The following is a 230,686-nucleotide window of genomic DNA, read 5'->3' on the forward strand; positions in this document are numbered from 1 at the left end:
GCCAACGGCGGACAACCACTCAACGACGAATTGGCCTCCTTAGCTCAAGGAGGCATTATTATGACCGGCGGTTTGCTTGCAGTGATCGGTATCTCTGCACACTTTGCCGGAACGCGCTGGATTGATGTGCTTATGCCACCAGTTGTTACTGGTGCGATTGTTTCCCTGATTGGTTTTAATCTTGCCCCTGCGGCTTGGAACAACGTGCAGGCGGCGCCGGTAACAGCTGTTGTCACTGTTGTTGCTATCTTGCTCTCCACGGTTTTGTTGAAGGGGATTATGGGCCGACTATCAATCCTCATCGGCGTAATTGTTGGCTATGTGACCGCCATTGTTCGCGGCGAAGTCAATTTCGATACCGTGGCTGCGGCAGATATCGTGGGCTTCCCACATTTCCGTGCTCCTTCTTTTGATATTTCCCTCTTCGCGCTGTTTATCCCGGTGGTTTTGGTGCTTGTTGCGGAAAACGTTGGCCACGTGAAGTCAGTTTCGGCAATGACCGGAGAAAACCTTGATAAGTACACCGGGCGTGCATTATTCGCTGACGGTGTGGCAACAATAGTTGCGGGATCCGGTGGCGGTTCAGCAACGACGACGTATGCAGAAAACATTGGCGTCATGGCTGCAACTCGTATCTATTCAACCGTGGCCTATCTGGTGGCTGCTGGTTTTGCTGTGTGCTTATCTATGCTGCCGAAATTCGGTGTGGCCATCGCGTCGATTCCGCCGGGCGTTCTAGGCGGGGCTGCGACAGTCCTCTACGGCATGATCGGTATGTTAGGAATCCGTATCTGGGTGCAGAACAAGGTAGATTTTTCAGACCCAGTAAATCTGAATACGGCTGCGGTCGCTATGGTCATGGCGATTGCTAATTACACATGGTATGTGGGTGAATTAGAGTTTTCTGGAATCGCCTTGGGGTCTTTCGGGGCGATCATCATCTATCACGTTATGCGAGCACTCTCGAAGTGGCGTGGTACCACGATTGAGCCAGCAACACCAGCATCAGCACCAGCCGGTGCGGAACTAGAAGACGGCGCGCTGATTCGCGAACCGTAACTAGCTACTTAACTGATTGACAACCTTCTATCGGCTCCAGTGCAGAAGTTTTTTCTTCATCGCTGGGGCCGATATTTGTGCCTTTAAATGCCTTGCCTATAACAACGTCGAGAATCTCGGAGTTATTGGTTTCATCGAAGTGAATGGTGGCACCAGGGAAGTATGCACGCAAGGTGTAGGCGGCATCGATACCAATTTTTCCAGTGATGATCCGGGTGGACTCCGATAATGGTTTGCCTCCCCAATTCGACGTTTCAGTGATCGTAACGCCCAGGGTTGCGAGATCTTGCCCAACTGCGCCAGCTTGGCCGCTGACCGATGTAGAGTTGTAGACCCGAGCGGTGAGAGTAGATAAATCACGTGCTTGGATCTTGTCAGAAGGACATGGCACAACGAACACAGGCTCCGCCTTCTTAGAGAAAGAAGGATTGATAGGTGCTGGAATAACACCAACCCAAATAAGAGTTCCAAAAATGAGCAAGAACGCCATAGCAGCAGAGATCGATCCAAAAATGACGGTCTGACGCTGCTGGACACGCTTGCGATATTCTACACGTGGATTTTCTTGAGTACTCACCTTATATAATGTAGCGCACGTTAGGGGGTCTGAGCGAGCTAAATATAGACGGTTGTTTCAGGTAGAATAACTATGAGGTTGATTCATGTCTAAAACTTTCCATTCATTGTCGTATCCCAACTATCGGTTATGGTTCATTTCTAACCTTGTCTCTGCTACTGCGGTGTGGATGCAACGTGTCTGCCAAATCTGGGTAGTCCTCACCGTTCTCACCGATAATTCTGCTATTGCAGTTGGATTGGTGACGGCCTTTCAGTTTCTTCCTCAAATGCTGCTTGGCCCATTTGGTGGCGTATTAGCCGACTGGGCGAATCGTCGTCGACTTATTCAAATTACCCAAATAGTAGTCGCAGTTATCGGCTTGATTTTGGGGATTTTACTTGTCACTGGTTCGGCTCATCTTTACCATGTTTATATTGCGGCAGTGTTATCGGGTGCCGCGGACGCGCTCTCGTCAGCGGTGCGTAACACGTTTTTGTCTGAGTTGGTTCCGACGTCGTCGTTGCCAAACGCGATTAGTTTGAATTCGACGTCGTTCAATATCGCGCGCCTTTTTGGTCCGGCGTTGGCTGGTGTGCTCATTGAACTGGTGGGGCCAGGTTGGGTTTTCATCCTCAATTTTGCGCTTTTCTCGGTACCGGTTCTTTCCCTGGCGATAATGAAGGCGGAGCATTTCTTCGAGCATACTCCGGTGCCTCGGCGCAAAGGTATGCTACGCGAGGGGTTTGCCTATGTGCGTACGCGTTCCGATATTTTAGCGATACTGGTCATGATCGCAGTGGTTTCTGGGCTGGGGTTGAATTTTCAGGTCACCCAGGCACTGATGGCTACCGATGTGTATCACATGGGAGCAGGATCCTATGGTTTCTTGGGGTCTATGCTTGCGATTGGATCGTTAAGCGGCGCGTTGTTATCTGCTCGGCGTAAAGCGCCTAGATTTTCAAAGTTATTACTGTATGCGGTGGCGTTTGGAGTAATTGCGATTATTGCTTCGCTTGCTCCCACCTACACAATTTTTGCGTTGTTGATGATTCCTACCGGATTTACAATGCTGACGTTTTTGATTGCAGTTAATACTCTGGTTCAGATCAGTACTCCACCGGCATTGCGTGGTAGGGTGTTGGCGATTTATTTCGCTGTTAATCTTGGTATTACCCCGATTGGTTCGCCAGTTGTAGGCTGGATCGGCGAAGTGTGGGGACCGCGCTGGTCGATTGCAATTGGCGGTATCGGTTCGATTGTGGTGGCATTAATTATTTTCGTATGGGCGAAGACGTCGTGGGATGTGCAGCTGCATTCGCGCCGTCACTGGCCGTTTGTCGATATTCATGGCCCGCGCGAACGCTACTTGAATAATAAGTTTGGTCCGACGGACGAGGGCTTGCGTTAGTTTCCGACGGCGAGATACGCCAATATAAACAGGGAAAGCCAATATAAACATTGCCCCGGACTCGTGAAATAGTCCGGGGCAACTGGCGGAGGATGGGGGATTCGAACCCCCGAGGGCTTGCACCCAACACGCTTTCCAAGCGTGCGCCATAGGCCACTAGGCGAATCCTCCTGAGTATCATCGCTACCGATGTACCTGTTAATGGTATATGAAAACAAGGGCTGTGCGCGAATCGGTGGCGTGTTACCTAGGCAATAGATTCGCATCGAACGGGAAATTCGCGTACACTGAAAGACGACTCCTCACGTGGCGTCATCTTCGGTTAATTCCCCAGGGCAGGAATGCAGCAAGGAGGCCGGGCTCTGACGGGTGCGTGGGGAGTCCTTTTATGCCTGCTTTCTATTTTAGATTTTCAGCACCGGAATATTGCGTGTGGATACTGATTGTTTTCCACAGGATGAATCCATGACAAGTCAGGTGTGGGAGGGGTCGAGTAAGATGGTGTTCGTGAGTGTAGCCATGTATCGCCGTTATCGGCCTCAGTCTTTTCAAGAAGTTATTGGACAAGACCACGTTGTCGCGCCGCTAAGAGCAGCGTTGGCTGCGGGGCGTACAACCCATGCGTATTTATTTTCTGGTCCGCGCGGGTGTGGGAAGACGACGTCGGCTCGCATCCTTGCTCGATGCTTGAATTGTGTGAACTATCCAACCGATACGCCGTGTGGCGTGTGTGATTCATGCCGGGATCTGGCGCGGGACGGTGCTGGTTCTCTCGACGTGGTTGAACTTGACGCCGCTTCACATGGCGGTGTGGATGATGCGCGTGAGTTACGAGAACAAGCCGGGTTTGCGCCCGTTCGCGATCGCTTTAAGATTTTTATTATTGATGAAGCGCACATGGTCTCCAATCAAGGTTTCAACGCATTGTTGAAGTTGGTTGAAGAACCGCCAGAGCATGTGAAGTTTATTTTCGCCACTACGGAACCAGAAAAGGTTATTGGGACGATTCGTTCCCGTACTCACCATTACCCATTCAGGTTGGTTCCACCGCTCGAGCTGGAGAAGTATCTTGCGCGAATCTGCGCTCAAGAAGGTGTCAGTGCCTCAAAGGACGTGCTCTCTCTTGTTATTCGGGCTGGAACTGGGTCTGTGCGTGACACACTTTCTGTGTTGGATCAGATTATCGGTGGCTCCGATTCTCACTCGTTAGATTATGACCGCGCAGTGGCTTTGCTGGGGTATACCTCGGCCCATTTGCTCGATGACGCGATCAGCGCTGTTGCAGAACGCGATGGCGGAAAGCTATTTAACGTTGTTGATTCAGTGGTTAAATCGGGCCACGATCCGCGCCGATTTGTTGAAGATTTGTTGCAACGTTTGCGTGATGTTGTGATTATTGCACTTACCGGGGAGGCCGCTCGAGATGTCTTCGTGAGCGTTCCTGATGATCAGTTTGAGCGTATGACGGAACAAGCTGAACAACTGGGTGCTGCCCGTGCTTCACGATGCTCTGATATTACTAATGAAGCGCTAAATATGATGGTTGGTGCGACTGCGCCGCGATTACAACTCGAACTTTTATGTGCCCGGCTAGTGGTAGCTCAGGCGGAAGGCGGAACAGAATCTGCTCCAACACAAATGAAAGTTGCCACTGAAGGGGCCCAGGTTTCTACTCCGCCGCAGGTGCTCAGTAAATGGAAGAAACCTAGCGCTCAAGAAGCGGCGGCATCGCGTCGGACGATGGAAGCAGTCCCTGAACCCCAGCCTCGGCAATCGCCAGTTGCTACGATACCAACGGAACAGAAGTCAGATTCTGAACTGCCTCCTACGCATACGCCAGCGGTTGCATCTGTCCAAGCTGAAAGCCCAAAGCCGGTAACACAACCGGCTCAGCCAACTGTACCAGAACGCCAACCAGAACCGGTGCATGCTCCGCGTGTTCCGGCTCCTGTGCAGCCGCCGGCACCGCCGGTGCCGCCTGCTCATTTGACGCAGCTGCCTGATTCAGCTGCCGTGCAAGCGCGTGTTGCAACTGCTGATCCTGCCCATACTATGCTGAATAAAATTGTCAGCGCATGGGGAGATATTCTGGTACATCCTAAACTAGGCGGTTTAGTACGTAACCAACTTAAGTCGGGTGCGCGACCCGTTGATGTTGTTGACAATACGTTGCATATCGGTTTCGCTATGCCTGCGGTGGCGTTGCGTTTTAATCAACGTCGATCTGGCGATCATGTTACCGACGTTATTAGGGACCTTCTTCAAATAGAAGTTAATGTTGAAGCAATTCCTGATGATGGTACAACGGCCCCAAAAGTTGAGGCCGCCCGGGAAGACTACGCGTCAGTTTCTCCGGAACCTGCGGCCCCTCGTAGCGATATAGACGTTAATGTTCCAACCAATGATTCTGCAACCGTAGAACCAGATTTTGGTGAGTCTTGGGTAGAAGAAGAGAATCTCACCGAAATCCACGTGACTACTGATATCACTAGTACAGATCCAGCGGGGGTGCTTGGTGCACTTGTCGACGGACAAGCACAATTCAACGGTGAGGATCATGTCCAATCGCCGCACTCTCCGGATCTTGATCCAATAGTTGTTCCTGAAGAACATCAAGATACTAGTGGCTCATTAGCTAAGAGCGATCTTGTGCCGCCTGAGGTGCCGTTCTTTGCCCAGCCTATGCCAGAGATCCCTCCGGTGACATATCCGGGTACGGCAACTGAAGGAGCTGGAGCGAATGGTGAAAAATCCTGGCACAGTAGCGAAATACGAGATAACAAACCAGCTGCCAGTTCGATAGCGTCAGCCCCAGTAAAACCTGTTCGCCCAGGAGATTCGCGACCAGTGTGGGAGGTTCATCCACCAGTAAAATCGCAGGAAGAACCACCACCAGAATGGGAGGAAGTATCTGAGGACGATCCAGATATTAGCGAGTCCTCCCTTGTTGGACTCAAGGTGCTTCTCGGAACGTTTGATGGGCGAATAATTGAAGAAATTCCAGATGGAAATGGTGGTAATTGATGGCAGGCGTTTATGATGGCGCAGTGCAGGCACTTATCGACGAACTAGGGCGTTTGCCAGGCGTGGGACCAAAAAGTGCGCAGCGCATAGCGTTTCATCTTCTTGAAGCTTCAGATGACGATGTTTCGCAGTTGATTACTGCTTTGCAAGCTGTGAAAGCTAAAGTGCAGTTCTGCCATGTGTGCGGAAATATAGCTGAAGGCGAATTGTGCCGAATTTGTGCCGATCTGCGCCGGCTCGACAGTGTCATCTGCGTTGTTGAAGAGGCAAAAGATATTGTTGCCATCGAACGGTCGCGCGAATATCGTGGCAAGTATCATGTGCTGGGCGGAGCGATCGATCCGATTGGAGGTGTTGGGCCAGACGATCTACGTATTCGCGAACTTTATGCTCGCCTCCAAGACGGTACTGTAAAAGAAGTAATCCTAGCAATGGATCCCAATGTGGAAGGCGAAGCCACTGCAACATACCTGTCCATCAACCTCGCACATATGGGTGTCATCGTTTCACGGCTTGCTTCCGGACTACCAGTAGGTGGCGATCTGGAATACGCCGATGAAGTGACAATTTCACGCGCGCTCGAAGGACGCCAACGAATCCATACTCCAGTACAGTGAAAATTTAGTTGTAGTAATCATCCATGGTGTGAGGAGCTTCGCGCTCTAGCATCGTTGCTTCTTCTCGGTGCAGCGGTAAAACATTGTGGATATACGATTGAACCGCGTCAGCTAAGGCAATATCATGACCTGCTCGTTCCGCAATATACCACCGGTGTTCGAGGATCTCGTGGAATAGCTGTGCTGGTTGGAGCCGACCGCGTAACTCGCATGGGATCGCATTCACTGCTGGCTCGTAAACGTTATCTAGCCACTCGTGAGCCACAATAGAATCTGGCACATCCCACAGTCCTGTTACTGCACGATAACCATCGATATCATTCATCATACGGCGAGCTTGAGCTTCTTCAACATCCATGCCGGTAAGACGCATAATCTTACGCGAATAATGTCCAGCATCAACGACTTTTGGCTGGATTGACAGTCTCGTACCGTCGATGTCGGTACTCATTTCAATCTCGCCAACCTCGAATCCAAGTTCATTAAGTCGGCGGATCCTTGCGTCTACTCGCCACCGATCAGTAAGAGCAAACGACTCAGCACTGGTCAGTTCATTCCATAACTCGCGGTATCGACGTTCGAACCGGTCTCCAACGGCGATGGTATTAAAATCTTCATCTAAAACTCCTCCGGCTTGGAGATCCATAAGCTCGCCAATGATATTAGTACGCGCCACGTCAATATCGTAGGCGCGTTTACGATCCGAAAGATTATCCTCAATTTCTCCGGTTTCGGCATCAACTAAATAGGCGGCAAATTCGCCAGCATCGCGGCGAAATAGCGTATTGGATAATGAGACATCTCCCCAGAAAAAACCTAGAAGATGCAAACGGACCATCAAAACCGTTAAGGCATCAATGAGTCGGGCAACAGTTTCCGAGCGCATTGCTTGCTGTCCGAAAAGAGCTCGATAAGGTAGTGAAAAAGGAAGGTGTTTTGTTACTAGTACGGCATTAAGTGGTTCGCCATCATCGGCAGTTCTGCCGGAAATTACTGCAAAAGGTTCCACGCACGGAGCATCGAGACGCTCCAAATTACGAAGTGTTTCGTACTCTTTGTAAGCAACGGTTTCGCCAATCTCTTTAACAGCAATAATCTGATTCTCTAGGCGCACGAAACGCACGATATGGCGTGAAATGCCGCGTGGTAGTTTCGTAACAATGCTATCTGGCCATTCTTCAAGGGGAATATTCCACGGTAGATCGAGTAGCGCAGGGCTGACCGTGGCTGATGTTATTTGAAGAGTCTTAGGCATGAACTTATATCCTCAATAGGGTTTAAAACCGTCACTATAGCAAGTGTGTGAGGGGGTGCGTAAATCCGCACCCCCTCATGGCTATACGCTGAGCTTATCAGTCACCAATACGGTTGCCGCTAGCAGCAGCAAAGTAGTGAATGTGATCTGCGCGTGGTCGCAAGTAGACAACATCGTTCGGGTTTGGAACATTCTCTGGTGGAATACGAACAACCATCGTGTCGGAATTGTCGCCAGATCCGAAACGCTGGGACTCGCTCTTCGCACCAACGATCGTGCCGTAAACATAGGCATCTGATCCTAGACCTTCAACGAAGGTGACCTTGAGTGGAACCGAGTGAGCGTCAGCCTGCGGGATCACATCGAAAGCTTCGGGGCGCATACCGATAGTGATTTCGTTATTGTCCTCTGGGGTAACCGCAGCCAAAACCTGCTGTGGCAGATCAAGACGAGCATCGCCAAATACTGCCTGGTTACCTTCGATCCGCCAGTTGCCCAAGTTCATGGCAGGCGAGCCAATAAAGCCGGCAACGAATGCATTAGCTGGATGGGCGAACATCTCTACCGGTGAAGCAACTTGTTGTAAGAGGCCATCCTTGAGAACAGCAATACGATCACCCATCGTAAGCGCCTCAGTCTGATCGTGGGTAACGTAAACTGTGGTAACACCGAGTTCACGTTGCAAGGATGCAATCTGAGTACGAGTCTGAACACGGAGCTTTGCATCCAAGTTAGACAATGGTTCGTCCATCAAGAACACCTGTGGCTTACGAACTATTGCACGTCCCATAGCAACTCGCTGACGCTGACCGCCGGACAACGCCTTTGGCTTACGCTCAAGGTACTCTGTTAAGTCAAGAATCTTTGCAGCTTCTTCAACACGACGACGAATTTCTGCCTTATCTACTCCAGCAATCTTGAGTGCGAATCCCATATTGTCGGCCACAGTCATGTGTGGGTAGAGAGCATAGTTCTGAAAGACCATTGCGATATCGCGGTCTTTTGGTGAAACATCGGTGACGTCACGGTCACCAATAAAAATGCGACCGGCATTGACATCTTCAAGGCCAGCAAGCATACGCAGTGATGTGGATTTACCACAACCAGATGGTCCAACGAGAACAAGGAACTCGCCGTCAGCGATTTCAAGGTTGAGTTTATCTACTGCAGGCTTATCAGCGCCTGGATATACGCGAGTAGCGTTTTGGAAAGTAACGGTAGCCATTACCTTATCCCTTCACCGGCAGGTACGTGCCGGACGATCCGTAGTGAAAGGTGTCTGAGTGTCGACTCTGACACAAACTTCGCATCGGTGCGAAGCTGGTACTATTCTTGCACAACTTTGGTGTATTTGCTAGTGACGTGCGCAAACCGTCGTCGGCAAAATCTTAGACTAAGCTTAATGGAAGAAAGTAAAAGGAGGTGCCATGCGGGAGCGGAGTGAACTGTCCGGCTATACTTTAGTGAAACGGATAGGTGCAGGCGGAATGTCTACCGTCTACGAAGCTATCGATCCCGCCGGCGAGCGGGTCGCGCTTAAACGCATGAGCCCGGGCTTAGTAGGAGATCCACAAGCACGACTACGGCTGCAACGTGAAGTTGCCATGATGCAACGAGTGTCTAGTCCGCATGTTTCCCAGATCCTTGACGTCGAGTTTGATGACGATGTTTTTATCGTCACGGAGCTGATTGATGGGCCGACCCTCGAAGAAGAAGTTGCTGATAATGGGTGCTTCGCAGGGCAGGACTTGATTGACCTAGCAACTGAATTGAGCCAAGCGTTGCATGCAGTTCACGCGGCCGGAGTTCTGCATCGGGATATTAAGCCATCCAATGTGATGATCGGTGAATCTGGCGTAGTTCTTATTGATTTTGGTATCTCGCAGGCGGTTGGAGCTACGCGGCTAACTCAAGCGGGTTCGATAGCCCATACGCCTGGATATGTCGATCCACGAATCATTGCCGGATCTGAACCGGATGAAGCAGCCGACTGGTGGGCACTTGCTGCAGTGATCGGATTTGCGGCTGCCGGGCACAGCGTTTTTCATGGGACTCCGATGGCAATAATGAACCACGTGCTACATGGTCAGCCGGATCTGAGTGGGATTGACCCGCACGTGGCGCATATTATTGCGGCCGCGCTCGATCCAGATCTTGAGTTTCGGATGAGTTTTGATGACCTGATCGATGCGCTCGTGGATCCTGCGCGTTTTCGTGACGACGACGCAACTCGTATCGTGCCAGTATACGTCAGCGACGACGTCGTGGCTGAGACAGCTGACGAGCCTAGAGTCACCGAGGATTCTGTTCCGCCCACGATGGTGGATTCATACCTCCCTGATCCGGAGCTCACGCTGGAAAGCGAGGTGGTGCCGGAAGCCGAAGAAATACTGCGGGATCCTTTTGCACGGTTGCCACACTACCGGTTGTTATGGATACTCATGGTATGTTCGTTAGCGATCCTTGCTAGTTGGAATGTTGCTATTGCTGGCGGAACGAGCGCATTACTCTTTTTCATTTTTTCAATTGTCGGCAATCTATGGGAACGAGCTCAATACCGTGCACAACGAGGGAAAACTGGATGGCTTCCGCTAATTATTCGATTCCCTTTTGTGGCGTTGCATGCTGGACTCCTACTTATCGTGGGTGGAGCAGTAGGCTGTCTGGCTGGCTTTGGAACTGCGTGGGTTCTATCTCGTTTGCTTGATGATTCCCAGATTGCTGGGCCGCATGTATTGTTTATGCTGTCGATGCTGGTAACTCAAGTTCTGCTGTGGCGAATCGATTGGGGGCGTAATGCGCGGGTTGGCTGGAACGCCACTATTCGTGAGCTGACGCCTAGTCGTGCCTACTACGTCTTTTGGTGTGCGATAGGTCTTGTGGCTGTGGTCGGCGCAGTCATCATGGTTACGACTATGCCAGTTGGCGGCTATCAGCTGGATTTGTTTGGCATATATTCAGGAGATCCACAATCTATTAAGTTTAATTTTTGATATAGACGTTCTATTATCGACTCAGACCGACTAACTTCGTACAAAGGCAAATACATGGCATCGAAAAATACTCCTGGAATGTCGAATGAGCGACTAACAAAGGAAGAACGCCGGCAAGTAGCGCGAGAAAAAGCTCGTTTATTGCAGGAAATGGAAGCTAAACGTGCTAAGCGAAATAAAATTGTCACTATTGTGGTCGCTGTTCTCGCGTTAGTTCTTGTGAGCTTTGCGGTTTGGCAAATTGTCTCCAAAGATCCAGGGCAGGCTAAAGAGCTCGGCTCGTATTCTGGCTCTGTGCGGGAAGTAAAGGCGGACAATGTCAGTGACGACGGCGGGGTACTGTTTGACCAGAGTGGCAGCGCGACTGCAACTGAGTCTGGCAAGCCAGTAATCGGCCTGTGGTCAGATTACATGTGCCCTGGTTGTGAGCATTTCGAAGGGAACTACGGAAAGCTAATGGCAGATCATTCTGCTGCGGGAGATCTGCAATTCAAGTTTTATCGAGTTAATACGCTGGGTACAGACTTTTCAACTAAAGGTGCAACAGCCTTTTATTATGTCGCCCAGTACGCTCCGGAAAAATTATGGGCGTTCAATAAAGCTCTGATGGATTACGGTATGAAGATTCACGCCCAGAGCGTCGGACCTAACCCGTCAGCAAGTGACATTGCTGATATTGCCAAGAGTGTCGGGGTTCCAGATGACGTTGTCAACGATCTGCCAGCGTCGATCGTTGATGAAAAGTGGCAAGGCCTTGTAGCTAAAACAGTTGAAAAGTTCCGGGCAAATGAATATACGGGTACCCCAACATTGACCGTGAATGGCAAGGCTGATGATTCATGGACTAAGGGAAATCCAGACGAGGTTGTTCCGCAAATTCTGAATAACGCAGCTGGAAAGTAACACTTTTTTCGAAACGTGTCGAAGATTACCCGGTAGTGCGATTGGCATTACCGGGTTTTCTCTGTCATTATTGTTATGCGCACCGGTTGTTGCTGATGCGCACGCCTCCTTAGCTCAGTTGGTAGAGCGACGCTCTTGTAAAGCGTAGGTCGTCAGTTCGAGTCTGACAGGGGGCTCTTTTCATGCCTTGTCGCAAATGCTATAGATAGTCCCAGCAATTTTCGTTACCTAAATGTGACCATTTTTGTGATATTTTAGTTAATTTTTAGGTAAAGATTTAGGGTGAATCTTTATCTTTCTTTGAATTAACGCCACTTTTATTCCGTTGAAGCTAGTTCTCAAAATATGGATACCGTTGGCACAGCACCCTGAGCAAGCTAGCATAATTGCTTCGGTAGCTTTTTCTGTTGCCAGTGAAGGAGGATTCTCCATGAACAATATATGGGACAGCTTAAATGCGAACTTTTCGTGGTTTAACGATGTCATTTATACGTGGATTCTTATCCCGCTCTTGATCGGAGCTGGGCTATATTTTACCGTGCGCTCTAAAGGCCTACAGTTCCGTTTATTTCGGAAGATGTTCAAAGTTATTGGGCGAAGCCGAGAAAAGGAAAAGGGACAGATCTCATCGTTCCAAGCTTTCGCCATTGGTTTAGCGGCCCGGGTGGGAACCGGCAATATTGCCGGAGTTGCGGTAGCTATTACCTTAGGTGGAGCTGGCGCAGTATTCTGGATGTGGGTTGTCGCGATTCTAGGAATGGCGACGGCGTTCATTGAAGCTGCTCTAGCGCAACTTTTCAAAGTGCCGTGGCGTGACGGGACATTCCGTGGTGGGCCAGCCTACTACATTTGGAAAGGACTCGGATCCTGGGGTTGGGGTGCAGCCTTCGCAGTAGCTCTGCTGTTTACCTACGGCATCGCTTTCGAACTAGTCCAGTCCAATACGATCTCAAACACTCTTTATGACGCTTATAACTTTCCAACATGGGCAACCGGTCTGGTTGTTACAGTTTTGACTGGTCTTGTCATCTTGGGTGGACTCAAATCTGTTGCACGTGTGACTGAAATTGTCGCTCCAGCAATGGCACTCGTCTATATTGCAATTTCGCTCGCAGTCATTGCTACCCATCTTGACCATATTATTCCGGTATTTACTGAGATCTTTGAATCAGCATTCGGGATAAATGAAGCATTTGCTGGAACTGCTGGTGGATTCACTGCGGCATTAATGAACGGTGTCAAGCGAGGACTTTACTCGAACGAGGCTGGAATGGGATCTGCTCCTAACGCAGCCTCAACCGCAACTACGATTCACCCAGCACGTCAAGCTCTCATCCAGTCGATGGGCGTTTTTGTTGACACTATGCTCGTATGTTCAGCAACTGCATTCATCATCCTGACCTCTGGAATCTATGTGCCTGGACAAGACGTTGAGGGCGCTACTTTGACAACAAGTGCAGCTGTTTCCGCTCTCGGTGGATGGTTGGAGCCAGTGATGATCATATTGGTCTTTGTTTTCTGTTTCTCCAGCCTCATTGGAAACTATGCTTATGCTGAAGTGAACATGGATTATCTTTTCCCAGGTAAAAAATCGGCCGACGTCGTTCTTCGAGTCATCGTGGTTGCTGCCACCTTCATCGGTGCGATCGCTAAACTCGGTTTGGTCTGGACACTAGCCGACACCTCGATGTTCTTTATGGCGGTCATCAACCTTGTTGCAATTATTCTGCTAGGCAAATGGGCATTCGGTGTCTTACGTGACTTCGAGTCTACCGACGGCGAAGGCGCATTTGTAGCGGTCGAGAACCAGTATCTGCCGGGTGAAATCCCAGATACGATTTGGACCAAAGAAACTGCTGGCCAAGAACACTGAACGCGGTGGTAATACAAAGGTTGGCAGGTTAATACCTGCCAACCTTTGTATTACCAATAAAAATCAATCAGCGACGATAAAGCCGATCGTCTTTGTAGGGCCAACCGCCAAGATTTCGTCTCCTGGTTTAAGAATGGTTTCAGCATACGCATTAACCCAATGATCGTCCGGTCCTTTGACCGCAATAATCGAAATGCCTTTTGACCGGCGCAAGCCTAGTTCTGCTAATTCCACACCAGTCATTGCGTCGTTCACCGTCGTCGAAACAAGAGCGTAGCCATAGCCCAGTTCCACGTAGTCATTGAACGACTGAGCGACGATGTGGGCGGCTCGTCGTCCCATATCGGTTTCTGGGTAGAAGATGTGGTTAACGCCCATCTGCTCAAGGATTTGCCCCTGTTGCGGCGTTGATGCTTTTGCCCATACCTCTGGGCCATTCATCTTCAACAACGCAGACGTCACCAAAATCGACGAGGCTAGATCGTTTCCAATCGCCACCACAACTCGCGAGAAATCCTGGATACCCAGTTCTTCCAGCGTATCGGGATTAGTCGGATCAGTTGCTACAACATGAGGAAGCTTATTTGCCAAACTTTGCACAACCGCAGGTGACTTGTCGATTCCAAGCACACTATAACCGGCGTACACCAGCTCCAGAGCTAACGCAGATCCAAATCGACCTAGCCCGAACACAGCAACATCATGTTTTTGAACAGAGTGGCGCAAACGCATACCACACATCCTTTCTTAGCCGATTAACGGCCGATCTTTAGGAAGCTCATAGGTGAGCGGTGTTGTCCGCAATGCTAACGCAGTAGCAATGGTGAGCGGTCCCAAACGCCCAATGATCATTAAAGTAATGAGAACAAGTTGGCTAGATTCGGGTAACGTCGCCGTAATGCCAGTAGATAGGCCAACGGTGGAGAACGCGGAAACTACTTCAAATAATGCCTGATCCAGATTCGCCGTGGTTTGAATCATCAGTAGTGTTGTTCCAGCCATAACGGCCATTGAAGACAACGACATAACCGTTAATGCTTGACGTTGCGCCGAGCGTGGTAATCGCAACCCAAGAACATTAACAGCGCGACCGCCACGCATCTCAGACCAAACAACGAAACCGATCACGAACGCCGTCGTTATCTTTACGCCGCCTGCAGTTCCACCTGGTCCACCACCAATGAACATGAACATATCGGTTAATACGCGAGAAATATCTGTCATGGAACCGACGTCGATCGAATTAAAACCAGCGGTTCGTGGAGTAACCGAAGCGAAAAATGCCATCAAAACTTTCCCGGACGAGCTCTGATTTCCGAGTGTATTAGGATTCGTCCACTCGGCGAGTGCAAAGAAAATCCAGCCGGTGAGGAGCAAACTAATCGTTCCCACAACGACTAACCGGGTAGTCATTGGCCAACGCCACCAGTGCATCCCAGAACTATAGAAGGCTAGAAGTGCGGGGTATCCCAATCCGCCTATGATGATAGCCGCCGATATGGGCAAAATAATCCATGGATCGGTGGCGAACCTAACTAAAGAGTCGGTATATAGTGAAAAGCCGGCATTGTTGAATGCTGAAATGGAGTGGAACCACGCTTCGCCCAGTGCTCGTTGAAAAGCATGACCGAGATATAAAAATCGTCCGAGGAGCATAGCTGCTATGGAAGTTTCGACGACGGCGGTTAAGAGGACTACACCAAAGATAACTCGGCGGATATTTCCTAGCCCGGTGCCACTCACCGTCGCTGATGCCACTTCGCGGGTTCTCATGTCTAGACGCCGTGCTAGAACCATTGCCACAAGCGTAACTACCGTCATCGTGCCCATACCACCTAATTGGATCAATATGCCAATGATGGTCTGACCAAAGGGGGAGTAGTAAGTCGCAGTGTCAACAACTGCAAGTCCGGTCACAGCAGTGGCTGATGTGGCGGTAAAAAAGGCGACTGAAAATGGGGCTCCGCCATTAAATTGCGGGCCGTATTCATGTGGCGGAGTAGATAATGGATATGGCCATGGAGGCTGCCCGGTAACAGAGATCGGGAGCATCAGCAAGAAGGTGCCCACTATTATTGTCAGCAAGAATGCGAAAATGAGAATATAGGTGGGTCGCATCTTTCGGAGACGATTCACCTAAGTGATTCTAGAGCTGAAGATGTCTCAAGACAACATAACAGGCTATCGTAGTGAGTGAAAGAACCCGCTACGGTTTACTCCAAGGAATGAATATGCGCGCACTCGTGAAACCAACTGCTGGCCCAGGCCTTGAATTACGTGAGGTTCCTGAACCAACACCAGGGCAAGGCGAAGTCAAGATTAAGGTGATGCGAGCAGGGCTGTGTGGCACTGACTTACATATACTTTCGTGGGACGATTTCGCCGCAGCACATGTTAAGGCTGGGCAAACTATTGGACATGAATTTTATGGTGAGATCGTTGAACTCGGACATGGGGTTCCGGAGGGCGAGGGTCAAGGTCAATTTCATGTGGGGCAGCGGGTGTCGGTAGAAGGGCACGTGGTGTGTGAACACTGCCGTAATTGCCGTGCGGGGCGTCGCCATATGTGCTCGAATACGGTGTCGATTGGTGTGGATCGTGATGGTGCTTTTGCAGATTACGTCGTCGTCCCAATAACGAATGTGTGGAAACAGCCCGATGTTATCGACGCCGAACTTGGTGCAATTTTCGATCCACTCGGCAATGCTGTGCATACCGCATTCCAATTCCCGTTGACTGCAGAAGACGTTTTGGTGACTGGCGCCGGCCCAATTGGATTTATGTGTGCTGCGATTGCCCGGCACGCTGGCGCACGGAACGTGGTTCTGACGGATATTAACGATGAACGGCTGGAGCTAGCACGGTCCATTGAAGGCGTTGTTGGCGTTAATACGTTGCGTGAGGATGTGCGGGATCGGTTCGCGGAACTCAATATGACAGAGGGCTTTGATATCGGCCTAGAAATCTCTGGTTCTCCCAAAGCGACCGAACAGATGATAGACCTGTGTACCAATGGTGCGAAAATTGCGATGTTGGGGTTGCCGGCACGCCCATACGCTATCAATTGGAACACCTTGATAGCGCGTATGCTGACGATTCAAGGTGTTTATGGTCGCGCGATGTATGACACGTGGTATCGGGCAACGTATCTCATGACCGGATCAGAGAAGTTCCGGGAGCAGGTTCGAAAGGTGATTACGCACCGGTTTGCGCCAGAAAATTGGGAAGAAGCATTTGAGACTGCGCGTGGTGGACACGCAGGCAAGATTATTTTGGAATGGAATGACTGATGTTTAGTATTCGAGAAGAATTAGCAACGACGCTGAACGAGATCAAAGCAGCTGGACTTTATAAAGATGAGCGGGAAATTCTATCCCCGCAGTCCGCACATATCCGTACTGGACAGGGCGAGTTGTTGAACTTTTGCGCGAATAACTATCTGGGATTGGCTGATAATCCAGAGATTATTGCTGCTTCGCATGCGGGGCTAGATGAGTACGGTTATGGTACTGCTTCGGTACGTTTTATCTGCGGAACACAAGATATTCACCGCAAGCTAGAGCGGAAAATTGCAGATTATGTGGGAATGGAAGATGCCATTTTGTTCCCGTCAGCATTCGATGCAAACGGCGGTATTTTTGAGGTTTTGTTAGGCAAGGACGACGCCGTTGTTTCTGACGAACTCAACCATGCCTCGATTATCGACGGCGTTCGGTTAAGTAAGGCTCGTCGGTTCCGGTACAAGAACTCAGATATGGAGCAGTTGCGTGAACAGTTAGTAGCTGCGCGTGCTGAGGGCGTGGGACGGATCCTGATCGTCACCGACGGCGTGTTCTCAATGGATGGTTATTACGCGAAACTGCCAGAGATTTGCGATTTGGCAGATGAGTTTGACGCGATGGTAATGGTTGACGATTCGCACGCTACTGGCATTGTTGGTGAGCACGGTGCGGGTACGCCGTCTGAATTTGGTGTCAGTGATCGGGTAGATATTCTCAGCGGTACTTTGGGTAAGGCACTCGGTGGAGCGTCGGGTGGTTATATTGCTGGACCGGCTGAATTGATTGCGTTGCTTAAACAGCGTGCGCGGCCGTATTTGTTCTCGAATGCCGTTGCACCATCTCTGGTTGCGGGATCATTGAAGGCTTTGGATGTGGCACGTGAAGGTGATGATTTGCGTGAAAAGATTGCTGATAATGCGCAGTTGTTCCGCTCATTGATGGCTGAGGCGGGTTTTGAATTGCTCCCTGGCTCGCATGCGATTATTGCGGTGATGTTCCCGGGTGACGACGGCGCGCGCCTTGCCGGGCAGATTGCTGCTAAGTTAGGTGAGTTGGGCGTTTATGTTACTGCGTTCTCGTATCCGGTGGTGCCGTTGGGTAAGGCACGTATTCGTGTTCAGCTTTCGGCTGCGCATTCGGTTGAGGACGTACGTGCGGCAGTTGCAGCATTCGTTCAGGCACGGGACGCTGTTTCAGTATAAATAATTACGATACGATCTACTTCTTCGTCAGACGCTGTGGATAACATTTGATTGTGGATAGATGTTTTTGGTGATTTTCGATCTTCGATAGCCTGCTTTTGTTCAGGAATTATCGAAGATTGGAAGTTATTATGACATTTCTTGTTCGCATCGTGCAGGGTCTACTTGTCGTCGCATTGTTTTGTTCTGGCATGAGTATGGCTTATGGTGATGAGCGAAAGCCGGAACTCTTGCCTCAAGACGGCGAATTAGTAGGTCTTAATATGCGTTATTTGCCAGCTGTAGACGCTGGTAGTCAAGCAGGTTATACCCAAAAAACTTGGCATGCTCGGCCGGCGCTATTTTCAGTCAAGAATGTAGGTGAAGGTGTTTACCATGCTTACTGTTTGGAGATAACGGTCCCCACAGATCGGCAAGCACCTTTACATGTTACTAACTGGGATGGATTCGTTGGTAACAATGCATTTAGAGCCGATAAGTCAGTGCGCCAAAAAGTGGCTTGGATTGTCCAGCATTCATACCCGGCACGGAGCTTAGAATATCTCGCACATGAGGTTGGGGTTACTGAGCTGTCGATTCAACAAGCGGTGACTGCCACGCAGTCAGCTATCTGGCATTTGACAGATGGAGTGACTCCTGACTTTTCTGCTCTAGGTCAGCAAGATACGGATGGGGTGGATGCTCAGGGTATCGCAGCTACCTATCATTATCTGCTTTCCAGCATAAATGTCGGGTTAACGCAAGAGTCTCTGCAACCTACGGTGGCTTTTAGTCTGCCGGAAGGCGATAGCTTTGCTGGGCAACTTGTGGGGCCAATTCGAGTTGAAGCAAATGTTCCTACCGTTTCGATCGAGGTTCCGGAGGATTTTTCGTTGGCCTCGAAAGTAGGCGACCATATTGATCCGGCAAATATTTCCTCTGGACAAGAGATATATGTGGATGCGCGAAATGTTCACGATGCGGGCAAGATCGATCTGACGGGAACTGTAAACACTGCAGAACTGAATGGTTCTCTTCTCACGCCGGGTATCTCTGCTGAGAACCATGGGCAGACTTTGATAATGGTCCGGGAACTAACCAAGCAGATTCGCCATGTTGCACATATTGGTTGGCGTTCCGAGCAGGACGTATGCCGGGACGTAGACGGCATTCCAGTGACTGATTCAGTGTCAGGGAGAATTCTTCCAAAGGATTCTCCGCAGTGTGTAGTGGTACCTGCAGTCAATGAAACACCAGAATCGTCACAGCTATCTGATGATTCAGGTAAACAGCACGAGGTTTCAGAGGTTTCTTCTGATCGGCCGCAGCTAGCGAAAACTGGCTCCGAGATATATGTGCTTGTGTCTCTAGCTACGATAACGATCGCAGTTGGAATAGCGCTGACTCGGCGTGAGCGGCGTAAATATCGTGAAGTTTTATAGTTAAATTAGCGGATGGTCCAGTCCACAGGCTCGGCTCCTTGCTGTACTAGTAGCTGATTTGCTTGAGAAAACGGCTTGGAGCCGAAGAACCCGCGATGTGCGGATAGCGGAGAAGGGTGTGGACTCATAACGGTGGGTGTTTCGGGTATTAGCCGGGCTAGTGACTGTGCTTGCTTGCCCCACAGGATTGCTACGAGTGGTGCTTTGCGAGCCGCGAGAACCCTAATCGCATGATCTGTGATAACCTCCCAGCCACGCTGTGCGTGCGAGCCAGGAGCGCCGGGCGCTACTGTCAAAACTCGGTTTAGAAGCATTATTCCTTGATGTGTCCATGATGAGAGGTCGCCGTGCGCGGGTGGTATCAGGCCTAGATCATCGTGGAGTTCCTGGTAAATGTTCACAAGCGATCGGGGAAGTGGTTTCACTGTGCGGTCAACGGAGAAAGATAAGCCAACCGGATGTCCTGGAGTGGGATAGGGATCTTGACCAACGATGAGTACACGAATATCTGGTAGCGGCTGCTGAAAAGCGCGTAAGACGTTTTCTCCAGCTGGAAGGTAACGATGCCCTTGGGCTAGTTCGTTCCGAAGAAAATCTCCCATTTGGTGAATATTTTTAGCAACTGGTTCCATAGCTTGTGCCCACGTTGGGTGCATGACTTCATCAAGATCACTCATGACTTTATGATACGGCTAAAAAGTAGCGCGTTGCGTAAACTTATCTTATGAGTGATGGGGAAGAAGATAAGACTGAGGAACTGACAGAGATCGAACGTCGGATACTAGCACTAGAAGAATCGTGGTGGACGATTGCGCAAACTAAAGATCGAGCAATCGAACAAGAACTCGGTATGACGCCAATGCGGTACTATATTCTTCTGTCTCGAATGCTAGAAGAAGAACGTGTTTGGCGAGCTCGTCCACAACTGGTGGATCGGCTGCGCAGACTGCGTGATAAGCGTACGAATGAACGCACTGTGTCCTGAGAGTGGCGTTATTTATTAGTTCGGTAGATTAGGTAGGCTAGAAGCGTGAACGAATACGTAGAAGATGAATTTGATCGCTTAGCTCAAGAACGGCAAAATCTTGGAGCTCATCGGAAGTCTAAGCGGTTAAACCCATGGTTGATAGCTCTTGTTGCAGTATTAGTCTTTGCGCCACTTATTGGCTGGGGAGCTGGCATGTGGACGGCGAGTGATTCCAAATCGCGTGATGATTCAGCAACATCTCAACCAGTGGCGGAACAATCTGAAGACGGCGAGGCTGAGCAATCTACGGAAGAGAAGTCTGCGCAGGAACAGGCAGAAGAACCAGCCCCGGAGCAGACCACTGCGGAACAGCCACCCCTTAATACTGCTGTCTCAGTACAAGTATTGAATGGACGTGGCGAAGCTGGGCTAGCGAAAAAAATTACTGAAGATCTTGTGGCTGGTGGTTACGCCAACGCAACGGGTGGAAACTATTCCGGTGGCAGTGAACCAGCTGTGACTACCGTGTTTTATAGCAAAGAAACTTTTAAGGCTGAAGCGCAAGACATTGCCTCTAAAGTAGGCGGTGCTGAGGTGCAAGACGGCTCTGCGCTCCAACTCGGTGCCCAGATCGTTGTAGTCATGCGCTAAAGCTAACTAGCAGCGCTATGAGTGAGCCTGACGTAACTTGCGTCAGGCTCACTCAACTTTTCTCTCCTAGAGTAAAGTCAGGCTAATCGAGTTCGCCATCTTGCACTCTGAGCTGGAGAGTGCCAAAATCAATACTGGCACTCTCGGCTAGAGAGTGATAGTTATTGTGACTAGTGAGGTGTTTTCTGAATACGAAACCGAACGTATTTGGAGAATGTCGTCCGTCGCGGGCACTGGTCGTGAACCACCCTAATGGGAGGAAAATACGATGGTAAAAATCATTGCTTACAACGAAGAAGCACGCCGTGGCATGGAGCGTGGTCTTGATGCGCTTGCAAACACCGTCAAGGTCACTCTTGGACCAAAAGGCCGCAACGTTGTTCTAGATAAGAAGTGGGGAGCTCCCACGATTACAAACGATGGCGTGTCCATTGCTAAAGAAATCGATCTTGAAGATCCATTTGAGAAGATCGGTGCTGAACTAGTCAAGGAAGTCGCTAAGAAGACTGATGACGTTGCCGGTGACGGTACCACCACCGCTACCGTTCTTGCGCAGGCTCTCGTCAAGGAAGGCCTACGCAACGTCGCTGCTGGCGCAAACCCAATCGCTCTTCGTAAGGGCATTGACAAGGCTGTCGCCAAGATCGTAGAGCAGCTACTTACAAATGCTAAGGAAGTCGAGACTAAGGAAGAAATCGCAGCCACCGCTGCTATCTCCGCTGGTGATAAGGAAATCGGCGAGCTCATCGCTGAGGCCCTCGACAAGGTCGGCAAGGAAGGCGTTGTGACCGTTGAAGAGTCCAACACCTTTGGCACCGAGCTCGAGCTCACCGAAGGTATGTCCTTCGACAAGGGTTACCTCTCGCCATACTTCGTCACTGACGTTGACCGCCAAGAAGCAGTCCTCGAAGACGCATACGTCCTCTTGGTTGAATCCAAGATCTCCAACGTCAAGGACATGCTCCCAGTCCTCGAAAAGGTTATGCAGACTGGCAAGCCACTGGTGATTATTGCTGAAGATATCGAAGGTGAAGCACTCGCAACCCTCGTCGTCAACAAGATCCGTGGTACCTTCAAGTCTGCTGCTGTTAAGGCGCCAGGCTTCGGCGATCGCCGCAAGGAAATGCTTCAGGACATGGCTATCCTCACCGGCGGTCAGGTCATTTCGGAAACTGTTGGTCTCAAGCTTGAGAATGCTGACATTGAGCTTCTTGGTCGCGCCCGCAAGGTCGTGCTCACCAAGGATTCCACCACCATTGTTGAAGGTGCTGGAACCGCAGAAGACATCGCTGCTCGCGTCTCCACCATCAAGACCCAGATCGAGAACTCCACCTCCGATTACGATCGTGAGAAGCTCCAAGAGCGCCTCGCAAAGCTCGCCGGTGGCGTTGCCGTGATCAAGTCCGGTGCCGCAACCGAAGTTGAACTCAAGGAACGCAAGCACCGCATTGAGGACGCTGTCCGCAACGCAAAGGCTGCTGTTGAAGAAGGTATCGTCTCCGGTGGTGGCGTTGCACTTATCCACGCAGCTGACCAGGCACTCGCTGATCTCGAACTCGAAGGCGACGAAGCAACCGGCGCAAACATCGTTCGCGTTTCGGTCGCAGCACCACTCAAGCAGATCGCAGTTAACGCTGGTCTCGAAGGTGGAGTTGTTGCTGAAAAGGTTCGCTCACTCCCAGTTGGTCACGGCCTAAACGCTGCAACCGGTGAATATGAGGATCTGCTCGCTGCTGGCGTGAACGATCCAGTGAAGGTTACCCGTTCTGCACTTCAGAACGCAGCATCCATCGCTGGTCTATTCCTCACCACCGAAGCAGTTGTGGCTGACAAGCCAGAGCCACCAGCTGCTCCAGCACCAGGTGCTGAAGACATGGGTGGCATGTACTAAGAATAACTGCTTAGTTCTTGCGGTCAGATAATGGCCAATGAAAAGGAACGAATCTCGGAAAACTCCGAGATTCGTTCCTTTTTACTAACCAGTGCAGTGTAGAAGTCTTACGGTAATACGCTAAATTTGTGTGGCTGTTGTGCTTTCGGTAGCTTCCACGGGCCATTTGTGCGTGTAGTAGACGTAGGCGAAGGTAAGGATGACGATGCTGGCTAATCCAGTAACGGGAGTCCATATCCGGTCAATGTCGTCGTAGCGAAGGTGACCGAAAACGCCGGTACGAACAATATATTCTTGGGCAGCAAGAATTGTATCGTAGAGCCCATGAGCGATGACTAGCGGTAGGATACGGCCTCGGCGTATTACGTATATTCCAGCAAAAACCCCCAATGGAATCTGCCATAGTGCGACGGCAAGTGTTGCGTAGTACAGGTGCAGTATCACCCGGAAGATGAGTACCACGGCAATCGATAAGCGTGATGGCATGCGAAAAATATAGATTAAGGTTAATAAAATTAGTGCGTAGGCAAGTTCTTCCATGCCACCATTGAGCATGTGACGGAAAATATCCCATATTAAAGGCGATGGTAGCGGAATGTCTATACCATATATATCGTGATTGGTAAACCAATGGTGAAAGTCGGTTCCAGCCGCTATGCCCCAGGATCTAAAATAGGTGGAAAAAGCGCTTCCTTGCACGAAAAATAGAGCAAAGAATATTCCAAAAATTATCCAGGAGCTATGCCGGGTAGGGAGCGATTGGCGTGAAGGACACGTATTCCGAGAGAGTATATACCATGCCGTTATGAGTAGACTGCCGACGATTAGTGCACTCAAGATTCGTAGCGACTGGCTCGCGTCTAGCGATCCATAGACTCCAGGGAGGTAGATTGGGAATGATTTTTGTCCAAATAGTTGCAAGAGACCGGCAATAAATCCGCCAGCGGTGATGATTACTGCCCCAAGAATCATCGTTGTGCGTAGAGCACAGAGCGTAGTTTTCGCTGGTGTTCTTACGGTGGTGTGGTTGAGGGTTCGTGTGATGAGCCATGCGATTGCCCAGCATACGATGATGGGGAGGACGACGTCGTTGGTGGTGGTTTTTAGTGTTCCTAAGAACGTTCCGGCCCAGACGTCGTTTGGTCTAAACGCGATGGCGTTAAATAGTCCGTGGCTTAATGCTAGTGGCCATACTCGACGATAGTTCCAGTAGTAGTAGCTTGAAAAGATTGCTACCCCCGCCCATTGGAGGGGTGAAAGGACGTTAGCATAAGGGGCGAAGAATATGCCGCGAAATACTGTTGACAGAACCACAACAAGGGTGAAGCGTAGCGTGAAAGATAGACTCGTTCGGCTAAGTATCCACCAGGCGAGGGCAGCGCAGATGATTTCGGTGAGAACCCCGATAGCGATGCTCAGTCCCCATTGTGTGGGCAGGGAGAGGTGTTGGGTAAAGCCGAGACTGTCACCGACGAATCCAGCGGTTGAGGTAAACCCTAGTTGCTGAAATCCTTGGGTATGTATAAGTACAAATGATGCTAGGCCGCTAAAGACCACGCAACCAAACAACGCATCCCAAAATGGCAACCGATTCTCACCAATCACTTCCACCCCTCCTTCGCGTAAACCATACATTGTTCTTTAGCTCAGTTCTTTACGCCCAAGCGGCACCGTGCCTGGATCAACTTTGTTCATACATACATAAACGCCATGGATGTTCGCGCAGGGTTTACAAACTGTTACTCCTGTCCAATTGGGCCCATTGGGGATAGTGCCACTTAAATTTGGTCCTGTTAAAGCCCGGCAATCATTAGGCCGTGGCCCGAAAGCAGAGATCGTGTAGCTAGAATCGTTGTGACCGTCCAATCCTCCTGCTAGGTTGGTCGCTAACCCTGCGGGAAAAAGGGCGAGAGTAGATATAGCTAAAGTGCTGATAATTGTCTTAAACATCGTAGAACTCCTAGTTCGCGGTTTAGGACAAGATTCAGTGTAGAGATAAATTAAGGTTTACGCAAATTAAACTGGTGAAACATTTACCATATACCGACTCGGAAGGGCTGTTGAATACGCTTGAATCTCTTCGTCATTTCACATTAAGACGTAAAATCTGAGAACCCAGGCGAAAGTAACGCAAAAACAGTTTTCGAACAGGTAGCGGGAAACTGAGGGTTTCATGCATGTCTGCCTAAATATGTAAGATGTGATTATTTATAGTAATGATGGAGAACAAGATGAGTGATGTGACCAAAGGCGTTTATCGCCGGCTATATTCGACAACACTCATCAACCTTATGGAGATGCAATAGCGCAAGTTGCTCTCCCACTTGCCTTCTAATATGCCACTGGATCGATTGCATTGGCCGCCACGTTGGCGGCTTCTACATTAGCTACTCAACAATCACTAACCATACCCTTGGTAGCAATTGCGGACCAGCTACCGCGCAAGTCAAGTGTTATTGGCAGTTACATTACTGAAGCGATTTGCCTAGCCATCTTGGGGATACTTCTCTACGTGGGCTTTGCGCAGCCACTAGTTTTATCGCAATCGGTTCTCTCCGTGGAGCTGCGTGTAACGGCAAGTGCTGGCTATATTCCGCAGCCGGACTCTCATTGCGCCACAAGTTAGTCCAGTTTGCTTTAGATGTAACCACTGCAGGCTATATCTATGGAGTGGGAGGAACTTGACATTGGAACGCTTCGTTCCGATCGGACGCTACAAAGTAGTGATGTCACTATCTCTCGCAGGTGTTGGTATTATACTGATGACCTTTGCCTTTGTATATAACCTATTTTTCCAGCTTTGGACTACTCATACCTGACCATAGCGTGGCAATATATTTAACCGCCATCAGTGCAACAGCTCTTCCGGCTTTCGCGATGTTGTTTTCGTTGCTTCATCACCACGTGTGACGTTCCGCTGACGCCCTCCGCGTTCCTCACGGGCTTCGTTTTGCTTACGCTCTATCGTTTCCAGAGTTTCTTGCGCTATCTGTTCCCGGCGGGCAGCCTCGGCTTGCGAATGATCCAAGATCCGCGGTGGAGCCCCCGGGGCAAAGGCTTCGTCGAGTTCTTCTAACGACGAGCGTTTCACAACTGGAACATGTGGCTGGAAGAGTTCGGTCACGTCGTCGTTGATAATGGCCGGATCGGACGAGGTTACGTCTAGTGTATCTTCGTCCGAAACAGTTGACTGTTCCTCTTGAGCAGTTTGGAATAGGAGATCGGTAGGATCCGTAGCCGTCGTCGTCTGGTTTGGCGTCGCTACCGGTGAGAATTCCTGATCAGAAGCGTTATCGCCGAGCTTGTAGCAGGCAAGAGTGATGCGTTCTAACTCTGCGCCCAAGTTTTGCCGTGCGACTTGCTCCCACTCGTTGGCAAGTGGGGTGAGGAAAATACGTTTCCGTGCCAGCAGGTGTTCAACAATCTGGCGGCGAGCCATGAGCCAACTATATTCAGATACCCGCGGATACTCCTCGCGAACCTGACTGACATAGGTCTTATAACGCTGTGGCGGATTCGCGAGAGTGCCAAAATGTGCATCATAAAGAGCGAGGCGATCGACGTCGATAGAATCAAAACGAGCAGTTTCATCCGCGCGCTTGGCTGAACCTGGCAGATCATGACGCTTATGAAGGTGAAAAATGAGTTCAGCGATTCGGTGGCGATTGTCCGCTGGGATACCAATCTCGGCAAAAAACTTATCTGCCACATCTGCTGATGCACGCTCATCCTCGCCGCCATTGCGCGAATAGACGGCATCATCGGAGACATTGAAGACAAGCCCATGGCCCCATGTTGCTAATCGGACAAGACACGGATTTTGAGTCTCCGAAGCCAGGGTATCTACCCGGGTGAGCATGTCGATAACATGGCGGGTATTGTGAAAAAATCGGTCTGGACTAGACCAAATATCCAACAATTCGTACGCAACACGCTCGATATGATCTCGCTCTGCGGTAGCCCCGGCATCGCGCGCGCTTCGTACAAACGCTTGAACTACCCATGCAGGTACGTCCATTTTCACCATAAATCCTCCAAGATAAGCGCCCCCCGATTCTATACCCCGCAGATGAACTACCCAAATGATGCGGTATAAGTAACTAGAGAAGTACCACGAACTGGACCGTTAAGAGTGCTCAAACGCGCAAAGTGTTCTAACGTAGAGATTGTGAAGAAAAAAGGTTCAACATCTGTCCTTACTGGTCGCGCACTCATCACCGGAGGTACATCTGGCATGGGGGCGGCGTTCGCTCGTGCGTTAGCGGCTCGCGGATGCGATATTGTTTTGGTGGCGCGAAATAAAGAGCGGTTAGCGGAAAATGCTAGCGTGCTCACGCAGCAATACCAGGTAGATGTTCAGATTCTTCCCGCAGATTTAAGTACGCGCGATGGAGTCGACGCCGTTAAAGCTCGGCTTCTTGAACAAGCCGATCCAGTAACGATATTCGTGAATAACGCCGGGTCTGGGATGTACTCACCGATGGCGACCGACGACGCCACCCAGCTACGTGCCGGTGCCGAACTTATGGCGTTAGTTCCGATGGAGCTTGGTGGAGCTGCCGCGTTCTCAATGAAACAACGTCACGCCGGTGTCATTATTACTACTGCATCGGTAGCATCGCTTGCCCCGATGGGAGCCTACGCGGCCGTCAAAGCATTCGTACGAATGTGGTCAGAGTCCCTGTCTATCGAAGTTGGCCGATACGGTGTACAAGTTGTTGCTTTCTTGCCTGGTTGGGTGAAAACCGAGTTCCACCAGCGATCCGGTGTTTCGACGTCGTCGATCCCATCATGGCTATGGCTCGACGCAGAGCGCGTGATCGACGAAGCTCTCCGCGATGTTGAACGTGGTAAAACAACCACTATTCCGTCCAAGCGTTTCAAGACGATGGCATTTTTCGCCCGTCACTTGCCACAATCAGTGGTCCACAAGGCCGTCAAGAAATTGAATAAGGGCCGGCGATGAGTGAGCTACACCCATTAGATGACTACCATTCAGACGGTAAACGAAAAGTTCGCAAAGCAGTTCGTAAAATTCTCACCCGGCCAGTGCTGAAAACGGTTCTCAAAGCAACCGTGTGGGGTGAAGAAAACGTTGAAGGGCTCGAAGGAGCCTATGTTGTTGTCGGCAATCACTCGTCGCATCTTGACGCTCCAATGGTCTTTTCATTACTGCCTGAGCATATGACAGAAAATCTTGCTACCGGCGCCGCCGCCGACTATTTTTATCGCAAGAAAGGCATTGCCAAGCTGACGTCAGTATTCTTCAATACGTATCCGATTGAGCGCAAAGGAAAGACCGTTGGCGCGCACGTCGGCCGGGCAGCCGGAATGACAAGTCGCTTGCTACGTGATGGCATTCCAATTTTGATCTTCCCAGAAGGTACGCGCTCGCGGGACGGCCAGATGGGAATTTTCAAGCCCGGTGCAGCCGCGATTGCATTGAAGATCGGGGTGCCGATTGTTCCGTTAGCGATGTCGGGCGGACACGAAGCAATGCCGGTTGGACGAGTATTGCCACCGTTGAATCATCCGGAAGTTGAACTGTTCATCGGTGAACCCATGCATGGTCAGCCTGATGATACTCCAGAGGTTTTTATTGCACGGGTTCGTCACCAGATCGAGATGATGCTGGAACAGAAGACCGCCAATCCGGATCCTTCACTCAGTTAAGCAGACTGGGCATCGGGAAAACTAGGCGCACAGTCAGACCGCCACCGGGTGTTTCATGCACGCTGACTTGCCCGTGGTGTGCGCTCATAATAGCAGCAACGATTGCAAGGCCAAGTCCTGAGCCTTCGCCGCTACCGCGAGTGCGGGCAGAATTGGCTTTATAGAAACGTTCGAATACATGCTCACGGTCTTTTTCAGATATTCCCGGGCCGTGATCGCGAACTTCAACAACTGCATTTTTAGGTTCGAGCAGATCTATCCCAACAGCAACGTCAACAGGAACTGAGGAGTCAGTATGGGCAGAAACATTGCTGAGCAGGTTCGTTAGTAGCTGCGTCACAGCATTTTGATCTCCCATGATGACGACGGATTCGACGTCGTCGCCGTTAAGGTTGGTGACATTGGCTATTCGTTCTGGCGAACGAGCAAGAAAATCAGAAACAGTGTTGAGTGCAACTGCAGCTAGATCTACTGGTTTAGGATGAATTTCTTTACGCTCATCAAGTCGTGCAAGTTTCAAAAGATCTTCGACCAGGTTAGCCATCCGGCCAGATTCAGATTCAATACGGCCAAAAGCGAGTTCGATTTGCTCGTCTGGGACGCCACCCATACGATACAGCTCCGCATATCCACGAATAGTAGCAAGAGGTGTGCGCAACTCATGCGAAGCATCAGATACAAATCGTCGAACGCGCTGCTCCGAAGCAGCCTGAGCTGCGAACAACTCTTCGATCTCGTCAAGCATAGCGTTAACTGATTCACCGAGGATGCTAACTTCAGTTCCCGGCTTCATTAGTGGAATTCTTGCCGCAAAATTTCCTTGGCGTACATCCGATGTCACGCGCGTGACCGTGCGTAGCGGACGTAATGATCGACGTACCAGTACAATCGATAGCAATGCTCCGATAGACATGATGGCGACAACAAATAGTGCAAGAACCTGCTTGAGATTCGTGACGGTACGTTCCACTTGGGCTAACGGCAATCCGATCAGCACATTGCCTACGGTATGTGGGTTTGAACCAGTAGATGTGAGTGGCACGGAAATAATGCGCCATTCGGTGTCCTCGAATGTGCCATCAACAGTACGGGGTTGATCGAAATAATTTGACGCCAACGTTTCTGCGTGTTCTGGTTTTCCGTATCGTTGTTCGATTGACGGATGTACTTCCTCAACTGCAGTACCGAAATCATCAGAAATATACAGATAGAAGTCAGACGGTAGCAGCGCTTCTGATGTTCCTTGAATGAGTGCATCGACAGTTTGTGAAGCCACGATCTGTCCAGACGATGACAGTGTTTTGTCAGTTTCCGACGTCAGAAAGGTTCGCAAAGAAATAGTTGCAAACGCCGAAACCAACATCAGTGCGGATCCGAGTAGCACAAGGAAAACTACGAGCAGTTGCCACGATAGACGCCCGGTAACGTGTAATTGCGAGGAAGAGTTTTCCATAGGCCATTTACTTGCCAGCGCGCATGACGTATCCGATACCGCGTTTGGTGTGAATAAGCGGCACGAGCGCGGCGACTTGTTCTGGGTCAGTGATGCCGAGTGCTTCGGCCGAGTCTATTTTCCGGCGGAGATAGGAAATATACGATTCAACAATCGAAGCCTCACCAATCCAGTCATAATCCCAGACATGATCAAGAATCTGAACCTTTGATACCACGCGTTCCGCGTTTACCATCAGATACCGTAATAATTTATATTCGGTAGGAGAGAGCTCAACGAGATGACCAGCTCTACGAACCTCGTATGTATCTTCGTTTAGCTCAAGATCATGATAAGTGATAACCGAAGGCTCATCGGTACTAGGATTTGTGCGTCGCAAAATGACCTGGATCCGGGTAACGACCTCTTCCAAGGAGAACGGCTTAGTGACGTAATCGTCAGCACCAGCAGTTAGTCCATGAATCTTATCTTGAAGATCATCCTTTGCCGTCAGGAAAAGAACTGGAGTGTCGGAGTCTTGTGTGCGGATGCGGCGCAAGACTTCGTATCCATCAAAATCAGGTAGCATCACGTCCAGTACGACTAAATCAGGTGAAAATTCTTGGAATAGACGCACTGCGTTACGGCCGTCGTCAGCAGTTTCAACGGTAAAACCGGCGAACTTCAGCGATACGGAGAGGAGTTCGCGAATCGAAGGTTCGTCGTCAACGACCAATATTTTTGCTGTTGATTTTTGTTCTGTCATGGACAATATTTTCCGCTACTAAACTGAGAGAATCCTGAAAATGTGTTTCACAGGTACGGGTACGGATCGAACTCATCGATATCTACTGGATGAGTACGGTTGAGTGGAATATTGAATGCCTGGACATCAAGTTCAAGATCGTGGATGACAAGTCCACGATCTTCTAATTCTGCCAACGGAACAGCAAGGAATTCGCGGAAACAGATAATAGCTACGCGATGTCCAGCGTCGAGTAATGCTTCTAGTTGCGGAAGATAGTCGACGTCATGAGTTCCGACGACGACGTCTGCTTCAGGCCGTTCTTTAAGAATAGCTTCGAGAGTGCGCTGAATTCCTTCATCAACAACTTTCCGCTCTGGATCTTGCGATGTCAGCTGGATTGGCTGCCATCCGATTGCTAGGAGAGCTTGGATGAATGGGGCTGCGGTGCGCTGTGAGACGTTCAAGAAGAAAAAGCCTTTGGCGTTCTTCTCTCGATGGTTTTCGGACGTAGATGTTGCCGGATCGTCAAACGGATCAAATTCGAGAACACGGTCCCAGCGAGGACGTTCCTCAGCGCGTGGGGAGTGCTTAAGAATGTTCACTCCGAGGGTAGCGTCAATGTTTTCACCATCAATAAGAATATACATACTTGTATTTTAGCCCTCTTCGCGACGAAAAGCAGGGCAATATGTAACATATAGCGGTGGGCAGAAACCGACTGGTTTCTGCCCACCGAAGAGTCGATATGTTAGTTTTCGATCTGCTGAGGGTCAGTGTTTGCTTGAAGCATTGCTAACCGTGCCTCGACTTCAGTTGAATTCGAGGACTGTTCAAGCTGAGCAAACTGTTCATCCAATGATGATGCGGCAACTTCTGCCTTGCCTTGAGCAAGGGCTTCTTGCCGGCGTACCGACTCTTCAAAGCGACCAATTTCTGTTGAAGGATCAAGAACGTTAATGGAGCCGATCGCATCTTGGACAGTATTTTGTGCCTGAGCTGACTTTGCCCGAGCAACGAGCTGGTCACGCTTGCTACGTAGATCGTTGAGCTTGCTCCGCATAATATTCAAGCCGTCTTTGAGCTTCGCAACAACCTCACGCTGGGAAGCGATCATCGGCTCTGCATCGTGGGCTTCTTTTTCAGCGGTAATTTGACGTTCGATAGCGACTTTGGCAAGATGCTCCATCTTTTGTGCGCCGTCTTCATTGCCAGCAGCGCGTAGTTCTTGTGCTTTGGAGACAGCGGCCTGGGCTTTGGCGCCCCACTCTTGTGCTGCACGGATGTCTTCGTCGTAATCAGCTTCAGCAAGGCGGAGATTTCCAACTGTAACTGCCACTGCGTCTTCTGCTTCAGCGATCGAATTGGTGTAATCGCGAACCATCTGGTCGAGCATCTTCTGCGGATCTTCGGCGCGGTCAAGTAGCGCGTTGATATTTGCTTTAGCTAACTGGGCCATGCGGCCGAGGATTGATTGCTTTTCAGCCATAGTGGAACCTTTCTTTGGGACAGCGATGTTGAGATACATCTTACTGCCGGTAGTTATTCTTGTAATCTTATACGTAAGTTTTCGTGTTTAGAAGGTTTTTCCGAAACCGCCACCGCCAGATCCGAAACCGCCACCGGAATGTGAGTTGCCGCCAGATCCAAAACTGTTGTTTCCCCAGTCATTCCGACGTGAAGAACCGCCCGACAAAGCTCCGTAGATCAATGACCTGGCAACTCCGGTGAGAATCGCTCCTGCCAGTTCACCACCTAGTTCGGAACCAGTACGCGATTGACGTCCGCTTCCGCGATAATCCTCAATATCAGAATTCAGCGCGCGTTCGGCACGTTGTGCATAGTCCATTGCGGAACTGTATGTCGACAGTTGCTGTTCGCCAGTTTGTGATTGTGCCGAAGTAAATGCACTGTGAGCACGATTGAGAAGAGTGCGTGTATCGGCAGTGACGACCTCGCGATAGCGAGTAACATCTTCATCTAAGCGCGCGAGTTTTTCCTCTAGCCGGATACGGTATTGAGTGAGCTTAGTGTTTCGTTTGTCTTCTTGCTCGGCTGCTGTACGCACGTGAACTAGTGCTAGGTCAAGCTGCCGTTCGGCCTCCTCTAGTTGGTCAGCTACCAGAAGGAGATCGACGGCGGAGCCCGCAGTCGCTCGCGCAATGGCTGCTTCGGCTTCTTGCCGGCGTTGGGTAATCGTGGCGTTTCCTTGGCCCAGCCGCTTTGCATCAGAAATATCGGCAGACAATGATTCAATAGCTTGTGGCAAGTGATCGCGGGCTTGAGCTAACAATGTTGGAGCTTGATCGATGCGATCGATGAGTTTGGACGCTTGGTCGAGTACGCCTTCAGCCATGCGGGCGTATTGTACGGCTTCGCCTTTTTCTGCCTGCTTCACATGAGTATGAGCATCGGTAATATGTGTCGATGATGCGCTTAAAAGAGTACGAATCTGAGACGGGTATGTAGAAATCGTCGCCAATGATTCTTGTGGGAAAGACAAACCAAGATTACGAACCTTAACCTCTGCCAGTGAAAGCTGAGCCTGGAGTTCATCATGGCGTTCTTGCAAATCACTCAGTTTCGAATCTACCCGGTTCGCTAAATCACGTAGTGCAGAAAACTGTTCGGCTTGTGCTTGCATCGTCTCCCGGGCATGGTGTGACAATTGCAGAATCTGAGTATTCATCTGGTGCTGCTGAGCAGGAGTCTCTGGTTCGTCGTCGTCAAGTAACCGCCGCAAGTTAAATGCCTTATGAACAGCTTCTTGAGCTTGTGTTAGGGCATCGTGGAACTCGCGGGTAGCTTCGACGCCGAATTCAGCGCGAGCAAACTCAAGTTCGTTAGCACCAGCGCGAACGTCGTCGTCGGCAGCCAATAATTCAGCCGAAGCCTGTTTCGCTAATTGCGCGTTAGACATATCCTCACTAACGCGAGCCTTTTTCTTTCGCCATACCGAGAATCCAACCACTACTGCGCCGCCAAGTGCTATCAACACGATAACAGGTAGGACATTTGGAGCAGCTGCTTGCCCAGGAGCGACCGGAGCGGGGCCGCCATTACGTAAAGTGCGTACGTGCTCGCCAAACAACTCAATACCAGCGTCCCATTCGCCGTCGTGGAACTTATCCAAGACATCTTGGGAAGTTGCCTGGTTGAGAAGCTCTTTGATCTGGCCATCTGGCGAATAGGCATAGAGCTCAGATGTCCCAACACTGACAGCGAGTAACCCATCAACCGATGTTAGACCAGATTTGTCAAACGTTTTCTGGGCCCAATTATCAGGCGCAAGCCCGTCAAAATTATCAACTGTGATAACCCACAAATTTCCGCTAGAAACCTCAACAATAAGATTTGATAGTTGTGCTTCGCGCTCAGATACGTCTGCGTAGTCTTCGTAGTTCCTGGAAATATCAACAGGAGGAACTGCATACGCCACACCAGGTAACAATAGGAAGATACCTGCTATCACGGCTGCCAATAATCGGCGCAAGTTTCTCATGATTATTGCCTTTCTGCTGAGTAATACCTCAAATCTATCAATTAAGTTGTCTGTTGTGGACATATTGATACGCTTAGCGCGCAAGTCTGCGAGCCTTGCCTGATAGAATAGTTAGTCATATAAGTGTCATAATGTTGCTTAGCTATGTCTGAGTGCGTACTCAAAACTATCGCACTCCGGAAATGAAAGAGAGAATGCCGTGCCTACTGGAAAAGTGAAGTTCTTCGACGCTGAGAAGGGCTTTGGTTTTATCACTGGGGACGATGGTGCCCAAGTTTATGTTGCTCAAAGCGCAGTGCCACTGGGCGTTAAACTGCGCCCAGGAACCCGAGTTGAATACGGAATTGGCGAAACTCGCCGCGGTCCAGCTGCACTTTCGGTCTCGGTGATCAAAAAAGAAAAGTCACTCCTAGAAGTCAATCGCCGGTCACCTGAAGAACTCGTTCCACTCATTGAAGACCTGATTAAGATTCTTGATGTTTCATCCACGCAACTTCGCCGGGGTCGTTATCCCGAGGGTGGACCGCGGATTGCTCAAGCATTACGTGCACTAGCAGATGATTTTGATGCCTAAAAGAATAACTCCACGCAAAAAAGTAGTTAAAGATAAGATTCTCGGCGAAGCTGTTGAATTCGCGAGAGAAGCGCTCACGGATATCACTACTCCTGAGCGGGTAGGCAAACACGTGGGGATGGTCCAGGAGGCCGAACGTCTCGTCACACATGCGTTTGAATGTCTAATGGCTGGATATCGAGGCTGGTACTGGACCGTGTCACTAGTTCGTGCACCGCGGTCTAAGAATGTTTCGGTTGCGGAACTATCGATCCTGCCCGGCGAAGATGCGCTGCTGGCTCCGGACTGGATTCCGTGGGCTGATCGCTTACAGCCATCTGACGTTACGCCTTCAGATCGCTTGCCATATAACCCGAAAGATCCACAGCTAGTCGCTAATGTAGATCCGGGGCTCGATCAGGGATGTGAAACTGTAGGCGTTGACGAGGATGTAATAGCGGACTGGGAGTTAGGTTTGGGCCGTGCCCGAATCATGTCTGATCACGGCCGGGCAAAAGCCTACCGTCGCTGGTATCGCTCCGATGCCGGCCCGCGTAACCAAGCTACCCGCGATGCTCAAGCAACTTGTTCAACCTGTGGGTATTTGATGCATCTGGGCGGTTCTGCACGTCAGCTTTTTGGAGCGTGTGCTAACGAGTGGTCAGCATTTGATGGGCGTGTTGTGTCCCTGGATCACGGGTGTGGTGCTCATTCGGAAACAGACGTTCCGCACCGGGAACATCTATGGAAGCAAACCACGCCAGTAATTGATGAAGCCGAAGTTGAGGTAGCTAAGCGGTAGGCAATGAAATATTTGCAAGGCCGCGTTCGTCATTACTCGTGGGGATCGCACAATGCGATCCCCCGACTTTTCGGGCACCCTGCTGCGGGCGAACCGGTAGCGGAGCTATGGTTCGGTGCGCATAATAATGCCCCGTCCTTTGTTTCCGATGATCCGAGACAGCAGTCTTATGCTCCGCAGGGTGGCAGTGGTGAGCTGTTGTCACTTGCAGAGCTGATTGCGGCTGATCCTCATCGTGTTCTCGGTGATGACATTATTGCCAGATATGGTTCGCAGCTACCATTTTTACTTAAGCTAATCGCACCAGATCAGCCGTTGTCGCTACAAGTGCATCCGTCATTGGAGCAGGCATACCTCGGGTTTGAGCGTGAAGAGCGTGCTGGGATTCCACCGCAGGATCCGCGCCGGTGCTATCCGGATCAAAATCATAAGCCAGAAATGCTTTACGCGCTAACAACGTTTGAAGCGTTAGTGGGGTTCCGCAGTCCGCGCCGAATTCTCGGGGTTCTCAGTGGGTTGGACTGTGCAGTAGCCCAGCGGGTGCGCACTACGATCGCGGCTGAACCCAATAATCATGGGGTGCGTCAAGCATTTTCGCAGTTGATTTCACAAGCAACGCGACCGACGGAGGAGGAAGTGGCAGAGCTGGTGACACAGTGCGCTGCGCGCCGATCTGTCGATTCGCCGTCGCCTCGTGCAGATGCGTTGGCGGTGCGGATTGCTCGGTTCCATCCTGGCGATCCGGGAATCGTGGCGTCGCTGTTGCTTAATCCGGTTACTTTGCATCCGGGTGAAGCTCTATATACACCAGCGGGTATTGTTCATGCCTACATCTCCGGCTTAGGTGTTGAAGTCATGGCTTCCTCCGATAATGTGTTGCGTGCTGGTTTGACCTATAAGCATGTTGATGTGGCGGAGTTGTTGCGCATTACCGACACGGTTGCGGCGCCACCGATCCGTATTGCGGCAGAACGGATTAGTTCCGTGCAATCAACGTTCTATGTTCCGGTGGATGATTTTGAGCTATCCGTTATTTCCTTGCGTCATGCCGATGAGCGTGTCGAGGTTAAGGGTTGTGGTCCACGTATCATTTTGTGTGTGCGTGGTGCTGTAGAGGTGTGGATAGGGAACGAATTTTTCTTTATAAATACTGGGCAATCAATGTTTTTAAGTGCCGACGACGGCGCAATCAGTGTGCGTGGTGCCGGCGAGCTTCTTCAGGTAGAAGCTCCTTAATCTCAAAATGTGAATAAAACACATCTTAAAATATGGACTGGTGTGGCTGGGTGTTATGTCCCTATGTCAGCATTAGGTAAGTGAAGAAAACTACGGGAGCTGACCCAGTAAAACAGCCTGCTGCTGAACAGATGTCATCATCCTTTCTTGAGCGTTATTTCAAGATCACGCAGCGTGGTTCCTCGCTGATGCAAGAAGTTCGTGGCGGTATCGTTACGTTCTTCTCCATGGTCTATATTTTGGTTCTCAACCCAATCATCCTGTCTGGCCCGGATTCGACCGGAGCCTTCCTTGGTGGTGGCGCAGAACCAAACATTCCAGCCATCGCTGCTGCGACAGCATTGATTGCAGGAATTATGAGCGTTCTGATGGGTGCGGTAGCCAATTTTCCGATCGCGCTCGCAGCAGGCCTAGGGCTTAACGGCATGATCGCAGGTTTCGTCAAGCTTCCTGGAATGACCTGGGCGGATGGCATGGGCATCGTAGTTATTGAAGGTATTGTTATCGTTGCGCTTGTTCTGACAGGTTTGCGCGAAGCGATTTTCAAGGCTGTTCCGAAATTCATGCGTTCGGCTATCTCCGTAGGCATTGGTCTCTTCATTGCGTTTATTGGTTTGGTGAACGCTGGAATTGTTCGCCCTGGAGTTGGTACTCCGGTGTCATTTGCAGTCAATGGCTCCATTTCTACGTGGCCACTGGTTGTTTTCGTTGTTGCGCTCCTCTGTATTATCATCATGATGGTGCGCAAGATTAAAGGCGCGCTCCTTTTTGGAATAATCACCGGTACTGTATTAGCAATCATCATCGAAAACTTTGGCCATCTAGGGAACTCTGGCACAGACAATCCTGGCGGTTGGGGACTTACGGTTCCAGCATTCCCTGGAAATCCAATTCAGGTTCCAGATTTTTCCACCCTCGGCCAGTTTTCGATAGTTGGACCGTTCCAAAAGGTTGGCGTCATCGCCGTCGTCGTCCTCACCTTCTCGATCATGCTCGCCGACTTTTTCGACACCCTCGGCACAATGGTAGCTGTGGGAACCGAGGCCGGACTCGTCGATGAGCGGGGTCAAGTGCCACGTACCCGCCATATCCTTCTGATTGACTCACTCGGTGTTGTTGCTGGTGGTATGGGTGGTGTTTCCACTAATACCTCCTTCGTAGAATCTTCCACTGGTGTGGCAGAAGGTGCTCGAACCGGTGTGGCTTCAATTGTCACTGGAATTGCCTTTTTACTTGCGACTTTCTTATCGCCGCTGTTCGCTATTGTTCCCACCGAGGCTGCTGCACCGGCTCTCGTGGTTGTTGGTTTCTTGATCATGCAACAAGTAGTTGAGATTGAATGGGCGGATCTGCGCACTGCGATACCGGCGTTTATGGCGATCGTGTTCATGCCGTTTACATATTCGATCACCGTTGGAATCGGTATTGGCTTTATCGTCCACGTCATTGTTGAACTAGTTCTGGGCAATGCTAAGAAGGTGCATCCACTGATGTACTTAATGAGCGCCGTCTTCGTTATTTACTTCGCACTGGAGCCAATTACCCGTGTACTGGGAATCAGCTAGAGCAACTGGCAACTGAAAGCTCTGCAGGCATCCAACTGGTTGGATGCCTGCTTGGCCTATATATAAGGAGCATAGAAAGGAATAAAATCATTTAGGAAAGGGTTTCGTATAGTAAAAGATTTAATCATAACTTTGGTGGAACTTGTCGGTAATATGAAACGTGAAAGGGGTGCGCTATGAGTGATTTGATGGATACAACAGAGATGTATCTCAAAACTATCTATGAATTAGTTGAAGAGGGGATCCCTCCCCTTCGTGCGCGTATCGTTGAACGGTTGGGACAATCAGGGCCAACCGTGTCCGAAACTGTCGCGCGTTTGGAACGTGACGGCTTAATTCGGATGAATGGCAAGCGTGAAATATCGTTCACCCCTGCAGGGTATGAGAGAGCTGCTGCGGTATTGCGTCGGCATCGCTTGGCAGAAGTGCTGTTATTAGATGTTGTGAAGATGCCGTGGTCCCAGGTACACAATGAAGCGTGCCGCTGGGAGCATGCGATTTCTGATCGGGCAGCGGATCGTATTAATGAATTGCTCGGTGAGCCGAAACATGATCCATTCGGTAATCCAATGCCGAGTGATGAGCCGAAGCCGGAAGAAATGCGGTGTGGCTGTGATGATGGGCTTATGGCGTTGAATAATCCGAGCACAGCGGGGCGTCGAGTGCGGATACAGCGAATTGCTGAAGTTGTTCAGGTAGATGAACAGGGATTGGCGGATCTTCAAGAATTGGGCGTCGTCCCTGGTGCTCAAGGAATTGTTACAGTTGATGGATCGATTATCTTTGACCTTGGTGACGTGCAGGTGGCGGTGCCGGATGATCTTGCCCAGCATGTTTATGTCTCGCTTTATAACGAAAAATAACAATCTATAACAAGCTGTAATATGAATCACTAGCAGGTAGTTTTCTGCGGTAAATCAATGAAAAAGAAATTCTTATGCAAGAGAAAAATGCGGAATTGTTATAGATGTGTGTCAAATTGTTGCCTAATTGTTATAAACGTTGTAGTCTCTTTCTTGTGCCTAAGGGCTGACCGGATTTGATCTGGTTGCCTGAGTCAAGACATAAATGGAGATAGTAAGCAATGGGACGACATTCGATCGCAACGCCAGTAGATGTGAAAAATCCGAACGCTGTGCGTGGTTTGGCTCTAGCCGGGGCGCTGGGTGTTATTGCTGGCGCTGGTATCCCAGTCGCTATGGCGTCTCCGCAGAATGACGTCAATAAAACAGTTCAGGGTGTAGCTAATGCTTCCGTATCGCTTGGTCGCGTTACTGCAGCATCTACTAGTGATTCTGTCGAGGTTCAGAGCGTTGTTTTGAGTGAGGAAGAAGCTAGCGAGTGGTCAATCGATGCAGTTTCGGCAGAAGTTGATCTTGGTGCGGATGTTGTTGAAGCGACTGAGGCCCCTGTAGTTGAGACTCAAGCACCAGCAAAGGCGACCGTTACCCCAGCAGTTGCTACCAGATCGGTTGCACCAGCAATTGCTTCAGGAGATATTGTTTCCATTGCGCGGGCATACACTGGCACGCCTTATGTTTGGGGCGGTACTACACCAGCTGGTTGGGACTGCTCTGGTTTTACTTCATGGGTATATCGTCAAGCAGGTGTTACTATCCCACGGACTGCAGGTGCTCAGTTAGCAGCTGGAACTATTGTCTCAGCTGCCGATGCTCAGCCAGGTGACATTGTGTACTGGCCGGGACATGTTGGTATTTATAGTGGAAACGGTATGCATATTGCGGCTCACACGCCAGCTTTAGGTACCTCTGAATCGCCACTTTACGGTAACCCAACATTTATTCGTATAGGTCGCTGATATATATCTTTCTGACATAGGGAGAGGCCACATGGCTTCTCCCTATGTTGCTATTTTCGAATGTGACATCAACCATATGGCATTGAAACGTGCGATAATGGAAGAAACCAAAGGAGGTTGCCATGTCACATGAAAACATTGTCGTTGTTGGAATCGATGGGTCACCGGCATCGCGAAGTGCATTGAGATGGGCGCATGCCCAAGCCCGGGCTAGAAGTGCTCGCTTGCACCTAGTTTGTGCGTATGAGCTGCCAAGCTATGCACCAGAACTTATGCCGACGAGCGGTGCCAGAATTCCTGCCGGAGATTCGGGATTCTTATACAGTGCAGCCGAAAAAATGATAAAAGAAATCGCTGCTAGTGTTGAAAATCAAGGCGTGGAAGTAACTTGGTCCCTAGAATTTGGTGATCCTACCGAAATTCTCGTGGGAATGTCTAAGAAAGTCGCGCTAATCGTGGTGGGTGGTCGCGAGGAGACCTCTAATTCGCTCGCTGATCGTTTATTGCGAACTGTGTCCTCGGCAGTGCCGTCAAACGCATACTGCCCAACTGTTGTCGTACCAGCAGACCACACTGAAGATGATCTACCGATTAAGCATATAGTAGTTGGCGTTGATGGCTCTGATCATGCCAAAACCGCATTGCAACGCGCCGTTTGGGAAGCTGATCGATGGCATGCTCACCTGTCGATTGTGGCAACAGTTAATACTGCAGCTGCAACATGGATCCCGGCAGACACATTCCGGTCTGGTTTCTTAGAAGAAGTTGCAGAATCGGTGCGTACCCAGCTTGCGGAAGTGGACGAAGGTCGTGAGATCGACGTCGAAGTTCATACTGTTGAAGGAAATCCAGCACAAATCTTGACAGAATTCTCACACAAGGTTGATCTGCTTGTGCTCGGCACCCGCGGGCGTGGCGGTTTCGCGGGCTTGCTTTTAGGGTCGACATCGCAAAGCGTGCTGTCAACAGCGTCGTGCCCAACAATGGTAGTTCCGCGCCGGGTGCGCCCTGGTGATGATCAGGGACCACAGGTTAAATAAAGTTAACGTTGTTCTAGTCTCATAGATGAACCGCACCCGAGTGGTGCGGTTCATTGTGTGGAGACTTTCAGTTACACTAGATAAGTACTCCATTCATCGGTGTACTATGCCCTCGTAGCTCAGTGGATAGAGCACGGCTCTCCTAAAGCCGGTGTCGTAGGTTCAATTCCTATCGGGGGCACGCGAATTTCGTGCCAGATTTCATCTGGAAGCAATCAGAACAAGGAGAATATTGTGGCACTGTCTCGAGTTTTACTCTTTTATAAATTCACGCCGATTACAGACCCAATTGCAATGAAGATGTGGCAGTGGGACATGTGTGAACGGTTGAAACTTCGTGGCCGTATCCTTATCTCTGAACACGGAATTAACGCTACTGTAGGGGGCACGATCGATGCGTGTAAAGCCTATGTCAAGCGAATGAAACAATACCCCGGATTTGCTGATATTGAATGGAAAATATCGGAGGGTTTAGGAACTGACGCTGAGGGATACGCGACAGATTTTCCTCGGCTATCTGTTAAAGTCCGTAAAGAAATTGTAGCGTTTGGTGCCCCGGAAGAACTCAAAGTTGATGAAAACGGCATCGTCGGCGGTGGACGCCATGTGAAGCCTGACGAAGTCGAGCAGATTATCGCGGAGAACCCGGATCTTGTTTTCTTTGATGGACGTAACGCGATCGAAGCGCAAATTGGGCGATTTGATGGAGCAGTTGTACCGCCAACCACTACTACGCACGATTTTATTTCAATTCTTGAATCAGGTGAATATGATGACCTGAAAGACAAGCCGATTTTGGCATACTGCACTGGTGGTATCCGGTGCGAAGTTTTGACCGCGCTGATGAAGAATCGTGGTTTCGACAAAGTAATGCAGCTTGACGGCGGAATTGTACGGTACGGAGAAAAGTTCGGAAATACTGGTCGCTGGAAAGGATCGCTAACGGTTTTTGACAATCGCGAGGTGATGGATTTTCCCGGTGGCGAAGTGGACGTCATTGGTTCTTGTCATTCATGTGGTCAGCCGACTGGGCAGTTGCATAACTGCGACGAGCCATCATGTCGAGCCCGATTGGTGACCTGCGAATCATGCGGTGCGCATCCTGTCTATTGCGATGCGCATAAGGCAACATTGGCTCGTTGAGCTGGTGAATGAGAACTCTGAAACAGCGAATAGGTGAGAAACGTGAGTTTTTTTAAACGTAATAAGGACACAACTCCGGAGCACAAGGATGATGCGCTAACGCCTGAAATCGCTGTTGAATCACCCAGTACCGAAGCGACTACTAAAGCCGACGATGAACCAACTCCCGATGTCCCGCAGCGTCGACCAGAAATGGTTGCGTCGCGAGAACAGATTATGAATGTGGCGTTTGAAGACTGGCATCAGGAACTGACTCAACGCGCGTCCGCGGCGGACAAGCGAGAAGCTGAGCGTGCTCCAGGGCGTATTGATTTAACCCAGATTCACCCGACGGCGTCGGTCCAATTTTATGGTTACCAAGCTACTCGGCTGTCGTCGTTAATCAGAGAAGAACGCTCACTTGCGCAGGCAAAGGTTCAGCTTGCGCGACTTCGTGAAGATCTTGATGATACGGCGCAAACATATGGGCATGCTCCGGCCAGTTTAGCTGTTGGCTCGATGACGTGGACGGAACTACCTGAACCGTCTCGCACTGATTCACCCATTGTGCATTATGATGTGACCGGCGAGCTCAAGCTCTCTCCGGATGCTCTGTTAGAGTCAGTGGCAGAGACGATTGACCAAGATGATTCGCACATTCGAGAAGCGCAAACAATAACTGAAGTCGCTTTGTTCCGTCCAGTGCGGCTCTTTTTCCCGTCACAAAAAGAAGCACTCATACAACTTGTCACCGCAGTTGAGATTAACCCAGTGGTCATCCGTGCGCTTCGTAATCATGGTGCAGCTGCGGAGGAATTGGCAGCACTGCGTCAGCTGGCAACGGAAGATGGTTCCGTTGATGTCCTGATCACTCGGTTAAATGAGCTGGGTCGTATTTATTTGCCGGGCTTCTCTTACGAGTCACGAGTCGTTTTGGGGTCTTTTTTCCAACCGGAACGAATGATGCTGGCAGATCTGGAAGCGATGGAGCCCTATGTTCGGACCTCTCCGGTTATGTTGGCGTTGGCTGGCGACCAAGAATCGCGTGATGAATCTTCCCAGCCATTGCCAGCAGGAAATCCGCACGATCGGAATCCTGATCAAGAACGTGGCGTGGGCGATCTTGATGTTGCCGAATTAGAGGTTGTTGAGGCAGTTGCCTCCGGTCGTTCGTTAGTGGTGGATTGCCCGCCAGGGTCTCAGCGTTCTGCAACAATGTCAGCTATTGCTGCGGATACAGTTGCATCAGGACGCTCCTTGATCATCGTGCCTTCGCGAGCTTCGAGCGCGGCCGACGTCGTCAGCCAACTTGAACAACACGGTTTAGGTGATCTCGTTGCTGATTTTTCAGACGTCGAAGCCATCCCGATGCGGCTCCGTACTGGAATGCGAGTTGAGCGTCCAGAACTACCACTTGATGAAACTCTGTCGCAGCGTACTGAGCTGATGCGAGTCCGCTCAACTCTCGAAACTTTCATGCGGGAACTACACGACGTAAGCCCACGCTGGGGCGTATCAGTTTATGACTTGCTCGAAAAGTTAGCGGCGTCTACAGAAGGTACACAAGCCCCCTTAACACGGGTCCGCTTTGACAGCGAAACACTAAACAGTTTTGCTGGTGAAGGTTTAACGGCTGTTCGCCACGCGCTAGAACAAGCGGGTCAGCATCACGCTTTTGACCCATCAGTAGCGCAGTGTGCATGGACCTCCACTGATATTGCTGATCCAGCCATGGGGCAAAAAGCGCTTGAAGCAGCTCAGCGGTTACATGAAGAAACGGTTCCTACTGTCGTGAGCCAGTCGTCGCGGGCAGCGGGTGAGACAGGTCTGAAGCAAGCATCTAACCTTGCCCAGTGGCTGGAACAAATTGACGTACTCGACGGCATTGCGCAGTCATTGGATATCTTCGTTCCACAGATTTTTGAAACCTCTCCGATGGACATGGTTATTGCTACTGCTTCGCGTGAATGGCGTGATAGTAATGGGCATACTATGCGCGGTGGGGAACGCCGTCGGTTCAAGAAACAAGCGCAGGATCTGGTTCGCCCGGGAGCCATCGTCAAAGATCTACATGCTGAACTTTCCTTAGTCCAAGAGCGTCGGGAAACTTGGCGACGTTACACTGCAGAAGGTGGCTGGCCACAGTTACCACAGGGCTTGGCACATATGCAGGCCACGAGCGTACAGTTGATGGATGATCTGACTTTCCTCTCTGACCATCTGGGCAATATGAACTTTGTAGAGATGCCGTTTGACCAGTTGCAACGTAGGATTGCTGAATTAGTTGCTGATGGTCCGCACATGGAAGTTCTCCCCAAGCGCAATGCGGCTTTGAATGATTTGCGTGAGCGTGGGTTGGGACGGTTCGTGGACGATATGCTGGAGCGCGAAGTTCTAGTCGAGCATATCGATGCTGAGTTTGACCTTGCATACTGGTCCTCTATTTTTGAGCAGTTAATCGTTACGTCGTCTTTGCTTGCTCATCTTGGGCCGCAAGATCTTGCGGATTTATTAGCTTCGTTCCAAGAGCTCGATGCGGCGCATTGTGAGTCTTTGGCCGGTCCAGTGAAGCTGGCCGTAGTCAATAATGCGCGAGCACTAATGATTGACCGCAAAAACGATACGCTGAAACTTGATGCACTTCTGGCACGCCACGGAATATCAGTGTTGCGCGATGTGATTGCAACATATCAGCGGCTAGTTCAAGTTGCTCGTCCAGTGTGGATTGTTCCGGCCACTATTGCTGCCGAATTTATTCCGCCGATGCCGTGGGTAGACGTCGTTATGATGGACGTTTCAGATAACGCGACCGTTGCATCGGTTGCTTCGACTGTCACCCGTGGCCGGCAAATGGTCGTTTTGGGAGATGTTCGTCGAGCACATATTGTGGAACACGAAAATGGTGCGTTGCGAGCGTTGTCTGGTGTGCTTCCAGTACGAGAGTTACCAACAAACCGTGCGCGACTCGATGGACTATCACTACGAGCACTGCGTGCCCATGGTTACGACGACGTCCTACCACAGATACCATCAGTTGCATCAGCTAAACAATCACAACTAGTCGTGGTCGATGGACGAGGAGTGCCAAGTTCGTCTGCAGATGGTGCAGTAGAAGCGCCAAAAGTGGAAGTTGATGCAGTAGTTGATGCTGTGTTGGCTCATGCTATGAGTAGACCAGATGAATCGTTAGCGGTTGTCACAGTATCGCCGGCACATGCTCATCGGATTCGCGAAGCTTTGCGTCATTTGGGAACCGAGTCCAAGGAACTGTCAGCTTTGTATGCCGGTAACAAAGGTGAACCGTTTGTCGTTGTTGATATTTTCTCGGCGGCGAGTGTGCGTCGTGATCACGTGATTTTGTCCGTAGGCTATGGAAAGACGGTCCACGGCCGAGTGCTACATTCTTTCGGAGCATTATCAACTCCGTTAGGCCTAACCGGCATGATCGATGCTATTGAGGCTGCGCGTGGATCGATGACTATTATTTCCTCACTTGCGCCGGGAGATATTTCGTTGAAGCGGGTTTCGACGCCGGGGCCGCGACTGCTTGCACAGCTTTTGGCTGAAGCTGGCGGGTACGTTGCAGATAGTACTGTTCCAGATTCTGTTGGCGAGATAGCACCGTTACTTTCAGATTTAGCTCGGCGGATCGAGAATGCGGGCTTTGTTACGCGAGCTAATGTTGGCCACGGTGACTGGAGTATCCCGCTCATCGTGGGGCACCCAGATATTCCGGGTCAATGGGCAGTAGCCGTTGTTTATGACGATGTAGCATATGCACGCCAAGCATCACTGCGCCGGCGTGACCGCTACCGGATCGACACGTTGAAATATTGTGGATGGGAAGTCTACCAGACGTTCTCCACGTCACTTTTCGTTGATCCGCAGGGTCAAGCTGAGAAGATCATTGACCTCGTTCGATCGGTGCTGAATCAAGATGATCCAGACACTGATTTAGCAGTTCCAGACGTCAACGAATGGGGAGATCCAGCTGTAGAAGTAGAACATGAAGTTCCCCGCGCAGAACCAAAGAAGCGATCTGTTCGTCCAACTGTTATTCCGGGATTACAGCTAGCTGGATATACAGATAACGAGCTTGAAGAGCTACTGATGTGGATTGCTTCGGACGAGATTAAACGTACCACCGAAGAATTTGTCACCGAGCTTCGTAACGAGTTAGCGTTACGGCGTGGTAGCCAGATCGATCGCGTTTTAGCCAATATTGTGCGTCGCGTTGGAGTAGCTAGTGATGAGTAAGACACATGGGCGTCGTGTTGTACGGTTATCGCGTGTTGATGCGCAACGTTTAGAACGAGGTGAAATTGAATATGCCGAGCAAGCTTTGCATATTTCGGATGCAGGCCCCGTGTTATCGCGGAAGTCTGCTATCGAACCTCCAAAACCAGTGAATCTGTCACCGCATGAGCGTGAATTGATTAACAATATTCCGCCACATTTTGGGAAAATCTAATACATAGTAAATGGTAGGGCGAGCTATTAGCTCGCCCTACCATTTACTATGTGGTGATCAGCGCTGTGCTAACAGATCACGGATCTCGGTTAGTAACGCAACATTTTCTGGAATTGGCGTTGGTGCTTCTTCTTGCTTCTTACGCTTTTTAAAAGCGTTCATTGGTAGGACAACACAGAAGTAGATTACTGCCGAGACGATCAGAAAGTTGACTACTGCAGTGATAAAGAAACCAGGCTGGATGGCGGTGTTTCCGATATGGAATTCGCCAAGATCGTCAAACTTAGGTTGACCAAAAATTGCTGAAATCAGCGGCATAATAATCTTTTCAGTCAAGGATGAGATGACTGGAGCGAAAGCAGCACCGATAATAACTGCCACAGCCAGATCGATTACATTGCCTTTGTTAATGAACTCTTTAAAACCTTTGAGCACGGAAAATCCTTTGCGGTTGTGAATAGATATAGGCGTTTTATTGTGAAGCACCAGAAAGAACTGCAATAAGTGGAGCACGAGATCCGGTACCTAGAACAACTTTAATAGTTGAATCTGGAATTTCGAGGAAGAAATTCATGGTGTCAGGCACGTTATGAAGGAAACTCTTTTCGCCAGAGTTTTGCGCTATCCCGGCAACTCGAATATGACGAGCCACTAATTGAGCATCTTGAGGACTGTCTGAGAAAGAATCCGGCACTGGAGCAAATAGATCCACATAGTTACCGGTATGGAGCATGGCCAACCCGCCGGTATCAGCTAACACAACCGGGGCAATGACAAATCCTGGCGCTGCCTGTTCAATAGTTTGTGGCGATAGCACTTGATTCGGCCCGATTGCCTCGCCTGCGTTGACAGGAACAAGAAGATGATGGCCTACGATCTCTGCTGTGTCTGTGCTCATTCCCGGCAAGACAGCGTGTATGGGTATCAGCTCAATATCGTCATTGGTGAGTTCGTAGCCAGCGGGAAACGAGTTACGTGCGGCAACGATCTGGTACTCTGCGGGCTGCGATGCAGCTACAAGTGCCAGTATTTGTTGGATGACAACAGCACAAAGCGCAAAGAACCCAACCCAACGCCATTGCCACATTTTTGCCCGGATTCGCTGGGGTCTAACAACAGTAGTCATAGAACTAGTGTGACAAGCAAAGCTCCGTCGTCGTCAGCCATAACAAAATCTGTGGAAAAACTGGTGACGAAGAAAAATGTGGAAAAATAGTGCTTAGATAGTAGTGGCTGCTTCAGTTGTAACCCAGCCTTCTGGAAGCAAAGCGAATGGAATCAACACATCCAAGTCATCTTGTGGCAAAGACCGATCCACAAATTCCCACGGAAAAATCATTTGCGCAATCCGATGAGTTATCTGCGGAGTTTTTAGCGCGCGATCATACCAACCGCCGCCTTGACCCATCCGTTGTCCCGCGTGAGAAAGCGCCAAACCTGGAATGATCATTGCGTCAACAGAGGTCAAAATATCGTTCGAATACGCGTCACCAGACGGTTCTGGTGGTCGGCCAGGAGCCAACAACTCCAAGTCGTCACGGCCACGATACTCAGCCCAAGCACGAGTGAGGCCCGGCCCAAGTTTTGGTAACAAAATCTTTTTCCCAGAATCTGCCAACGCGTCCAAAACTGCAGCAGTAGGAGGCTCAGTTTCCAACGAAACATAGCATGCGACGGTGCTAAAACCATGGGTAAAAGCCAATGCAGATTCTACCCATTCATCAGAAAAAAGATGTGCCTTAGCCTTACGCCTATCCCGAATAACGGCACGGATAGCCTGTTTAGCTTCCTCAACATCCATGCCAACAGTGTCAGGTAATGTCAACGCTGAATTCATACCTCCATTGTTTCACGAAAAATGCAATTCATACTCACCCTTAAGCGAGAAGCGGATAAACTAGAACCAGACCCTACATGAAGGAAAGAAAATGAAGTCTGTTGCAGATCATCTTGCCGATTGTTTAGCGATTGCCACGCCACTGCCGGCGTTTACTGTAACGCTTCACGATTCCGTCGGCACAATATTGGCAGATAACGTGCGCTCGCTCGTGGACGTACCGGCCACTAATCTAGCCGGCAGAGACGGATACGCAGTCCGTGCGGTAGATGTCTTTGGAGCAAGTGCAACAAACCCAGTGACACTGCCAGTTATCAGCGAGATTCGTGCAGATGCAACTGATGGACAGAGCATTGTGAAGGGTGCATGTGTCCGTATTTCGTCTGGTGCGCCGATGCCGCATGACAGCGATGCCGTTGTTCCTATCGAGATGACTAATCAGGGTCGCGCCGAGGTGGAAATTCGTGCCACCGTAGAAGCTGGAGCCAATGTGCGACTGCAGGCAGAGGATCTTAGCGCCGGCACAATTATTCTCGAAGCTGGTGTGCGTATCGGCTCGCGGCAGGTTGCGATGTTAGCTTCTGCTGGTCATTCTCGAGTCATGGTCCATCCGCGGCCGAGAGTAGTTATCATGTCGGTTGGCGATGAGCTGCAAGAGCCAGGAACGAGTGCACGTCGTGGTCGAGTGTTTGATGCTAACTCCCATGCGTTAGCATCAGCAGTTACTGATGCTGGCGGGGATATTTTCCGAGTGGGTTCGGTGCCTGACGACGCGCGGCAGTTGCGCGATATGATCGAAGACCAACTGGTTCGCGCGGACATCATCATTACGACCGGCGGATTGTCCTACGGCGGTGGCGACACGGTCAAAGACGTTATGCATCAGTTAGGTGATGTGCGGTTTGATAATGTGGCAATGTCGCCCGGACGTCAGCTGGGTGTGGGGCGGATTGGCAATACAGTTGTCTACTGTCTGCCCGGAAATCCGGTAGCGGCGATTACCAATTTTGAGGTCTTTATTCGTCCGTCGCTGCGAAAGATGGCTGGCCATTCCCAGATTCATCGCCAAGCCGTAAAGGCCAAGGTCATCCGCGGCTGGGAGTCTCCGGACGGCCAGCGTGAATTTGTTCGCGCCCGCGTTTTAGGTAATCCGCGGGAAGGATATCAGGTGGAGCCAACTGGCGATCCGCGACGTCCTTTACTAACTGCATTATCCGCGGCAAACTGCTTGGCGATCGTTCCGGAAACTCAGCGCGTCGTCTCGGTAGGCGACGAGTTGGTGTGTGAGGTGTTGGATCGCTAACATCTGTGGTACTGGTGTGACTCATGTCGGATATTTCGGCATGATCAGGCAACACGCCACCCGTAAATATCCGCTTTCTGGCGGGGTTTTACTACCGTGGAGACATGGGTTTCGGAGGCTTCGGTTTAGCGATCGTCGCAGTCTTTCTGCTCATCTATCTCGTGCCTCATGTGCTACGCCAGCGGCAAGTACTTGGAGATGCGCCGATTGATGAACGTTTTGCAGAAGATTTGCGATTGATCGATCGGCGTACCCTCATGTCGAGTCAGTCTTCAGATGCTCACGGCAAAATTTTTCTAACGGAGCGAATCATGACACCAGCAATGACGAGTGAACAGTTGCGTAACGCGGCTCGTGATCGGTCACGCGCCCGCGCTCGGATGGCTACCCGCCATGCGAATCAGATGCGTGGAATGATGATTGGGTTAGTCCTCGTTGTTGCGACGTTAGGAGCGTGGGGTGTTGTTGCGCTTACTAGCTTTCCCTCAGGTGTTGCTATCGTTTCCACGGTTGTGACAGGTGCGTACGGGGCATTGTTCGGTTACGTCATCAACGAGATGGTGAAAGCCGACGACGCCGATGCCAAACGTATCGCTCATGCTAATAAGGTCCTGCGGGGACAAGTTAGCATGTCACAGGCTACTAAGCTGGCAGAGCATAAAGCTGTTGAAGTAACGGTTCCGGAGAATATAAGTGCGAAACAAGAGAACGCTGCTACTGCCGAATCCCAGACTAGTGTTCCAGTTCGGAAGCTTTCGCGGGAAGAACTTGATGCCCGAACGGCTGCGTTGGCAGTACCAGCCACACCGTCGTACACACTGAAGTCTGTTGCACCGTTTAAGGCTGAAACAGTAGTGGCTACTAACGTGCCATTCCGCCCAACTAAGCTCAATGAGCGGTTGGGTGATGAATCGTTGCCAGATGCTCATGATGCTCCAGAGATGACTGGAAATGAAGAATTGCGTCGCGATGTTCTCGGCGGCGGTTCTACGCTAGATGCGTTGCTGTCACGTCGTCGGGCGTAACTGTGACAACCCTAGTATTTCTTCATTCGCCTGGTCAGTCACCCTTTGACTGGCGGGAAGTTGCTGACTATTTACCACCGGCATGGGCGATAGCTGCGCCAGATCTGCGGCAGTGCCACACCGTAGACGAACTGTGCTCAATTATTGACCGTGATGCGATGAGCGTATCTGACGAACGAATAATTCTCATAAGCTCTGGTTCTAGTGCAATCGCGTTAGCTGCATTTAATGAGCGTTACGCACACCGGGTTGAAGGGCTTATTGCTATTAAACCGCGCTGGAAGGTATCCATGCGGCAACGATTCACGGAGCGGAAAAAGCCATTTCTTGCTGTGCTGCGCAAGACTCAGATTGTTAAGCCGGCTGACATTACTGAGCTTTCCCATGAAGATACGCAATACCCGGCACAATGCGCTGCCGCACTATACCGGGTAATTACGAAGTAATATCAGTTTTTACTTACCACAACTGCAGTTGCAGTTTCCGCCGCAGCCGCCGCTACCAGCTTGGTAGGCTTCTTCGTCAAAGATCTCAATGATGTGGTCTGAGCTGAACTGAATCTCGTCGCCTGCTTCTAGGGACGAAATAAATTCTGGATCAGTGTCCAACGTGCCGACATAACCAGCAGCGTCTTGGCCGTCGACGATGACCCACATACGTTCAGCAGCAACTTCACCTTCAGGATTCACTAGACCGAATACCAGTTTGACGATGTCTCCAGGTTGTACGGCCGCCCGTTCTTCCGGCGTTGGAATAGTGAAATCGTCTAGTTGGGCAGCTAACTCTTCAGCGTCCCACAGTTCCCATTCGCGGGTGGTATTAGTGGTGGTCACAATAGCTCCTATGCTTCGATGTGTGATCTGATCCTTGAACAACCGTACAACGCCGAGCGCACAATTTCTCGTTGGATAGTTATTTGCGGCAAAAATGTGTGTTCACGCATCGCCACAATAACTGGGGTCACACCCTCCTGCGCCGTTTGGCGACGAGCATGATGCCGGCTCCTGAGGCGAGCAGAATTCCTGACACTAGCCCAGTAAATCCCAACGAAAATCCGGTTTTTGCTAAAACAGATGAAGACTCTGACGGCATGGGTGTTTCGATTACAATGGGATCGGTGGGTGCTGGCTGGTCAATAACGTTCACATTGATGACTTTGATACGTGTTGAGCCGTCGCCAAATGTGATTTTGACGGTTTGGGTTGTGTTTCCGGCTGCAGATGTTTGTGCCGGAGTAATAATTTCTGCCCGAGCGCCGGCTGGCAGATCAACCAGCCCATCAGTTGCTGGAACTGTGTCACCAACATGAACGGTGAGATCTGTCGTGGCCACATCCGGGATTGGAGTAATCGGCAACGCGCTTAAGTTGAATGTCACCTTAGTGTCTGTGCACACCGTCGAATCGGGAGTGAATTCTGTACCTGGCATTGACTCAGGATCAAAAGCAACAAATTTTCCGGTTAATCCAGCAGGAACCTCGGGACTCGTGAAGAATTCAGCTTCGTTGAGTGGCTCTACGATTGAGGTACCGGCGATCAACAACCGATGTTCGGTATAATCTGGATCTGTTGTGCTGGTGTAATAGTCCACATTAACTGCGGGCGCCCATACGTGCTTATGCTGATCGGCTGACGTGTGAGTGACTGGATAAGTATATTGAAGAGTTCCGCAATTAACGTTGACCGACGTCGAATCGGCCCCAGAAATGAACTCGTGCAAGTCTTGTCCAAGAGAATTCTTGGCAACTGCACCCGCTGGAAGAACGACAGTTCCGCCGTCAATCACAGTGGCAATTTTGCTATTTGGCATGCTCGTTCCGGGGATATCAACTCTGGAATCACCAACGATGGTCAGGTGCGAGCCGACTTTTTGCTTGTAATCAACGCCGAGTGAATCGCCGATGACGGTACTGCTATCAATGGTGTATGTAGCGTCCTGAAATTGGAAAGCCTGGTGAGTGCCCGCTACGGCGATCTCACTGGTAATCGTGCTATTCGTAATCCCAACTGAATTGTTCGCAGTATTGATAGATACAAATGGTTTCGCGAAGAAACCACTTGAAACAGCGTCGGGAGTCGTTACCAGTGTAACCAGTGAATCAGAGAAATCTACCGCAGCTCCCGCAACAAACGACATGTTGTAATTGCGTACCGTCGTGGAATGAACGATAGAGTTCCGGAAAACAATCGGGCGTTCAGAGTAAAAAGCTGCTCGCCACACGGACGTCTTACTACTGTGGTCAATAGTGACCGTCGAATTGTTAAAAGTTGCGCTGGCTTGCGTATCTGCTCCGCCATTCCGAGCAAAAATGATTGGGCCTTCGGCAGTATCTGGTCCGGGCGAGACAGTCAGTGATGTGTCACTAACCGTGAACGGTCCTCGAATCAGCTGGCCATTGATGCCATAACCACGAGTGGGACCGATATGGATTGAGCTTCCATCAGCGCCATCCCCGCGCACAGTTACCTCTTGGCCAGGCACCTTCTGGTTAATCTTCATGCCATAGCCAGCGAAGTGTTCGATAATCAGATTGCCGTTATTAATTAAGGTAAATTCCGATGTGATATCTAGACCGGTCTTATCGGCAACATTAGAACCATCAAATGTTACGTCAACACCATCGTTGATCGTGAACGTCATCGGATGATCAATAACTAAGCCACCATTAAATGAGTTATCGGCAGTAAACGTGACTGATTGGGTGGCTGGATCGCTAACTGCAGCTTTAAGTTCAGCAAGAGTGGTGGTAAAGCCTACCTCGACGTTGTTGGCGGCAAAAGCGGGCGGTGACGTCCCTAACAAAAGGCCAGTAAACAGAATGATGGACGTGATATTATATTTAGTTCCCATATTCAGACACTACACGAATAGGGATAGCATTGATAGAGCGATAGTATTTGAGCCTAACCGAAGGTAAAACCGTGAATAGACTAGACCAACTCATCATCGCGCAGGCGTATGAAACTGGCTGGCAACCAGACCAACCGGCCTATGTCGTCGATGATCCGACTGGCTCGCTACTTGCTCACCTGCTCGACAATGCTTCCACAGTCACTGTGCTCAGCGATTCACATTCTCAGGTACACGATGCATGTGACTACGCTACCCGTAATGGGCAACGCCAAAAGCTCTGCGCCCGAGGAATCGATGGGCCGCTAGAACTCAACGCTTTCCTGCAAAGCACCGTTGAGCCGGAAGCCAGCCACGGCGTCGTCGTCACTCGACTACCAAAGTCACGCACACATCTTGACTATCTTGCGCACTGCACTGCGCGCGCCGGAGTCGGAGCATTCGTCGGCGCACACAACACCAAGCACATGACTCGAGCCCAAAACCAGATCCTAGCAACGTACTATGCGACCGAGCACGCCAGCCGCGGATCAGGAAAATTCCGAGCCCTCTGCGCCACTAAACCACTTCCAAACCTGCCTGAGCCCCAACCACACCACGCCGGTCACCTCTATGCCATCGGTGCTACATTTGCTGGCAGCCAAGCAGACCACGGTGGACAATTGCTTGCCACCACTGCCATCGCCGACTGGGCAACACCGCCTCGCACGATTCTTGATTTCGGCTGCGGAAACGGGGCCGTGAGTTATCTGGTTGCCCAACACAATCCGGCAACCACCATTATTGCCACCGATATTTCAGCCGATGCCGTAACGTCAACCCAGCTCACACTCGTCCCATACCGCGAGCGCACAACCGTCACCTGGGACACCTCGGCGCGAAGCATTGCCGAAAACGACGTCGACGCCGTCCTCCTCAACCCGCCATTCCACGACGGATTCTCTATCGACGACACCCTCGTGGACGAACTATTGGCCGCGGCCCAGCGCGTACTAAAACCTGGTGGCGCCATCTACGTTGTGTACAACTCGCACCTGCGCTACCGGCTCCGCATCGGGCAGCTGTTTACCGACGTCGTCCAGCTGGCCCGCGATAGCCGTTTCACCATCGTACGTGGGCACAAACTATAACCAGCCGCGCTCGCGCGCAATCACTGCTGCCTGGGCACGAGTCTCCGCTCCAGTCTTTCCGATCGCCGCCGATAGATGGTTACGAACCGTGCCTTCGGAGAGATAAACGTGCCGTGCGATCTCGGCGATAGTCGCACCATTGGCGGCAACTCGCAAAATCTCTTGCTCGCGTTCGGTGAGCGGATTGACTCCTTCAAACAGCGACTGTGTAGCCAGCACCGGGTCAACCACTCGATTTCCCGCATGAACTTGGCGAATCGCTTGAGCTAACTCTTGTGCGGGGGTATCCTTCACCACAAACCCATAGGCGCCAGCTGCCAGCGCTCGATGGACATAGCCTGGCCGGCCGAACGTCGTCACGATCAGCACCCGGGTGGGTAGCTGCGACTCTGCGAGCTCCTGGGTGACTGCAATCCCATCCCGTCCGGGCATCTCAATATCTATCAATGCCACATCTGGCCGGTGAGTACGAACCGCCGTCATAACCTCATCACCCCGGCCGACCTCACACACCACCTCAATATCGTCTTCCAGATTGAGCAGAGCACTCAGCGCGCCACGAACCAGCGCCTGATCGTCAGCAATCAGCACTCGAATCATTGTTTTGTCCTCACATCCATGACTGCTGTTATCCGTGTCCCAGGATCAGCGGCTACCACATCGAGCCGGCCACCTACCTCGGTGATCCTCTCACTCAATCCCGTCAAACCGTTTCCGGCAGGCTGAGTGATGCCTACGCCGTCGTCGATAATCGAAATGCTGGTTGACGTCATTTCACATCTTACGTGACTGGCATGAGCATGACGCAAAATGTTTGTTGCCGCTTCACGTACAACCCACGAAAAAACAAAACGGAATCGCGGATCGACATCCTCCGCTGACCCCACAACTGACACTGAAATATGGGCATCTTCGAGCACCCGGATAGCGTTGCGCAGCTCGTCCGAAAGCAACTGCATGCGCAGACCAGAGACCGTTGTGCGTACCTCAGTAATCGCGGCGCGAGTCAAGTCCGAGATCTCGGTGAGCTCTGCGCGCGCCCGCTCCGGATCAGAATCGAGCAATCGCAACGCCAGCTGTGACTTAAGCGAAATGATCGTGAGTGAATGTCCCACCACGTCATGCACATCGCGGGCAACTCGGCTACGCTCAGCCGATATTGCTTCGTGGGCTACCGCGATTTGTTTTTCCTGGGAGGCCCGATCGAAAAACCTTGAGCCAGCAGTCATAGCGAACACGCCAAGTGACACCATGAGGAGAGCATGAGCGTCACCAGCGGTGCCGAGTAGCCAGCCAGCAACCTCTATGATTGCGGCGAGGACAACCATGATAATTGCACCGGGGAGTAGCGGAACAAACATCCCAGTCAGAGATGCTAGATACGGGAAAAACGAAAAACCAGCGACTGCAAAAAGAGCCAGCATCGTTATTGTGATGGCAAAAAGAATGGTGAATGAAACGATATAGAGCCAGAGTAGATGGTTCTTCATGCGCTGGGCGTATGCCAAAAACCAGGTGGTGGAATTGAGGAGGGCGAATACGGCAGTGAGCGCGTAGCCGATGATGCGAATCGTAGCTGAATATGGGCCGATGCTAATGAAATGGATCGGGAAAACAAGGAAAACTAGCCAGATAAGAGCCATAAACAGGCCCATGGCGTATTCGCGGCGAGAAGTCATATGCGTATTCTATCGTTGTGGGGTGTCAGGGAATCTCGGCAATAGCGCAAACCTAGGCGTATATGAGCGAGGTTTGCGCTATTGCCGGGTTTGGGGGACGCTTGGTTTGGTAGCGGCCTAGCGTTCCTGGTTTCGTCGGGCTGCTAAGAGGGCAAACACGCTGAAAATAGCCAGCCACGCAACAATATTTGCCAAGGCATACCAGAGCGGGGTGCTGTAGAGCGCTCCGTTGGCGTCATACATCTGCCCATCGGTGAGGGGATAGCGTGCTAGTTCGCCAACTCCCCACATCGGGGTGAATCGAGCAACCGACAGCAGTGTGCCAGACAGCGGTGCGAAGAGATTTCCAGCAAACGAAAAGAGCACCAGCAGGCCAGATGAAATGCTGACAGCGGTTTCGGCCTTAAATGAGTAGGCAACGGCAAGCCCGTAACACGCGAAGAGTAAAACGCTCAGATAGCTGATACCCCAGACTGCTAGGAGTCGAAGCGTCGGAAGCTGGGCTCCCATTGGAATCCCTACGATGAGGAGCGAAGTGAACGTGATGGTTGAGATCAAGAATGCCGACAATATTCGATTAACGATAATGTTTCCGGAGGTCAGCGGAGTGAGTGCGAGTTGTCGGCCCCAGCCTTGGAGCCGGTCAACTGCGGCCGTACCGGTGTAGCCAACAGCAGCTTGTGCAACGGCGTAGATGCTCATATTAATGAGGACTGCCATGTTGATGTTGCCGTGCCCGATGGGCATTTCGCCGTATTCGGCAGTTCCGCCGAAGATGATGTACATGAGGATTGGCAAGCCGATGGTGAAGAACAGGGCTTCGGGCGCGCGGAGAAAACGGAGGACGTCGGAGCGAATGAGTGTTGCGTTCATGTCAGTTTTCTTTCGGTTGGGCGTCGGCGGCAATAAGGGATGCGAAGGCGTCGTCGAGGGAGGACGGGACGATTTCGAGGTTGCTAGCTCCGGCATGAAGGAGTTCACGGGCGAGGCTATCGGAGTTGGCTGTTGCACAGGTCAGGATGTTATCTGCCACGGTGGCGCTGAATGCGGCCTGGAGCCGTGCCGTTTCTGCTCGGGAAACATTCGCAATGCTGGCTTTGAGGTGGCGGACGCCGGCGATGGCGCGGATCTGGTTGGTGGGTCCATCGGCGATGATGCGTCCCCGGTTCATGAGGATGATGCGGTCGGCGAAATTTTCAGCTTCCTGTAGATAGTGGGTGGCGAAGATGATTGTTCTGCCGTGGCTGGTTTGCGTGCGCATGGCATCCCAAAATTCGTGCCGTGCGTTGACGTCCATTCCGGTGGTGGGTTCGTCCAGGATGAGGAGTGATGGGTCAGGCAGAAGTGCGAGTGCGAATTTGACTCGTTGTTGTTCGCCGCCAGATAGTTTGCCGATTTTTCGGTTCAGCAGCGGGGTGAGTTGTGTTTGGTTGACGACGTCGGTGATGCGCTCGCGGGTGATGTTTTTTGTGACGCGGTAGGCGGCGGCAATATAGGTGAGGGTTTCGTGGACGCTCATGGTTGCCAGTAGACCGCCGGTTTGCAGGAGGGCAGAGACGTTGCCAGCGCGGATTGCGGCGTGTGGGCTGAGTCCATCTATCGTGATAGTCCCGGAGGTTGGATCGTTCAGGCCGAGGATCATGTCCAGTAGTGTGGTTTTCCCGGCGCCGTTGGGGCCTAGGATGGCGAGGATTTGTCCGGCCGGGATGGTGGCGGTGACGCCGTCGACGGCGGTAACGTTGCAGGTGGGTGTGCGATAGGTTTTCCGCACGTTCTGTATGCTGAGGTTTCCCATGCTTGTATTGTTCCGCGTGGCGTGGGTGGCGCGGAAGTCATGGATGTCAGCGGTTGAGCATGACAGATGTCATATAGGTTTTAGGCTTTGACGTAGCCGTAACCTTCGGTTTGTAGGCGTGCGATTTCGACTATTCCAGCAGGCACGATGGTGCAGAATTCGGGGACCATATCTTTGTTAACTTGGCGTTGTTCGAGCCCGGTGTTGCACACTAAGAATTGGACGCCTTTTTCGGCTAGTTCGCGGATGCGTGACATACGGTGTGGTTCGACGTCGAGTTGGGAGAACGATCGAACAGCTTCGCCGTTGGCGACGACGGTGACATTCGTTCCTTCAATGCCGGAGTGGAGAAGGAAGTTGTCTACTGATCGGATTGTAAAGGGCCAACGATTGTTTTCGTTGACGTGGAAGACGAGTTTTATATCGGACATGGGTGCTCCTTAATCGCGCTTCACGAGCAATTTGGTTGTGTTTGTTATCACTCTACTGCCCAGATACTGATTTGTCTCGATGTTAAGAGAATATGGCTGTGAAATAGTGTGGGAGGACTCGAGTAGTATGGTTTTATGGATGGGCAATTGACATTGCTGGTTAGTGGTTTGTAACAAAAGTGTTCACTGTTTGAACGATGGTTCGTACATGCCAGCGGTAGTTAATGCATATTAGTGATCTTTGAGGGGTAACGGATGATTATTTTGGCTGGGACGCCGTTGGGGAATGATGGGGATGCGTCGCCGCGATTGCGCAATGCATTAGAAGCTGCAGACATAATCGCGGCTGAAGATACTCGCCGATTACTCAATCTGGCTGGACGATTGGGGCTAGAAATTCATGCGCCGGTTATTGCCTACCATGATCACAATGAAATCCAGAAAGCTCCGGAGCTGATCGCTGCCGCGCAAGCTGGTAAGACGATCGTGATGGTCTCTGACGCGGGGATGCCGTCGGTATCTGATCCGGGTTATCGGCTAGCGGCTTTGGCGGCCGAAGAAGGTGTTGGGCTCACGGTTATTCCTGGGCCGTCTGCAGTTCTGACGGCATTAGCGATTTCTGGTTTAGCGTCAGATCGGTTCGCCTTTGAAGGTTTTCCGTCACGTAAATCTGGTGAGCGCAGGCAGCTGTTTGGCAAGCTGAAGTATGACGAGCGAACGTTGATATTTTTTGAATCGCCGCGTCGATTAGCAGAGACTTTGGCGGATATGGCGGCGGAGTTCGGTCCGAATAGGCGCGCTGCCGTGGCGCGCGAATTAACGAAGACGTTTGAAGAAGTACAGCGAGGGATGATTGCTGATTTAGCAGCCTGGGCTCATGACTGCGATGTTAAGGGCGAAATTTCTATTGTTGTAGAAGGCTATTCGCGGTCGGCTAGTGGAGATGGTGGCGTGGAACAGCAAGCTATCGATGATGTTCATGAGCTGGTTGAGCTGGGTGTACGGCTAAAAGATGCGGCTGGTTATGTTGCACAACGCCACGGGTTGCGAAAGAACAAGGTTTATCAAGCTGTGGTGGCCCTCACTGTCGATTAATCGGTCAGTGAACATAGCGTCATAGAGACGATTTCAAGTGATGGTGTATTGAAAAACGCGCTAGGGTGAATGGTATCTAGCGATGGAGGATTCACATGGGGAAGCATCAGGGAACATCAGAAGCGCCAGCGCGCCAGACGCGTATTAGTGTGGATTCTGCAACGGACTTTTTGCGATTGCGAAAGGCACTGCCACTACGGATTGGGTTGCTTATCTTATGGCTGGTTGCGTTCGCTTTTGGCGGCATGGCTCAGGGAAAGATTTCGACGGTGGCAGAGTCAGATCCGTCGTTCTTTTTGCCGGCCTCAGCTGAATCGACTTTAGCTGGCGAAGAAGCGGAAAAGTTTCGCGATGATTCGACGATTCCGGCACTTGTTGTGGTGGCTAACCCCGATGGTGAAAAGATTCCAGGAGCTAGTATCGGCATTCTCGGCGCAATTGCCAAAGAATTACCAGACGTCCAGGTCACTGAGGGCCTGACGGTTAGTGATCTTGCGCAAGGCCCAATTCCGGTCATACCTAATGAGGATATGACCGCTGTTTTACTTCCCTTGAATCTTGATCAGGATCTGGTTAATGAGCGAGATGCTGATGATAAGAAGATTCTCAATGTTGCCGTTGATTCGATACAACAGAATCTGACATCGCTTTTGGCAGACCGCGGAATTGAGCCCGCGGACTTAGCCGTTTATGTTTCTGGGCCGGCTGGGCTATCTGCCGATTTAGGTGGAGCTTTTGCAGGGATTGACTTAACACTACTGCTAGTGGCTGTTGTTTTAGTGTTTGTCATCTTGATCGTTGTTTACCGATCGTTCCTTATTCCTATTGCCGTCTTATTAACATCGGTAGCTGCACTCTGTGCCGCCGTGCTGGTTGTATTCCAGATAGCGATGGCAGGATGGCTCGATCTTAATGGGCAGACACAAGGTATCCTCGCAATTCTTGTTATTGGTGCTACCACTGATTACTGTTTGCTGCTTATTGCGCGCTACCGTGAAGAACTGACTGTGGTTGAACACCCGACTGAAGCTTTGGTTCGCGCAATTAAAGGATCTTGGGAGCCGATTGTAGCTTCTGGTGGTACCGTGATTGCGGGGTTGCTGACCCTTCTTATTTCAGATTTGTCTTCAACCTCGTCCCTTGGCCCAATCGCATCGATTGGGATCGTTTTCGCGATGCTCGCTGCGTTAACGTTGCTTCCCGGGATTTTGCTCATACCTGGTAAACATGCGCGTATCATGTTTTGGCCAGCAAAAATACCGCATCATTCCAGTGTGGACGAGGCTCAAACTCATGGGGTCTGGCAGCGAATCGGTTCATTCGTTGCCCGCCGCTACCGGGTTGTCTGGGTTGCAACCTTAGCCATTCTTTTGGTGTTTTCTGGATTTGCGTTTTCGTTTAGAGCGTCCGGAACATCAGCCATCGAGCAGTTTACGAAGCCTTCCCAAGCAGTAACTGGTTTCAAGATCCTGCAAAAGGAATTTTCTGCCGGTTCAGCGCAACCTACAACTATTATCGTTGATGAGAACCGGGCCCGGTTGGCGCGCAAGGTTATTAAAGATCTCCCTGGCGTTAAAGCAGTCGTTGCCCAGATGGATGAAGAAAAACAAAACAACGCTAGTGCCCAAGGCCGGCCAGCAGGAGGTCCTCCCGCGGGAACGGCTGAGAAGCGGCCAAGTGCGCCTGCCGTCGTTTATGATCCGCTTGTTGTTGATGGTCGGGTATTGCTGAATGTGACTACTGAAATGTCAGCCGAGGATAAAGCGGCCCAAAGCGTTGTGCGAGACATCCGCAAAAAGCTCGAGCCGTTGGAAGCTCACGCACTTGTAGGCGGACCAGCTGCACAATCGCTGGATACTCAAGAAACTGCGCACCGCGATTTCTTGAAGATCGTCCCGGTTGTTTTGGGTGTTATCGCAATTTTGCTCATGATACTTCTTCGATCCGTTGTTGCTCCGCTTCTTGTTGTTGTTGCAAATGTGATTTCGTTCGGAGCTACGCTGGGTATCTGCGCTATCGTCTTTAACCGAATCTTAGAGTTTCCTGGCGCAGATGCCTCTGTGCCGTTGTATGCGTTCGTCTTCCTCATCGCGCTGGGTATTGACTACACGATTTTCCTTATGTCGCGCGCCCGGGAAGAGTCGCTCAAGGATGGAACTCGTACCGGAATTATTCGGGCGATCGGTGTTACTGGTGGCGTTATTACCTCAGCAGGAATCGTCCTAGCATCGACATTCGCCGCTCTAGGCGTCGTCCCGCTCCTGTTCATGTTGCAACTAGCGATTATCGTTTCACTGGGAATTATCATCGACACTTTCATCGTTCGATCGTTGCTGATCCCTGGTGTCGTCTACGATGCTGGCCGGATCGTCTGGTGGCCGTGGACGTTACGTAAAATTCCGGCGAAGAATTCTTAATAGGTGGTAACAAGACGCTAACTAAAGCGGGGTGGGCACGACGACGTCGCGCCCACCACTGTAGCTGCTTCAGCTTTTATAGCCCAGGCTTGTAATCGATATCTGAGAAATCGAAATCAGATTCATCAACTTCATCGGAGAAATCAATATCGTCATCGATATCAATGTCGAAGTCGTCCAATCCAAAATCGGGGATATCTTCGTCGGTAGATAGTCGCGACTCGAGAGCATCGAATCGATCCGTTTCATTGAATTCAGACCCGTCTTCATCCGCAAAATCGTCATAGACAGGGGCCTCACGGATCACTCCGCCATTGTTGGAATCCGGAAGTTCGAAATCGCGGTAGTCAGCGGCGCCATATTCGTCGTCTTCAAGATCATCAGGGATGCCGTCGCCGTCCGTGTCATTCCACGTATCTTCATCCCAATCGGTTGATGAATCTCCGGCCCACTCGTCGTCGGCATGTGAGCGAACCTGTTTCCATTCATCAGCGAGGAGCGGAACGTCGTCGTCATCGTCTTCATAGAAACCGAACGCCTCCGAAGAAGAAAGCTGTTCCACGCCAGCTTCGTCCATCTCCTTGCGCGCAGCGAGCCCAAGATCTTCTGATACTGGCACCGTGAGATCCGAAAAAACTCGCGTCGTAAACCCAGAACGTACCGCATCTAACGCTGTATCTTTTACGCAATGAGATTCTGCGATACCAACAATGTCAACAGCGGAAATTTCGTGTTCACGCAAAAGAACCTCCAGCGGCTCACCATCAGGATTTTTGCCCTCAAATCCAGAATATGCCGCGGTAAGTTCGCCTTTTTTAACTGAATCGTCAAAAGGCAAAGCGGCAATGGCATCATGTAACTCAGCTTCTGCAGTCCCGGCAACGCCATGTGGTGGCCAAGAATCAACAAAATCTGGAGTATCAGAAAAATGCCCGCCTGGGTTGATATGCCAGTCTTGAGTGGTAACAATATATTCGTAATCATCGGCGTGCTCGGTGACGAAATCAGCAATGCGTTCCGCAACTGCATTGCCCCCTTCAACTCCTAGGGCGCCACCTTCGCAGAAGGTGGGCTGAACATCGACGATAAGAAGTGCACGTTGAACTTCCATTACCCCTCCAAAAGTTTGTCATCTTTGACTATATTCTAAGCATACGTGGCGAACGTGAGATAGGCACATGGAGTTTCGTATCACAGCAATAGGCGCGTAATCTATAGGTATGAAGATATTGTCTGCTGTAGCTTGGCCATACGCCAACGGTCCTCGCCATATCGGTCACGTTGCTGGTTTTGGTGTCCCTTCTGATGTTTTTTCGCGGTACATGCGCATGGCTGGGCACGATGTGCTCATGGTCTCGGGCACCGACGAACACGGCACGCCAATTCTGGTTGCTGCAGATAATGAAGGTGTTACTCCGCAACAGTTGGCGGACAAGAATAACCGCATTATTGCCGAGGATCTTGTTAACCTCGGATTGTCCTACGATCTGTTTACTCGCACCACAACCCAGAACCATGTTGATGTTGTCCAGCATTTGTTCGAAGGATGCCGTGATAACGGTTACATGATTGTGCAAGAGCAACTGGTGGCAATCGACCCTAAGACCGGTAACACATTGCCAGATCGTTTCATTGAGGGAACCTGCCCGATTTGTGGCGCTGCCGGGGCGCGCGGCGATCAGTGCGATACCTGCGGTAACCAGCTTGATCCGCAGGATTTGATTGATCCGATCTCTAAGGTTTCCGGTTTAACACCAAACTTTACGTCCACTGAGCACTATTTCCTTGATCTGCCAGCGCTTGCTGGTGCGCTTGGGGAGTGGCTGGATGAGGTGGAACGCGATGGATCGTGGCGTCCGAACGTTATCTCGTTCTCGAAGCATCTTCTCGACGACGTTCGCCCGCGTGCGATGAGCCGCGATATCTCGTGGGGTATCCCAGTCCCAGGCTGGGAAGACAGGCCAAACAAGCGCCTTTACGTGTGGTTTGATGCGGTAGTTGGGTATCTTTCAGCATCGATTGAGTGGGCTCGCCGCCGGGCGGCTAACGGCCAGGGAAGCCCAGAGGACTGGCGCGAATGGTGGACGAACCCACAGGCGTTGTCCTACTACTTCATGGGCAAAGATAATATTGTTTTCCATTCTCAGATTTGGCCGGCGGAGCTGTTGGCCTATAACGGTGCTGGTTCCCAAGGTGGGCAGGCGCGCGATTTCGGAAAGCTCAATTTGCCTACCCAGGTTGTTGCCTCGGAGTTCTTGACGATGGAGGGGAAGAAGTTCTCGTCGTCGAAGAACGTGGTTATCTATGTGCGTGACGTATTGTCACGCTATCAGCCAGATGCGTTGCGTTACTTCATTTCTATTGCAGGCCCAGAAACATCGGATTCGGACTTTACGTGGGCGGAGTTTGTGCGCCGGAATAATTCGGAATTGGTTGCTGGCTGGGGTAATTTGGTGAACCGCACCGGTGCTATGATCGCGAAGAATTTCGGCGAAGTTCCAACGCCAGCTCAGCGTGAAGAGATCGATAATACGCTGCTCGATACCATCCACGCCGGTTTCGATACGGTTGGTCAGCTCATTGGCTCGCACCAGCAGCGCGCTGCGCTCAGCGAGATTATGCGTCTCGTTGGCGAGGCTAACACCTACGTCACTCGTACTGAGCCGTTCAAGTTGAAGGCTCCCGAGCAGCGCGAACGTCTGGCAACTGTGCTGAACACGTTAGTGCAGGCGGTGTCTGACCTGAACACTATGATGAGCGTATTCTTGCCGCACTCCTCGAACCAGATCGACAAGATCTTAGGTGGCGCCGGTGATATCGCGCCGATGCCACGTGTCGAAGAAGTGACTGATTTGGATACCGATTATCCATATCCGATTATTACCGGTGACTATTCTCAGGTTCGTCCGTGGGAACCACGCGAAGTTGTTCCGGGCACCCCGATCGCTAAGCCGAAACCAGTGTTTGCCAAACTTGATGAATCGGTCATTGCTGAAGAGCTTGAGCGACTTGGAATCGCAGAGTAATTGGCAGGTAGATGAGTAGCTCGAAAGCTAAGAAAGAACGTCGGCGGCTGGTCCTGGATATTCCGGACCGGCTGCCGGTTCCTATTGTTGATAACCATACGCATATTTCCCCAGATCCGGCAGTGGGTCTTGACGGGGATGCACCGGTTCAGAATACGGACGACGCCGGAAATTTGCGAATGCCTGTTTTGCTGGCAACGTTGCGTGATGGAATGGCGAAGGCCGGGGTACGGGCGGCGATTTCTTCAGGCTGCGAAGTGCCGATGCTGGAGTTTACCCACGATCTTGCCCGTGATGTTCCTGAGATTTGGGCAGCGTTAGCGATTCATCCTAACGACGCTGCGTTGCATGCGGGAGTGCGTGAGGTCGCCCCTGACGGTCTAGAACCGCATGTGGATCCGTGGCATGATGAATTATCGTTGGACGACGCCGTAGCGAAAGTTGCGCAACTGAGCGCAGATCCGTGTGTGGTTGCGATAGGTGAGACTGGTTTGGATTATTTCCGTACTGGTGACAATGGTAAGCAGGCACAGCAGGATGCGTTCCGTGCGCATATTGCGCTAGCGAAAGAGCTCGGTAAGCCGTTGCAGATTCATGATCGAGATGCGCATGCTGATGTGATTGATATTTTATTAGCTGACGGTGCACCGGAGCGGACGGTATTCCATTGTTTCTCGGGTGGTCGCGAAATGGCTCAGCTATGTGCCGAACACGGATGGTATGCCTCGTTTGCCGGGCCGTTGACGTATGGCCCGAACGTAGAGTTACAGGAAGCATTTGATGCCATGCCAGATAACTTAATTTTGGTAGAGACTGACGCGCCCTATTTGACACCAGTTCCGTTTAGGGGGCACCCGAATGTTGCTTGGGGCGTAGGATATACCGTGCGATTTATGGCTCAGCGGCGTGGCACGCGCCTCGAGGATTGGTGCTCGATAATAGATAACAACACCCGAAATGTATATGGGATATAGAATTTGTCGGATCTTATTTGTTAGGCGTCGCACCCTGGCGTGACTAATTGTTACAATTTGATTACGATGGGTATACATCAGATAACTAACCAATGTTAGACGTGGAGAAAACCAATGGATGAAACTCAACTGTCTGCGATGACTCCGCCAAAGCCAGGCTCGCGCCGGGCGCGGCGAGCGGCAGAACGAGCAGCAGCGGCCGCAGCCGCAGCAGCTGAGGCAGCCAAGCGTAGTACCGCAACTACCGGGGAAATCCCGGCGATTAGGGAGACTCCAGCGATTGCTCCGCAAACGTTTGCATTGCCACGTACTCGTCCAGTTTCACTAGCTCCTTCGACTCCATTTGCGGAGCAGATGAACCATGATCTGGTTATTGCACAAGTGGACGAGGATAACGCCGTCGTCCGTAAATCTCGTAAAGCAACCATGATGCAAGGTGTGGGGATCAGCTCTGCAGTAGCTTTGGTTGCGGGAATTGGTTTGGGTATCGCCGTCGATAATGTTCCTAAACATATGGCGATGGCAAGTGGCCCGTCAGCAGCTGAGCTGGCGGTCGCTTCTGTTTCGCTGGGGGAGCATACTCCAGTGATCGATGGCGTTACGTCGCATTTTATGGTGAGCGTTGATGGTAAGACTCGAAAGATTAATACTTCTGCGCGTGCCAGCTTGGCAGACGCGCTAACTGCTGCAGGCATTGAGATTAACGAAGCAGATATTGTTTCGGCTCCATTAGATAAACCGATTAAAGCCGGCGCTCAAGTTACCATTACTCGCGTAACCACTGAGACGGTATCGGAAACGTACGATGTTGAACCAGAAACCCAGCGTGAAGACGATCCAACTTTGCCAAAGGGACAAGAGAAGAAAGTCAGCGAAGGTAAAGCTGGCCAGGGAACTCGGACCGTTGTGATTACTAAGCATGATGGTAAGGAAACAAGCCGTGCAGTTAGTGTTGATGCGATAACTACCCCAGCTGAACCGACCGTCATCAAGGTCGGTACTAAAGATAGCGCTAAGTCAGCTGTCGCAGTGCCAGTTAATGCAGCGCCAGTTGCACCTGGAACTGCACGTTCAATCGCGGCTGACATGGTTGCGGCTCGTGGCTGGTCGGAAGCAGAATTCGCTTGCCTCGATCAACTATGGCATCGCGAATCAGGATGGAACCACTTGGCAAACAATCCATCCTCAGGCGCATACGGTATTCCGCAAGCTCTGCCGGGGTCAAAGATGGCTTCTGCAGGTGCCGATTGGCAGACTAACCCGGCAACACAGATCACATGGGGTCTGGGATATATTGCGGGTCGTTACGGAACACCGTGCGGCGCACTAAACCATTCACATTCTGTCGGCTGGTACTAAACCCAGTACAGTGAGGAAAAAATGAGCCACCACCCCGTTCCTCTTCTTGGACCGGTGAAGATTCGCCAACTTGCTGAACAACTTCATATTCGTCCAACGAAAACTTTGGGGCAGAACTTTGTCCACGACGCCGGAACGGTGCGGCGCATAGTTCGCGATGCCGGAGTGGTAGCTGGAGACCATGTTGTTGAAGTCGGACCAGGGCTTGGCTCTCTCACGTTGGCCATTTTAGAAACAGGAGCTATCCTTTCTGCAATCGAGATAGACCCGCCTTTAGCCAATGCGTTGCCGGCTACCATTGCCGAGGTCCAGCCGGAGTCGGTAGCTAACTTCGCGGTCACCAACCGAGATGCGATGGATATTTTGTCTGTGGCTGATCTTGCCGTGCCAGATGTAATCAAGTGTACGGATCAGTTCATGCCTAAGCACTTAGTAGCGAATCTGCCGTATAACGTGGCTGTGCCAGTGCTCCTGACGCTGCTTCAATCGCTGCCCACATTAGAAACAGTAACCGTGATGGTTCAACTTGAAGTAGCTGATCGGTTAGCGGCTCAGCCGGGCTCTAAAACGTACGGGGTGCCATCAGTGAAAGCGAACTGGTATGCCGATGTGTGGCGTGGCGCAAAAATCTCCCGCAATGTTTTTTGGCCAGTACCCAATGTTGATTCGGCATTAGTGCATATGCGCCGCCACCCAGAACCAGAAGGTGTGGATCGACGTGACGTGTTCGCCGTCGTCGATGCGGCTTTTGCACAGCGTCGCAAAACTTTACGCGCCGCACTCTCCACTTGGGCGGGCAGCCCAGCGCGTGCCGAAGAAATTTTGCGTGCGGCCGACGTCGATCCGTCGCTTCGCGGAGAAAAACTTACGGTTGACCAATTCATCGCAATTGCTTGCCGCGCCAAAAAAGTGGCGTAGATTACGAAAGATATTGCGAAACGCTCCAGGGTGCCTTATATTTAAAGAGTAAAAATCCTGGGTGTTACTGGTAAGCAGGCATGACCAGATGGGCGCCGAAATACGGTGCGCTCAACGAGGAGCGATATGGTTCAGTCTGCTGCTCGCGTGATGAGAATTTTCAATAACAATGCGGTGCTTGTCAGTATCGATGGAGTAGAGAGAGTTCTTGCCGGGCGAGGAATTGGTTTTGGGAAGCGACCGGGAGATTTCATCCCAGCCGGCGATGCACAGCGCCAATTTATTGAAGCTAGCCCGGACAAAATTGATTTCCTCACTTCGGCTAACGCGCTCGATCCGCAACTAGTTGACACAGTTACGGAAGCGGTTGAACTCGCAACAAGCATAATCGAAGATCTTGATCCGTCAGTCTATGTTGTGTTGGTAGACCACATGGCTTTTGCTGTGCAACGGCACCGCAGTGGGCTCACCATTCGTAACAAGCTCGTAGAAGAAGTCAAAGTCGCTTTTTCAGCGGAATTTACCGCAGCCGAAATCATGGTTCACTACGTTAATCAGAAGCTCGACGTCGAACTTCCCACTGACGAAGCAGCCTACATCGCATTGCATCTCAATGCGGCACGTAGCGGAGCAACAGTCAAACAGCCGTTATCTGAAGCTAACCAGCTAGGAAGTATCGTAGATCTTGTCAATCGTTCCTTTGGCGACGACAAGCATGGCAACATGGCAGAATTGTTGCTCACCGTTAACGGGTTCATTACCCGCATTCAGCAAGATATATGGCGCTCTAATACCACTACGGCAATGGTGGAACGGTTATTGCCGGAGGAATTTGGACTAGCGCGCCAGATCATTACACATATTGCAGGGCCAGATGCTCACGCTACCCATATTGCGAACGAATCCGCCTATTTGGCGGTATTTTTGCACGGGTGGCGGCAAGTTTCAGGCACACAACATACATAAGAAGGACACACTACTGTGAACGGAAAAATTATGGAGAGCCTACAACGGCTCGGTAAAGCGCTGATGGGCGCAGTTGCTGTCATGCCAGTAGCTGCAATCCTGATGGGTATCGGCTACTGGTTCGATCCTACTGGCTGGGGTTCGAACAGCGTAGTCGCTGCTGTCCTTATCAAGTCAGGCGCAGCAGTTCTGGATAATCTTGGATGGCTGTTCGCGATCGCGCTAGCTTTTGGCCTTTCACGCGACAACAACGGTGCTGCTGCGTTGTCCGGCTTTATCGGCTTCGCAACGATCAAAATGCTTTTGAATGAAAAGTCAGTTGCGGGTTTCCAGGGAATTGACCTAGATAAGCTCGACGGCGCTGCCAAGCTCGATTGGGCATCCCAAGGATGGGGCGCAATGGGCGACAAGAACGTCCTTGTTGGTATCTTCGTCGGTATTCTTGCAGCTTGGGTTTACAACCGGTTCTCCCGCACCAAGCTTCCACCATTCTTGGCCTTCTTCTCCGGCCGACGTCTGGTTCCAATTCTCACTTCGTTGCTCGCTATCGTCATGGCTGGCGTTCTCTATTTTGCTTGGCCATTTGTGTACTCGGCTTTGTTCCACTTTGGCCAGTCCATCCAGGGCATGGGCGCACTCGGTGCAGGTATTTACGCATTCGCTAACCGTTTGCTCATCCCAACCGGTTTGCACCACGCATTGAACTCGATCTTCTGGTTCGATGTTATTGGAATTGACGATATCGGTAACTTCCTCGGCGGTGGTAAGACCATCGCAGCTGCTGCAGCAGCAACCGATGCGGCTTCCTGCCCGGGCGTGGGCGTATGGGCTAACGGAACGTGTACCGTTGTTGGTGAAATTGGCCGTTACCAGGCGGGCTTCTTCCCAGTTATGATGTTCGGTTTGCCAGCTGCGGCATTGGCAATGTACCTGCGCGCAAACACTAAGTCGCAGAAGGCAGTCGGCTCGCTCATGATGGCTGGTGCTCTTGCATCCTTCTTTACCGGTGTTACCGAACCTCTCGAATTCGCATTCATGTTCGTTGCTCCAGTTCTTTACCTCGTCCACGCAGTCCTCACCGGTATTTCGGTATTCTTGGCTGCAATGTTCCACTGGACGGCCGGCTTCGGCTTCTCCGCTGGTTTGGTCGATATGGTTCTGTCGGCTCGTAACCCGTTGGCAAACGAATGGTATATGTTGCTGGTCCAGGGCTTGGTATTCGCTGCAATTTACTTCGTTGTCTTCTACTTCCTGATTGGCGCGTTGAACCTCAAGACGCCTGGTCGCGCTGACGATGCCGAGGAGCAGAACGTTCAACTTGCTAGTGACACCGAATTCTCCGGCGTTGCTGCCACCGTTATTGAAGGCTTGGGTGGTATCGAGAACATCGAGTCCATCGACTACTGTGCTACGCGGCTACGCACCGTCGTCAAAGATTACGTCAAGGTGAGTGAAAAGACCATCAAGTCTGCTGGTGTGGCGGGAGTCATTCGCCCATCGCAAAGATCAGTTCAGGTTGTGGTTGGCCCGCAGGTACAGTTTGTATATGACGAGGTTGCAGACTTATTGCGTGCCTCGGAAGTATCACTGAACGGCGAGCAGGAGATCTAATGTTTGGTCTAGGCAAGAAAAAAGTTGAATTTCACCCGGTTTTCCCCGGCGCTGTAGTGCCCGTAACTGAGGTGCCCGATCCGGTATTCTCGCAAGGTATGCTCGGTACGGGATACGCAGTTAATCCGGACCCTCAAGCGGACGAACTCGTTGTGTGTGCACCGATTGATGGCACAATTGGCAAGATGTTTAAAACCTTGCACGCGTTCACAATGCATGTTGATTCCGGCGTGGATTTCTTGGTTCATATCGGACTTGACACAGTTGAACTTCACGGTGAAGGCTTCACCGCTCTTGTGGAAACGGGAACGCATGTGAGTGCAGGTACTCCGATTATGCGAGTAGACGCAAAAGCTTTGCGTGCAGCGGGAAAGAACCTCATCACTCCAGTGGTCTTCACAGAAAAAGTTCAAGTGAAATCAGTGGATGTGCATGAAGGTGATGCCATGCTCGAAGATGTGGCTGCAACGGTCACGCTTGCCTAGATAAAAACTGACTAGATTGGGCGGTCCGGAGTGATTCCGGACCGCCCAATTTGTTGTTTGCGGTTGGTAACAGGGAATAATAGAAGCATGAATATGGATAGGGTAGTGCATGCGTCTGCACCGGGGAAAGTCAATATTGCGTTGCGAGTGGGTGCGTCGCGCCCAGATGGTTTTCACCCGTTAGATACGGTGTTTGAGGCGTTGGATGTGCGTGACGACGTCGTAGTTCAGCTCGCGCCGGACCTAGCGATGAGTATTAGCGGAATCGGGGAAGATCTACCGGTTGATGATTCTAATCTGGTGATTCGGGCGGCACGGTTATTGCGGGACCGGTTTGGACATTGCACAAGCCTCGATATTGTGCCAGCTGACTTAGGAGCGCACCTGGCGGTAACAAAACGTATCCCGGTTGCCGGTGGTATGGCTGGCGGGTCCGCCGACGCTGCGGCAACACTGGTGGCGCTGAACGAATTGTGGCAACTGAGTCTTAAACCCGAACAGCTCCATGAGTGTGCTGCCGAACTCGGTTCCGATGTGCCGTTTTCCCTGATGGGAGGAATAGCGCACGGGATTGGCCGTGGGGAACAATTGACGCAGCTGCCGTCGTCAGAAACTCATGGCTGGGTGATGCTCCTTAACCAGCAGGGACTATCCACTCCGGCAGTATTTCGTGAGTTCGATAAGCTCGGATTAGGGCGCGCAACGCCGGATACTACTGATGATGTGCGCGCCGTGATATCCGGGCCAACCCGCGGTAGCGAGCATCGGGGACTGCTTGGCCGTGCTGTCGGCAATGATTTAGAAGAGCCGGCTCGCTCACTACGGCCGGATGTGGCACATATTATCGACACGATACGCGCCCATATCGCGGCGGGCGTTCTGGGGGCACATGCAGTGCTTTTATCTGGCTCAGGCCCAACGATTGCGGTGTTAGCTGAACCAAGCCGGCTGGATTCGTTAGCGGCTCGTCTTGAACAGTTGTTCCCGGGCTTAACGGCGGTGGTCGCCACTGGGCCAGCTCGTGGAACTTATCTAGTAAGATAAAACCCAGTGCGTGCATACAGTTTGCATATATGGCTATTTCGGCTCAGTTTTTTGAAGAAAAGCTCAAATTCCCTAACTTTGTGCACGCATTGTGATCATTAAAGAAAGGCCGGGTTGATGGCGCATATTTTGGGTGTTGAAGACGTTTCGATCGCGTTAGGATCGCGCCCAATTTTGGGCAATATTAACGTCTCTATCGAAGACGGCGCCAAGATTGGGATTGTTGGCCCAAATGGTGGCGGGAAGTCCACTTTGCTCAAACTTTTGACCCGCGTGTTAGAACCGGATAGCGGGCAAGTTACCATGATGAATGGAACCCGGTTTTCGGTTCTCTCCCAGGCGATTTCGTTCGCTCCAGATGTGACGGTTATCCAAGCGATCCACGGTAATACTGAGGAATACGTGTGGGCGTCGGATTCAGCCATCCGGTATTTACATGAGGGGTTGTTGCCTGATGTTCCGCTTGATCGGCGGGTGACTGAGCTTTCTGGTGGGCAACGACGCCGGGTTGCGCTCGCGGCAACCTTGGCGGCGGATGCGAATGTGGTTGTGCTTGACGAACCCACCAACCACTTAGATATCGAAGGCGTTACCTTCCTTGCTAAATATCTTAATGAGCGCTTTGGCCGGGGCGAGGGCGCACTTGTGGTTGTTACCCACGACCGCTGGTTCTTGGATGCGGTGTGTGACCGGTTGTGGGAAGTTGTTCCTGGCAACGACGGTGCTGGCGGACATAATCCGCAGCCTGGCCATGTTGAAACCTACGAGGGCGGCTATGCGGCATATATTTTGCAGCGTGCTGAGCGTGCCCGGATTGCGCAACAAACTGCAGAAAAGCGAAACAATATTTTGCGTAAGGAATTGGCATGGTTGCGGCGCGGTGCACCGGCCCGCACCTCTAAGCCGAAATTCCGTATTGAGGCTGCCAATGAGTTGATTGCGAACGAACCGCCGCCGCGCGATTCACTCGAGCTTGCTAAGATGGCTACGAGCCGGCTAGGTAAGGACGTTATTGATCTGATCGACGTGTCTTTTTCTTATGATTCGGCGAGCGATGCTGATGACCAAAAGCCGGTTCTCGATGACGTAACTTTACGATTAGCGCCAGGTGAGCGCCTGGGAATCGTGGGCGGTAACGGTGCTGGAAAGTCCTCGTTACTTGGGCTGATTAGTGGTGTTTTAGCACCGACGACGGGCCGTGTTAAGCGCGGCAAAACAGTGAACCTTGCGGTGCTAACCCAGGAAACTAAAGAGCTTGACGATATTGCGACTCGACGAGTGGTTGAGGCCGTTCATGATATTGCTAGCCACGTTATGGTGGGCAAGAAAGAAATGACTGCCGCGCAGTTGGTGGAAAAGCTCGGTTTTACCCGGGAGCGGGCGTGGACGCAGGTGGGCGATCTCTCCGGTGGAGAACGCCGACGGTTGCAGCTTTTGCGGTTGCTGGTTGGGGAACCAAATGTGTTGCTTCTTGACGAGCCGACCAACGATTTGGATACCGATACGTTGGCGGCGATCGAGGATATGCTTGATTCGTGGCCGGGTACCTTGGTTGTGGTATCGCACGATCGTTACCTGTTGGAGCGGATTACCGATCACCAGGTTGCGGTGCTCGACGGGCACGTGCGTGATTTGCCTGGTGGGGTGGATGAGTACGTGCAGTTGGCGGCTCAGCTTCGTAAGGAACGTTCCGACGACGGCGATGCCGGTCCACACGTGGCAGCACCTACCAAGACGAAGGATGCGGCCAAAGAGCGGTTAGTGCATAAAAATATGGCGCGTCTGGAACGCAAGATGGATAAGGTGCGTCAACAGTTGGAAAAGATTGGGTTGAAGCAGGCTGATGCGGCAGCGAGCGGTGATTTTGAGGCTTTGATAGATCTTGGGAAAGAGGCGGCTGAGGCTCAAGACGAGTTAGATGCGCTTGAAGAAGAATGGATGGCTGTTGCCGAAGAAGTAGAATTTTTATAGAAATAGTAAATGTATTGATGTGAGATGGTATGATTTAGGTAAGCTATGAATGTAGCTAACGGAAGTAATAGAAAGTAACATGGAAGGATTTCAAAGATGAAAATTTCTGCATTTTTTTTATCGCTTAGTCTGGTCTTGAGTGCTCAGTTCGGGGATTTAGAATTGACGTCAAATTCCGTTGATAATGGTGGAGAAATTGGTGATAGTGGTCGTCAAGTCTTGATTCACCCTGATAACTTTGGAGCGTCAAATGGCGAATTGGACATCTTTCGTGATACCCCATCCAACGAATTTCAGCCCATCTTGCCAAATTCCCCAAGATTGCATGATATTTCTCCGTATGCAATCATCCCTTCAATAGATATTGGGGGAGGCGGAGCCTCGTACCCACGAGTATCGCCAAAAGAAGGATGTGCAAGAGCACGTTGGGGCAATTTCATATGGTCGGTGGCGTGGGGCGGATTGGTTTGTGCGCCGGTTTCTGTTGCTACTGGCTTTGGGGGTTTCCTTTGTGGAGCTGCTGGTAGTGCAGCTTCTACATGGTTGCCATGGAATAACATTTGTAGATAGGAGCCTGTCATGAGTCGGTTAACGAAATACTTGAGTGCTGGCGTGCTTTTGGCTATCGTCAATTCTTTTATTGTGATGAGTCCTGATTTGCTTGATGGTGTAGGAATTGGCACTGCGCTGGCGAATAACATCACGAAGGTTGTTATTCAAGCGATAATAGCACTGGTGATCATGGGCTCCGGTGGAGTCATGCGTGAGAAAGCGGATTCGGGCGAGTTGCCTGATGGTACTGTTCAAAACCTCCTATTTTTCGCCTTAGCAGCAGCGCTTATGCTTATTGCTGTTGCTATTGCAGTGTTATGGAGATAGCGATACGGCCTAAAGTCCGTAGATTATATTTTGATGTCAAGGTATGGTAAGGGTGTGCGTCAAGCAATGGCGCTTAACGCACACCCTATATCCTGCACACTCAACCGGAGCCTTCTATGACTGATGACCCCATGTCTTCCGACAATTCAATTTGCGACGATGTCGATGCGATTATTACTGCATGGCAGGATCAATGCCCAGAGCTAGACACAGCTCCTTTCGCTATTTTTTCGCGGTTATTGCGCCTGACACGGCATATTGAGCGGATGCGGAAAACTGTGTTCGCGCGCAATGGGCTGGAAACGTGGGAATTTGAAATGTTGGCGGCATTGCGGCGCACCAGCAACCACACCCTAACCGCCGGTCAACTGATGAAAGAAACATTGGTGTCTTCTGGGACGGTGACGAACCGGCTCGATCGGATGGCAGCTAAAGAGCTCTTGGTTCGCCAATCGGGCGAACACGATGGGCGTGTTGTTTATGTGCAAGCTACTGAGTTGGGGCTGTCGCTGATTGATGGCGCAGTTGAGGATCTGCTTCACACCGAAGCGCAGATTTTAGAACAATTTAGTGCGGCTGAAAGTGACGAAGCAGCCGCCTACATGAGACGGCTGCTCCATTCGTTCGAGTAACGTTACTTGCTTTGCTTCCATGCCTGCTTGATAGACATGCGCTTACCTGAATGCAAAACCGAATTGCGGTAAAGCTTGCCAGCAAATGCTGCCAACAGTGGGATAGCTACGACGCCCAGCACAAATGCGATGATTTGTTCAGTGGGTGAAGAGATTCCGAAGGACTGCCGGATTGGCATCATGAAGGATGACATGAATGGAATGTATGACAAGACCTTCGTGATGGTTGCGTCAGGCATTGCCGAGATGAGGAAGAATCCGCCATAGATCGGGATGAAGGTGAGCATCGTGAGCGTACCGGTGATCGGAGCAAGATCTTCTTGGCGAGAGACGGTTGCTGCCAGCGCACCTGCAATCAATGAGAAGGTGAAGAAGCCGACGATAGACCACAGAATCGTCCATACCGCGAGTGATGAAAGATTCAGTAGCGGCAACGACACTCCCGCAATTTTCAGTGAAATAAACGTGGCTACAATATAGCAGGCGACTTGGCCAATAATCACTGTGCCGATTCCGAGGATCTTTCCGAGCAGTAGCGTCCGTGGTTTGACGGACGCCAAAATAATTTCGACGACGCGCGAGGACTTTTCTTCGACAACTCCAGTTGAGATTGTTGCTAGACCTCCCAAGATAACGGTGGCAAGCAGAATCACAACACCGAGTGCGGTGAAGTAGCCAACCGGGTTAGAAGCGATGAGGTTATCGTCAGATGATAAATCCAAGACCCGTACATTTGCGCCGTCAGCACCGGTAATCGCTGAAGCGGCTTCATCCGGAGTCAGGGTGGAGTTTTCGCTGGCAATCCAGAATGTCACGCCACGATTCACTGCTTCGCCGAAGTTGCCACTGATAGCACTTGAATTAGGGAAAATCACGGTCGGTTCAGCAGGAGTTCCGCCAACAACAGCGTAGGTGATATCAGTGTTTTCGTCGTCAGCTTGGGCTTCTACTGCATCGGTCAGCCACTCTTCGCCTTCGCCGTCACCAATACTTTCGGTGCTGGTAGCAGGTAGCGCAGCTTGAATAAATTCGGCAGCATCGGCGGCAGATTTCTCAACGCCCACAACATACGATGTTTCCGGGGCTGCAGAATCGTCGTCACCGCTCATCACAAGGTTGGCAATAATGCCGCCGCCGAAAATAAGAACGAGCATAACCACGAAGGAAATCTGATTTGATCGGGTCTGGAGTAGCGCGGTCATTTCCCGCTTAATAATCAGTCCTAGCATGTCACTTCTTCTTTCCAAATAGGGCAGCTAAGCCGCGCTTCTTTGCTGGAGTCTCTTCTTCTGCCTCATCAATAGTCGGGGCCGAAACCACGCCTTTGAAAATATCTTGAAGATGCGGGCGCTGTGGGGCGAACTCCAGGAGCGGGCCAGCAGCTAGCGCAGCTTGCAGAATCCGTTGAGAATCGTCACCAGCATGCATCGCGATCTCGAGCACGTTGTGTGACGTGTGAATAACAGAGAACCCCTGTGAACGTACCGTATCTGCGAGGGAATTCACGTCTCCACCGGTGCGCACAATAAGGTTGCTCTCGGCGCTGGCGCGTAAATCGTCGATCTTGCCTTCAGCAACGATCTTGCCTTCGGCGCAAATACCGACTCGTTCACACATACGTTCCACTAGATCAAGCTGATGTGACGAGAAAACCACAGTGGCTCCGGCATCGGCTTTTTCACGCAACACTGAGCTCATCACGTCAACCGCGACCGGATCCAAGCCAGAGAACGGTTCGTCCAGAACAAGAACCGCCGGATCGTGAATGAGCGCAGCCGCGAGCTGAACTCGCTGCTGGTTACCTAGGGACAGTGCCTGGACCTCATCATTACGTCGCTTATCAATATTGAGACGTTCGGTCCAATACAACATGGCGCGAGTCGCGTCCTTCTTTGATAGGCCTTGGAGCTGGGCCAAATAAATAAGCTGTGCGCCAACCTTCATCTTCGGATATAGTCCGCGTTCGGCAGGCATATAACCAAAGGTTTTACGAGTAGCGAAATCAAGTTCTTTGCCATCGAGTGTCACTGTGCCGGAATCTGCAGACAATACGCCGAGCACAATGCGCATCGTCGTCGTCTTTCCGGCTCCGTTCGAACCAACAAAGCCGTAGAGTTCGCCCGGTTGTACCGTGAACTCCATGCCATCGAGTGCAACGGTATCCCCGAAGCGCTTGTGAAGATTACTGATGTGTAAATTCACCAGTTCTCCTTTCTGATTTTTCTTATATAAGTCAAGTATCTAGCTGTTGCCAAGCTGGGTTGTTAGGGCAGTGGAGTGACAAGCTTTGGCTCTGCTTCGAGCCGATGCAAACCGTTCCACATAAGGTTAACAAGATGAGCTGCCATAACATGCTTGTCTAGTTGCCGGTTAATGGCCCACGATTGGCCAACGATTCCCATCAGTCCGGACAGCATGTGGGCATAGAGCGAAATAGCGTCAGCTGGGAATTGAAGTTTTTCAACGTAGGTAGCCAGTAGTTCATTGAGGTGGTCGCTCATATCGGAAATGATAGTAGAGAACTCACCGCCGGCGAGCACGCCAGGGCTCTGGTGAACCATCAGTCCGAAACCATCTGGATTTTCTTCGATATAGTCCAGCAATCCGAGGACGACGGCTTCGAGTGACTCACGCGGTCCCTTCCCTGCCGATAACGCCTGATCCAGAATCGTGTTGACGGCGGTTGTCTCCCGGTCAACGATAACCTGGTAGAGGCCTTCTTTGCCGCCAAAATGTTCATAAACAACGGGTTTTGAAACGTCAGCAGCGTTCGCGATTTCTTCAATAGACACCGCGTCATAGCCGCGTGCAGCGAACAGCTGACGCGCAATTCCAATAAGCTGAGTGCGCCGCTCAACGCGCGTCATACGTTGGCGTTTTGGTGGATCAGTAGGTGATTTAGCAGTACGTGCCATAACGCTATTCTCGCATACCTACAGTTGCGAAACCAATGACGACGACGGCGTTTGGTTCACTACCATGAGGAAGTAGATAATGGCTATGTGTGCGCACAAATTCTGGGGTGGGGAACGCCATATCGGGTTAATTGCCCGCGTGAGTGGAAACCGAACGGATAAGCTGGCACAATAAAACAAGTAATCCGCCATGGTGTAATGGCAGCACAGCGGTCTTTGGAACCGCTTGTCTAGGTTCGAATCCTAGTGGCGGAGCGAAACAATGCATGCGAAGCGTTGTGTTCTTGAGTTCGGCTAGCCGAGGAGGCACCAGTGAGTCAGAAACTCGCCGCAGCTATTATTCTTGCTGCTGGTAAAGGAACCCGTATTAAATCGCAAACCCCTAAAGTGCTCCTATCTCTCTGTGGTCGTTCCCTTGTTGGGCATGCAGTTGCTGCAGTAACAGGAGCTGGGGCGGAAAATATTGTTGCGGTGGTACGGCATGAACGTGACCGTGTGGTTGAACACTTGAGCCAGATTGCGCCACATGTACTGATAGCTGACCAGGACGATATTAAGGGAACTGGCCGAGCGGCGTGGTGTGGCATGAACGTTTTGCCAGATGATTTGCATGGTTCAGTGCTTGTTATTGCCGGCGATTCGCCGATGTTTGAACCAGAAACACTCGCTGAGCTTAACCGTGTTCACTGTGATTCTGGTGCCGCGGTCACTGTTCTTTCCACTGTTCTTGAAGATTCGTTCGGATACGGTCGTATTTTGCGTGCCGCGGCGCCTGGTTCGGATGAAGTTGCGCAGACTCCGCAGGCTACTGGCCCAGTTATTGGTATCGTCGAAGAAAAAGATGCCACTGACTTACAGCGCACGATTAAAGAGATCGGCACGTCAACATATATTTTCGATGCAGATTTCCTTCGTTCGGTGCTTGGTACGCTCGGCACTGACAATGCTCAAGGCGAAATGTATTTAACTGATGTTATCGCCCGTGCAGTTGACGAAGGTAAGAGCGTGGCATCATACGTCTTAGCAGATTCAGTTCAGGCTGAGGGAGTGAACGATCTGGTTCAGCTGGCAACGTTGCGAGCGGAAAAGAACCGTCGTCTCTTGGAACGCTGGATGCGCAGTGGAGTATCAATTATCGATCCGGCTTCTACCCATATTGAGGTAGATGTTCAGCTTGCGCCGGACGCTATTGTCCACCCAGGTACAATTCTTCGCGGCAATACGCGTGTTGACGCATTCGCCGTCGTCGGGCCCAACACGGAACTCGTTGATGTTTCCGTAGGTGAGCGGGCAGTAGTTCCGCACACGGTTGCTTCGTCGACGTCGATAGCGCACGATACGTACATTTCACCATTCACGGTGATGCGCGAAGGGTAACAAGCTGGAGTGGTGGCCAGCTGGCCATTACTGAAACTGGACAACACAAAGAATGGTCGGGCATGACAGGCATCCACACAAGCGGTGAAAAGCACCTCGTTGTCGCCACTGGGCGCGCACATCCAGAATTGGCAGAAGCGGTAGCGAAAGAACTTGGCATTGAATTGTCGCCAACGACGTCGTACGAATTTGCTAACTCGGAAATCTATGTTCGTTTCGATGAATCAGTTCGTGGTTCGGACGTGTTCATTATTCAATCTATCGATGTTCCAGTGAACAAGTGGATTATGGAAGCGCTTATTATGGTTGATGCGGCCAAGCGTGCGTCAGCCAAGCGTATTTCGGTGGTTTTGCCGTCGTTCCCTTATGCCCGTCAGGATAAGAAGCACAAGGGTCGCGAACCTATTTCGGCGCGTTTAATGGCGGATCTGTTCAAGGCTGCTGGTGCTGAGCGTATCATGTCGGTTGACTTGCACGCTGCGCAAACCCAGGGCTTCTTTGACGGTCCAGTTGATCACTTGTGGGCTATGCCAACTCTTGTTGATTATGTGCGTACCCGGGTCAGTCCGGAAGAATCTGTCATCGTTTCCCCGGATGCTGGACGTATCAAGGTTGCTGAACAGTGGGGTAACCGATTGGGCGGTGTGCCGTTGGCATTCGTTCACAAGACGCGCGATATTTCGCGACCAAACCAAGCTACCGCTAATCGTGTGGTGGGCGATGTTGCTGGCCGTACCGCGATCATTGTTGACGACCTTATCGACACCGCCGGTACTATTGCGGGCGCTGCTCGTGTTGTTCTTGAAGCTGGAGCGAAAGACGTTATCGTTGCGGCTACCCACGCGCCGATGTCCGGCCCGGCACGGGAACGGTTGATGGAATCGGGTGCATGCGAGATCATTGTGACCGATACGTTGCCAATTGCGCCAGAGAAGCGTTTTGATGGTCTAACAGTACTGTCGATTGCACCTGTTTTGGCGCGTGCGATTCGCGAAGTTTTCGACGATGGTTCGGTCACCTCGATGTTCGACGGTGCGTTCTAGTCCAGTATCAGATGTGATTTTGACACGTATACTTTTATCTCGTTCATAAAGACGGGTATAATGATGGGGTTGCCTCGGCGAGGGAGCCCCATCATTTTTTGGGAGTTCCGTTATCGACGCGGTGTCTACACTCCTGAGGGATGTAGCCTCCGGTATCGAGGCTGTCCATAAAATAACAAGGAGTACATATCATGGTTGAAGTTTTGAAGGCTTCCGTTCGTTCCGAATTTGGCAAGGGCGCAGCTCGTCGTCTACGTCGTGAAGAAAAGCTTCCAGGCGTTCTTTACGGTCACGGTGAAAACCCAGTCCACCTCGAACTCGATTACCACTCAACATTCATGGCTGTTCGTGGCAATGCAAACGCTTTGTTGAGCATCGAAATTGATGGCGAAAAAGAACTCGCTATTGTCAAGGATGTTCAGCGTAACGCTCTTTCCCGTTTGATCGAACACGTCGATTTCCTCCGCGTGAAGAAGGGCGAAAAGGTCGACGCTGAAATTCCAGTCGTCATCGAAGGCGAGCCAGCTGGCGAAGCTGCTGCAACACTCGAAATGCTTCAGGTTATGGCGAAGGCTGACGCTACCGCAATTCCAGAGCAGATCGTCGTTAACGTTGATGGCCTCGAAGATGGCAAGCACGTTACCGTTGCTGATCTCGTATTGCCAGAAGGCGTTGAGGTTGAGCTCGATCCAGAAGCAGTTGTTGTTGTGATCGCAGTTCCGGCAATGGAAGCTCCAGAAGAAGGCACTGAAGACGAAGCTGCTGACGCTGAGTGATTCATTTGTTTGAATGTGAGGCCCGGCCCTGGTGGGGACGGGCCTCACGCTCATTTAGCTGATGTGTTTCATAATTGTGGTGGAGCTGTCCGCTATAAAGGATAAGTAAGCTCATTGATTTGGGAGGGAACTGATTGTGTACACTATTTTTGGATTAGGTAATCCAGGAGCCAAATACGCTACTACGCGCCACAATATTGGGCATATGGTGGTTGATATTGTGGCTGACCGGCTGGGAAGCCGGTTGGGTGTCCATAAACAGAGCAACACGCAATCGGCATCTGTTCGTTACGGAATAGCACCAGGAGTGCCGGGTGAACAGGTTATCCTTGGCGTATCAATGGGATATATGAACACTTCAGGTGGGCCAGTAAGCTCGCTGATGTCCTACTATCATGGCGATACTGAGAATCTCATTGTTGTTCACGATGAATTAGATTTGCCATTTGGCACGTTGAAGCTTAAGCGTGGCGGTGGCGAAGGGGGCCATAATGGTCTCAAATCTATTTCCCAATCTCTCGGCTCAAAAAACTATATCCGGTTGCGTTGCGGTATTGGACGTCCACCGGGACGGCAAGATCCGGCCGATTTCGTCTTGTCGCAGTTTTCGGCAAGTGAACGCAAAGAACTAGATCTTATGCTGGAACTAGCCGCGGACGCAGTTCTCGATGTTATTGATCATGGCCTCGATAAAGCCACCATGCGATTGCATACTGCCTCCTAACTGACACAAAGAAAGCCATTATGGATCTTCACCCCTTACTTGACGTATTTACTGCATCGCCGTCTTTAGATGCTCTTAACGGAACGAATGCAGATATTTCGGTTCCCCGCGGTGCTGTTGCCCCGTTATTGGCAAGCCTCAGCGAACGCGATATCAAGAAAACGCATGTGGTTATTACTGCAAGTGGGCGGGAAGCAGACGATATGGCAACCTTGCTTGGATCGTATCTGCCACCGGATTCTATTGCGGTGCTACCTGCTTGGGAGACGCTGCCTCATGAACGGCTTTCACCGCGTTCTGATACGGTTGCGCGCCGAATGCTCACGTTCCGCAGGCTGGCACATCCGGAAGAATTTCCACCACTGCTCGTGGTTATTATTCCGATCCGTGCACTATTGCAACCAGTTATTGAAGGTTTAGGGGAACGAAAACCAGTACGGATTCGTGTTGGGGACGTAATTGATATGAACGAGTTGCAAGAGCAGCTCGTGTCGGCGGCATATACCCGCGTAGATATGATTGAGTCGCGCGGTGAGTTTGCAATCAGAGGTGGAATTATCGATATTTTCCCGCCCACTGAACCCCATCCGTTGCGTGTGGAATTATTTGGCGATGAAGTTGATGAGATTCGTTCCTTCGCAGTGGGAGACCAGCGTTCATTGCATGCTCGCGCTCAGGTTTATGCACCGCCGTGTCGCGAATTACTTTTGACAGCTGACGTGCGGTCGCGTGCTAGTCAGGTCATGACTCAGCTACCCGGAGCAACCGATATGCTCGAAAAAATCGCGAATGGCATTGCGGTTGAAGGAATGGAATCACTGATTCCGATTTTGGTGCCGAGTATGCATCCGGTGCATGATGATCTGCCCACACAGTCGCGTTTTATCGTTGTTGAACCAGAACGGGTCACAGCCCGTGCCGAATCGTTGATTGAAACAACTGAAGAGTTTTTAGAAGCAGCATGGAGCGCGGCAGCCTCTGGTGGTGCAGTTCCACTCAATGTTGGCCGAGCATCATTTATTCCGGCGGCAGATATTCGCGCTGCCGTGATCGAAAGCGGAAAAGAATGGTGGACGATTGGTGGTTTGCCCTCTCCGGCTGCCATCGACTTCGGTATCCACGAACCACAAAATTTCAGTGGCAACGTTGATGCCTCGATCGATTACCTGGGCGGCCTAGCTAAAAAAGATTGGCAAGTTGTCATTGCCACGCAAGGTGCAGGTTTAGGCAGAAGATTAGCCGAACAAATAGAAAGTGCGGGGTTTCCTTCGCGATTCGTTGAGGATCTGCCAGCCGCTATCACGAGTGGCATTGTTTACGTAACTCCAGCTGCTATGCCTACTGGTTTCGTTGATCCTGCACGCCAGATAGCAGTCTATGGTGTTAATGATTTTATGCACCGCAAGAAAGCTAATTTCGCCAATCAGCAAGGCATGCCTAAACGACGCAAGAATGCGGTAGATCCACTGCAACTGAAGCCTGGCGATTATGTTGTCCATCAGCGCCACGGTGTAGCTCAGTTCGTCAAACTAGCGAAACGTTCGTTAGGTGCCAACAACAGCAATCAGCGCGAATACGTTGTTTTGGAGTATTCGCCGTCGAAACGCGGTGCGCCACGCGATCAGCTCTGGGTCCCAACAGATCAACTCGATCAGGTATCAAAATACTCTGGTGGGGATTCGCCGTCGTTAAATAAAATGGGCGGCGCAGATTGGGACAAAACAAAAGCGAAAGCACGCGCAGCCGTCAAGCAAATCGCGAAAGAGCTCATCCGGCTCTACGCTAAACGTCGAGCCACAAAAGGTCACGCATTTTCACCAGATACTCCGTGGCAGCGCGAACTCGAAGATGCATTTTCGTATGTTGAAACTCCCGATCAGCTCACCACGATCGAAGAAGTCAAACGGGATATGGAATCTCCGGAACCGATGGATCGTCTCATTTCGGGAGACGTCGGATACGGAAAAACTGAGATTGCAGTGCGCGCAGCTTTCAAAGCCGTCCAAGACAATATGCAGGTCGCGGTGCTCGTACCAACCACAATTTTAGTTCAACAACACGCGGAAACATTCACCGAAAGATATGCGGGATTCCCCGTTAAAGTCGCGAGCCTATCCCGGTTCCAAACCGCCAAAGAAGCCGATGAGATTCGCAAGGGTGTGCGCGATGGAAGTATCGACATCGTCATCGGCACTCACCGGCTCATCACTGGTGACGTGCGGTTTAAGAATCTAGGACTTGTCATTATTGACGAAGAACAGCGTTTCGGGGTGGAGCATAAGGAAATGCTGAAGCAACTCTACCCAACAGTAGACGTGCTTTCCATGTCTGCAACGCCGATTCCGCGAACATTGGAAATGGCGGTAACAGGTATTCGCCAAATGTCTACCCTGGCAACTCCGCCAGAAGAACGGCACCCAATCTTGACGTATGTTGGACCGCACGAATCGAAACAAATAGCGGCAGCCATCAAGCGCGAACTGCTGCGCGATGGACAAGTGTTCTATATCCACAATCGCACCCAATCGATTCATCGAGTAGCTGCTCAACTTGCTGAACTTGTTCCGCAAGCGCGAGTTGGGGTGGCGCACGGAAAGATGACGGAGAACCAGCTCGAAGATGTTATTCAAGCATTCTGGGATAAAGACATTGACGTACTAGTGTGTACCACAATCGTTGAAACGGGACTTGATATATCGAATGCCAACACGCTCATTGTGGAAGATGCGCACAAGCTTGGACTTTCCCAACTTCATCAGCTACGCGGACGAGTTGGCAGAAGCCGCGAACGAGCATACGCCTACTTCCTATACCCGCAAGATAAAGCAATGACAGAAACCGCCATTGAACGGTTACGCACAATTGCCGCTCACTCTGAGCTGGGTGCTGGAATCCAGGTTGCCATGAAAGATCTGGAAATTCGTGGTGCTGGAAATATTTTAGGTGGTGAACAGTCCGGGCATATTGCGGGAGTAGGATTTGATCTCTACCTGCGGATGGTCTCTGAAGCAGTTGCTCAGCTCACCGGGCAAGACAAACGCACTGAAGCTGAACAGCAAGCCGAGATGCGTATCGAGCTTCCGGTAGAAGCCTATGTGCCAGAAAAGTGGGTATCGTCTGAGCGGTTGCGTCTTGAAATCTATACCAAGATTGCGGCATCGGTTAACCAACAACAGCGAGATGATGTGCGGGTTGAATTAATCGACCGCTACGGTCCGATTCCAGTAGAAGTAGATAGGCTGTTTGCCTTAGCAGCACTTCGGGAACGGGCTCGTGGATATGGCATCGAAGAAATTACGGTGATGGGGAAGAATATTCGCTTTGCGCCAGTGGTCTTAACTGATTCCCGTCAAGCTCGAATGCGACGGTTGTATCCGAAAGGTATTGCCAAAGCAGCGATACGAACGGTGCTTGTTCCGTTAGCGGATGTCCAGCGCAAAAACAGTCAGCGTGCAGTTTTGGGCAGCGAGACAGCGTTGGAAAACGAAGACATTATTGATGTCGTTGCAACAATAATGGATCAGCTATTTTCGTAAGACCACGGGAAACTAGTAGCATTTCACTGACTGGTCGTGAACGGTATCATGAGTTCTGGCGTACATGCGTCTATTTCAACTGTTTACTAATGTGCTAACGGACTGAATCACAAAATATATGCCACCCGCGTAATTCTCAATCAATAGGACTTTTAGCCGTGATTCCGCGGAAAATATGTGGCTAGAGATGTAAAAAGATTGAGTAAAATTCATCAGTATTGCGATCGGGATACCCAAATGGCTCAAAACGTAGGACAATAGAAGAGTACGTGCTGGGCCTAGCCTGGTACGAGACTGCAAGACCAAAAATAACAATTTAAAGGAGTCCTTGTGGCACTTATTGAGGCAATTGCTGCCCGTGAAATTCTTGATTCTCGCGGCAACCCAACCGTCGAAGTTGAGGTTCTATTAGATAACGGTGTTTTCGCTCGCGCTGAAGTTCCATCCGGAGCTTCCACTGGTGCGTTCGAAGCTGTTGAGCGTCGCGACGGTGACAAGTCCCGTTACGGTGGTAAGGGTGTAGCTGACGCTGTTGCTGCAGTGTCCGAAGTGATTGAGCCAGAGATCGTTGGCCTATCGGCATCTGATCAGCGTTACCTCGATCAAGCCCTGATCGATCTTGATGGCACCCACAACAAGGGTAAGATTGGCGCTAACGCTATTCTCGGCGTTTCCCTCGCAGTTGCTAAGGCTGCTGCTGAGTCTGCTGGTCTTCCACTGTACGCATACCTTGGTGGCCCGAACGCTCACGTTCTCCCAGTCCCAATGATGAACATCCTCAACGGTGGATCCCATGCAGATTCCAATGTTGACATTCAGGAGTTCATGATTGCTCCAATCGGCGCTTCCACCTTCAAGGAAGCTCTGCGCTGGGGTGCTGAGGTTTACCACGCTCTCAAGTCCGTCCTCAAGGATCGTGGCTTGAACACCGGTCTTGGTGACGAAGGTGGCTTCGCACCAAACCTCGGTTCAAACGCTGAAGCTCTTGACCTGATTGTTGAAGCAATCAAGAAGGTCGGCTTGGAGCCAGGCAAGGACGTTGCACTCGCACTTGACGTTGCTTCCACCGAATTCTTCGCAGATGGCAAGTACAAGTTCGAAGGCGAAATGCGCGACACCGAGTACATGGTTAAGTACTACGATGAGCTCGTTGCTAAGTATCCAATCGTTTCCATCGAAGATCCGCTCTCTGAAGATGAGTGGGATGCATGGAAGGCTCTCACCGAGCACGTTGGCGATCGCGTCCAGCTCGTTGGCGACGATCTCTTCGTCACCAATCCAGAGCGCCTTGAGAAGGGCATCAAGCTCGGTGCGGCTAACGCACTCCTTGTCAAGGTCAACCAGATTGGTACCCTCACTGAAACCTTCGAAGCTGTTGAAGCAGCGCACCGTGCAGGCTACAAGTCAATGACTTCCCACCGTTCCGGTGAGACTGAGGACACCACCATTGCTGATCTCGCAGTTGCAACCAACTCCGGTCAGATCAAGACTGGTGCTCCAGCTCGTGGCGAGCGCGTCAGCAAGTACAACCAGTTGCTTCGTATTGAAGAAGAACTTGGCGATGCTGCAGTTTACGCAGGTGCTTCGGCATTCCCACGCTTTAACGGCTAAGGAATAGTCAGACCTAGCGTGTGGGGCTGTGCCAGATTGGTACAGCCCCACACGTGTATCGTCGTCGTCACTCAATACGAGTATTCTTATATCTGGAAGTACTCACCCCAACTAGAGCTGAAGCACACTGGACTGTAAGGAAAACCAATGGTGGAAAAAATAATTCTTGACTGCGATCCGGGGCACGATGATGCGATTGCGATTTTGCTGGCTGCCGGAAATTCCAACATTGATCTTCTTGGAATCACCACGGTGGCAGGCAACCAGGTTTTAGAAAAAGTCACTCGGAACGCGTTGGCTGTTTGTGCAGCCGCTGGAATCACCGTTCCGGTAGCAAAAGGCGCCGCAGGGCCTCTCGTACAGAAACAAGTGATCGCCCCGGAAATCCACGGCTCCAGCGGTTTAGACGGCCCAGTTTTACCAGAACCGCAGACGGACCTCGACCCGCGCCATGCAGTCGATTTCATTATTGACACCGTGATGCGTGAACCGGCAAAAACCGTCAATCTTGTTCCAGTTGGCCCGCTGACGAATATTGCCCTAGCTGTGTGCAAAGAACCAGCGATCGTGGACCGAGTGAAATCAGTTGTGTTGATGGGCGGTGCCTATACTCGCGGTAATTCCACTCCCGCAGCTGAGTTCAATATTTATGCTGATCCGGAAGCTGCACAGATAGTTTTCGAACATGAATGGCCAGTGACCATGGTTGGCTTGGATTTAACACACCAAGCCTTAGCTACTGCTGAGCTGCAAGACCGGGTGCGTGCAATTGATACTGACTTGGCACGGTTCGTTCTTGATATTTGGGGCTTTGTTGGGCAGAGGTATCGTGAGGAGTTCGGCTTTGAAGCGCCACCAATCCACGATGCGGTTTGTGTAGCAGCGCTGATTGACCCGCGCATCATTCAGTGCAGTAAAGCATTTGTTTCAGTGGAATTAACTGGAACATGGACTCGTGGAATGACGTTTGCTGCTTTCAACGACATTCCAACAATGACTCATCCGTTCCCGGTTCTCGACGACGATCAGTTCCGTACGAATGTTGCTATCACGTTAGATTGGGAGCGGTTTGCACACCTAGTTGTCGATTCGATTCGGGCCTTAGGCTAACCGAATACGTGGAGCGTGTGGTGGCTCACCAGCGCCGTCTCCCGTTTTGGCTACGAGACCTCTAGACTTATAAGCATGGTTCGTCGTCCTTCTCATCGTTCATCATCCGGCAAGCCCGGATCATTTCGTGTGCCTAAACAACAGGCGCAGCCGATGAAACCTGGGGCCGGGCGCAATAATGTTAAAAGTAAGACCCGGCCCGTAGCGCCGTCGTCACGAAAGACAGAATCGGGCGCACGTAGTCGGTTTACTCAAGAACATCATTTAGTTATTGAAGGCCAAAACACAACGCATCGTATTTCGTTGCGTCTGGCATCGATCGTGTTGTTCGTGCTGTTAGCCGTGCTGATTGTAGCTAATCCGCTCACACAGTATTTGGCGCAACAGGAAGAAATCCGGGAAGCCAAAGCAGAGTTGGCATTGGTTAAGGACCGCGTGGAATCGCTGGAAGAAGAAAAAGAGCTGTGGAACGATCCGGTTTATATTCAGTCCAAAGCGCGCGAACGTCTCGGTTTTGTGATGCCTGGGCAAACTCTTTATACGACGACGGATCCGCAAAAAGGTGATGCAACCGAACGCTTGAATGCGCGTGCTGAGGAAGTAACGCGGTTGCGCCGCGAACAAACACCGTTTTTTGTTACTGGTTGGGATTCACTTGATATTGCTGGCCAGGTCGGGGAACGGAAAAATCCGCAGCATACCCCAATATTGAATGACAATTTAATGCCGGAATCGCAAGATTCCACCGATACGAAGGATACGAAGAAATGACATCTGTTTCCCTTGATGTGCTCCAACGCGTCGCTGCGAACGCGACGGAGATTCGCCCCGGTGATCGGGAAATCTTGACCCGGCAATTAGGGCGAGATCCGCGTGGTCTTGTTGGAATTGGTGCGCGGTGTGCGTGTGGTGCTCCGGCCGTGACGATTACTTACCCGCGGCTCCCGGATGGTTCGCCGTTTCCAACGTTGTTTTATCTGTCGTATCCGTGGCTGGTTCGTGAGATTTCACGGATTGAAAGTTCAGGGGAGATGGTGGCATATAACGATCGGCTCGCGGCTGATCCAGAGTTTGCAGCTGGCCATGTTCGGGCACATGAATCGTATGTTGCTCGTCGTGACTTGTTGGACGAGGTGCCGGAGATCGCCGGGAAGTCTGCTGGCGGGATGCCAGATCGCGTGAAGTGCTTGCATGCGTTAGCTGGGTATGCGTTGGCTGTGGGGCCTGGAGTGTGCCCGGCCGGAGACGAGGCATTGGCACAAGCGGGCTGGGATCCTAACGTGTGTCATTGTTCTAGTGACGACGACGAAGCCACTGCCTGATACAGCACTGAGGGAGGTTCTTGTGCGAGTTGCTGGAATTGATTGTGGTACGAATTCCATCAGGTTGCTGATTGCAGATGTTGATGCTGATGGTGTTTTAACTGACGTGGTTCGTACCATGCATATTGTGCGATTAGGCCAGGGTGTTGACCGAACCGGTTGGTTTGATCCGCAGGCGTTGGAGCGAACGTTTGCGGCAATTGATGAATATGCGCAGCTTATTAAGCAGCATCAGTGTGAAGCTGTTGTGTTTGCGGCGACCTCTGCCACTCGCGATGCCTCAAACAGGGATATTTTTATCGACGGTGTTTATGACCGGCTCGGTGTCTGGCCACGGGTGTTGAGCGGTGAAGAAGAAGCTCGAACGTCGTTCGCGGGAGCAATGAGCGCGGTGCATAATCCAGCTGGTCCGCTAGTTGCGGTTGATCTTGGTGGTGGCTCAACAGAGCTGGTACTTGGTGACAGTGATGGAAACGTGCTGAGTGCCTTCTCTATGGATGTTGGATCGGTCCGGATGCGGGAGCGTCGGATGGTGTCCGATCCGGCGACGGCGGAGGAAATCACTGCTGCCCGGCAAGATATTGCGCAGGCACTGGATGAGGCGGAACGTGTGGTTGATCTGAGCCAGGCGCGCACTGTGCTAGGTTTGGCTGGCACTATTACCTCGGTAGCCGCGTTGACATTGGATCTGACTGAATATGACTCGGATCGGATCCATGGGCTCCAGATGTCTGTGGCGCAGATCGATGAGACAACACAGTGGTTTATTGACTCGACGCTGGCGCAGCGGCAGGCGGTTCCATTCTTGCATCCGCGCCGGGCTGATGTGATGGGAGCCGGGGCACTGGTGTGGCAAGAAGTCATTCATCGGATTGCTCAGCGCAGCGCTGAAGCCGGCCACCAGCTCGAGTCTATTACTATTTCTGAGCATGATATTTTAGATGGCCTTGCGTTAATGGCGGCGGGTGTATAGCTTAGAGGTTTTACGCCATCATACTTTCTGACACCATGTCTAAAATTGTGTGTATTCGTGTGTTTATTTCACATTTTCCAAAAGGTGTGCATAAAGCTCGGTTTGGCATAATATACTGCGAGTACTGTAGTGAAGCGGAACAAAACCCAGTACGCTTCAGTAGAAAGGATTCGCTAATGAAAAAAATCGCGAAATTTGCGAGCCTCATATTGACGGTTATGTTGATGTTTGGCTCGTTTAGTCAGGTAGCCAGCGCTGATGATTACACGTATGAAGGTTATATGTCTTCAGATGGTAACGTGCTGAAAATTAAAGATGGCAAAACTGAAGTTGATGGTTGGTGTATTAATCTAACTAAAAAGTTTTTGGATCGATGGGGCCATAAGAACCCGCTGTTTAAAAGGTTAGATCCAACTGCAGAAAATCTTAAAAACCTGGTAGATGGTCCTGTAACTGATAGTGCTGAACAGCTTTTAACGCGCGTTAAGCAAGTTATCAAATATTCCGAAAACCATCGAGAAGAACTTGAAAAAGTTGCAGATACGTTTAAGGGTAAGATAGGTTTTGAAGACCACCGTGCACCGGAAAAAGAAGCGTATTTTTTGGCAGTGCAGGGTGCTATTTGGAGTTTGACAGACCATGAAAAAGCTGGTCCCAATCCTGCATTTTCGCGCACGAAGCATTTTCCAAAAGAAACACAGAATAAAATCAACGATTTAGTGAAAAGAATTCTTGAACAATCAGTTCAAATAAAATATTTTGAATACAGCACAATTGGTATTGGTATCTACGAAGCTCAGAACAAAAAAAATCAAAACATCCTGACACGTGAAAAGCCAACAGTTAATACTTTCCAGGTGAAGAAGACTGTTACTGGTCTTGCTGGTGAAGACGGTAAGGGTAAGGAATTTAAGTTTTCTTACACCTGTGGTGACAAGAAAGGTGATTTGACCGTTAAGGGTAATGGTGATCCTGTTGTTGCTCAGGATATGTTCCCTATTGGTACGGAGTGTACTGTCAAAGAAACCGGAAATGCAGATATTGAGGGTTATACCTTGGTGAAGCCTAACGAGCAGAAGTTAACTATTGGCAAGGATAAGACTCTAGAGTTTAATTTTGTCAACCACTATGAGAAGGTTAAGCCTGCTGAGGGTACTTTCCAGGTGAAGAAGACTGTTACTGGTCTTGCTGGTGAAGACGGTAAGGGTAAGGAATTTAAGTTTTCTTACACCTGTGGTGACAAGAAAGGTGATTTGACCGTTAAGGGTAATGGTGATCCTGTTGTTGCTCAGGATATGTTCCCTATTGGTACGGAGTGTACTGTCAAAGAAACCGGAAATGCAGATATTGAGGGTTATACCTTGGTGAAGCCTAACGAGCAGAAGTTAACTATTGGCAAGGATAAGACTCTAGAGTTTAATTTTGTCAACCACTATGAGAAGGTTAAGCCTGCTGAGGGTACTTTCCAGGTGAAGAAGACTGTTACTGGTCTTGCTGGTGAAGACGGTAAGGGTAAGGAATTTAAGTTTTCTTACACCTGTGGTGACAAGAAAGGTGATTTGACCGTTAAGGGTAATGGTGATCCTGTTGTTGCTCAGGATATGTTCCCTATTGGTACGGAGTGTACTGTCAAAGAAACCGGAAATGCAGATATTGAGGGTTATACCTTGGTGAAGCCTAACGAGCAGAAGTTAACTATTGGCAAGGAAAAGACTCTAGAGTTTAATTTTGTCAACCACTATGAGAAGGTTAAGCCTGCTGAGGGTACTTTCCAGGTGAAGAAGACTGTTACTGGTCTTGCTGGTGAAGACGGTAAGGGTAAGGAATTTAAGTTTTCTTACACCTGTGGTGACAAGAAAGGTGATTTGACCGTTAAGGGTAATGGTGATCCTGTTGTTGCTCAGGATATGTTCCCTATTGGTACGGAGTGTACTGTCAAAGAAACCGGAAATGCAGATATTGAGGGTTATACCTTGGTGAAGCCTAACGAGCAGAAGTTAACTATTGGTAAAGATACGACTGTCGTAGTTGCTTTTGATAATAAGTACACTCCAAAAGAAGCTAAGGTGACGTTCTCGAAGGTTGTTGCTGGTCAGGGTAAAGAGTTGGCTGGTGCTTCGTTGAAGGTTGTTGAAGGTGAGAAGGCTGATGGCAAGGTTGTCTATGAGTGGATGTCTGAGGGTCAGGCTAAGGTCTTTGGTTTGAAGTCGGGTGTTTACACCATGGTTGAAGATCAGGCTCCGCTTGGTTATGAGAAGGCTGAGGCTATTACGTTCCGTGTATCGTTCGATAAGAACGGTGGCAAGGTTGAGGTCAAGCAGGGTGACAAGTTTGTTGCTGCTAAGGATGCCAAGGTTGTCATGGAAGATGAGCTTTCTAAGGCTAAGGTGACGTTCTCGAAGGTTGTTGCTGGTCAGGGTAAAGAGTTGGCTGGTGCTTCGTTGAAGGTTGTTGAAGGTGAGAAGGCTGATGGCAAGGTTGTCTATGAGTGGATGTCTGAGGGTCAGGCTAAGGTCTTTGGTTTGAAGTCGGGTGTTTACACCATGGTTGAAGATCAGGCTCCGCTTGGTTATGAGAAGGCTGAGGCTATTACGTTCCGTGTATCGTTCGATAAGAACGGTGGCAAGGTTGAGGTCAAGCAGGGTGACAAGTTTGTTGCTGCTAAGGATGCCAAGGTTGTCATGGAAGATAAGCCATCCCTGACACCTGAGAAGCCGAAGCTACCTAAGACCGGTCTGGAAATCGGTGCACTCGGGATCATCTCCCTCGCTCTGATTGCCGCTGGTGGTCTTATCATCCGCCGTAAAAAGACACTATGATTCGGCAAAACAAATTCGCTAGGTGATCATCTAGTGATATAGAAGTACCCCGTTATGGATTTGTCATAACGGGGTACTTCTATATTTTCTTTATCCCTGAAATAACAATTTACAATCAGTGTTATATATAAAACATCTATCTAAAAAGAATGCGGTAAACGAGCAATGCTAATATGCCATATTTAGACTAAATGGCTGGCTTACGCCTGCCATACGGCGATGCCAATACGCGGTCATCTATTCCATGACTACCGTTGAGGAAGATATAGTGTGGGGAGCATGCCCGGATGGACGTGCTCCCCACACTTGTTAAGAAATAGCACCCTACTTCTTGCGCTTCTTTGATTTCTTTGGCTTAGGAGTTGCATGCTTTGAACGGGACTCTGATTCCAGACGGCGCTTGAGTGCCGCACCGCGCTGATGCTGGGCAGCACGCCAACGCAGGAACACTGCTCCGATTATTAAAGCTAAGAGTGACCCGAGCAGAACTGCAACGCGAGCATGTGGACCGTGCGGACTGCTTTCGTCGAAACTCAATGTTGCAATCAGCAATGATACTGTGAAGCCGATCCCGGCAACCCACGAGACGGCAAAAATATCAGGAAGGTCAACACCATGGCCGAGCTTTAACCCCAAAACCTTGATCATGAGGAAGACGCCACCGAAAATGCCAAGGAACTTGCCAAGAGGCAATCCTAGATAGATACCTACCGCAACTGGATCTATCAGCATTTCACCGAAGCCACCAGAGTCTACAACGTTCACACCTGCAGCGAAGAAAGCGAAAATAGGAAGAATGAATCCTGCAGAATAAAATTCAATCCTGTCGGTTAAGCGTTGCGTCATCGGTTCATGCTCGCCACGCTGGAGTAACACTGGAACGGTTAAGCCCAATGCGACACCGGCAATAGTTGCGTGTACACCAGATAGATGCATGAAATACCAGGCAAGGATGCCGAGTGGCCACAGCAGGTACCAGCGAACAATTCGACGTTGTACCAGAACTCCGAAAAAAGCGACGACGAGGAGTGCGACTCCTAAGAAAATGAAGTCGACGCCGTCGGAGAAGAAAATAGCGATAATAACGATGCCGAGCAGATCGTCGACGACGGCGAGTGTCATGAGGAACGTACGTACGGCTGGCGGGAAACCTTTACCAAAGACGCCGAGGACTGCCAGTGCGAACGCAATGTCGGTGGCCACCGGAACAGCCCAGCCGTCGTAGATCGGGGAACCAGTGACGATCTGGACAAGTACGTAGACGAAAACAGGACCAACCATGCCACACACTGCCGCCAGAATAGGTACGAGCGCCTGCTTCACATCTCGAAGTGAACCAGCAACGAACTCATGTTTGAGTTCCAGCCCGACGACGAAGAAAAATATCGCTAGCAAGCCATCCGATGCCCAATGAGAGACATGCATATCGAGGTGGAGTGAGTGTGGGCCGATAACAGTTTCCGATAGAGTTGCGTACGATTCACGCAACGGTGAATTCGCCCAGATGAGTGCGAGGGCGGCCCCGAGGATAAGAACTATCCCAGCGGTCGCTTCGTTATGTAGGGCACGGCGATAGCGTGCGATTGGGTTTTGGCGATGTGGCATCTACCAGCTCCATTTCTTCTTTTGGGTGAAGCTTGTGTTTATCTTCAGTTACTCATATTCGAATACAAGTTTACGCTGTCGGAGGAGCTTAGCTCGTTGACAGTGTGGGAAATTACCATATGATGACACGAATAACGTCTTTTATTTTGCTTAATTGGTGCCTAACCCACTAGGATTATCTCGGTAGCTTACGTTACCGTGCCTCCATAGCCCAATCGGCAGAGGCAGCAGACTTAAAATCTGTTCAGTGTGGGTTCGAGTCCCACTGGAGGCACTAAAGGCCCGCAATACTAGGTATTGCGGGCCTTTACAGTTGCCTGCTAGACGTCCGACTTACGGTAGCGCAGGTATCCGAAGAACACTGCCGCTAACGCGTATCCGCACAAAATAGCGAAAGCGGCTCCTGGCGAATATGAAGTTCCGGGAACGATCAGTATGGATGTTTCTGTCTCTAACACGCTGGAAATCAGTGATGACGGATAGAGCGGTGGAATATGGGTGCGGTAGGTTTCGAACTGCAGAAATATGAGTCCCACCAACGGCAAGAGAAGAATCAGGGACAGCATGATTCCCATCGTGGCCGCGATTGAGCGTACTAGATAGCCGATGCCTAAGGACATCACCGCGACGATCGTGGAGATCGCTACCAGTAATGCTAGTGTGCTAACCGCCTGCCCATCAGCCTCCAACTCGCCGCCGGAACTAATCACGAGCCCGAGGGCGCTCAAAGCTTCGATAACGACGGCAACCATTCCCATATATAGGGCGGTTGCGAGGACTTTAGCGACCAGAGCTTTGCCCCGTTTAGGCGTGGCAAGAGTACTGGTTCGCATAGTGTTCGAAGAATATTCGCTTGTCACAGCGAGAGCACCGATGATGACCGCACATAGAGTGAAGAATGGCTCCTGCCGGGCAACAGAGCTGAGGTTCGTCGTCGTCGTTATTCCTTGCGAACGCAGGATAGAAGTTACGACGACGAGACTGGCAACGATGAGCACCCCAAAAATACCGACTGTTAGTCGCATAGAGCGTTGACGAAGTTTAAGGAACTCGCTCTTGAGCGCGCGTAGAAACGTATTGCCGTAGGCGCCAGTAGCAAATTTAGATGTGTAATGTGGCGTGGTCACTGGGCGCCTCCTTGGTTAATCCCCATACGATAATCGAGCGTGCTATCAGTTAGCTCCATAAAGACGTCCTCAAGCGAGGAGTGGGTTTCGGATAGTTCGTGTATTTCAATATTGTGCTGGTGGAGTAGATGCCCGACTTCGCCTCGTTCCATATCGGATGTGACGAACAATCCTGACGGGTGCGTGTCTGTTGCAGGTGAAAAGTCAAACGTGACACCGGCATTGGCCAAGACGCGGTGCAGTGCATCGGCGTCGGGGCTCGCGATGTTCACTGTGGTGTGTGCGCTAGCATGAGTGAACTTTTCCATTGGGCCGGAGTCGAGAAGCTTTCCGCGACCGATAATGACGACGTCGTCAGCCGTCAGCGCCATTTCTGCCATCAGATGCGACGATACTAGAACGGTACGGCCTTCTGCTGCCAGATTGCGCATGAGGTTTCGTACCCATTTGACACCATCTGGATCAAGACCGTTCACTGGTTCGTCAAAAATCAAATATTCTGGATCACCAAGAAGCGCGGTAGCGATACCTAGGCGTTGATTCATGCCAAGCGAGAAGCCGCCAATTTTCTTCTTTGCCACCGAAGCGATACCAGCAACCTGCAAGACATGATCTACCTGGCTACTAGAAATGCCGTGGGTAGCAGCGACGATGTTTAAGTGGCGGCGCGCTGAAATTTTTGGATTGAACGCCTTGCCGTCAAGAAGAGCACCAACTTTCGTTATCGGTGCCGGATTAGACGCATAGGAGTGGCCGTCGATTGTTGCACCACCAGTTGTTGGATTGTCCAATCCGAGCATGCACCGCAACGTCGTCGATTTTCCCGAGCCGTTCGGTCCGAGAAAACCAGTCACTGCTCCCTGGCGAACAGAGAAGGACAAGTCGCGAACGGCTTGAACATTCCCATAGCTTTTGGATAGGTGTTCGATATTGATCACGTAATCACAACCTTTCACTGTGTGACAATCTAGTAGTCAGTCTACCGGAGATTTGATGGCCACCGTCACACCTGTGGATAAATATCGCCCAGAGCTAGATACTGCCTGAAAAAATGGTGAGTTTTCGCCCGCGAGAGAAATAACAGCATGATTAAGTTGTGTTATCCGTTAGACTTAACGCAGTTATACGTGCAGATCGCACGTCGCACTAAACTTGGAGGTTCTAATTATGAGCAACCCAGTAATGTCTCGTAATCCTTATTTTACCGGGCAGGCACAGCGACCGAACCAGTTCGATCAGGCTGGTTTTGCTCAGCAGCAGGTTCCTACGCAGCCGGTATCGGCATTCGATGCGCGTCCGGCTGATGGCCGTATGACATACACGGATGCCATGAACAAAACAGCGTTACTCCTCGGTGTAACAGTTGTTGCTGGAATCCTTGCCGCATTCATCGTCCCACTTCCATCGATGCCGGCAGTTGCACTGATCTCTAGCCTGGCGGCTTTTGGCGTCGGCATGGTAGCCGCATTCAAGCCGATGGTTTCGCCCGCATTGGCTATTGGTTATGCAGCGCTCGAAGGTGTGGCCCTCGGTTCGATCACTGCCGCATTTAATATTTTCTATCCTGGAATCGCATTCCAAGCAATCCTTGCTACTGCAGTGATTGTTGCCGTGACATTGGGTCTTCACTATTCTGGTGCAGTCCGCACAACTCCGCGTGGACGCAAGATGGTGTTCGTCATAGCAATCGGATACTTGGTTTTCACCTTCGTCAACATGATTCTCGTAGGTACTGGTCTCCTCGACGGTTTCGGATTGCGTTCTGGTACCATCGGGTTGGTCATTGGAGCAGTAATGATTGTTGTTGCTGCATACATGCTTATCGCTGATTTTGAGCAGGTAAACGAAGCAATCAAGAATGGTGCCCCAGCTAACTTTGCTTGGACAACCGCACTAGCAATCGTGATGACGATCTTGTGGATCTACATTGAGGTCCTTCGGATTCTCGCTATTTTAGCTGATAACCGCTAACCTCAGACATAGTGTGGGGCCCGCATCTGCAATGATGCGGGCCCCACACTATGTAGTGCATTAACGCGTGAAATGCGTGGAGAAAGCTGTTTGTGTTACTCCGAGAATATCGACGACGAACACCAGAACGTCATCACCTTTAATGCCAGCACGTGGATTACCGGCCGGTCCGTAGCCCTTCTCTGGTGGCACTATGATCATGACACGAGAACCAACCTGCTTGCCGACTAGGGCCTGATCCCAGCCCTTGATAACCATGCCGACACCGATTGGAAAACGGGTGGGCTCGCTGCGGAAATACGACGAGTCAAAAAGTTCTCCGTTCCAGATTTGGCCGTGGTAGTTCACCTCGACTTCGTCGCCAGCCTGTACGACCTTGCCGTTGCCTTCTTCTAGAAGAACAACTTTCAAGCCGCGAGGTGGTTCGGGAGTCGGATACGTGATAGTTGGTGTGTCTCCAAAAGAACCGGAGACGACTGGAAGTTCAACTGTCATCATTACACCTTTCGTCAAAGTAATACACACGTATTCTAATCAAGATTAATGAAAGACGGAGAATCGGTTGGAGACGGTGTAGCTAAGGGACCACTACCCGGCATAGGACACGGCATCCCCGTGGCCGCATGACACCGGTACCCGAACGGATTCTTATCCAAATACTGCTGATGCTCATCCTCCGCAGGATAGAACGGTCCAGCATCCAGCGCTGTTCGTACTTCGGTAACAATCTCGCCTTTTCCAGCATCGTGTAGCACCCGACTGTATTGCGCAATCGATTCTTCCACGAGGGCCTGTTGCTGCGCCGTCGTCACGAAAATCGCGGACCGATACTGTGTCCCGACGTCGTTCCCCTGACGGTTCAACGACGTCGGGTCATGCATTTCCCAAAACGTCTTAACGACCTGTCCAAGAGCGGCATCCTCGCACACTACTCGCACAGTTTCGGTATGACCAGTGAGCCCAGTACATGTTTGACGGTATGTGGGATTAGCAGTAAAACCACCCATAAAGCCAACTGCAGTGCTGACAACGCCAGGCAGTTGCCACATGATCTCTTCCACACCCCAATAGCAACCGCCAGCAAGGTAAATAACTTGCTGGCCAACTTCAGGCTCGGCCAAGATGTCCGTACCTAGCACAGTGTGTGGCTTTGGGGATGGAAGGACCGGATTCGGGTTATCTGGTAATGCTTGATCTTTCGTTATCATTAACTAGCCTTGGAATGCTTCGATACCGAGAACTTTCACAGTAAATTCTTTACCGTTTGGTGCAGTGTAGGACGTCTCCTCACCAATCTTCTTGCCCATAATCGCAGAACCAAGTGGAGCTGTTTCAGGGTAGACATCAATGTCAACGAAATCAGCAGCTTCGCGCGAACCGAGGAGGAATTTCTTCTGCCGACCATTGACCTCAGCAGTGATAACTAGACCCGGGGCAACTTCCGTAACCTGCTGTGGAGCATCGCCAACTTCGGCATGCTCAAGTAGATATTGAAGCTCTTGAATGCGCCCTTCCATCTTTGACTGCTCTTCGCGTGCAGCATGATAGCCACCATTTTCGCGAAGATCGCCTTCAGAACGAGCTTCTTCGATCTTCGTCGCAATTTCAGTACGGCCAGTAGTTTTCAAATACTCTAGCTCGGCGCTCAAACGATCGTAGGTTTCTTGTGAGAGCCATGTTTTTTCAGCCATGTGCATTCTCCTTATTTTTTCAAGTGGGTTGTATGTTTTGAAGCTTGGATAAAAAAGACATGTCCACAGCCTGTGGACATGACCCTATATTTATGTGACAGTATCACTTTACGATCACTAGGACAATAAATACGGCCTAGATTCGCCTCTAGCGGATAGACGTGTCAGGCGAAAATAGCCAGCCAAACAGCAACCACGTGGCACACGAACCCGCCCAGCGTACCAAGATGGAAAAACTCATGGAATCCCCACATTCGTGGCCACGGATTAGGCCATGAGAACGCATAAAACACCGCGCCTACGGTGTAGGAAATACCGCCGGCTAACACTAGCCACACGATAGCGGGGCTACCATTCGTCCAGAACTGGGGTAGATACCAAACTGCTACCCAACCCAGTGCGATATAGAGCGAAACATAAAGAAAACGTGGTGCATCGAGCCAGAAAATTCGTGATAGCGAGCCAATAAAAGCCCCGCCCCAGACGATAAGGAGCACTGTTAGTTGCTCCATTGGACGCAACAGCATGACTGACAGTGGCGTATATGTGCCGGCTATCAGGAAGAAAATATTAGAGTGATCGATACGCCGCAAAACAGCATCCGCTCGAGGACTCCACGAGCCGATATGATAAACGCCAGAATTGGCGAACAAGAAAAAAGAAGCGGCCATGAAAACTAAACAGGCTACAGTAGCGCCCGCATCCGGAGCGAAAATCGCCGATACGATGCCGTTTGCCAACGCCAGCGGCGCTGTCACAGCGTGCAGCCAGCCCCGAAGTTGCGGTTTTAGCGGCTCGAGTGGAATGGGAGTAGACGATTCTTTTTCGTTATGCATTAATAATTATCTCCTTGTTCTCATCTTCAGGCTATACCTTCTTTGCTAACATTCCTATTCCACGCGCCATGCAGATTCACGGTGCACACACTATGTCACCGGGCTACTATTAAGACCAGGACTTACCAACATAGTTTCCAAGGAGGTGGCGGTCTCATGTTCGCGAACGATTTTCTTTACCGTATTTATGAACGACGATTGCTTCGTGAAATCAATCCACAACAGATCCCACACCACGTTGGAATCATTCTTGACGGCAATCGCAGATGGGCAAAAGCCCTGGGAACACCTGCCGCGCACGGTCACCGGCGGGGTGCGGACCACATCTCAGAAGTCCTAAGCTGGGTGCAGGAAGCCGGCGTTTCAATCGTCACATTGTGGATGCTCAGTACCGATAATCTGCAACGTTCCGCAGCGGAAATTCGCGAACTACTCGCCATTATTGTTGGGGCGGTAGAACACCTAGCAAAAAACCCGTCGTGGCAGATTCGCATTTTAGGGGATCTCGAACTTCTCCCACAACAAGCCGCCCATGCGTTACGCACTGCTGCAGAAAAGTCCGAAGGCCACACCGGAATGGTCGTCAACGTAGCAATCGGTTATGGCGGCCGTCAAGAAATCACGCGCGCCGTGCAAGATTATTTGCGCGAACAAGCTGCTTCGGGCGCTTCCCTCGAAGACGTCGCACAGTCAATTAGCGTTGACGCGATCACGAATCACATCTACACCAAGGGCCAGCCTGATCCTGACCTCATCATCCGTACCTCTGGCGAACAGCGTATGAGCGGCTTCATGCTCTGGCAGACCGTTCACACTGAACTTTATTTCTGTGAAACCTACTGGCCAGACTTCCGGCGCATCGACTTCTTGCGTGCGTTGCGCGATTTCTCGGTTCGAGAGCGTCGCAAGGGAAAATAGTCAGCCTTAGAAGCCGTTATCTGGCGAGTAAAGCTCCGTCGATTTTGCTAATTCTTCTCGGCTCGGCAGGTGTGAACCAGGCTGTCCAACAGTAATTCCTGCTGCTGCCGCCGCATAAGCACCCAACGAGGCCAAGCCTTGCCGTGAGATTGAGCGCAATGCTTCGCCGTCTTCGTCGCCGAGAACGCTCATCCGCGCAAGACCATCAATAAGTGCCGCCATTAGCGCATCGCCAGCACCAACCGTATCAACAACGCCCACATTAACTGCTGGCACATGAATATCAGCTTCGGGGGTGGCAAGGTTGAGCCCTTCTGCACCACGGGTAATAACAACTAGTTGAGCTCCGCGTTCTAAGAAGAATTCAGCACTCTGTTCTGGAGTAGTAGGTCCGAGTATTTCTTTCATATCCTCGATAGAAGCCTTGACGACGTCGATATACGGCATAAGCTCATCGACTTCTGCCACTAGCTTTTCGCGCGGCCCCATCAGCGCCATACGCACGTTCGGATCATAAGAAACAGTAGAGTGGCCGTCTAAGCACTCCAACCACTTCCGTAACGTGGTTGCGCCCGGTTCTTGATGTGCACCAATCGACCCGATATGTACGAGCCGTGGTTTTGTCACGTCAGCATCGCATCGGGGCATCGGATAGTCCGAAAGCAGATCGAACGTATATGAGGCGTTCCCGAATTCATCTAGCTGTGCGTAGGCAACTGACGTTGGCCGATTATCAACGGACCCAGGATAGAGTTTTACACCTGCCGCAGTAAGGAAATGTGCGATGTCCGTGCCGGCGTCGTCGTTCCCAATCCTAGTCACAAGGGTGACGCTACGTTCCAGACGAGCCAACCCCAAAGCCACGTTCAGCGGCGAACCACCGGGATGAGTGGTGTGGGTGTGGTCCCGTTGGACGTCGTCGAGGAGTGATTCTCCGATAACCATAAAGGACATGTCAGTTCTCACCTTGGTTTGTTGCGAGTGCGTCATCAGTGCGTTGCTGTGCTTGCGCGAGGCGCTCGCGGGCGGTTGTCAGCCAGGTTTCGCAGCGGCGGGCTAGGGCTTCACCGCGTTCCCACAATTCGAGTGCCTCTTCCAGAGGGATGTTTCCTTGTTCGAGGCGCGCAACGATATCGACCAGCTGTGAGCGAGCTTCTTCATAGGAGTAAGCGGCTACGGCGTCGTCGAGTTCCTCGGCGGTTTGTGGGTTCATGAGTCAGTCCTTTCTGACGCAGTGATGGTTGCACTCAGGATTCCATCGGAAAGTTGGGCGGTGAGCGGTTGCCCGGTGGCGACATTGTTGACAGAAGTGACGACGCCGGAGTCGTTGCGTAGTACAGCATACCCGCGTTTGAGCGTGGCTAAAGGAGAGAGCGTGCGCAAGCGAGCCAGTGTGGCGTCGATGGTGGCAGTGTGCCGGGTAAGTTGCCGATCGAGGTTGTTGTGAAGCCACTGCTGAAGTTGTTCTAAATCGAGTTCGCGGCTTTCGATGAGTGTTTCGGGATGGGCCAGCGCAGGCCGGGATCGTTGCGTATCTAGATCCGTGCGAGCTCGGGACAGCAGTGCTTCGACGGCGATTCGGCCGCGGCGTAGTGCGTGCACTAAGTTGGTGTGTTCTTCGGTGACGTCTGGGACGATCGAGCGGGCGGCATCGGTGGGGGTTGAGGCGCGAAAATCAGCTACGTAGTCTAGCAACGGATTGTCGGTCTCGTGGCCGATAGCGGAAACAACTGGAGTCTTTGCGGTGGCTACCGCCCGAAGTAGGCGTTCGTCTGAGAATGGGAGGAGATCCTCAACAGACCCACCACCGCGAGCAATAACGATGACATCGACGTCGGCGATTGCGTCGAGTTCTTCGAGTGCAGGAATCATCTCTGATACGGCGGTTGGCCCTTGAACAACGACTTCGCGGACTTTGAATTGGGCGCTTGCCCAGCGGGCGCGAGCATTGACTTCGACGTCGTGACGCGCTTTGGTATTTCGGCCAACGATCAAGCCGATAGATCTGGGAAGAAAAGGAAGCGGTTTCTTTCGGCTTGCTGCGAAGAATCCTTCGGCGGCGAGCTTGTTTTTCAGCGCTTCGATCCGAGCCAGAATATCGCCTAGTCCGACCGTGCGCACATCATCAACATGAAGTGACAGGCTGCCGTTTCCAGCCCAAAAATCTGGTTTCGCACACACAATTACGCGGGAACCGGACTGGATTCCTTCGGGTAGTGCGTGGCTGAAAATTTTGCAGGTGATAGACGATTTTTCTTCTAGGTCAGCAAGGGTAAAGAATTGAACTTTGGCGCCGGGGCGGCGCGTGAGCGTAATAATTTCACCCTCGACCCATAGCCGTGACATCCTGGCGATATATTCAGCTATTTTCGCGTTAAGCAAACGCAATGGCCATGGTGATTCCGGAGAGGTTTCACGTGCCATCTGCGGCAAGGTAGCCGGCACGGCAACGGGTTCATGTGCTGCCATAATTAGCCTATTCTCCGGTTTTACTGTGGTTTTCTAGCAAATTTTCACTGTAATTTATCTTACGTGCAGTGCCGCTTTGAAATTTTGGGCGAAAGTCCCAGCGGGTTGTGGTTGGATGTGCAGAGGCGATGAGCAATGATTCGGGGGAGCTGTTAGTCTTGAGGCGTGACGAACCTTGATAATTCTGTAGAGACTGATGCTGTGTCGTTGGCGGGTGCTTCGGCTTTTCCAACGGAGATTTCTTCTGCTCCTAACTCGGACGGTAAACGTATTTTGATTGCGACTCCGCGCGGGTATTGTGCGGGGGTTGACCGGGCTGTAGATACGGTAGAAAAAGCGCTTGAGTTGTATGGTCCGCCGGTCTATGTGCGTAAAGAGATTGTGCACAACAAGTTTGTGGTTGAGACGTTGACGAAGCGTGGCGCTATTTTTGTGCATGATACGGATGATGTTCCGGTTGGTGCTCGGGTTGTTTTTTCGGCTCATGGGGTGGCGCCGGCTGTTCATGAGGCGGCTGAGCAACGCATGTTGCAGACCATCGATGCGACGTGTCCGCTAGTGACGAAGGTACATAAGCAGGCGGTACGTTTTGCGGATCAGGATTATGACATTTTGTTGATTGGCCATTCTGGACATGAAGAGGTTGAGGGTACTCAAGGCGAGGCTCCTAGTCACATCCAGGTTGTTAATGGCCCAGAGGATGTTGCGAATGTTGACGTTCGTGATCCAGACCGGGTGGTGTGGATTTCGCAGACGACGTTGTCTGTTGATGAAACGATGAAGACGGTGGATTTGCTGCGCAAGCGGTTCCCGAATTTGATCAATCCGCCAAGTGATGACATTTGCTATGCCACACAGAATCGCCAAGGATCAGTGAAGAAGATGGCTCCCGAATGCGATGTTGTTATTGTGGTGGGCTCGGCTAATTCGTCTAACTCGGTTCGTCTGGTTGAGGTTGCTGTGGAAGCCGGGGCTGGTTCGGCTTATCGGGTTGATAAGGCAGCTGAACTCGATCAGGCATGGCTGAAAGATGCGCAAACCATTGGTGTTACCTCTGGTGCGTCAGTCCCAGAAATTTTGGTGCGCGATGTTGTGGAACAACTGAAAACATGGGGCTTCACGTCTGTTGAGCCGGTGTCTACCGTGCAAGAGGACGTACATTTCTCGTTACCTAAGAATCTGCGTGGCGAGTTGAAAGCAACGGGCGTTGACGTTGATCGGCCACATAAGGCACGTGACACCAGCACGGCCCGGCAGCGATCAACGGCACGTAGCACCGGTAGGCTTGCCGGCGAATAGCCGGTGCAGGGTTCGTCGGACTAAGGCTGCTTGCCGCCATCCAACTCAGTGTTGTCGCCCAAGACATCATCGAATTCGGTAGCGGTCAGTTCACGAATCGCTGTCTGATCGGAAGAGAGCACGGCTGTAGCGGCAGTCAGCTCTGTGGCCTTATCTCCCAGCGAATCGAATTTGCGATAGGTGACAAGAACGCGAGATTCAAGAGATGATACTGCCTTATTGTAGGACGTGACGCTGGAAGACAGACTGCTTCCAAGCTTGCTCAGATGCCCAACGAACACTGAGAGGCGATCAACAAGTTGTTTGCCAGCTATCACGATCTCTTGGGCCTGCTCACTAGCTTGGGCAGAACGCCAAACCGCGGCAACTGAACGCAGGAGAGCTAGCAAAGAAACAGGCGAAGCCAAAATAATTCCATCTGCTAGCGCATACTCTAAGAGCTGGGAATCAGCTTCCAAAGCTTCAGACAACAACGCTTCAGAAGGCAAAAACATAATCGTTAGTTGCGGGGAATGCGGAAAATCAGCCGGATAGTTTCGTTTCTTCAACGTAGCGACATGATTCTTTACAGCTTTTGCATGCGCACGAAGTAACTCCGCACGCTCGCTGGCAGCTTCCAGATCTGTTTCCGATATGTCATGAGCGGCAAGATAAGAGGCCATCGGAACCTTGGCATCAATTGCGATATGTGCGCCATTAGGAAGATGAACAGTGACATCAGGACGACCTTTGCCTTGACCCGAATCAGAGAACTGCGAGTTTGCCCGCTGTTCATCAAAATCAACGCGCTCTAACATTCCTGCAACTTCGATGATTCGCCGAAGCTGAACTTCGCCCCACGAACCGCGAACAGTCGAATTCCGCAGCGCAGCATTCAATGATTCTGTAGTGCGCGAAAGCTGAGCCGACACCCGCGCCTCTGTCTGTAATTGATTAGTTAACGCAGAAAACTGCTGTGTCGTTTTTGATTCCAACGCACGAACAAACGAATCCACTGTACCTAACTGCTGAGAAATTGGAGCAAGGGCTTGAGCTGTAGAGTTCTTACTATCTATTTGCTCGTGAAGATACGAATTTTCACGTTCAAGCTGTTCTGCCTGGCCACGCACAAAAAGTACATCCGCACGCGCCTGACTGAGCTCATCACGAACAGCTTGAGCCCGCCCGCGCTCTTGGCTAAGCGCCGCGAACCAGCCAATAGCTCCGCCACTAGCCAACGCGATGGCGATGAAAATCAAAAATACACCCAGATCAATAGTCATGTTTACAGTCTAAAAGCTACCTCCCACATACTTTGGGTAACACCCAGGTGAGAGCACCGCCGTCGTCGTCGCAACAAACCCCACAACAAACTAAAGTGACGCACGGCAAGACGTGGACTAAAATAAAACCCGTGGCTTTAACAATCGGAATTGCAGGACTGCCCAACGTCGGCAAGTCAACCTTATTCAACGCACTTACCCGCGCAAACGTACTCGCGGCAAACTACCCGTTCGCAACCATCGAACCGAACGTCGGTATCGTGCCGCTTCCAGACCCGCGCCTCAACACGCTCGCAGAAATTTTCGAATCCCAAAAGATTCTCCCTGCAACCGTCTCATTCGTAGACATCGCAGGAATCGTGCGTGGTGCGTCCGAAGGCGAAGGCCTGGGCAACCAGTTCCTCGCAAACATTCGTGAAGCCGACGCGATCTGCCAAGTCACCCGTGCATTCGCAGACCCAGACGTCACCCACGTCGATGGCCGCGTCGATCCTGCATCTGACATTGACACCATCACCACCGAACTTGTCCTTGCCGATATTCAGACTCTTGAAAAGCAACTACCACGCCTGCAAAAAGAGCTGACAAACCGCAAGGTGTCAAAGGAAACCGTGGAAACCGCACAAGCCGCGCTCGCTATCCTAGAAGAAGGCAAAACCCTGTATGCGGCCGGTGGCGATTTAGACCCGGACATTCTCAAGACCTTCCATCTCATGACGAACAAGCCATTCATCTACGTGTTCAACACAGACGAAGAAGGCCTGGCAAACACCGAGATGCAAGACAAGCTCCGTGAACTCGTGGCACCAGCCGAAGCGATCTTCCTCGACGCCAAGTTTGAGGCCGAACTTATCGAGTTGGATGAAGACGAAGCCCGTGAAATGCTTGAATCAACAGGACAAGATGAAGCTGGTTTGGACAAGCTTGCGCGCGTTGGTTTCGACACCCTCGGCTTGCAGACTTATTTGACCGCCGGGCCAAAAGAAGCCCGCGCATGGACGATCCGCAAGGGGTGGACCGCACCACAGGCGGCCGGTGTGATTCACACCGATTTCGAACGCGGATTCATTAAGGCCCAGGTTGTTTCGTTCGAGGACCTCGTGGAATATGGCTCGATGCAAGAAGCTAAAGCCCACGGCAAGGTTCGCATGGAAGGCAAAGAATACGTGATGAATGACGGTGACGTCGTGGAGTTCATGTTTAACGTGTGATGCTGTTCTAGATCTTAAAAACTGCGGGAGTTCATGGCTCCCGCAGTTTTTGTATAGAAACAAGTCGCAAAACTAGTAACCATTGGATCTATAAGAAGCTAGCCGGTAGGAAATCTCGGCAATAGCGCAAACCTAGGCGTATATGAGCTAGGTTTGCGCTATTGCCGGGTTTTGACGACGCCCTAGGAAAGAACCAGTCGATGACGCGGTGTATGTAGTGATAGGTTGTTACCGTCTATTAAGGATGAGAAATGGAACAAAAGCAGGCAATATTTTCCGACTCAGATACGTTTTCTGGTGATGAGATCCAGCAGTTATATGATTCTGTAGGATGGAGCTCCTATACTCAGCAACTTGAAGTTCTCCTTGCTGGGTTACGGCAATCAACACGTGTGGTGACGGCACGCCAGAACGGTAAATTAATCGGCCTGTGTCGGCTGATGTCTGATGGTGCCACAATTGTTTATATCCAAGACATCCTGGTCTCTCCCGAGTTTCAGCGGACGAGTGTTGGAAGTAGGCTATTGATGCTGGCGCTTGAACCGTATTCGGGTGTTCGCCAAAAAGTGTTACTCACTGACAATGAGGAGCAGCAACGAGCCTTTTATATGAAGCATGGTTTCACCGAAATTCAAGATTATTCTAGTTCAGAGTTACGAGCTTTCGTGCAGATTCATGGTGTCTAATCATAGTAACTGTTAGGAATATAAGCGTATTTAGCGCCAAGCTGTTGGTATTAAAGAAGCCCACAAGACGATCTCACACGAAAGCTTTGTCGAACTTTTATCATGATGGACGAATAAAGGGATAACGAATGGTTTTCGTAAGAAAATTTGTACAAGCGGATGCGCCTGCAATCCTCGCTGCTTTCCACTCAGATCCTGATATGAAACGCCAAGGAAATGTCTCGACGCTTGAGGAAGCCCGCAGATATATTCGGCAGTTTACTGATTCTGATTCGATGGATGCTTGGGTGGTTGATTGTGATGGGCGCGCTGTTGGTCTTGTCGGAGTATCGTTTGATAGAGAAAACCGCAATGGCTGGTTTTTCTATTGGATGTCTGCGGAGTATCGCGGACGAGGATGGACGTCGATCGCAGCTCGAACGATTGCTAATTGGGCATTGTCTGAGGGCGGTATGGAACGCTTAGAGTTAGGGTATCGAGTTAATAATCCGCAGTCTGCCTTTGTTGCTCATGCGGCCGGATTTATTCGTGAAGGTTTAGAACGCTCAAAATTTTTTAGTAAATGGAGTGCGTATCGATGTTGAAACGTGTGGCAGACTGGTCGATGACCCGTGGCCAGAGGGTCGATGTTTTGATTTATATGTCTAGAAGGAGTTGAGACAAGTCTCAAGCCCGCTGTGGAAACTGATACACCCAGCGCACGATTGGCTCGCCGGTAGTCGGGTGGTTGCTGGAATTTTCAGCGGAAGTCTGTGGCACAAACCCAAGTTTGCGATGAAGCCGAACAGCACCTATACGCGATTTTTCAAATTCGTTAACTGCAACGGTTGCCTGTGTCATGGATTCGATATGTTGTAGTAAGAGTTGTAACGCCAGAGTTGCGAGTCCTTGGTTACGCATGTTCGGAACAATATTGATTCCTATTTGGGCCTCACGGTCGATAATTCGGTAATGAGCGTGACCGACAAATTGGTCCGTTGATATTTGTACGAGATAAAAATAGCCAGCTTGGACAACATCCGAACAGTAATCGTTAAGGAATTGCGTCCATTCGTGTTCGGGCCAGTCGATACATCCGGTGGCGTTATCGTATCCAGGGTAAGGAATCTGCCGCCCGGCGTTGTATGACATCATGTCTGGATTGTGTAGCCATCGTTGGCGGTATTCGAGTTCGTTGTAGGTGGGAGTATGCAATCGAATCACCGGGAAATTGTTATACGCATAGTTAGTGTTGCACAGTGGTTAAACAGTGTCAGATAGGATTGTTGTTACTACGTGTAGCGGTCTAGAATCTTGGCAATAGCGCAAACCTAGGCGTATATGAGCTAGGTTTGCGCTATTGCCGGGTTTTGACGACACCCCAGAAAGGAACCAGCCGATGTCAGCCTTATTTTTACGCCCGCTTGGCCCTGATGATGAAGTTCAGGCGTTAGAAGCAAACGCAGAGTTCGCTGGCAGCGGTTTCGATTTCTTACTGAAGTGTGATGATGAGACGTGGTCGCACTATTTGGCTCGGATTGCAGATGAGCGTGCCGGAGTGAATCTTCCCCAAGGGCGGGTTCCCGCAACATTTTTCGGTGCTTTTGTAGAGGATACCCTTGTTGGGCGCGTGAGTATTCGGCATGCGCTTAATGACTATTTGCTCCAGTATGGCGGACATATTGGCTACGGGGTGCGCCCCGAGTATCGGCGCCGTGGATATGCGACTGAGATTTTGTGCCAGGCTGTTAGGTATGCGAACAATCTAGGCATCGATCCGGTGCTTGTGACGTGCGCTCAAACCAATATCGGTTCCCGAAAAACGATCGAGTCATGCGACGGAGTGCTAGAAAATACGGTATCAAATTCGGGCATAATAACTCGACGATATTGGATTGCGGGATAGTTTTTCACTTTACTTTCGGTGTGATAGTTATAGAGAAACTTAAGTGTCAGAGATATATACGCTTTGAAGCTATATAGTTCTTCCTCTTTGCAACTGCCTCGGAAAATAACTTTAAATTTACCAACACTCTCCAAAATAGTGTCGTGTGTCATAGTATGTGTTATTATCTTTCTATCGGCGCGCGTCGATAGAAAATTTCTATGTTTGACAACAAAGGGGTTTCGCAGCATGAAAAAGACATTTTCAATACTTTTTTCTCTCGCAATAACTATGGCAACGCTAGCTGCATGTAGCGGTGAGGGCAACAACGATAACGCTAGTCCATCAGATTTTGAGGGGCGAGGGCCGATTACCTATGTTCAGGGTAAAGACAACTCCGGCAAGCTCGTCAATGTGATGGAGATGTGGAATAAAGATCATCCAGACGAACAAGTCAAAATGATTGAACTATCTACAGAAGCTGACCAGCAGCGTCAGTCGATGATCCAGAACGCCCAAACAAAGTCAGATGCATACTGTGTCTTGTCAGTAGATAATGTATGGGTATCAGAATTTGCTGCAAACCGCTGGATTGACCAGCTTCCGGCAGATCAATTCCCCAAGTCTGAAATACTAGATCCGGTGTGGAAGACTGGTGAATATCGCGGAAATCTGTACGCGATGCCTCATGGTTCGGATGGTGGCATTCTCTACTATCGTAAAGATCTTCTGGAACAGGCAGGTATAACGGAAGCTCCAAAGACCTGGGATGATATGGAAAAGCAGTGCGAAGCTGTCCGCCAGATTCCAGGACATGAAAATATCGGGTGTTATGGTGGCCAGTTTGCGAAGTATGAAGGTCTGACAGTGAATGTTGATGAAGCGATTCACTCGGCAGGCGGAGAGGTCATCAACGATGAAGGGAAAGTCGTTGTCGATTCCCCTGAATCTAAAGCAGGGCTCCAGAAACTTATGGACGGGTTCAAAAATGATCTGATTCCGCAAGAAGCTCTGACTTATAAGGAAGAAGAAGGACGAGCTGCTTTTGAGGGCGATCGTCTTGTCTTCTATCGGAACTGGCCGTACCAGTATTCTCTGTCTGCTAAGACTATCGACGGAAAGTTCGGTGTTGCTCCAATGCCTGGCTTCAAGGAAGGAAGCGTTGGTGCTTCGTCGCTGGGTGGGCACAACGCGGCGATTTCGTCGTTCTGCAAGAATAAAGCAACCGCTTTGGACTTCGTTAAGTTCTACACGTCAAAAGATATTTCGGATTACATGCTGAAAGAAATGTCATTAGCACCTATATATACAGAACTGTACGATGATGCAAAGAACATTGAAGAGTATCCATATTTGCCAGTACTTAAGGCATCTATTGAAGCCGCCTCACCACGTCCACAAGTAGCTAACTATGGTGATGTTACTGCAGCAATCCAAGATGCGGTATTCCCAGCCCTCAAGGGAGAAAAAACTGCTGACGAAGCTATTGCTCAGCTATCCGAGAAGCTTTCGCAGCTGATCAAGTGAGTGTTTTGTGGTGGAACACTTGAATCGTTCCACCACAAAATGCTGATCCTTGTACGGAGAAAACAATGAGTACAGCGAAGAAAACTCATCAGAATCTTGATGTTATCCAGCCGCGTGCACAAAGACGGGACTCAGCCAAGCGCCAGGCTCGGTTGGCTTGGTTTTTGGTAGCCCCTACAATTATCGTCATCACCGTTGTCGTCATTTTCCCAACGCTTACCGCAGTCTATCAGTCGTTATTTGGTGCTAAAGGTATTGATCCTAACACTGGCTTCGTGAATGAAACAGAGCCATTTGTAGGCTTACAGAACTATGCAAATATGTTCCGAGGAGAGTCTGGGGAACGATTCTGGAACGCGGCGTATAATACAACCTTATTTGCCATATGCACTGTTGTTCTAGAAACTATTTTAGGCGTTGCTATGGCACTGATTATGCATAAAGCTATGCGCGGACGTGGTTTAGTGCGAGCTGCGATTTTAGTTCCGTGGGCCATACCGACCGCAGTTTCGGCAATTTTATGGAAGTGGATTTTCGATGCTCATGGTGCAGCAAATGCACTTTTGGGAACGCAGATTCTTTGGGCAACTTCGGATATTCCAGCGAAAATGGCAATAATTGTCGCTGACACATGGAAGACTGCTCCTTTCATTGGACTGTTAACCCTGGCAGGACTGCAAGTTATTCCAGATGAAGTATATGAAGCCGCGAAGATCGACGGAGCCAACGCATGGCAACGTTTTCGGCGTATCACGCTGCCGCTCGTTAAGCCGGCTCTCATCATTGCGGTGCTATTCCGCTTACTGGATGCACTGCGAATGTTCGATTTGCCCTATATTCTAATCGGTGCTCGAAAAGGTTCCGTGGAAACCTTGTCAATGCTGGTTCAAGATGAAGCGTCCAATTTAAGATATGGGTCTGCAGCGGCTTATGCACTCATGCTATTTGCTTATGTGTTTCTTATTGCCTTTGCTTTTATTAAAGCGGCTGGAGCTGATGTTATTGGTGTCGAAAGTAAACATGACAAAGTTCCACTGAGACAACTTTTTGTCAATGTGCGTATGCCTTGGAAACGTTTGGCTAAGACGAAAAAGGAAGGAGCATAAAGATGAAAAAGTTTCAGAAAAAACTTGGTAATACATCCTCGGTAGTTGGCATCATTGCCATCGTGGTTTTCTGTCTGGCACCTTTCTACTGGATGTTTGTCTCTTCAATCCGCCCAGCTACTAAAATTTTCGAGACATCGCTGTGGCCCAGTGAAGTGAGTTTTGAAAACTACGGAGCTGTTTTCGATCCATCGCGTGGATTTGGCCGTGCTTTGATTAATTCAGTAATCGTTGCAGGTACAACCACAATTCTTGCCCTACTAGTTGCAACGTTTGCCGCCTATGCTTTGGCACGTTTAGAGTTTCGGGGGAAAACCTTCATTCTTACGGTTATTGTGGCTACCTCGATGTTTCCAATAGTCGCGATTGTTGTTCCACTTTTGCAGTTGTTTACTGGTATAGGCTGGATCAATACTTATCAATCGATGATCTTGCCTAGTTTGTCTTTCGCATTGCCGTTAGCAGTATGGAATCTCCATAGTTTCTTCCGGCAGATGCCACGCGAACTTGAACAAGCAGCCATGATCGATGGTTGCACACCAGGCCAGGCATTTCGAAAAATTATTATGCCTCTAGCTGCTCCAGGCGTCTTTACTACTGCGATCATTGTCTTTATCAATGCTTGGAATGAATTCATGATTGCAGTCACGATGGTCAATGATCAGGCGATGCAAACAGCGCCTGTGGCGATTTCAAAGTTTGGTGGAGTTTCCCAATTCGAAACGCCGTATGGGTCGCAAATGGCAGCTGGAATTGTTGTAACGATCCCCTTGGTGATTTTGGTTCTTGTTTTCCAACGCCGAATTGTTGCTGGGCTGGCAGCCGGTGGAGTTAAGTCTTAATCTATTGAAAGGTTTACAATGCGAAAAGATCTGAATCAATGGTGGCGTAAAGCTGTCATCTATCAGGTATACCCACGTAGCTTTAATGACACGAATAAGGATGGAATCGGTGATATTACGGGTATTATCGATCGGATTGATTATTTACGAAACTTAGGTGTAGATGCAATTTGGATCTCGCCCTTCTATCCTTCGCCTCAAGTAGACGCCGGATACGATGTTGCTGATTATTTTGACATCAATCCTGAATACGGCTCATTAGAGGATGCAAAAGAACTGATTACCCGTGCGCATGAAGCTGGAATTAAAGTGATTATCGACGTCGTTCCTAATCATTCTTCCAGTGAACATGTCTGGTTCCAGGAAGCACTGCGCGCCGGACATGATTCGCCGGAGCGTGCTCGCTATATTTTCCGGCATTCGATCGGCCAACCTCCAAACAATTGGGGGTCAATGTTTGGTGGTTCAGCATGGTCGCCAGTCGAACCATTGACAGGTAAGGCAGAAGATCAGGACTGGTGGTATTTGCATCTATTTGCTCCGGAACAACCAGATTTCGACTGGAATAATTCGGATGTGCATAATATATTTCTTGACTATTTCCGTTTCTGGTGTAATTTGGGCGTTGACGGTTTTCGGGTTGACGTTGCTCATGGCTTGGTTAAACAAGCAGGGTTGCCTGATGACGAAGTAGGGCCAGATCGATGGGGCTCTGGAAAACGGGAAGCAGACGAACTAGATTCTGGTCCTATGTTCGATCAAGACGGTGTACATGACATATATCGTGAATGGCGCAATGTACTAAACGAATACGGTCCAGATCGAATGATGGTGGCTGAAGCATGGGTTGATCCACCCGCCCGTGGCGCACTCTATGTGCGTGAAGAGGAAATGAGCCAAGCATTCAATTTTGACTATCTTAAGTGCGGCTGGCGTCCGGAGAGGCTACGCCACATTATTGACCAGACATTGCGTGAAATGGGAAACGTTGGCGCTCCAGTGACATGGGTCTTGTCCAATCATGACGTTGTCCGGCATACATCTCGATTCGGATTTGATCCGGGGCATAGTACAGAAGGCGGAATCGGTATCGGCGATCCACAACCAGATCGTGATTTAGGTTTACAACGAGGCCTGTCAATGACGCTTTTTACTCTGGGACTTCCTGGTTCCGCTTATATCTATCAAGGTGAAGAGCTGGGGCTACCTGAGGTAACTGATATGCCAGACGATGCACGACAAGATCCGACATGGCTACGAACTGGGCACCGCGTCCGTGGGCGCGACGGGTGCCGAGTGCCACTACCATGGAAATCAGATCCACAAGATACTGGTTTTGGAGTGCATCCTTGGCTCCCTCAACCTACAGACTGGCATCGGTTTTCGGTGCAGGCTCAGGAGCAGGATCCAAGTTCTGTGCTGAATATGTACCGAAAGATGATTGGGCTTCGCCGACAATACGATCTCGGTGCTGGTGATTTCAGCTGGATCCAGAATACGAATAGTGAGCTTCTGCTAGGGCAAAATGGGCCTATAATACTTGCTTTAAATATGGGTGATAAACCAGCGGTGATCCAAGGGAAATTCAGTGTTATAGTATCCACCGGTAGGTATCGTTTACAATCAGATACGTGTGAAATAGATGCAAATTCTGCAGTTTGGCTGACACAACAATAGTGGGGGTACTTGATGGCGACACGTGCGGATGTAGCTAGGCTTGCGGGCGTGTCGCCATCAACTGTGTCCTATGTGCTTAATGGCGAGAGACCAACCACGCCGGAAACACAGATGCGGGTACGGAAAGCAATCGAGGAACTTGGCTACGTTCCGCATCGTTGGGCCGGTAATCTCGCTGCGAGATCGTTACGAACAATTGGGTTGCATTTTAGCGTTGGTGACCATGGAATCGATGAGGTCGCTGGCGAGTATATATCTGGTATGAAAGACCGTGCGGCAGATCTTGGCATCGTTTTGACTATTCCAGTTCTGGCAACCTCCGAGCCAGAGGACTTTCGGTATTTTCTCCGGTCACGGGTTGTTGATGCGCTCATTATGATGGAAGTTGTCAGTAATGATTGGCGTGAGCCGATTGTTGAGGAAGAGAATATTCCAGCTATATTTTTAGGATCTCCTGGTACTGGCCATGTGCCATTTATTGAATCGGATTTCGTTGATATTGGTCATCGGGCCATGAAATATAGCGCAGAACGTGGATTTCGTCGGAGTTTGGTTGTGGTTCGGTCGGAAGACCGTTCAGATTTTGTCCGAGCTTCGGAGCTCATGATCCAGGGTGTACGTCAAGACCAACAGAGTTTGAGTAACGATGTTACTATCTTGCGGCTTCCATCGAGCCCGATGAGTGCCTTCGACATTTTAGATAGGCTCTCGCAGTCTTCTGAGCACACTGTAGTTATGGGAGATAACTATGAGGCATTATCAACGTTGATGTCGATTTCCCCGAGGTTCGGGTTGACGGTTGGGCAAGATTATTCACTTGTCTCGTTTGGCGGGAGTTATCATATTGAATCTGAGCGGTCATTGCGGACTACCGAGTGCGGTACGGATCGTTATGAGATGGGCAGAATGTGCGTAGATTGCACGGTAGCTCGGTTCAACGGTGAGACTGATTTGTCATCCGTGTTTTTTCCTGCACGTATCGTTGAGGGCGGAACCGTTGCATAGAATCCTCGCCCGCTTTTCCGAGTAAAGTTTGCCGTGTAAATGTTTATGAAGCGCAGTGGCTAAAGGAGTTGGCGATGAATGATGTGAGTTTGGTGCAAACGTCATCGGGTCCGATATTGCCGTGGCGTCCGATCGTCACGTTCTTTGCCGCGACGCTGTTTCATTCGCTGTGGTTGATTGCTCTGCAGTTATGGCTGGGCGTGAGTCTTGACTACATCGCTTTTCCGCAGCTGAGTCCTACGTTGGGTTTGGCCACTACCTGGTTGTTGTATCGAAGTTGGTTGACACCGTTCTTGCCGGTGGCGCCAACGGGTGTGGGGGAGTTTGGTAGACGTTCGCGCATAGTTATTGTGGTGTGTCTCGGATATGTTCTTGCTACCTGGGCGCTCGCGGAGTTACTGCAGGTGGGTTCGTATCGTGCCATGTTTACGGATTGGCATTTGGTCGGCTTCTTGACAGTGCAGTTTTTGGGCGCGTTGGTCGAAGAGATCGGCTGGCGTGGGTTTTTGCAGCCGTTGTTTGTGAAGCGTTTCGGCGCGATCTGGGGTGCGAGCCTGGTTGGCATCATCTGGGCGGCATGGCACGGCGACCAGTTGCTAGATCCGGCGGGGTTTGTAATTTTTGCGTTGACGTGTGTGGCACTCTCGTTGGTCTTGGAGATGATGGTTGCCGGTTCTTGGTGGCAGCGGGGTTTGCTTGCAGCTGGGTTGCATTGGACAGTGAACATTGCGCCCGTCGTCGTTATTAATGTCGACGACGACGCAACGTCCAACGTGGCTGTTGCCGCGGTATCGCTAATTCCGCAATGTGTGTTTGGGGTGATCGCCCTTGTGATTCTTGTCAAACGCTACGGTTGGCCGCGATTGGGTAAACTTAAGAGATGAAAAGTTTTATGCGTCTGTGGCCGGTAGTTGCGGCCGTGAGTATTGTTCTTACTGGCTGTTCGCCAGCGGTTGAGTCTGTCCCGGATTCTGCTCCAGCAGAGCAGAGTCAGAGCGAGGCGAGCCAGCCGGATAGTAACCCGGATCTTGCGTCGGTTCGTACCAGCAATTTGGTCGATGCGGCGACTCGCGAGGAAGTTTTTGCCCAACTGCGCCAAGCTGGCATCAGTCAGGCGGCGCTGGATGAGTTTGCGCGTCAAGTGGAACGGTTCAATGGGAACGTGCCGACGTCGTCGTTAGTCTCAGAAGGTTTCGTGCCGCTGAGCGCAACGGAGAAAATGGATGAACTTGCGATTATTCAGGCTGCGCAAGACAAAGCTGCCCCGTTAACGAATTGCCGAATCACCACGTTTACGCTGGGGCGGGAACTGGTGACTGTTGGTAAGACTGACGGCGCGGACGATTCGCAACTGTTCTTCGACGCAGAGTCTATCGATACTCCGCCGGCGATATTTAATGCTGGTGAGCGCGATGCGTTCATGGCGCTATATGGGCGCGTGCCGACCGTGGCGGCGAAGGATTCTGCGCAGCATGCGAAGGATATTGCGGCGTATTTTGCCGATCACCAGATTACGTTTACGCCGGGTAAGGCGTCGATGGTGTCGGTGTTTATGCACGACAATATCGATCCAGAGCGCGCGGCGATGTTCGTTGGGCACGTGGGCGTGCTGGTGGAAAACGAGCCGGGGAAGTTGTTGTTTGTGGAGAAGCTGGCGTTCGATCAGCCGTATCGGGCGAGCTGGTTTGAATCGCGCGACCAACTGGTGACATATCTGCGCTCGATGTACGATGACGGGCCAGATCAAGACTATAGCCAGCCGGTGATTATGGAGAATGATCGCGTGCTGTCTTAACGGCGGGCAAGCTGAGTGTCCACGTGGTGTAGGGCACTCAGCTTGACGTTATGGAAATGGTAATGATACTGTAAACACCATGTTGCGTAAGAGTTTAGAGATTATTAGCGGGTGTGCAGGCTAGAGAAGCCGCCATCCGCAGTCCTGCGCACCCCACCCCGAAACCTTCTTGGTTCGGGGATTTTTTATATCGCGTTTCGCACGTTTTGATTGTCAATCCATTTCCAGCAAAGGTGTCTTTTTATGTCTACAACAACAGGTAGAGAAGTCTGGTCGTCTCGGACAGTGTTTCTTGCTGCCGCAATTGGCTCGGCGATTGGGTTAGGGAACATTTGGCGGTTCCCGTATATCGCCTATGAGAACGGCGGCGGGTCCTTCCTCGTGCCGTACGTGATCGCGCTGGTGACAGGCGGCGTATCGATGCTGTTCTTCGACTACGCGATCGGGCACCGGTTCCGTGGTGCGCCGCCGTTGGCGTTCCGCCGGATTTCGCGCCGGGCCGAGATGTTTGGCTGGGTGCAAACTTTGGTGACGTTTTTTATCGCGGTCTACTACATGGCAATTTTGGCGTGGTCGGCATTCTATGCCTACTATTCGCTGACGTTGGCGTGGGGCGATGATCCCGAAGCGTTCTTCGTCAAGGAGTTCTTGCAGGTTGATGGCTCGCGGGTTTTCAGCGCCGGATATTTGCCGAGTTTGACCATCGGCTTGGCGCTGATCTGGCTGGCGTTGCTCTATGTCATGTCCCATGGCGTCGAGCGCGGCGTAGGTAAGGTGTCGAAGGTTGCTGTGCCGTTGTTAATCGTGCTGTTTTTGGCGATCACGGTGCGTGCGCTGTTCCTGCCAGGTGCGGCTGCTGGCTTGGATACGCTGTTTACCCCGGACTGGTCGGCGCTGTTAAAGCCATCGGTATGGATGGCTGGTTACGGTCAGATCTTCTATTCGCTCGCGGTTGGTTTTGGCATCATGTTGACGCAGGCGTCCTACTTGAAGCGTCGTACTGACGTGACCACGACCGCCTGGACAGTTGCCTTCGCGAATTCTTCCTTCGAGGTGCTGGCTGGCATCGGAGTGTTCTCGGTGTTGGGATATATGGCGACGACGTCGGGTCAAGAAGTTGGCGACGTAGTTTCGTCTGGAATCGGGCTGGCGTTCATCGCTTTCCCGAAGATCATCTCGCTGATGCCGGGCGGTCCATTGTTTGGTGCATTGTTCTTTGGTTCGCTGTTCTTGGCCGGGTTCACGTCAATGTTTTCGATCATCGAGGTGCCGATCTCGGCTGCAATGGACAAGTTCGGTTGGGCACGCCGCAAGGCTGTGATGGTTGTTGGTGGTTTGGCTGGCGCGATCTCTGTGGCGTTATTGCCGACGACGACGGGCCTTGCGACCTTGGACATCATGGATAAGTTCATCAACGTGTTCGGCATCGTGATGATCGCCCTGGTGACTTTGCTGGTTGTGGGGTGGGGCATGAAGATGTTCCCAGTGCTTTCGCGGCATTTGGATGCTATCTCAACGATTCGTACGCGCGGCTGGTGGGTTGCTGCAGTTGGCGTCCTTACCCCGTTCGTATTGGCGGTGACCTTGGTTGGTGACACTCGCGAACTGTTGACGAACCCGTATGGAGGCTATACCACCGGGCAGCTGCTGGTGTTCGGCTGGGGATTAGCCCTGTTGATTTGGGTAGTTGGTTTTGTGATGAGTCGATTGCCGTGGGCTAAGAAAACTGAACTGCAGGCTCCGGTTGAGTACGACTTCGACGTTGATCGGCCGGCCGACCAGCCGCATCCGGTTGCCGTTGATGTTCGTGGTGAAAGTAGTGAAGAGCTAACAGAAGGGGGCCGGGCATGAGTGCTTCAGCCGTAGTAATGATGATCGTTTATTTAGGAATTGTTGGCGGCGGGCTCGCGTACGGCGTGGGGCTCATGGCTACCCATCCGGACGAAACTGCCGGGGAGCTGGGCGCGCTGGAGCATGAGGCTAAGGCCGCGGCGCGCGAGGCTGGCGGGATTGGTGTTGGTAGCATGGAGCCGCTGGACTAGCGTCTGGAAAACCCGGCAATAGCGCAAACCTAGCTCATATAAGCCTCGGTTTGCGCTATTGCCGGGTTTACTGTGCACCTGACTAGTTACCAGGCCCTGAAACGGGCATCTTTCTCCAGGATAGCTATGGTAAGGTTAACCTAACCTATATAGAGGAGTGTAAGATGTCGCCAACCCTGTTATCGGAATCAGTTGTGGTAGCTGATGTTTTGGCCGATTTACCTGTAGTGAAGAATTCGACGACGTCGCGAGTGGTGGTCAATAACGAATTGCTGCGTCATGTGATGTTTTCGATGGATGCCGGTCAAGTGTTAACCGAGCACTCATCTTCGCGGGCAGTGATCGTCAATATTCTCTCTGGGAAAATGTTGTTCACGGTTTCCGATGCGGTGCAAACCGTTAGCGGTGGAGATGTTATTTATCTTGCGCCGAATGAACGTCATGCGGTTGAAGCAGTAGAACCGTCCTATATGTCGTTGACTTTAGTTGTTCAACCAACTTCGGAGGAAACTTCATGAGCGGTGATATAAAAGGTGCTCGGAGCGGTCCAGAAGAAAATCGACTACAGGGTCACTGGCTGCTAGCCAAAATGGGGAAGCGGGTGCTACGCCCTGGTGGGCTAGAAATGACCACCACTTTGCTGGAGCACGCCGAACTGAAACCTACACAGACGGTTGTAGAGTTTGGGCCAGGCGTAGGTAAAACAGCTAGTTTGTTGCTTCAGACACCGCCGAGCAGTTACATCGGAGTAGATCCGCACACGGAAGGTACCTCGGACGTTAGTCGAATTCTCAAGAACTATCCGCACGTCGCTAGTCGTTTAGTAGCCGCCGATGCTAAGGATACTGGTCTTGAAGACGGTGTGGCAGATATGGTGATGGGCGAAGCAATGCTTACCATGATGTCGCCTGCTGACAAGATAGCGACAATGCGTGAGGCTGCGCGATTGCTGAAACCGGGTGGCAAATATGTCATTCATGAAATGGGGCTGATTCCGGACGATATTGCGCCCGAACTAGCTCAGCAATTACAAAAAGAGATTTCACGTACGATCAAGGTTGGAGCTAGGCCTCTCACAATGCCAGAATGGCAGCAGCTTCTAACCGAAGCCGGGCTTGCCGTCGAGTTCACCTACAGTAACTCCATGAGCTTGCTGGAACCCAAACGCCTGCTTGCCGACGAAGGTCTAGTAGGCGTGCTTCGGATTGTTAAAAACATGATCACTAATCCGGCAGGCCGCAAACGTATGCTTGCGATGCGGGCGATCTTTGATGAATACGCAGATAATTTATGTGCTGTTGGAATTATCGCCACTAAGCCACTCGCTGAGTGACCCGGGTCTGCGAATCTGGGCAATAGCGCAAACCGAGGTCTATATGAGCTAGGTTTGCGCTATTGCCGAGTTTTCCTTACGCACGGTTGCTGGGCTAGCGTTGCTCATCCGGGTGGATCCACTCGGAAATATCCTTCCGAAAAAACTGTCTGTATGTCCATGATATTGATAAAAAATGGGAATTCGGAAAAATTGTTCCGAAAGTAGTGAACCTAGGGTATTCTTATGGTCATGAATACCTTAACCGGAAATATCCTTCCGAAAAAAGCTTCTGCTGTCAGTGTTGCTGGTGCTCCGACGTCGATCGCCCAGAAACTGAAAACGACTCGTAAAGAATATGGACTTACTCAACAACAGGTAGCCGATCTTGCGGGCGTGTCAGATCGGACTGTGCGTAAGCTCGAACAAGGCGAGGCAAGCCCGAGTCTGAAAGCTCTTTTGGCTGTTGCAGCAACCCTTGGTTTAGAGGTTCAGGTGGTGCTGCCGTGAAACAATCGCTGGCTATGGAACTCCCCGATTTACGGTTTGTTGAAAGCGCAGATGTATATAAAGGAGATCTGCATGCAGGAACACTAACTCGTCTACCTAATGGAGACGTCGAATTTTCCTACCTTCCTGATTATAGTGGCGAACCGGTTTCATTTTCGTTGCCGTTAGGCGAAAAGGCTGTGCGCCCAGGGGGAGCTCTTCCGGCATTCTTTGCCGGGCTGCTACCAGAGGGTCACCGGCTAACAGTATTAAAGCAATCCACCAAAACCTCAATGGACGATGAATTGACCATGCTCCTTGCGGTCGGTGCTGATACACCGGGAGATGTCCGAGTCTTTCCTGCAGGGCCTATTGAAATGGAACTGCTCGCCTTTCTTATCGCCACTTGCAATCGACCTGCCGAATATGTTTCATTCCTTTGGAAGCTTCCTATGTCAAACATGTCTTTGTTTTCTTGACGTTTTCTCGGGGAATTTGATACTAGAATAGTTGCTCTTTTTGTGTGTGGCAGGAAAGGATTTTTAGAAAATGATATCGCTGAAATTTGTGACTGTCACTATGCAAGGAATACAAATTTCCACCGTTGGGGCTTATCTATTTTGATTCAGTAAGTTTGGCGCTCCGTTATCTTTTTCTTACGCCGATGTGCAGGGATCGAAAAAGCGGTTAGCTATGTTTTTAGCATTGTGTAGGAAGATAACCTTTGTTCGGCAGTGTTATGTGCGAGTAGATGATGTGTAAATCTGTGTATGAGATCAGAGCAAAGTCGTAAAAGCTGTTAACTTGTGAGTAGATAGCATGGTCGAGTGTCATAGTAGTGACAGAATTGAGGGAGAATTGTTAAGTATATTATTTGGCATAAGCGGCGCAGTTTTCGTAAGGGGATTCTTCCGGATGCTGGAGTTAAGGAAAGGAACGCTTGATTTTCCAGTAAAGTACATGACAGTACAGGAACTACGCACAACATTTCCCGTTTCTAAAAGGTCAGCACGATTTTTAGCATTTAGAACTGTACCTGCATTTGTAGTTGCTCTGTTGCTGATATCAATAGGTCAACAACAAAATTTAGGCTCATGGACATTGAGAGCGAGTATAGTAATTGCGTTGCTATTTGGACATTATCTTGATGTGATTGGCATTTTTAAAAAATCTAATAAGGTAGCTATCAGATTCATACATGGAGCATTATTTTTTTGGTACATAATCCTGGCGATTATTTTTTGTTTTGTTGCTGAACTTGATCTGAGATGGCTTGCACCTGACCTCGAAAATTTGCGAGATTCTCTGTGGGCTGGCCTCATTATTGGAATAGGGGTAGCTATATTTATAAAATTGGATTCAACAAAAGATGAACCTGTCTCATTGACGGGGGAAACCGTGAATGATGATGAGGAAAAATATATATGGAAGTGTTTCAGGAAAGTCAATAAGCGCTTCTGTATCATTATATTCAAAATATCTCGCCAGTATGCTATAGAGCCTCTTCTAATCTACTCCATTGTAATTTTTGAGGATATGAATCGACCGTGGCTAATCAGATTTATAGAAAAAGTAGTAAATAGATTTTCTGATCGTAGTCTTACGGTTGGAATTGCACAGGTGAAGTCGCCTTTTCCACTTAGCGATAAGGCCAGCATAGAAAGAATGGGACAGTTGATCGGCGAGCGGAAAGGCAAAAAAGAAAACGTTTCTAATGAGGATATAGTGGCGTTTTATAACAATGATAGGAATTATGTGCAACAGGTAATGTTGATATGCTCCGTTTTAAGAAAGTTATCCGAAGCTGATCCTGCAGACCGGACATCTATTTTATAAGGATCTGGTGTTCGTACGGAAAGACGATTGTTATAAGTCAACGGTGGAAATATTCGGCGGAGTGTTGTGTTCAGGTAGTGTATTTTGCTATTGAAACGGAAGGCATATTTTGGTTGCAGGCCAGTAGATAGGTGTTGTTCAAGGATTGCTTGGCTGATGGGTTAAAGCAATGAAGCGTACTGATTTTTGTTCCTCGGTTTTTCGATGGGGATTGGGTTATGACTCAACGTTATTCATAAGACTTTAGGGATTGTGTGATTCGTCTAGTTGAGGATCGTTCGCTTGAATACCTGAGTGTGACAGTGACATCAGTGATGGTCGATATTGGGTTCAAGCTCGGTGTTACAAAGGAAACGATGTGGTGCTGGTATTTCCAGGAGCAGGCTGATACTGGGAAGAAACCTAGTGCCGATAGACAGGAGTCTGCTGAACTACATCAGCTGCGTGAAGAGAATGCGGAACTTCGACGGGCGAATGAGATTTTGAAACTTGCTTTGATTTGTCGCTTCAGAACTCGACCCGGGAGGCAGGAAATGGTCGCGTTTATTGACATGTATCGCGGACATTTCTCCCCCTCTATGTCTATTGCCGAGTAATGAACGAACAACCATCATGGTTTCCACTCCTCGCGCGGGTATCGGCTAGCGAAATCACGTCCGCGGGCAGCACAATACGTGCGCGATCGCGAGCTAGTCGAAGAAATCCGCCGGTTTTATGGCAAGGATTACGACGCGTGGGATGCTTGTAAAGTATGGCATGCTATGTGCCTTGCTGGTGTCTGTGGTGTTTGTTGGGATAGATAAACGATCACCACCAAGCCGCCGTCTACGCCTGATGTACGTCCCAGCCTCGTGCAACATTACTTTAAGGCTGATTGCCTGAGCCGGTTGTGGGTTGCCGATATTTACCTAGATTCACACCCATACCGAATTCGTTTCCATCGCTTTTGTTACCGATGTTTTGTCACGGATGATTGTTGGCTGGGGAATGCGCTCAACTATGAAAACTGAAGCATTGCCTTTAGAAGCATTAGATCAAGTAATCGCTCAAGTCAAAGGTAACCGTGCTTCATTGGCCCATCACAATGAGTATGGATCTTAGTGCGTCTCGATCCGGAACGGGAACATGCTTACAGACCATGGGATCGCTTTATCAGCTTTGTCAGTTGATGATTCATACAACAACGCGTTAGCTGAAACTGTTAATGGACTCTGCAAACCGAGCCGATAGATTCCCAGCTACGGGCCGGTATTACCGAGGTAGAGTTCGTCGCCTCCGAACTGGGCGTACTGGTAGAACACTCACCAGCTGCGTGGAGCACTAGGATACTGCACACCAAACGAGACAATCGAAGTCTATAACAAAACATGTGCTAGGCAACTGGCACTCATTTAAAACGGAACACAGCCTAAGACGCTTCAGTCCAGTCGGCTTTGTCGTGTGCAAGGTCTGAATACCCACTGAAGGCCGGTTCGGATTTGTGTTCCTTACTGGGCGAGGCCGTCACCCTCGACCTGCCCAATGCTGGAGCCCCGTGATACGCCCAGACAAACTCGCTGCTATAGGGCGTTGCTTACCGGTTGGGAGAAGGCTTTCAGGTCTTCCCACGAGTCTGCGCGAGCGGTGTCTTGTTCGTAAGCGATCAGATAACCCCAGTGCTGGCCGGCGTAGGCGTCCTCAGCAACTAGACGCCGTACCAGAGTTTCGGCGGCCTTGCGTTTGGCCTGCACTTTGGCGTCGTCGCGACCGCGCTCGTCTTTACCTTCGATGATCCAATGCACGCCGTTGGTGTCGAGGGCGACGAAATCGGGGAAGTAGCGATCCTTGGCGTTGTAGTACACAAATGCCTGGTCTTGCGAGTGGAGCCGATGCCACCACACGATCCCTGGAGAGGTGTTGAGCAGGCGGGCAAGCTGGTATTCGCCGGTGAAAGAGTCGAAGGATTCTTCCGCGAACAGCGACTTGAACCAGCCCCCATAGACCCGGTGGCGCACGAACTGGTCGCGACTCTCGATCTGGTCATGCACCTCCTCACCGAGTGGTAGCGTGTATCCCTCACCAGGCATCGACTTGGGGCGAATAGCCGGCACCTCGCGGGTGGCCCGCAGGGTCTCGGTCGTGTAGTTCTTAATCAGTCCCAGTAGCTCGGCGCGAGCCGAGCCGAGGGACTTGACTGTCCAACCGGTGAACGTCACACTCTGCATGAACCTAGGAACCAGGAACGTAGTGACGTAGCGGGCGGTTTGTTCGGTCTTGGGCACCAGCGACATGTTGATGACCAGCTTGATCAGTGCCTCTTGCGCGTCAGCATCATCGATGTGAATGGAGTCGACTTCGGCGCTCTCTCGATCCTCGGCTCGTAGCTTCTTGCCCAAGACAGCGATGATCTCCTTACGCAAGAGCACGTCCCCGGCGGAAGTGACTCGCCGGGCAGCCTGCTCAATCTCAAAGTCACTGATTTCAGACAGGTCAATGGGAGGTTGTTGCACCTTCATCATCGTTACCGGGAATTGATAGGCCACATCAGCAAAGTTGGGGTTGCGTCCGATCGAGACAAGCTCCCAAGTGAGTTTTTCCTCCGAGTCGGTGATAGTGCGAATCCCGACACCAGGTAGCCCTGTACCCTCATCGACACTACCGCCGACGAGAACCGTGCCCGGTTGAGGGGCCACACCGGTATCGTCACTGTTGGAGCCGGTACAAGGCCCCGGCACGGCCTTAGCCGTTGATTGATCGCTGTCACTCTCGGTAGTGGTTGTTCCCGCACCCGTGCCTGTTTTTTCGGTGGCTTTGCGGATTGCTTCTTCCACTTTAATCTTGTCGGGCTCGGCGACGGCTTCTTCCAGGCCGAACTGCTGAAGGATGTTCTCAGTGTTGAGGAGTTCAGTGAAAGACTGGTGGGCGATGATGTCGAGTTGGTCGATCTGCCATACGCCCGTGTACTTCCCGAACGGTAGCCTGAGTCCGCGTCCCATAGTCTGCTGGGTCAGCACCTCCGAGGCCATGGCCCGTAGTGTCACGACGACGGCGATGTTCTTGACATCCCAGCCTTCCTTGAGCTTGTTCACGCTCACCACAGCCAGCACGGGTGATTCAGGTTGGTCGAGCCCGTCGAGGCGACGCTGGGTCAACTCGTCTTCATGCTTGGAGTCCACTTGCAACACGGCCTCATCCCGGCCGAGATACTCCGGAGTGCGTAACAGTTCAGCAACCTGGGTAGCGTGCTCCACATCCGAACATACGACGAACGTGACTGCGTTGAGGTGAGAGTGGTTCTGGCTCGCAGCATACGAGTCGTAGTATGCCTGCTTGAGGTCGCGCAACTGCAGTGCGTCACGTAACTGTTGTTCCTCAGAGGCTTCGTCGGTGCCGTATCCAGTCTTGCGGAACGCAAGCACAGGCGCTTTGACATACTTGTCCTGAATAGCCCGGTAGAGCGGGTATTCGTAGATGACATGATCGGTCTTCTTGTCCACCGACGCCGTCAGACCAATCGTCGCCGCCGGATCGAGTTCCTTCAATGCCGCATTGAATGCCACTGCACTCGCCCCGTACAGGTGGGACTCGTCGGCGATCACCACTAGATCGTCAAGGTTCTTGAGGTAATCAAAAAGCACACCAGCGTTCTCGTCAAACCGGCGCGGCTTGCGACGCATCGCATCCTGGGTACCACCATGGGTGTCGCCCTCGGCTTCTTTCGGCGCGATCAACTGTTGGATGTTGAAGATGAACGCCAGCACCGGCACCTCACGGCCGAACGCGAGTCGAGCCGCGCCATTCTGGCGAGCCACCCAGGCAGAGTAATCCTGCGGGGTGACCACCTCAGGCGGCACCGCGGAGCCGGTGATGTAGCGGGACGAACCCGGTGTGAAATTCTGTACCGTCTTTGTCTGTACCGTCTTGCCCGGGGTGACAATCACGACGTTGCCAACCCCTTGACGGCGCAGATATTCCACGAACGCCGCCATCAGATAGGTCTTACCCACACCCGTAGCAAGGTTTAACACCTGCATTACCGTGGAGTCGTAGTCGCCGTCGAGGGTGAAGACCAACTGGCGTAGCGCCTCCTTGTTAGGAGCGCGCAGGTCGAACTCCGAACTGATCGACTCCAACATATCCGAATCAAAACTGATGTTAAGACGCTTAGCCATTACTGATCACCACCTTGTGCGTAGCGGAAAATATCATCCGGGATAGCAATTACCCGAGATCCTTTCATCTGCTTGCGAAGGCGTTGGCGGACGCCGTCCATCACGGTGGTGGCGGCTAATACGATCGTCTCGCCTAGTTGAACATGAGACACGAGTGAGTCCACCACCTCAACGGTCGCTACACCCTCTACCACCTTTAACAAGGCATTGCCACGGCGAGCATCGAAAATATAGTCATCATCCGGGTGCAACAGCGTAAAACCAAGATTGGCAGCGACCGACTCGATCAGCGTATCGCCTGTCGCTTCAGCAGTGAGCATCACCCGATTCAGCTCGGGATTGTAGTCGAAACATGCAGGCGATAGGTGAGCAACTTGGAAACCTCCGCCACCACGCCAATTAACGACTTCCTTCGTGCACTTCGTCTTCGAAGCGGCCTTCAGTGCCTTTACCTCGACGCTCTTCTTCAACTCCGGGTTGTCCTTGATCAATTTGTTGAGCACACTCGTAAACTTTGCGGCATCCTCCGGACTCACCCCATCAGGCAGCCCGTCTTTCGTCGCGTCAACTCGCTCACCCTTCGACCGCGTGATTCCACCCGGATCTTCATCGTTGACAACCTTTTCAAGCCGAGGCCGCGTGAACGTATTGAAGGTGCTTTCAAGTAACTCACACGTCACCCAACGCCGCCCCATCTTCTGCGCCACCGCGGCAGTCGTACCCGAACCTGCAAACACATCCAACACAATGTCACCAGGATTGGAACCGATATGAATTATCCGTTCCAGGAGACGCTCGGGTTTTGGTGTTGAGAATGGCTTCTCTCCAAGGAATAGAGCACTGATTTCCTTTTTAGCGAGATCAGTATGACCAACTTCTGTATGTGGAAGAAGGTTCACTGGAACTCTTCCGGCGACATCTTTCAGATAGATCTTCAGGAACACTCCTCCTAAGGGAGTAGGACAGAATTCCGGCAACACTTCAGATCCATACCGAGAGAGGTTGTTTGTCCCAATTTCCGTGTTCCACTCTTTCAAAACTAGCGGTTTAATGTCATTTCGGATCTGAACTCCTTGACCTTCAATGCGAGCCCGCGCACTGCTCTCACTTTCTGTAAAATCACCATCAACGTACTCACCCCAGAAGGAAAGATGCTCACGGACTATCTCCTTGCGAAAATACCAATTTGCTCCACTAGACGGATATTGCATTTCTCCCGTGAATGGATTCTGAATACCGTACACGCTCGGGTGCTGGTTTTTAGATGGGTTGTGTCGAGCCGTTCCGTCGGCGACCTTCCATGGTCCACGAGGATCCTGATCTGGATTGGTATATCGAGCGTTCATTTCTTGTGTACGAGGAAGCCGGCACGGCTGGAATGCCCCAGATTTTCGATAAACTAAAATTGAGTCAGTCATCGATGCGATTGATGTCGAATTATTGCTTGCTCCATACTTCTTCTCCCACTGCATGTCGATAACAAAATTTCCAGAGCCAAATACTTCATCAAGAAGTAGTCGCATTCGGTGGCTTTCGACGTGGTCGAGGTGTACCCAGATGGAACCGTCGTCGGCAAGCAGCTTCTTCATGTGCAAGAGTCGATCGCGCATCATGGTCAACCAGATTGAGTGCTCGAGGTTGTCCTCGTAGCTAGCGAAGGTCTGAGCAGTGTTGAACGGCGGATCGATGTAGATGAGTTTCACCTGCCCGACGTACTTTTCGGCGAGTTCGGGAACGCGGGTGAGTACTTCGAGCACGTCGCCAGATTCGCCGAGAATTAGTAAATTATCGTCTTGGGGTTCAAGGTTAGCACGCTCGGAGTATTCGAACTCATCCGTTTTTGATGTCTGGTTGCCTTGCACATAGTCGTCGTAAACGAGCGTGCGGGTCTCGCAGTAACGGGGATCCGATGGGTCTACCCAGGTGTAACCGTACTTGCCTGTTTCTGTAGGGATAAGCGCTTTGTCTTTATTGTACCAGGTGAGTTGGAGACGTTGATCTGCCATCTAGTTGGTCTCTCCCTTCGCGTCAGTGAGGGCGACCTCGCAAATGTCGGCGATGTCGCAGTTGGGTGTCACAGATTTTCACGAGGACGGTTTTGTGGCGACGTTCTCGTCTCGGCCGACCTTGGCGATGATCGTTCTTGAAAGCTCGGCCATCTTCCGCGGGTTTTGTGGTTGAAGTTCTTTATTGATGAGTAGTTTCCACGGAGGTTTGGGGTTCTCCTTCTAATCAAAAACTGCCCCTACGCCTCGAGTGCTTAGGTTATGCCACTTTCTAGTCATTCTACTCGAAAATTTTCATAAATCTTGATTTCTTTCCAGTCACTCAGATGATCGGCGATAATATGGCTCATTAGCAAAGAAACCTCATGTGGGGTATAGAACTCGCCTACTTTCTTGCCCGCATTCGCTACAAAATTCGAAACCAGCTACTCGTAAATAAAGCCAAGGACACCATAGTCAGGCTTTGAGCTCATTAGAATCTCATTAATAAGATAAATTTTCTATTCGTGACATGAATGAATTATTCAACCTAAAAATACCGGGTTGTAACACGGAATTAAGAGTTGTTAGTAGACTCGCTACTTCATTTTAGGCTTGAGGATACCTGACCTATAAAGGTCGTTACTATCAATAGGTTGTGTCACTTGGTCGAACCACCCATGATCTTTGTCCAGTTGCTTCAGCCAGCGCCGAATAACGATGATCGCGCCATAGCTACCCGGATGTGCAAAATCCGGGGCATCTCGCTTCTCCTTAGGGCGAACTTTGAAAGAGATGTCGAATGAGCGGTTCCAGAGCTGAGCATAGTGTGCGCATTTGTTGCGAAGCGAAGAATATGCGTGCAATGTGGAAGAAAAACCTTCACGAGCAATAGCTAACGAATCAGCCGTATTCAAAATAATATCTTTGTTTGCCATGTACTGGCATAATCTCGCGAAGGTTCCAAAACTCATTGTTTCGATTGCAACCCACACGGGAACATGAGAGAAGTCGTCACCCTGTCGGTAGCGTTCTATTGTCGGTTGATTCTTCCGCAGTAGCTGCGAGTGCATTTTGTTTATGTGATCATCCAGCCCCGGTGTCACTGCGAGGTAATTTGCTTTTTCTAAATAAAACGCATCACTGCCATATATTTTGCCTGCTTCATATGCGAAAACAGACCGTGTGGAAACTTCGATTATGTCTAATGCTTCAAGCAGTAATCGCCGCAAACGTTGATCGAGGTCCATAAGAGACGAAATATCGTCAAAACTGATGCCATTGGAGAAATTATTCTTGCCATGTCGAGGGTCTTCTTGAAATTCTCGAGCATACCCAGAAAAACGATAATAATTATGGGATCGCAAAAATCCTCGGCTTCAGTTTTGGAATGAATAATAAGACCGCGTTCTTCTAACAAAAGAACCTGATCTTCTATTGAAAGAAAGCACTTATTGTTCGCCATGGCAATCCCGAGGTAAAAATTGGCCCTCCGCATTTGAGGAAGCCGAAGCTCTAGCCTTGGGAGGGCGCTGACGTAACTAATCTATCAGATTTCCTTGTAGAGCAGAACCCACATTTTATGCATTACGTAACTGACTGAGGGACTTTTAGAAAATGCGAGGATTGTGAAAGTAACTGGTGTGTCATGCACTAAACTATCCCTATGCTTTCTGAACCTACGCGCGCCCTTGTAGCATATGCGCTCGCGGATCATGCCCGCAGCTCGGTACCCAACAGCAGCTCGGTTTCCGACCATGGCAACAGCCCTGCGCCGTCCTCGCTCATCGCTACCGTCCAAACCCGGTCTGGCCGCGTGATCGCGGGTTTGTCTGAGAATGATTTTCGGCAGTTGCGTGCCAAGAATATTTTTGCCGACGACGATCCCGCCGTCGCCGTAGTCCTATTACACGCGCTAACTGGCAGAATCGTGTGTCCGCCAAAGCCGTGGCGTGAGTTGTTGTGTGCCTATGACCCGGCTATCACGTGTGTTATGCGAGATGACGCTGGCTTGCATGAAGCACTAGCGAGCCAGCTCCCGATGCGCGAATGCACTGCGCTTGCCCCGCAGCAGATAAATATGTGGGAGGGGTATGAGACGCTTGTAATGAGCGGGCAGAAGAAGCAAACTATTCGGCTAGATGATCCGTTCGTGGTGGGACCAGCGCAGATTGTGTTTGATAAGGATTCTGGGAGGGTCATAGTGGATGCGGTAGTAACTGCGGTGCGCACATGCAAACTGCCGGAGCTTACTGAGGATGATGCACGCCGTGATGGTTTTGCCTCGTTGGCAGAGCTTTATTCGGCACTGCATCAGCATTATCCGCAACTGCCTGCTGATCCGCCGGTGGATATAGTGACGTATGAGCTTGCGAAATGAAGAGGTGTGAACATGAGTCGAGTAGAAAAATGGGAACAGCGAACTGAGCTCCCGATGGTGATTCTGGCTGTGGTTTTTCTGGTCATTTACGGCTGGGAAGTTATTGGCGATCTCCAGGGGCTTTCCCGGTTGCGGATGGAGTTGGCAATGAATGTAATCTGGGGAGTTTTCATTGTCGACTATTGCGTACGCTTGATCATTGCGGATAATCGGCGATCCTGGTTTCTGCGAAATCTGTTCGACCTCGCAATCGTGCTTTTGCCGCTACTACGCCCGCTTCGCATGTTGCGTCTGCTGGCGTTTGTAAAGATTCTGGGCCGGCGGGTAACGTTGGGATTCCGCGGAAAAATTATTGTCTACGCGGCTAGTGCGGTGGTGATGCTGGTTCTTATTTCGGCAATCGCGGTGCTTGATGTGGAGCGCCGGGCGCCGGGGACGATGCTTGATAACTTCGGGGATTCGTTGTGGTGGGCGTTCGTTACGATTACCACTGTGGGGTACGGGGATCTTTTTCCAGTGACGACGACGGGGCGCATTATCGCCTTGTTCCTCATGATCGGTGGAATCGCGCTGACTGGTATTGTCACGGCAACCCTTGCGTCGTGGATTGTTGAAACAGTTAGTGAGGAGTCTGAGGTTCACCAGACGGCAACTAAGAAAGAAATCGCTGATCTGCGTGCTGAAATTAGTGAATTAAAGGAGCTTCTCGCACAGCAAACGCTTTAGGCTACAATGAGCGTTATGATGAAGAATATTTTTACTGGCGCTGTGTGCGGATTGTGTCTTGTTCTGGCCGGTTGTTCGGCTTCTGAGCAAGCCCAGCCGAATACCGCCACCGAATCAGCTTCGAGCAACAGCTCCCAGACGGCGGAGACGGAGAAGGATCAAACCCCGATGATTATTGATGTTCGTACCCCAGAAGAATTCGCTACCGGCCACGTTGCTGGTGCTGTCAATTTTGATGTCAATGATGCTGAGTTCCAAAACCAGGTTAAGGATCTAGATAAATCTGCGGCCTATGTTCTTTACTGCCGTTCTGGCAATCGCGCTGAAGGAGCCAAAGGCTATCTAGAAAGCATTGGCTTTACCGACGTGAAGAACCTTGGGTCGGTCCAAGATGCGTCCCAAGAGTTGGGCTTGGACGTCGTCGTCGATAAATAACTTAAGTGACTGTACAAAAAATTGGGGCGAACCGCGGTTCGCCCCAATTTTTGTTTTAAGCTCAAGCCTTGTCGATTGATGATCCAATAAACCAAGCTTGCTGCTCAAGCTGGCGGACGTAGTCAAGCAGGATATCGGCAGAAGCCGGATCTTCGGCGTCGACCTTCTCATGTACCTGGCGCATCGTGCCAACGGTTGCGTTAATCGCGGCAACTGCTGCTACTACAGCTTCCTCGGTGGAAACGATAGTTTCTTTGACTGCTGGCAGGCTGGTGAGTTCGCCAATAGTTTGTGGGCGTCCGTCCGGGATGAGGTTAATAGCGCGCATGCGCTCAGCAACTTCGTCAGATGCTGCGCGTGCAATAGCGACGACCTCATCTAGGTAGAGGTGGAGGCCACGGAAGCCAACGCCAACAACGTTCCAATGTAACTGCTTACCCACGAGGGAAAGCGCCGTTACGTCGGTCAATACTTTCTGCAAGCTCTCAGATAGAACAGTTGAACCAGAAAAACCCTTCGTCATCATTTTCCTCTCGTTGAAAATTTTCTTTGACTCTTCAATTATCTCCCTTGTGGAGATGAAGAGCGCGTTACTTCGCTAGCAGACGAAACGTGGAAACGAATTTATCAATCGCAGTTTGGAAGAAGGAGGTGGTTTGTGGGTTAAGAGTGTTGCCGTCGTACAACTTGTGAATAAAACTCAAATATATTTCCGGCTGCGAGATGACGTGCGCATCCAAGAATGACAAAACGGTTCGCAGATCGCGGTTGGCGCCGAAACCGCCCATGGCTCCCGGGGTGGCAGTGGCAACGAGGGTTGGCTTGCCGGCAAATGATGTAGAACCGTAAGGACGGGAGATAATATCGAGCGCATTTTTCAGGACCGCTGGAATGGAGCGGTTGAATTCCGGGGTGGTGATAATGAAGCCATCGCAGGAGTTCACGGTTTCGCGCAAGGTGGCAACAGATTCGGGCAGAGACTCAGGGGTATCCCACTCTGGGCTGTAGAACGGCAGCTGGTCGATAGCGATATCGACGACGTCGAACCCATCTGGCAGTAACGCTGCTAGATCATGAGCGACTTTCTTATTCCACGAATCTTCGCGGGTACTTCCAACAATGATGCCAATCTTCGGCATGAGAGAGCCTTTCTCTATAAAGAAATAACGCTTGTGCGCCGATTAAAATTATGACAGAAAAAACTTGAATGTTGTAGTAAATCGAGTGAATTTTGCTTATAGATGAGTTGTGTCGACGGCGAACCGTGCTGACGTGGGCTCTAAATGCCATAGCGGGTGGCGAGCTGTCCAGTTCAAAGCTATGTTGGATGCCTTACGTAGGCTATTTTCGTTGTGAATGAGCGGAAGATGGGGAATGTGAGCTGTGTTATGGCGATGTGGTTTGCTGTTTGGGTTGTGGGTGCGTATAGTTTTTATCTGTCGCCGGGAGCGCGGTTGTGGTTCTGGTGGTTGCCTTCTTGATGGTTGCCTGTTTTTCTGGGTGGTTGTTGGGTGTGGGTGTGTTGTTTGATATCTCAATAGTGTGTCAGCTTTTTATTTTGATCATATTTTTTTGATGGCAGATGGTGGGCTGGTCTTTTGGGCTGGTTTGTTGTTTGTTGTTGTTTTTATTTTGGATGAGCTAGTTTTGGTTTGTCTGTTTTTAGAGTCTGTTTTTCGGGCTTTTCGAACGTGTATTGATTGGATGCCCTTTTTGTGGGGTGTTTGGTTTTTGTTTGGAGAGTTTGATCCTGGCTCAGGACGAACGCTGGCGGCGTGCTTAACACATGCAAGTCGAACGATGAAGCCCTAGCTTGCTGGGGTGGATTAGTGGCGAACGGGTGAGTAATACGTGAGTAACCTGCCCCCTTCTTTGGGATAAGCCTTGGAAACGGGGTCTAATACTGGATATTCTGCTTCTGCCGCATGGTGGGGGTTGGAAAGGTTTTTCTGGTGGGGGATGGGCTCACGGCCTATCAGCTTGTTGGTGGGGTGATGGCCTACCAAGGCGTCGACGGGTAGCCGGCCTGAGAGGGTGACCGGCCACATTGGGACTGAGATACGGCCCAGACTCCTACGGGAGGCAGCAGTGGGGAATATTGCACAATGGACGAAAGTCTGATGCAGCGACGCCGCGTGGGGGATGAAGGCTTTCGGGTTGTAAACTCCTTTTAGCACTGAACAAGGCGAAAGTTGAGGGTAGGTGTTGAATAAGCGCCGGCTAACTACGTGCCAGCAGCCGCGGTAATACGTAGGGCGCGAGCGTTGTCCGGAATTATTGGGCGTAAAGAGCTCGTAGGCGGTTTGTCGCGTCTGCTGTGAAAGACCGGGGCTTAACTCCGGGGCTGCAGTGGGTACGGGCAGACTAGAGTGCGGTAGGGGTAACTGGAATTCCTGGTGTAGCGGTGGAATGCGCAGATATCAGGAGGAACACCGATGGCGAAGGCAGGTTACTGGGCCGTTACTGACGCTGAGGAGCGAAAGCATGGGGAGCGAACAGGATTAGATACCCTGGTAGTCCATGCCGTAAACGTTGGGCACTAGGTGTGGGGCCTATTTCCATGGGTTCTGTACCGTAGCTAACGCATTAAGTGCCCCGCCTGGGGAGTACGGCCGCAAGGCTAAAACTCAAAGGAATTGACGGGGGCCCGCACAAGCGGCGGAGCATGCGGATTAATTCGATGCAACGCGAAGAACCTTACCAAGGCTTGACATACACTGCGACATGCTAGAGATAGTGTGGCCTTCGGGGTGGTGTACAGGTGGTGCATGGTTGTCGTCAGCTCGTGTCGTGAGATGTTGGGTTAAGTCCCGCAACGAGCGCAACCCTTGTCTTGTGTTGCCAGCACGTTATGGTGGGGACTCACGAGAGACTGCCGGGGTTAACTCGGAGGAAGGTGGGGATGACGTCAAATCATCATGCCCCTTATGTCTTGGGCTTCACGCATGCTACAATGGCTGGTACAGAGGGTTGCGAGCCTGTGAGGGTGAGCGAATCCCTTAAAGCCAGTCTCAGTTCGGATTGGGGTCTGCAACTCGACCCCATGAAGTCGGAGTCGCTAGTAATCGCAGATCAGCAACGCTGCGGTGAATACGTTCCCGGGCCTTGTACACACCGCCCGTCACGTCACGAAAGTTGGTAACACCCGAAGCCCGTGGCCTAACCTTTTTGGGGGGAGCGGTCGAAGGTGGGATTGGCGATTGGGACGAAGTCGTAACAAGGTAGCCGTACCGGAAGGTGCGGCTGGATCACCTCCTTTCTAAGGAGCTGCCTACATGCCCGTGTTTAATGTTTTGTTTTTTGTGGGTGTGGCTGGTGTCCCTGTTTTGGGGTGTTGGTTGTGGTGGTTTTTAGTGGAAAATGGTTGAGATATTTAGTTGGCATGCTGTTGGGGTGTGGGGTAATACTCCTTGTGCTGCCTGTGATGGGCTGATGACTGTTTGGGTTGTTGGTTTGTTGTGGTGTTGGTGTGGTGGTTGAGAATTGTATAGTGGACGCGAGCATCTTTGGTTTTTTGTAAGTGTTCAAGAGCGTTCGGTGGATGCCTTGGCATACGGAGCCGATGAAGGACGTTGTAGCCTGCGATAAGCCTCGGGGAGTTGGCAAACGAGCTGTGATCCGGGGGTGTCCGAATGGGGAAACCTGGCCAGAGTTGTTTCTGGTTACCAGCATCTGAATGTATAGGGTGTTTGGGGGTAACGCGGGGAAGTGAAACATCTCAGTACCCGCAGGAAAAGATATTCTGTTAGTAGTGGCGAGCGAAAGCGGAAGAGGCTAAACCATGTGCGTGTGATAGCTGTCGGGCGTTGCGTGTGTGGTGTTGTGGGGCCGTGTTTTGACCTTGCCGATGAGGGGTCGAGTAGTGATAAATGCTGGTGTGTAGACGAATCAGTTGGGAAGCTGGACCGTAGACGGTGAGAGTCCGGTAGTTGGAACATGCTAGTCTGCTTTGCATGGTGCCCGAGTAGCACGGGACTCGTGAAATTTCGTGTGAATCTGCACAGACCACTGTGTAAGCCTAAATACTTCGTGTGACCGATAGTGTATGAGTACCGTGAGGGAATGGTGAAAAGTACCCCGGGAGGGGAGTGAAATAGTACCTGAAACCGGACGCTTACAATCCGTCAGAGCCTCCTTGGTAGGGGTGATGGCGTGCCTTTTGAAGAATGAGCCTGCGAGTTAGTGGCATGTAGCGAGGTTAACCCGTGTGGGGTAGCCGTAGCGAAAGCGAGTTTTAAAAAGCGTTGTTAGTTGCATGTTCTAGACCCGAAGCGGGGTGATCTACCCATGGGCAGGTTGAAGCACGTGTAAGAGCGTGTGGAGGACCGAACCCACTTCAGTTGAAAATGGAGGGGATGACCTGTGGGTAGGGGTGAAAGGCCAATCAAACTCCGTGATAGCTGGTTCTCCCCGAAATGCATTTAGGTGCAGCGTCGTGTGTTTCTTACCGGAGGTAGAGCGACTGGATGGCCGATGGCCCTTATCGGGGTACTGACGTCAGCCAAACTCCGAATGCCGGTAAGTAAGAGCACGGCAGTGAGACTGCGGGGGATAAGCTTCGTAGTCGAGAGGGAAACAGCCCAGACCGCCGGTTAAGGCCCCTAAGCGTGTGCTAAGTGGGAAAGGATGTGGAGTTGCTGTGACAACCAGGAGGTTGGCTTAGAAGCAGCCACCCTTGAAAGAGTGCGTAATAGCTCACTGGTCAAGTGATTCTGCGCCGACAATGTAGCGGGGCTAAGTACACCGCCGAAACCGCGGCAATGAAATATTTTTGTTTTGTTGGGTAGGGGAGCGTCGTGCGTGAGGTGAAGCAGCACAGGTGACTGGTTGTGGATTTCGTACGAGTGAGAATGCAGGCATGAGTAGCGAATGACGGGTGAGAATCCCGTCCGCCGAATGACTAAGGGTTCCAGGGCCAGGTTCGTCCGCCCTGGGTTAGTCGGGTCCTAAGGCGAGGCCGACAGGCGTAGTCGATGGGCAACCAGTTGATATTCTGGTACCGGGCAAAGACCGTCAAGTGTTGAAATATGGGATACTAACCATCCAAACCATCATCTTCTTCCTTCGGGTTGGGGTGTGTGGGGAGCGTGGGACCTGATCGTAGAGTAGACAAGCGTGTTAACAGGGGTGACGCAGAGTGGTAGCTCCGCGTGGCTAATGGCTTGCCACGTTTAACAGTGCAGCCCGTTCCCTAGGTAAATCCGGGGGGCGTGAGGGTGAGGCTGGATGATGACCCACTATTGTGGGGAAGTAGAGTGATCCTGTGCTGTCGAGAAAAGCCTCGACGTTAGGTCTTTGGCCGCCCGTACCCTAAACCGACACAGGTAGTCGAGTAGAGAATACTAAGGCGAGCGAGTGAATCGTGGTTAAGGAACTCGGCAAAATGCCCCCGTAACTTCGGAAGAAGGGGGGCCTGGATCCTGAAGCCTGTACTGGCTAGGGTGAAAGGCCGCAGAAACCAGGGAGAAGCGACTGTTTATCAAAAACACAGGTCCGTGCGAACACGTAAGTGGATGTATACGGACTGACGCCTGCCCGGTGCTGGAAGGTTAAGAGGAACGGTTAAAACACTTTTGTGTGTTTGACGCTGTGAATTTAAGCCCCAGTAAACGGCGGTGGTAACTATAACCATCCTAAGGTAGCGAAATTCCTTGTCGGGTAAGTTCCGACCTGCACGAATGGCGTAACGACTTCTCCACTGTCTCAACCGCGAACTCGGTGAAATTGCATTACGAGTAAAGATGCTCGTTACGCGCAGCAGGACGGAAAGACCCCGGGACCTTTACTATAGCTTGGTATTGGTGTTCGGTACGGCTTGTGTAGGATAGGTGGGAGACTATGAGACAGCCACGCCAGTGGTTGTGGAGTCATTGTTGAAATACCACTCTGGTCGTGCTGGATGTCTAACCTTGGACCATGATCTGGTTCAGGGACAGTGCCTGGTGGGTAGTTTAACTGGGGCGGTTGCCTCCTAAATGGTAACGGAGGCGCTCAAAGGTTCCCTCAGCCTGGTTGGCAATCAGGTGTTGAGTGTAAGTGTACAAGGGAGCTTGACTGTGAGACCGACAGGTCGAGCAGGTACGAAAGTAGGAACTAGTGATCCGGCGGTGGCTTGTGGAAGCGCCGTCGCTCAACGGATAAAAGGTACCCCGGGGATAACAGGCTGATCCTGCCCAAGAGTTCATATCGACGGCATGGTTTGGCACCTCGATGTCGGCTCGTCGCATCCTGGGGCTGGAGTAGGTCCCAAGGGTTGGGCTGTTCGCCCATTAAAGCGGCACGCGAGCTGGGTTCAGAACGTCGTGAGACAGTTCGGTCCCTATCCGCTGCGCGCGTAGGAAACTTGAAAAGGGCTGTCCCTAGTACGAGAGGACCGGGACGGACGAACCTCTGGTGTGCCAGTTGTTCCGCCAGGAGCATGGCTGGTTAGCTACGTTCGGAAAGGATAACCGCTGAAAGCATCTAAGCGGGAAGCCTGCTTTGAGATAAGGTTTCCATAAACATTAATGTTTTGAAGGCCCCCTATAGACCATGGGGTTGATAGGCCAGACGTGGACAACAAGTAATTGTTGGAGCTGACTGGTACTAATGGCCAACCACTTATTTAAAAACATGAAACATTTCTTGTGTTACAAGCGTGTTCGCGTCTACTATACGATTCTTGACTCCCACACATAAAGCATGTGTGTTACGTCAACCATTTTGACGGTGGTCATAGTGGCAGGGAAACGCCCGGTACCCATACCGAACCCGGTAGCTAAGCCTGCTAACGCCGATGGTACTGCACTCGAGGGAGTGTGGGAGAGTAGGACACCGCCGTCACACATCTGAAAAAGCGGGAGGGACCCGGTCACCACGACCAGGCCCCTCCCGCTTTTTTGTTTGCGTGTTCGCTCATCGATAACTACAACTAATCTTCACCAACTACTAGCACATACCTTATTGATACGATAAACTGGACGTGGAGCTAATCCACACACAGGGTTGTTACTGAAAAGGCAAGACCTGAGAAATGCTATGCATATCTCAGGTCTTTTATATTTTTACAACCGCAAAATAGTCCACAGAAGTCGTATCTACACGCCTTCAACGAGGAAGGAACACTTATGATCTCTCGTACTGTCACTGTCGCATCCGCTGTTGGTTTGCACGCTCGTCCAGCTGCTATCTTTGCCGAAGCGGCTGAAGCAACAGGAGTTGATTTCACCCTTACACTTGATGGCGAAGAAGCTGATGCGGCTTCCGTGCTCGATGTCATGTCATTGGGTGCAGAGAATGGCGATGAAGTTGTTCTCGCTACCGATGACGATTCCGCCACCGAAGCCCTCGAAAAGCTTGCTGCTCTGATCGCAACCGACCTGGATGCGTGAGACCATGACCGTGCAACACCGGGTTCTTCTTGGCATCGGAGTATCTGCGGGCACTGCGTATGGCCCAATCGCTGTTGTCTCGCCACCACCGGGGATCGATCCTGATGAACCGGCTACCACAGATGTGGAAGCTGCAACTGAGATCGTCAGCGATGCGCTCGAACAAGTTGCTGTTATGCTTCTTGATCGTGCTGAGCGCGCTCCAGAAAAAGGTCAACCTATTCTGCAAGCGACCGCCAAAATGGCTCGTGATCGTGGATTGAAGAAGGGCATTGTCAAAGAGCTCAAGCGTGGCTCTGGTCTGACACGCGCTATCTCCGACGCGATCCAAAAATATGTTGACATGTTTACCCAGCTTGGCGGCTACATGGCAGAGCGCGCGACGGATCTCTATGACGTGCGTGACCGTGCGATCGCCGTCGTGCGAAATGTGCCGATGCCGGGTATTCCGGAACTTAAGGAACCATCAATTATCGTTGCACGCGATCTAGCGCCTGTCGAAACTGCAACTCTTGACCCGAAGCTAGCGTTGGGAATTGCGATTGAAGAAGGCGGACCCACCAGCCACACTGCCATTTTGGCTGCCCAACTCGGTATACCTGCCGTTGTCCGGGTAGGTAATATCGTTGACTATGCCATCAGCGCCCAAGCTGAGGCAACAACGATGGCACTTGATGGTGGTGTTGGCGAAGTTATTATTGCGCCTACGCAGGGCGACGTCGATCTTCTTGCCGAACGCTCCCAGCGTCGCGAAGCAGCCTTGGCTGGGTCGCATGGTGTGGGACTGACTCGTGATGGTCATAAAGTCGCGTTATTAGCCAATATTGGTACGGCAGACGACGCCGAACGCGCAGCCGCATACGATGTTGAAGGTTCGGGACTCTTCCGTACCGAGTTCCTGTTCCTCGGGCGGGAAAGCGCGCCGAGCGTGGAAGAACAAACCAAGGTCTATACTAAGGTCTTCCAGGAGTTTGGACGCCGCCGTGTCACAGTGCGTACCCTCGATGCCGGTGCTGATAAGCCACTGAAGTTTGCGGACCTTGGTGAGGAAGAAAATCCAGCACTTGGGCGTCGTGGCATCCGATTAACCCGGATTCGCGAAGATCTACTTGATGACCAACTTGCAGCACTTGCAGCAGCGCAACAAGCAACAGCTGCCGATGTGCGCGTCATGGCACCAATGGTTGCCACCATGGAAGAAGCCCAGTGGTTTGCTGATAAAGCGCGCGCTGCCGGACTGTCATCAGTGGGAATCATGATCGAGGTTCCGGCCGCGGCAATCAATGCCTCGACACTTTTGTCTATCGTCGATTTCGCGTCCATTGGAACGAACGACTTAGCTCAATACACCATGGCTGCAGACCGTATGCAAGGCGAACTTGCTGGCTTGCTCGATGTATGGCAGCCGGCAATCCTACGTATGATCAAGCTGGCCTGCCAAGGCGGCACGGCTACGGGAAAGTATGTAGGCGTTTGTGGCGAAGCCGGTGGCGATCCGCTCCTTGCTTTGGTTCTAACCGGACTAGGAGTTCAATCGCTCTCGATGGCTCCATCAAAGGTCGATGCAGTTCGGGCGTCGTTGCGACTCCACGATCTGTCCACATGCCAGCAGATGGCAGCCTTCGCGCTCGATGCGCTCACTGCAAAGGATGCACGCGCGGCTGTTGAAGCACTCGTCCATCCGGACGTGAAGTATCTGATGTAACTGCTAACTAACCTCAAAGGGGGGGCGGGCAGGAGAAATCCTGCCCGCCCCCACTCTTAGGTTCGCAAGCCCCAGCTCTATTGAGCTGAGGTGACACGTGAAATATGTAAGGCTAGATACGCGATTTCGTTGCTGTTAAGCTCATGGCCCAGACGCAATGCAACAAGCTGGGCAATATTTTCGGCACATGCATATTCCTGGGTCAGAGTAGAGCGAATCGTCGCACCGATCGAGGAAATATCATCGTTTAACTGCTTGCCTTGCATAATACGAACAAACAGATATCGCATATGCGTGATAAGCCGGGCAGTGTTAATACTTGTTTGATCCAAGTCCATGCTAAAGGTGGCGCCAATGAGGTCAATAACTTGTTGGATAAGACCGGTCATCGTGTAGGTTTGCGACAAGTCACCAGCAGCAAAACCGGCATTGACGAGATGTAGTGCTACCGCAATGGTTTCATGCTCGGGAAGAGCCGGCTGACCTTGTGCTTCTAGCAGCTGGTTGAGCTCAGCCAAGAACTTGCCTGCTTGCATATATTCCGCATGATAGAGATGCTCGACCTCGGCCTGTAACGGATAATGCAAGAGTTGCCCAGTTTCGAGGCGTCGTAGCGCGAGGTCTACGTGATCGCACAGGCTAATAAAAAGGGTTGGGCTAGAAAGCTGAACGTCAGTAAAATGAGCTGCTACCATCGCTTGGTAAACGATATCTCGTACCTTGCTACCCAACTGTGCAATGAGCGCACCAAGATGATCCGGGTCCCGTCCATCAAGCGGGACAAAGACCCGTACCACCCGTTCAGGATCAACGTATTGTCCTGCTGCGGCTTTAAAGCCGACGCCTCGGCCCGTCACGATGACCTCACGGCCAGAGTCTTGACGGGCCAAGACGACGTTGTTATTAAAGATCCGCAGAATCTTCATAGATGTCCTTAACGTTCGGTTGTCACACCTGGCGTTAGTACAGTTGCGTGGTCAGCTAACTGCGGTGTGACCGCTGCGAATGCGCGAGTATTAGTGACCGTAACGATAACCGTCGTCGCGTAACCGGCAGCAATGACTTTCTTAAAGTCTACCGTGACAAGTGGCATTCCGGCAGAGATATGCTCGCCTTTGGAAACTTTGACGGAAAATCCGTCGCCCTTCATATTGACGGTATCAACGCCAACATGGACGAGAACTTCGGTTCCGTCGTCGGACTTAATCCCAAACGCATGACCAGACTTAGCGACGCTGGAAACCGTACCAGTAATCGGCGCTACCACAGCAGTCTCACCAATGGCTTCGATATCCGGAATAACTCCGAATCCTTCACCAAGGGCACGGGAGGCGAAAACCTTATCGCCAGTTTCATCGAGCGAAATAACTTTGCCTTCAATTGGTACCCCAACCGCATTTTCCGGAAGGTCGACGACGAGGGTTTGCTTCGTCGATGGGCGATCCTCACGTGGCCGGTAATCCAAGAAGATAACCGCAAGCATCGAGGTAACGAATGCTACTGCGATTGCGATGAGGTAGACCCATGCCGGATCGAAGACCGAAATGGTCAGGCGCGAAGTGAAGACGAATGCGTCCGTCTTGACGCCACCGTATGGCAAGCTCAAAATCGCGATGGTCACGCCACCAGCCAAACAGCCGGCGAGGAGACGCGAGTAGATCATCTTGAAACGCAGATGGATACCGTAAAGTGACGGTTCTGAGATACCGCCGAAGAGGCCCGCAGCTAACGCACCGGATGCAGTTTGGCGCATAGCAGTGTCTTTGTCACGGATGGACAAGAAGAGCACACCGGCAGTAGTACCGAAACATGCGAAGTTCCAGGCGCCCATTGGGCCTTGGATGAAGTCGTAACCCAGGGTTTGGATGTTGACGAGCATCATGGCGTTCAGCGGCCAGTGCAAGCCGAGCGGGACGAGGAATGGGTAGATGAGTGGAATAGCGATAGCGAAAACGAATGGGGCAGCTGAGTTCATCCACGCCAAACCGAAGCCAAGACCGTTACCGATCCAGATACCCAATGGGCCAATAAGGAATGCGGTTAGTGGGATAACAACGAGCATCGAAATGAATGGCACGAACACCATTTGGACGTTGCTTGGGATGATCTTCTTCAGATTGTGATAAATCAGCGCTAGGACCGGGATCATCATCAATGGAACGAAGACATTGCCGGAGTAGTCAGGCAGAGTCAGCGGCAAGCCAAAAACGTCAATCGAACAGGTCGTCTGCTTGATCGCTTCGTTTTCTACACATTGCAGTGCAGAGAAAGCGTCTGGGTTTGACAGCTTCAAGAAATCTGGCGTGAGGAACGCTGCCATAATGGTTGCGCCCAGCCACGGGTCGATCTTCAGCTTCTTGGCGGCGTTGAATGCCACCATAATCGGCAGGAAGTAGAACACCGAATGCCACATGGCGTCGACGAATACCCAGCCTGGTGCTTTATCGGCGGCACGGAAGTCAACCACATGCAAGGCGTCGAGTACGGCTGCGAACGCAATAATCAGCGATGCGCCAAGAAGCACGCCGAGGATGGGACGGAACGAATCGGAGAGATACTCGAAGAAGGTATCTAGCCACGCCGACTTACCGCGGGTTTTTGCTCGAGCAGCGGCTTTCACGTCGTCGTCAGACTTAGCGTTAGTGCGGCTAGCCATTGCTGGCAAGCTGTTAATCGCGCTGTACATCGATTCGACTGCACCGCCTACGATCACCTGGTAGCGGTCACCTGACTGAGGCATGACACCCAAGACCTCTGGGATCTTTTCGAGCTCGTCAGCATTTACGGCACTGGAATCGTTTAGCTCAAACCGCAAGCGTGTGGCGCAGTGGGTTAGCGAACGTATGTTTTCCGGTCCACCGATGGCGTCGATGATACCGTTGGCACTAGTTTTTATAGACATCCTTGTCCTTCTGTTCTGCGGGAAATAAAAAAGACCCAAGGCACGGCTAACCGTGACTTGAGTCTTGCCTAAAAAGTTGCAACCTCTATAGATTAGTTCCATCATACGAATAGGAGAATAGTACGTCAAGCATCTGACACAATTGCCTCCATATTCGTTACCAGATAGGTTGATTGATGACCACGCCAGATATTCGAATCGAACTTGTTGAGCGTTTTATGCGTTATGCAACTATCACCAGCCAATCTGATGCGAGGCAAACTTCCGTGCCGACTACGCCAGGGCAGACGGAACTTGCTGAACTACTAGCGAACGAGTTGCGTGGCTTTGGTGCGCACGACGTCGTCCTTGACAATCATGCCTGCCTAACGGCTCGGTTTCCGGCGACGACGGCGGGTCCGACGATTGGCTTTTGTGCACATCTGGACACTGCCGACGTCGGGTTGTCACCACACGTTCAACCACAGATCGTGCGCTATACCGGCGAGCCTATCGTCTTGGGTGCTGGTCATGTTTTAGACCCGGAGCAATATCCAATGCTTGAGGACTATCTCAACCATGACATTATTTGCACTGATGGAACGTCGGTGTTGGGTTCTGACGATAAAGCTGCGCTCGCGTCTATCATGACGGCTCTGGCACATCTGGATGCTGCGCCGCATCCGGAAATTGTGGTTGCTTTTGTTCCCGATGAAGAGATCGGGTTGCGCGGAATTAAAACACTGGATTTGGCACGGTTCGATGTTGATGCGGCCTACACTGTGGACTGCGAAGGTCAGGCAACGATCGCCTATGAGACGTTTAATGCTGGTCAAGCCATCGTTAATATTACGGGAATTAGTGCACACCCGATGTCGGCAAAAGGTGTTATGGTTAATCCGAATCTTGTTGCATACGATCTGATTGGCTGCTTCGATCGGTCCCAAACTCCAGAATGTACCGCAGGACGAGAAGGCTATATTTGGGTCCACAGTATTGACGGCAACCAAGCGCAAACCCAAGTTCTGCTCCACATTCGCGATCACGATCGGGCACGTTATGAATCGCGTAAAGACGAGATTCGTGCCGCGGTTACGCGCATCCAATCAGCACATCCACGAGCCCGTATTACTTGCGAGATTACGGATGTGTACGGCAATATTGCGGACGCTTTAGACCCCCAAACCCAGTGGGTTGTTGATGACATGCGGCAAGCGGTGCGAGCTACTGGGTGTGAGCCGGTACCGCTTATCATGCGCGGTGGCACCGATGGGTCGTATCTATCATCCCAAGGTATTCCTACGCCCAATATGTTCACTGGTGGATTTAATTTCCATTCAGTCTACGAGTTTTTGCCACTACCAGAATTCGAGCGCTCGTTCCGTACCGTGTGGACATTAATGACGCGCTAGACCAGCAAGGTCTAGCGCGCCCACTACTGAAAAAGGAGTTCAGGAAAGAATCTTGAACTGGAACGGGTAGTGATGGAGCCGGCCTTGATTTACTGCCGAGAATGCTTTGAGATGGTGCCAGATTGTGAGCACGAGGCTGGCAATGATCAGTGCGATTCCCAATGGTGAGAGCAAAATAGTAAAAACCATAATCCAGCCAACGATATACATCAGCCACATACCGATATTGAAGTTAAACGAATCGGCGGCAGCGTGACGCACGAAGCGACTGGAATCCTTTTTGAGTGCCCAAATAACGAGCGGCCCGAGGAAAGAAAGCGACGCTGCAGATACCAGCATGGCGATAAGCGCAGACAGGTGCGCCAGCTTTGCCCACGTGCGTTCGTCGTCGGTCACTGACTCAAGAATGAGTCCGTCAGAAGTGTAAAAAGTATTATCCATATCCTTATTATCTGTTTCCGCTAGGTTCAAGCGAAGGGGTTCTTCTCAAGGCGTATCTGGGATCTAGTTACCGGTAGCGTCGCCCGTCAGCAAGATCAAACATGTGGTCGAGTATATCGCCGCCCATAGCACGCAAACCGTTGTGCTCGTGACCGTTGGTAATAACTTGTTTGATGCCTGGCATAAGATCAACTGTTGCCATCGATAATTCAAACGGTACGAAAGCATCACGAACATAGATTGTTGCGGCACCTTGAGCATTGCTGTCGCGCAAAATCTGCGGATCAAAGAGCTTAGGCCACTGCCGGGATGCGAGTGCACGGGTAACATCCGCCCACGGCTGCCATGCTGGCACCGTGTCACACCAAGCCTCATGTAGATGCTCACCGGTTAACAAGGTAGGGTCTTCGCGGAAGTCTGACGGCATCACCCGATCAGCAGACCAGTTCGTGGTGGCTCCATTCGCACCGCAGGCTTCATGAAGCAGAAAGTAAATCGGGTTTCGGCCGCTGAACGGCAGGTTTGTAGCCAGGTCATAGCTCAGCTGCAGCGAAGTCGGATCCCACTCCAATAGGTGATGGAGTGCTTGCCAGCCTTCATTGCGTCCTAGGTCCATCCCTAAGGAACGAATCCGTGACGGGGTGACGATTTCACCGTCAGGCAAAACAACATCTCCGGCTTCGGCACGTTGGAGCAGAGTCCGCATCCGCTCCCGATCCTGCGGGAAATGCGCATAGTAATTTTCCGATAACCAGCGCATTTTATTAAACGTGGCAGAGTAAAAATCGTCAACATGTCCAGTTACTGGCGGCAAACCACCCGTAAAGAAAGCATGATGAACAGATTCTGGGTGCCGGCTGAGATAGCAGACGGCAGTAAACCCACCGAAGCTTTGCCCCAGAAGATTCCACTGCTCGGGACGGGCTCCGAGGCGAGCTCGCAGAGCTTCAGCGTCTTCCACGATGGCATCGGCGCGGAAATGGCTTAAATAGTCGGCAACAGTTTGCGTGTTACCCATTTCCAGAAGATCTGGGGTTACCGGTGTAGAACGCCCGGTTCCACGTTGATCGAGCATCACAACGCGGTAGCGTTTCAACGCTGCCGTGAGCCAGCCAGGCGAAGCCGGATTGTGAGCTATCCGGGGTGCTTCAAAGCCTGGCCCGCCCTGAAGATAAACCAGATAAGGCAAGTTTTCGCCACCTTCAGGCGTGATCACCTGGGCGAAGATTGACAGCGATCGGGAATCGGATTCGTCGTCGTAAACAAGGGGAACGGTCAGTGTATGATCGTCTAACCGCAGACCCTGAAGATACGTTGTTTCCATGTCACTTCCTTAAACGAACCGCGCCGAAATTGTTCCCATCCGGCCATAATCGCTCAAGATCACGTCACCACGTTCAACTGGCATAGCACGAGTGAACGAACCCGCAAGGATAATTTCGCCAGCATCCAAGAACTGATCTGTGCTCGCAAGCGTATTGGCAAGCCAGGCGACGCCGTGCGCTGGATGATTCATCACTCCGGCCGCAACGCCGGTTTCTTCGATCACTTCGTTCTTGTACAGCAGTGCAGAAATCCAGCGCATATCGATGTCTTCTGGGCGTAGAGGTTGCCCGCCCAAAATCATGGCACCGAAGTACGAATTATCGGCAACTGAATCGACCACGGTTCGGCCCGGGCCGCTCACGCGCGAGGACAGGATTTCTATTGCTGGGGTAACAAATTCCGTGGCGCGCAATACGTCATAAATAGTTACTTGCGGGCCTTCTAGCTTGTCTTTCAAAATGAATGCCAGCTCAACCTCAACGCGCGGCTTGTTGAATATGTCGAAGTCAATCAAAGCTGAGTTTTCATAGATCATGTCTTGGAAGATCGTGCCGAATGCTGGTTCGGTGATACCACGAGAATCCTGTGCTGAACGAGCAGTCAGACCGATTTTACGGCCCACGAGCCGGCGGCCAGCATCCAATTGTTCTTCTACCCAAGCGGCCTGGATTTCGTATGCGTCGTCAATGGTGGCATGCGGAAGTTGCTCTGAAATGCGAGGCAGTAGTTCCCGGGTATGTTGAGCTTTGCTAAGTTTACGAGCGATTTCCGTTGCAAGTGACCTATCCATGGCGGTTCCTTCCTTGCAGTCCGACGACGACGATGGCCTCGGCCGCGATTGTTCTTCTAGTTTCATTGTGTCACTTTTGAGGGGGCCAATGCTACCGGCCAGAAAGTGTGATCAACATTCTGCAGACATTTACGTGGAAAACCGGGATAATAGAAGTATGACTACTCAATTTAAAACGAAAATGTCGGTAATCGGTGCAGGGTCGGTTGGTACCGCTCTTGCTTATGCAGCTATGTTGCGTGGCTCTGCCAACGTTGTTGCTCTGTTTGATATTAACAAAACAAAAGTTGACGCTGAAGTTCTCGATTTGGCTCATGGTACCCAGTTCATGGCAGGTTCGGAATTAATTGGTGGTTCTGATATTACGGTCACCGCAAATTCTGACATCGTTCTGATCACTGCTGGCGCTAAGCAAAATCCGGGGCAAACACGGCTGGAGTTGGCAGAGAAGAATGCTCGCATTCTCGAAAGCCTCATGTCAGATTTGGTCCCGCTGTCACCAAACGCTATCTTCGTTCTGGTAACGAACCCGGTTGATGTTCTTACTGCTGCGGCAGTGAAATTCTCAGGGCTTCCGGCTGGACGCGTGTTCGGTTCTGGAACTGTTCTTGATTCTTCGCGTCTGCGGTGGCTCGTTGGCCGTAAGATTGGTGTCTCGCCACGTTCGGTCCACTCCTTGATCGTTGGCGAACACGGTGATAGCGAATTTGCGCTGTGGTCATCAGCTACGATCGGCCAAGTTTCCTTGCGTGATTGGTGCAATGACAAGGGCGAGAAGGTCTTCTCCGATGACGTTCTGCACGAACTTGAACAAGAAGTCATCAATTCGGCTTACAAGATTATCGAAGGCAAGGGCGCAACGAACTACGCTATCGGTGTTGCCGGTGCTCGAATCGTGGAAGCGGTTCTTAACAACCAGCGCGCGATTCTGCCAGTGTCGAGCGTTTTGAATGGCTCATTCGGAGTCGAAGATGTAGCCCTTGCTGTGCCATGTATCGTTGGCGCTAATGGCGTGGAACGTCCGATCGAATTCCCAATGGATAGCGTGGAGCGAGCTCGTTTCGATGCTTCTGTTCAGGCGTTAACAGCCGCTCAAAAGACTATCGGGTTGTAGAACATTCGTTAGACCCTCGTTAGGGTTAAGCCAGTCGGGGAGTGTCATGAATCCATGACACTCCCCGACTGACTTATATCGACGTTTTATTCAGCGTCAGCGGTTTCGTGAACGCCACCGCCAGCAAATTCATTTGGTGGCAGGCTACCAGTACGGGTAGGCTGTGACCTTCCGTCGTCCCAGACGTAGGTTGCTACTGCAGGCTTTGGCATAGTCTTTTCATCATCTAAGTACCAGGTGCGCTCAACTTGGATTTCAGAATCAGAGACGCGAGAAACTTTCGGTTCGCCAAGATATGGGCGTGCTTCTGATGTTCCGGCGAAAACGCCGTTGTGGAACAATGCAACTTCGTATGGCTCGTCCGAATTAGGGGTTCCGGTTGGGATAACAATCCACGATAGCGCCTTGCACGAGTCATATGTGCTTGTATCTGCCGCTGCTAGATCCCAGTTTTCAGCTGAATCTGCTGGCAGACCTTCCCACGCGGGGTTGAGTTCAGTTGCGGCTTGAGCCAATGCTTCGTCGCCAGTTGTTTCGGCGCAATCTGAGCATCCAACGAAAGCGATTAAAGCAATTGGAAGGCACGCACCCATACGTGCCAAACTCTTGCGAGTCATTTTCCTTCTTCCATTAGTATCAACGATTAAACCAAGAAGATACATTACCACTGTCAACGTTTTTCCGGAGGTTGGTGGCAATGGGACATAACTCAGATGTGGTCAATAATGGAGTTCAAGCGCGCCGAAGGGCGCATAACTGCTTGCACACGAGCCGGATCGGGATCATAGTAGCCCCCGAGATCTACCGGCTTTCCTTGGACTTCGAGCAGCTCACGCTGAATATCGGCGGCGTAGTGCTCCAGTAATCTAGCCGGCTTCGCGAAAGTCCGAGCCAGTTCGGTATCATCTGGTTGATGTGCCAGAGCCTGCGCCCAATAAGTTGCCAGCCACGCATGCGAACCGCGACTATCTAGTTGTCTCACAGCTGCTTGAGGTGAGTAACCGTTAGCCAAGACCTGCTCGGTCGCATAGTCCAAGGTATCGGCCAGAATATCGGCTCGCCGATTGTTCATAGTTCGTCCAACATGGCGTAACGATTCAGAAACTGCCAGAAACTCCCCGAGGGAATCCCATTGCAGATGATTTTCGGCTAGTAACTGCCGGGTGAGCTTGGGAGCAGTTCCGCCCGCCCCAGTCTCAAACATTCCGCCACCAGCCATGAGTGGAACCACCGATAACATTTTCGCAGATGTCCCTAGTTCCATAATCGGGAACAAATCCGTAAGATAATCGCGCAGGACGTTTCCAGTAGCAGAGAGAGTATCTAGCCCAGCTCGCAGGCGGCCGAGAGTTTTCTTTGTAGCGTCCGGTATCGACATGATACTGACATCGAGCGTGTCAGTATCTTCATCAGCTAAAAACTCGTGGACATAAGCGGTCATAAGACGATCGTGGGCACGCTCTGGATCTAACCAGAAAATGACTGGCGTATCAGAGTAGCGCGCTCGTGACAGTGCCAACTGCACCCAATTCATAATCGGGGCTTTTTTCGTCACGCAACCACGGAAAATATCCCCGGCATACACTGGCTGGGAGACGAGCACGATGTCGTCGTCGGACACAATATCAACCCGACCACCGTCCGGGGCAACAAACGTCTTATCGTGAGACCCGTACTCTTCGGCCTGCTGAGCCATCAAGCCGACGTTCGACACGCTACCCATCGTAGACGGGTCGAAAGCGCCGTTTCGTTGGCAGTCTTGGATAACCACACGGTAGACATCGGCGTATGACGAATCTGGAATCACCGCGATCGTATCGCTCAATTCACCGTCTGGTCCCCAGAGCTTGCCGCCATTGCGGATCATTGCGGGCATTGAGGCATCGATGATCACATCCGATGGCACATGCAAGTTTGTGATACCTTGGGCTGCATCAACCATAGATAGCCGTGCCCCAGAGTGGAATTCGCAGTCAAACGATTGTCGGATGCGGGCGCCGTCGTCGGCCTGATCTAATCCGGCGAAGATACGTGTCAATCCGTCGTCGGCATGCAAGCCGAGTTCAGTCAATCGTGGTCCAAAATCGGTAAAAGTTTGGGGGAAGAATGCGCGCACGGCGTGTCCGAAAATAACTGGATCCGAAACCTTCATCATGGTCGCTTTGAGATGAAGTGAGAATAATAAATCTGATGAGGACGCTTGGGCGATACTGTGAGACAAGAACGAGCGGAGCTTACTGACCTCCATAATTGAGGCATCAAGGATATCGCCGGCGTCGAGTTCAATGTTGTCAGTCATCGTCTGCTGCTGGCCTGCAACAGACGTGAAAACGATACGCGCCCGTGTTTTTTGCTCGACGACGACGGACTTCTCCGTATGCTTAAAATCCCCCGCTTTCATTGTGGTGACGGTAGTTTGTGAATTGGCGGGCCAAGGTTCCATGCGATGCGGATGGGAGCGGGCAAAGTTCTTGACGGCCCGAGGCGCTCGACGATCTGAGTTGCCTTCACGCAGCACTGGGTTTACCGCCGACCCAAGGACTGAGTCGTATCGCTTACGCACGTCGTGTTCCGCACTAGTAGTGGGATGTGCTGGATACAGTGGGATATCAATGCCGTGTTCTTGTAGCTCATTGATAGCTGCTATGAGTTGGGGCAGTGAGGCTGAAATATTGGGAAGCTTAACGATATTTGCAGCGGGGGTGCGGGTAAGGGCGCTGAGCTGTGCCAGTGCGTCCAGACGTTGTTGAGAAGGTGGAAGTCGATCTGAAAAAGCAGAAATAATCCGGCCCGCTAATGAAATGTCTTGGGAAGTGATGTTGGTGTGAGCGTGCTTGGCGAATGCTGAAACGATGGGCAATAACGAAGTGGAGGCAAGCATAGGAGATTCGTCCGTATGAGTGTAAAAAATCTGAGCCATATCTGGTCTCCTTTGACGTCGATCGGTGCACCACTCATTAGATGTCTTGATATAAAGATTATCAGGGATGGAGAGAAATGTGTGCTGAATCAAACTCTCGATGTGAGCTTGCTTGCCAAAACTTAAATTTCGCCCATACCACTAGGGAAAAGTAGCAAAGCATTGGTAATTTTGAACTACATCATGAGGCATGCATGAGGTATCAAAGGAGGCAGACAGTGGCAACTTGGAAAGATGGCGCTGGCGTCATTACCCTACCGTCTGGACGTCGTGTCCGCGGACGGTCATGGCGAGTAGTCACTGAAGAACAAGCTGATCTAGCTATTGTTCTTACCACCTCCGTAGGAAACCGCTTTGGAGCACCAACGATTATGTCCCGCGCTGGCGAAACGATCGCTATCGATTGGCCGGATTACCGGCTTCCACGCCGCCCAGCTCAAGCCCTCCAAACTCTACGCGATGCGTTGAGCCAAGCAGCCGATAAAAAGGTTGAAATTACCTGTGCTGGGGGAGTGGGACGAACTGGCACTGCGCTCGCGATTCTTGCGGTATTTGATGGGATGGATCCCCATGACGCAATTGACCTTGTGCAACGCGAATATAATCCGCAATCGGTTGCTTCACCAGCTCAGCGAGCATTCGTCATGGACTTGGGTGCAGACGTTAACTAGTGCCTTCCAACCTGCGGTCGCTGTATCGTTTTAGGCCGTGGCATTTCACTCACCTGTTGGAAAATCGTATTGGCTAACGTGAGTTTTGAAGATATTTGCGCCATACTTATCCCATGTTCATTGATCCGGCAACACCCACGAGTCCAGAGCGTCATGTCCTTGAGACGTTGGCGGCCCTTAGCGTTGCCAGCGAGGAAATCGAGTCTTACGGGACGCATCCTTCGCAAGTTATCGAATGGTATGGTCCAGCTGACGGTGAGCCAGTAGTTTTCGTTCATGGTGGAGGATATCGTTCTCACCTCTCCATCGCTCATGCGCGACCAGCTGCGTTAGCACTCGGCGAAGAAGGCTACCGAGTAGCTCTCATTGAGGTGCGAAAAGAACAGAGTAATCCGGACGTAACATTGCAAGATCTCCAGACTTTAGCGCTACGTCCAGATCTGGCACAAGCGACGTGGATTGGTCATTCTCTTGGCGGAACCTTGGCGATCGACGTCGTCCTCGAACCGAGTTTACCTCCGAAAAAAGCGATAGGTTTAGCGCCATTTTGTCAGCTTATCGATACTGACAACAGTCATCCGGAAACCGCAGGTATTGCGGAATGGATCGGCGGTACGACTGCCGAGAAGCCGCAGATGTACGAGAAGCTGGATCCTCTTACCCGGTTAGAAGAACTTGGCGAAGCTGGATTTGCAGACGGGGGTCTCAATATCCAAGTCATTCATGGGGAAGATGACCTGATCATTCCAGTGGCACATGTGCGTGAGCATGCCGCCAGTCCGATTAGGATTGCTATTGTTCCGGGTGCTAACCATGCAGATCTTATTCGACCTGGACACGATGCCTGGCTCTTCTTACTAGGGGCGCTCCGGGCGGACTGACGCATGAGGGATTAGAATAAGACCCATGAGTAATCTCGATTCTTTTTCTTCTCGTTCATACGCCCAAGCATTCGGCGAATTCATCGCTGAGTCCCCCACCTCGTATCACGCTGCTGAGCAAGTAGCTAACCAACTTGTTGCCGCTGGTTTTGATCGCTGCGAACAAACCGAGGCTTGGCCACACATTTCCCGCGGAGTCATGGTTATTGCCGGAGCTGTGGTAGCTTGGCAACTTCCAGAGAAGTTCACTGCACACACCGGAGCACGGATCGTCGGGTCGCATACAGATTCGCCGTCGTTCAAAATCAAACCGGTCGCAACGTCCACGGTTGCTGGATACTCGCAAGTAAACGTCGAAGTTTATGGTGGTCCGTTGCTAAACTCCTGGCTAAATCGAGACCTCGGAATTGCCGGTCAGATAGTAACAACTGATGGGGAACGCCATCTTGTTAAAACAGATGCCCTGATGACGATCCCGCAACTCGCGCCACACTTGGATCGGTCTCAGAATGATGATCTCAAATTATCTCGGCAACGCGATTATCATCCTGTGTGGGCAGTAGGTGAAGCAGATGTTATGGAATACATCTGCGCCAGTGCAGGTATCGATGCAGAACACGTAGCCGGCACAGACCTCTACGCATATGACACCGCCGAGTCCCGGATCTACGGCGGGCCGAACAAAGACGCCTTCTTCTGTTCTGGGCGGCAAGACAACCTTACCTCGGTGTACGCCTCGCTCCAGGCTTTTCTTGCGGTGGCGCAAGCAGATAAAAAGCATGATGACGTGTTGATCTTTGTGGCATTCGATCACGAAGAAGTCGGTTCTGGAACCCCGACTGGCGCGAGCGGACCAATTCTAGAAAGTACGTTGCGCCGAATCGTTGATTCCTCAGAACTCGCAGGTGATGAAGGCTACTGGCGGTTCATTGCGCAATCGTCATGTATTTCAGCCGATGCTGGCCACGCTATCAATCCAAACAAGGTGGAAAAACACGATCCGGCACACCATCCGATTCTCGGCGGCGGCCCGCTACTGAAAATCAATTCCCAGCAGCGCTACGCTACGGACGCTATCGGTTCTGCTACGTGGCTGCGTGCCGCTCACCAAGCCGGTGTGCAAACGCAAGAGTTCGTTTCGAATAATGACGTGCCTTGCGGGACCACGATCGGACCACTAACCGCGACCCGTTTTGGTATGACCACGGTGGATGTGGGGGTTGCGATGCTCTCCATGCACTCGGTTCGCGAAATAACAAATCCGGGTGATCTGCTTGCTATGGCAAAAATCCTTGAGGCCTATTGGATGGGGGCATGAAGCCTCGATACAATCCAGCTGACGCGCTTGATCTCGCTGCTGCTAATCACGGTGGCCGAACGGCAATTCACTATGGCAAAAAAGCGTTGAGCGTATCCGACTGCGCACATATCACACGGCAGTTGGCACAGCTCTTAGCCGATCGCGGAGTCGGAGCCGGAGATCGAGTCGCGTTAGTAGCGCGCAACTGTCCGTATCACATGCTGCTTCATATTGCTTGTGCGCGGATTGGCGCCATTTTTGTTCCGGTTTCCTATCGATTCGCGCAGCCCGAACTTCGTGATGTTCTGGACTTTGTTCAGCCCGTCGTAGTTGTGGTGGATCCGGAAACGGCCCAGGTGTGTGACAGTTGGATACCAGCAGATACCTTCGTGATCGATGACGACGACGAGTTCGCGCCCCTCCCGAGCGATCTGTGGGTAGGTTTCGCTCCCTTATCAGCGAGCTACCGGTTGTACCAGGGAACGAATATTTTCTTGCGGGATACCGATGATTCCCAGGGCGGGGCAATGCTGTTAACTTCCGGCTCGACCGGGCGCCCGAAAGCCGTCTACCTTACGCACGAACAACTATGGTGGGGTTCGCAGAATTTTCGCGAAGGGTTCGAGTACTCTAATTACGACGTCGAACTCGTGACGGTACCGTTGACGCATGTTGGTGGATTTAATGGAACAACGTTGGATCTGTTTTCGCATGGCGGCACAATCGTGATTATTCGTGAGTTTGATCCCGGCCGGGTGCTGGCAGAGATTGAGCAACATCGGGTAGCCATGATGTTCGCTGTTCCTACTATTTATGCGGCACTTCTAGCACACCCTGATTTTGAGAAGCATGACCTATCATCGTTGCGGTTGCCGCTTATCGGTGGAGCTATCTGTCCGCCAGATTTGCTCAGCCGAATGGCACAGCACGGTTTACGGCCGTTAAATGTGTGGGGGATGACGGAAGCTGCAGCAGCTGGTTTCATGCTCTCACAAGATCTTCTTGAGGAAGCTCCCGGCGCCATCGGGATCCCCTTTCCGCATGTCCATGCAAAAATTGTTGATTCGCGTGGCTGCGAATCGGATACTGGTGAACTTGTTATTTCTGGTCCGAATGTGGTTGACGGATATTGGCATGATCCTGGTTTTAGCGCCGAGGCATGCCGGGAGGGTTGGCTGTATACCGGCGATATGGCGCGTCGTGACGAAGCCGGATACGTGTGGGTTCTGGGCAGAATTGGCCAGCAGATCAACACCGGTGGCGAAAAAGTTAATCCCGAAGAGGTGTCTCATGTTCTGCGGCAGCTTGCGTATGTGCGAGATGTTGCCGTCGTGGGAATTCCCGATCCAGTGTGGGGCGAAGCCGTGGCGGCGGCAGTTGTGTTAGCGCCGGGCGCCGAGTTACCAGAAATAGGGGAGATCAGAGAATTTGTGGCGCAACATATTGCACGCTATAAAGCTCCCCGGGTAGCTATTACAGTGACAGCCTTACCGACGAACGCCAACGGCAAAGTCGATATGGCAGCAGTTAAAGAGCTGATTGAGCAGAGTATTTAATTAGTGCCCACGAGCCACGAGCGTGGCTGCTTCTTGGCGGGCATGGCCGCCGCCAACTCCGAGTCCGTGTTCTGCGGACGCCCCAATAGCTTTCAAGTTCTCCGGAATCTCCCAGCCCTTATGGGCCATTGCGCGTGCCCATAACGAGCCAGAACGATATGAGGAACGCACCAATGGGCCAGCCATGATGCCCGCAAATCCCATCTCGTATCCGATCTTGGAGAGCTCGACGAATTCTTGTGGCTTCACCCAACGGTCAATTGGATGATGCAACGGTGACGGGCGTAAGTACTGCGTGATGGTCAGCAGGTCGCACTGCGCATCCTTGAGATCTTGCATTGCCTGGATAATCTCATCACGTGTTTCGCCCATGCCGAGGATCAAGTTGGACTTGGTGATCAGACCTGATTCCGAAGCGAAAGTGATGAGGTCGAGAGAGCGCTCATAACGGAACGCTGGCCGGATTTTCTTGAAGATACGCGGCACTGTTTCGAGGTTATGTGCCAAAACTTCCGGCCGGGATTCAAAGACGTGGACGAGTGACTTTTCGCCGCCGCGCATGTCGTCAATCAAGAGCTCAACACCGGTGGTGGGGGACATGCTGTGGATTTGACGGCAGGTTTCGGCGTAGAGCCACGAGGCGCCGTCGTCGAGATCATCGCGCGTAACTCCGGTGATGGTGACGTAGTTCAGACGCATATCAACCACTGACTGGGCAACGCGCCGCGGTTCGTCACGATCGTATTCGGTGGGGCGTCCGGTCTTAATAAAACAGAAATCGCATCGGCGAGTACAGATATCGCCGCCGATCAGGAATGACGCTTCGCGGTCTTCCCAGCACTCATAAATGTTTGGACAGTTCGCTTCGGCACAAACAGTGTGGAGCGAAGCCCCTTCCATGCGGGACCGCATATCGGTGTATTCGGTTCCTACTGTTGCTGTGGTCTTAATCCAGCTTGGTTTTTTCTCGATGGGGGTTTCGCGGTTGCGTTCCTCGACCCGCAGTAGTTTGCGATGCTCGGGATTTACTCGGTCTGCGATGGCCACGATGCCTCCTTAGTAGGGGTTTTAGCGACAGATTCTCGTTTCCATGTTACGCCGGTTTGCGGGGGTGGCGTGGTCTGCTGGGCGAGAGCTTCTTCTAATAGCTGAGTTGGGTTGGGGTGAACGACGACGGCGGATTCCGGCCGTTCTAAAAACTGTTGATATGCCTGCACGAGATGAGGGATAAGGGCCTGTGCAGTGTTTTCTAGAGTTGTTGCTACTCCTAATTGAGCCAAGGAGGTTACGCCAGCGTCAGTGATACCGCAAGGGATGACGCGCATAAATCGCTCTAAATCGGTAGTAACGTTAAACGCCATCCCGTGCATGGTGGCGTCGTTGGCAAACTTAATTCCGATAGCGCAAAGCTTTGACTCTAGGTGGGTTGGCATGTTCGCTGCGTCAATCCATACGCCAGATCTCCCCGCTACCGCTTTGGCCTGAATCCCAAATGTACTGACTGCATCGATAAGGGCGCTTTCGGTGCTACGAACAAAAGCGACAACGTCCTTAGGGGCAGTGACTTTCACAATGGGATAGATCACGAGTTGGCCGGGGCCATGGTAGGTTACCGAACCGCCACGGTCCATCGTAATAACTGGAACGTCGTCGTCCGGAATGTCCTGTGGCTTAGTTCGTCGCCCCGCAGTATAGGTGTGCTCTGATTCCCAAACGATGAAGGTGTCGGGAGCTTGCTGAGATGCCACTCTTTCGTGGATATATCGCTGTAAAGCATCGATATGCATGTATGGCAATGGGCCATGGTTAAGAAGATTTATGATCTGCACACTATAAGCCTAGACCGGGACGTTGGTCATGTGTTAATTGGAGTGGCGTAAACCAAATAAATCGTCCATTTGAATAGATATAAAAGGTGTTGGATAAGTATGACTATGTTGTCACATCACGCTAATGAGTGGAATATCTTCCGCGAAGTCACGGTACAATGTGATTCGAAGTATTCTTTCGGTATACACTCCACTGATAAGAGAATAAGAAAACCGGTGTTTTATCGTCCCTGCGAGGCGGAGAACACCGCCGGACAGAAAGCCTCGCATGTTAAAGTTCATTCTTCGGCGACTGCTGAACTATCTGCTTTTGCTGGTAGTAGCAGTTACCCTTGCCTACTTTATCGCCGGCACCCAGCTGGACCCGCGTTCGAAGCTCATTGAAGCTGAGATTTCTTCTGGTAAGAACATTTCATACGAACAAGTTGTGCATACAGTTGATCAGCGTCTGACTGGTTGGAACATTAACCCAACTGATCCAATCATGGATCGATTCGTTCACTGGGTTGGCATGATTAGCCACTGGGACTGGGGATATTCGCCTCAGGGAAGCAGTATCAATGCAGAAATTGCTAACCGTGTTCCAATTTCTCTTCAGCTCGTCTTCTTAGGCTTCTTCATCGGAATTCTCGGTGGAGTCGCCCTTGGTGCTTGGGCTGCAGTACATCAGTACTCTAAGCGCGATCGCATCATTTCGATTGCGGCGATGATCATTATTTCTACTCCGGCAATGGTTATTGCGGTATTCCTACAGATCGGTGCAACATACGCCAATCAGGCCGCAGGATACCAGATCTTTAATTTCATTGGACCAACCTCTGCCATCCCGCCAGACGGTTTCTGGCTCCAACTCTTTGATCGTCTACAGCACTTGTTACTGCCAACAGTTTCGATGGCACTGTCCTCGATCGCTTCCTATTCCCGTATCCAGCGTAACTTGATGCTTGATACTCTCGGTGCAGACTATGTTCGCACAGCCCGAGCAAAGGGCGTCCGTTTCGGAACTGCAATCCGTAAGCACGCGCTACGTACTGCGCTTATTCCGATTGCGACTTACTTTGCTTTCGGTATCGCAACTCTGATCCTCGGCGCTGCTATTACTGAACAGGTCTACGGCTGGAACGGTATGGGTATTTACTCGGTGGGCACAATTACCGGTGCCGATATTAACGGTACTGCGGCGGTTGTGGCTTTTGCTGGAACGTGTACGCTAACCGGTGCTTTCTTGTCCGATGTTGCCATTTCCATGGTTGATCCACGAGTAAGGGTGGGATGATGACTACTGAACATTCCCCAATGGTGAGCCGGGCTGATGTTGATACTGTTCAAGCTCAGCTCGAAAAAGACGCTCAGATTCGCCTAGAAAGCAGCCACCGCTACACGCGTGGCCAATTGATTCGGCGTCGGTTTTTACGCAATTGGACTGCGGTAGTCGGAGTTTTCATGCTCGGCGGCGTGATCCTCTTTGCGCTATTCGGTTCCTACCTCAGCTCATGGGACTATCTCACCCGTGATCGTACGGCTGCGTTACAAGCTCCGTCTCCTAACCACTGGTTCGGAACAGATAACCGTGGTCGCGATCTATTTGCGTTGACTGTTCAAGGTTTGCGCACCTCGCTGGTCATTGGTTTCTCGGTTGCATTCTTACAAACTGGTTGGGCTGCGCTTTTCGGATCGTCGATTGCATACTTTGGCAAGTGGGTAGATAAGGCCGGATCGTGGATCATCGATCTTATGCTCGTTATCCCATCATTCTTGCTGATCGCTGTGATTAACCAGCGTTTGGGTGGCCAGTCTGGCTCAGTTCCAGTACTGATCTTCCTTCTAGCGCTATTTGGATGGATGCTGACGGCACGCGTGGTTCGTTCTATGACCATGTCAGTGAAGAATCTGGATTACGTTCATGCCGCTCAGTACATGTCAGTTCCACCTTTCGTCGTCATTGTTCGCCACATCATTCCGAATATTTCTTCACTACTGATTATTGATTTCACACTGGGAATCGCAGGTGCAGTTTTGTCTGAGACAACACTGTCCTATTTCGGTTTGGGAATTAAGGACCCACAGATTTCTCTCGGTGGCTTGATCGGTTCGGGCCAATCGTCTGCACTTACGCACTCGTGGCTCTTCGTTCCACCGGCATTGGTTCTGGTTTTCATGCTGGTATCAGTGAACTTTATTGGTGACGGTCTCCGTGACGCTATCGATCCAACATCTAAGTCTGGAGGAAAAGCATGAGTAGGAAAAAAGACGCGGTGACGTTTGATTCAAGCGATCTTCCTCAAGCACAACCAGGTGTTCCTATCGTTGATGTCACCGATTTGCATGTTCGCTTCCCGTCTGAAGACGGTGTAGTCCATGCAGTTCGAGGCGTAAATTTCTCGGTTAACTCCGGTGAAGTTCTCGGAATTGTGGGCGAATCCGGTTCTGGTAAATCGGTTACCTCGATGGCGATTATGGGTCTATTAGACCAATCGGCACAGGTTGAGGGTTCAGTCAAACTTCACGGAACCGAAGTGCTGGGCCGTTCTGATGCTTACATGTCTAACGTGCGTGGTAAGACTGTGGCAATGGTGTTCCAGGATCCGCTATCTGCGTTGACCCCGGTGTATACAATCGGTGATCAGATCGTTGAAGCCTTGAAGGTTCACGATCCCAATATGCCCGATTCACAATACCGTGAGCGTGCAATTGAGCTCTTGACGATGGTTGGTATTCCTAATCCGGAAATCAGGGTTAAGGCATTTCCGCACGAATTCTCTGGCGGTATGCGTCAGCGAGCTATGATCGCTATGGCGATTGCCAATAAGCCAGAACTTATTATCGCTGACGAACCAACAACCGCTCTGGACGTAACGATTCAGGCACAGATTCTTGACGTATTACGAATGGCTCAAAATGAACTGGGCGCAGCCGTTATTATGATTACTCACGATCTGGGTGTGGTAGCTGGATTAGCAGATAAAGTCGCTGTAATGTATGCCGGTCGTGTAGTTGAGTCCGGTTCAGTTGATGAAATCTTCTACCATTCTGCAATGCCATATACAATTGGTTTGCTCGGATCGTTGCCACGTCTTGATTCTAAGAAGGAATACCAGTTGGCAGCTGTTGAAGGTAATCCGCCGTCGATGCTCTTTGAGCCAACCGGTTGTCCGTTCGCGGCGCGTTGTCCGGTAGCCCAACCACACTGTCTGGATGGAGAACCGGCGCTGGCTGAAGTCAAGTCTGCCGATGACTATCAACATCGGGTGGCGTGTAAGCGTGCTGAAGAGATTCGCCATGAATCACGCAAGTACACCGACATTTACCCGCTTCCGGCGGCGGTTCCGCCGCCATTCGCAGTTCCACGTGAGCAGCGCGAAGAAGTCCTGCGTGTTGAAGGCATGACTCGTTACTTCCCGTTAATGAAGGGGTCCGTGTTCCGTCGTCAAGTTGGTACCGTTCATGCGGTAGATGGTATTGACCTTGACATTCGCGCTGGCGAAACACTTGGTCTGGTTGGCGAGTCTGGTTCTGGTAAGACGACGACGCTGATGCAGGTGCTCGATCTTGTCAAGCCACAAAACGGCAAGATTGTTGTGATGGGTGAAGATACGTCCGAACTATCACGCGCCGATCGTAAACGAATTCGTCAAGATCTGCAGGTTGTTTTCCAGGATCCGATGGCTTCGTTGGATCCACGTTTCCCGGTCTTCGATATCATCGCTGAGCCATTGCGCTACGGCGGCTGGAAGAAAGAAGACATTCCAGGTCGCGTTGAAGAGCTAATGAAGATGGTTGGGCTGGAGCCAGCTCACGTGAATCGTTATCCGCGAAACTTCTCCGGCGGTCAGCGTCAGCGTATCGGTATTGCACGTGCGCTTGCATTAGAGCCGAAGTTGCTCATTTTGGACGAACCAGTTTCGGCACTCGACGTGTCCATCCAAGCAGGTGTCATCAACTTGCTCGATGAACTGCGTTCTAAGATGTCGCTGTCGTACCTGTTCGTTGCTCATGATCTATCGGTCATTCGCCATATCGCAGATCGCGTGGCAGTCATGTACCTCGGTAAGATCGTCGAAGTCGGAGACGTCAACTCGGTCTTCGAAGCTCCGCAGCATCCGTACACGCAAGCTTTACTCTCGGCAATCCCGATTCCGGATCCGCATAAGGAGCGTAGTCGAGATCGTATATTGCTTGAAGGCGATCTTCCGTCTCCAGCAAATCCGCCAAAGGGTTGTCGTTTCGTTACCAGATGTCCACTATATAAGACATTAAATGAAAGTGAGCAAGCTCGCTGCGAAGCGCATCATCCAGACTTCCAAGTACTTGGAGATGATCACAAGGCGGCCTGTTACTATCCGCGAACTGTCACCCTTTTCTAAAGGTTGAAGTGTTGAAAATCTAAGCTAATTGACATCTGGGCTGGGCAATAATTTGTCTAGCCCAGATGTATTTTTATGCACATTTTATTAAAGATACATGAAAATAATTTACCTTTTACTGAAATGTAGTCTAGGCTTGGGGGTATCACTCCAAGAACTTGTAGGAGTTAGTCCCAGAGGAGGACCATATGAAAATTAAGAAAGCAGGCTTTGCTCTTGTAGCTGCCTCGGCGCTGGTGCTCAGCGCTTGTTCTGGCCCAGCATCGTCGGGTTCTTCCGACGGCGGAAAAGCTGGAGCACTTCCAACTTCGGATGTTAACCGTGTTGACTCGGCTAAGTTGAAGGATGGCGGCGATCTTCGTGTTGCTATCCAAGCGATGCCAACCAACTTCAACCCACTTCACGTTAACGGTAACACTGTTGAACTTACCGATCTCTATGCCAAGATTTCTGCGGGTAACTTTATTTATGCAGACGATGGCTCATGGGATGTCAATAAAGATTACGTGAAGTCGTATGACGTTGAAAATAAAGAAGACGGCGACGCTAAGATGACCGTCAAGCTTGAACTCAACCCAGAAGCCAAGTGGAATGATGGCACGCCAATTAGCGTTGCCGATTACCAAGCTAGCTGGAATGCATGTAAGTCACCTGATACTGGGTATGACTGTGCTGCAACAGACGGTTGGGAGAACATTCTTTCCATCGAAGCTGGTAAGGACGATCACGAAGTTATCGCGAAGTTCGATCGTGAGTACCCGGATTGGTCCGCAGTTTTCTCCGGTGCGCTTCCAGCTAAGGGCATTTCTGATCCAGCAGTCTTCAACGAAGGCTGGACTCCAGACCCAGCAGTCCTCAACAACTTCATTTCTGGTCCGTTCAAGTTCAAGAGCATTGACCAGGCAACTAAGCGTATTACCCTAGAGCGCAATGATCTCTGGTGGGGCGAGAAGCCAAAGCTTGATACCATCACTTTCTCGGTTCTCGATAACAAGGCACAGGCTAACGCATTTGCTAACAACGAGCTCGATATTGTCGATCAGATCATTGACGCAGCAACCTATGAACTCGTTAAGGGTCGTCAGAATGCTGCTATTAAGCAGTCTGCTTCAACTCAGTGGCGTCACATTACGCTGAACTCCAACGCTGAAGCACTCAAGGATGTTGCCGTCCGTCGCGCAATCCAAAAGGGCATCGACGCTGCTGACTTCCTAACCACCGATATGGCTGGCTTGCCAGTTGAAGGTCTCGATCTTTCCCTTGGAAACCACTTCTTCATGCCAGGCCAAGAAGGCTACGAGGATCACTCAGTCAAGTTTGATCCAGAAGGAGCTAAGAAGGACCTTGAAGATGCTGGCTACAAGATGAACGAAACTACCAAGTTCTTCGAGAAAGACGGCAAGGAACTTTCCTTCAAGTTCACTCGTTTGACTGGTATCCCAACCTCTGAGTCTGCTGCTGCACTTTTGAAAGAACACATGAAGAACATCGGTATCAAGGTTGTCTTTGCTGACGTCCCACCGGCTGAGTTCTCCAACGTTCTTGAAGCAGGCGAATTCGAATCCATCGCATTCGGCTGGCGTGGAACGCCGTACCCAATGGCGAATGTTGGCCAGATCTACGGCTCTGGTTCGGCATCGAACTTCTCCAAGGTTGAAGATCCAAAGATCGACGAGTATGTTGAAAAGATTTCTTCTGAGCCAGATCACAAGAAGCGTGTCAAGCTCACCAACGAAGTCGACAAGATCATTTGGGACAACGTTATGACCATCCCGGTTTACTACCGTGCAACCCTCACCGCTGTTCCAGCTAACTTGGCTAACTATGGTGCGAAGGCATTCGAAACCTTCCTCCCAGAGAAGATCGGTTACACCGAGTGAATCGTATGAGTTTGTAACTGCTTGTCAGTTATAACCATCAAGTAGTGGCAGGATAAGTACTTCTTATCCTGCCACTACTGCACTGTGATAAACTTATACTCATGAATTACCGCATGCTTTTCGCCTAGATACGCTGGTGCGCTACGAGCGCCACGATTTATTTAATCCACGTAACATCCTGCTATATACACCGTGTATATCCTGCCTGCAGGTTAAGAAAGCAATAATTATGGTGAACAAACATTCCTCGTCGGTGGCTACACGTCCCTTTGACGTTGGGCCACAGCCCACATCGTGGCCTAGATTTTTCGAGTTTTCTGCAATGCCACGAGGAGATAAAACGCGGGTTATTTCCTCTTCTTTTCGCGAGAATTGGCAACTGCTCATAGTGACGACGACGGTGACGTTACTCCTCTTCGTAGGTTCCGCACTAGTTCCGTGGGCTTTAGGAATCTTCTTGGATTCGGGTATTGAACGCGGGCTTACTGCGTCGCTGCTCCCGGGTGGTCTCCTTGTATGTGGAGTCATTTTGATCCGTGCGTTCGGTGCGCTTGGCACACCGATGGTTCTCTTAGCTTGGCTCCGCGGAACGGTAACCTGGCAACGTAATATTGTGACACATGTTTCGGGCCGAAGAATGTCACGTAAGTCGGCATTATCGGCTGGTGAGATCGTCGCGTCAGCAACTTCTGATGCACCGAAAATCGGTAACTTGATATCTACCAGTACCGAAACATTCGCGGCAACAGTAGCTTTCATTTTGATCGCAGTGCTGATGATGCGCTCGAATCTTTTGCTGGGGCTTGTTGTGACGATTGGGTTACCGATCGTGGTTGTGCTGATGACACTCCTGATCCGGCCGCTGCAGTCACGGCTATCAGCAAACCGTGAAGAGCGTGGAAAACTAACCACACTAGCAGCTGACGCGGTTGTTGGCCTGCGCGTGATACGTGGCGTCGGTGGAGAAGACGTCTACAGTGAACGCTATGAAAAGCAGTCTGCGCACGTAATGGAAACTGGCATCAAAGCTGCGTTTATCCAAGCTGTCTTAGGCGGTCTAACCACTGCTGTCCCAGCATTGTTTTCCGCCGTCGTCATTTCGTTAGGTATCTGGCAGGTCTATCAGGGGCAGCTCACCTATGGTCAACTGGTGGCGTTCTACGGGTACACCGCGTACTTGTCCGTACCAGTTTCATCAGCTACCAGGTTTTTCCAGGTGGTAGCAGATGCGAAAGTTGGCGCTCGCCGTATCGGCAGGATTTTGAGTACTGAGCCGACGACGTCGAATGCTCGCACCCTAGCTCAACCACCGGTAATTAACTGGGATCAAGCTGCGCTCACGGATCTGACGTCGGGAGTACGCATCGAGCCAGGGAAGCTAACCATGATCGTCTGCTCGCACCCAGACGTGGCAGCACAATGTGCGCAACGATTAGCGCGAATAGATGATGAATCTGAGATCGAGGTAGCTGACGGGTCCGTCGTCGTCAAACTTTCCCAGCTACCGCTGGCGGACGTCCGAGACGGGATCGTGCTGTCCGGGGCAACTGCGCAACTATTTCAAGGACGGGTCCGGTCAAATATTAATGGGCCATATGCCGATGATCTGGTTCCGCGTACGATCGCTGAGCAAATGGCGGATACCGGGGACGGCTCCGGGCAAGCAACACGCCAACATCGTGGACACCCGCAGGCCGCCAGTGATCAACAATTATACGCAGCGTTAACGGTGGCTGATGCGAACGACGTCGTGCTCGGACTTGCCAACGGACTCGATGGCTATATCGCGGAACGTGGACGGTCACTGTCGGGCGGGCAACGCCAACGGTTGGCCTTAGCTCGTGCCGTCTTACATAATCCGCCGGTACTGATTGCGATTGAACCAACGTCGGCGGTCGATTCTCATACCGAGATGCGAATTGCGCGTGCGTTATCCGTCCAGCGTGCCGGAAAAACTACGGTGGTCGTTTCGCTGTCGCCGATTATGTTGCACCAAGCTGATACGGTTATCGTCCTGAACCCGGACGGTACCGAACATATGCGCGGTAGCCACGATGATCTGAGCCAGGATCCGTTCTATCACGCCTTAGTGCAACGCACCGCAGTAGACGATCAGGAGGAGAACCAGTGAAGCTACCAATAGCCCACAATGCGACTATTGTTCGGAAACTGCGTGCCTTGGTTACCCGATTCAAAACCGATCTCGCGATTGTGTTGGGCGTGCAATTATTAGTTGCGCTGGCAACTGTTGTGTCACCGTGGATTATCGGCCGGTCGTTCGATGCGGTCAATGCCGGTGTACCCGGAACAGTGATTCGCACCAACATAATTATTTTGATCGTCGCGGTTGTTATTCAGTCGGTTACCGCAGGAATTGGAGAATACACCTCTCGAGTTCTAGGGCAGAAGATCTTTCATGATCTGCGCGTGGACCTCGTTCAAGCCGTCACCCATTTGCCATTATCAACGGTGGAATCGGCTGGAACTGGTGATTTATTAGGTCGCACGACGACGGACGTAGACCGGATCGAATTCGTGGTACGGGTAGGAATATCACGCATCGTCATGCTCTCGATGCAAGTAGTAGTGACCGTGGTTGCGGCCGTTTTAGTTGATTGGCGTATCGGCATTGTAGTGGCACTGTCGTTTGTGCCAGTTGTACTACTGGTTCGCCGCTACTTGCGCCGCACGATTGCAGCATATCTGGCAACGTCTGCACTGAACGCAGAAATCTCTGGCGACATTACGGAAACCGTGGAACATGTTGCCACGGTGGACGCGTTCGCGATGCGAGATCATCGGATCTCGCGGACAATGTCACTGTTAACCGAACAGTGGGAGAACGAACGGTATACGGCAGCAATGCGGGCCTTGTTCTCTTTCTCAATGGTGATCGTGCTCTTTTCGCCGATTATTGTGGCAGTTGTGTGGGGTGCATGGCTGATCGGGCTCGGATACGCTACCGTCGGTTCTGTGACAGCGGTTGCGCTATACGCCCAGCAACTGCGCGGACCGGTAGACGAACTATCGTGGTGGGTTGACGAATTACAATTCGCCGCAGTTGCATTAGCGCGTATTTTCGGTGTTGCCGATGTGCCACCTGATCGAATAATCGGGCCAGATATGCCTGATGGACAAACGGTATCTATTGAAGATGTGTCATTTGAATATCGGGCGGGTGTTACTGTACTTGACAACGTTACGATGGCGATTAATCCAGGCGAAAAAATCGCTATTGTTGGCCCATCGGGGGCCGGTAAATCAACATTGGGACGGTTAATTGCAGGCGTTAATCCGCCTTCACGAGGGCATATTCGCGTTGGGGCAGTTGAGGTGACGCGCATCGAAGAAAAGCGTATGCACTCAACTGTTGCGCTGGTGACTCAAGAAAACCATATTTTCGTTGGGAGCATTGCTGATAACTTGCGCTTTGCAGCACCTGATGCGTCCGATGCGGAATTGTGGAAGGCACTCGACGTCGTCGATGCTACGTGGGTACGAACAATGCCCGAAGGGTTAGCGACGAAAGTTGGTTCGGGAGAACGCGAGCTGGCTCCGGATCGAGCACAGCAATTAGCGTTAGCTCGAATCGTGTTGCTTGATCCTGACATCGTTATTCTTGATGAAGCCACGTCGCTTCTTGATCCGACGGCGGCGCGCTCCACAGAACGTGCGTTGGCACGGATTTTGCAGGGGCGTACCGTGATATCCATTGCGCACCGGCTTTACACCGCATATGACGCAGATCGGGTATGCGTGATGATAGATGGAAAAATTGCAGAACTAGGAACGCACGATGAGTTGGTGGCCGCCGGTGGCGAATATGCCTCCTTGTGGCACACGTGGCAGCAAGACTAGATCAACACGAGCGTTGCCACGGCACTGCTCAAGAGCACGAGCGTTCCGGCAATGGGTAGGGGAAGGAAACGCGACGTCGTCGTTTCGTCCCACTTTTCGCCCGTGAGCGCTAGCCGACGGCGCAACGCTGAATCCGACCGGATCGCGTGGGTGCGAATATTGAGGGAATCGGCTGCAAACGGTAGTGGAACAACAATCTCCCGCGGTTGCGGATCTTTCCAATCTATTGGATCGGGCAGACTGCGCTTGCGCTCACGCCACGAGTTATATAGCAACCCAACCCTGGAGGGAAGCACCCATACCGGGATTTTCTTGCCAGATTTGGTGTAGATATATAACCCCCACCGGTTCAGGGCTTCGGAAACATCTGCCCACGGAATGAAATATTCGCGCGCCAGATTAATAACGTGGATTCCTTGTGGCAGAACGATTAATCGCGGGTTCCACCAGCCTACCCAGCCCACAAAAGACAAGAAGGCTACGACGGGGAGTGAGAAGAGGATTTCCTTCAATCCGCCGTTGATCCCAGACGCAACCACAATAACGAACGAGAGAACCCATAAGAGGTAGGCCCAAAAGTGGCTGTTTTCACCGCGTAATGTCACATTCATGAAGTTAATTGTCGCAGGTTGTTCGTTCGCTCGCATTTCGTTGTATGTAAGCGAACTGTGTCGGTGCTACATCGTAAACTGGCATTATCTGAATAAGACATTAATTTAAAGGGACTTTTATGATTCAAACACGCGCCGATCTGCGAAACGTTGCCATTGTTGCTCACGTTGACCACGGTAAAACTACGCTGGTAGACGGCATGCTATGGCAGGGCGGCGCATTTGATGCCCGCGCAACGGTTGAAAAAACGGGTGAGCGCGTTATGGATTCTGGTGATCTAGAACGCGAAAAAGGTATTACGATTCTTGCTAAGAATACGGCTATTACCTACCATGGTCCATCAGCTAAGGACTTTGGAGCGCCGGACGGAGTAACGATTAATGTTATCGATACCCCGGGGCACGCCGATTTCTCGGGTGAAGTTGAACGCGGACTGTCCATGGTCGATGGTGTGGTACTGCTGGTGGATGCGTCGGAAGGCCCATTGCCGCAAACCCGTTTCGTGTTGCGTAAAGCCCTGGAAGCCAATAAGCCGGTTATTACAGTTATCAACAAGGTTGATCGTCCGGACGCACGTATTTCTGAGGTTATCGAAGAAGCTCAAGATCTATTGCTAAATCTTGCCTCGGACATCGACAATCCAGATCTTGATCTGGATAAGATTCTTGATATCCCAGTTATTTTTGCTGCTGCTAAAGCCGGACGGGCTGACACAGTACAACCAGCTGATGGTGAACTACCAGCAAATGAAAACCTCGAGCCGCTGTTCCGAGCAATTCTTGAGTATATTCCAGCGCCAACCTATGAAGAAGATGCTCCGTTGGTTGGTCAGGTGACAAATCTTGATGCTTCGCCATTCCTTGGCCGGTTGGCACTTGTGCGCGTGTATTCAGGCGAGCTAAAGAAGGGCGCATGGGTTGGATTGGCCAACGGTCCAGATTCGGAAATCGAGCGTGTTCATATTACTGAGTTGCTCCGCACCCAAGGCCTAGAGCGTGTTCCGGGCACCAGTGCTGGACCAGGCGATATTGTGGCGGTTGCTGGAATGCCGAATATTATGATTGGCGAGACTCTGGTAGACCTTGAAGATCCGCGCCCAATGCCGCGTATTCATATTGATGATCCGGCGATTTCGATGACCATTGGTGTTAACACCTCGCCGTTGGCAGGTAAGGTTAAGGGGCACAAGCTGACCGCTCGTCAGGTACGTGACCGTCTCACTCAAGAGCTAGTGGGTAACGTGTCTATCCGCGTTCTTCCTACCGATCGTCCAGATGCCTGGGAAGTTCAAGACCGTGGCGAATTAGCGCTAGCAATTTTGGTTGAAACTATGCGTCGTGAAGGATTCGAACTGACCGTTGGTAAACCACAAGTCGTGAAGCGTGTCATCGATGGCGTTATTCATGAGCCGTGGGAGCGTGCCACAATCGATGTTCCGGAAGAACATTTGGGTGCAGTTACCCAGTTGATGGCGGCACGTAAGGGGCAAATGACCACCATGTCGAATCATGGTAGTGGTTGGGTCCGGATGGAATTCTTACTTCCATCGCGCGGTATGATCGGTTTCCGTACTCAATTCCTTACCCAGACCCGTGGTACTGGTATTGCGGCATCGATTTCCGAAGGCTATGCACCATGGGCTGGCGATATTGAATCGCGTAACACTGGTTCGTTGGTTTCGGACCGTTCCGGCCAAGTAACAGCGTTCTCGTTGCAACGCCTTGAAGATCGTGGAAGCTTCTTTGTAGATCCAGGTGAAGAAACTTACGAAGGTCAAATCGTTGGTGAGAACCCACGCAATGAGGATATGGAAGTGAACGTCGTCAAGGCCAAAGAAATGACGAATATGCGTTCGGCAACTGCTGACGCATTTGAAACACTCCAAGCCCGGCGCAAGCTTACACTCGAAGAATGTATCGAGTTTGCTGCTGACGACGAATGCATCGAAGTCACTCCAGAAACAGTTCGGGTGCGAAAAGTAATCCTCAGCACGACTGAGCGGCTGCGCGAAGCAGCTCGCCGGAAGCGTGCCGGCAGAAAGTAACTTGAGCATGGTTCGCGCGATTGCAGGAACTCTTGTGGGGGCTATTGTGGCAGTTTTGTCGCTCGTAGCGTACTCTGGTCCGCTTGATCAGCCTGTTATTGGGTTGACCATGGCCAGCGGACTAGTCATGTCTGGCTCATGGTTTGTTTATCGGTTAACGCACAGACTAGGGTGGTGCTTTTATAGCGCTACGCTCGTTATTGTGACTGGCTGGATGGTCTTTTTCCCACCCACCGATGACATCTTGTTTACAGACCAATCATGGGCATTAGACGCTTGGCTAATCCTTGTTGCGATTAGCATAGTTCTGCCGGTAATAATCGACCGTGATACACCACGAGAACAAGCCGAAAACATGTCAACTGAAATCGAGATGCCATGACACAACAACGTATGCTTTCAATTTTGCGTTCGCGTTACGGCATTATTGGAATCGCGGCGATAGTTATAGTCATTGGCTACCTCGCTCTTGCTGTTGCACTGGCAAACCATATTCCAGCTGGTACTAAGGTTTCTGGTGTTGATGTTTCAGGTCTGACGCAACAACAAGCTCAGCAGACGCTGGCGGATGCCCTTGATCCGATGCTACATGAGCAGCGCGAGGTCAAACTTTCAAACGTTGAACACGATCCTGTTTTCCTTGACCCGGAAGGGCTGGAATTGCAGGTTGATACCGAACGAACCTTAGATCGTCTCACCGGTTTTTCATTGAATCCGCTAAGGCTGTGGCGGCACATGTTTGGCGGCGATAATTTTTCCGCGTTTGTTCGAACAAATTCGGAAAGTTTAGCTACACAGCTGGATGCGATTAGCGAAACTACCGATCGCGCTGCGCGCGATGCCACGATTCGGTTAGAAGAAGCTCAGCCGGTAGTTGAGAAAGCCGTTGATGGTGTAAAGCTTGATAAAGAACGTGCGGCAGATGTTATCGAACAATCGTGGTTAACCAACACTGATGCTATCGTACTGCCTGTAGCGGTTACTGAAGCCCAAGTGACAACCGAAACAGCTACCGAGTATGTTGATACCCTGTTGACGCCACTACTTGAAAAACCGCTTTCTCTAACTGTAAAAGAAAAACTGGTAGAGCTGTCTCCAGCTCAGATTGCTGCGGCGATGACCATCGAATACAAAGACGGTTTTGCCTTTTCAATAGATAGTGAAAAGATTCGCGATGTCGTAGAACAAGTGCAACCAGGATTACTGACTGCACCGAAAGATGCGAGCATCGCAATTGAAAACTCTGCGGTAAAAATTACGCCAGCTGTTGACGGCGAAGCTATCAATACTGAAGCATTGGCATCTGATATGCTCGGCGTAGCTAAAAGTAAGAACCGCACAGTCACTGTTCAGATCGACGTCGAGAAACCCAAGCTGAGTACCGCAGATATTGAAGGCTTAGGCGTCAAAGAGATTGTTGCGGAAATATCCACGCCGTTCTATGAAGACCCGGTGCGTTCAACTAACCTTCGTGTGGGGTCAAGCTATGTCACAAATACCTTGGTACGTCCAGGTGAAACCTTTGATCTGCAAACAGCGCTGGGGCCACTGGAAGAGTCGCGTGGCTTCGTGCGTTCTGGCGTAATTGTTAACGGTTTCCCAGCCACAGATATAGGCGGCGGACTGTCACAGCTCGCAACGAATGTGTTTAACGTCGGATATCGAGCCGGGCTAGAAGACGTTGCGCATAAGCCACACACCGTCTACTACGATCGCTACCCGATGGGGTTAGAGTCAACAATCTGGTATGACCAGATCTTTGTGAAATGGAAGAATACCACTCCGTACGGTGTCCTCATTGAATCATTCTTAGATGGGTCAAAAATTACTACTCGACTCTGGTCAACAAAGTATTACGATGTTCAACTTCATCAAGGTCAACCGTATAATTTCGTCAAAGCACAAACCAAACGAAATCCGGCAACTGATTGCAAGCCGTCCACACATAAGAAGGACGGATTCTCAGTAGAAGTAGGCCGAACTGTGAGCCTTAATGGGGAACAAATCGAAGATTCCCGGAATGTTGTCCACTATGATCCATTGCCTGCTGTGACATGCGATTAGCATGCGTGGAACGAAGTATGACTAAGACGACTAGCAAACTGCCGTGCACAGGTCGATAATTGAAGTAGCGCACGAATAGAAAGAGGAACTCATGACGTACGTAATCGCATTGCCTTGTGTAGATATTAAAGATCGGGCATGCGTTGATGAATGTCCCGTCGATTGCATCTATGAAGGTGAACGCACTCTCTATATCCATCCGGACGAATGTGTGGACTGCGGTGCATGCGAGCCGGTATGTCCAACGGAAGCAATCTACTATGAAGATGATCTTCCAGAAGAATGGAGCGAATATCATCGAGCTAACGTAGAATTTTTTGATGATCTCGGCTCGCCGGGGGGAGCAACTAAACTCGGTCCTATCGCTAAAGACCATCCGTTGATAGCTAACCTCCCGCAAGGTATCAACGATTAATCTGTTTCCCTGATAGTTCGTTGCATTTGGCAGTGAGGTATCAGGGATTTTTCTACCCAGTATTTATCTCAACATCAAAACAAATATTGATAATTACGGTAGTGTGATGTGTATCGTACTCATTATGTAGTGAGTGGCGAAGAGAGACGAAGGAGCGGGCAATGGCAAAACACGCGAAACTAATTGTTGATGGGCGCCATCTCGATCTGGAACGCGTCCTAGCCGTATCTGGCAATGATGGTTTCAAGATTAACTCTATGCTGGCTACCACAGGTGCAGTAACCTTGGATCCAGGCTTCACCAACACTGCCTCGTGTACCTCGGCAATCACCTATATCGACGGTGACGCTGGAATTTTACGCTATCGAGGGTATCCGATTGAGCAACTAGCTGCACACTGCTCGTTCCTAGAAGTGGCATATTTACTGATATACGGGCAGCTTCCAGATGTTGAATCGTTAGCAGCTTTCACCCATCGGATTAAAAAACACACACTGTTGCATGAAGATTTTCGTTCATTCTTCACTGCGTTCCCGTCATCGGGACACCCCATGTCTATATTGCAAGCCGGAGTAGCCGGCCTGGGTACATACTATGAGGATACGTTGGACCCAACCGATACTGAACAACGGAATTTGGCTACCGTTATTCTGCTGGCGAAACTTCCAACGATGATTGCCTATATTTCGAAACGGGCAACTGGATTGCCGTTGCTTTATCCCGACTCGGCAAAGTCGTACACCGAAGACTTCATCCGAATGACGTTCGCATTGCCGTACCAGAACGACGATGTAGACCCAACTATCATTAACGCTCTCGATAAACTCTTTATTTTGCATGCAGACCATGAACAGAACTGTTCAACGTCAACCGTGCGCATGGTCGGGTCAGCACAAGCCAATATCTACGCGTCGGTGGCTGCTGGGGTAGGGGCGTTGTCCGGTCCTCTTCACGGTGGTGCTAATGAAGCTGTGCTTGCTATGTTAGGTCATCTGCGTGAAACCAGAACCCCGATAAAAGATTTTGTTTCGCAGGTGAAAGACAAGAAAAACGATGTGAAGCTGATGGGCTTTGGACATCGCGTCTACAAGAACTATGATCCACGCGCAACAATTGTCAAAGATATTGCCGACGACGTTCTCGGCGCACTATCGGGCGATGAAGAACTCTTTGATATGGCACGTGAGCTGGAACAGGTTGCGTTAGAAGATGATTACTTTATCGAACGCAACTTGTATCCCAACGTGGATTTTTATACCGGTCTGATTTACAAGGCGATGGGTTTCCCAACGAAAATGTTTACGCCATTGTTCGCACTAGGTCGGCTACCAGGCTGGATAGCCCAGTATCATGAGCTAGTCGATGATCCTGCCCAGAAGATTGGTCGGCCACGGCAAGTTTATGTTGGGTCAGATGCGCGCGACTGGGAGCCACTTGGGGAACGTCAAAAACGGTATTCGGGCTTCAGCGAACCACTCGACTATCAGGTCTAAAATTAGAACGCCGTGGAGCGCGGACAAAGGTTGTGCCCACACTCCATGGCGTTTCAGAGTTTCCAGAATTCGGTAATCGAATGACCCAACTCATGTAATAGGTTACGCACCAACGGTAGCGAGATGCCGACAATGCCGTGGTAGTCGCCCTCGATGCGCTCGACAAACGGGCCACCAAAGCCATCAACGGTGAAGGAGCCGGCAACATGCAGTGGCTCTTCGGTAGCAATGTATGCGTTGATCTCGGCATCGGTTAGCTGAGAAATGTAGACCAAAGCAGTTGAAACAGCCTCGGCATGCTGTCCGGTCTCGACATCGATAATGCAGTGTCCAGTATGAAGCGCACCTACCTGTCCGCTCATGGCATGGAGACGTTCGCGGGCTACTTCTGGTGTGTGTGGTTTTCCAACGATAACGCCGTTCATTTCGAGCATAGAATCGCATCCGACGACGACGGTTGGTTGCGGATCGTGCTGAGTGCGTACGACGTCGTAAATAGCGTTGGCTTTGCTAGTAGCAAGAAGCTGCACCTGACTGGTTGCGAGCGTGCGCGCATCCAAATCCGGGTGAGCGGCAGCAAAAGCTTCGATTAGCGAATCCTCATCAAGATCAGCAACCCGAACGAGTGGAGTGATCCCCGCGTTAATAAGGGTTTGGCGCCGAGCCGGTGATGCAGAACCAAGAAGCAATGTTTTCATGCCAACGCCTCACCCAGCACGTCAAGTCCAACTGAGCCAAGGGACAGTGCCTTAGTGTGCCATGCTTTGAGATCAAATGCGGCGCCTTCGCGTTGCTGTGCCTGTGCACGCAACTGCTTCCACATCCGATGACCGATCTTATAGGCAGGTGCTTGACCGGCCCACCCGAGGTATCGGTTGAGTTCAAAGAGCAAGAACGAACGTTCCATGGCTACGTTGTCCTGCAAGAACTGCCAAGCAACGTCCCGGTTCCAGGTAGGGCTAATGTGCTGGTACTGCGTAGGGGCTGGCTTTTCCAGATGAACCCCGATGTCCAAAACAACGCGGGAAGCACGTAGCCGTTCGGCGTCGAGGACGCCCATGTAGTCACCTGGCTCATCCATATATCCCAGTTCACGCATAAGGCCTTCGGCATACAGTGCCCAGCCTTCGCCGTGTCCGGACACCCAGCAGAAGTTTCGGCGCCACATATTTAGTTGGTCCTTGAGATAGGTTGTGTAGCCAATTTGTAGATGGTGTCCTGGTACGCCTTCATGGTATACAGTTGTTTTTTCTTGCCATGTTGTGAAAGTTTCTGTTCCAGCTGGAACAGACCACCACATGCGGCCTGGACGAGAGAAATCGTCTGACGGGCCAGTGTAATAGATGGCTCCGGTACCAGACGGCGCAATTTTGCATTCGATCTTCTTCATCGGAAGGGGGATGTCAAAATGCGTATCAGCTAAATCGTTGAGTGCTTGATCTGAGATTCCTTGCATCCACTCCTGGAGCGCTTGAGTTCCGTGCAACTGGCGGGCGGGATCATTGTTCAGACGATTCATCGCCTCGGCCACACTGACTCCCGGACCATACAGCTCGTGAGCGATACGTTGTTGTTCGGCGATAATTCGTTCGAGGTCGGCAACGCCCCATTCATATGTTTCGTCTAGATCAAGATGAGCGCCCACAAATTGGCGGATCTGGCGATCATAACGCTCGCGACCGAACGCATCCCGGGAGGAGCCATGCGGAGCAACTTCAGCAGTTAAGAAATCAGATAGTTCGCCGTAGGCTTGCCGTGCTTGAGTGGCTGCTTCGTAAAGTTTTTCGGCTAGATGCGGAAAGGCTTGTGCGCCGCGCTGTGCGAGCGTCTTCAGGGCGGAATTTTCGCCAGCAACCTCATGTGCTTCGGTAATTGCGAGGTTAATTTGTCGCTTAGCGTGTGCCGGCCCGTGAGCAACTCGTAATGTAAGAGTTTCTTGCCATCCGCGTAGTGCTTGTGGAATGTTGCGCAGACGTTGGGCCACTAGTTCCCAGTCTGCTTGGGTCTCGGTAGGCATTAGGTCAAATACTTCCGTGATGCCTTGTAGCGGCGAAGCGATGTTGTTGATCTCCCCGAACTCGTAGGCGTCGTAGTTTTCGAGTTCTAAGCCGAGGCGTTCCCGCATGGCCGCGATGGTGACGCGATCGACGTCGTCTACGGGTTCGAGGCTATTGAGAGTTTGTAGTGTGGAGCGTTGCAGGTCGGCAACCTCGGCTAATCCAACTGGAGAATAATCAGAAAATGTCGATTCGTCAGCCCCGGAGAGTCCAAGCGAGGTGACGCTTTCTGGTGATCTGTCAAGGATTCCTTGAGAGTATGAGTTTGCAAGTTCGTCAATTTGTGTTTGTGGTCTAGTCATAACTGTCAGTTTACCGGCAGACGGACTGAAGAAAATAGTAGTACCCTAATGTGAGTTAAAGAAATATGGCTTTTGCCTTCAAAAATGACAGTAAACTTGCTAGAGTAGTGGATGTGATGCAAGACACACCTAATTATGGTATAGATGACGAAGTGACGACGGTCGAAAAACACGCCCGTCGGCTCTTAGGAGGCGCCCCGAAATACGCCCTCCATCAGGCTGCTGACTTAGCTGGAATGGATGTTGATTCGGTACGTCGTTTTTGGCGGGCGATGGGTTTCCCGTATATTCAAAATCCAGATAGTGTTCTTTTTACTGAATACGATATTGACGTGATGCGAGCGCACCAAGATTTTGTAAAACGCGGGAAAATGGATGAGGACACCCAAAATTCTTTGATCCGTGCCCAGGCCCAACTTTCCGACCGAATCGTTTTGTGGCAATACGAAGCCTTAGTCGAAGAAGCTGAAAATCGATATGGTCTGGATGAAGTGTCAGCACGCTACTGGGTGCTTGACCATATCCAAGACTATGAGCAGTTCCTCATATATCAAACAAAATACGCATGGCGGCGGCATTTGACCGCGTTCTTGCGGCGCACTGAAGTGGAACTGGAAGGTATGTCATACAGCGGCGGTGACACCATGCCGCTGACACGAGCCGTTGGCTTCGTTGATCTGGTATCGTTCACTCAACGTTCCGGTGAGTTATCGCCACACCAATTAGTCGACTTCATTCAAACCTTCGAATTTACCTCCCGTGACGTGATTTCAGCTCACGGCGCACGCGTCGTCAAAACTGTTGGGGACGCGGTTTTGTATATTGCTGATGATCTGCGTACTGGGGCAACGGTTGTTGCTGAAATTGTCAGAGCATTGCGAGCAACCCCGGGTATGCCACAAGTTCGAGCTTCATTAGTGTGGGGTGGACTTGTCTCCCGCTTTGGTGATGTATTCGGGCCAAAAGTTAATCTCGCCTCACGCCTTTGCTCGATCGCTCCGGTCGGCGGGATATTAGTAGACCGGCCAACAGCTGAAGCCCTCAAGCGACTTGACGAGCATGCCTACCGTATCGAACCCTTTGGAACACCGAACCTTCAGGGAATCGGAAATATTGATGCAGCTCAGCTTCACGTCACTAATAATACAGTTTCTTAACCACCAAACATCTGAAGATTCCTTTACTATGGGAAGTAAAGACTTAACACTAAGTCATTGATCTAGATATTCAAGGGGACCTGAAATGACGAATGTACTAATTGTTGAAGATGACTCAGCCATTTCTGCTCCATTAGTGCGCGCTTTAATGCGTGAAGGGTATGACGTAACTGCGGTGGATACCGGGCAGGCTGCAATCGATGCGGTTTCATCGTCAGTTGATCTGATGGTGCTTGATCTCGGATTGCCAGATATGGATGGTCTTGACGTTGCACGTGCCACTCGATCTGCTGGACACTCGTGTCCAATTCTTATCCTCACTGCACGTGCTGAAGAAGTTGATATGGTTGTTGGGCTAGATGCTGGGGCTGATGATTATGTGACCAAGCCATTCCGGTTAGCTGAGCTACTAGCTCGTGTTCGCGCACTGTTGCGCCGCACGTCGGTCATCGAAGAGTCCACAGGAACGTTACATGCCCAAGATGTCAGCATCGATATTGCGGCGCATCGAGCCTACATCGAAGATCAAGAGCTACAGTTGACAGGAAAAGAATTCGAGCTACTTACGATTCTGGTACGTTCCGCGGGTCAAGTTGTATCTCGCGAAACACTAATGTCAACTATGTGGGGCAAAGAAGCCGAGAGCTCAACTAAAAAGCTGGACATGCATATTTCGTGGCTACGTCGCAAACTGGGCGATGATGTAACCGAGCCGCACTATATTTCCACTGTTCGCGGCATGGGCTTCCGATTTGAAATGAAATAAGCGCCGGAAAAAATTAGGGAGAAGGCGGGCAATGCGCCAACGGGCAATCGAGCTGGTCAGAATGGCCGTTGCTGTAGCTGTGCTGTTTATTGCAATTCCCGGAATGTTACTTGGAAGCATACTCATTTGGCGTGATGCCCAGTCTACTGTTGAAGTTCGATCGCAAGCCGTCGTCGAAGTTGTCGGTCGCCTTGAACTAAATAACTCAAAGGTGTGGCCCAATCTACTCGATTCGCTTGCTGAGTCCTCACGGTTATCAGGAGTCTATATTTCGGTTACCTACCCAGACGGGCAAACCGTGGAATCAATGACCTCAGCGGCACCATTGCGCTTCGAACTGCGAAGGTTCTCGCCACAAGGTGCACTGGTCACCATTTCTGCTCCGAAATATTCGGCATTGATTAATATTGCAAAACTTATTGGAGCAGCAGCTGCTTTAGTAACTGTCTCGTATTGGGTTGGAGCCGTTGTTGCACGACGGCGGGCCCGTATTCTTTCAGATCCACTCGTTTTGCTTGCCGCTACCGCTGAACAAATCGGAGCAGGTCAAGTTCGTTCGCATATGTCATCGTCCGGCATTGAGGAAATTGACTTAGTTTATCAAGAACTCGAACGAACAGCCTCGCGAATGGCTAGTCGTATTGCAGCGGAACGTCAGTTCGCTGCTGATGCTGCGCACCAACTCCGTACCCCGTTGACTGCCTTATCAATGCGTATTGAGGAAATCCAGCTACTTGCCGAAAACCCGGAAGTAGCGGAAGAAGCTGAGCGGGCATTGGAACAAATTGACCGGTTGAGTGGAGTGGTCACTGAGCTGATGCGTACCTCCTCAACTGGCGCCAGCGGAACAACCGAAGCGGTAAACATACGTGACATCTGTATCCAGCAATTTGATGAGTGGCAGCCAGTATATGCGAAGGAAAACCGCGAGCTCGTCTTTACCGAAGGAGATTACGGTACAGTTTTGGCGACGCCGGGTTCCTTGGCGCAAATACTAGCTACACTGATCGAAAATTCGCTCAAGTATGGTGCCGGAACAACTACCGTCACAGTTGAAAAATCGGCACGGATGGTAAATATTAAAGTCCGTGATGAAGGCCCGGGTGTTCCTGATAGCCTGGGCGATACAATCTTCCTCAAAGGTGTTTCGACAGGGGGCTCTACTGGTATCGGACTGGCCGTTGCGCGAGAACTCGCCACAGGAGACGGCGGGCGATTAGAGTTGACCTCTCGCAGACCAGCAGAATTCACGTTGACGCTCGCCGCGGTACCGCAGTATATCGATCCAGCGCGCGACGCAGGACCAGGCACAATAATATCGTTACGTTCACGTCGTCGTCGTCGATAAGGCTACCTTAGAAAGACGGTACTAGGGCTTCCTTAGTTACTTTTCCATCACGCACATCAGCCCAGAACGCAGGGCCCGCATCTGCATTCAAAAGCACATAGGAAGCACCATCATCACCAACGTAGTTCAAAGAACTAATCGGAGGAGTTCCCATTGCGCCATCGGGACCCATCGCCGAACGCAGTGCTAGGCCTGCCCATGCTACGTCAAATAGCGAATCAGTGTTATCAACAGTCAACACATCGGCAGCAGCGGTCACAAGCTCGCGCTGTTTGCTCGGACTAGCGAAAGTTGAAGGCGAGGCAGCTTTGCTAATAATTTTTGACACCACTTGACGTTGGCGAGCAGTACGCCCGATATCCCCAAGCGGATCTTGGTAACGCATCCGCGAAAACGCTAACGCTGTAGTGCCATCGACGTCGTGGCAACCAGCTTGCCACACGAGAGTCGAGTATGGATCATCAACATCGTAGTCAAGACACAAATTCACTCCACCAACCGCGTCCGTTAACTGTTTAACGCCGTCCATACCGATTTGAACATAATGATCAACCGTCAACCCAGTCAGCGACTCAACGGTTTGAACGAGCGATTGATGGCCGCCAAAATTAAGAGCCCCATTAATTTTTCCAGAAGTGCCGTCGGGATAATTCACTAGTGAGTCGCGCGGAATGGAGACCAGGGATGTTGTCCCAGATTCAGGCACCTGCAACACCATAATGGTGTCGGCACGGTGTCCCTCAGTCGGATCAGAAACTATGCCACCGCGCTCATCGGAGCCGACTATCAAGTACGTTGTTCCCGGAGTATCTGGGTTACCGGTCAGAGCTGACAACCGCGTAATACGAGAATCCCCAAGGTTAAACAGATGATATCCCCAAGCGCACACAGCGATGATACAAAACAAGACAATAACGCCTACGGACCGTGCATAGAAGCGCAGCCCCCGTGCACGTCTGGGACGAGGTGACCTAGCTCGGGGAGCTGACTGAGGAGGCAGTAGACGTTCTGGCTCGGTAAATTGAGCACGAGGTGGTTGAGCAGCTGGTTGCGTTCGCTGCGGTGTGTATGCTTGCGACGGGAACGACCGTGCTATGGGAGACGACGTGGCAGGAACTTGCTGTGGTTCGAAACATGGTGGTTGGTTAGCTGGCGCAGCGTCAGATCCAACTTCTGGACGTAACGGAGCTGGTTTATTGAAAGCAGAACGCCGGATCGGACTACGCGGTCCGCGTGGTTGCCCTGATACTCGAGGAGCTGACCGCAAGGATTTAACAGGTGTTGGCTTACTGTGCTCACTCTTCGAGCTTTCCGCTTTCGGCATCGGACGTCCCACTTTCCGTGCTCCTTGAGCATGCGGTCGGGGACGGCGCTTTCGAGGTTCAAAAGAAGGTGGCTGAGTCACTAAGCTTCCAATCGCTGTTAATCGGCAATACCAGAACCAATATTAGTTTTAAATTCTTCAAGCTGTTGCGGGGTAACACTACGAACGATTTCAGGGCCAGAATCAGTAGCCAAAGCTTGTTCCGGAATCGGCACATCATTAACCAGCGCATCCCAGACAAGCTGAGCATTCTGTGACGGGCGCACCCGAGCGCCGTCGGGATAGTACGGCATCGTTGCAAAATTAATTTCGTCCGGGTCTACATTCCGGAGCGAATACGCCAACCCGCCAAGCCATTGGATATCTCCCAAACCTTGAGAAAGATCCATGTGGCTTGTCACGTCTTTGAGGATCCCGTAAAGAGTCGGGATGTCAGTGAAGACATTCAGCCCGAATGTCTTCTTAGCAATAGCAGTAACAACTTGATGCTGGCGTGAAATACGCCCGATGTCTGAGCCATCCCCGATCGAATATCGGGCACGGGCGATACCTAATGCCTGAGTTCCATCAAGGTGGTGGCATCCGGCATCAAGCGATATCCCGGAATAGGCATCATCGATTGCTTCGTTGAAGCACATATCGATGCCCCCAATCGTGTCTACTACATCTCGGAATGAATCGAAGTTGAGTACCGCAAAACCGTCCACATAAACGCCAGTAAGATTTTCCACCGTGCGCAAGGTGCACGCAGCCGCCTGGGCGACGTCACCACCAAAGGTACCGCCGGTAGAAAAAGCAGCGTTGAACATGGTGTCATTTTGGGGGTAAGACTCATCACCATTACCCATAACGCATGGCGGAATATCGACCAGAGTGTCACGTGGAATAGAGACAACGTCGATGCGTGAACGGTCAGCAGCGATGTGCATCAGCATGGTGGTATCGGAGCGTTGGGTTCCGCCGTCAGCACGGTCCGCACCCAACAGAAGAATATTGAGTGGCTTGCCAGCCTTTTGGTCAAGTGGCGCCTGGTTTTCAGTAGGACGTTCAGCTTCTTTTACTAGAGACGTCAGATCGTGCTGGACGATCGATTGCTGGAGTTCATGAAGCATTGTGGCGAGTGCAGTACCGCTACCGAGGACGAGCGCTAGCACGGTCAGTCCGAGGATGCGAAAGCGGTTTCGCCACGGTCCACGCTTGCGTTGATGAGTTGCTGAGCGGTGAGGGAGTCCGGAGCTCTGGTTCGACTTTTCCACGCGTTTCCTACTCCTTCTGACAATTATATAACCATGTGCCACTGGCCGGGTTGCCGTGGGTGGTTAAATTCTATCCCACTTTGAGGCATTTTCAGCCACAATAATCGAGCACATGTCGTTTTCTGGGGTCATTATCACGAGCGCCGCATCATTGAGGATCGCACCGGCGAACATCCTTGCCAGTTCTATAGGGTCATCCGCAATAACCGCATAGCAGGTTTGATCTGATTGTGGTGGCTCCGTAACCTCAATTGTCATATTGGGGATGAGGGATAGATCTACGACGTCAGGGTAGACCATCGGAGCGGCTGCGGCGTCGTCGTAGCCGTTAGGTAGAGTGCCAGGCCACTCAAAGGCCAAAGATTGGAGAGTTAGGGCAAGGTTTGTTGTCTCGATAACGGGGCTTTCTGGGGTGGCTGTGATGACGACGTCGTTCCAGCCCGCATCGTTGGTGTCGTTAACAACCTGGCAGCCAGCAATATGTCCAGCCAGCACCCAAAGGATCGACTTCCAGTGCGGCGGCAGATCGATGATGAGGTGGCTATCAGAATCGACGCCGAGATCGTGGCGTAGATATTGAGAAATTTTTGATAGATGCATTGCAACGACCTTTCCGGAAAGCTCGATGCGTTCATGCGGTCCATACCATGTCAAGGCTGGGTTGGTGCCTCGGCTTTTTAGTGTATTGAGAAGGGAATGTGTACTGTTCATGAGCGTCCTTACTAGGAAAATGTGATAGCTGTGCACGTTATGGTGGAAAGGTGGACCGATGAATGCAAGTTGTGTGGTGATGTGTGATTATTTCTAATGCTAGAGGGCAGTTTGCCTTATCGTCTTGACTTTTGGGGTATGACACGCGTGTAATTTACATAGTGCAATATATTCGAAGGGATCTTGGTATGCGGGAAGTAATGGGGACGGCGCCGGATAAGCATTCCGATGCCCGCAATGCCCAAACCCTCATGCAGGGTATCTTTAATCTTGGTTATGGCACTCAGGCTGCGGAAGATTTGTCGTGGATGGAAGAGGCTCTTTGCGCACAAACGGATCCAGATATTTTCTATCCGGAAAAGGGTGGATCTACCGCGCCAGCAACCTCAGTATGTGCCAGTTGTTCGGTACGCGCAGAATGCCTCGAATACGCTGTCACTAATGATATTCGCCATGGCATTTGGGGTGGTACATCAGATAATGATCGTAAGCGTATAGCGCGCGAACGAAAGGCTGCCCAAGGCTCACGCGGTTAGGGTTTGTTGTGAGTGTGTCAGAGTCACCCCGCGTCAACATCACGGCTATTGTCATTTCTCAAAGCCGTGATTTTCCTTATCTATCTCAAACGCTGGTGGCGCTGTCAGAGCAGAGCGTGAAACCACAACAAGTTCTCATTGGGCTCGAAGAAGATGCAGATTTGCCATTCTTGCATCGAACATTATCGCACGCGCATATTCATGTTATTGGGCGTCAGTCTAGTTTCGGACGTGCGGTAGAGGCAGTGTTAGCTCAAACGGATGCAGATGGAGAATGGCTATGGCTGATCCATGCTGATTCTGCACCGGAAGTGGACGCGCTCGAGCGTATGCTCCAGGTGGCGGAGACATCTCGTCAGATCGGCGCAGTCGGACCGAAGCAGGTGTCCTGGGATGCCGAACCACGTCAACTACTAGAAGTCGGTATTAACGCAACACGTTCGGCCCGTCGGGTCCCGGAAATCGAAATGGGAGAACTAGACCAAGGGCAACTGGATTACCGAACAGACGTTTTGGCTGTCGGGACTGCTGGTATGCTCGTCCGCTCTCAAGCATGGGATGATGCTGGTGGGATAGATCCAGCTTTAGGTCCATTCGGCGACGGCTTGGAATTTTCGCGACGCTTGCGATCCGCTGGCTATCGCGTTGTGGTTGAACCACGCGCCCGGATCCGACACGCTCAAGTTTCGCTGGGACGGCCGCTTGTTGGCTCTTTTGCTCGGCGCCGTACTAATCAACTTTATAACGCTTTGCTAGCCGCGCCAGCATTTCTTGTGCCGGTCTTGTGGTGTGGCTACGTTCTGGGGAGCATACCTCGCGCGTTTTTGCGACTCTTATCTAAAGATGTTGCCTATGCGAAAGCGGAATTAGTTGCTGGCTGGAGCCTTGTTACTCGACTCCATGCGATTATTCGTGGCCGTGAACGAATTCGTCGAGTAAAAGTAGTTCCCCGACGTGCGCTCAAGGACTTGGAAGCCCGGCCGTGGAGTATCCGGCAAGCGAAACGTCATTCGCGGCGGGCTCGCGCCGACGCTCACTACATGGCGGTGGCGCCAGATCAATTCACGTTGAAAGAGCGTGCCCAGTACCAACGTCAAAGCAAGATCGGTCGCATCGTCGTCGCAGTTGTTAGCGCCGCAATCGCTGGACTATTGTTCCTGCCGATCGCTTTTAATGGAACAGTAGTTGGTGGTGGTTTAGCTCATAGCTCTGCGACTGGCTTGCAGATAATCCGTTCGGCGTTCTCTGGCTGGATCGCATCAGGTGACGGAATGCCTGGCGCTATCGATCCGCTATGGGTATTTCTGGCGTTACCGTTGACTGTTCTCCAACCGTTGCACATTACGCTCGGGCAGTTACTCACAGTTCTGATTTATATTGCGATTCCGCTCGTTGGTTTACTCGCTTACGCTGCGATCGGACGAATCGTGGTGAGCTGGCAGGCACGGGTAGTTCTCGCTTTAGTTTGGATATTATCGCCACCGTTTATTGACGCGTTGGGTGCTGGCAGAATGCCGGGAATAGTGGCCTATATTGGGCTCACTGGTTGTGCATATACTCTCGGAAACGTGTGGCGCGGATCAGCTCGTGATGCCGGACTACTGACATTTTTCGGGATGCTGGCATCCCTAGCTTCACCAATTTTCGGACTCATCTTGGCTCTTGCTGGAATCGTTGCAACAATCGCACAACGTGGGCGTTGGCGGTGGATTGCTATTTCTCTTCCGGCGCTTGCAGTTCATGCACCTGGTGTCAGGTTTGCCGGTTGGCAGTATCTTTTGGCAACTCCGGGAGTGCCATTAAATGATTCAGGTGCTGATCCGGTTGCGGTACTGTCATTAGTCCCATATCAGTCTTTCACTCTGAGCTTTCCGAATGTCTTAGCTTATGCGTTACCACTGAGCATGGCTGCCATTGCGGTTTTTGTGCTGGCTCGCACGACTCTTTACGGCCGTATCCGGGTGGCATGGTTATTTGCGATCCTCGGTTTAGTGTGGGCATTAGTGGCTACTCAGTTTGTTCACCAGGACATCTCATTGTGGTCTGGTTTTGGACTAGAAATGGTGTGGGTATCGTTGACGACGGCGATTGCTTGCGGCTTAGCAGGCGCACGGTCATGGCTACGCGCGGCGTCGTTTGGCATGAAGCATCTTAGCGTAGGCGTTGTTAGTTTGATTTTGGGTATTGGTCTTGTAGGAACCAGTGCGCATCTAATCTTAGTCAATGATGAAATCCGCCAGCTCCATCCGCAACCAGCTACGTTGATTCCAGCTATCGGTTTGGAAGATCAACGTTCTGGAAACAAGGTGCTATATCTCCAGGCTGCCTCGAATGGTGTCGAAGCTCAACTATGGCGCGGTTACGGCATCGAATTGACTGAATGGACTATGGTGAAGCAAGCACGTGGTGCAGACGGTGCAGCCAAGGATCATTTAGGTCAAACGGTAGCTAATATCATGGGCCGGTCAGCTTCCGTTGCTAATGATTTGAGCGAACATGGAGTATCGCTCATTGTTGTACCGCGCAGTGATGAACCACAGCGTGCCGAACTTGTCGCAGCATTGAATGCTAGCCGGGGGCTCGATTATGTCTCTGGACATGAGTCAGGAGACTTTTGGCGAGTGACAGCCTCGGCTAGTAACGTCGTCGTCGCCTATCCCGATAGAACTCAGCAGATACGTCCTTCCGATCGTGATCGAATAATCGTTCTCGCAGAACGCTACGGGCCAAGCTGGCGTGCTCGACTGAATGGGAAACTGCTGTCGGTTAACAAAACTAACTGGCAACAGTCTTTCGTTTTGCCAGCAGGAGAACACGGGCAATTGATCGTATCGAACAATGATTGGACACACCGGGGACTCGTTGGACTGATGATAGGCGCAATGATTCTCAGTCTTTTCGCTGCACTGCCAACATTCCGGAAGGGATGGAGCCGATGAAAATAAAACCAATCATCACCGGAGCTGGTGTGCTAATTATGGCCGGGGCAGTAGTTGCCTCTGCTTTTTTCCTCCCGCAACAGCATGTCGACGTCGTCTCGGCACCTGAGTATATTCCTACGGACCAAACTTTTTCTTTGGCGTGTACGGGTGGAGCGAACCGAACAGTTACTGAAGGCGTTAGCGTCACACAGGAATCAGAAACTATCTCGGGCAGCGGTTTTGTTTTTGTCGACGGAGCCCACTGGTTCGATATCGCAACCAAATCAGATGCTGATTCGCGAACTATCCTCTCCACAGCGTCGTCAGATTTAGGAGTGACTCAGGCAACTGGAGTTGTTTACGCTCGGGGAACAAGCGCTGAAAATGGCCATATTATGGGAGCTTCGAGTATCACTATTGGTGGCGGAGATATGCGAGGACTGGCCGTGAATCCTTGTCAATGGGCAAAACAGTCGCTGTGGCTCGTAGGTTCTGATTCACAGGTGGGAACATACAACACGCTAGCCATCCTTAACCCTGGTGATAACCCAATCGCAGTGACAGTATCAGCATTTGGTGAAACTGGTCCGCTAGATTTAGGCACTGCCAAACGTTTGACAATTGCACCTAAAACTAAAATCTCGACGAGCTTAGATGGCTTGATTCCACAGACTGAGCATATGGCATTGCATTTGACATCTGATTCTGGTGAGTTCTCAGCGTCGTTGCAAACAAATGCGCTCGATGGCTTTAAACCGCAGGGCTTATCGTTCGTCACCAGTGCTGCTTTTGGTGAAAAAGTAACGATTCCTGGAGTGATTATTCCACCAGCTCAGACATCAGATGGTGATGCGCAGAATGGTGCGGGAGCAAGTTTGCGAATCGTCAACCCGCAAACCTCGGAAAACCAAGTGAGCGTCACGCTTCTCGGTAAGACGGAACAGCCTCTTCCTGGTGCAGACAAGATCACGGTGCCAGCACAATCAGTTCTTGACCTGACTCTTGATGGAATTGAGCCAGGTGCATATGCCGTGCAAGTTAGCGGTCAGCAACCGTTAACCGCTAGCGTCAATATGACGTTAAGTGCAGGAGATATGATGGACCAAGCCTGGGTTGGTGCGCAACCACAGTTGCGAGCAGGTGGGGCAGCAGTATACGGTACAGCACAACTAGTGATGACAACATCGAAAGTGACGTCGGTAGATGTAACTGGCTATGACGTCCAAGGGGATACCAAATTCCAGAAAACATTATCTGTGAATGGAACCCAAACGGTCGAACTACCAGACGCAATAGGATATGTTTGGGTCTCGGCATCCGAACCACTTTATGCAGCAGTGTATTCCACTGCGGAGCTCAATGAAGGGCAGGGTATTAACGTTGTGTCATTGACTGCCCGCGGAGCTGATGCGCAAGCTGTTCCAGTTACAATTAAACCCTAGGCTAGCGCGCGTAATCAACGTCATCGGGATCCATATTTAAGGCACTAGCGATCTGCCCAACCATTACCCGATGGATAAACAAACGTGGATCATCTACATCCTCAATAGCCATTTCGATTGGCATCCGGTAAAAAACGAGTCTCCCTAAAATTTTTGAAGGACGTTCGAACGGGAGAAAACGAGCTAACGGTATCCCGTCCTCCCAGGGTGTCGGGTCAGTAGCTGGAACATCGAGTACTGCAACGTCATAGCGATCCAGTTTTTCCCCGATATGCTCCCGAAAAGCTGTGAGTTCCCACGATAAAATATCGTCGAACTTTTGGGTACGGGATCGATAAGCTGGCGATGTTCGATCAACTAGCGGACCACGCAGTCCACGCTCATGGCGATCGCGGCGCCGGCCGTGGTTTCTTTTCGGTAGCATGCTCACAGTTAGTATTCTAGGCCACGGGGACTAGAGACGACGAGCGATGTAGACTAGAAGGCGTGAGTCCAATCCGACACTGTAGCCGAGGCGCCTGTAAAAATTTGGCAGTCGCCACGATGACCTATGACTACAAACAAGCAACCGCCGTGCTTGGGCCGCTTTCACCGGTCCCGTTGCCTGGTGCGTTTGACTTGTGTTCTCAGCATGCCCACACCGTTACCGTTCCCGTAGGGTGGCAGATGATCCGTCTAAAAACCGAATTCGAACCGGTGCCACCGTCTACTGATGACCTCACTGCACTCGCGGATGCGATTCGTGAAGCATCACGCAAAGATGTCCCACCACCGCAGCCAGCACAGCGAGAAATTCGCCGGACCTCAATGGATATCTCGGCAACACCGCGGCCACGTCCGCATTTCACTGTTGTTGAGGGTGGAAATGACACTATTGATGACGCTGACGGACAAAGCGATTTGATGCCAGTTTCTGACGAGTAAACTTGGTGGACCCTTCCGGTAGACTAGACGCAGATAATTTAGTGAAAGGTAGCCTCATGCGAATCCTCGTTGTTGATGACGATCCGGGTATTTCCGAAATGGTAGCAATTCTTCTGGAGTCAGAAGGGTATGAAGTTTCGGTGTGTGCCAACGGATCTAACGTGCTTGCTTTGTTTAAAGTAGAGCATCCGGATTTAGTGCTTCTTGATGTGATGTTGCCAGGTATGGATGGGGTGTCCGTATGTCGTGTGCTACGTGAAGAGTCCGATGTTCCTATTATTATGATGAGTGCGAAGACTGATTCAGTCGATGTGATCGCTGGACTTGAAGCTGGCGCTGATGATTATGTGACTAAGCCGTTTGAGAATTCTGTGTTGTTGGCACGAGTTAAAGTTCGGCTGCGTCGTACTGAAAACGAAGCTGAGGTGTTGCGGGTCGCGGATTTGAGCATCGACTTGAAGGCGCACGAGGTGCGTCGAGGAGACTCGCTTGTTCATTTGACTCCGTTAGAGTTTGATCTGTTGACAGTATTGGCTCGCAAACCGTATCAGGTGTTTTCCCGAGAAGAGCTGTTGGAGCAGGTGTGGGGTTACCGGCATTCAGCTGATACCCGACTTGTCAATGTTCATATTCAGCGGTTGCGTGCGAAAGTCGAACGTGATCCAGAAAATCCTGATGTTGTTTTAACTGTTCGTGGCGTAGGCTATCGGGCAGGTGCCGTTAAGGAGTAGCACGCGTGAGTGCGAAAGAGCCTCGCAAACGCAGTATTTTTGACCGCATAGAGCATAGGTTGACGCGGTATCGGAGATGGTGGCAGTCATCGTTAGCTGTGCGAACTATGACCCTGATTGCGTGCGCATCAATTGTTGGCATTGCATTAACCGGTACAGTCATTACCTATCAGGTTAAAAATGCAGTATTTGACCGGACTGTGTCAGTTGATATTGAGCGCTTTGCTACGGATACTCAGTTGGCACAGGAGCGGTTTTCCGTTGCAGTTTCGCCCACGACGGCGCAATCCCAACGTGTCGCGTTGGAATTGGTTGCGTCACTGTATGATCCGGCACGTGAATTGATGGGTGGTGTCTTATTGCGGTCACCTAGCCAAGAATTTGGTGGAACTCCTATTTTGGAGCCAGAAACTGCGACGACGACGCGTGTGCGATCACTGGTTACACCGGAATTGCGAGAAATTGTACGTAGTGACGCGGACTTGGGCTGGCAGTCAGTTTCGATCGCAAATGGCAAAAAAGGAGATATTCCGGGGGTGATTGTTGGCAAACAGATTAGCATTCCAGGTTCTGGAGATTATGAGCTGTACGCAGTTTTTTCGTTAAAAAATCAGCAAGATCTGTTGAATGCAACAATGCGCGCATTGTCCCTTGGAATGGTTAGCTTATTGGCTTTGCTCGTGATTGTTGCCTGGCTCATGGTTCGCTTTATTTTGCGACCAATTCGAGCAGCTGCCACTAACGCGCAACGGTTAACAGAAGGCGAATTCGATTCGCGAATGAAAGTTTATGGCTCTGACGAACTGGCGCAGCTAGGAACGTCGTTTAACACGATGGCATCCTCGCTAGAAGAACAGTTTACAAAGCTAGAACGAATGTCTGCGGTACAAACAAACTTTGTTTCGGCAGTTTCTCATGAGTTGCGGTCACCGGTTACCACTATTCGTATGGCTGGCCAACTTATTTACGATAAGCGTGAAGACTTGCCACCAGCGCTGAAACGCAGTGCTGAATTGCAACATGCCCAACTACGAAATCTAGACGCGATGTTATCTGACCTGCTGGAAATCTCGCGATATGATGCTGGCGGAATGGCGTTAGTTGCACAACGTGCAGATATTTCTGCGATCGCCCACAATGTTATTGAGATGGCGGATCCGCTGGCAACAGATAATGGCGTTGTTGTGAGGCTAGACGTTGTTGGCGATACTTATGCGGAAGTCGAACCGCGTCGTATTGAGCGGGTGATTCGTAACCTTGTGGTTAATGCGCTCGAACATGCTGAAGGCAGACCAGTTCGGGTTTCTGTTGTTGGCGGACGTGATGCAGTAGCGGTGCGTGTATCGGATAACGGTGTAGGGCTAAGCTCAGAGCAAGCGGAACATGTTTTCGACCGCTTCTGGCGTGCAGACTCGTCTCGAGTGCGTAAGTCAGGAGGAACGGGGCTTGGCTTAACCATTGCAAAAGAAGATGCACTTATTCATGGAGGAACGTTGGAAGCGATCGGCGAACTTGGTGTGGGTTCCAGCTTCCTGTTGACTATTCCTCGGGTTCCTAATGAAGGATTCACTCGCCCGCTCCCATTGGAGGTGCCGGAGCCGTTTTTGTTGCCGGAAGGGGAAAGCGAATGAAGAAAATCGTGGTGCTTATTGCGTGTATCCTCATGCTGACAAGCTGTGCCTATATTCCGACGTCGGGTAGTCCACATGCTGTTGAGCGTCCAAAACAAACCGGGGGTGGGATTGTGCTTGATCCGCAGGGGCCAGCTGAAGGTGCTGACCCTGAAGATATTGTGGTCGGCTTTATGCGTGCATCATCAGCTGGTTTCTCGGACGACTTCGTCGTCGCTCGACAATATTTAACCGCAAGCGTAGCGAAGACATGGAATCCCACCACTCAAGTGCGTATCTATCCAGATTCACAAAATCAGCAAGTGAGTCAGACTCGTTCCGGTGCCTACCGGGTGACAGTAGGTGCTGGTGGAAGTCTGGATTCGACTGGTCGTTATACAGCAGCGACGGCTGATGCAACTCTTTCGAATGAATTTTCGTTGGTTCGAGAAAGATCGGGCGAGTGGCGCATTGCAGTCGTTCCTGATGGTGTGACGATGCCAGAATCTTTATTTCAAACATTGTTTGTCCGGACTCCACTTTATTTTCCAACTCAAGACCAACAAGCACTAGTTACTGATGTTCGATGGTACCCGAGGTCGCAGGTTGTGTCCGCGGCGAGCCGAGGACTCGTTGACGGCCCGTCAGCTTGGCTAGCTGGATCGGTCACAACCTTATTGCCTTCGGGAACACGACTAAATTCTCCAGCTGTCAATGTCGAGGGCGGTGTTGCCCGAATTGATTTAAGTAGCGATGTTGCTGAGCTGTCTCCGCATGCTCGAAGTATACTCTATGCTCAGTTTTACCAAACGCTCACCGCAGTAGCAGGTATATCAGGCGTGGAAATCTCAGCTAATGGTGCGTTAATCGGCAACTCTAAACAAGTAGATATCTCGACTTACCCATATTCCGGTTCAGATCTTTTAGTCCTCGCTAATGGTAAACCGGCCCTAGTCAAGGATGACGGTATTCATGTAATTAGCAATTCTGAAGCTCTTGCTAACCTAGATCTTTCTTCCTTGGCAACGCCTTATGGGGAATTCTTAACAGAATTTGCGGCAGTGGGAAGTGACGGACGAACGCTCTATCGGATTTCGATGACGGGTCAGGTTGATACATTATTATCTGGTACCGCATTTGTTACTCCTTCTATTGATCGCGACGACTTCATCTGGGCAGTGGAAAGATCCGCCGAGCGATCAGTTAAGGCTGTTGCCCTAGATTCAGGTCAAACATTCGAAGTTGCCGTGCCGTGGCTAGAAGGACTGAAAGTTCGAGCAATAGCGGTTTCGCGCGAAGGTGCACGTCTTGCAGTAGTTGTGGATCACGATGGGGTATCCCAAATCTTGATTGGTGGTATTGTCCGCAATAGTAGCGGTGTCCCACAGTCTGTCACGGAACCAATCCGGGTGGGTCAGCGACTTGTTGATGTCACTGACCTATCGTGGATTTCCAGTACCCGCCTTGTGGTGATTGGCAAGAGCCAAACTGCTTCCATTAACGCTCTGTACTCAGTTCCGTTAGGCGAAAACATCTCAGTTATGTCGTCGCTTGAGGATATGACAAGTGTGACGGCTGGGCGCAATGATGAATCAATTTTGCTTCAGACGATTCACCATGATGTCTATGCCTACGATGCGGGAGGTTGGCGTAAGGTTCTTGAGGACGTGACGATGCCAACTTACCCAGGGTGAAATCCGTGCCTGTGTATCATGCCATTCGCCAGTTCTATGCGCGGTGTGTAGACATTGTGTTTCCACGTTGGTGTGTTGGTTGCGGAGCAGAAGATGAAAGTCTGTGTGACAGGTGTATGACGGCGTGGTCGGGGCCTTGGTGGCGGGCAGAGAGTAATGCACAGTATTTGCTACAAGTGGATGCAGCTGGTGAAGATATCGCGGTTTTTCCTGTTTGGGGGAAAGCCTGGTATCAAGGCGTTGTTGCAGATTCTGTGATTGCTTGGAAGAATCGCGCAGATCGACGTTTGGATTGTGCGTTCGCACAGCTGGTGTTGGGCATCCTATCGGAGCTGGACATCGATGGTGCATTTCCGGCAGCTCGGTGGGATCGCGTGGTTATTGTTCCGGTGGCATCGTCGAGGGCACGCAAACACCAAGGCCGTTTTGTCACCGGTGTAATTGCCCGTAGTGTTGGAAAACAGATGGGCGCTCCAGTTGTTGATGGTCTCCGTAAAGGCAATACTCGTTTGCGGTTGCGTAATGCTCGGGATCGTGCAGTTAAGAGTCGTGAACAATATGCTGTGCGAGACTTTTCTGGTAGGGACGTTATTCTTGTTGATGATGTTTTGACGACGGGGGCAACACTTAACGGTGCTCAAAAAGCGATAACTCAAGCTGGTGGCCGGGTTGTAGGAGCGGTTGTTTTGGCTGTAACAGACCATCCGTAGGCGCGTATTAGAGATTGGGAGCTGTATGCTATCCGCTGAAAAGCATGTGCTGGATCCCTAAATAGTTTCATTCTGTGACGTGAGGCACTATACTGAAGGTACTTGCAAGAGAGTAAATCAATAGATAGTTATGGGTTTACTCAGATGTGAAAGCGGGTGATTGGTGTTTTTCTCGCATCACGCGAGTTTAGTCCCTCAACGTAGCATCCGTGGTGATGCTACCCTCACGACCCAAGGAGGTCATCGTGGAATTCGTAGTTAAAGGCCGCAATGCCGAAGTTAGTGACAACTTCCGAGCTTTCGTTGAAGAGAAGCTGGCAAAGATCGAACAGTTTGCTCCGCGTGCACAACGCGTAGAAGTTGAAGTGACACATGAGCCCAATCCAGCTCAGGCGGAAGTTTCTGAGCGCATCGAAATAACTGTCCGTGATAAGGGGCCAGTGGTGCGCGCTGAGGCGGCTACATCTGATCGGTATGCTGCGGTAGATATGGTGGCTCAGAAGCTCTTTGAGCGCCTCCGCCGCAAGAGTGAGAGAATGAAGGATCACAAACATCATGTGGTTCGTGATCTTCCCGCCGAAGAATTGAATGTAGATGAGTTGTTAGCAGAGGCAAAATCTGCCCATGCCGGAGCAAAAGTGGAGCCTGAGACGCCAACTCACCCCACCGTCGTCGGCGAAGAAATTGAAACTCGAGTTGGTGACTCTCCAGTTATCGTTCGCCAGAAGCTCTACGAAGCTCGGCCAATGTCGGTTGAGCAAGCAGTAGACGAGATGGAACTGGTTGGACACCCATTCTTCTTATTCATTGATGAGGAAACATCACAGCCATGCGCGGCGTATCGTCGTCACGGCTGGACGTACGGTGTTATCCGTCTAGATGCAAAGACGGTTGAGCATGGACCAGGCGATGTTGCCTAACGTCCAGTAACTGAGTGCAAGTGAGGGGGTATGTGCCAATGGGCGCGTATCCCCTCACCGCTATACAATGTGGTGTCGATATGGTCACGCTCTGTTCAGATGTATGGGGTTAGTCCGCTAGTATTGCTTGTGGTTTCTTACAACAACTGACAACGGCCGTTGAGAACGGCTGAAAGAGGTAATCGTGACTCAACGTCCACTTCAGGTAGCGGTCATCGGTGCTGGCCCTGCAGGCATCTATGCTTCCGATATTTTATCGAAATCAGATCTCGATGTGCAGATTGATCTGTATGAAAAATTGCCAGCGCCATACGGGCTAGTTCGATACGGAGTAGCTCCAGATCATCCTCGAATCAAGGCGATTATTACAGCGCTTTATAATGTTTTACAGCGTGGCGATATCCGCCTCGTAGGAAACGTTGAAATTGGTAAAGACGTCACATTTGACGAGCTGCATGAGCATTACGATGCGGTGCTCCTGGCAACCGGTGCGGATCGTGACCGTCCGTTCGATATTCCAGGTGCAGATCTTCCCGAAGTCTATGGTGCTGCCGATTTTGTGTACTGGTATGATGGGCACCCAGATGTTCCGCGTACTTGGCCGTTAGAAGCGAAAGAAGTCGCGGTACTCGGCGTGGGAAACGTGGCATTGGACGTCGCTCGAATTTTGGCCAAGCACCCGGATGATCTCATGAGCACTGAGATTCCGGAAAATGTAGAGCAGGGTTTGCGCAAGTCGCCGATTACTGATGTTCATGTCTTTGGCCGGCGTGGTCCGGCCCAGGTGAAATTCACGCCGATGGAATTGCGTGAATTAGGGCATGTACCTGATGTTGACATCGTGGTTTATCCAGATGATTTTGATTACGACGCCGGTTCGGAGCAAGCCATGGATGAGTCTAAGATGGCTCGTCAGGTTGTGGATCAGCTAACGAATTACGCATTCCAAGAAGCTGAGGATTTAACGGCGTCGCGCCGCATCCATATTCATATGCTTCAAGCGCCCGCAGAAATTCTTGGCGACGAGCATGTTGAGGGTATTCGGATGGAACGCATGGAATTGCAAGGCGATCAGTCGGTTAAGGGTACTGGAGAATTTATCGATTATCCAGTTCAGGCTGTCTATCGTGCGATCGGATATGCGTCGTCTCCGATTCCGGGGGTGCCGTTTGACGCTAAGCGATGCATTGTTCCAAACGAGGGTGGCCGCGTTGTTGACAGTGACGGCGCTGTAGTTACCGGAATGTATGCTACTGGATGGATAAAGCGTGGTCCTGTTGGCCTGATTGGTTCGACCAAGTCGGATGCGCAAGAAACTATTTCTAACCTGATTGATGACTATAAGGCTGGCAAGCTTCATGCGTCGACGGAGAACGTTGGCTGGGAGGCTACACAAGAGGTTCTAGACGGGCGTGGAGTGCGTTATACCGATTGGGAAGGTTGGCACCATCTGGAGGACTTTGAAAAGGCGCTCGGTGCCGAAGCTGGCCGCGAGCGTATCAAGGTTGTTGAACGCGAGACGATGACTGCTGTTTCGCGCGGTGAAGAGCACGACGGCAAGCTCTACTGATATTCCTCGACGTGATGTGTGCCCGGAATTCTAGTTCCGGGCACACATCATTTTTCTGCTCAGTAGCTCAGTGTGGATCTTTTACCGGTAGTTGACGAACTGCAGTGCGACGTCGAGCTGAGCTCCTTTGAGGAGAGCGATTGTGGCCTGTAAATCGTCACGTGACTTTGATGAAACCCGCACTTCGTCGCCCTGGATCTGGGCTTTAACAGACTTAGGGCCTTCATCGCGGATGAGTTTGGTGATCTTCTTTGCGTTGGCCTGGTCGATGCCCTTCTTTAGGGTGCCGACGAGGTGATATTCCTTCCCGGATGCTTTTGGTTCACCGTCGCCAACATCAACTTGCTTGAGTGATAGGCCGCGGCGAATAAGTTTCGTTTGTAGTACGTCCCAAATTGCCAAGACGCGCTCTGGTGTGTTGGCGGTCATAGTAATACTTTCACCAGAAAGCTTGATGCTAGCCCCAACGTTCTTGAAATCGTAGCGCTGGGATATCTCTTTTGCGGTTTGATTTACTGCGTTATCCGCCTCCTGGTAGTCGTAATCAGAGACGACGTCGAACGATGAATCTGCCATGATTTCTCCTGTCTGTGAGTGCGCTCAAATAAAAATGTGACGCGCACGGCATTAGTTTTTACGTTTATAGTTTGACACGGTATGGGGTGGAGCTGGTAATCTCGTTATCCGCACGGGGTTGTAAAAAACCGTGTACGGCAGGTTTGCAGAGCGGCCAAATGCATCTGACTGTAAATCAGACGGGTAACCTTCGGGGGTTCAAATCCCTCACCTGCCACGAGCTGGTTTGGACAGTGTCCAAGCAAGTTCAAAATTCTTGGTGATACGTACCACTGAAGAATTTTGGTTATTAGTTGGTTTTTGAGCGAGCCACTTGGTAAGCTTTCCAACGTTGCCCCGATAGCTCAGTCGGCAGAGCGTCTCCATGGTAAGGAGAAGGTCAAGGGTTCGATTCCCTTTCGGGGCTCCATTCATTTCACCAGAAATGAATTTGAGGCGGGGTAGCTCAGTTGGTCAGAGCGCACGACTCATAATCGTGAGGTCGCGGGTTCAAACCCCGCCCCCGCTACAAACGAAATTGAAGCACCCGCTTCTCAACAAGCCGAACGTGAGGTAACAACAGTGGCTAGCAAGTCTGCAGACGTTCGCCCCAAGATCACCCTCGCTTGCGAGGTTTGCAAGGAGCGAAACTACATCACCAAGAAGAATCGTCGTAACTCGCCGGATCGTCTTGAGCTCAAGAAGTACTGTCCAAAGTGCTCGAAGTCTCAGACGCATCGTGAGACACGATAAAGTCTTTAGATAAGCGGGGACCCCTCCACCTGGAGGGGTCCCCGCTTATCTACTACCTTGTTTCCTGACCTTATAATGGAAAGCTTTATGGCAGCGAGGTAGAGATTTCGCACTGAAGTATTCGCGAACTTAGATTCGGCAGTGGTTTATAGTTGAGTAGAAAGATTCAGAGGTCACAAGGAGGAAGACCGATGGAGTGTTCTATTACGGAAATGATTGGTCATGGTCCGGTACCACCGGCTGTTCCTTCTTCGCGTGCCCAGTTGGGGGCACAGACCCTCGCACAGCTCACTACGTTCGGCGTTGGCGGCTCGATAGCTAACCTGGTTGAAGCTAGAACTGAAACGGAGATCGTCGAAGCGGTCGCAGCAGCTGACCAACAAGGAATCCCGGTGCTCGTGATCGGCGGTGGCTCTAATATTCTCGCCGCTGATGATGATTTCGCAGGTGTCGTTATTCGCGATATGCGTCATGACATCACAACCACAATGGATGACGGCTGTGGCGGTGGCCAAATGACCGTGACTGCAGGAACTCCGTGGGACGACGTCGTCGTCTACTCCCTTGAACAAGAATGGATGGGGCTCGAAGCTCTCTCTGGCATACCTGGATCTGCCGGGGCAGCTCCAGTCCAAAACATTGGTGCGTACGGACAAGAAGTTGCGGAAACGATTGCATCGTTGCGAGTTTACGATCGCCAACAGCACCGAGTAACAACATTATTCCTCTCTGATCTTGATTTTGGCTATCGGCATTCTTTACTCAAATCATCGATGGTGTCTGGCCCATGGGGTCCCAGCCCCCGGTGGATTGTGCTATCAGTTAATTTCCACATGCGCCGTGCAACCCTAGGTGCGCCCGTGAAATATGGTCAACTTGCCGCAGCTCTCGGTATTGACTTGGGTGAGCGAGCCCCGGCGGTTGACGTTCGTCAGGCAGTTCTGGATCTGCGGCGATCAAAGTCAATGGTGCTTGATGACGCAAATCGCAACACTTATTCGGCCGGATCGTTCTTCACTAATCCGATTTTGACGTCAGCGCAGGCGGAACAGTTACCAGAACAAGCGCCACGGTTCGCCGTAACTGACCACACGACGATTAACCAAATTGGTGGTGAACCGACTGTCATTGAGGGGTATGTAAAATCGTCCGCTGCTTGGCTCATTTCACACGCCGGTTTTGATAAAGGTTTTGCGGTGTCTGATCGAGCATCGTTATCGACGGATCATTCATTGGCATTAACTAACCGTGGTCAGGCGTGCGCAGCCGACGTCATCGAACTAGCAAAAACCGTCCGTGACGGCGTGCAAAAGGCATTCGGCGTGAGACTAGTACCAGAGCCGGTATTCGTCGGTCTAAGCCTCGATTAGCGCGCTCTGAGCAGGCGTTTAATACATTCTGCTACATACCGTTGTGTCTCGAGGGTTCCTAGCGGCAAGAAATGTCCTGCACTTGAGAGTCGAATATTGTGAGCGCCAGGAAGATAAGAGCCATTAGGAACGTGTGGGTCCCAGGCAGGAATAAGTGAATATATTCGTTCATCAGTATCCAACGGCTGTGGCGTCACCCCGATGTCGCTGCCCTGCGGGGCTAGCCGACGAACCGCCGAAGTATGTGGGAAAAATCGTGCCAATGACGATCCTTGCCACGGTGTAGCAATCGCAACCATGCCAACGAGTTGGTTAAGTTCGTTGCGATGTGTGAGAACTTCGCGTCCAATAAGACCGCCTTTAGAATGTGCTAACAAGATTACCGGGCCGTTAATTTCCGCGACCCGCCGCAGTAGCATCTGGGCTAGGTCGGAGGTAGGTGCTGTTTGTAGTTTCAGTTCTGGCACATGCACGATTCGGTAGCCCAACCCATTCAACGCCTGGGCCAGCGTCTCAAGTTGCGACTGTCCTTCAAAAATTCCCGGAACTAAAACAACTGTTACCGGGGCCTGGGCGACAGTGCGATAACGACGACGAATTGCTACGCTCCGCACAAACCAAGCGTAGTCGCGTATTCGTTTGCAAATATTCATCGTTCGCACTCGTTGAGAAGAGTTGCAACATAGTGGCTAACTGTTCGGTGGTCGTTATACAACGTAGAATGAGCCGCACCTGGAATCGTGTAAATACTGGCCTGAGAAACCTTACTCGCCAAGTATGACAGCCACTGTTTTGGCGCAAGATAATCGTGCTCACCGCGAATAAAAACAAATCGCGCGTCTGGACTGGACGCTGTGATTCGTTCCTCGATGGGGTAGGCCAATACGCGTGGCATAATGCGTGCCATCCACACTGTGGCTGCCCGCAGATACGACCATACGGCGATATGGACAAGCGAGGGTCGTTCGAACACTGATGATTGAGCATATCGCGCTACCACCCATGCGGGATTGCGTTCGACGACGTTCACCGGGGGACCCACCAGTGCCGCTCGGCGGAATTTCTCTGGCCGACTGGCAAGCAGTTCGACGACGATCTGTGCGCCCATCGAATGACCAACAAAAATTGGGTCTGAAATACCGTTCAGCTCTAATACGGCGTCAATTATTTTCGCAAAATCACCGATTGCTAGCGGTTTCTCAGGAGCGGGTAGGTCTCCGAAACCGGGTAGGTCTGCCATGAGGACTTCGCCAAAATGGCTCAGTTCCTCAGCAAGCGGCAACAGGTATGTGGCTGACAACCCGATACCGTGGACCAGAACAAATGTCACTCGATGGTCGCCCGGCCGATCGAGGTCGATCCGATTGAGTCCGGGAGCAGGTGCGCCAAGTCGGTGAACCCGAACAAATGATGACCCGATCTTCACCAATGCGCGTTGTGGAACCGGTAGCGGACTATCTGTTACGAAGTTATTGAACCGATCAGGCTTTAGTCGCATCGGTGTCTCCATCAGGCATAGCCAGCCAGGCATCGACGTCGTCATGCCACTGGCTCTTGGCCTGTTCGCTCGCCAGCGATGCGCTAATGGACGAATGCGCTAATAATGCCAGCTCATAATCGTCAAACCCAAGATCGCGTGCAATCTGATATTGAGCCGTTAAGCGCGATAAGAACAACAACGGATCGTCAGCTCCCAACGCTACTTGGGCTCCGGCGTCGAGAAGCGTACGTAACGGAACATCATCCTTATGGCCGTAAACGCCCAGCGATACATTTGAGGCGGGGCACACCTCGAACGCAATTCCAGCATCAACGATGCGTGCCAACAATTCCGGATCCTCTGCTGCGCGAACGCCATGACCTAACCGAGCTGGGCGTAGGTGTGCCACGACTTCTCGCAAATGATCCGGCCCAAGTAGCTCGCCACCATGAGGAACAGCAGCCAGCCCAGCTCGGCGGGCAATATTGAATGCGGCCGACCATTCCGACGTCTTTCCGCGGCGTTCGTCATTGCTCAACCCGAAACCGACAACTTGGCCGGGGCCATCACCGGCATGTTTTGCTGCTAGGCGAGCTAACGTACGTGCCTCTAACGGGTGACGGATACGCGAAGCAGCAACAATAACACCAACCTCAATACCAACGTCGCGAGACGCTGACTTAGCCTCATCCAACACGATCTCTAACGCTGGGGTAATACCGCCAACAAATGGAGCATATGATGTGGGGTCAATCTGGATCTCCAACCGGCGCGAGCCTTCAGCTTTATCATCTTCGGTAGCTTCGCGCACAATCCGGCGCATAGCCGGTTCGCTGCGCACGACTTTACGTGCCGCATCGTAGGAGCGCTGAAAACGAAACCAGCCCCGCTGATCAGCTGGCACGTGTAGTGAAACGTTGTCCGTCAGATTTTCTGGCAGGCGCAGTCCTTGTTCCCGAGCCATATCGGCTAATGTTGATACGCGCATGGAGCCGGTGAAGTGCAGATGAAGATGTGCTTTAGGAAGGGCATTAAGGTCTCGCATATGCCAAGTCTGCCAGCGTACCGGTGTCCTTTCAATGCGCCAGAGTGTGAAACTGTGCGGGCCGGGTTTTAACGTTGGACTTCGCGGTGTGGCTTCTCTATAAATGGTTACGTGACTATTCCGTCTACCCGTGTCTCGAATCGGCGGCAACGCGCCGCCCATGAACGTACCGTTTTAGCCTTGTTAACTGGTGGCGACGCGGCACAGATGCTGTCAGTTGCGTTAGCTCATCGGGGGATAGTGCGGTCGTGGAATGTGCATGCCATTCATCATCGTCCCGGAGCTGGCGTTTCAGTTGGTTACAGCGTGGTGTTGGATCATAACGACGACGGTTGCGTAAGACGGACTGATACCTACGTGGTGGCTACGTCCGGGCGAATTAACGAAGACCGGCTCGATGAGGTAGATGGCCGGACGGTGACGTGGCGAAATGTCCGAGTGCACGTGTGGGAACATCCTTACGATCCGGAACTTCCTGCACTCGAGTTGGCCTGCAACCCAGATCAGCTCGATGACTGGTTAGGTCGAGAAACAGACACGGAACTGATTGCGTATCGTCCCACTCGCCGGGCCGTGGTGCGGATTGACGACGTCGATGGTGGCGCCGTCCATTGGGCGAAGGTGATGCGACCCGATCAGATTGATGGGATTGTGACTCGCCTAAGGATGCTCGAGCGTGCTGGAACGCCTGCTCCGGTTGTGCAGGATGTTGATCCGCGTGGGTTGATCGTAACCACGGATCTGTCTGGACTTGCACTAAACAAGGTCTACGCCCGGGTCGAGCCACAGCATATCGGAACAATGCGGGGAGTGCTTGATTCCCTGGCAGCTACTCTCGATTCGTTACCGATGGTTGCCATCGGATTACCGGCGCGGCCAGCGTGGGCAGACCGGTGTGAGCATTATGCCGAGGCTGCGGTTACCGTTTTGCCACAAGAGGAGCAACGGATACGGGACCTTACTCGCCAGATTCGCCACGAACTAGATCATGCAGATTTAGGGCCGCTCGTGCCTACTCACGGCGATTTTTATGAGGCGAATATTTTTGTTGATCCAAGGACAGGGTACGTTTCTGGGATTTTGGATGTGGATAGTTTAGGCCCTGGATACCGAGTTCATGATTGGGGATGCTTACTGGGGCATATGTCGGTGCTTCCCGGGTTAGCACCTCAGACCTATCAGCATATTGACCCACTACTGGCTGATTGGACGCAGCGGGTGGCGCGTTGGGTTGATCCGCAGGCCTTGGGTGCTTCGGCTGCTGGTGTGGTGCTTTCATTGGTTGCCGGTGCCCGGCGCTCGCGGAAGAGGAACTGGCAGGCTGAGGCACTGTTTCGGATTGAAGTTGCCGAAAAATGGTTAAGCCAAAGATAGTCATCTGTCAAGATCTAAGTATGTGATAGGTGTGAGAAATCCCATTCTTTAGTGATTTGGTGATAACATACTGTCATACGTTATTTCAGGTAAATATCGAAAGACGTATAGAAAACTCTGATTCCAAAAGAGGAGCGTTCCGTGGAGAACAATGCCATAACATCTTCTAAGATTCCGATGCGCCAGTCGCAACAATTGTATTTCGGCTTTATCTTGGCTTTGTTCAGTGTTCCGCTGTTTTCACAGTAGTTTTGCCGTTCAGTGCGATTATTGTTTCGCGCAAGGAGCGCCAGGCTAACCCAGAGTCGTTACCATCTGCTGGTGGGCTGTACCTTGGAACATTTACGTTGATCGCTGGACTGATTTTGGCTGGTGTGATTCTTTTCCGATTACTTAGTGCCCTGGTCTATCCAGGCTAGTAGCTGTTTTACATGCACATTGCCGGGAGAACACCTGTTCTCCCGGCAACTTTTCGCTGTTGAGGTGCTTGTCTCGTTAAGCAAATAGTTCTTGTAATCTGCGGGCGCCGGCGACGAGGTCGTCGTCGGCAAGCGCATAGGAAAATCGCAGATAACCGGGCGCTCCGAAGGCTTCGCCGGGAACGACGGCTACTTCGGCTTCTTCTAAAATAAGTTCGGCAAGTTCAGCCGAAGTCTGTGCGACTTTGCCGCGAATTTCCTTACCAAGTAACGCTTCAACGTTAGGGAACACGTAGAATGCGCCGGTAGGCTGGGGGACAACAAAGCCATCAATCTCGCGAAGCATGGCAACCAGCGTCTGCCGACGGTGATCGAAAGCTTCTTTCATTGGAGCGAGTATGCTTTGATCGCCGGTGAGTGCGGCGATGGCGGCACGCTGGGAGACGTTTGAGACGTTGGACGTAACATGGGATTGGAAGTTGGCTGCTTTCTTGATGACGTCGGAGGGGCCATACATCCAACCCACGCGCCAACCAGTCATGGCATAGGACTTGGCAACGCCGTTGACGACGATGGTCTGGTCGGCGAGCTCTGGCACAACCTTTAGTAGGTAGGACATCTCACCTTCATAGACGAGCTTTTCGTAGATCTCATCGGTGATGATCCAGATACCGTTAGCCAGTGCCCACTGGCCGATGTTACGTAGTTCGTCAGCCGTGTAGACGGCACCGGTTGGGTTCGATGGTGAACACATGAGCAGAACCTTGGTGCGGTCAGTCAGTGCCGCATCGAGTTGTGCGGTGGTGACTTTGTAATCTTGGTCTGGACCGGCAAATACTTCGACGACGGTGCCGCCACACAGTCGGATAGCTTCGGGGTAGGTGGTCCAGTAAGGGGCAGGCAAAATTACTTCATCGCCGTCGGAGACCAGCGCAGCGAAGGCTTGGAATACGGCTTGCTTACCGCCGTTTGTGACGATGATGTTTGCGGGATCAACAGTGATATCGGAATCAGCTTTGGCACGGTCTGCGATAGCTTGGCGTAACTCCGGTAGACCTGCGGCTGGGGTGTATTTATGGTTCTTCGGGTCTTGGGCTGCGGCTACAGCCGCATCGACGACGTGAGCTGGTGTTGGAAAGTTCGGTTCGCCGGCGCCGAAGCCGATAACGGGTTTGCCAGCGGCTTTGAGTGCCTTAGCCTTGGCGTCGACGGCGAGGGTGGCGGATGGCTGGAGTGCTCCCAGACGGACAGAAACGCGACTGCGTGTGGTTGTTTGTGTCATACGTCCTATGGTGGCATGAATACGGCTTGATGTCACCTAATGGAGCTGTGGAAAATAGGGGTTGAGATAATAAATGTGTTGTTAATTACATGCAGAATATTGTGCAGAACGCAAATGCCAAGTAAAGTAGGGGGAGTTGTGGAACGCATACGAGCGTTAGCATGCATTGACATGTGAACGAATCGGGCATTCCTCCCCATAGGGTAGTGGCGCAATTGGTAGCGCACCGGTCTCCAAAACCGGCGGTTGTGGGTTCGAGTCCCTCCTGCCCTGCTAAGAAGGCGGCCCACAAGGGCCGTTTTCCACATTTACCGAGAGGATTAAGAAGTGAGCCAGGCTTCCGCGTCTAGTCACGGCAATAAGCCAGCGAAATCAGAATCGCGTGGCTTCTTTGCTCGAATCGTACAGTTTTTCCGTGAAGTGTTTGTGGAGCTGAAGAAAGTTCAGCGTCCTACACGTTCAGAGTTGTGGAAGCTTTTCCTCACAGTCGTTTTCTTCGTTGCTGTTGTGATGGCATTCGTTGCGGCGATTGATCTGGTGTTTGCTCAACTTGTACTCTTAATTTTCAGCTGACGCTAAGTTCCGGATTGTTTGAAAGCAGGAAATATGTCTGAGGAAAAGCTCGACAACACAATTGGTAATCCAGTTTTTTCCGATGCCGCCCCAGAGCAGGTATCGGAAGACGTTCTGCCTTCCGAAGATGAGGTGTTGGAATCGTCGGTGGTTGAAGAGACAGTGGCAGAAATCGCGGCAGATGCTGAGCAGCCTGTTATCGAAGAATCCGTGCCAGCCCAACCAGCTGGTGAAGCTGAAGAATCAGTAGTTACTGAGGAAATGGTTCGAGCAAAGCTCAAAGGGCTACCAGGCCGTTGGTATGTTCTTCATACCTATGCTGGCTATGAAAAGCGCGTTAAGCGTGATATCGAAACTCGTATGCATTCCTTGGACATGGAAGACTACATCTTCCAGATTGAAGTTCCAATGGAAGAGGTTTTCGAAGTTAAGAAGGGGCAGCGCAAGCTCATTTCGCGAGTCCGGATCCCAGGCTACGCACTCATTCGTATGAAGATGACGGATGATTCGTGGCGAGTCGTGCAAGAGACTAACGGCGTAACTGGATTCGTTGGCAATGGGCGAAACCCAGTTGCATTGTTGCCGGATGAAGTTGTGCAAATGCTCACTCCGGTTGTGGAGAAAGAAGCAGCTGTTGCTGCGGAAACCGCTGGCGCACAAGTCGGAACTGTGGGTCTTACTCTTGAGGTTGAATACTCTGTTGGTGAGACAGTGACACTGACCACTGAGCCTTGGGTTGGAATGCCAGCTACAATTTCTGACGTTGATGCGGTCAACCAGAGATTGACTGTTCTCATGACGCTTGTCGGCCAGGAAACCCCGGTCGATTTGTCCTTCGGTCAAGTTAAGAAGATGGACTGACTACATGCCAGTCAGCGTTGTGTGGCTTAATCTCCACATCACAACGGTCGTATTAACCGATGCGAAGGCACCCGTCGTCGTTGCCAGGCGGCGGTAAGAAAATAGAAAAGAAGGATCAAAATGCCACCGAAGAAGAAGGTTGCCGGTCTGATCAAGCTCCAGATTCAAGCTGGAATGGCCACCCCGGCTCCGCCGATCGGCCCAGCACTGGGTCAGCACGGCGTTAACATTGTGGAATTCACCAAGGCATACAATGCTGCAACTGAATCCATGCGTGGAAACATCGTCCCAGTTGAGATTACGGTTTACGAAGATCGTTCGTTCACCTTTATCACCAAGACTCCACCAGCTGCTGAACTCATTAAGAAGGCTGCCGGTATTAAGAAGGGCTCTGGAGTTCCACACACCAACAAGGTCGCACACTTGACTGCAGACCAGTTGCGTGAAATCGCTAAGACCAAGGAACCAGACCTTAACGCCAACGATATCGACAACGCTGCACGCATTATTGCCGGCACTGCTCGTTCGATGGGCGTAACAACCGACGAGATCTGAGAATCTCAAACCGCTCATCCGAGCAACTGATGATGCCACTCATGGCATCGTGGTAGGGCCCGAGCGGGCTCGTTCCCCACAACTGCTGACAAGGAGAAAAGCAGAATGGCAAAGCGCTCAAAGAATTACCGTAAGGCTGCTGAGCTCATCCAGGCTGGAGAAATTTACACTCCTGCTGAAGCGATCGAGCTAGCACAAAAGACATCTGTCACCAAGTTCCCATCTACCGTTGAGGTTATGTACCGCCTCGGTGTTGATCCGCGTAAAGCAGATCAGATGGTTCGCGGCACTGTTAACCTTCCTCATGGAACTGGTAAGACAGCTCGCGTTATCGTGTTCGCTGTTGGTGACAAGGCTCAGGCCGCTATTGACGCCGGTGCTGACGAAGTCGGTGGCGACGAGCTCATCGAAAAGGTCGCAGGTGGCTGGACCGATTTCGATGCTGCTGTCGCAACACCAGATATGATGGGTAAGGTCGGCCGTTTGGGTCGCGTCCTTGGTCCACGTGGTTTGATGCCGAACCCTAAGACTGGCACCGTAACCATGGACACCGCTAAGGCTGTTAATGACATCAAGGGTGGACGTATTGAGTTCCGTGTTGATAAGCATGGCAACCTTGCCTTCATCGTTGGTAACACGTCATTCACCAGCGAGCAGCTTCTCGAGAATTTCAACGCTGCTCATGATGAGATCATGCGTTTGAAGCCTGCTTCGGCAAAGGGTCGCTACTTGCTCAAGGCTACTATTTCCACCACTATGGGTCCTGGCATCCGTATTGATGCTACTAAGGGCGCAGTAACGGAAGCCTGATCTATCAGAAGCTTGACAGTCGGTAGTGTCATGACTGTTTAAATAAGCGCGGAACCGCACTTGGTTCCGCGCTTATTTTATGACATAGCTTGGTTAACCAGCTGTTTTTGGGACTACTTACCTCGTTTTTATGGCAAATACGCGGTACTATGTGGAACAGAAATACGGTCGTCTAGAGGGGAATCCTGTGGGTAAGTCCTTAGTTATTGGTATTGCCGGTGGTACGGGTAGTGGAAAAACTACCCTGACTCGTGCTATTGAGTCGCGGTTTGCACCGCACGCCTCCGTGATTTTCCATGATTCGTATTATCACGCCCATGATGAGCTGAGCTTTTCAGAACGCGAACAACTTAACTACGATCATCCGGACTCTTTCGATAATGATCTTCTCGTTCGACACATGGAGACCTTGCTAGCAGGTCATGCTATTGAAGCACCGGTTTACGATTATGCTCACCATAACCGGGCACCCCAGACACAACATATTGACCCGGCCCCTGTTTTATTGCTCGAAGGTATTCTTATCTTTGCAGAGCCAAGGCTATGCGACTTGTGTGACGTGAAGATCTTTGTAGATACCGATGCGGATGTGCGTATTTTGCGCCGAATCAAGCGCGACGTCATCGAACGTGGACGTTCCCTCGAGTCTGTTGAGGCACAGTACCTGGAAACCGTCAAGCCAATGCATGAATTATTCGTCGAACCTTCGAAGAGGCAGGCCGATCTCATCGTGCCAGAAGGTGGACATAATCTTGTGGCACTTGATATGTTGGTTCACCGCATCGAAGGGGAGCTGAAAGAACTCTAGTAGTGGCAGAGCATACGGGTGGTCAAAATGTTGGACCGCTCACTGATATAAATTATCTCTTGCTAAATTTAGCTAATCAACGTAGTCTACTAATTGCCCAAGACCGCAGGTCGCCTGAAATTTTCAGGGCAAAGTTCGCACGGCGAAGCCCGCGTAGGTGAGAAAGACAGCAGTATTCTGCTCACGTCCTCATGCCTGCGCATGAGGATTTTTTGTATCTACAAGGTTTCGCGATGTTGAATTTCCGGCTGCGGCATTCAATCGGAAGGAGGTCCCATGGCACGGACCGACAAGTCTGCAGCGATCGCAGAACTTACTGAGCTGTTCTCAGGTTCTACGGCCGTTCTCGTAACTGAGTACCGTGGACTGACTGTTGCACAGATGAAGACTCTTCGTCGTGCAATGGGTCAGGAAGCCACATACGTTGTTGCGAAGAACACCCTCGCTCGCATCGCGGCTAAGGCAGCCGGCGTCGAAGGACTCGACGACGCGCTCACTGGCCCGACTGCACTGGCATTCGTCACCGGTGACATCGCTTCCGCAGCTAAAGCAGTAAAGAATTTCGCTAAAGAAAACCCGGCACTTATTATCAAGGCTGGCGTTCTTGAAGGCGCTCTTCTCGCTGCTGAAGATGTTTCGAAGCTCGCCGATCTCGAATCTCGCGAGGTCCTTTTGGCCAAGGCCGCCGGAGCTCTCAAGGCTTCGCTGCAAAAGGCTGCATTTGTTTTCAACGCACCGGCAACCAAGCTGGTACGCACCGTCGACGCACTACGTGCGAAGCAAGAAGAAGCTGCTGCCTGACGGTAGCTGCGTAACTCAATTAATTTAAACTGCCTCACACGTAGGCAAAGGAAGGTAGGCCAATCATGGCTAAGCTCACTGCTGAAGAGCTCATCGAAGCTTTCAAGGAGCTCACCCTTGTTGAGCTCAACGACTTCGTTAAGAAGTTCGAAGAAGAATTCGACGTCGAAGCTGCTGCTCCAGTTGCAGTTGCTGCTGCAGCACCAGCTGCAGGTGGCGCCGCTGAAGCTGCTGAAGAGAAGGACGAATTTGACGTCATTCTCGAAGCTGCTGGCGACAAGAAGATTGCAGTCATCAAGGAGGTGCGCGCTCTTACCTCCCTCGGTCTGAAGGAAGCTAAGGACCTCGTCGATGGCGCTCCAAAGCCAGTTCTCGAAGGTGTTAACAAGGAAACCGCTGAGAAGGCTAAGGAACAGCTCGAAGGCGCTGGCGCAACCGTCACCCTTAAGTGATTCACGCGGCTTAGTCCGCAATCATGTTATAAAACTTGTTGGTTAATCACCAGCGGTTGAGATGATCCCCCAAACGTTATCGTTTGGGGGATCTCTTTATTTCGGGAGGGGATAAGCGAGATCGAGTAGGGGTCAAAGCAGCTACCCGTGTCTACTTGCATCTGGATAAAAAGTATGGGAGAGTTTTCGCGTTGAGAATTTTACTCAGCCCTTTGGATAGATCGATGAGTCTGTGTAGAGCGCGACTGCCACATAGTTTTTCGAGGATCGTTCATTGGTATATAGGAGTCGTGACCCCTTCCACACTGGTTCGGGGTAGACTTTTTTACGTGTCAAAGGTAAATTAGAAACTTGCGTGGCTTGCCTTTTGGCTACCATTTTTCCTTGAAAATAACACGCTTTACTGGCAATTCCGGCAAAGTGGTGGTAGTTGGAAGACGAATCACGCATATCCCTTACCAGAACCCAGGGAAGGATCACCTTTGGCTGTGCATAGCACCCCTACGCCCACAGTTGTGAATGGCAAATTAGTTTCTGACCGTGTTTCGTTTGCAAAGATCTACGAACCACTGTCAGTCCCAGACCTACTCGGCCTCCAGACGTCCAGCTACGGCTGGCTTATTGGCTCTGACGAATGGCGTGAAAACGCTGCAGAAGGCGAGAAGTCTGGTCTTGAAGAAATTTTTGACGAAGTATCTCCAATTGAGAACACTGCTGGTACGATGGGACTTGTCCTGTCGCAGCCGCACCTCGAAGAGGAGAAAGCTTCAATTGCAGAGTGTAAAGAGAAGGATCTCACCTACTCTGCAGCTCTCTACGTAACCGCTGAATTCCAGAATTATGAAACCGGCGAAATCAAGTCGCAGACCACCTTTATTGGTGATTTTCCGTTGATGACACCGCAAGGTACCTTCATTATTAACGGTACCGAGCGTGTTGTTGTCTCCCAGTTGGTACGTTCCCCTGGCGTGTATTTTGAGCGTACAGCGGATAAGACCTCGGATAAATATATTTACTCAACCAAAGTCATCCCATCACGCGGTGCGTGGCTTGAGTTCGAAATTGATAAGCGCGATTCCGTTGGTGTACGTGTTGATCGTAAGCGTAAGCAGTCAGCTACCGTCTTCCTCAAGGCTCTGGGTATGTCTGAAGCTGAGATTCGCGAAGAGTTCAAGGACTTCCCGATTCTCCTGGACACCTTGGATAAAGATACGGTGAAGACTCAAGAAGAAGCTCTCCAAGATCTTTACCGCAAGTTGCGTCCGGGTGAGCCGCCGACAGCCGAAGCTGGACGTGCGTTGATCAATAACTTCTACCACAACCCAAAGCGCTACGATATGGCGAAAGTGGGCCGTTATAAGGTCAACAAGAAGCTCGGAACTGAGATTGAATCAGATCAGCGTCAGCTTCAGCTCCAAGATGTAACTGCCACCTTGCGTTACCTTCTTGCATTGCACGCCAACGAAACATCCATTGCGACCGTTGAAGGTGGCAAGGAAGTTCCGGTTGAAACTGACGATATTGATCACTTCGGTAACCGTCGCATTCGCGCTGTCGGCGAATTGATTCAGAACCAGGTTCGTACCGGTCTGGCACGTCTTGATCGTATGGTTCGCGAACGTATGACGACGCAAGAAGCTGAAGCGATCACGCCGTCGTCGTTGATCAATATTCGTCCGATTGTTGCTGCTATCAAGGAGTTCTTCGGAACATCTCAGCTATCGCAGTTCATGGATCAAAACAACCCATTGGCTGGTTTGACACACAAGCGTCGTCTCTCAGCTCTTGGTCCTGGTGGTCTTTCGCGTGACCGTGCCTCGATGGAAGTCCGAGACGTTCACCCATCGCACTACGGCCGTATGTGCCCAATTGAAACTCCAGAAGGTCCAAATATTGGTTTGATCGGTTCGTTAGCAACCTATGGCCGTGTTAATGCTTTCGGTTTCATCGAAACCCCGTACCGTAAGGTCGTTGATGGCAAGGTAACCGACCAAATTGATTACCTAGACGCCGCTGATGAAGATCGCTATAACGTTGCACAGGCTTCGGCACCAATGGATGAGAACGGCCACTTCCTCGAAGAAGAAGTCCTAGTTCGACTACCAGGCGGTGAACCGGCACTTGTTCCAGCTGATGAAGTTGGCTACATGGACGTTTCCGCTCGTCAGATGGTTTCAGTTGGTACTGCGGCTATTCCATTCTTGGAGCACGACGACGCTAACCGCGCGCTCATGGGTGCTAACATGCAACGCCAGGCGGTTCCATTGATCCGTCCAGTAGCGCCATATGTTGGTACCGGCATCGAAGCGCGTGCCGCAGTCGACGCTGGCGAAGTGATCGTCGCTAAAGCTGCTGGTGTTGTTACTGAAGTTTCTGCAGACGTCGTTCACGTAGAAGAAGACGATGGTACTCATCGCGTATACAAACTGTTGAAGTTTGAGCGTTCCAACCCGGGCAACTGTACAAACCAAATCGTTCGCGTCTGCGAAGGGGACCGCGTCGAAAAGGGCTCGCTCATTGCTGACGGACCGGCAACTGACGGTGGCGAACTTGCTCTTGGACAAAACCTTCTCGTCGCATTTATGGCGTGGAACGGTTACAACTACGAGGACGCTATTATCGTCTCGCAGCGTTGCCAGTCTGAGGACTTATTGACCTCGATTCACATCGAAGAGCACGAAGTTGATGCTCGCGATACCAAGCTTGGACCCGAAGAAATCACCCGCGATATTCCGAATGTCGGTGAAGATATGCTGGCTCACCTCGATGACCGTGGCATTATCCGCATCGGTGCAGAGGTTTCTGCCGGCGATATTCTCGTGGGTAAGATTACGCCAAAAGGCGAAACAGAGTTGACCTCAGAAGAGCGTCTGCTGCGTGCTATCTTCGGTGAAAAGGCCAAGGAAGTACGTGATACGTCGCTACGGGTACCACACGGTGAATCCGGTATTGTCATTGGTGTTAAGGAATTCTCTTCCGAAAACCATGACGAACTTGCCGCTGATGTTCGCCAGACCGTTCGTGTCCATATCGCACAGCGCCGTAAGATCACTATTGGTGACAAGATGGCTGGACGTCACGGCAACAAGGGTGTTATCTCCCGTATTCTCCCGCTGGAAGACATGCCATTCATGGCAGACGGTACCCCAGTCGATATCGTTTTGAATCCGCTCGGCGTGCCATCACGTATGAACCTCGGCCAGGTATTCGAACTCCACCTCGGCTGGGTTGCTTCTCAAGGATGGGACGCAACTGCGGCACGCGAAGCAGGCGAGCCATGGGCAGTTCGATTGCCAGAACACGCGGTAGTTGGAAAGCGTGACGGCCGCGTTGCTACGCCGGTATTCGACGGTGTTGAATCTGGCGAACTTCGTGGACTATTGGAAAACACGAACCCAAACCGTGATGGTGATCGTTTGATCGGCGCATCTGGTAAGGCGCGGCTGTTTGACGGTCGTACCGGAGATCCGTTCCCAGAGCCAGTGTCTGTTGGCTACATGTACATGCTGAAGTTGCACCACTTGGTTGACGATAAGATCCACGCACGTTCAACTGGTCCATACTCGATGGTTACACAACAGCCATTGGGTGGTAAGGCTCAGTTCGGTGGTCAGCGTTTCGGAGAAATGGAAGTTTGGGCGCTGGAAGCATACGGCGCCGCACATACTTTGCAAGAAATGCTGACAATCAAGTCTGACGATACTGTTGGACGTGTCAAGGTTTACGAAGCAATCGTGAAGGGCGACAACGTCCCTGAGCCAGGTATCCCAGAGTCCTTCAAGGTTTTGGTACAGGAAATGCGTTCCTTGTGCTTGAACGTTGAAGCGCTCGATGCAGCCGGCAACCCGATTAATCTCCAAGATTCCGACGAAGATGCCTTCCGCGCTCCACAAAGTGCTGGCATCACCACTGGTTTGGAAGACATTCAAACCGGTTCGGAACTCTAAAACGTCAGCGAGGTGAGTAGCTTTCGCGCCTGCTACTCACCTCGCCAAATGCCCTAAAATCGGCGTACTTACTTGAGGAAGTAGGAATCTTGCTCGACGTCAATCTTTTTGATCAGCTCCACATTTCGCTGGCCACGTCAGACGATGTGCGCAAGTGGAGCCATGGTACTGTCACTAAGCCAGAAACCATTAATTACCGTACGTTAAAGCCGGAAAAGGATGGTCTGTTCGGTGAACAGATCTTCGGTCCAACCCGTGACTGGGAATGCGCCTGTGGTAAATACAAGCGCCCACGTTACAAGGGCATCGTTTGTGAACGATGCGGTGTTGAAGTTACTCGTTCGAAGGTCCGCCGCGAGCGAATGGGACATATTGAGCTTGCCGCACCAGTGACGCACATCTGGTACTTCAAGGGTGTTCCATCACGTCTTGGTTATTTGCTGGATATCGCTCCAAAGGATCTCGAAAAAGTCATCTACTTTGCGGCCTATATGGTCACCGATGTCGATGCTGAGCGTCGTCATAATGACCTGCCAGCTCTGACTGCTGAATACGAGCTGGAGCGTTCCAATCTTGAAAAGGAACGTGATGCTGCAGTTGAGAAGCGTCTCAAGGCTGAAGAAGATGCACTTGCGGAAGCGGAGAAGAACGGCGAGGACGCAGCCGCACGCGCAAAGATTAAGCGTAACGCAGAAAGTGATGCTCGGCGTGTCCGTCGTGAGTACGACGACGATATTACCCGCCTTGAGGCTGTTTGGGATAAGTTTACCAAGCTCAAGGTCGGTGACCTTGAAGGCGATGAAGACGCATACCGCGAAATGGTTTTGCGTTGGGGGGACTACTTCCAGGCGTTCCGTGGGGCTGAAGCAATTCAGCGTCGCTTGCGCGATTTTGATTTGGAAGCTGAGCATGAAGCTCTGGTCGAACAGATCGAAACTGGCACTGCACAGCGTAAGACCCGTGCGCTCAAGCGCATCAAGGTTGTCAACGCATTCTTGCATTCTGGTACGAAGCCAGAAGCTATGGTGCTCGACGCTCTTCCGGTTATCCCACCGGATCTGCGCCCAATGGTACAACTTGATGGTGGCCGTTTTGCAACCTCAGATTTGAACGATCTCTACCGTCGTGTGATCAATCGTAACAACCGCTTGCAGCGCATGATTGATCTCAATGCTCCAGAGATTATGGTCAATAACGAAAAGCGCATGCTTCAGGAAGCTGTTGATGCGTTGTTCGATAATGGTCGTCGTGGTCGCCCAGTTCAGGGCGCTGGCAACCGTCCATTGAAGTCAATTTCGGACATGCTCAAGGGTAAGCAGGGACGTTTCCGTCAGAACTTGCTTGGTAAGCGTGTTGACTACTCTGGCCGCTCCGTTATCGTCGTCGGACCAACCCTCAAGCTTCACCAATGTGGTTTGCCCAAGACGATGGCATTGGAACTCTTCAAGCCGTTCGTGCAAAAGCGTCTCGTTGATCTTGAATTGGCAAAGAATATCAAGGCAGCAAAGCGACTGATCGAGCGTCAGCGCGACGAAGTTTTCGACGTTCTCGAAGAAGTTATTCGTGAGCATCCGGTACTTCTTAACCGCGCACCAACTCTGCACCGGTTAGGTATCCAGGCATTCGAGCCACAACTGATCGAAGGAAAAGCTATTCGCTTGCACCCACTCGTGTGTTCTGCGTTCAACGCTGACTTCGACGGCGATCAGATGGCAGTACACTTGCCACTATCTGTGGAAGCTCAGGCCGAAGCTCGTATCTTGATGCTTTCTGCTAATAACATCCTCAAGCCGTCCGACGGTCGCCCAGTGACCGTTCCGGCACAGGACATGATTATTGGCCTTTATCACTTGACTGTGGTCCGGGACGGCGGTGACGGCGAAGATCGTTACTTCTCCTCGGTAGCTGAAGCACAGATGGCGTTTGATCTGGGACAGTTGGATCTGAACTCCAAGATTCATTTGCGGTTCCCGGCAAACGACATCGTTCCACCTCGGGATTGGGAAGCTCCGGCCAGCTATGAAGAGGGCGATCCGATCATCCTTGAAACCACCCTTGGTCGTGCTATCTTCAATGAAGCTCTGCCAACAACCTTCCCGTTCATCAATAAAGTTGTGGGCAAGAAGGTTTTGGGTGCGATCATTAACGAGCTGGCTGAGCGTTACCCGAAGGTCGACGTCGGTGCTTCACTTGATGCGTTGAAGTCAACTGGTTTCTACTGGGGTGGACGTTCTGGTGTCACCATTGCGGTTTCCGACGTTATTCCACCGCAAACCAAGAAGGATATTTTGGCTGCTGCAGAAAAGCGGGCAGCTAAGATCGAAATGGATTTCCAAGAAGGTAACATTCGTGACGAAGACCGCCGTAAGGACCTCGTTGCGCTGTGGACCGAAGTAACCGACCAGGTTGCTGAGGAAATGCGTAAGAACTTCGATGAATGGAACAACGTGAACATCATGGTTACCTCGGGTGCTCGTGGTAACTGGATGCAGATTCGCCAGGTTGCTGGTATGCGTGGTCTTGTGGCAGATCCAAAGGGCGAAATTATTCCTCGCCCAATCACGTCTAACTACCGTGAAGGTCTATCCGCCCTTGAGTACTTCACCGCAACACACGGTGCTCGTAAGGGTCTAGCAGATACCGCGTTGCGTACTGCTGAGTCGGGATACCTGACTCGTCGTCTGGTTGACGTGGCACAGGACGTTATCGTGCGCGAACATGACTGTGGTACTTCACGCGGCTTGACGAAGTTCATCGTCGCAGTTGATAAAGAGGGCAATGAATTACGCGAAGTCGTAGTTAATGGCGTGCCAACAACTGTGTCTGAGAAGGAAGTGTCTCAAGAGCAGTGGGAATCCGGTAAGATTCTTCCAAACGAAGAAATCGATACTTCGGTTTACGCTCGTACCTTGGCTAAGGACGTTCTTGATGAAGCAGGAAACGTTCTTGTTGTAGCTGGAACAGACATGGGCGACGTCGCACTGGAGACACTCCTTAACGCCGGTATCAAGCAGATTTCGGTCCGCTCGGTGCTTACCTGTAACTCTCGCGTCGGCACGTGTGCAATGTGCTACGGCCGTTCGCTTGCAACCGGCAAGTTGGTAGACATTGGCGAAGCTGTTGGTATCGTTTCGGCTCAGTCGATTGGCGAACCTGGTACCCAGCTGACAATGCGTACTTTCCACACCGGTGGTGCTGCTTCGGCAGAAGACATTACACAGGGTCTGCCACGTGTCCAGGAATTGTTTGAAGCACGTACACCAAAGGGTGAAGCTCCGCTAGCAGAAGCTGCTGGAAAGCTGGAAATCGAGGACCTTGAGCGCTCTCGCCGGTTGATCATCAAGCGTGACGATGGCGATGAAGACTTGGTTTACCTCGTTGGCAAGCGCGCAAAGCTACTTGTTCCTGAAGGGACACATGTAACTGTTGGTCAGCAGCTTGTTGAAGGCTTGATTGATCCAAAGAAGGTTTTGCGAATCTCGGGACGTCGTACCACTCAGTTGCATCTTGTTTCTGAGGTTCAGCACGTTTACCGTTCCCAGGGTGTTGAGATCCACGATAAGCATATCGAAGTGATTGTACGCCAGATGTTGCGTCGTGTTACAGTTCTTGACTCTGGTGATACTCGTTTGCTCCCAGGTGAGCTTGTTGACGTCGCTGTATTTGAGAACGCTAACCGAGCAGTTTTGGCTGAAGGCGGTCGCCCAGCATCTGGTCGTCCAGAACTGATGGGTATTACAAAGGCTTCGTTGGCTACCGACTCGTGGCTATCTGCTGCTTCTTTCCAGGAGACGACGAAGGTTTTGACTGAGGCTGCCCTCAATTCGAAGTCTGATCCACTCGCTGGTCTGAAGGAAAACGTCATCCTCGGTAAGCTCATTCCAGCGGGTACTGGCTTGGAGACGCTACGTAAGTTGCGTGTTGAGCCGACCGATGAGGCTCGCGCCGAATATGAGCAGCTCAATTCTTTCATGGGAGCCGGAATGGAATCATTTGATGATTTCTACAGTTATGGTTCTTTTGATGATTACGATGCATCTGGTTACGGATACGGTTCTAATTTCTGATCTATCCCATAATGATGCGATAATAGGGAAGCGGTGGTAATTCACTACCGCTTCCCTTTTATTAATCAGAGGAATTTTGGCATGGTAGAACCTACTGGTGCACTGCACGTTGTTCCGGTTAATGAATTATTTTTTTCAACCACAGATGACAAGGGTGTAATTGACTTGTCAAATAGTGTGTTTACGAGAATGTCGCGGTATTCTCGAGAGCAGCTTAATGGTGCTCCGCATAATATTATTCGGCATCCGGATATGCCCGGTGCAGCGTTTAAGGTCATGTGGGATACGCTGCAGGCAGGGGAACCATTCGCGGCCTATGTTCGGAATATGGCTGCCGACGGATCGGAATATCGGGTATTCGCTACGATCACGCCACTTCCTTCTGGAGGATATCTCTCAGTTCGGTCTAAGCCATGCGATGAGCAATTATATTCGACTGCTAGTGATATTTATGCTGTCGTGCGTAAAGCAGAGCGCGAAGCGTTAGCTACAGGGAAGAACCGACGTGTTGCTGCTGAGCTGGGCGTAGGAGTACTTGTGGCAACGTTGGCAGGAGCTGGAATTAGCGCTTATGAGGATTTCCAAAATGCCGCACTGGTGTCAGAAGTTTCGTTACGCGAGGCGCAAACTGGAGGGTTTCCTTCTCGACAAGGGGATGACGTTCTCGTTCCAGTGTTAGAACAGGCGTGTAGTGTCTACGAGCAGTTCAGTGAGTGGATGACGAAGCAGGTTGTTCTGTCCGAGATGGCGGAGAATATTGCTAAAACTGTGACGCGTGTGGCTGAAGATATGGCCTTCATGGCTGAAGTGGGACAAAAGTTTACCTTCTATGGCGCAGATCGGCCAGAGCTTGCCTCGTTGACTATGCCGTTGACGGTATGGGTCCAGATGCAGGGCATCGTTAAGGGCTACATGGATTCTCTGTCTGAAAAATTGGGTGAGTTAACGAAAAATGTTTCACGAACCCAATTCCGTATTGCTTTGAGCCGTTTACATATTTTTATGTACGGTCAGTTTGTCGCGGAAATACTAGATTCTGACGTTGCAAACCATGATGAGCAGTTCCGTGCGCTTGTTATGTTAGGCGATGTGCTTAAAGAGGACATTGTAACCTTGCGTGAACAAACGCGCCGGACGACCGCGTATATGCATGCTGCCCGTGACTACGTGCGGCAAGTAGCGGAAGCAGTGGCAATTCCACGGCAGCTACTCAGCTTGTGGGAAACGACGGCATCGATGACGGTGACTGATAGCTTTGGATCTGAGCTTGCTGCTACGGTTGCAGGAGCTAAAGCACGTACCAGTAGCTCATTGCGTAAGCTAGAGCAGTTCGGTGATAGTCTTGAAAAGACAGATGAGTTGAACACAGATTATTCTCAAATGGAGTCATTGTTAGGTGATATGTGTGATATTGTTAACTCACATGTAGGAAATGCGTAAGTAATTTCGATTCTAACGCGCTGTGTGCCTATTGCCACTAAGAAATTTCGCTCCAGTCTTTGACTGTTACAGTGCGGATTAGTTAGTCTTAAGAGCGGTGCCCGTTCCATGCGTATGACGTTGCCAGTTCGGAAGACCGTTTGCTTTTACGTAAAAGCCCGTCTCCACACGGTCGGTATTTTGAATGTGCATACGTATGGACGTTAGGAAAGAACGGTGTCTTTCCGACCGCAGGTTCGAAAAAGGCGAGCAGGCGGGCAGTTCGACTATTGACATATCAACAGGAGAAATAGTGCCAACTATTCAGCAGCTGGTCCGTAAGGGCCGCTCCAGCAAGGCGAGTTCATCCAACACGCCGGCGCTGAAGGCTAGCCCGCAGCGTCGTGGCGTGTGCACCCGTGTGTACACCACAACCCCAAAGAAGCCTAACTCGGCTCTTCGTAAGGTTGCTCGTGTCCGTCTATCATCCGGTATCGAAGTTACCGCTTACATTCCGGGCGAAGGTCACAACCTCCAGGAGCATTCAATCGTGCTCGTTCGCGGTGGTCGTGTAAAGGACCTTCCAGGTGTGCGTTACCACATCGTTCGCGGTGCGCTTGATACCCAGGGTGTCAAGTCCCGTAACCAGGGTCGTTCCAAGTACGGTGCGAAGAAGGAGAAGAAGTAATGCCACGTAAGGGTCCAGCGCGCAAGCGCCCACTCATTGCTGATCCGGTTCACGGCTCAACCGTCGTTACCCAGCTCATCAACCGCGTCCTTCTCGACGGCAAAAAGTCCACTGCAGAGCGTATCGTTTATGGCGCACTCGAAGCAGTTGGAGAAAAGACAGGTCAAGAGCCACTCGCTGTTCTTAAGCGCGCTCTAGACAATATTCGTCCCCAGCTTGAAGTGCGTTCCCGCCGCGTCGGTGGCGCAACATATCAGGTGCCGGTTGAGGTTAAGCCAGGCCGCGCTAATACTCTTGCACTTCGCTGGCTCGTTGATTTCTCTCGTGGACGCCGTGAGCACACCATGCTCGAGCGTTTGCAGAACGAAATTATGGACGCCGCGAATGGCCTCGGTGCTGCTGTAAAGCGTCGCGAGGACATGCACAAGATGGCCGAAGCGAACCGCGCATTTGCGCATTACCGCTGGTAAAACGACGTCGGGCATTTGCTCGGCATGATCAGGAAAGAGATCCATGGCACACGAAGTGCTTACCGACCTTAAAAAGGTCCGTAACATCGGAATTATGGCGCACATTGACGCGGGTAAAACCACTGTCACTGAGCGTATCCTCTTCTACACCGGTATTAACTACAAGCTCGGTGAAACACATGATGGCGCATCCACAACTGACTGGATGGAGCAGGAAAAAGAGCGCGGTATTACAATTACCTCCGCTGCTGTTACCTCCTTCTGGAAGGGCCATCAGATCAACATCATTGACACCCCTGGACACGTTGACTTCACCGTTGAGGTGGAGCGTTCACTCCGTGTTCTCGACGGTGCAGTCGCTGTCTTCGACGGTAAAGAAGGTGTTGAGCCACAGTCTGAAACCGTTTGGCGTCAGGCTGACAAGTACAACGTTCCACGTATCTGCTTCATCAACAAGATGGATAAGATGGGTGCGGATTTCTACTTCTCCGTCCAGACTCTAAAGGATCGTCTCCACGCCACCCCGATTATCATGGAACTGCCGATTGGTGCAGAGTCTGATATCGCGGGTGTTGTCGATCTTCTTAACATGAAAGCATTGCGCTTCCCAGAGAAGGACGATAAGGGCAACGCTACTATGGGTAGCCTTGTTGTGGAAGAAGAGATTCCGGCAGACCTCCTCGAGAAAGCTGAAGAATATCGTTCTGCGCTTGTCGAGCAGGTTGCCGAGAACGACGAAGATCTTCTTGACAAGTACCTCGGCGGCGAAGAACCAACCATTGACGAGCTCAAGGTCGTCATTCGTCGCATGACGATTGCTGGCGAAGGTTTCCCAGTTTACTGCGGTTCGGCATACAAGAATATTGGCATCCAGCCAGTTCTTGACGCTGTTGTTGACTTCCTTCCATCTCCACTTGACGTGGGCGAGGTTAAGGGTGTTGACCCACGTGACGAAGAAGTTGAACTTGTTCGTCAGCCAGATGAGAAGGAACCATTCGCCGCTCTTGCATTCAAGATTGCAGTTCACCCATTCTTCGGTCGTCTCACCTATGTCCGCGTCTACTCTGGAAAGATGGATGCCGGTTCGCAGGTTCTGAATGCAACCAAGGGTAAGAAGGAGCGTATTGGAAAGATTTTCCAGATGCACTCCAATAAGGAAAACCCGGTAGATACTGCTCACGCAGGCCACATCTACGCAGTAATCGGTCTTAAAGACACCACCACTGGTGATTCCTTGACAGATCTCAACCACCCAATTTCGCTTGAATCGATGACGTTCCCGGAGCCAGTGATCCACGTCGCCGTCGAGCCAAAGTCGAAAGCGGATCAGGAAAAGCTTGGTATCGCTATCCAGAAGCTTGCAGAAGAGGACCCAACCTTTACTGTTCGCTTGGATGAAGAGTCCGGCCAGACCGTTATCGGTGGTATGGGAGAACTTCACCTTGACATCATTATCGATCGTATGCGTCGTGAGTTCAAGGTTGAGGCTAATGTTGGTGCACCAATGGTTGCTTATCGTGAGACGATTCGTGCTACGGCAAAGTCCATTGATTATACCCACAAGAAGCAGACCGGTGGTTCCGGTCAGTTCGCTAAGGTTATTGTTACCTTCGAGCCTCTTGAGGAAAACGAAGAGGGCAAGACTTACGAGTTTGTTGACGCTGTGACCGGTGGCCGCGTGCCACGCGAGTACATTCCGTCCGTTGATGCTGGTATTCAGGCTGCTATGGAAAACGGTGTTCTCGCCGGCTTCCCAATGGTGAACGTGAAGGCCACACTTGAAGACGGTGCGTACCACGACGTCGACTCCTCCGAAATGGCGTTCAAGATCGCTGGTCAGATGGTGTTCCGCGAAGGCGCTAAGCGCGCTAAGCCAGTCATCCTCGAACCAGTGATGGACGTGGAGGTTCGTACTCCAGAAGAGTACATGGGAGATGTCATCGGCGATCTCAACTCTCGCCGTGGTCTGATCTCCTCGATGGAGGACGCGACTGGTGTCAAGATCGTTCGCGCTCTCGTCCCGCTTTCCGAAATGTTCGGATACATTGGTGACTTGCGTTCAAAGACGCAGGGTCGCGCGGTGTACTCCATGCAGTTCGCGAAGTACCAGGAAGTCCCGAAGGCTGTTGCCGACGAGATCATCCAGAAGACCCGTGGCGAGTGAGCCAGCAGGTCTGATTTTCAATTAATCCAATCGACCAGTAGGATCTCTTTAGTCACGGTTTGGTGCTTAGCGCACAAAACTTATAAACTGAAGACCAAATAACATCGAGTCCCAGGAGGGCGAAAGTGGCAAAGGCCAAGTACGACAAGTCCAAGCCGCATATGAACATCGGCACCATCGGTCACGTTGATCACGGAAAGACGACGACGACCGCTGCGATTACCAAGGTTCTAGCGGAAAAGTACCCAGAACTGAACGAGTTCACCCCGTTCGACCAGGTTGACAATGCTCCAGAAGAGCGTCAGCGTGGTATTACCATCAACGTTTCCCACGTTGAATACCAGACCGAAAAGCGTCACTACGCACACGTTGACGCCCCAGGCCACGCCGATTACATCAAGAACATGATTACCGGTGCTGCACAGATGGACGGCGCAATTCTCGTTGTCGCCGCCACCGACGGCCCAATGGCGCAGACCCGCGAGCACGTTCTTCTTGCTCGCCAGGTTGGCGTTCCACAGATCATCGTTGCCCTTAACAAGGCTGACATGGTCGACGATGAGGAAATCCTCGAGCTCGTCGAAATGGAAGTTCGCGAACTTCTTTCCTCCCAGGATTACCCGGGCGACGATCTCCCAATCGTCAAGATCTCCGCTCTCAAGGCGCTTGAAGGCGACGCTGAGTGGTCCAAGTCCATCGAAGAGCTCATGGAAGCAGTCGATACCTACTTCGACGATCCAGTACGTGACCTTGACAAGCCATTCCTCATGCCAATCGAGGACGTCTTCACGATTACCGGTCGTGGAACCGTTGTCACCGGCCGTGCAGAGCGTGGCGTTCTCAAGCTCAACGAGGAAGTCGAAATCCTCGGTATCCGCGCCCCACAGAAGACCACTGTTACTGGAATCGAAATGTTCCACAAGCAGATGGACTACGCTGAGGCCGGCGAGAACTGTGGTCTCTTGCTTCGTGGTACCAAGCGTGAAGAAGTTGAGCGTGGACAGGTTGTTGCCAAGCCGGGCACCATCACGCCACACACCAACTTCGAAGCTCAGGTCTACGTACTCGGCAAGGATGAAGGTGGACGTCACAACCCATTCTTCTCCAACTACCGCCCACAGTTCTACTTCCGTACCACTGACGTCACCGGCGTGATCACCCTTCCAGAGGGCACCGAAATGGTTATGCCAGGCGACAACACCGACATGTCGGTTGAGCTTATCCAGCCAATCGCTATGGAAGAGGGCCTCGGCTTCGCTATCCGCGAGGGTGGCCGTACCGTTGGTTCAGGTCGAGTCACCAAGATCATCAAGTGATGATGCTTAGGTAGATACTTACCGAAGTGGGGTTCTGCAAACGCAGGGCCCCACTTTTCTATTCATTTTAAAATCTACGTAGCAATGTGGAATGAGACACCAAGAGCTGCCATAACTTGAGGAGTGGAGCATTTATTTGCAATACTTATCAAGTTGTCTGGTTGTAACTAGACGTAGAACTTGGCCGAGGTACAAAAGTATTTCGGTACATAAGGCCGGTTCGCTGAAAATCTCATAGGGCTTGACGTTGTTGATTGCTTGACCGCGACACGCCCGACTGCGGGTTTCAGTGTTCCGCGGTAGAAGAGAGGGAGACGACGCCATGGCGGGACAAAAGATCCGCATCCGTCTGAAGTCTTATGACCATGAGGTCATCGACAACGCAGCGAAAAAGCTCGTCGACGAAGTTACCCGTACAGGAGCGTCGGTCGTGGGCCCAGTGCCGTTGCCGACCGAGAAGAACGTTTTCACGGTCATTCGCTCGCCCCACAAGTACAAGGACAGTCGCGAACACTTCGAAATGCGTACGCATAAGCGACTGATCGACATTGTCGATCCGACTCTGAAGACCATTGACACGCTCCGCCGTCTGGATCTTCCAGCCGACGTAAGCGTCGAGATCAAGCTCTGAGGTAACGCATAAAATGACCAAGAACATCACTACTGCTAAAGTAGCGCCAGTTAAGGCCCTGCTTGGCACCAAGCTCGGCATGACCCAGGTCTGGGATGAGAATGCAAACCTTATTCCAGTGACTGTCGTTCGTGTTGGTAAGAACGTTGTTACTCAGGTTCGTACACCTGAAATCGATGGCTATTCAGCTGTCCAGATTGCTTCTGGCGAGTTGAAAGCTAAGAACGTGACCAAGCCGCTCAAGGGACACTTTGAGAAGGCTGGCGTTGAGCCACGTCGTCACGTTGCAGAAATCCGTACTGTTGATGCGCAAGAGTATTCCTTGGGTCAAGAAATTGGCGTGGAAACTTTTGAAGCTGGCCAGACAATCGATGTTATCGGTAAGTCTAAAGGCAAGGGCTTCGCTGGTGTTATGAAGCGTCATGGCTTCGCTGGCGTGTCCGCTTCCCACGGTGCTCACCGTAACCACCGTAAGCCAGGCTCGATCGGCGCATGTTCCACCCCATCCCGCGTTTTCCGCGGTATGCGTATGGCTGGTCGCATGGGTAACGCTCGCGTCACAGTGCAAAATTTGACCATTCACGCCATTGATACCGAGAACGATTTGATTCTCGTATCTGGCGCTATCCCGGGTAACAAGGGTGGCGTCGTCGTGATCCGTACTGCCGTGAAGGGAGCCTGATCTAAATGGCAGACCTCAAGGTTGACATCCTCGACACCACAGGCGCTAAGGCCGGTTCGGTGACTCTCCCAGCAGAGTCATTCGATCTCGAGATTAACATTCCACTCATCCACCAGGTTGTTGTCGCTCAGCTTGCTGCTGCACGTCAGGGCACACATAAGACCAAGACCCGCGGTGAAGTCCGTGGTGGTGGTGTGAAGCCATTCAAACAGAAGGGTACTGGTCGCGCTCGCCAGGGTTCGATTCGTGCTCCTCACTTTACTGGTGGTGGAACCGTTCATGGCCCACAGCCACGCGATTACTCGCAGCGCACCCCAAAGAAGATGATTGCTGCTGCACTCCGTCAGTCTCTGTCTGACCGTGCACGTAACGGTCGTATTCACGTCGTTACCAGCATCGTTGAGTCCGCAACTCCATCAACGAAAGCTGCTCTCAACCTGGTTAACAAGGTTGTTGAAGATCGTAGCGCACTCGTTGTGCTAGAGCGCAACGATGAGACTTCGGTTCTCTCGCTACGTAACCTTCCAGAAGCACACACCATCTACGTTGATCAGCTCAACGCTTACGATGTGCTCGTTGCCGACGATGTCATCTTCACCCAAGCCGCTCTTGACACCTTCACCGGTGCACACAGCAAGGAGGAGACGAAGTGACTCAGTACGCAGCGTTCCACAACAAGGATCCGCGTGACGTCATTCTTGCCCCAGTAGCAACTGAAAAGTCAGCTCGTGGCGAGGATGAAGGAAAGTACACCTTCTTGGTGCACCCATCCGCGAACAAGACGGAAATCAAGATCGCCATCGAGAAAATCTTTGGTGTCAAGGTTGAGTCCGTGAATACTCAGAATCGTGCAGGCAAGACTCGCCGCACTCGCAACGGCATCGGCCGTCGCAAGGCAACCAAGCGAGCCATTGTCACCCTCCGTGAGGGCACGATCGACATCTACGGCGAGATCGTCGGCTAACGCCGGCAGGATATTGAGGATAAGAACTCATGGGAATTCGTAAGTACAAGCCGACGACACCAGGTCGTCGCGGTGCGAGCGTCGCCGACTTCGCTGAGATCACCCGATCGACGCCGGAGAAGTCGCTCCTGCGCCCGCTCTCTAAGACTGGTGGCCGCAACAATGCCGGCCGCATCACCACTCGCCACAAGGGCGGTGGACATAAGCGCCAGTATCGCGTGATTGACTTCCGTCGTCACGACAAGGACGGCATTCCAGCCCGTGTTGCTCACATTGAGTATGATCCGAACCGTACCGCTCGTATCGCTCTCCTACACTACGTAGACGGCGAAAAGCGTTACATTTTGGCTCCGGTTAATCTCAAGCAAGGCATGATGGTTGAGAACGGTCCGTCTGCTGACATCAAGCCAGGCAACAACTTGCCACTTCGTAACATTCCAGTTGGTACCGTGATCCACGCTGTGGAGTTACGTCCCGGCGGCGGAGCAAAGATTGCCCGCTCTGCTGGAACATCGGTTCAGCTCGTTGCTAAGGAAGGCAAGTACGCCCAGCTGCGTATGCCATCTGGTGAAATTCGTAACGTCGACGCGCGCTGCCGTGCAACTGTTGGCGAAGTTGGCAATGCTGAGCAATCCAATGTCAATTGGGGTAAAGCTGGCCGCATGCGGTGGAAGGGCGTTCGCCCAACTGTCCGTGGTGTTGTCATGAACCCGGTTGACCACCCACATGGTGGTGGTGAAGGTAAGACCTCTGGTGGTCGTCACCCAGTCTCACCATGGGGCAAGAAGGAAGGCCGTACACGCCACCCCAACAAGCCCAGCGACAAGCTCATTGTGCGCCGTCGCAAGACTGGCAAGAAGCGCTAATCAGGAGGATATGAGCAATGCCGCGTAGTTTGAAAAAGGGCCCGTTCGTTGACGAACACCTTATGAAAAAGGTTGACGATCAGAACGAAAAGGGTACCAAGAACGTTATCAAGACCTGGTCCCGTCGGTCGGTTATTACCCCCGACTTCCTAGGTCACACCTTTGCAGTCCACGACGGCCGCAAGCATGTTCCGGTGTTCGTCACCGAATCCATGGTCGGCCACAAGCTCGGCGAATTCGCTCCTACTCGTACTTTCCGTAGTCACGAGAAGGACGACCGCAAGGGCCGCCGCCGCTAAGGCAGCGCGAGAGAGTTAGGCAGGATTATGGAAGCTAAGGCACAGGCACGTTATGTACGTGTAACGCCGCAGAAGGCACGTCGCGTGATCAACGAGATTCGTGGTATGCGTGCACTCGCAGCGGTCGACCTACTGAAGTTCGCACCACAAGCAATCGCTACTGATGTCAAGAAGATTCTTGAGTCG

General features: G+C 51.2%; 202 protein-coding genes, 9 tRNA genes, 3 rRNA genes, 1 other RNA gene and 1 pseudogene (2 of these 216 cut by a window edge). 149 read left to right on the top strand and 67 right to left on the bottom strand.

The genetic code is table 11. The annotated features are described in order from the left end of the window. Positions 1-1,059, top strand: partial view of a uracil-xanthine permease family protein gene (locus tag BLT51_RS03170; protein WP_091279831.1) — the 3' portion only. It extends 306 nt beyond the left edge of the window; 1,059 of the gene's 1,365 nt are visible here — the last part of the coding sequence; its start codon lies beyond the left edge, outside the window; the stop codon is at positions 1,057-1,059. 4 nt (positions 1,060-1,063) lie between these two features. Here BLT51_RS03170 and BLT51_RS03175 read toward each other — a convergent pair whose 3' ends face one another. Then, positions 1,064-1,636 (bottom strand): LytR C-terminal domain-containing protein, encoded by a 573-nt coding sequence (locus tag BLT51_RS03175; RefSeq protein ID WP_091279834.1) that lies wholly within the window; start codon positions 1,634-1,636, stop codon positions 1,064-1,066. A gap of 85 nt (positions 1,637-1,721) precedes the next feature. Between BLT51_RS03175 and BLT51_RS03180 the strand changes: the two genes are divergently transcribed. Further along, positions 1,722-3,026 carry an MFS transporter gene (locus BLT51_RS03180; protein WP_091279837.1) on the top strand — a complete coding sequence of 435 codons (1,305 nt, stop codon included), beginning with the start codon at positions 1,722-1,724 and terminating at the stop codon, positions 3,024-3,026. An 83-nt stretch (positions 3,027-3,109) separates the two neighbouring features. On the opposite strand, the gene BLT51_RS03185 is transcribed toward BLT51_RS03180, so the two are convergent. Next, positions 3,110-3,197, bottom strand: a tRNA-Ser gene (locus BLT51_RS03185). A gap of 122 nt (positions 3,198-3,319) precedes the next feature. Between BLT51_RS03185 and ffs the strand changes: the two genes are divergently transcribed. The 3 genes from ffs to recR all read left to right on the top strand — a co-directional run bounded on the left by ffs (position 3,320) and on the right by recR (position 6,667). Then, positions 3,320-3,415: signal recognition particle sRNA small type (gene ffs, locus BLT51_RS03190), an RNA gene on the top strand. A 76-nt stretch (positions 3,416-3,491) separates the two neighbouring features. Next, entirely contained in the window at positions 3,492-6,050 is a 2,559-nt protein-coding gene (locus BLT51_RS03195; protein WP_407922100.1) for a DNA polymerase III subunit gamma and tau, read from the top strand. Then, positions 6,050-6,667 (top strand): recombination mediator RecR, encoded by a 618-nt coding sequence (gene recR / locus BLT51_RS03200; protein WP_091279841.1) that lies wholly within the window; start codon positions 6,050-6,052, stop codon positions 6,665-6,667. Before BLT51_RS03195 ends, recR begins: the two co-directional genes overlap by 1 nt. A gap of 4 nt (positions 6,668-6,671) precedes the next feature. On the opposite strand, the gene BLT51_RS03205 is transcribed toward recR, so the two are convergent. Both BLT51_RS03205 and BLT51_RS03210 read right to left on the bottom strand, forming a co-directional pair. Next, entirely contained in the window at positions 6,672-7,922 is a 1,251-nt protein-coding gene (locus BLT51_RS03205) for a DUF4032 domain-containing protein (protein ID WP_091279844.1), read from the bottom strand. A 97-nt stretch (positions 7,923-8,019) separates the two neighbouring features. Then, positions 8,020-9,147 (bottom strand): ABC transporter ATP-binding protein, encoded by a 1,128-nt coding sequence (locus tag BLT51_RS03210; RefSeq protein WP_091279847.1) that lies wholly within the window; start codon positions 9,145-9,147, stop codon positions 8,020-8,022. 202 nt (positions 9,148-9,349) lie between these two features. Between BLT51_RS03210 and BLT51_RS03215 the strand changes: the two genes are divergently transcribed. From BLT51_RS03215 to BLT51_RS03230, 4 genes are all read left to right on the top strand, one after another. Next, positions 9,350-10,915, top strand: a complete 1,566-nt coding sequence (locus BLT51_RS03215) for a serine/threonine-protein kinase (RefSeq protein ID WP_091279851.1) — start codon at positions 9,350-9,352, stop codon at positions 10,913-10,915. A 54-nt stretch (positions 10,916-10,969) separates the two neighbouring features. Next, on the top strand, positions 10,970-11,818 hold the full coding sequence (locus tag BLT51_RS03220; protein ID WP_091279853.1) for a DsbA family protein: 849 nt from the start codon (positions 10,970-10,972) through the stop codon (positions 11,816-11,818). 103 nt (positions 11,819-11,921) lie between these two features. Further along, positions 11,922-11,994: transfer RNA gene (locus tag BLT51_RS03225), tRNA-Thr, on the top strand. A gap of 254 nt (positions 11,995-12,248) precedes the next feature. Beyond that, positions 12,249-13,691: an alanine/glycine:cation symporter family protein gene (locus BLT51_RS03230; protein WP_091279856.1), complete on the top strand. Its 1,443-nt coding sequence runs from the start codon at positions 12,249-12,251 to the stop codon at positions 13,689-13,691. 63 nt (positions 13,692-13,754) lie between these two features. Here BLT51_RS03230 and BLT51_RS03235 read toward each other — a convergent pair whose 3' ends face one another. Both BLT51_RS03235 and BLT51_RS03240 read right to left on the bottom strand, forming a co-directional pair. Further along, a complete protein-coding gene (locus tag BLT51_RS03235) occupies positions 13,755-14,423 on the bottom strand; it encodes a potassium channel family protein (RefSeq protein ID WP_091279858.1) in 669 nt (222 codons plus the stop codon). A 15-nt stretch (positions 14,424-14,438) separates the two neighbouring features. Next, a complete protein-coding gene (locus BLT51_RS03240; protein ID WP_197672590.1) occupies positions 14,439-15,827 on the bottom strand; it encodes a TrkH family potassium uptake protein in 1,389 nt (462 codons plus the stop codon). Between the two features lie 53 nt (positions 15,828-15,880). Here BLT51_RS03240 and tdh point away from each other — a divergent pair, with 53 nt between their 5' ends. The 3 genes from tdh (at position 15,881) to BLT51_RS03255 (ending at position 19,595) form a co-directional block, all read left to right on the top strand. Next, complete coding sequence (tdh, locus tag BLT51_RS03245; RefSeq protein ID WP_231943977.1) at positions 15,881-16,981, top strand: L-threonine 3-dehydrogenase; 1,101 nt, start codon at positions 15,881-15,883, stop codon at positions 16,979-16,981. After that, complete coding sequence (locus BLT51_RS03250; RefSeq protein ID WP_091279864.1) at positions 16,981-18,174, top strand: glycine C-acetyltransferase; 1,194 nt, start codon at positions 16,981-16,983, stop codon at positions 18,172-18,174. The genes tdh and BLT51_RS03250 overlap by 1 nt, the downstream gene beginning before the upstream one ends. 131 nt (positions 18,175-18,305) lie before the next feature. Further along, positions 18,306-19,595, top strand: a complete 1,290-nt coding sequence (locus tag BLT51_RS03255) for a thioester domain-containing protein (protein ID WP_091279865.1) — start codon at positions 18,306-18,308, stop codon at positions 19,593-19,595. 5 nt (positions 19,596-19,600) lie between these two features. On the opposite strand, the gene BLT51_RS03260 is transcribed toward BLT51_RS03255, so the two are convergent. Next, positions 19,601-20,272: a uracil-DNA glycosylase gene (locus tag BLT51_RS03260; RefSeq protein ID WP_091279867.1), complete on the bottom strand. Its 672-nt coding sequence runs from the start codon at positions 20,270-20,272 to the stop codon at positions 19,601-19,603. Positions 20,273-20,319: 47 nt separating this feature from the next. Between BLT51_RS03260 and BLT51_RS03265 the strand changes: the two genes are divergently transcribed. From BLT51_RS03265 to groL, 3 genes are all read left to right on the top strand, one after another. Further along, positions 20,320-20,580 (top strand): DUF3263 domain-containing protein, encoded by a 261-nt coding sequence (locus tag BLT51_RS03265; protein WP_091279868.1) that lies wholly within the window; start codon positions 20,320-20,322, stop codon positions 20,578-20,580. Positions 20,581-20,625: 45 nt separating this feature from the next. Then, entirely contained in the window at positions 20,626-21,213 is a 588-nt protein-coding gene (locus BLT51_RS03270) for a LytR C-terminal domain-containing protein (RefSeq protein ID WP_091279870.1), read from the top strand. A 268-nt stretch (positions 21,214-21,481) separates the two neighbouring features. After that, entirely contained in the window at positions 21,482-23,104 is a 1,623-nt protein-coding gene (groL, locus tag BLT51_RS03275; protein ID WP_091279871.1) for a chaperonin GroEL, read from the top strand. Positions 23,105-23,224: 120 nt separating this feature from the next. Here groL and BLT51_RS03280 read toward each other — a convergent pair whose 3' ends face one another. Both BLT51_RS03280 and BLT51_RS03285 read right to left on the bottom strand, forming a co-directional pair. Then, a complete protein-coding gene (locus BLT51_RS03280; RefSeq protein WP_157672881.1) occupies positions 23,225-24,709 on the bottom strand; it encodes a CPBP family intramembrane glutamic endopeptidase in 1,485 nt (494 codons plus the stop codon). A 1,243-nt stretch (positions 24,710-25,952) separates the two neighbouring features. Continuing rightward, entirely contained in the window at positions 25,953-27,131 is a 1,179-nt protein-coding gene (locus BLT51_RS03285; protein WP_091279876.1) for an HD domain-containing protein, read from the bottom strand. Between the two features lie 141 nt (positions 27,132-27,272). Between BLT51_RS03285 and BLT51_RS03290 the strand changes: the two genes are divergently transcribed. After that, positions 27,273-28,070 (top strand): SDR family NAD(P)-dependent oxidoreductase, encoded by a 798-nt coding sequence (locus BLT51_RS03290; RefSeq protein ID WP_157672882.1) that lies wholly within the window; start codon positions 27,273-27,275, stop codon positions 28,068-28,070. After that, positions 28,067-28,777 (top strand): lysophospholipid acyltransferase family protein, encoded by a 711-nt coding sequence (locus BLT51_RS03295; protein WP_091279880.1) that lies wholly within the window; start codon positions 28,067-28,069, stop codon positions 28,775-28,777. The genes BLT51_RS03290 and BLT51_RS03295 overlap by 4 nt, the downstream gene beginning before the upstream one ends. Here the strand turns inward: BLT51_RS03295 and BLT51_RS03300 are convergent. From BLT51_RS03300 to BLT51_RS03320, 5 genes are all read right to left on the bottom strand, one after another. Then, positions 28,770-30,230 carry a sensor histidine kinase gene (locus BLT51_RS03300; RefSeq protein ID WP_091279883.1) on the bottom strand — a complete coding sequence of 487 codons (1,461 nt, stop codon included), beginning with the start codon at positions 30,228-30,230 and terminating at the stop codon, positions 28,770-28,772. The genes BLT51_RS03295 and BLT51_RS03300 overlap by 8 nt on opposite strands. Before the next feature lie 7 nt (positions 30,231-30,237). Continuing rightward, the gene (locus BLT51_RS03305) at positions 30,238-30,975 is read right to left on the bottom strand and encodes a response regulator transcription factor (RefSeq protein WP_091279885.1); all 738 of its coding nucleotides are present in this window, start codon (positions 30,973-30,975) and stop codon (positions 30,238-30,240) included. 47 nt (positions 30,976-31,022) lie between these two features. Further along, positions 31,023-31,604 (bottom strand): NYN domain-containing protein, encoded by a 582-nt coding sequence (locus BLT51_RS03310; RefSeq protein WP_091279887.1) that lies wholly within the window; start codon positions 31,602-31,604, stop codon positions 31,023-31,025. A 101-nt stretch (positions 31,605-31,705) separates the two neighbouring features. Next, entirely contained in the window at positions 31,706-32,443 is a 738-nt protein-coding gene (locus BLT51_RS03315; RefSeq protein ID WP_091282531.1) for a PspA/IM30 family protein, read from the bottom strand. Between the two features lie 87 nt (positions 32,444-32,530). Then, on the bottom strand, positions 32,531-34,456 hold the full coding sequence (locus BLT51_RS03320; RefSeq protein ID WP_157672883.1) for a TPM domain-containing protein: 1,926 nt from the start codon (positions 34,454-34,456) through the stop codon (positions 32,531-32,533). 199 nt (positions 34,457-34,655) lie between these two features. On the opposite strand from BLT51_RS03320, the gene BLT51_RS03325 reads away from it, so the two are divergent. From BLT51_RS03325 to BLT51_RS03375, 11 genes are all read left to right on the top strand, one after another. Then, positions 34,656-35,030 carry a cold-shock protein gene (locus BLT51_RS03325; RefSeq protein WP_091279892.1) on the top strand — a complete coding sequence of 125 codons (375 nt, stop codon included), beginning with the start codon at positions 34,656-34,658 and terminating at the stop codon, positions 35,028-35,030. Next, a complete protein-coding gene (locus tag BLT51_RS03330; protein ID WP_231943978.1) occupies positions 35,023-35,811 on the top strand; it encodes a DUF3027 domain-containing protein in 789 nt (262 codons plus the stop codon). The genes BLT51_RS03325 and BLT51_RS03330 overlap by 8 nt, the downstream gene beginning before the upstream one ends. A gap of 3 nt (positions 35,812-35,814) precedes the next feature. Continuing rightward, entirely contained in the window at positions 35,815-37,047 is a 1,233-nt protein-coding gene (gene manA / locus BLT51_RS03335) for a mannose-6-phosphate isomerase, class I (RefSeq protein WP_091279896.1), read from the top strand. Between the two features lie 131 nt (positions 37,048-37,178). Next, on the top strand, positions 37,179-38,612 hold the full coding sequence (locus BLT51_RS03340) for an NCS2 family permease (RefSeq protein WP_091282533.1): 1,434 nt from the start codon (positions 37,179-37,181) through the stop codon (positions 38,610-38,612). A gap of 176 nt (positions 38,613-38,788) precedes the next feature. Next, complete coding sequence (locus BLT51_RS03345) at positions 38,789-39,475, top strand: metal-dependent transcriptional regulator (RefSeq protein ID WP_091279899.1); 687 nt, start codon at positions 38,789-38,791, stop codon at positions 39,473-39,475. Positions 39,476-39,696: 221 nt separating this feature from the next. Further along, the gene (locus BLT51_RS03350; protein ID WP_231943979.1) at positions 39,697-40,431 is read left to right on the top strand and encodes a C40 family peptidase; all 735 of its coding nucleotides are present in this window, start codon (positions 39,697-39,699) and stop codon (positions 40,429-40,431) included. A gap of 122 nt (positions 40,432-40,553) precedes the next feature. Further along, positions 40,554-41,471 (top strand): universal stress protein, encoded by a 918-nt coding sequence (locus BLT51_RS03355; protein WP_091279901.1) that lies wholly within the window; start codon positions 40,554-40,556, stop codon positions 41,469-41,471. A 108-nt stretch (positions 41,472-41,579) separates the two neighbouring features. Continuing rightward, a tRNA-Arg gene (locus tag BLT51_RS03360) sits at positions 41,580-41,652 on the top strand. Between the two features lie 53 nt (positions 41,653-41,705). Further along, entirely contained in the window at positions 41,706-42,614 is a 909-nt protein-coding gene (gene trhO / locus BLT51_RS03365; protein ID WP_157672884.1) for an oxygen-dependent tRNA uridine(34) hydroxylase TrhO, read from the top strand. A 42-nt stretch (positions 42,615-42,656) separates the two neighbouring features. Continuing rightward, positions 42,657-46,850 carry a hypothetical protein gene (locus BLT51_RS03370; protein ID WP_091279906.1) on the top strand — a complete coding sequence of 1,398 codons (4,194 nt, stop codon included), beginning with the start codon at positions 42,657-42,659 and terminating at the stop codon, positions 46,848-46,850. Next, positions 46,843-47,064 carry a hypothetical protein gene (locus tag BLT51_RS03375; protein ID WP_091279908.1) on the top strand — a complete coding sequence of 74 codons (222 nt, stop codon included), beginning with the start codon at positions 46,843-46,845 and terminating at the stop codon, positions 47,062-47,064. Before BLT51_RS03370 ends, BLT51_RS03375 begins: the two co-directional genes overlap by 8 nt. Before the next feature lie 57 nt (positions 47,065-47,121). On the opposite strand, the gene mscL is transcribed toward BLT51_RS03375, so the two are convergent. The 3 genes from mscL to BLT51_RS03390 form a co-directional block, all read right to left on the bottom strand. Continuing rightward, positions 47,122-47,499, bottom strand: coding sequence for a large conductance mechanosensitive channel protein MscL (mscL, locus tag BLT51_RS03380; protein WP_091279911.1), 378 nt, complete (start codon positions 47,497-47,499; stop codon positions 47,122-47,124). A gap of 37 nt (positions 47,500-47,536) precedes the next feature. Then, positions 47,537-48,190, bottom strand: a complete 654-nt coding sequence (locus tag BLT51_RS03385) for an SAF domain-containing protein (RefSeq protein WP_091279913.1) — start codon at positions 48,188-48,190, stop codon at positions 47,537-47,539. A 93-nt stretch (positions 48,191-48,283) separates the two neighbouring features. Next, entirely contained in the window at positions 48,284-48,901 is a 618-nt protein-coding gene (locus tag BLT51_RS03390; protein ID WP_091279916.1) for a 5-formyltetrahydrofolate cyclo-ligase, read from the bottom strand. Between the two features lie 91 nt (positions 48,902-48,992). Between BLT51_RS03390 and BLT51_RS03395 the strand changes: the two genes are divergently transcribed. The 3 genes from BLT51_RS03395 to BLT51_RS03405 all read left to right on the top strand — a co-directional run bounded on the left by BLT51_RS03395 (position 48,993) and on the right by BLT51_RS03405 (position 51,675). Further along, positions 48,993-50,204, top strand: a complete 1,212-nt coding sequence (locus BLT51_RS03395) for a molybdopterin molybdotransferase MoeA (protein ID WP_091279919.1) — start codon at positions 48,993-48,995, stop codon at positions 50,202-50,204. Positions 50,205-50,308: 104 nt separating this feature from the next. Then, the gene (locus tag BLT51_RS03400; RefSeq protein ID WP_091279921.1) at positions 50,309-51,229 is read left to right on the top strand and encodes a hypothetical protein; all 921 of its coding nucleotides are present in this window, start codon (positions 50,309-50,311) and stop codon (positions 51,227-51,229) included. Between the two features lie 2 nt (positions 51,230-51,231). Beyond that, entirely contained in the window at positions 51,232-51,675 is a 444-nt protein-coding gene (locus BLT51_RS03405; protein ID WP_091279924.1) for an alpha/beta fold hydrolase, read from the top strand. Positions 51,676-51,684: 9 nt separating this feature from the next. On the opposite strand, the gene BLT51_RS03410 is transcribed toward BLT51_RS03405, so the two are convergent. Then, complete coding sequence (locus tag BLT51_RS03410) at positions 51,685-52,062, bottom strand: DUF2314 domain-containing protein (protein WP_091279927.1); 378 nt, start codon at positions 52,060-52,062, stop codon at positions 51,685-51,687. A gap of 127 nt (positions 52,063-52,189) precedes the next feature. After that, entirely contained in the window at positions 52,190-54,079 is a 1,890-nt protein-coding gene (locus tag BLT51_RS03415; RefSeq protein WP_091279930.1) for a Rib/alpha-like domain-containing protein, read from the bottom strand. A 71-nt stretch (positions 54,080-54,150) separates the two neighbouring features. Between BLT51_RS03415 and BLT51_RS03420 the strand changes: the two genes are divergently transcribed. Next, positions 54,151-55,209 (top strand): class I SAM-dependent methyltransferase, encoded by a 1,059-nt coding sequence (locus tag BLT51_RS03420; protein WP_091279932.1) that lies wholly within the window; start codon positions 54,151-54,153, stop codon positions 55,207-55,209. On the opposite strand, the gene BLT51_RS03425 is transcribed toward BLT51_RS03420, so the two are convergent. The 5 genes from BLT51_RS03425 to BLT51_RS03445 all read right to left on the bottom strand — a co-directional run bounded on the left by BLT51_RS03425 (position 55,204) and on the right by BLT51_RS03445 (position 59,114). After that, positions 55,204-55,809, bottom strand: a complete 606-nt coding sequence (locus tag BLT51_RS03425; RefSeq protein ID WP_091279935.1) for a response regulator transcription factor — start codon at positions 55,807-55,809, stop codon at positions 55,204-55,206. The two genes, BLT51_RS03420 and BLT51_RS03425, sit on opposite strands and share 6 nt — an antisense overlap. Further along, positions 55,806-56,888 (bottom strand): sensor histidine kinase, encoded by a 1,083-nt coding sequence (locus BLT51_RS03430; protein WP_091279938.1) that lies wholly within the window; start codon positions 56,886-56,888, stop codon positions 55,806-55,808. The genes BLT51_RS03425 and BLT51_RS03430 overlap by 4 nt, the downstream gene beginning before the upstream one ends. Before the next feature lie 117 nt (positions 56,889-57,005). Continuing rightward, positions 57,006-57,761, bottom strand: a complete 756-nt coding sequence (locus tag BLT51_RS03435; RefSeq protein WP_091279940.1) for an ABC transporter permease — start codon at positions 57,759-57,761, stop codon at positions 57,006-57,008. Position 57,762: 1 nt separating this feature from the next. Continuing rightward, a complete protein-coding gene (locus BLT51_RS03440) occupies positions 57,763-58,683 on the bottom strand; it encodes an ABC transporter ATP-binding protein (RefSeq protein WP_091279943.1) in 921 nt (306 codons plus the stop codon). Positions 58,684-58,763: 80 nt separating this feature from the next. Continuing rightward, positions 58,764-59,114 (bottom strand): DsrE family protein, encoded by a 351-nt coding sequence (locus BLT51_RS03445; protein WP_091279946.1) that lies wholly within the window; start codon positions 59,112-59,114, stop codon positions 58,764-58,766. A 255-nt stretch (positions 59,115-59,369) separates the two neighbouring features. Here BLT51_RS03445 and rsmI point away from each other — a divergent pair, with 255 nt between their 5' ends. Together rsmI and BLT51_RS03455 are read left to right on the top strand one after the other, a co-directional pair. Further along, a complete protein-coding gene (gene rsmI, locus BLT51_RS03450; RefSeq protein WP_091279949.1) occupies positions 59,370-60,209 on the top strand; it encodes a 16S rRNA (cytidine(1402)-2'-O)-methyltransferase in 840 nt (279 codons plus the stop codon). 95 nt (positions 60,210-60,304) lie between these two features. Further along, positions 60,305-62,626 (top strand): MMPL family transporter, encoded by a 2,322-nt coding sequence (locus BLT51_RS03455; RefSeq protein ID WP_091279951.1) that lies wholly within the window; start codon positions 60,305-60,307, stop codon positions 62,624-62,626. A gap of 532 nt (positions 62,627-63,158) precedes the next feature. On the opposite strand, the pseudogene BLT51_RS09425 reads toward BLT51_RS03455, so the two are convergent. Then, a pseudogene (locus BLT51_RS09425) lies at positions 63,159-63,737 on the bottom strand (isochorismatase family protein); the annotation flags it as partial. A 109-nt stretch (positions 63,738-63,846) separates the two neighbouring features. Between BLT51_RS09425 and metG the strand changes: the two are divergent. From metG to BLT51_RS03520, 12 genes are all read left to right on the top strand, one after another. Next, entirely contained in the window at positions 63,847-65,652 is a 1,806-nt protein-coding gene (gene metG, locus BLT51_RS03465) for a methionine--tRNA ligase (protein ID WP_091279957.1), read from the top strand. A gap of 11 nt (positions 65,653-65,663) precedes the next feature. After that, positions 65,664-66,626 carry a TatD family hydrolase gene (locus BLT51_RS03470; RefSeq protein WP_091279960.1) on the top strand — a complete coding sequence of 321 codons (963 nt, stop codon included), beginning with the start codon at positions 65,664-65,666 and terminating at the stop codon, positions 66,624-66,626. Between the two features lie 114 nt (positions 66,627-66,740). Further along, positions 66,741-67,985, top strand: a complete 1,245-nt coding sequence (locus BLT51_RS03475) for an aggregation-promoting factor C-terminal-like domain-containing protein (RefSeq protein WP_091279963.1) — start codon at positions 66,741-66,743, stop codon at positions 67,983-67,985. Positions 67,986-68,006: 21 nt separating this feature from the next. Then, positions 68,007-68,903 carry a 16S rRNA (adenine(1518)-N(6)/adenine(1519)-N(6))-dimethyltransferase RsmA gene (gene rsmA, locus BLT51_RS03480; RefSeq protein WP_091279966.1) on the top strand — a complete coding sequence of 299 codons (897 nt, stop codon included), beginning with the start codon at positions 68,007-68,009 and terminating at the stop codon, positions 68,901-68,903. 126 nt (positions 68,904-69,029) lie between these two features. Further along, positions 69,030-69,869 (top strand): PRD domain-containing protein, encoded by an 840-nt coding sequence (locus BLT51_RS03485; RefSeq protein ID WP_091279968.1) that lies wholly within the window; start codon positions 69,030-69,032, stop codon positions 69,867-69,869. 15 nt (positions 69,870-69,884) lie between these two features. Beyond that, positions 69,885-71,480 (top strand): N-acetylglucosamine-specific PTS transporter subunit IIBC, encoded by a 1,596-nt coding sequence (nagE, locus tag BLT51_RS03490; RefSeq protein ID WP_197672591.1) that lies wholly within the window; start codon positions 69,885-69,887, stop codon positions 71,478-71,480. After that, positions 71,480-71,965 carry a PTS sugar transporter subunit IIA gene (locus BLT51_RS03495; protein ID WP_091279971.1) on the top strand — a complete coding sequence of 162 codons (486 nt, stop codon included), beginning with the start codon at positions 71,480-71,482 and terminating at the stop codon, positions 71,963-71,965. The genes nagE and BLT51_RS03495 overlap by 1 nt, the downstream gene beginning before the upstream one ends. Before the next feature lie 87 nt (positions 71,966-72,052). Continuing rightward, positions 72,053-73,009, top strand: coding sequence for a 4-(cytidine 5'-diphospho)-2-C-methyl-D-erythritol kinase (locus BLT51_RS03500; protein ID WP_231943980.1), 957 nt, complete (start codon positions 72,053-72,055; stop codon positions 73,007-73,009). Positions 73,010-73,126: 117 nt separating this feature from the next. Beyond that, positions 73,127-74,980, top strand: a complete 1,854-nt coding sequence (locus BLT51_RS03505) for an ABC-F family ATP-binding cassette domain-containing protein (RefSeq protein WP_172801309.1) — start codon at positions 73,127-73,129, stop codon at positions 74,978-74,980. A gap of 96 nt (positions 74,981-75,076) precedes the next feature. Then, entirely contained in the window at positions 75,077-75,550 is a 474-nt protein-coding gene (locus tag BLT51_RS03510; RefSeq protein ID WP_091279978.1) for a hypothetical protein, read from the top strand. A 9-nt stretch (positions 75,551-75,559) separates the two neighbouring features. Continuing rightward, a complete protein-coding gene (locus BLT51_RS03515) occupies positions 75,560-75,859 on the top strand; it encodes a hypothetical protein (protein WP_091279980.1) in 300 nt (99 codons plus the stop codon). A gap of 116 nt (positions 75,860-75,975) precedes the next feature. Next, on the top strand, positions 75,976-76,491 hold the full coding sequence (locus tag BLT51_RS03520) for a MarR family winged helix-turn-helix transcriptional regulator (RefSeq protein ID WP_091279982.1): 516 nt from the start codon (positions 75,976-75,978) through the stop codon (positions 76,489-76,491). Positions 76,492-76,493: 2 nt separating this feature from the next. Here BLT51_RS03520 and BLT51_RS03525 read toward each other — a convergent pair whose 3' ends face one another. The 3 genes from BLT51_RS03525 to BLT51_RS03535 all read right to left on the bottom strand — a co-directional run bounded on the left by BLT51_RS03525 (position 76,494) and on the right by BLT51_RS03535 (position 79,406). Beyond that, positions 76,494-77,720: an ABC transporter permease gene (locus tag BLT51_RS03525; protein ID WP_091279984.1), complete on the bottom strand. Its 1,227-nt coding sequence runs from the start codon at positions 77,718-77,720 to the stop codon at positions 76,494-76,496. A 1-nt stretch (position 77,721) separates the two neighbouring features. Next, positions 77,722-78,693, bottom strand: a complete 972-nt coding sequence (locus BLT51_RS03530) for an ABC transporter ATP-binding protein (protein WP_231943981.1) — start codon at positions 78,691-78,693, stop codon at positions 77,722-77,724. 62 nt (positions 78,694-78,755) lie between these two features. Continuing rightward, positions 78,756-79,406, bottom strand: coding sequence for a TetR/AcrR family transcriptional regulator (locus BLT51_RS03535; RefSeq protein ID WP_231943982.1), 651 nt, complete (start codon positions 79,404-79,406; stop codon positions 78,756-78,758). Between the two features lie 184 nt (positions 79,407-79,590). On the opposite strand from BLT51_RS03535, the gene BLT51_RS03540 reads away from it, so the two are divergent. The 12 genes from BLT51_RS03540 to BLT51_RS03595 all read left to right on the top strand — a co-directional run bounded on the left by BLT51_RS03540 (position 79,591) and on the right by BLT51_RS03595 (position 94,697). Continuing rightward, positions 79,591-79,661, top strand: a tRNA-Gln gene (locus BLT51_RS03540). A 57-nt stretch (positions 79,662-79,718) separates the two neighbouring features. After that, positions 79,719-80,783 carry an NTP transferase domain-containing protein gene (locus BLT51_RS03545; protein WP_091279989.1) on the top strand — a complete coding sequence of 355 codons (1,065 nt, stop codon included), beginning with the start codon at positions 79,719-79,721 and terminating at the stop codon, positions 80,781-80,783. Positions 80,784-80,845: 62 nt separating this feature from the next. After that, positions 80,846-81,826 carry a ribose-phosphate diphosphokinase gene (locus BLT51_RS03550; protein WP_091279991.1) on the top strand — a complete coding sequence of 327 codons (981 nt, stop codon included), beginning with the start codon at positions 80,846-80,848 and terminating at the stop codon, positions 81,824-81,826. Positions 81,827-82,017: 191 nt separating this feature from the next. Beyond that, complete coding sequence (locus tag BLT51_RS03555) at positions 82,018-82,602, top strand: 50S ribosomal protein L25/general stress protein Ctc (RefSeq protein WP_091279994.1); 585 nt, start codon at positions 82,018-82,020, stop codon at positions 82,600-82,602. A 136-nt stretch (positions 82,603-82,738) separates the two neighbouring features. Beyond that, positions 82,739-83,326: an aminoacyl-tRNA hydrolase gene (pth, locus tag BLT51_RS03560; protein WP_091279996.1), complete on the top strand. Its 588-nt coding sequence runs from the start codon at positions 82,739-82,741 to the stop codon at positions 83,324-83,326. A gap of 20 nt (positions 83,327-83,346) precedes the next feature. Then, complete coding sequence (mfd, locus tag BLT51_RS03565; protein WP_091279998.1) at positions 83,347-86,862, top strand: transcription-repair coupling factor; 3,516 nt, start codon at positions 83,347-83,349, stop codon at positions 86,860-86,862. 330 nt (positions 86,863-87,192) lie between these two features. Continuing rightward, positions 87,193-88,473: a phosphopyruvate hydratase gene (eno, locus tag BLT51_RS03570; protein ID WP_091280001.1), complete on the top strand. Its 1,281-nt coding sequence runs from the start codon at positions 87,193-87,195 to the stop codon at positions 88,471-88,473. Between the two features lie 147 nt (positions 88,474-88,620). Further along, complete coding sequence (locus BLT51_RS03575) at positions 88,621-89,583, top strand: nucleoside hydrolase (RefSeq protein WP_197672592.1); 963 nt, start codon at positions 88,621-88,623, stop codon at positions 89,581-89,583. A 75-nt stretch (positions 89,584-89,658) separates the two neighbouring features. Next, positions 89,659-90,354 carry an FtsB family cell division protein gene (locus tag BLT51_RS03580; RefSeq protein ID WP_091280003.1) on the top strand — a complete coding sequence of 232 codons (696 nt, stop codon included), beginning with the start codon at positions 89,659-89,661 and terminating at the stop codon, positions 90,352-90,354. Beyond that, entirely contained in the window at positions 90,351-90,905 is a 555-nt protein-coding gene (locus tag BLT51_RS03585) for a DUF501 domain-containing protein (protein WP_091280004.1), read from the top strand. Before BLT51_RS03580 ends, BLT51_RS03585 begins: the two co-directional genes overlap by 4 nt. Before the next feature lie 22 nt (positions 90,906-90,927). Then, positions 90,928-91,878 (top strand): Ppx/GppA phosphatase family protein, encoded by a 951-nt coding sequence (locus BLT51_RS03590; protein ID WP_091280009.1) that lies wholly within the window; start codon positions 90,928-90,930, stop codon positions 91,876-91,878. Positions 91,879-92,054: 176 nt separating this feature from the next. Next, on the top strand, positions 92,055-94,697 hold the full coding sequence (locus BLT51_RS03595) for a DUF5979 domain-containing protein (protein ID WP_091280012.1): 2,643 nt from the start codon (positions 92,055-92,057) through the stop codon (positions 94,695-94,697). Between the two features lie 324 nt (positions 94,698-95,021). On the opposite strand, the gene nhaA is transcribed toward BLT51_RS03595, so the two are convergent. Continuing rightward, entirely contained in the window at positions 95,022-96,302 is a 1,281-nt protein-coding gene (nhaA, locus tag BLT51_RS03600) for a Na+/H+ antiporter NhaA (RefSeq protein ID WP_091280014.1), read from the bottom strand. Positions 96,303-96,502: 200 nt separating this feature from the next. On the opposite strand from nhaA, the gene BLT51_RS03605 reads away from it, so the two are divergent. Beyond that, positions 96,503-96,576, top strand: a tRNA-Leu gene (locus BLT51_RS03605). 46 nt (positions 96,577-96,622) lie between these two features. Here BLT51_RS03605 and BLT51_RS03610 read toward each other — a convergent pair. Further along, complete coding sequence (locus BLT51_RS03610; RefSeq protein ID WP_091280017.1) at positions 96,623-97,429, bottom strand: ABC transporter permease subunit; 807 nt, start codon at positions 97,427-97,429, stop codon at positions 96,623-96,625. After that, positions 97,426-98,367 (bottom strand): ABC transporter ATP-binding protein, encoded by a 942-nt coding sequence (locus BLT51_RS03615; protein ID WP_091280020.1) that lies wholly within the window; start codon positions 98,365-98,367, stop codon positions 97,426-97,428. Before BLT51_RS03615 ends, BLT51_RS03610 begins: the two co-directional genes overlap by 4 nt. 229 nt (positions 98,368-98,596) lie before the next feature. On the opposite strand from BLT51_RS03615, the gene BLT51_RS03620 reads away from it, so the two are divergent. Beyond that, the gene (locus BLT51_RS03620) at positions 98,597-99,400 is read left to right on the top strand and encodes a Bax inhibitor-1/YccA family protein (protein WP_091280021.1); all 804 of its coding nucleotides are present in this window, start codon (positions 98,597-98,599) and stop codon (positions 99,398-99,400) included. Positions 99,401-99,460: 60 nt separating this feature from the next. Here the strand turns inward: BLT51_RS03620 and BLT51_RS03625 are convergent, their stop codons facing one another. The 4 genes from BLT51_RS03625 to trhA all read right to left on the bottom strand — a co-directional run bounded on the left by BLT51_RS03625 (position 99,461) and on the right by trhA (position 101,927). Then, a complete protein-coding gene (locus BLT51_RS03625; RefSeq protein WP_253281457.1) occupies positions 99,461-99,898 on the bottom strand; it encodes an FKBP-type peptidyl-prolyl cis-trans isomerase in 438 nt (145 codons plus the stop codon). Between the two features lie 32 nt (positions 99,899-99,930). Next, positions 99,931-100,608 (bottom strand): peptide-methionine (S)-S-oxide reductase MsrA, encoded by a 678-nt coding sequence (gene msrA / locus BLT51_RS03630; protein ID WP_091280025.1) that lies wholly within the window; start codon positions 100,606-100,608, stop codon positions 99,931-99,933. Positions 100,609-100,611: 3 nt separating this feature from the next. Further along, complete coding sequence (gene greA, locus BLT51_RS03635) at positions 100,612-101,091, bottom strand: transcription elongation factor GreA (RefSeq protein ID WP_091280028.1); 480 nt, start codon at positions 101,089-101,091, stop codon at positions 100,612-100,614. A 164-nt stretch (positions 101,092-101,255) separates the two neighbouring features. Further along, entirely contained in the window at positions 101,256-101,927 is a 672-nt protein-coding gene (gene trhA, locus BLT51_RS03640; RefSeq protein ID WP_091280029.1) for a PAQR family membrane homeostasis protein TrhA, read from the bottom strand. A 156-nt stretch (positions 101,928-102,083) separates the two neighbouring features. On the opposite strand from trhA, the gene BLT51_RS03645 reads away from it, so the two are divergent. Continuing rightward, complete coding sequence (locus BLT51_RS03645; RefSeq protein WP_091280032.1) at positions 102,084-102,845, top strand: isoprenyl transferase; 762 nt, start codon at positions 102,084-102,086, stop codon at positions 102,843-102,845. Between the two features lie 6 nt (positions 102,846-102,851). On the opposite strand, the gene BLT51_RS03650 is transcribed toward BLT51_RS03645, so the two are convergent. From BLT51_RS03650 to xseA, 3 genes are read right to left on the bottom strand one after another with little or no spacing between them, the layout of a single operon-like run. Next, a complete protein-coding gene (locus tag BLT51_RS03650; protein WP_157672885.1) occupies positions 102,852-103,799 on the bottom strand; it encodes a carbohydrate kinase family protein in 948 nt (315 codons plus the stop codon). Between the two features lies 1 nt (position 103,800). Continuing rightward, positions 103,801-104,058 (bottom strand): exodeoxyribonuclease VII small subunit, encoded by a 258-nt coding sequence (locus tag BLT51_RS03655; RefSeq protein ID WP_091280037.1) that lies wholly within the window; start codon positions 104,056-104,058, stop codon positions 103,801-103,803. Continuing rightward, a complete protein-coding gene (gene xseA / locus BLT51_RS03660; protein WP_091280040.1) occupies positions 104,055-105,314 on the bottom strand; it encodes an exodeoxyribonuclease VII large subunit in 1,260 nt (419 codons plus the stop codon). Before xseA ends, BLT51_RS03655 begins: the two co-directional genes overlap by 4 nt. A 207-nt stretch (positions 105,315-105,521) precedes the next feature. On the opposite strand from xseA, the gene BLT51_RS03665 reads away from it, so the two are divergent. Further along, positions 105,522-106,613, top strand: coding sequence for a 4-hydroxy-3-methylbut-2-enyl diphosphate reductase (locus tag BLT51_RS03665; RefSeq protein WP_231943994.1), 1,092 nt, complete (start codon positions 105,522-105,524; stop codon positions 106,611-106,613). A gap of 20 nt (positions 106,614-106,633) precedes the next feature. Here the strand turns inward: BLT51_RS03665 and BLT51_RS03670 are convergent, their stop codons facing one another. Continuing rightward, entirely contained in the window at positions 106,634-107,875 is a 1,242-nt protein-coding gene (locus BLT51_RS03670; RefSeq protein ID WP_091280042.1) for a DNA recombination protein RmuC, read from the bottom strand. 131 nt (positions 107,876-108,006) lie between these two features. Here BLT51_RS03670 and ychF point away from each other — a divergent pair, with 131 nt between their 5' ends. From ychF to BLT51_RS03685, 3 genes are all read left to right on the top strand, one after another. Further along, positions 108,007-109,086, top strand: a complete 1,080-nt coding sequence (gene ychF, locus BLT51_RS03675) for a redox-regulated ATPase YchF (protein WP_091280045.1) — start codon at positions 108,007-108,009, stop codon at positions 109,084-109,086. A 251-nt stretch (positions 109,087-109,337) separates the two neighbouring features. Then, positions 109,338-109,772 (top strand): GNAT family N-acetyltransferase, encoded by a 435-nt coding sequence (locus BLT51_RS03680; protein WP_091280049.1) that lies wholly within the window; start codon positions 109,338-109,340, stop codon positions 109,770-109,772. A 128-nt stretch (positions 109,773-109,900) separates the two neighbouring features. Next, entirely contained in the window at positions 109,901-110,356 is a 456-nt protein-coding gene (locus BLT51_RS03685) for a GNAT family N-acetyltransferase (RefSeq protein WP_231943983.1), read from the top strand. 82 nt (positions 110,357-110,438) lie between these two features. Here BLT51_RS03685 and BLT51_RS03690 read toward each other — a convergent pair whose 3' ends face one another. Continuing rightward, complete coding sequence (locus tag BLT51_RS03690; protein ID WP_091280051.1) at positions 110,439-110,975, bottom strand: GNAT family N-acetyltransferase; 537 nt, start codon at positions 110,973-110,975, stop codon at positions 110,439-110,441. Between the two features lie 175 nt (positions 110,976-111,150). Here BLT51_RS03690 and BLT51_RS03695 point away from each other — a divergent pair, with 175 nt between their 5' ends. The 16 genes from BLT51_RS03695 to BLT51_RS03770 all read left to right on the top strand — a co-directional run bounded on the left by BLT51_RS03695 (position 111,151) and on the right by BLT51_RS03770 (position 125,863). Then, positions 111,151-111,657 carry a GNAT family N-acetyltransferase gene (locus BLT51_RS03695; protein ID WP_091280054.1) on the top strand — a complete coding sequence of 169 codons (507 nt, stop codon included), beginning with the start codon at positions 111,151-111,153 and terminating at the stop codon, positions 111,655-111,657. A gap of 228 nt (positions 111,658-111,885) precedes the next feature. Next, the gene (locus BLT51_RS03700) at positions 111,886-113,163 is read left to right on the top strand and encodes an ABC transporter substrate-binding protein (RefSeq protein ID WP_091280058.1); all 1,278 of its coding nucleotides are present in this window, start codon (positions 111,886-111,888) and stop codon (positions 113,161-113,163) included. Positions 113,164-113,228: 65 nt separating this feature from the next. Further along, on the top strand, positions 113,229-114,269 hold the full coding sequence (locus BLT51_RS03705) for a carbohydrate ABC transporter permease (protein WP_091280061.1): 1,041 nt from the start codon (positions 113,229-113,231) through the stop codon (positions 114,267-114,269). Positions 114,270-114,271: 2 nt separating this feature from the next. Next, on the top strand, positions 114,272-115,111 hold the full coding sequence (locus BLT51_RS03710; RefSeq protein WP_091280065.1) for a carbohydrate ABC transporter permease: 840 nt from the start codon (positions 114,272-114,274) through the stop codon (positions 115,109-115,111). An 18-nt stretch (positions 115,112-115,129) separates the two neighbouring features. Then, entirely contained in the window at positions 115,130-116,788 is a 1,659-nt protein-coding gene (locus BLT51_RS03715) for a glycoside hydrolase family 13 protein (RefSeq protein WP_091280067.1), read from the top strand. Positions 116,789-116,800: 12 nt separating this feature from the next. Further along, entirely contained in the window at positions 116,801-117,793 is a 993-nt protein-coding gene (locus tag BLT51_RS03720) for a LacI family DNA-binding transcriptional regulator (RefSeq protein WP_091280070.1), read from the top strand. A gap of 74 nt (positions 117,794-117,867) precedes the next feature. Next, positions 117,868-118,677, top strand: coding sequence for a CPBP family intramembrane glutamic endopeptidase (locus BLT51_RS03725; protein ID WP_091280073.1), 810 nt, complete (start codon positions 117,868-117,870; stop codon positions 118,675-118,677). Beyond that, positions 118,674-119,588, top strand: coding sequence for a DUF4300 family protein (locus BLT51_RS03730; RefSeq protein WP_091280075.1), 915 nt, complete (start codon positions 118,674-118,676; stop codon positions 119,586-119,588). The genes BLT51_RS03725 and BLT51_RS03730 overlap by 4 nt, the downstream gene beginning before the upstream one ends. Positions 119,589-119,831: 243 nt before the next feature. Continuing rightward, the gene (locus BLT51_RS03735) at positions 119,832-121,439 is read left to right on the top strand and encodes a sodium-dependent transporter (RefSeq protein ID WP_091280082.1); all 1,608 of its coding nucleotides are present in this window, start codon (positions 119,832-119,834) and stop codon (positions 121,437-121,439) included. Beyond that, positions 121,436-121,630 carry a methionine/alanine import family NSS transporter small subunit gene (locus BLT51_RS03740; RefSeq protein ID WP_091280083.1) on the top strand — a complete coding sequence of 65 codons (195 nt, stop codon included), beginning with the start codon at positions 121,436-121,438 and terminating at the stop codon, positions 121,628-121,630. The genes BLT51_RS03735 and BLT51_RS03740 overlap by 4 nt, the downstream gene beginning before the upstream one ends. A gap of 164 nt (positions 121,631-121,794) precedes the next feature. Beyond that, complete coding sequence (locus BLT51_RS03745; protein WP_091280086.1) at positions 121,795-122,148, top strand: cupin domain-containing protein; 354 nt, start codon at positions 121,795-121,797, stop codon at positions 122,146-122,148. Continuing rightward, positions 122,145-122,963: a methyltransferase domain-containing protein gene (locus BLT51_RS03750; protein ID WP_091280089.1), complete on the top strand. Its 819-nt coding sequence runs from the start codon at positions 122,145-122,147 to the stop codon at positions 122,961-122,963. Before BLT51_RS03745 ends, BLT51_RS03750 begins: the two co-directional genes overlap by 4 nt. Before the next feature lie 231 nt (positions 122,964-123,194). Beyond that, on the top strand, positions 123,195-123,452 hold the full coding sequence (locus BLT51_RS03755) for a helix-turn-helix transcriptional regulator (RefSeq protein ID WP_091282547.1): 258 nt from the start codon (positions 123,195-123,197) through the stop codon (positions 123,450-123,452). Beyond that, complete coding sequence (locus BLT51_RS03760) at positions 123,449-123,910, top strand: HipA N-terminal domain-containing protein (RefSeq protein WP_231943984.1); 462 nt, start codon at positions 123,449-123,451, stop codon at positions 123,908-123,910. The genes BLT51_RS03755 and BLT51_RS03760 overlap by 4 nt, the downstream gene beginning before the upstream one ends. Before the next feature lie 481 nt (positions 123,911-124,391). Next, positions 124,392-125,267 carry a hypothetical protein gene (locus BLT51_RS03765; protein WP_157672886.1) on the top strand — a complete coding sequence of 292 codons (876 nt, stop codon included), beginning with the start codon at positions 124,392-124,394 and terminating at the stop codon, positions 125,265-125,267. Between the two features lie 254 nt (positions 125,268-125,521). Next, on the top strand, positions 125,522-125,863 hold the full coding sequence (locus tag BLT51_RS03770) for a hypothetical protein (RefSeq protein WP_091280095.1): 342 nt from the start codon (positions 125,522-125,524) through the stop codon (positions 125,861-125,863). 963 nt (positions 125,864-126,826) lie between these two features. Here BLT51_RS03770 and BLT51_RS03775 read toward each other — a convergent pair. The 4 genes from BLT51_RS03775 to BLT51_RS03790 form a co-directional block, all read right to left on the bottom strand. Next, positions 126,827-129,418, bottom strand: coding sequence for a DEAD/DEAH box helicase (locus BLT51_RS03775; protein WP_091280096.1), 2,592 nt, complete (start codon positions 129,416-129,418; stop codon positions 126,827-126,829). Then, entirely contained in the window at positions 129,418-131,424 is a 2,007-nt protein-coding gene (locus tag BLT51_RS03780) for a site-specific DNA-methyltransferase (RefSeq protein WP_172801313.1), read from the bottom strand. The genes BLT51_RS03775 and BLT51_RS03780 overlap by 1 nt, the downstream gene beginning before the upstream one ends. Before the next feature lie 275 nt (positions 131,425-131,699). Next, a complete protein-coding gene (locus BLT51_RS03785) occupies positions 131,700-131,849 on the bottom strand; it encodes an N-6 DNA methylase (protein WP_231943995.1) in 150 nt (49 codons plus the stop codon). Between the two features lie 153 nt (positions 131,850-132,002). Then, positions 132,003-132,770 (bottom strand): Abi family protein, encoded by a 768-nt coding sequence (locus tag BLT51_RS03790; protein WP_091280098.1) that lies wholly within the window; start codon positions 132,768-132,770, stop codon positions 132,003-132,005. 299 nt (positions 132,771-133,069) lie between these two features. Here BLT51_RS03790 and BLT51_RS09240 point away from each other — a divergent pair, with 299 nt between their 5' ends. The 3 genes from BLT51_RS09240 to BLT51_RS03805 are packed head-to-tail and all read left to right on the top strand — an operon-like array spanning position 133,070 to position 134,944. Further along, positions 133,070-133,783: an ASCH domain-containing protein gene (locus BLT51_RS09240; RefSeq protein ID WP_197672593.1), complete on the top strand. Its 714-nt coding sequence runs from the start codon at positions 133,070-133,072 to the stop codon at positions 133,781-133,783. Between the two features lie 12 nt (positions 133,784-133,795). Continuing rightward, positions 133,796-134,509: a potassium channel family protein gene (locus BLT51_RS03800; protein WP_091280100.1), complete on the top strand. Its 714-nt coding sequence runs from the start codon at positions 133,796-133,798 to the stop codon at positions 134,507-134,509. A 15-nt stretch (positions 134,510-134,524) separates the two neighbouring features. Continuing rightward, positions 134,525-134,944, top strand: a complete 420-nt coding sequence (locus BLT51_RS03805) for a rhodanese-like domain-containing protein (protein WP_157672887.1) — start codon at positions 134,525-134,527, stop codon at positions 134,942-134,944. Positions 134,945-135,005: 61 nt separating this feature from the next. On the opposite strand, the gene BLT51_RS03810 is transcribed toward BLT51_RS03805, so the two are convergent. Beyond that, positions 135,006-135,467 carry a Dps family protein gene (locus BLT51_RS03810; protein ID WP_172801314.1) on the bottom strand — a complete coding sequence of 154 codons (462 nt, stop codon included), beginning with the start codon at positions 135,465-135,467 and terminating at the stop codon, positions 135,006-135,008. Between the two features lie 67 nt (positions 135,468-135,534). Further along, positions 135,535-136,083, bottom strand: coding sequence for an NADPH-dependent FMN reductase (locus BLT51_RS03815; RefSeq protein ID WP_091280106.1), 549 nt, complete (start codon positions 136,081-136,083; stop codon positions 135,535-135,537). A 593-nt stretch (positions 136,084-136,676) separates the two neighbouring features. Between BLT51_RS03815 and BLT51_RS03820 the strand changes: the two genes are divergently transcribed. The 5 genes from BLT51_RS03820 to ptsP all read left to right on the top strand — a co-directional run bounded on the left by BLT51_RS03820 (position 136,677) and on the right by ptsP (position 144,019). Next, a 16S ribosomal RNA gene (locus BLT51_RS03820) occupies positions 136,677-138,203 on the top strand. 255 nt (positions 138,204-138,458) lie between these two features. After that, positions 138,459-141,552 (top strand): 23S ribosomal RNA (locus BLT51_RS03825). A gap of 96 nt (positions 141,553-141,648) precedes the next feature. After that, a 5S ribosomal RNA gene (rrf, locus tag BLT51_RS03830) occupies positions 141,649-141,766 on the top strand. Together the 16S, 23S and 5S rRNA genes form the textbook arrangement of a ribosomal RNA operon. Positions 141,767-142,050: 284 nt before the next feature. Next, complete coding sequence (locus tag BLT51_RS03835) at positions 142,051-142,314, top strand: HPr family phosphocarrier protein (RefSeq protein ID WP_091280109.1); 264 nt, start codon at positions 142,051-142,053, stop codon at positions 142,312-142,314. Between the two features lie 4 nt (positions 142,315-142,318). After that, on the top strand, positions 142,319-144,019 hold the full coding sequence (ptsP, locus tag BLT51_RS03840; RefSeq protein WP_091282555.1) for a phosphoenolpyruvate--protein phosphotransferase: 1,701 nt from the start codon (positions 142,319-142,321) through the stop codon (positions 144,017-144,019). A gap of 77 nt (positions 144,020-144,096) precedes the next feature. On the opposite strand, the gene BLT51_RS03845 is transcribed toward ptsP, so the two are convergent. Together BLT51_RS03845 and BLT51_RS03850 are read right to left on the bottom strand one after the other, a co-directional pair. Beyond that, on the bottom strand, positions 144,097-144,945 hold the full coding sequence (locus BLT51_RS03845; protein ID WP_091280111.1) for a PRD domain-containing protein: 849 nt from the start codon (positions 144,943-144,945) through the stop codon (positions 144,097-144,099). An 8-nt stretch (positions 144,946-144,953) separates the two neighbouring features. Further along, positions 144,954-146,921 carry a glucose PTS transporter subunit IIA gene (locus BLT51_RS03850; protein ID WP_091280113.1) on the bottom strand — a complete coding sequence of 656 codons (1,968 nt, stop codon included), beginning with the start codon at positions 146,919-146,921 and terminating at the stop codon, positions 144,954-144,956. A 176-nt stretch (positions 146,922-147,097) separates the two neighbouring features. Here BLT51_RS03850 and pepT point away from each other — a divergent pair, with 176 nt between their 5' ends. Next, positions 147,098-148,312 carry a peptidase T gene (gene pepT / locus BLT51_RS03855; protein ID WP_091280116.1) on the top strand — a complete coding sequence of 405 codons (1,215 nt, stop codon included), beginning with the start codon at positions 147,098-147,100 and terminating at the stop codon, positions 148,310-148,312. Between the two features lie 39 nt (positions 148,313-148,351). On the opposite strand, the gene BLT51_RS03860 is transcribed toward pepT, so the two are convergent. The 3 genes from BLT51_RS03860 to BLT51_RS03870 all read right to left on the bottom strand — a co-directional run bounded on the left by BLT51_RS03860 (position 148,352) and on the right by BLT51_RS03870 (position 150,935). After that, positions 148,352-148,753, bottom strand: a complete 402-nt coding sequence (locus tag BLT51_RS03860) for a DUF4870 domain-containing protein (protein ID WP_091280117.1) — start codon at positions 148,751-148,753, stop codon at positions 148,352-148,354. A gap of 67 nt (positions 148,754-148,820) precedes the next feature. Beyond that, positions 148,821-150,077, bottom strand: a complete 1,257-nt coding sequence (locus tag BLT51_RS03865) for an alpha/beta fold hydrolase (RefSeq protein ID WP_091280120.1) — start codon at positions 150,075-150,077, stop codon at positions 148,821-148,823. Between the two features lie 9 nt (positions 150,078-150,086). Further along, positions 150,087-150,935 carry an FAA hydrolase family protein gene (locus BLT51_RS03870; RefSeq protein ID WP_231943985.1) on the bottom strand — a complete coding sequence of 283 codons (849 nt, stop codon included), beginning with the start codon at positions 150,933-150,935 and terminating at the stop codon, positions 150,087-150,089. Positions 150,936-151,026: 91 nt separating this feature from the next. On the opposite strand from BLT51_RS03870, the gene BLT51_RS03875 reads away from it, so the two are divergent. Beyond that, complete coding sequence (locus BLT51_RS03875) at positions 151,027-151,983, top strand: L-lactate dehydrogenase (RefSeq protein ID WP_091280125.1); 957 nt, start codon at positions 151,027-151,029, stop codon at positions 151,981-151,983. 86 nt (positions 151,984-152,069) lie between these two features. Here the strand turns inward: BLT51_RS03875 and BLT51_RS03880 are convergent, their stop codons facing one another. Then, complete coding sequence (locus BLT51_RS03880; protein WP_157672888.1) at positions 152,070-152,600, bottom strand: LppP/LprE family lipoprotein; 531 nt, start codon at positions 152,598-152,600, stop codon at positions 152,070-152,072. A gap of 92 nt (positions 152,601-152,692) precedes the next feature. Further along, entirely contained in the window at positions 152,693-154,903 is a 2,211-nt protein-coding gene (locus BLT51_RS03885; protein WP_091280130.1) for an NADP-dependent isocitrate dehydrogenase, read from the bottom strand. Between the two features lie 218 nt (positions 154,904-155,121). Between BLT51_RS03885 and BLT51_RS03890 the strand changes: the two genes are divergently transcribed. From BLT51_RS03890 to BLT51_RS03905, 4 genes are all read left to right on the top strand, one after another. After that, on the top strand, positions 155,122-155,574 hold the full coding sequence (locus BLT51_RS03890; protein WP_157672889.1) for a protein-tyrosine phosphatase family protein: 453 nt from the start codon (positions 155,122-155,124) through the stop codon (positions 155,572-155,574). A 113-nt stretch (positions 155,575-155,687) separates the two neighbouring features. Then, a complete protein-coding gene (locus tag BLT51_RS03895) occupies positions 155,688-156,455 on the top strand; it encodes an alpha/beta hydrolase family protein (protein WP_091280133.1) in 768 nt (255 codons plus the stop codon). Positions 156,456-156,480: 25 nt separating this feature from the next. Then, positions 156,481-157,773 (top strand): M18 family aminopeptidase, encoded by a 1,293-nt coding sequence (locus BLT51_RS03900; protein WP_091280135.1) that lies wholly within the window; start codon positions 156,481-156,483, stop codon positions 157,771-157,773. Then, a complete protein-coding gene (locus BLT51_RS03905) occupies positions 157,770-159,311 on the top strand; it encodes a class I adenylate-forming enzyme family protein (RefSeq protein ID WP_091280136.1) in 1,542 nt (513 codons plus the stop codon). Before BLT51_RS03900 ends, BLT51_RS03905 begins: the two co-directional genes overlap by 4 nt. On the opposite strand, the gene BLT51_RS03910 is transcribed toward BLT51_RS03905, so the two are convergent. Both BLT51_RS03910 and lipB read right to left on the bottom strand, forming a co-directional pair. Next, a complete protein-coding gene (locus BLT51_RS03910; protein ID WP_231943996.1) occupies positions 159,312-160,352 on the bottom strand; it encodes a lipoyl synthase in 1,041 nt (346 codons plus the stop codon). Beyond that, positions 160,337-161,140: a lipoyl(octanoyl) transferase LipB gene (lipB, locus tag BLT51_RS03915; protein ID WP_091280140.1), complete on the bottom strand. Its 804-nt coding sequence runs from the start codon at positions 161,138-161,140 to the stop codon at positions 160,337-160,339. Before lipB ends, BLT51_RS03910 begins: the two co-directional genes overlap by 16 nt. Positions 161,141-161,408: 268 nt before the next feature. Here lipB and BLT51_RS03920 point away from each other — a divergent pair, with 268 nt between their 5' ends. From BLT51_RS03920 to BLT51_RS03945, 6 genes are all read left to right on the top strand, one after another. Continuing rightward, positions 161,409-162,416: an ABC transporter permease gene (locus tag BLT51_RS03920; RefSeq protein WP_091280142.1), complete on the top strand. Its 1,008-nt coding sequence runs from the start codon at positions 161,409-161,411 to the stop codon at positions 162,414-162,416. Then, positions 162,416-163,378 (top strand): ABC transporter permease, encoded by a 963-nt coding sequence (locus BLT51_RS03925; RefSeq protein ID WP_231943986.1) that lies wholly within the window; start codon positions 162,416-162,418, stop codon positions 163,376-163,378. Before BLT51_RS03920 ends, BLT51_RS03925 begins: the two co-directional genes overlap by 1 nt. Continuing rightward, on the top strand, positions 163,375-165,504 hold the full coding sequence (locus tag BLT51_RS03930; protein WP_091280147.1) for a dipeptide ABC transporter ATP-binding protein: 2,130 nt from the start codon (positions 163,375-163,377) through the stop codon (positions 165,502-165,504). Before BLT51_RS03925 ends, BLT51_RS03930 begins: the two co-directional genes overlap by 4 nt. A gap of 188 nt (positions 165,505-165,692) precedes the next feature. After that, a complete protein-coding gene (locus tag BLT51_RS03935; protein WP_091280150.1) occupies positions 165,693-167,384 on the top strand; it encodes an ABC transporter family substrate-binding protein in 1,692 nt (563 codons plus the stop codon). 322 nt (positions 167,385-167,706) lie between these two features. Further along, a complete protein-coding gene (locus BLT51_RS03940) occupies positions 167,707-169,515 on the top strand; it encodes an ABC transporter ATP-binding protein (protein WP_172801315.1) in 1,809 nt (602 codons plus the stop codon). Next, the gene (locus BLT51_RS03945; RefSeq protein WP_091280155.1) at positions 169,512-171,242 is read left to right on the top strand and encodes an ABC transporter ATP-binding protein; all 1,731 of its coding nucleotides are present in this window, start codon (positions 169,512-169,514) and stop codon (positions 171,240-171,242) included. The genes BLT51_RS03940 and BLT51_RS03945 overlap by 4 nt, the downstream gene beginning before the upstream one ends. On the opposite strand, the gene BLT51_RS03950 is transcribed toward BLT51_RS03945, so the two are convergent. Next, the gene (locus BLT51_RS03950; RefSeq protein ID WP_091280158.1) at positions 171,239-171,889 is read right to left on the bottom strand and encodes a hypothetical protein; all 651 of its coding nucleotides are present in this window, start codon (positions 171,887-171,889) and stop codon (positions 171,239-171,241) included. The two genes, BLT51_RS03945 and BLT51_RS03950, sit on opposite strands and share 4 nt — an antisense overlap. Before the next feature lie 86 nt (positions 171,890-171,975). On the opposite strand from BLT51_RS03950, the gene typA reads away from it, so the two are divergent. From typA to BLT51_RS03975, 5 genes are all read left to right on the top strand, one after another. Then, complete coding sequence (gene typA, locus BLT51_RS03955) at positions 171,976-173,898, top strand: translational GTPase TypA (RefSeq protein WP_091282557.1); 1,923 nt, start codon at positions 171,976-171,978, stop codon at positions 173,896-173,898. Positions 173,899-173,905: 7 nt separating this feature from the next. Beyond that, positions 173,906-174,280: a hypothetical protein gene (locus BLT51_RS03960; protein WP_091280161.1), complete on the top strand. Its 375-nt coding sequence runs from the start codon at positions 173,906-173,908 to the stop codon at positions 174,278-174,280. Then, complete coding sequence (locus BLT51_RS03965; protein ID WP_091280164.1) at positions 174,277-175,962, top strand: VanW family protein; 1,686 nt, start codon at positions 174,277-174,279, stop codon at positions 175,960-175,962. The genes BLT51_RS03960 and BLT51_RS03965 overlap by 4 nt, the downstream gene beginning before the upstream one ends. Before the next feature lie 91 nt (positions 175,963-176,053). Then, the gene (gene fdxA, locus BLT51_RS03970) at positions 176,054-176,377 is read left to right on the top strand and encodes a ferredoxin (protein ID WP_091280166.1); all 324 of its coding nucleotides are present in this window, start codon (positions 176,054-176,056) and stop codon (positions 176,375-176,377) included. A 161-nt stretch (positions 176,378-176,538) separates the two neighbouring features. After that, entirely contained in the window at positions 176,539-177,870 is a 1,332-nt protein-coding gene (locus tag BLT51_RS03975) for a citrate synthase (RefSeq protein ID WP_091280169.1), read from the top strand. A gap of 53 nt (positions 177,871-177,923) precedes the next feature. On the opposite strand, the gene BLT51_RS03980 is transcribed toward BLT51_RS03975, so the two are convergent. After that, complete coding sequence (locus BLT51_RS03980; RefSeq protein ID WP_091280173.1) at positions 177,924-178,568, bottom strand: Maf family protein; 645 nt, start codon at positions 178,566-178,568, stop codon at positions 177,924-177,926. Further along, the gene (locus BLT51_RS03985) at positions 178,565-180,229 is read right to left on the bottom strand and encodes a DUF885 domain-containing protein (RefSeq protein ID WP_091280178.1); all 1,665 of its coding nucleotides are present in this window, start codon (positions 180,227-180,229) and stop codon (positions 178,565-178,567) included. Before BLT51_RS03985 ends, BLT51_RS03980 begins: the two co-directional genes overlap by 4 nt. A 116-nt stretch (positions 180,230-180,345) precedes the next feature. Between BLT51_RS03985 and BLT51_RS03990 the strand changes: the two genes are divergently transcribed. The 3 genes from BLT51_RS03990 (at position 180,346) to BLT51_RS04000 (ending at position 183,500) form a co-directional block, all read left to right on the top strand. Continuing rightward, positions 180,346-181,386 carry an adenylate/guanylate cyclase domain-containing protein gene (locus BLT51_RS03990; RefSeq protein ID WP_091282559.1) on the top strand — a complete coding sequence of 347 codons (1,041 nt, stop codon included), beginning with the start codon at positions 180,346-180,348 and terminating at the stop codon, positions 181,384-181,386. A gap of 85 nt (positions 181,387-181,471) precedes the next feature. Continuing rightward, positions 181,472-182,152 (top strand): response regulator transcription factor, encoded by a 681-nt coding sequence (locus BLT51_RS03995; protein WP_091280182.1) that lies wholly within the window; start codon positions 181,472-181,474, stop codon positions 182,150-182,152. A 31-nt stretch (positions 182,153-182,183) separates the two neighbouring features. Further along, a complete protein-coding gene (locus BLT51_RS04000; RefSeq protein WP_091280184.1) occupies positions 182,184-183,500 on the top strand; it encodes a sensor histidine kinase in 1,317 nt (438 codons plus the stop codon). A gap of 7 nt (positions 183,501-183,507) precedes the next feature. Here BLT51_RS04000 and BLT51_RS04005 read toward each other — a convergent pair whose 3' ends face one another. Then, on the bottom strand, positions 183,508-184,407 hold the full coding sequence (locus BLT51_RS04005; RefSeq protein ID WP_157672890.1) for an LCP family protein: 900 nt from the start codon (positions 184,405-184,407) through the stop codon (positions 183,508-183,510). Positions 184,408-184,606: 199 nt separating this feature from the next. Between BLT51_RS04005 and BLT51_RS09060 the strand changes: the two genes are divergently transcribed. Next, the gene (locus BLT51_RS09060; RefSeq protein ID WP_157672891.1) at positions 184,607-184,852 is read left to right on the top strand and encodes a hypothetical protein; all 246 of its coding nucleotides are present in this window, start codon (positions 184,607-184,609) and stop codon (positions 184,850-184,852) included. 70 nt (positions 184,853-184,922) lie between these two features. Here BLT51_RS09060 and BLT51_RS04010 read toward each other — a convergent pair whose 3' ends face one another. Then, on the bottom strand, positions 184,923-186,080 hold the full coding sequence (locus tag BLT51_RS04010; protein ID WP_091280191.1) for an LCP family protein: 1,158 nt from the start codon (positions 186,078-186,080) through the stop codon (positions 184,923-184,925). 63 nt (positions 186,081-186,143) lie between these two features. After that, on the bottom strand, positions 186,144-186,791 hold the full coding sequence (locus BLT51_RS04015) for a TIGR03089 family protein (RefSeq protein WP_091280193.1): 648 nt from the start codon (positions 186,789-186,791) through the stop codon (positions 186,144-186,146). A 188-nt stretch (positions 186,792-186,979) separates the two neighbouring features. On the opposite strand from BLT51_RS04015, the gene BLT51_RS04020 reads away from it, so the two are divergent. Genes BLT51_RS04020 through BLT51_RS04030 form a run of 3 tightly spaced genes read left to right on the top strand, consistent with a single transcriptional unit; the run spans position 186,980 to position 191,690 of the window. After that, positions 186,980-187,327 carry a WhiB family transcriptional regulator gene (locus tag BLT51_RS04020; RefSeq protein ID WP_436231430.1) on the top strand — a complete coding sequence of 116 codons (348 nt, stop codon included), beginning with the start codon at positions 186,980-186,982 and terminating at the stop codon, positions 187,325-187,327. Positions 187,328-187,341: 14 nt separating this feature from the next. After that, positions 187,342-190,266, top strand: a complete 2,925-nt coding sequence (locus BLT51_RS04025) for a glycosyltransferase family 2 protein (protein ID WP_157672892.1) — start codon at positions 187,342-187,344, stop codon at positions 190,264-190,266. Next, positions 190,263-191,690: a DUF5719 family protein gene (locus BLT51_RS04030; protein WP_091280198.1), complete on the top strand. Its 1,428-nt coding sequence runs from the start codon at positions 190,263-190,265 to the stop codon at positions 191,688-191,690. Before BLT51_RS04025 ends, BLT51_RS04030 begins: the two co-directional genes overlap by 4 nt. Before the next feature lies 1 nt (position 191,691). On the opposite strand, the gene BLT51_RS04035 is transcribed toward BLT51_RS04030, so the two are convergent. Continuing rightward, positions 191,692-192,114 (bottom strand): metallopeptidase family protein, encoded by a 423-nt coding sequence (locus BLT51_RS04035; protein WP_231943997.1) that lies wholly within the window; start codon positions 192,112-192,114, stop codon positions 191,692-191,694. Between the two features lie 62 nt (positions 192,115-192,176). Between BLT51_RS04035 and BLT51_RS04040 the strand changes: the two genes are divergently transcribed. The 7 genes from BLT51_RS04040 to BLT51_RS04070 all read left to right on the top strand — a co-directional run bounded on the left by BLT51_RS04040 (position 192,177) and on the right by BLT51_RS04070 (position 199,849). Next, the gene (locus BLT51_RS04040; protein WP_091280203.1) at positions 192,177-192,614 is read left to right on the top strand and encodes a DUF3499 domain-containing protein; all 438 of its coding nucleotides are present in this window, start codon (positions 192,177-192,179) and stop codon (positions 192,612-192,614) included. A 56-nt stretch (positions 192,615-192,670) separates the two neighbouring features. Further along, positions 192,671-193,345: an MtrAB system response regulator MtrA gene (mtrA, locus tag BLT51_RS04045; RefSeq protein ID WP_091280205.1), complete on the top strand. Its 675-nt coding sequence runs from the start codon at positions 192,671-192,673 to the stop codon at positions 193,343-193,345. Between the two features lie 5 nt (positions 193,346-193,350). Next, a complete protein-coding gene (gene mtrB, locus BLT51_RS04050; protein WP_091280207.1) occupies positions 193,351-194,976 on the top strand; it encodes an MtrAB system histidine kinase MtrB in 1,626 nt (541 codons plus the stop codon). After that, the gene (locus BLT51_RS04055) at positions 194,973-196,649 is read left to right on the top strand and encodes an LpqB family beta-propeller domain-containing protein (RefSeq protein WP_091280209.1); all 1,677 of its coding nucleotides are present in this window, start codon (positions 194,973-194,975) and stop codon (positions 196,647-196,649) included. Before mtrB ends, BLT51_RS04055 begins: the two co-directional genes overlap by 4 nt. Positions 196,650-196,765: 116 nt before the next feature. Continuing rightward, positions 196,766-197,359 carry a ComF family protein gene (locus tag BLT51_RS04060; RefSeq protein ID WP_091280212.1) on the top strand — a complete coding sequence of 198 codons (594 nt, stop codon included), beginning with the start codon at positions 196,766-196,768 and terminating at the stop codon, positions 197,357-197,359. A 245-nt stretch (positions 197,360-197,604) separates the two neighbouring features. After that, the gene (hpf, locus tag BLT51_RS04065; protein WP_231943987.1) at positions 197,605-198,279 is read left to right on the top strand and encodes a ribosome hibernation-promoting factor, HPF/YfiA family; all 675 of its coding nucleotides are present in this window, start codon (positions 197,605-197,607) and stop codon (positions 198,277-198,279) included. Positions 198,280-198,463: 184 nt separating this feature from the next. Then, complete coding sequence (locus tag BLT51_RS04070; RefSeq protein ID WP_091280216.1) at positions 198,464-199,849, top strand: FAD-dependent oxidoreductase; 1,386 nt, start codon at positions 198,464-198,466, stop codon at positions 199,847-199,849. A gap of 81 nt (positions 199,850-199,930) precedes the next feature. Here the strand turns inward: BLT51_RS04070 and BLT51_RS04075 are convergent, their stop codons facing one another. After that, positions 199,931-200,425, bottom strand: coding sequence for a YajQ family cyclic di-GMP-binding protein (locus BLT51_RS04075; RefSeq protein WP_172801316.1), 495 nt, complete (start codon positions 200,423-200,425; stop codon positions 199,931-199,933). 136 nt (positions 200,426-200,561) lie between these two features. Here BLT51_RS04075 and BLT51_RS04080 point away from each other — a divergent pair. The 5 genes from BLT51_RS04080 (at position 200,562) to BLT51_RS04100 (ending at position 202,527) form a co-directional block, all read left to right on the top strand. Then, positions 200,562-200,642: transfer RNA gene (locus tag BLT51_RS04080), tRNA-Tyr, on the top strand. A 116-nt stretch (positions 200,643-200,758) separates the two neighbouring features. Then, positions 200,759-200,834, top strand: a tRNA-Thr gene (locus tag BLT51_RS04085). A gap of 25 nt (positions 200,835-200,859) precedes the next feature. After that, positions 200,860-200,933: transfer RNA gene (locus tag BLT51_RS04090), tRNA-Met, on the top strand. Between the two features lie 53 nt (positions 200,934-200,986). Continuing rightward, positions 200,987-201,157, top strand: a complete 171-nt coding sequence (gene rpmG, locus BLT51_RS09480; protein ID WP_157672893.1) for a 50S ribosomal protein L33 — start codon at positions 200,987-200,989, stop codon at positions 201,155-201,157. 191 nt (positions 201,158-201,348) lie between these two features. Beyond that, the gene (locus BLT51_RS04100) at positions 201,349-202,527 is read left to right on the top strand and encodes a UDP-N-acetylmuramate dehydrogenase (protein ID WP_091280221.1); all 1,179 of its coding nucleotides are present in this window, start codon (positions 201,349-201,351) and stop codon (positions 202,525-202,527) included. On the opposite strand, the gene BLT51_RS04105 is transcribed toward BLT51_RS04100, so the two are convergent. Genes BLT51_RS04105 through BLT51_RS04115 form a run of 3 tightly spaced genes read right to left on the bottom strand, consistent with a single transcriptional unit; the run spans position 202,524 to position 205,052 of the window. Then, entirely contained in the window at positions 202,524-203,180 is a 657-nt protein-coding gene (locus BLT51_RS04105; RefSeq protein WP_091280222.1) for a lipase family protein, read from the bottom strand. The genes BLT51_RS04100 and BLT51_RS04105 overlap by 4 nt on opposite strands. Beyond that, a complete protein-coding gene (locus BLT51_RS04110) occupies positions 203,177-204,025 on the bottom strand; it encodes an alpha/beta fold hydrolase (protein ID WP_172801317.1) in 849 nt (282 codons plus the stop codon). Before BLT51_RS04110 ends, BLT51_RS04105 begins: the two co-directional genes overlap by 4 nt. Further along, the gene (locus tag BLT51_RS04115) at positions 204,009-205,052 is read right to left on the bottom strand and encodes an adenosine deaminase (protein ID WP_091280225.1); all 1,044 of its coding nucleotides are present in this window, start codon (positions 205,050-205,052) and stop codon (positions 204,009-204,011) included. Before BLT51_RS04115 ends, BLT51_RS04110 begins: the two co-directional genes overlap by 17 nt. 111 nt (positions 205,053-205,163) lie before the next feature. On the opposite strand from BLT51_RS04115, the gene BLT51_RS04120 reads away from it, so the two are divergent. Beyond that, on the top strand, positions 205,164-206,426 hold the full coding sequence (locus BLT51_RS04120; protein WP_091280227.1) for a phosphotransferase: 1,263 nt from the start codon (positions 205,164-205,166) through the stop codon (positions 206,424-206,426). 251 nt (positions 206,427-206,677) lie between these two features. Then, positions 206,678-206,845 (top strand): hypothetical protein, encoded by a 168-nt coding sequence (locus BLT51_RS09065; RefSeq protein WP_157672894.1) that lies wholly within the window; start codon positions 206,678-206,680, stop codon positions 206,843-206,845. A gap of 76 nt (positions 206,846-206,921) precedes the next feature. On the opposite strand, the gene BLT51_RS04125 is transcribed toward BLT51_RS09065, so the two are convergent. Next, positions 206,922-208,127 (bottom strand): pyridoxal phosphate-dependent aminotransferase, encoded by a 1,206-nt coding sequence (locus BLT51_RS04125; protein WP_091280229.1) that lies wholly within the window; start codon positions 208,125-208,127, stop codon positions 206,922-206,924. Between the two features lie 200 nt (positions 208,128-208,327). On the opposite strand from BLT51_RS04125, the gene BLT51_RS04130 reads away from it, so the two are divergent. The 22 genes from BLT51_RS04130 to rplV form a co-directional block, all read left to right on the top strand. Continuing rightward, positions 208,328-208,400, top strand: a tRNA-Trp gene (locus BLT51_RS04130). 54 nt (positions 208,401-208,454) lie between these two features. Beyond that, positions 208,455-208,700: a preprotein translocase subunit SecE gene (gene secE / locus BLT51_RS04135; RefSeq protein WP_091280231.1), complete on the top strand. Its 246-nt coding sequence runs from the start codon at positions 208,455-208,457 to the stop codon at positions 208,698-208,700. Between the two features lie 33 nt (positions 208,701-208,733). Further along, positions 208,734-209,561, top strand: a complete 828-nt coding sequence (gene nusG / locus BLT51_RS04140; RefSeq protein ID WP_091280232.1) for a transcription termination/antitermination protein NusG — start codon at positions 208,734-208,736, stop codon at positions 209,559-209,561. Positions 209,562-209,681: 120 nt separating this feature from the next. After that, the gene (gene rplK, locus BLT51_RS04145; RefSeq protein WP_091280234.1) at positions 209,682-210,116 is read left to right on the top strand and encodes a 50S ribosomal protein L11; all 435 of its coding nucleotides are present in this window, start codon (positions 209,682-209,684) and stop codon (positions 210,114-210,116) included. A 105-nt stretch (positions 210,117-210,221) separates the two neighbouring features. Beyond that, positions 210,222-210,926, top strand: coding sequence for a 50S ribosomal protein L1 (gene rplA / locus BLT51_RS04150; protein ID WP_091280236.1), 705 nt, complete (start codon positions 210,222-210,224; stop codon positions 210,924-210,926). A 130-nt stretch (positions 210,927-211,056) separates the two neighbouring features. Beyond that, positions 211,057-211,734: a uridine kinase gene (gene udk, locus BLT51_RS04155; protein WP_091280237.1), complete on the top strand. Its 678-nt coding sequence runs from the start codon at positions 211,057-211,059 to the stop codon at positions 211,732-211,734. A 276-nt stretch (positions 211,735-212,010) separates the two neighbouring features. Continuing rightward, a complete protein-coding gene (gene rplJ, locus BLT51_RS04160; protein ID WP_091280239.1) occupies positions 212,011-212,535 on the top strand; it encodes a 50S ribosomal protein L10 in 525 nt (174 codons plus the stop codon). A gap of 65 nt (positions 212,536-212,600) precedes the next feature. Beyond that, positions 212,601-212,987, top strand: coding sequence for a 50S ribosomal protein L7/L12 (rplL, locus tag BLT51_RS04165; RefSeq protein WP_091280241.1), 387 nt, complete (start codon positions 212,601-212,603; stop codon positions 212,985-212,987). Between the two features lie 482 nt (positions 212,988-213,469). Next, positions 213,470-216,934 carry a DNA-directed RNA polymerase subunit beta gene (gene rpoB / locus BLT51_RS04170; protein WP_091280243.1) on the top strand — a complete coding sequence of 1,155 codons (3,465 nt, stop codon included), beginning with the start codon at positions 213,470-213,472 and terminating at the stop codon, positions 216,932-216,934. 89 nt (positions 216,935-217,023) lie between these two features. Further along, the gene (gene rpoC / locus BLT51_RS04175) at positions 217,024-221,001 is read left to right on the top strand and encodes a DNA-directed RNA polymerase subunit beta' (RefSeq protein ID WP_091280244.1); all 3,978 of its coding nucleotides are present in this window, start codon (positions 217,024-217,026) and stop codon (positions 220,999-221,001) included. A gap of 81 nt (positions 221,002-221,082) precedes the next feature. After that, positions 221,083-222,441 carry a PAS domain-containing protein gene (locus tag BLT51_RS04180; RefSeq protein WP_091280246.1) on the top strand — a complete coding sequence of 453 codons (1,359 nt, stop codon included), beginning with the start codon at positions 221,083-221,085 and terminating at the stop codon, positions 222,439-222,441. A gap of 292 nt (positions 222,442-222,733) precedes the next feature. Further along, positions 222,734-223,108 carry a 30S ribosomal protein S12 gene (gene rpsL / locus BLT51_RS04185; RefSeq protein ID WP_013170586.1) on the top strand — a complete coding sequence of 125 codons (375 nt, stop codon included), beginning with the start codon at positions 222,734-222,736 and terminating at the stop codon, positions 223,106-223,108. Continuing rightward, complete coding sequence (gene rpsG / locus BLT51_RS04190) at positions 223,108-223,578, top strand: 30S ribosomal protein S7 (RefSeq protein WP_091280247.1); 471 nt, start codon at positions 223,108-223,110, stop codon at positions 223,576-223,578. The genes rpsL and rpsG overlap by 1 nt, the downstream gene beginning before the upstream one ends. A 43-nt stretch (positions 223,579-223,621) precedes the next feature. After that, the gene (gene fusA, locus BLT51_RS04195; protein ID WP_091280249.1) at positions 223,622-225,742 is read left to right on the top strand and encodes an elongation factor G; all 2,121 of its coding nucleotides are present in this window, start codon (positions 223,622-223,624) and stop codon (positions 225,740-225,742) included. A 125-nt stretch (positions 225,743-225,867) separates the two neighbouring features. Continuing rightward, positions 225,868-227,058 (top strand): elongation factor Tu, encoded by a 1,191-nt coding sequence (tuf, locus tag BLT51_RS04200; RefSeq protein ID WP_091280250.1) that lies wholly within the window; start codon positions 225,868-225,870, stop codon positions 227,056-227,058. A gap of 322 nt (positions 227,059-227,380) precedes the next feature. Continuing rightward, on the top strand, positions 227,381-227,689 hold the full coding sequence (gene rpsJ, locus BLT51_RS04205; RefSeq protein ID WP_013170582.1) for a 30S ribosomal protein S10: 309 nt from the start codon (positions 227,381-227,383) through the stop codon (positions 227,687-227,689). A 13-nt stretch (positions 227,690-227,702) separates the two neighbouring features. Then, positions 227,703-228,371 carry a 50S ribosomal protein L3 gene (rplC, locus tag BLT51_RS04210; RefSeq protein ID WP_091280252.1) on the top strand — a complete coding sequence of 223 codons (669 nt, stop codon included), beginning with the start codon at positions 227,703-227,705 and terminating at the stop codon, positions 228,369-228,371. Positions 228,372-228,376: 5 nt separating this feature from the next. Further along, entirely contained in the window at positions 228,377-229,024 is a 648-nt protein-coding gene (gene rplD / locus BLT51_RS04215; protein WP_091280254.1) for a 50S ribosomal protein L4, read from the top strand. After that, on the top strand, positions 229,021-229,335 hold the full coding sequence (gene rplW, locus BLT51_RS04220; protein WP_091280255.1) for a 50S ribosomal protein L23: 315 nt from the start codon (positions 229,021-229,023) through the stop codon (positions 229,333-229,335). Before rplD ends, rplW begins: the two co-directional genes overlap by 4 nt. Before the next feature lie 29 nt (positions 229,336-229,364). After that, positions 229,365-230,201, top strand: coding sequence for a 50S ribosomal protein L2 (gene rplB / locus BLT51_RS04225; protein ID WP_091280257.1), 837 nt, complete (start codon positions 229,365-229,367; stop codon positions 230,199-230,201). 17 nt (positions 230,202-230,218) lie between these two features. Continuing rightward, positions 230,219-230,500 (top strand): 30S ribosomal protein S19, encoded by a 282-nt coding sequence (rpsS, locus tag BLT51_RS04230; protein ID WP_091280258.1) that lies wholly within the window; start codon positions 230,219-230,221, stop codon positions 230,498-230,500. A 27-nt stretch (positions 230,501-230,527) separates the two neighbouring features. Continuing rightward, a protein-coding gene (rplV, locus tag BLT51_RS04235; RefSeq protein ID WP_091280260.1) for a 50S ribosomal protein L22 crosses the window boundary here: on the top strand, positions 230,528-230,686 show its start. The gene runs 201 nt beyond the window's last position; the window shows 159 of its 360 coding nt (coding positions 1-159); its start codon is at positions 230,528-230,530; its stop codon lies off the right edge, out of view.

It is taken from the genome of Arcanobacterium phocae (assembly GCF_900105865.1).
Lineage (GTDB): Bacteria > Actinomycetota > Actinomycetes > Actinomycetales > Actinomycetaceae > Arcanobacterium > Arcanobacterium phocae.

Coding starts and splice junctions, on each gene's coding strand:
- BLT51_RS03180 (WP_091279837.1), top strand. CDS start 1,722: ATGTCTAAAACTTTCCATTCATTGTCGTATCCCAACTATCGGTTATGG.
- BLT51_RS03195 (WP_407922100.1), top strand. CDS start 3,492: ATGACAAGTCAGGTGTGGGAGGGGTCGAGTAAGATGGTGTTCGTGAGT.
- recR (WP_091279841.1), top strand. CDS start 6,050: ATGGCAGGCGTTTATGATGGCGCAGTGCAGGCACTTATCGACGAACTA.
- BLT51_RS03205 (WP_091279844.1), bottom strand. CDS start 7,922: ATGCCTAAGACTCTTCAAATAACATCAGCCACGGTCAGCCCTGCGCTA.
- BLT51_RS03210 (WP_091279847.1), bottom strand. CDS start 9,147: ATGGCTACCGTTACTTTCCAAAACGCTACTCGCGTATATCCAGGCGCT.
- BLT51_RS03215 (WP_091279851.1), top strand. CDS start 9,350: ATGCGGGAGCGGAGTGAACTGTCCGGCTATACTTTAGTGAAACGGATA.
- BLT51_RS03220 (WP_091279853.1), top strand. CDS start 10,970: ATGGCATCGAAAAATACTCCTGGAATGTCGAATGAGCGACTAACAAAG.
- BLT51_RS03230 (WP_091279856.1), top strand. CDS start 12,249: ATGAACAATATATGGGACAGCTTAAATGCGAACTTTTCGTGGTTTAAC.
- BLT51_RS03235 (WP_091279858.1), bottom strand. CDS start 14,423: ATGCGTTTGCGCCACTCTGTTCAAAAACATGATGTTGCTGTGTTCGGG.
- BLT51_RS03250 (WP_091279864.1), top strand. CDS start 16,981: ATGTTTAGTATTCGAGAAGAATTAGCAACGACGCTGAACGAGATCAAA.
- BLT51_RS03255 (WP_091279865.1), top strand. CDS start 18,306: ATGACATTTCTTGTTCGCATCGTGCAGGGTCTACTTGTCGTCGCATTG.
- BLT51_RS03260 (WP_091279867.1), bottom strand. CDS start 20,272: ATGAGTGATCTTGATGAAGTCATGCACCCAACGTGGGCACAAGCTATG.
- BLT51_RS03265 (WP_091279868.1), top strand. CDS start 20,320: ATGAGTGATGGGGAAGAAGATAAGACTGAGGAACTGACAGAGATCGAA.
- groL (WP_091279871.1), top strand. CDS start 21,482: ATGGTAAAAATCATTGCTTACAACGAAGAAGCACGCCGTGGCATGGAG.
- BLT51_RS03285 (WP_091279876.1), bottom strand. CDS start 27,131: ATGGTGAAAATGGACGTACCTGCATGGGTAGTTCAAGCGTTTGTACGA.
- BLT51_RS03295 (WP_091279880.1), top strand. CDS start 28,067: ATGAGTGAGCTACACCCATTAGATGACTACCATTCAGACGGTAAACGA.
- BLT51_RS03300 (WP_091279883.1), bottom strand. CDS start 30,230: ATGGAAAACTCTTCCTCGCAATTACACGTTACCGGGCGTCTATCGTGG.
- BLT51_RS03305 (WP_091279885.1), bottom strand. CDS start 30,975: ATGACAGAACAAAAATCAACAGCAAAAATATTGGTCGTTGACGACGAA.
- BLT51_RS03310 (WP_091279887.1), bottom strand. CDS start 31,604: ATGTATATTCTTATTGATGGTGAAAACATTGACGCTACCCTCGGAGTG.
- BLT51_RS03315 (WP_091282531.1), bottom strand. CDS start 32,443: ATGGCTGAAAAGCAATCAATCCTCGGCCGCATGGCCCAGTTAGCTAAA.
- BLT51_RS03320 (WP_157672883.1), bottom strand. CDS start 34,456: ATGAGAAACTTGCGCCGATTATTGGCAGCCGTGATAGCAGGTATCTTC.
- BLT51_RS03330 (WP_231943978.1), top strand. CDS start 35,023: ATGCCTAAAAGAATAACTCCACGCAAAAAAGTAGTTAAAGATAAGATT.
- manA (WP_091279896.1), top strand. CDS start 35,815: ATGAAATATTTGCAAGGCCGCGTTCGTCATTACTCGTGGGGATCGCAC.
- BLT51_RS03340 (WP_091282533.1), top strand. CDS start 37,179: ATGTCATCATCCTTTCTTGAGCGTTATTTCAAGATCACGCAGCGTGGT.
- BLT51_RS03345 (WP_091279899.1), top strand. CDS start 38,789: ATGAGTGATTTGATGGATACAACAGAGATGTATCTCAAAACTATCTAT.
- BLT51_RS03350 (WP_231943979.1), top strand. CDS start 39,697: ATGGGACGACATTCGATCGCAACGCCAGTAGATGTGAAAAATCCGAAC.
- BLT51_RS03355 (WP_091279901.1), top strand. CDS start 40,554: ATGTCACATGAAAACATTGTCGTTGTTGGAATCGATGGGTCACCGGCA.
- BLT51_RS03375 (WP_091279908.1), top strand. CDS start 46,843: ATGAGTAAGACACATGGGCGTCGTGTTGTACGGTTATCGCGTGTTGAT.
- BLT51_RS03385 (WP_091279913.1), bottom strand. CDS start 48,190: ATGACTACTGTTGTTAGACCCCAGCGAATCCGGGCAAAAATGTGGCAA.
- BLT51_RS03390 (WP_091279916.1), bottom strand. CDS start 48,901: ATGAATTCAGCGTTGACATTACCTGACACTGTTGGCATGGATGTTGAG.
- BLT51_RS03395 (WP_091279919.1), top strand. CDS start 48,993: ATGAAGTCTGTTGCAGATCATCTTGCCGATTGTTTAGCGATTGCCACG.
- BLT51_RS03400 (WP_091279921.1), top strand. CDS start 50,309: ATGGGTTTCGGAGGCTTCGGTTTAGCGATCGTCGCAGTCTTTCTGCTC.
- BLT51_RS03415 (WP_091279930.1), bottom strand. CDS start 54,079: ATGGGAACTAAATATAATATCACGTCCATCATTCTGTTTACTGGCCTT.
- BLT51_RS03425 (WP_091279935.1), bottom strand. CDS start 55,809: ATGATTCGAGTGCTGATTGCTGACGATCAGGCGCTGGTTCGTGGCGCG.
- BLT51_RS03430 (WP_091279938.1), bottom strand. CDS start 56,888: ATGACTTCTCGCCGCGAATACGCCATGGGCCTGTTTATGGCTCTTATC.
- BLT51_RS03435 (WP_091279940.1), bottom strand. CDS start 57,761: ATGAACGCAACACTCATTCGCTCCGACGTCCTCCGTTTTCTCCGCGCG.
- BLT51_RS03440 (WP_091279943.1), bottom strand. CDS start 58,683: ATGGGAAACCTCAGCATACAGAACGTGCGGAAAACCTATCGCACACCC.
- BLT51_RS03445 (WP_091279946.1), bottom strand. CDS start 59,114: ATGTCCGATATAAAACTCGTCTTCCACGTCAACGAAAACAATCGTTGG.
- rsmI (WP_091279949.1), top strand. CDS start 59,370: ATGATTATTTTGGCTGGGACGCCGTTGGGGAATGATGGGGATGCGTCG.
- BLT51_RS03455 (WP_091279951.1), top strand. CDS start 60,305: ATGGGGAAGCATCAGGGAACATCAGAAGCGCCAGCGCGCCAGACGCGT.
- metG (WP_091279957.1), top strand. CDS start 63,847: ATGAAGATATTGTCTGCTGTAGCTTGGCCATACGCCAACGGTCCTCGC.
- BLT51_RS03470 (WP_091279960.1), top strand. CDS start 65,664: ATGAGTAGCTCGAAAGCTAAGAAAGAACGTCGGCGGCTGGTCCTGGAT.
- BLT51_RS03475 (WP_091279963.1), top strand. CDS start 66,741: ATGGATGAAACTCAACTGTCTGCGATGACTCCGCCAAAGCCAGGCTCG.
- rsmA (WP_091279966.1), top strand. CDS start 68,007: ATGAGCCACCACCCCGTTCCTCTTCTTGGACCGGTGAAGATTCGCCAA.
- BLT51_RS03485 (WP_091279968.1), top strand. CDS start 69,030: ATGGTTCAGTCTGCTGCTCGCGTGATGAGAATTTTCAATAACAATGCG.
- BLT51_RS03495 (WP_091279971.1), top strand. CDS start 71,480: ATGTTTGGTCTAGGCAAGAAAAAAGTTGAATTTCACCCGGTTTTCCCC.
- BLT51_RS03500 (WP_231943980.1), top strand. CDS start 72,053: ATGAATATGGATAGGGTAGTGCATGCGTCTGCACCGGGGAAAGTCAAT.
- BLT51_RS03505 (WP_172801309.1), top strand. CDS start 73,127: ATGGCGCATATTTTGGGTGTTGAAGACGTTTCGATCGCGTTAGGATCG.
- BLT51_RS03510 (WP_091279978.1), top strand. CDS start 75,077: ATGAAAATTTCTGCATTTTTTTTATCGCTTAGTCTGGTCTTGAGTGCT.
- BLT51_RS03515 (WP_091279980.1), top strand. CDS start 75,560: ATGAGTCGGTTAACGAAATACTTGAGTGCTGGCGTGCTTTTGGCTATC.
- BLT51_RS03520 (WP_091279982.1), top strand. CDS start 75,976: ATGACTGATGACCCCATGTCTTCCGACAATTCAATTTGCGACGATGTC.
- BLT51_RS03525 (WP_091279984.1), bottom strand. CDS start 77,720: ATGCTAGGACTGATTATTAAGCGGGAAATGACCGCGCTACTCCAGACC.
- BLT51_RS03535 (WP_231943982.1), bottom strand. CDS start 79,406: ATGGCACGTACTGCTAAATCACCTACTGATCCACCAAAACGCCAACGT.
- BLT51_RS03550 (WP_091279991.1), top strand. CDS start 80,846: ATGACAGGCATCCACACAAGCGGTGAAAAGCACCTCGTTGTCGCCACT.
- BLT51_RS03555 (WP_091279994.1), top strand. CDS start 82,018: ATGGTTGAAGTTTTGAAGGCTTCCGTTCGTTCCGAATTTGGCAAGGGC.
- mfd (WP_091279998.1), top strand. CDS start 83,347: ATGGATCTTCACCCCTTACTTGACGTATTTACTGCATCGCCGTCTTTA.
- BLT51_RS03575 (WP_197672592.1), top strand. CDS start 88,621: ATGGTGGAAAAAATAATTCTTGACTGCGATCCGGGGCACGATGATGCG.
- BLT51_RS03580 (WP_091280003.1), top strand. CDS start 89,659: ATGGTTCGTCGTCCTTCTCATCGTTCATCATCCGGCAAGCCCGGATCA.
- BLT51_RS03585 (WP_091280004.1), top strand. CDS start 90,351: ATGACATCTGTTTCCCTTGATGTGCTCCAACGCGTCGCTGCGAACGCG.
- BLT51_RS03595 (WP_091280012.1), top strand. CDS start 92,055: ATGAAAAAAATCGCGAAATTTGCGAGCCTCATATTGACGGTTATGTTG.
- nhaA (WP_091280014.1), bottom strand. CDS start 96,302: ATGCCACATCGCCAAAACCCAATCGCACGCTATCGCCGTGCCCTACAT.
- BLT51_RS03620 (WP_091280021.1), top strand. CDS start 98,597: ATGAGCAACCCAGTAATGTCTCGTAATCCTTATTTTACCGGGCAGGCA.
- BLT51_RS03625 (WP_253281457.1), bottom strand. CDS start 99,898: ATGATGACAGTTGAACTTCCAGTCGTCTCCGGTTCTTTTGGAGACACA.
- msrA (WP_091280025.1), bottom strand. CDS start 100,608: ATGATAACGAAAGATCAAGCATTACCAGATAACCCGAATCCGGTCCTT.
- greA (WP_091280028.1), bottom strand. CDS start 101,091: ATGGCTGAAAAAACATGGCTCTCACAAGAAACCTACGATCGTTTGAGC.
- trhA (WP_091280029.1), bottom strand. CDS start 101,927: ATGCATAACGAAAAAGAATCGTCTACTCCCATTCCACTCGAGCCGCTA.
- BLT51_RS03645 (WP_091280032.1), top strand. CDS start 102,084: ATGTTCGCGAACGATTTTCTTTACCGTATTTATGAACGACGATTGCTT.
- BLT51_RS03650 (WP_157672885.1), bottom strand. CDS start 103,799: ATGTCCTTTATGGTTATCGGAGAATCACTCCTCGACGACGTCCAACGG.
- BLT51_RS03655 (WP_091280037.1), bottom strand. CDS start 104,058: ATGAACCCACAAACCGCCGAGGAACTCGACGACGCCGTAGCCGCTTAC.
- xseA (WP_091280040.1), bottom strand. CDS start 105,314: ATGGCAGCACATGAACCCGTTGCCGTGCCGGCTACCTTGCCGCAGATG.
- BLT51_RS03670 (WP_091280042.1), bottom strand. CDS start 107,875: ATGACTATTGATCTGGGTGTATTTTTGATTTTCATCGCCATCGCGTTG.
- BLT51_RS03680 (WP_091280049.1), top strand. CDS start 109,338: ATGGAACAAAAGCAGGCAATATTTTCCGACTCAGATACGTTTTCTGGT.
- BLT51_RS03685 (WP_231943983.1), top strand. CDS start 109,901: ATGGTTTTCGTAAGAAAATTTGTACAAGCGGATGCGCCTGCAATCCTC.
- BLT51_RS03695 (WP_091280054.1), top strand. CDS start 111,151: ATGTCAGCCTTATTTTTACGCCCGCTTGGCCCTGATGATGAAGTTCAG.
- BLT51_RS03700 (WP_091280058.1), top strand. CDS start 111,886: ATGAAAAAGACATTTTCAATACTTTTTTCTCTCGCAATAACTATGGCA.
- BLT51_RS03705 (WP_091280061.1), top strand. CDS start 113,229: ATGAGTACAGCGAAGAAAACTCATCAGAATCTTGATGTTATCCAGCCG.
- BLT51_RS03710 (WP_091280065.1), top strand. CDS start 114,272: ATGAAAAAGTTTCAGAAAAAACTTGGTAATACATCCTCGGTAGTTGGC.
- BLT51_RS03715 (WP_091280067.1), top strand. CDS start 115,130: ATGCGAAAAGATCTGAATCAATGGTGGCGTAAAGCTGTCATCTATCAG.
- BLT51_RS03720 (WP_091280070.1), top strand. CDS start 116,801: ATGGCGACACGTGCGGATGTAGCTAGGCTTGCGGGCGTGTCGCCATCA.
- BLT51_RS03725 (WP_091280073.1), top strand. CDS start 117,868: ATGAATGATGTGAGTTTGGTGCAAACGTCATCGGGTCCGATATTGCCG.
- BLT51_RS03730 (WP_091280075.1), top strand. CDS start 118,674: ATGAAAAGTTTTATGCGTCTGTGGCCGGTAGTTGCGGCCGTGAGTATT.
- BLT51_RS03735 (WP_091280082.1), top strand. CDS start 119,832: ATGTCTACAACAACAGGTAGAGAAGTCTGGTCGTCTCGGACAGTGTTT.
- BLT51_RS03740 (WP_091280083.1), top strand. CDS start 121,436: ATGAGTGCTTCAGCCGTAGTAATGATGATCGTTTATTTAGGAATTGTT.
- BLT51_RS03745 (WP_091280086.1), top strand. CDS start 121,795: ATGTCGCCAACCCTGTTATCGGAATCAGTTGTGGTAGCTGATGTTTTG.
- BLT51_RS03750 (WP_091280089.1), top strand. CDS start 122,145: ATGAGCGGTGATATAAAAGGTGCTCGGAGCGGTCCAGAAGAAAATCGA.
- BLT51_RS03755 (WP_091282547.1), top strand. CDS start 123,195: ATGAATACCTTAACCGGAAATATCCTTCCGAAAAAAGCTTCTGCTGTC.
- BLT51_RS03765 (WP_157672886.1), top strand. CDS start 124,392: ATGACAGTACAGGAACTACGCACAACATTTCCCGTTTCTAAAAGGTCA.
- BLT51_RS03775 (WP_091280096.1), bottom strand. CDS start 129,418: ATGGCTAAGCGTCTTAACATCAGTTTTGATTCGGATATGTTGGAGTCG.
- BLT51_RS03780 (WP_172801313.1), bottom strand. CDS start 131,424: ATGGCAGATCAACGTCTCCAACTCACCTGGTACAATAAAGACAAAGCG.
- BLT51_RS09240 (WP_197672593.1), top strand. CDS start 133,070: ATGCTTTCTGAACCTACGCGCGCCCTTGTAGCATATGCGCTCGCGGAT.
- BLT51_RS03800 (WP_091280100.1), top strand. CDS start 133,796: ATGAGTCGAGTAGAAAAATGGGAACAGCGAACTGAGCTCCCGATGGTG.
- BLT51_RS03805 (WP_157672887.1), top strand. CDS start 134,525: ATGATGAAGAATATTTTTACTGGCGCTGTGTGCGGATTGTGTCTTGTT.
- BLT51_RS03810 (WP_172801314.1), bottom strand. CDS start 135,467: ATGACGAAGGGTTTTTCTGGTTCAACTGTTCTATCTGAGAGCTTGCAG.
- BLT51_RS03815 (WP_091280106.1), bottom strand. CDS start 136,083: ATGCCGAAGATTGGCATCATTGTTGGAAGTACCCGCGAAGATTCGTGG.
- BLT51_RS03835 (WP_091280109.1), top strand. CDS start 142,051: ATGATCTCTCGTACTGTCACTGTCGCATCCGCTGTTGGTTTGCACGCT.
- ptsP (WP_091282555.1), top strand. CDS start 142,319: ATGACCGTGCAACACCGGGTTCTTCTTGGCATCGGAGTATCTGCGGGC.
- BLT51_RS03845 (WP_091280111.1), bottom strand. CDS start 144,945: ATGAAGATTCTGCGGATCTTTAATAACAACGTCGTCTTGGCCCGTCAA.
- BLT51_RS03850 (WP_091280113.1), bottom strand. CDS start 146,921: ATGTCTATAAAAACTAGTGCCAACGGTATCATCGACGCCATCGGTGGA.
- pepT (WP_091280116.1), top strand. CDS start 147,098: ATGACCACGCCAGATATTCGAATCGAACTTGTTGAGCGTTTTATGCGT.
- BLT51_RS03860 (WP_091280117.1), bottom strand. CDS start 148,753: ATGGATAATACTTTTTACACTTCTGACGGACTCATTCTTGAGTCAGTG.
- BLT51_RS03865 (WP_091280120.1), bottom strand. CDS start 150,077: ATGGAAACAACGTATCTTCAGGGTCTGCGGTTAGACGATCATACACTG.
- BLT51_RS03870 (WP_231943985.1), bottom strand. CDS start 150,935: ATGAAACTAGAAGAACAATCGCGGCCGAGGCCATCGTCGTCGTCGGAC.
- BLT51_RS03875 (WP_091280125.1), top strand. CDS start 151,027: ATGACTACTCAATTTAAAACGAAAATGTCGGTAATCGGTGCAGGGTCG.
- BLT51_RS03880 (WP_157672888.1), bottom strand. CDS start 152,600: ATGACTCGCAAGAGTTTGGCACGTATGGGTGCGTGCCTTCCAATTGCT.
- BLT51_RS03885 (WP_091280130.1), bottom strand. CDS start 154,903: ATGGCTCAGATTTTTTACACTCATACGGACGAATCTCCTATGCTTGCC.
- BLT51_RS03895 (WP_091280133.1), top strand. CDS start 155,688: ATGTTCATTGATCCGGCAACACCCACGAGTCCAGAGCGTCATGTCCTT.
- BLT51_RS03900 (WP_091280135.1), top strand. CDS start 156,481: ATGAGTAATCTCGATTCTTTTTCTTCTCGTTCATACGCCCAAGCATTC.
- BLT51_RS03905 (WP_091280136.1), top strand. CDS start 157,770: ATGAAGCCTCGATACAATCCAGCTGACGCGCTTGATCTCGCTGCTGCT.
- BLT51_RS03920 (WP_091280142.1), top strand. CDS start 161,409: ATGTTAAAGTTCATTCTTCGGCGACTGCTGAACTATCTGCTTTTGCTG.
- BLT51_RS03925 (WP_231943986.1), top strand. CDS start 162,416: ATGACTACTGAACATTCCCCAATGGTGAGCCGGGCTGATGTTGATACT.
- BLT51_RS03930 (WP_091280147.1), top strand. CDS start 163,375: ATGAGTAGGAAAAAAGACGCGGTGACGTTTGATTCAAGCGATCTTCCT.
- BLT51_RS03935 (WP_091280150.1), top strand. CDS start 165,693: ATGAAAATTAAGAAAGCAGGCTTTGCTCTTGTAGCTGCCTCGGCGCTG.
- BLT51_RS03940 (WP_172801315.1), top strand. CDS start 167,707: ATGCCACGAGGAGATAAAACGCGGGTTATTTCCTCTTCTTTTCGCGAG.
- BLT51_RS03950 (WP_091280158.1), bottom strand. CDS start 171,889: ATGCGAGCGAACGAACAACCTGCGACAATTAACTTCATGAATGTGACA.
- BLT51_RS03960 (WP_091280161.1), top strand. CDS start 173,906: ATGGTTCGCGCGATTGCAGGAACTCTTGTGGGGGCTATTGTGGCAGTT.
- BLT51_RS03965 (WP_091280164.1), top strand. CDS start 174,277: ATGACACAACAACGTATGCTTTCAATTTTGCGTTCGCGTTACGGCATT.
- fdxA (WP_091280166.1), top strand. CDS start 176,054: ATGACGTACGTAATCGCATTGCCTTGTGTAGATATTAAAGATCGGGCA.
- BLT51_RS03975 (WP_091280169.1), top strand. CDS start 176,539: ATGGCAAAACACGCGAAACTAATTGTTGATGGGCGCCATCTCGATCTG.
- BLT51_RS03980 (WP_091280173.1), bottom strand. CDS start 178,568: ATGAAAACATTGCTTCTTGGTTCTGCATCACCGGCTCGGCGCCAAACC.
- BLT51_RS03985 (WP_091280178.1), bottom strand. CDS start 180,229: ATGACTAGACCACAAACACAAATTGACGAACTTGCAAACTCATACTCT.
- BLT51_RS03990 (WP_091282559.1), top strand. CDS start 180,346: ATGCAAGACACACCTAATTATGGTATAGATGACGAAGTGACGACGGTC.
- BLT51_RS03995 (WP_091280182.1), top strand. CDS start 181,472: ATGACGAATGTACTAATTGTTGAAGATGACTCAGCCATTTCTGCTCCA.
- BLT51_RS04000 (WP_091280184.1), top strand. CDS start 182,184: ATGCGCCAACGGGCAATCGAGCTGGTCAGAATGGCCGTTGCTGTAGCT.
- BLT51_RS04015 (WP_091280193.1), bottom strand. CDS start 186,791: ATGAACAGTACACATTCCCTTCTCAATACACTAAAAAGCCGAGGCACC.
- BLT51_RS04020 (WP_436231430.1), top strand. CDS start 186,980: ATGCGGGAAGTAATGGGGACGGCGCCGGATAAGCATTCCGATGCCCGC.
- BLT51_RS04030 (WP_091280198.1), top strand. CDS start 190,263: ATGAAAATAAAACCAATCATCACCGGAGCTGGTGTGCTAATTATGGCC.
- BLT51_RS04035 (WP_231943997.1), bottom strand. CDS start 192,114: ATGCTACCGAAAAGAAACCACGGCCGGCGCCGCGATCGCCATGAGCGT.
- mtrA (WP_091280205.1), top strand. CDS start 192,671: ATGCGAATCCTCGTTGTTGATGACGATCCGGGTATTTCCGAAATGGTA.
- BLT51_RS04055 (WP_091280209.1), top strand. CDS start 194,973: ATGAAGAAAATCGTGGTGCTTATTGCGTGTATCCTCATGCTGACAAGC.
- BLT51_RS04060 (WP_091280212.1), top strand. CDS start 196,766: ATGACGGCGTGGTCGGGGCCTTGGTGGCGGGCAGAGAGTAATGCACAG.
- BLT51_RS04075 (WP_172801316.1), bottom strand. CDS start 200,425: ATGGCAGATTCATCGTTCGACGTCGTCTCTGATTACGACTACCAGGAG.
- BLT51_RS04100 (WP_091280221.1), top strand. CDS start 201,349: ATGGAGTGTTCTATTACGGAAATGATTGGTCATGGTCCGGTACCACCG.
- BLT51_RS04105 (WP_091280222.1), bottom strand. CDS start 203,180: ATGAATATTTGCAAACGAATACGCGACTACGCTTGGTTTGTGCGGAGC.
- BLT51_RS04110 (WP_172801317.1), bottom strand. CDS start 204,025: ATGCGACTAAAGCCTGATCGGTTCAATAACTTCGTAACAGATAGTCCG.
- BLT51_RS04115 (WP_091280225.1), bottom strand. CDS start 205,052: ATGCGAGACCTTAATGCCCTTCCTAAAGCACATCTTCATCTGCACTTC.
- BLT51_RS04125 (WP_091280229.1), bottom strand. CDS start 208,127: ATGACACAAACAACCACACGCAGTCGCGTTTCTGTCCGTCTGGGAGCA.
- nusG (WP_091280232.1), top strand. CDS start 208,734: ATGTCTGAGGAAAAGCTCGACAACACAATTGGTAATCCAGTTTTTTCC.
- rplK (WP_091280234.1), top strand. CDS start 209,682: ATGCCACCGAAGAAGAAGGTTGCCGGTCTGATCAAGCTCCAGATTCAA.
- rplA (WP_091280236.1), top strand. CDS start 210,222: ATGGCAAAGCGCTCAAAGAATTACCGTAAGGCTGCTGAGCTCATCCAG.
- udk (WP_091280237.1), top strand. CDS start 211,057: ATGGCAAATACGCGGTACTATGTGGAACAGAAATACGGTCGTCTAGAG.
- rplJ (WP_091280239.1), top strand. CDS start 212,011: ATGGCACGGACCGACAAGTCTGCAGCGATCGCAGAACTTACTGAGCTG.
- rplL (WP_091280241.1), top strand. CDS start 212,601: ATGGCTAAGCTCACTGCTGAAGAGCTCATCGAAGCTTTCAAGGAGCTC.
- BLT51_RS04180 (WP_091280246.1), top strand. CDS start 221,083: ATGGTAGAACCTACTGGTGCACTGCACGTTGTTCCGGTTAATGAATTA.
- rpsG (WP_091280247.1), top strand. CDS start 223,108: ATGCCACGTAAGGGTCCAGCGCGCAAGCGCCCACTCATTGCTGATCCG.
- fusA (WP_091280249.1), top strand. CDS start 223,622: ATGGCACACGAAGTGCTTACCGACCTTAAAAAGGTCCGTAACATCGGA.
- rpsJ (WP_013170582.1), top strand. CDS start 227,381: ATGGCGGGACAAAAGATCCGCATCCGTCTGAAGTCTTATGACCATGAG.
- rplC (WP_091280252.1), top strand. CDS start 227,703: ATGACCAAGAACATCACTACTGCTAAAGTAGCGCCAGTTAAGGCCCTG.
- rplD (WP_091280254.1), top strand. CDS start 228,377: ATGGCAGACCTCAAGGTTGACATCCTCGACACCACAGGCGCTAAGGCC.
- rplB (WP_091280257.1), top strand. CDS start 229,365: ATGGGAATTCGTAAGTACAAGCCGACGACACCAGGTCGTCGCGGTGCG.
- rpsS (WP_091280258.1), top strand. CDS start 230,219: ATGCCGCGTAGTTTGAAAAAGGGCCCGTTCGTTGACGAACACCTTATG.